We start from the raw sequence: 230,686 nt of genomic DNA on the forward strand, positions 1-230,686 counted from the left end.
TCTGGTTCAAATCTCAAAACGCCACAAAATCGATCAACAAAGACTACGACCTGCGAGTGATTGCAGCCATAGAAGGAGCTGCGTCCGAAGGATCGTCGAACATCACCCTCGCTGATATAGAGCAGGCACTGGACAATATCCTGGAGCGCCGACTGCACGAGATGCAGATAGTCCCAATGGCCAACAAATGGAACAATGGCACCATGATACTCAAGCCATCGGATAACAGCCTGCAACCAAAAGAAGTACCGATAGAAACGTTCTTTCACAAGATTGTAATGGTGCGCGACCGTCTAAGACTAATAGAACAAAAGATAAACTCACATAAAGGACTTACAGACGAAGACAAGATCGATCTGCAGCAATATATCACTGCTATATATGGTTCGCTGACGACATTTAACGTTTTATTCAGGGAAACACACCACCAATTCAAGGGAATGAGCGGTAAGGAATAATTTTCTGCACAGTTTTTGATTTCCAAAAACAAACAAGATATATGAAGTATACCGCCTTTTTATTGTTGGCTTTCTTTGCTACGTTTTCTGTCGACGCGCAGGAAAAAAAACCTGTAAAATACATACGGGTAATGGGACATTCGGAGCAGTATTATGAACCTACTTATGTTGATGTGCACATCTCACTCCAGGAAAAAGAAAAAGTAAATAACAGCAATTATGTAGCCGAGAAAGAGCGCGACTTGCTCAGCGTACTCAAAGAGTTTGGTATCGACCAGTCCAAACTGCGGGTCCAACAATTTAACACAGGCGAAGCTTACGCCGTGTTCGGATCAAAATACCAGGTCAATAAACAATACACCCTGCGCATAGAAGATCTAAAACGCTATGAAAGCATCATCATCCGCCTGGTAGAAAAAGACTTCAAAAACCTTTACGTAGGAGAATATGGGATTGCCGACAAAGCAAAGCGAATGGACGATTTGGTGGCAGAAGCGGTGAAGAATGGCGCCAGCAAAGCTAATATCATTGCTACTGCCGCTAACGTAAAAGGCTTTCATTTGCTATCGGTGGATGAAACACATCAGAATACCCCAATACCGAATGATCTTTTTATTATAGATGCCGTACAAACTAGAGCCAGCGGTGCGGCAAATGCCGTAAATATGCAGTTGGGAAAGATCTTCATGCAGAAAGACCTGACGATGGTATACGAGATTGAATAAAAAAAGAAGAACGGTGGCAGCATGTATCAGATGCTTTCGGCCACCGTTCTCTAAATATGTCTCGCAACTCTTAACCCAGCGATCGCAACCATTTGATCACTTCATCGCGGGTTTTACCCATTTTTTGTTGCAGGCGACCAATCATCTCATCGTCTTTACCTTCCTCATACTTCAAGTCATCATCTGTCAACCTCGAATTCGCCTGCTTTATTTTACCGCGCCATTCATTCCATTTACCTTTAAACTCAAGCCTGTCCATAGTTTTTAGCTTTTATTACATCTTATATAAAAAAGACCATGCCAGTTTGCAGCCGGCTATCTTTTAACTTTCGACTTTCCATCTTCAACTTTTATTTTTTGATTGCCTTGCTTGATCTTTAGTTCGTCTTCGTCCACTTTTACCTTCGCACTGTCTTTATTAGCTTCGCTCTCTTTTACTGCAGCCCTGGTATTGGCATCAGTGCCCACAACGGTCATGCTATCATCTTCCCACTTGATCTTGTCTTCGTCAAGTTGATAGTAACCTGTCTCGTTCAGGAAAATGGCGTTATTCACCACAGTACCGGTGCGGCCATAGAAGGTATCCATAGTATTCATGTTTACATAAAACTCTACAGGCTCTCCGCTTTTGGCATCCAGTGCGTACCCTGTTTCCTTGTCGGTGGATATATTTACGGGTTCACCAGTTTCAAGATTGGTAAAATCCGCGTCAACAGCGGTCTTTGACGTTGTACTTTCAGCCTCATTCTCTGACGCTACTTTATTACAGGCAGCACTACCTAAGCACAACGCAATCATCCCTAATACTAAACTCGCTTTCATAACTAATCCTTTTCCTCGCTACCCATGTGTAAAATATCAGACCATTGCACCCTACAAGCCAGTTTTTTAGACATTCTCCAAGATTATGGGGAACGAAGGGCCTCGGAACTGTTAGAGTGTTGTTAAATAGACGCACGGTCTACTTTTAACAGGACACAACTGGCATATTTGTTGCCCTGCATGAGTTAAGACTTCCAATTTAAAGATGAGAGCAAAGATCATATTACTGGCTTTAGCAGGCACCCTAGCATTTAGTTCGTGTGTAAAGAATGATTACTACCACCCGGAACCGACTCCCCCACCCGCGCCGGTCGGTTATCAAATGACCTTCAACGACGACTTTAATTACGATGCACACAACTGGTCGTTCAGCGACGCATCAAATAGTGCATTCGTAAACATTAGCGGCGGCGCATTGAATTATGAATATACCCCGGCCGAGGACGGTACAAATACAGTGGCTATCGTAACCGGCGCCAACGTAAGAAAGGATTTTCTCGTGCAGACACGACTGACATCTGACAATGCAATGGGCCTGGCCTTTGGCGTATCTAACGAAGACTACGGCTATTCTTTCTTCATCGACGACCAGGGGTACTTCGCTCTGTATAAAGAAGGCAATGCCAATACACCTGTAAAAACAATTCTCGACTGGCAATACAGTTCGGCGATACAGGCTGGCTGGAATGATATAGAACTGGAACAAGTAGGCAACTACTGGCAGGGATATGCTAACGGCACCAAGCTTTTCGAGGTTCCCGCGCAATACCTGGCAGGATCAAAGTTTGGGTATATCGTCCTTGCCAACACCGTGGGCAAGGCAGACTACCTGACCGTTCAATGGTAATTTAGAAGGCGCCGATCGGCGCCTTCTAAATCATATGCCATTCCATGAAAAATAGAAACTACTTCCTTCTCCGGGTGTCGACTCCACCCAAATACGCCCGCCCTGTTCTTCTACATTCATTTTAATGATGTTCAGACCTACACCTGTACTGCTATCACCATTCGTTTTATTGGCAGATGTTTGAAATAGTTTGAAGATCTTCTCCTGGTCCTCTTTAGGAATGCCGGGACCATTGTCTTTTACATAAAACTCATAGCAATCGGAATTCTCACGGCAGCCTATCTCGATCACGCCTTGTACTTTGTCATTGTACTTAATAGCATTGCTGATCAGGTTCTGAAACACTTGTTGCAGTTTTAGCCTGCGCGTACGCACCGTTGGCAATTTACCATTGATCGCGATCGAAACATTTGAGGGCGGGAAAAGTAGATGCGATATCTGGCGAACCATTTCATCTACATCGACACGCTCCACGGACTGCTGATCTATTGTTTGCTTTGAATGGGCAAGTATTGACGTTATCATCTCCGAAAGATGATTCGCAGCCGAAGATATAAGATCGACATACTCCTTAAGCTGCGGACTATCAGCTATCTGCTTTTCCTCATTCATTATCGACAGCATCCCAATGATCCCCGCCAGAGGCGACTTCAGATCATGCGCCACAACGTAAACAAACTGTTCCAGTTGCTTGTTGATCTTGGATACCTCTTGCAAAGCACCTTTCAACTCGCGTTGATAAAAATACAGACGCTCGAATACTTTCACTTTTGCGACAGCTACATTTATATCCAGAGGCTTTTGCAGATAGTCCACAGCCCCCTCGTCAAAACCTTTCATCACATACTGCTCTTCTTTGTTGATAGCGGTAACAAAAATGATGGAAATGTTTTTTGTTTTAGGATTGGACTTCAGCAATCGCGCAACCTCAAATCCGTCCATATCAGGCATTTGCACATCTAGCAATATCAACCCTATATCCTCATTTTTGAGCGCCAGTTTCAGCGCCTCATTACCTGAAGCAGCTTTGAGAAAAACACGTCCTGGTTCTTCCAGCATCTCTTCAAGAGCTATCAGATTTTCTTCCCTGTCGTCTACTAATAGAATTGTAAACTGTGGATCGTTGTGCATTAATTTACTTTTTGCGATTAGGCAATGAAGTGATAGTTGAAATATAGTTGACGATGTGTTCTGGTGATTGGCTTGATATCTCTTTGTTCCTGTCTAAAGCTGACTGGGGCATCAATTTATATTCGGCCGATGCAGGATCTTGTGCTATTCCTACGCCGCCTCTGCGCACGATCTTGTCTAATCCTGCAGCACCATCGGCATTTGCCCCGCTCAATAGTACCGCAACAGCCTTTTCCTTAAATATTGTAGCTACACATTCAAACGTTACATCTATCGACGGGCGGCTATAGTTAACTAACTCAGAGTAATCAAGACTGAAAGTTCTATCAGCCTCGATCTGCAAATGATAGTTCTGCGGTGCAAGGTAAACAACGCCTGGCTTTATTGGCTCCTTATCCTCCGGCTCACGTATCTGCAGATCAGTAGTTCCAGCCAGTATGCGTTCCATTTCGCTGCTCACATTTTTCAGGCGATGAATGACCAGGATGACAGAATAGTCAAACTTTGATGGCAATGCTTTAAGTATTGCCATCACAACCGGCAAACTTCCCGCAGATCCTCCTATGGCAACGACCTCGATCATTTGTTATTAGCGATTCCTTTTTTGCGTTTATATATTTTATTCTCTGAGCTTATTGTCTCAAACTTATCACGCAGATCTGTAAATAACAATGATTCTTTGGTACCAATGGCCAGATAGCCCAATGGAGAAAGGCTATCATAAAACAAATTTATTACCCGGTTCTGAAGCTCCTTATTGAAATAGATCAGGACATTTCGGCAACATATCAGTTGAAACTCGTTGAACACCTGGTCTGTCACCAGGTTGTGCTGTGAGAACAGGATGTTTTTCTTCAGCTCGTTTGAGATGATCGCATTCCCGTACTGCGCAGTGTAATAATCAGAAAACTCCGCCCGTCCACCCGAGCGTATATAATTATGGGTGTAATTTTTCATGTGCTGCAATGGCATTATTCCCTTCTTTGCCTTTTCAATATTCAAAGGGTTGATATCAGTTGCATAGATCTTTGCACGATCCAGCAAGCCCTCTTCTTTCAGCATTATGGCCATCGAATACACCTCTTCTCCTGTTGCGCATCCCGCATGCCATATCTTGATAATGGGATAGCTGGCCAATGTAGGGAATACTTTGGCTCGAAGCTCCGTATAAAACTCCGGGTCACGAAACATCTCGGTTACGTTTACCGTCATCACCTCCAGAAACCATTTGAAATACTCGGGGTCGTTCGCGAGCTTGAACTTTAACTCATAGGCGGTTTTTAAACTACTCATCTCCATACAGCGCATCACCCGCCTTTTGATAGACGCTTTGGAGTAGTCCCTGAAATCATACCCGTAAGTACGGTGTATGAGGTGGAGTATTTCATTCAGCTCCTCGTTCGAAAGATTTCTTTCTGGCATACTCTTAGGCCGACAGCCAAACGCGCATTAGTGAAAACAATTTGCTGCTATCTACCGGCTTGGTGATATAGTCGGACGCTCCGGCCTGTATCGATTTCTCCCTGTCCCCATGCATGGCTTTGGCCGTAAGTGCAATGATCGGCAATCCCTTAAAACGAACGTCGGAACGGATCAACCGGGTAGCCTCATAGCCGTCCATTTCTGGCATCATCACGTCCATCAACACGATATCAGTATCGGGGTGTTCGTTCAATTGCGAGATGGCGTCTTTGCCATTTTCAGCAGCCACTACCACCATTTCCTGTTCTTCAAGCAGTGTTGACAAGGCGAATACGTTCCTCATATCATCATCAGCCAGTAACACTTTTCTGCCCTTCAGGCTTTTTTCCATCATCCTATCGGGTCCCTTTGCCTGTGGCACCGTCTTATGCTCATCTACTGCATACAGGAAAAGTTCCAACTCGTCAAGCAACCTGTTTTTCGAACTATCAGAATTCTGTATAACAACGTCCGATATCTTTTTCAGCTGCAATTCATCGCTCGAACTTAATTCCTTGTCGATGTAAAGTATTACAGGAATATTCTTCGCTTTTGCCATAGTATGTAGACGCTTTGCCTCCGCAGTGCCATTGGCCAGGTCTTTACCTATATCTACAACCACGCAATCATATGAGGCCGTCTCAATTTGCTGAGCGGCATCTGGCTCAGAAAGAGCATACACAACATCTGCGTCGGGATAACGCTCCGACAATACGTTGCTGATGGTGTCATCTTTAATGTATTCTCCCGCTACGATCAGTATCTTCTTTACTTCCGCGGAAATATGCTTCGATATCGACAAAAATGCTTCTTCCAGCACATCCTTGTCTATTGGCTTTTTCAGGTAGGCAATTGCCGAATCTTTTAACCTATCAAGGTTATCCATAGCCGACATGACGTGCACAGGTATGCGTCGCAGCTTTTCGTCAGACTTAAATATCTTAAGTAGCGACCAGCCATCCAGCACCGGCAATTGCATGTCGAGTATTATTGCAGAAGGTTTGTACTTGTTGGCATAGTACAAGCCTTCGTCGCCTTTCAGCGCTACAATGGTTTTGAATTTCTTCTCCCGGGCAAAATCCTGCACCAGCTTTGCAAATTGCGGGTCGTCTTCTATAATGAGCATCACCTTATCCCCTTTGCCTATCTGCTCACGATCGTCCGCTACATCATGCTGAGTGATCACGTTATTCGTTAGCTCCTCTATAGGTACTTGCCTCTCTTCTGCTGCATGCAGGTCATCCGATGCTGGCGTAGTCTGCAGGTCGGTCTTTTCCAACGGCAGGTAGATATAAAAAGTGCTGCCCTTTCCTTCTTCGCTTACCACTTTCAGTTCACCTCCCAATCGTTTCACTAATTCTTTGCTGATGGAAAGACCAAGGCCAGTGCCACCATATTTACGGCTGGTAGAACCGTCTGCCTGTTGAAATGCCTCAAATATCAACTGCTGCTTGTCCGGAGAAATACCAATCCCGGTGTCAGCAACTGATATTTCCAACGCACGGTTCGAATTCAGTAATCGGTCAGAAACAAAATTACCCGCGCCGTTGACTACATTGAATGACAAAGTGACGGCTCCATCCTTTGGTGTAAACTTGAAAGCATTCGACAACAGGTTTTTGATCACCTGCTCGAGTCTCTGCTTATCTGTAACTATATGTTCAGGCGTACGCGAGCTCTTTTCAACAACGTAATTAATACCTTTTTGCTCGGCTAGTACGGTGAACGTTTGCCGTATATCTTCCATTATGCCTTTTACGTTCACGTCTTCAAAATGGAAATCGATCTTGCCGGCTTCTATCTTCGAAAGATCCAGTATATCGTTGATAAGATTTAGCAGGTCTGTACCGGATTTATGAATGATCCTGGAGTATTCTACCTGCTTATCTGTTAGATTAGCCGATTTATTTTCCGATAATAGTTTGGCAAGTATCAAAACACTATTCAAAGGTGTACGCAACTCGTGCGACATGTTTGCCAGGAATTCCGATTTATACTTACTCGTAATCTCCAGCTCACGCGCTTTATTCGCAAGCGCCCTGCGCGACACTTCCACCGCTTCATTTTTCTCTTCAAGTTCAGCATTTATTTGCCTCAGTTCTTCTTCCTGTACACGTAATTCTTCTTCCGATGCCTGTAGCACCTCGGCTTGCCTCGTTAATTCTTCATTCGTTTGTCTAAGTTCTTCCTGCTGATTTTGAAGATGCACTTTCTGTTCCTGCACCTGTGCCAGCAAGACCATTACCTTATCACGTGCATCTGCAGCATTGATAGCAATAGCTATGTTATCAGAAACACTATCCACAAGTTGTATTTGCGAAGGAGTGAAAGATTGAAAATTGGCAATCTCCAAAACACCTTTCAGCTCACTATTTGTAACCAGCGGCAAACAGAGTATTTCTCCGGGTTGCAAACCACCTGCTGCCGACTGCAACTTCCAATAGCTGCCAGGAACATTTTTCGTAATAAGCATTTCTCTAACAGTGGCAGCATGTCCTACCAATCCTTCCCCTATCTTATACCTGCGAAGCGCGTCTCCCGGAAGAGAAGCAGCAGCTCTCATCACCAATTCCTGTCGTTCGTCATCATAAACATACAATGCTGCAGCAGGCGCATCGATGTATCTGACTAATGCCTGCACCACATTCCGGGAAAGCGTCTCCATATCGCCAGCTCCCTGCAAGTTGTCATTAACCGCAGATACACCACTTAGCAACCAGTTCTTTTCATTTGCAGCCTCATTCAGTTGGTGTACTTCATGTAGATTCTCACGCACTTTTTCTTCTGCTCTCTGCCTGCTTCTGAACTCTTTGATGATGAAATAAATAAGCAACAAGATGATGATCTGCACCAGGATCGTCCCGATGATAGATATTGCACTCGCCCTGGCGAGAGCAGCTTTGTTTGATGCCTGCCGTTCATCGAGCAATTTTCTTTCTACGTCCAGCATGATACCAACAGCCGCTCGCACCTTGTCCATGTACTGTCGCTCCTCTTTGGTTATCCTAACGATATCCTCATGGGTGTAGTGGGAAACATCGGTAGGCAGGCCGTCCCAGAAGCGGATGATAGCATTAACCGATGTAATCACTTGTTCCGCATTCTTTGACTGTACAGGGTTGTCAGAAACTAGTAATCTTAGCTGCTCCATGGCCGGCAACAGCGCCTGGTGGTTCGCATAGTAAGCGTCAAGAAAAGAACGGTCACCTGTTGCGCGATAGCCCCGACGCCGCGTCTGCATTTCGGTCGCATTATTTTGTACTTCGTTGATCTTATTCATCACCCGGTAGGAATGCGCAACCCAATCACTTTCAACAGCCTGTTGGCGAAAAGTAAGGTAGTTGGCGACACCGATGAATATGGCTATAATGATGGCAAGTGAGAAACCCAGAAACAATTTTCTGTTGGCGGAAAGCTTCATAATAGAAAGATACAGGAATAAAATTAATATACCGTTGTCATAAAACAGGTGATGAACATCACCTTCACCTGTTTTACCGATTCCCCACAACATATTAATTTTGCCGTCAAATGCTTGAAATGAGTTTAAAGAACGTACTCTATGTGGGGTTGTTGGGGGTAGCAGCATTTGCTGCCGGGTGTAAAAAAGACAAAAACGATTCACCTTCAGACGAGGTGCTTATTGAAAGTGATGCCTCAGGACTGGGCAGTCGCGTCCATACATCTGAGGCAGGTGTGATCGTAATAGATGGCAGCGCCGGCGAGCAAAAAAAAACCACTGCTGACACTTCCAGCAATGAATACCCACTTGAACTCGTTGCATCGGTATCTGCTCCCATTAATGGAGGCGACACGCTTCGTGCTACGCACGTAGAGATTAATGGCAATTATGCCTATATTTCTTATAACACAGAAGGCGCTAAATACAAAGGCGCTATCGACGTTTTTAATATCAGTACTGCCAGCACACCTACATTGGTTTCCAGCGTAGTTTTTACAGGCATCGACATCAATGCGATAGCTTACCTGGATAACAAACTTTTCTTTGCAGGAGCTAAAGACCCGGGCTCTTCGAGCTACCCCGCAGTTGTGGGATACATTCAACTTCAAAACGGCACACCAACATCGACCGTGCAAACCGTACATTATACCGGATACGCCGGTACGGGCATCATTGCAGCTGACAACAAAATATATGCGACCACCGGTAACATTGGCGGCCTTTTTATCGTCGACCCTGCTAATTTACAGCAGACGAACGCTATCAACATTGGAGATGCAAGAAGCGTAGCGGCCAACAGTAGCGTGTATGCTGTACAAAGTGGAACCGGCGGCGTTAACATTTATAACAAGTCGAATAATGGTTACGTAAAAAATATCAGCCTGGGTAATGACGTTGCAGAGGCAAAACGCACTATGGATTTTAACGGCAACTATCTGCTGATCGCAAATGGACTGGGTGGCATTAAATACTACGATGTGAATTCGGGGGCAAAAGTTGGTGAGATCACGCTCCCTACCAGTCTGCCAAACGTTGTGAACAGTAATGACATAGTAACCAATGCCGTAACATTCAATAACAAGCTGATATTTGCAGCAAATGGCGCGGCTGGTACGTATGTGTGTATAGAAAATTCCAATGATCATTCACTCAACCTGGTCGGTTCTTTCGGTTTCGGAATCGGGAACTCTATCAATTACGTAAAAAGCAAAGACAACTACTTATTCGTTGCAGCAGGCCGAGGAGGCATGAAGATTATTAAGATCACCCCACCTTCAATTGCAGCAACGTGCATAGGACTGCCCGCTTACACCGGCAATACCAATATGACCATCAGCTCTAACCAGCAGCAGCAATATGGCGGCTCTATCTCGCTGAACTCACTGACCATAAGCAGTAATTCAAGCTTGTTTTATTGCGGCACTATGGCCATCGCCAATAATTCAGAAGTGAAAAGCAATAGCATGTTCCAGATGCAAGGTTCGCTTGCCTTTGGATCATCGGGTAAGACATTCACCGTAAAAAGCAATGCTACGCTGAAGATACAAGGCAACGTAACTATTTACGGAAACCTTGATCTGAACAGCAATTGCACACTCGAATTCGTCGGCACCAACAATACGATCACCGTCAACGGCAACGTAACAAAAGGATCGGGTGTAACGATAAAAGGAACGTATACTGATACTAACAATAAACTTTAAGAAAAGAACTACCCAACATTAAGCGAGGCCCGACGTTTGTCGGGCCTCGCTTTTTTATAAGCTTTTTTATAACTTTCACGTTACAATAACCTTTTATGAAAAAAGCTGCTGTCGTTTTCGCGGCATTTTTGTGTGCGGCACTGCACGCAAATGCTCAATATAACCTGACCTCTACCAACATTGTAGCCGAACAGGTGATGATGGGCAATTACAATCCGGCATCTTATGCCGCAAGTGTCGTTCTCAACGATCCGGATACGATCAGCAAAGGCATCCTGGCACAGGTATCGCCCGACTCCATGAAGTCTTATTTGATGGAGCTGCGAAAGTTTAAAAACCGCAACACGTCATCTGATACCGTTTCGTCAACCAAGGGCATCGGTGCAGCGCGCCGGTGGATATACAGTAAGTTCCAGCAGTTCAGCGCGCAGAGTGAAAACAGGTTGCTGCCGTCATACCTGCAATTCGACACCTTAGTCTGCACCCAGACCAGGCACCGAAATGTATTTGCTGTATTACCAGGTTCAGACCTCTCCGACAAATCGATCATCATTATAGAAGGCCACATGGATAGTCGTTGCAGCGATAATTGCGATACGGCCTGCCTTGCAGAGGGCATGGAAGATAATGGCAGCGGCACCGCCCTTGTGATGGAACTGGCACGTGTGATGAGTAAGTTCACCTACAAACACACGATCGTTTTTACAACCGTTACCGGCGAAGAACAAGGCCTGCTTGGCGCCCGTGCGTTCGCGAAATATGCACAACAGCAAGGCATAACGATCAAAGCTGTAATGAACAACGACGTTGTCGGCGGCATCATATGCGGACAAACGTCTTCTCCACCCAGCTGCCCGGGACTTAATGCAATTGACAGTACACAAGTACGCCTGTTTTCTTTCGGTGGGTTTAATTCACCACACAAGGGCCTTTCGAGGTTCATCAAACTGGAATACAAAGAAATGATTCGTCCACTGGCTATTGTTCCAATGACGATCAGCATAATGACAGATGAAGATCGTATAGGCCGCGGCGGCGATCATATTCCTTTCCGTCAACGTGGTTTCACGGCGATGAGATTTACCTCTGCCAACGAGCACGGCGATGCCAGCAATGGTCCAGGCTACACCGACCGTCAGCATACCTCTAGTGATATTCTGGGCGTAGATACAGATTTTGACACTGTCATAGATAGCTTCTTTGTTGACTTTAATTACCTGGCCCGGAATGCGGTCATCAATGGTAATGCTGCCGGCATGATCGCCATTGGCCCGAAGAGTCCGGACTTTAACGTCAGCAGCACGGGCCTCAATGATCTCACGTTGAACATCATTGATCCCGTACCATACAATCATTACCGCATCGGTCTGCGTACCGCAACCAACGATTGGGATTCGGTTTATACAGTGACCGGCGGCCTCACGCATACCCTTACTGTTGCGCCTGGCACCTACAGCATTAGCGTAATGTCGGTTGATGCCGACGGCATTGAGAGCCTGCCGTCACGAGAACTGACAGCTTCAACAACAGGTATCAACGATCCGCGCTCAGGCAAGCAAGGGATCGAGCTCTTGCAAAATGTTCCAAACCCTGCAGGCGACGAAGCGACAATGATATCCGTACTGGTTCATCAGCCCATCACTTATAAAGAAGCCCAGATCTCGATAACAGACATTACCGGTCGTGAAGTGTTCAGAAAAAGCATAGAACTAAAAACTGGCATGAACGAGCTGATGTACCAGCACGGTTATGGCATGAGTGGCATCTATACTTACTCGCTTTTAATTGATGGCAGGTCTATTCAGTCGAAAAAAATGATCTTCCGTTAATCGGGATTAGCCGGGGAAATTATAGCTCACCCCATTTGTGGTGATATATTCCTCTATGGTCATAACGATCAAATCGTTATCATCTTTAACATTGCGTAAAAACAGGAGTACGTCACATTCGGGGCCCTCATAAGCAACAAAGTCGGTTATCGGATCCGCCGTTGCTGTGTAGCCGGTTACAAACTCCTGTTTTTCAATACTATCGAAAGGTGCGATACAAATGCGCTCGATCTCGCATTTCACTGGTGGCTGACTCTTGATGACGAGTTCCGTACCTTCAAGGTCCTCAAAGTCTTCGCATATTTCCTGCGCCTGTTCGTATGTAAATGGGATGCTCATAGACCGTGCAAAGTTAACGGTTATGTTGGCGTAATTTTTATTGTATTGTATTATAAACGTACGTGTTATGGATCAGCAACCAGGAAAAATACCACAAAAACCGGAAGTACCCGATCCCAACAAGCCGGCTGTACCCGAAGTGCCTAACCCCAACGACCCGCCGATGCCTGAAGAACCGGGCCAACCTGGGCCTGAACCTGTCACTTATCCCCAGGGACCGGAACCGATGATGCCGCCAATGCCCGATCAGCCAGAGGTGCCCAACCTTTGATATAGGCAGAAAAGATTGTAACTTCAGTACAAATACAATGCATATGAAAAGTTCGCTGATCGTTGTTGTATTTGCCCTGAACGCCATTGTTGCATCTGCCCAGTCTCAGGGAGTCATCAACTATGCTTCCAATTGCCCCGACTTTGATTATTGCTACAACTGCGGAGACGATAAAGCAGTATTCCTCGGACGCTTAAAAAACTACTTTGAACAAGCTTTGAACATGCGCGACGTTGACCGCATCGAAGGAGTGGTGTTAGTAGAGATAGCTGTCGATTCAACAGGCAAGCCTTGCGCGCGAAAATTCATCAACCGTAGCAGCAATAGTGCTGGTGAGATCAAAACGCTAGGGCTGGATCATGCAATTGCTCAAATGCCCGTTTGGGAACCCGCAGCGATATCCGGCAAGCCGATAAACAGTCACGTGATCCTGGCGTTCTATTCACACATAACAGGTCATGGCATCTTCGATGTCAACTACCTGCGCAATGATGCCGACAAGCAGTGGCACGTCATCAACGGCAACCGCGAAAGTGTTATTACATATAACGAAGAAGACGCCGCCGCAAACTAGTTAGCAGAAAACATTTTAATAGTATAATCCAGCAGTTCTTCTCCACCGGGATCGCCATGACCGGGCACTACTACTTTCGTCCTGCTGCCAAATTCATTCTTTATTTTGGTTACCGTGTTTGACCACTCCTGCACGTTGGCATCATCAAGATTGCCTTTGCCGGCACCGGCTGCTTTGATCATGCAGCCTCCAAACAAAACTCCCTCATCTGGCAACCAGGTAACAATATTATCTGAGGTATGAGCCGGACCAAAATAGCGCGACTGCACGCGTCCGTTGCCTATCTTCATTTTCAGCTCATCGCCAAAACCGTTGAAAGGTACTGTGTACCCGTTCTTCTCAGCCAATGCGATGGTTCGCGTGTTTGCATACGATTTGATGCCGCGGTTATGAAACTCTTTAAGACCACCAAGGCAGTCGGCATGGAAATGCTCAACGATCACACCTTTTATCGTCACGCCAGGGTACGTAACAGCAAACCAGTCGAGCAATTTCTTGGAGAGCTTATCGTCATGCGGGGTGTCCATAAACACCGCCTCTTTGCCTACTATGTATATTAACCCGTTGCAAGGCACCTTGCCAAACGACTCTGTTTGCATATGCGATACATGCATCAATACATTAGGTGTAATGCCAACAACCTCCAGGTCTTTTGAAATAGGAATATTGGTCTGCGCAAATGCGCCGAAGCAAGTCAAAAACAGAACAAAGCTGAAAAGAACGTTCTTCATAGAATATTTATGTGTGTGATATAGATCGTTTAATTGAAGTTACAACAAACAAGAGCAAGACAACAGTACTGATACCGAAAGCTGCCCAAACCGGCCAACCCGGAAGCGAAGCAACATGAAGCTGCATTTCACGGAGCGCGTTATGAGCAATATACTGAATGCCCAATGCGACCAGCATTGCAAACATTAGTGCAGCCATCACGAGCGGAATGAATTTTTGTAGCAGGAAACTACTTAAGAATTCGGGGCTATAACCGATCTCCAGCAATAGCTTGATAGATGCTTGCGCTTTGGCGATCGTAAGCTCGATAAACAATACGAACACCATCGTTGCTATTCCCATCAGCAATACTGCCAGCAACCCGGTTGCACTAGCTACTACATCTACAATAGCCCTAAGCTTATTCCAACGCAGTTGTTCAGCATTGGTGGTGTAGTCATGATTCTTAAGATAACTTACGAAAAGCGGATCAGAAGGATCTTTCGCTTTGACAATTAGCCGCGACGGACCAATAGCAATACCCGGAGCATACTTCTCGTTGCCATATTTTAAAAAATCTTCGGGCACCAGCACCGAACTGATACGGTCTGAAAATCCAACCACCCTGGCATTCATTGTTTCACCTTGTATCGAATTACCGATCTTCAACTGGAATGAAATAGATTGTATCGACGACTCGGAAAGCTGCGGCAGCCCCTGGCTCAATGCAAAACCATAATTGTACAGATTCAGAAATTCTTTCGAAACAATGATCGGCACCTCTGTTTCGCCTTCCTGCCAATGCCAGTCTTTTGGCAGCTTATCCATGAAGCGCTCGGGCACGGCCTCCAAAAACATCTCCGTCGAAAATCCTACGGCAGCATTCATTACCGCATAAGCAGGAAACCGGTTCGACATCAACGCGCCTACTTCCTGCACCTGTGGAGCACTTTTAAAAGCTTCTATTTCAGCCGGAGTAAAAATTGTGGCATTGGGTTTTCCCATTGTCTCATTGGTCACACGTTTACCTACTGTCAGAAAAGTGCTGCCAAGGCTATCGTTATCGTGCTTGCCAGACAACAGTTCAGTAAAATTCCACCACACCATCACCGCTAGCAGTAGGAGAGTGGTACCAGCAACCAACGCGCCCAGCGATAACCATAACCGCGACCTGCCTTTATTGTGCCGCAGCAACTTATCCAATAACACGCTTCGCTGAGACATTACAGGAGTAATTTTTGCGTGTAAGAAAAATAGTCATTGTCTTCCAGATCGGCTAGTATCAGGCCTGCGTTATTTCTGCTTACTACTTCCTTGATAAGAGCAATCGCATTTTCGATATTCTGCCTGTCCAGGTGACTGAACGGCTCATCCATTAGTAACCATTTAAAGGGCTGCAGCAGTGCGCGAATGATCGCCACCCGTTGTTGTTCGCCGTACGAAAGTGTGCTGGCAACAGCATTCGCTTTGTCACCTATACCCAGGCGTACCATCCAATTCCTCACATCCAGTTGTTCCACTGTATTTGTAAGCACACGTTTTACCTCAAGGTTTTCCCATGCGGTCAGCTCCGGAAATAGTCGCATGTCCTGGAACACGATACCGAGGTTGTCCTTTCGGATGCCGGCCAACTGGTTGGGATCAAAGTTCTTCATACTCTTTCCTTCCCATTTGATAGTCCCGGTATAATCTCCCCGATTGCCGTAGAGAAAATGCATCAGGGTTGTCTTACCGGTTCCGGAAGGAGCCTGCACAAAAACATATTCGCCCGGTTTTATAAATACTTCTCTCCCCCATATGGCCGACGAGCGCCGCTGCACTTCTTCAGCTAACGGTGTGGGTATCAATTGCTCCAAATCCAGTTGCATGGCATACTATTGTTACAATTAGGTAAAAGTAGACATCATCTCCTAATTCGCCGTAGTTAATTACAGCAAAAAAGCTTAAATTTAAGTATGATAAAACGCCTCTTTGATATAGTATCGGCACAAGCCAAAGAGAACCCCAACGCGGTAATGCTGGCAGCCAAAGAGCAGGATATGTGGCGAACTTATAGCAGCGCGGATGTTTGGGAAACAGCCCGGAAACTGGCAGGCGGACTGGAATCATTAGGTATAGCCAACGCTGACCTGGACCCCGAAAAGCAGGAAAAGATCGCGATCATCTCTCCCAACCGCCCCGAGTGGATCATTACGGATGTTGCCGTTCAGCTGACGGGTGGCGTGCTCACCCCTGTATATCCGACCTTGGCGCCCAACGACCTTGCTTACATACTCAAAGAAGCTGAAATAAAAATACTTTTCTTATCGAATAAAGATATTTACGAGCGTTTTAAAGACGCACTTAGCCAGGTACCTACGCTCAAACACATCTTCACTTTCGACAAAGTGGATGGGCTCACCCATTGGCAGGAGCTGATAGCAAAAAACGTTCTGCCAGACGAGCGTGTGATCGAGCGTATCAAGCCCGAAACCTTAACTACCATAATCTATACTTCAGGCACCACAGGCAATCCCAAAGGCGTAATGCTCTCGCACAACAACATTGCCAGCAATGTTCGTGACTGCATGTGCGAATTCTGGTTTGCCAGCAAAGGAGAAAGAGCCCTCAGCTTTTTGCCGCTCAATCACATCTTCGAGAAGATGGTGACCTATGTATACCTGAACGCAGGCGTATCTGTCTATTACGCCGAAAGCATGGACACCATAGGTGAGAACCTGAAGGAGGTAAAACCGGTCGTATTCACTACGGTTCCCCGCCTGCTGGAAAAAGTATATGAAAAGATCTTTGGAAAGGGCCTGGAATTAACGGGCATCAAACGCAAGTTATTCTTCTGGGCTCTGGGCCTTGGTTTCAAATACGATAATATTAACCAGGGCTCGCTCTGGTACCGCATGCAGCTGTCATTAGCCAATAAACTGATCTTCAGTAAATGGCGTGAAGCGCTGGGCGGCAATGTGAGAGCCATTGTTACTGGTGCCGCTGCCTGCCAGGAACGGCTGATACGAATATTTAGCTCGGCAGGCATAACCATCATGGAAGGTTACGGCCTTACAGAAACGTCACCAGTGATCTCGGTAAACAAATATAAAAGCGAAGACCGCCGTATAGGTAGCATCGGCCCAGTGATACAAAATGTAGAAGTAAAACTGGGTGAGGACGGTGAGATCATGGTTCGCGGACAAAACATCATGATGGGCTACTATAAAAACCCATCGTTGACCGCTGAGGTTGTTGACAAAGATGGCTGGTTTAAAACGGGCGATATAGGCACCTGGGTAGAAGACCGCTTCCTCAAGATCACTGACCGCAAAAAAGAGATATTCAAAACAGCGGGTGGTAAATACGTAGCGCCACAGGTCATCGAGAACAAAATGAAAGAGAGCCTGTTCATCGAGCAAATGATCGTGATAGGTAGCGGGCGGAAATTTGTAAGCGCTCTAATTGTTCCTGCGCTTACTCATATCAGGAAACACCTGGAGGACAAAGGCATGAAGACTCCTGCTACAAACGATGAGCTTGTAAGATTACCAGAGGTTGTAGACCTTGTACAAAAGCAGGTAGATAAATACAATCCTTTGTTCGGACACGTAGAGCAGGTGAAAAAATTCGCCTTGCTGCCAAACGAATGGACCATCGACAGCGGCGAATTAACGCCTTCCATCAAGATCAAACGTAAGGTGATCGAACAGAAATACTCGGGCGAGATCGAGAAAATGTACAACTAAACGTTCGTCATCATCGCACCCAATACCGCAAACACGATACCGATACCGTATAACCCCAGCATAACAATGGTGATGATACCGAAAAACTTGAACACGTTTTTCAGGTAGCGGAGTGAATCATTGAACAGTGGCTGATTGTAAGTAGCCAGCGCCTGTTTACTCAGCACCGAAAACTTGTACAACGCCCAGGTAGGATAAAAATAAATGCCGGCTATCAACAGGTAGACGAACATCATACCGATACCCATGCCCGCGCTAAAGGTGTTATTCTGATCGAAAGCAGAAAGCACAAAACCACTTAACAAACCAAACACGGTAAGCAACCCAAGGAAAATAAAGCCAAGTATCGCCAGGAATTTACCCCAGCGTACGGTCTCCAGCATATGAGCCCGGGCCGTTTCGTCTATTCCAAGATTGAAAATATGCTCCTGTTTGTTACCGAATGATTCCATGCAGATAGATTATCCGATAAATATAGTCAAGAGTTTCCGAATATTAGTACGCCCTTGCGAACAGCACACGCTGCGTTGATGGCTTGCCGGTAAGGATACACTTACCTTCTTCCTGTTCGTTGTTCAGCGGTATACACCTGATCGTAGCCTTGGTCATTTCTTTGATCTTGTCCTCGGTTTCCGGTGTACCATCCCAGTGCGCAGAAATAAAACCGCCTTTCTCATCCAGCAGTTTTACAAACTCATCCCAGCTATTGGCTTTTGTAGTATGCTCGGTTCTATAATTGAGCGCACGCTGGTACATATTCGACTGGATGTCTTCCAGCAGTTTTGCAATATTGTCGGTTAGTCCGTCAAGCGACTGTGAAGACTTTTCTTTTGTATCGCGGCGGGCCACTTCTACCTGGTTGTTTTCCAGGTCGCGGGCACCAAGTGCTATACGCACGGGCACGCCACGCAGTTCGTATTCCGCAAACTTCCAGCCCGGACGGTTGGTATCGTCGTTGTCGAACTTCACGCGAATGCCCTTAGTCTGCAGTTCTTTGATCAACTGCGTTGCTTTCTCATCTATCTTTTGTCTTGCGCCCGCATCTTTGTTATAGATCGGCACGATAACCACTTGCAGCGGCGCCAGTTTCGGCGGCAATACTAATCCCTGGTCATCGCTATGTGCCATTACAAGTGCTCCTATCAGCCTGGTAGATACCCCCCAAGAGGTTGCCCAGACGTATTCCATCTTGTTCTCTTTGGTAGAGAACTGTACATCGAATGCTTTAGCAAAGTTCTGACCCAGGAAGTGTGAAGTACCTGCCTGCAGGGCTTTACCATCCTGCATCAGCGCTTCTATGCAATAAGTTTCCTCAGCACCGGCAAAACGTTCGTTGGCCGATTTAACACCACGGATCACAGGCAGCGCCATGTATTCTTCGGCAAACTCGGCATATACCTCAAGCATGCGCTCCGTTTCCTCGATAGCTTCTTGTTTGGTTGCGTGAGCGGTATGCCCTTCCTGCCACAGGAACTCAGCCGTACGCAGGAACAGTCGGGTACGCATCTCCCAGCGCACTACGTTAGCCCACTGATTCACCAGTATGGGGAGGTCGCGGTAAGATTGTACCCAGTTTTTATAAGTACTCCAGATAATGGTTTCTGAGGTCGGACGAACGATCAGTTCCTCTTCAAGCTTAGCCTCCGGGTCAACAATAACACCGCTACCGTTGGGGTCGTTCTTCAGGCGGTAGTGGGTTACTACAGCACATTCTTTGGCAAAACCTTCTACGTGGGCAGCCTCTTTACTCAGGAAGCTTTTGGGGATAAACAGCGGAAAATAAGCGTTTTGATGGCCTGTTTCCTTAAACCTGCGGTCCAGCTGGTCGCGCATGTTCTCCCACAGGGCAAACCCATAAGGTTTGATCACCATACATCCGCGTACTGCCGAGTAGTCGGCAAAGCCGCCTTTCAGGATGAGGTCATTGTACCATTGGGCGTAATCCTGTTCACGTGATGTTAAAACGTTGCTCATAAGAAGATTGGCATACTTTTCGAGGTTCTACCAAATTGGCAGAATGCCGCAAATGTAGTAATTTCACTAAGCAATTAAACGCAAAATCTATTCAAAAAATGAAACGCTTCCTCTTAACTGGTTTGTTGATTTTGGGGTTAGGGCAGATTGCGACCTACGCTCAGCAAAGAGGTACTTACACAGACGATATCTACTACAACAGCTCGGATGCAAAAAAAGAAGCTGAAGCCCGCAAGCGCAGAGCAGCGGAGGCAGCAGCAGCTCGTGAGGCAGCAAGGACTCAGGAAGAACAGGAAAGGGACAACACTTATTCAAGCTCAGGCGATGAAGCCCGAAACACTGGCGACAATGCAACTACTTACAGGCGTAGCTACGAAACAGACGCCGATGGCGATGGTTACATCGACGCCAATGACGACTACTACTACACTTCTCGTGTACGCAGGTTTAGCTACAATTCATGGGGTGGCTATTATAGCCCGTTCTATGACCCATTCTGGTATGGTCCGGGATATTACAGCCCAGGTTACTACGGTTCAGGTGTAACAGTGACTATTGGTTATGGTTGGGGACCAAGCTGGGGTTATGGCTACGGCTGTGGTCCTGCCTGGGGTTATCCTTACTATGGGTGGGGTTATCCTTATGGTTATGGCTACGGTTGGGGCTATCCCTACGGTGGTTATGGCTACGGCTACCCTTACTATGGTTACGGCTACGGAGCGGGATATAATCATGGATTTTACGATGGCTACCATTACGGCGGTGGATATGGCGGATACGGTGGCACTCGCCCTGTATACGGACCACGCAGTTCTGTAAGCAGCAACAGTTACGGCCCTCGTGCCGGCCGCGGAACATTGCCGGCTTCGGGCGGCCTTATCCGCCAGCAAAGAATGTCTGGCCCTGACGGCAGCGCTGTGATCTCTAACGATCCTTCAAATTCAGTAAGATCAACACGCGAACTTCCTTCGCGCGCTATACAGGAACCGAATGGCACTACTGTAGAGAGAAGCAGGCGTTTTGAACCATCTGAGCCAGCTGCACAGCAGCAAATGCAGGAACGCCGCATGCAGCGCAGCCGCATCTTTGGTGGTGGACAAAGCAACCAAATGGAAAACTCAAGGCGTTTTCAGCAGCGCGAACAACCTGCTTACGAACAACGTCAGCAGCGCTCATATGAAGCTCCGCGATATCAACAGTCAGCTCCATCAAGAATGCAATCTTCTCCAAGCATGGGTTCACCAAGGGGTGGCGGCTTCGGAGGCGGCGGTGGTAGTTTTGGTGGCGGTGGCGGCCGTCGTCGTTAAAAACAATACTTCATTTTCAATGCGCTATTTGTTAAAATAGCGCATTGTTTTTTAACAGCGGTATAGTTTTTGTTTTTCTGATATTTGTTAAATACGTTTAAACATTTTCCGCGTCCCATAGTCTAAACAGAAATGGCTTTTATGAACAACCGCCTTTTATCTTTCCTACTGGTATTATCAGGCGTTTCAGGTTTTTATACCGTATCGGCACAAGATGAGACCGACGCGCTGAGATACTCTTTTCTACAACCTATGGGTACTGCCCGCTCTATGGGCTTAGGTGGTGCAATGGGTTCTGTTGGTGGCGATTTCACGTCGCTCAGTATTAACCCCGCGGGTATCGGTGTGTATCGCAACTCAGAGTTTATGATAACGCCGTCGCTCAAGATCAACAATATCGATGGTCTGTACCAGGGGCAGACAATGAGCGAAAACAACACACGCTTTAACTTCAACAACATAGGTGCGGTATTCACCCGTACACCACGTGGGAAACGTTACGACTGCGCAAAATGGAGAGCAGTATCGTTCGGCATAGGCATGAACCGCCTGGCCGATTTCAACCGTAATGTTATCTATGGTGGTCGCAACACCCAGAGCTCGTTCAGTGAGATATTTGTGGCAGACGCGGCCAACTTCGATGTGATCAACAATACGCAAGACCTCCAGGACCTATCCACATTGTCTGGCATAGGCTGGCAATCTTTCCTGATGGATACTATTGGCGGCAAATTTTTCACGACAGTTCCTTTTACTACCGGCGTGCTCCAGCAACGCGCTCTTCGCGAGCGTGGTGGCGTTAACGAGATCGCCATCTCTTTCGGCGGCAATTACAAAGAGCAATTGATGCTTGGTGCAACACTGGGCCTGCCTGCAGTGAACTACAACCGCACCATGGTATTTGATGAGGTAGATGCAACCAACGACCCCAACAATAATTTCTCCAGCCTTTCATTTGCTGAAGACTTATCATCATCTGCTCTTGGTATCAACCTAAAACTTGGTTTCATTTATAAGCCATCAGATAAATTCAGAATAGGCGGCGCACTACACACGCCTACATACCTCGGATTCTCTGATGTGCAGAACAGGTCGATAGTAACGAATACAGAAGCCTTCGGCGGAAAGCAGACGCTTGCTGCTATCAATGATATTCCCGAACAAATATTTGACTATGGCCTTACTACTCCATGGAGGGGTATCGTGAGCGCTACAGGCTTCCTGGGTAAACACGGTTTCATCACTGCCGATTATGAGTATGTAGACTACGCTTCTGCACGCTACCATTTCGACGGTGCATTTGTTAATAGCGAATCATTCATCAACCAGTTGATCAGGCAGCGCTACAGGGGTGCCAGCAATTTCCGCATAGGTGCCGAAGGCCGTTTTGATCAACTAATGGTGCGTCTTGGATTTGGATACTATGGTAATCCTGAAAAAAATGGCGGCGATGACCGCATGAGCATTTCTGCAGGTGTTGGTTATAGGTTCGACAATTGGTTTGTTGATCTTGGTTTCATGAACACGCAATACCAGGAACACGAACTGCCTTACCAGGCAAAATATCCCGAGAATTATTATCCCGATCTTCCTTCGGGCATAATACCGATACCACAGGCTGCCATCAAAAACAGCCTGAATAATGTAGCCCTCACACTGGGCTGGAAATTCTAGGACATGACTTTGTAATTATATACTGCGGCTCCTGTACAGGAGCCGTTTTTATTTTGCATCACCTGTAACAGTGGCTTCTTCTTTGCCGGGAAGCTGGCCTTTGTCTTCTGCTTTATCCTGTTCAATAGCAGGTATCGCTTCGCGATAGATGAGCCCTGTTTTTGCCGCATGGTCTGCAGCTTCGGTGGTATTATCAACGATCACCATTTCCAGCTTTTGCTGCGATAATTCTTTGGAGATATCAAGAGCAATTTTCTCCCGTTCTGCAAGCTGCACGTCGCGTATGTAGATGGCTAGTATTCTTCCGGGAAATTGCAGCGCTACCTCCCGGTATATCTTCGGGTCTTCCTGTCCACTGTCACCCACCAGCACGAAATTCAGATCAGGATACGTGAGCAGGATCCTTTCTATCTCGCCAAACTTATGCCCCATATGCCCGCCGCCGCTTTTCAGTATCGAGTTATTGGCCATCCCGAAATCGCGTAGCAATAACGGTCCGGCTGGTATCTCGTTCAGGTCAAGAAAATCGCGCAGCAGGTCGTACATATTCCATGGACTGCTACTGACGTAGAAGAACGGATTATTACGCTTGCCATTCCTGCCCAGCTGCAGCGATTTATAAAACTCAGACACCCCCGCAAATGGCAACCTTGTCTTCGCATTGTTCAGAAACACGGTCCTCGCCATGGCCAGCATATCGGTTGCCGATGTGCGCACGATTGTATCGTCAATATCGCTGATGATACCATACTCTGCGTCCAGCGGCGGTATCATCACCTCTGCCTTTGCACTGAAGCCGGCAGTGTATGGTTTCGGGATATCGGTCAGGTGTAGGTCTACCCCATGCCAAAGATTCTCGCGTATCACCGGCTTTTCCGGAACCAGGTCGAAATGAAAATAGCCTTCGTTATCAGTTACCGCGTGCTGTTCTTCTTCGCCGAATACGGCTTTAATAGTTGCGCCGACTACTTCATCACTCTCAAAGCGTTTATACATGTTCAGCAGGTTGTTCAGGATGGTGTCCTTGTCCCCTGCCCCGGCAATCTTCTCATCTTCCAGCACCCTGCCCTTCAGGTACAGCCTGTTCAGTGTGCCATAGGTACGGTACGGCAGTATCTGGATCGGATCGACGTACCCCATCCGGAACTTCAGCCTATCGGCCAGGCGGTTGAAGTCAGATTCTATTTCCGTGACATATTTTCCAAACAGTTCTTTCCAATCCATGACAAATGATTCTAAACTGAAGGTAAAAACTCCGCGCCATTCGCCTCAAAGCCGCTAAAATGCTGACATTTTGACAAGTTAGAACCATTTGGAATGGCGCTTGTTATCTAACTTTGACAACCATAAATATAAAAAACATTAGACCATGCAGGAGAAAGGCACTATTTCCATCCATACCGAGAATATCTTCCCCATCATTAAGAAGTTTCTGTATTCTGATAACGAGATCTTCCTGCGAGAGCTTACATCGAATGCAGTAGATGCTACACAAAAGATCAAACGCCTGTCTTCGCTGGGCCAGTTCAATGGCGAACTCGGCGAATTGCGTGTTGAGGTGAGCTTCGATAAAGACGCTAAGACTATCACCATCTCCGACAACGGCCTGGGTATGACCGACGAGGAGATCAAGAAATACATCAACCAGATCGCCTTCTCTGGCGCTACCGAATTCATGGAGCGCTTTAAAGATGCAAAAGACGCTAACGAGATCATCGGTAAGTTCGGTCTCGGTTTCTACTCTGCCTTCATGGTAGCTGATAAAGTAGAGATCAACACGCTTTCTTACCAGGATGGCGCAGCACCTGCACGCTGGATATGCGACGGCAGCACCGAGTTTGAAATAACAGACGGCGACCGCACACAACGCGGTACCGATGTGATACTCTACATCAACAGCGACTCAGAAGAATTCCTCGATGAATTCAAGCTGCAGGGGATACTGGATAAATACTGCAAGTTCCTGCCAGTGCCTATCAAGTTTGGTATGCGTACCGACCGCGAACCAGATGGCGAGGACGAGACAGGCAAGATGAAGTATAAAGAGGTGGAGATCGATAACATCGTCAACACTACAAAACCTATCTGGACCAAAGCGCCTTCTGAACTCACAGACGAAGACTATCTCGATTTTTACGACGAGCTGTACCCAATGTCAGAACCACCGCTGTTCTGGATACACCTGAACGTTGATTATCCTTTCAACCTGACGGGTGTACTCTACTTCCCTAAAGTGAAGAACGAATTCGAACTGCAACGAAATAAGATCAAATTGTTCTCTCGCCAGGTATTCATTACCGACGAAGTAAAAGACATCGTTCCTGAATTCCTGATGCTGTTGCATGGTGTTATCGATTCTCCGGATATCCCGCTGAACGTATCGCGCAGCTTCCTGCAGGCCGATAGCAATGTGAAGAAGATCAATGCGCACATCACCAAGAAAGTAGCCGACAAGCTGAGCGAGCTATACAAGAAGGACCGCAAGGCTTACGAAGAGAAATGGAAAGACATTGGCTTGTTCGTGAAATACGGTATGCTGAGCGATGAGAAGTTTTACGACAAGGCGAAAGACTTCGCGCTGCTCACCAATACAGCCAACGAATACTTTACGCTGGAAGAATACAAGACAAAAGCCGAAGTGCTGCAAAAAGATAAAGACGGCACCACGGTGTACCTCTATAGCAACAACCCCGGCAAACAGGATGCCTTTATCCAGTCTGCAAGGAATAAAAGCTATGACGTGCTGCTGATGGATTCACCTATCGACAACCACTTCATCGGCCAGCTGGAACATAAACTGGAAAAGACGGCGCTGAAACGGGTAGATGCAGACGTTATCGACAAGCTGATAGACAAAGGTGACACCATTGCGCACGTACTGAGCGAAGACGAAAGCAGCAAAGTAAAAGCGGTGTTTGAGAAAGCCATCAACAAGCCTGCTATGAGCGTAGAAATAGAAAGCCAGAGCGCCGACGAACTGCCGGTAAGCATCACAATGAACGAGTTCATGCGCCGAATGAAAGATATGGCTGCCATGGGCGGCGGCGGACCGATGAATTTCTACGGCGCACTTCCTGACAACTACAAAGTAGCCATCAACGCCAACCACAAGCTGGTGACGCGCATACTGAAAGCAGAAACCGAAGAGAAGCAGACGCAACTAGCTAAACAAGCTTACGATCTTGCCTTGCTCTCACAAGGCATGCTCACCGGCAGCGACCTGACCGAGTTCCTGAAGCGTAGCGTGGATATGATAGAACAATAAGCGAACAATAATAAACAAGAAAGCCTCCCATTCGGGAGGCTTTTTCTATTAGTCGTGAATTAAGATTAGCTATTGTACAAACAGGTAAACATTTCCTGCAGCTTTCCTGTTTGTTTGCCTTTCACTTTGGGGCTTTTGAGCTCCTGTCCCGGCACATCTATCTTCAGATCTGTGATCGGCGATTTGGCCAGCTTCTGCAAAGTCTCTTTAGGCAAATCGAAGTTTAGATAATAAACCGAATAAACATAGACAGTTCCTGCGCCGCCACTGGCTGCCTGTGTAACAGGACTGCTTGTTTCGCTTGTCGGTATAGTCACAACTGAACCATCCTCTAGCTTAAGTAATAGCGGAGTGCCTTTTTCTATTTTCTGGTTAGCCTCACCGTTCATGGCTATTCCCCATTTCATAGAGGACTTGCCTTCACTCTGGCTCAGGTCCACACTCCATTTGAGCCCGCTGCCGCTCAATACCACGCGACCGGTTTTTTCAGTTTTGTTGGTAAATGCGTCTTTCTTTGATTTCATGCCGGGACAATCTTGCGCATAGGTGCTTATGCCCAACATCAATGAAACGCCAAATAAAAACAGGGATTTCTTCATATTTGATAGATTTGAGCAACAAAATAGATGAAAAACATTTCTTTTCATAACTGGTAGTGTCCTGTGTCAGGTGGAAACACCTGACAGCACTATTACAGAGTTTTAGTTAGGTACGTTTATTATAGCATCTAAGAAAGTATCCCTCACACCGAGAATGAAATCAGGACTATCAACGCTTACAACGTAATAATACGACGTCTCCTTACTGTTGGGGTTTGGCCATAGATAATTCTTACTATCGTTCAAATATTTCAACTCCTCTTCTTGTACTGTTCTAATCACTGTACCACCTTTACTTCTGTTATTAATATAATTGATAACTGAATCAACATTCCTTGCCGGAACTCCCATTTTAGTATAATAACTATTTCGGTCAATTGAATCAGCACCTAATGCGGGTTTAATAAACGCCACTTCTATTTCTGAGGCGTTCAAAACTCCGATTGGTTTTCTATCATCGCATTTCCTAAAACATGTAACGATCATGACAAGAGTTCCGCCAACTATTCCGATAAGCCCCTTGCCAAGCATTGATAGTTGAGATTGGTCGCCAAGATTATCCCAAAATGTTCTCTTCTCCATTAAAATATTTATTTCTTTCGTCGCCTGCGAGTCTCTTGCAAAGGACTCGCAGGCATCAAGGTGAAGGCGCCGAGTCCCTATTCAGAAGACTCGGCGAGAACTAAACTAAACTTTTACCACAACTGACCCTGCGAGAAAATCATGAATTGCCCTACGCTTATCATTCAGGAACATTGTGATAAGCTCTAAACACATCCAAATAAATGAAATCATGAATTCAGTCATCTCATACCCTTCAATCGATTGCTTGTTAAAGACAAAAACGAGAATGTACACAAACAAAGCTACTTCACTTACTATCCAAGGCAGTTCGCGATAAAATGCCCTCAAAAATCCAATAGTTGCATCTTCAGAGACGTCCAGAACCTTTATCCCCATTATCTTCTTTCCCAGTGTTTGACCATACTTTCCATGGCAGAAAATGAAGTAGGTCGCGACAACGGCAGTATAAATAATTGTTGAGAAGATAAACTGTGAAAAAATAGATTCAACCTCAATAAATGAATATGGAATAAACAAAACGCTGTCAATTATGCTTGCTCCTAACCGTCTCCAAAAAGTTCTATACTTGTTCATTTCCAAATTATGATAAGTGTTGTCAGGTGGTCCCACCTGACAACAAAGACTCGGCGAGTGCTACAAAAAAAGCATCTTAAACGTTTCAAGTTGTATTTCCGTAAATTCTATGGCATCGTTTGACTCCGGCTTCAAAAAACACCCCCATGTATTATTTACCAACGAAAAAGGGTGATCTGCAATCTCAATTTTCCAAATAGTTGTGCCGGGCCCCTCAAGTTTGTCAAAGACGTTTATTGAATACGTATCAGCCAGAATGTTGCATATCGTTGCCAAATCCGCCTCATTATTGAAATTGTCAAGATCATAAACTACGGCACCGTTTAAATCTCTTTGCTTAATCACCTTTTATCTATTAAAAGCTAACACCTATTTAGTACAACATTTCCACCTGACAACAAAAAAGTTATTTCTTCACCGGTATCCTGTTCACCACCTCCAGCAAATACTTCCAGAACTTCTGCACTGAGCTGATCTGGCAGCGTTCGTCTGGTGAGTGTGCGCCGTAGATATTCGGACCGAAAGAGATCATTTCCATTTCCGGATAGTTCCTGCCCAGTATACCGCATTCCAGTCCGGCGTGTACGGCGTTCACATGTGCCGGTTCGCCAAACATTTCTTTATAAGTATCGCTCATCAGCTTCACGATAGTAGCATTGGGGTTAGGCTGCCAGCCGGGGTAAGCGCCGCCGGTCGTTACATTGGCTTCCATCAATTCAAACGCGCTGGTGATGGCCATCCTCAGGTCGTCCTTCTCCGTTTCTACCGAGCTGCGGGTCAGGCACTGGATGCTGTAGCTGCCATCTTCCACCAACACACGCGCCAGGTTGTTAGAACTTTGCACCAGCCCCTGGATATCCGGGCTCATACGGTAGATACCATTAGGGCAAGCATAGATCACGCGCAGCAGTTTCTGCTGAAACTCTTTATCCATCACCTGCGTCGGCATCACCGTACCATTCAGGCTCAGCAGCAGGTTAGGGTCTGTTGTTTTAAACTCTTTACGCAGTATCTCGGCAAACTGCGCTACGGTCTCTTTTACCGCAGCCACATGTTTATCCTCAACTGCTATCGTCGCAAACGATTCGCGCGGTATCGCATTACGCAGGCTGCCGCCGTTGATATCTGTGATACGTATATCGTATTTGCCTGTCAGCTCCAGCAACACGCGGTTCATTAGCTTATTAGCATTACCGCGGCCCAAGTGTATATCACCGCCTGAGTGTCCGCCTGTCAATCCAGTTACCGAAAGTTCAAAAGCCTCTCCTACCGGAGCGTTTACTTGCTGGTAATTTCCAGTCGCCGTTGCATCGATACCACCCGCACAGCCTATCGTCAGCTCGGTATCTTCTTCCGTATCCAGGTTCAGCAGCATCTTGCCGGTCAGCAGGCCGCCTTTCAATTCCAGCGCGCCGGTCATACCCGTTTCTTCGTCAATGGTAAACAAGGCCTCCAGCGGCGGGTGCGCAATATCGGTTGACGACAACAGCGCCATGATAGCAGCTACACCGATACCGTTATCAGCACCCAGCGTTGTGCCTTTAGCTTTCACCCAGTCGCCATCCACATACATCTCAATACCTTGTGTATTGAAATCGAAAGTGGTGTCACTGTTCTTCTGGTGCACCATATCCAGGTGGCTTTGCAGCACAATGGTCTCGCGGTCTTCCATTCCTTTCGATGCAGGCTTGCGGATGATCACGTTCCCTGCTTCATCCACCTTGGTTTCCAGCCCCAGGACTTCACCAAATTTCTTTACAAAGTCAATCACACGTTCTTCCTTCTTCGAAGGACGCGGAACTGCGTTCAGGTCAGCAAAATGATTCCACAAAGCGGTGGGTGCCAGCTGGCGTATCTGTTCGTTCATGTATTTATTGTTTAAACCGTACGGTGCGGAAAATTACATATTTCCCGCAAAAGCTGAGCCGGCGGGAAATACATTTCTATTTAACTATAATTTATTGTATATTTGCAATAGCCCTGTTTACGTTGTTGACGTTTTTGCTACTCTAAAAAAAGTGCTAACAATGTTAACAAATGTAAACAACAGAAACCCTATGTCATCCCGAGCTATTGCAGCTGAATCGATGATTGCGCCCTCTTTGCGAGGGATCCCACACAGCGTGGGCTCCCTCGCTGCATCGCATCTCCCGGATCAGCACCAGTTACTCGGGATGACAGAAGTGTTTCGACACCGGATGTATTTTTTCAAACCCATCAAAAAGTACACAATTGTACACAACGACTCGAATCCCAATCAGTTATATCAGTTTAATCTGAGGTTCAGAAACCCCGACAACAACTGTTATCATTTCAAAAACGACATTCCATGAGAACGCCATTCGCAAACCACACTCCTTCAATAATTTACATGCTCAAACGTCGCGCGGCAACAAAAATCTTGTCTTTTTAAAAACTCCGAAAACGGCAACAAAAGTTATCAATTCCGCAGTCGGCCCAATCGATGAAAATTCAGTAGCATTCTGTAACAAATTCGTCCTCAACACCGGCAGTGGCACATTTTTCATGAATTTCCAATAACGCATTATGTAACAATTTAATCAGTCGCCCAGGTTAAACCGGGGTTCAGATATGAAAAAAACAGCACCTAAGAAAACAGCTAAGGCCAAGCCGGCCCCTGCTAAAAAAACGGCAAAGCCAGCAGCAAAAGCCCCGGCCAAAAAAGCCGTAGCAAAGGCCAAACCAGCGGCTAAAGCTAAGCCTGCAGCCAAAAAAGCGCCAAAAACTGCCGCAAAACCCGCAATCAAAAAGGCAGTAAAACCGGCTAAAAAAACACAGATCGTCACCAAAAAGGTGGCTGCGCCGGCTAAAAAAACGGCTGCCAAACCAGCAGCAAAAGCACCGGCCAAAGCCAAACAGGCCAAACCTGTGGTTGTGGAAAAACCGAAAAATTATGCACAACCCGCGGCCAAAGCCAAACCTTCTAAAAACAATTCGGCTAATTCTATTTCTTTGCAGAAAGGAAAGAAGAAAGACATGGCAGAATTAACTAATCAGTATACCGAAGACAGTATCCGGTCGCTCGACTGGCGCGAACACATCCGCCTGCGTCCCGGTATGTATATCGGTAAGCTGGGCGATGGCAGTAGTGTTGACGATGGTATCTATATCCTGCTGAAAGAGGTGGTAGACAACTGTATAGATGAATACACCATGGGCTTCGGCAAGCGTGTAGATCTGAAAGTGCAGGACGGAACTGTAAGCGTGCGTGACTACGGTCGTGGTATCCCCCTGGGTAAAGTGGTAGATGTTGTAAGTAAGATCAATACAGGTGCGAAGTACGATAGCAAAGCCTTCCAGAAATCGGTGGGCCTGAATGGTGTGGGTACCAAGGCGGTGAACGCCCTGAGTAGCTATTTCAAGGTATCGGCCTTCCGCGAAGGCAAAATGAAAACTGCCGAGTTTGAAAAAGGCGTACTGACAAACGAACATAAAGAAACAACCACCAGCGAAGCAAACGGCACAGCTGTATTTTTCACTCCGGATGATTCGGTATTCCGCAACTACCACTTCCTGAGCGAATACATTGAGAACCAGGTATGGAACTACTGCTACCTGAATGCGGGCCTGCTGATCAACTTCAATGGCAGGAACTATGTTTCAAAGAACGGTCTGCTTGACCTCTTGCAGCGCAAGACCAATCCCGAAACCATGCGCTACCCCATCATTCACCTGAAAGGTGAAGATGTGGAACTGGCCATTACACATACGGGTGATTACGGCGAGGACATCTACTCGTTCGTAAATGGTCAGCATACCACACAAGGTGGTACACACCAGGCTGCTTTCCGTGAGGCTTATGTAAAAGTGATCCGCGATTTCTTTAAGAAAGACTACGAAGCATCGGATGTACGCCAGAGCATTTGCGCGGCTATCGCCGTTCGAGTGCAGGAGCCAGTATTTGAATCGCAGACCAAGACCAAACTTGGTTCGCTGACCATGTCTGAAGGCGGCCAGTCTATGAAGTCATTCATGCTGGAATTCCTGTCTAAGGAGCTGGATAACTACCTGCATAAGAATCCGACCGTTGCCGATGCACTGAAGAAACGTATCGAACAAAGTGAGCGTGAACGCAAAGAACTGTCAGGCATCCGTAAGCTGGCCAACGAACGTGCGAAGAAAGCCAACCTTCATAATAAGAAACTGCGCGATTGCCGCATTCACCTGAACGACGATCCGCCAAGCAAAAACAAAGAAGAGTTTACAGCAAAACAACTGGAGAGCACCATCTTTATTACCGAGGGTGACTCGGCCAGCGGTTCAATTACCAAGAGCCGGCATGTGGAATCACAAGCGGTATTCAGCTTGCGTGGTAAGCCGCTTAACTGCTATGGCCTCACCAAGAAAGTAGTGTACGAGAATGAAGAGTTCAACCTGCTTCAACACGCGCTGAATATTGAAGAAGGTATGGAAGGCCTGCGCTATAACAATATCATTATAGCCACCGATGCCGACGTGGATGGTATGCACATCCGCCTGCTCATCATGACGTTCTTCCTCCAGTTCTTCCCAGACCTGGTACGTAACGGCCACGTGTTTGTACTCGACACACCACTGTTCCGTGTGCGTAACAAACAGAAGACCATTTACTGCTACAGCGACGAAGAGCGCAGGCGCGCCATTGCAGAACTGGGCAGCAAACCCGAGATCACACGATTCAAAGGTTTGGGTGAGATATCACCTGAAGAGTTTGCACAATTCATAGGTGAAGACATGCGCAAGGAACCCGTGCTGCTAAGCCACGATGCACAGATACAAAAACTGCTGGAATACTACATGGGCAAGAATACGCCGCAACGCCAGGTGTTCATTATCGACAACCTGCGTGTAGAGAAAGACCTTATAGAAGAAGTAGCAGCATCCTAAAATATCGAATGGCGCCCTTTGGGCGCCATTCTTATTATTAATCACTATAAAACTAAACAGCCTGAGAAGAAGGCACCGAATGTAAAGCAATGCGATTGCCTTCAGTATCCAGTATTACAGCCATGTAACCGTATTCAGGAGATATCTCCGTTTTATGAACCATGATCGAACCGCCTGCTGCTTCTACCTTATCCAGCACCAGCTGCACATCCGGGTTGGCATTCAGGTATATCAGTGGACCGTCGGTAGCTGACGGCGTATGAAAGCCCTCGCTATCGCAAAGAGCGCCGCCCACACCCATCGGGTCTTCTATCGGGAACATGCGCATCCTAAGATTGGGAAAGTCGGCCGATATCATCTTGATGCCGAAGATAGTTTCATAGAATTTCTGAGCGCGGTCAAGGTCAGTGGCCGGTATCTCAAACCAGCTTATGGCATTTTTGAATTGCATAGACATAATTGATAGCCCAAATATAGAAATTACAAGCTTGGACCATCGGCTAAACAATCTTAAAAATGGTGAAATATACCAGGCTACTTAGCTGCGTCCTGTGGTTTATGCTTCTGCTGCAACTCTATGGCGAGATACTTCGCGATCGACCGGGCCTGCGATTCATTATCCGCCTTAACGATGGCAAAACTGAGTTGCCCGTTACTATGCTCATAATAGGGTTCATTGCCAGAGATCTTTTCCCCGGTTTCACTACAGGAAACGATCCTGTTTTTCGCGTACACAATATGGTAAAATTTCATTGTATGGCCGTTTTATCGCCTCACACTAAAAAAATCGTGCACAGAATCGTTATATAATTTTTCACCAACTATTAATTATTGACCAGCTATGAAGAACAACGCTTATAAATATGTGCAGTAGCTGAACAGGATTCCACAATCTTCTTCCACACGTTATAAACACTGGGATTAAGCCTCTGCTTTATCAGGAAACCGAACATTAAATTTGCTGTATGATTTACCACATAGTAGTTGGAGACCTGGCAGCGGCTCCCTTGAATGAAGCTGTAATGTCAGAGCCTTCGCTGCAGGGCGAAGTGATCGTGATGAAGGATATTCTGCATGTTGGCCCTATCCAAAAAGCAGAGGGACAAAGCTTTAGCGAACTGCGTACCGAATTCTGGCAGCAAGTGATACCGCAAGACAAGGAGCTGAAAGTGGACGATATGGAGCGCCTGCTGGAGATCTCAAATGCCTTGTACAAAGACGAAACTGCACAGGCCTGGTTTTGGATGGCTCCAGCCCCTGCCGATGTGGTGGCTTATCATTGGATGCTCCCCTACCTGAGCAAGCACATGGGCAGGTTCTTCCTGTTGAACATAGCCAACCTTCCGTTCCTTAACGAAGCAGGCAAAGTATTCTATCCTAAGAGTATCAGCGAGATACTACCTAAAGAACTGGTTAAAGCTCGCAGGCTGGCCCGCCCTGTCACCCACGCCGAAGTAGAAGTAGACGGTGACGAATGGCGCAAACTGGTAGAGGAAAATGCAGGTATCCGTACGCACGGTGGTGGCAAAAAACTGGCATCCCAACCGGAGACACATTACGATAACCAGCTGATGAGCTTCTGCTCACACCAATTCCAGAAGGCCTCGCGCATTGTTACCCAGGCATTGAGCAAGTTTGGCCTGCCTACTGGCGATGTGCATCTTGGATGGCGTTTGCGCAAGATGGCTGAGGAAGGCAAACTGTTGCTGCAAGGCAATGTGATGAAGGAACTGAAGGACTTCGAGGTAAAACTGCCAGGTGGCGACGCCGGGCAGGCCCCGGTAGCCGAAGAGAATGCCGCCGTATCATGATGATCGAGCCAATTCCCCTTGTGGGAAGCGACGAGCGTGGCTATACGGCTGAATATTTACATGATCGGTCGGGACAGCAGCTCATTCTCTTCCGTAAAGCGGGTAGCGTCAGCGGAAGACATTATCATAAAGGCATTTCGGCAGCAAAATCGCCGGAAATACTGGTTTTGCTACAGGGTAAGCTGCGCCTTAACTGGAAAGCCGTAGGTGCTGCCGAGATGCAAACCACGGTGGTCGAGGGGCCGGCAAAACTGCAGGTGCCGCCCCTGGTCTGGCACGAACTCATAGCCGAGACAGACTGTGTGCTGCTCGAAATGAACTCCATAGCGGAGCATGCCGCCGATACCTTCGAACTACCTAAGTTTTAGGGCTAAACGCCTGATTTAGCTTAACTTTGCGGGCATTATGACATTTGAACTGCCCCTTACTGAAGCCAGGGTAAAACCCCGCCAGGTGATAGCATTGCACCTGATGGCCGGCCTGGTCATGGCGGGATGTGGGGCTATACTCTCCTTATTGCAGTCACCCATACACACGCTGACTATCGGCTTGCTTGTGGCCGGTGTGCTGTTATTAGGCACTGCCCTTCTCCGCAATAAGTGGATCAGGCAACCAAAAGTCAATCGCCTTTTCCGCATCGGGGAGTTGATGGTGTTGTTGTGCCTGGCGAGCTACCTGGCGATGAGCAAGTTCCCCATCCCTGCTGCCATGTGCGGAATATTGGGCGCAGCTATATTGTTCGCTATCTTTTGGGAACAGCAAGCGGACTCAGCTCTAACTATTCATGTTGACGAACAAGGAGTAAGGCTACCACTGACTTCGCGCAAGCGCAACCTGCGTTGGCCGGAGATCGAACAGGTACTATTGCGATTTGGCACCTTGACCATCAATTTAAAAGACAATAGAATGTTCCAATGGACTGTAGGTTCTATTGGCTTCGATAAAGACCGTTTTGAACAATTTTGTAGTACACAAATAGAAGCAGGCAAGTTGCAAAGAGACCCTCATGATTGGTAGTCTCGCTTCTGTTTAATTTGAATTTAGACATGTTATCAAGTTCACCATACCTGCTGTATGCAGACGGCCAGGGCAATACTTTTGAGGACACCTCCCTGTATGCAATAGGAAGAACAGGCTGGGATGCGGTTCCTGTACCTGAAGAAGATTGGATAGAGTTGCCCGATGGTGGTTCGCTGTACCAGCTACCTGATCGCAGGGGCATAGGCATCGATGTAAAGACAGGTGAAATGCGCCTTTGCGAAAAAGGATGGGCAGTAGCTGCATTTATCCCACCTGCGCACACCGGCCTTTACCTGGCCGCATTTGAAGCTATACCAGATGCTCAAACGCTTCCTTTGTTCTGCTACACCGCAGTAGGTTGGCACGACGGGAAATTCTATGTGCCTGCAGTACGCATCGAACGTGATATACGCCAGGAATGCAAAGGCTACGATGACAACAAGATAGAGCTTGGTGTAGAACACATGCTTGAAGCTTACCCGCACAACAGGCTGGTGCAACACCTCGCTAATAACTGTGCACTCACCTACCATTGCCCGGCAGCAAGAAACTATTTCATGGGCCGTTGGGAATGTCCAATACCTTCTTCGCCGGCATGTAACGCTAACTGTATCGGTTGCATATCTTTCCAACCGCAAGAAGAAACCATCACTTCATCTCAAGATCGCTTGACGTTCAAACCAACTGCTGCGGAGATAGTAGAATTCACGGTTCCACACCTTGAAACTGCTCCTTACCCCATCGTAAGTTTCGGCCAGGGTTGTGAAGGTGAGCCATTGCTGATGTGGGAAACAATAAAAGAGTCTATCATCGAGATACGCAAGCATACGAAGAAAGGCAGCATTAACATTAACACCAATGGTAGCAAACCAGCGGCAGTCGAGCAGCTAATGCAAGCCGGCCTTGACAGCATTCGTGTAAGTCTCAACTCGGTAAGGCCCGAGATCTACACCAAATACTACCTGCCTAACAACTATAAGTTTGAAGACATTGTTGAAAGCATCCGCATCGTTCGCAACCATGGTGGCTGGGCTTCTATCAATTATTTCACATTCCCCGGCATGACCGACAGTGTTGATGAATATGAAGCCATGCGTGAACTGATAAAGTATACAGACCTGAGCATGATACAGTGGCGCAACTTCAACATCGACCCTGATTGGTACCTAGGTAAACTCGGCGTTACAGACACGGGCGAATATATCGGTATCAAGCAAATGATGGAACTGCTGCACGAGGAGTTCCCGAATGTAAAATTTGGCTATTACAATCCGCCTATGGAGCGCATGCGCAATTTCGAAACAGATTTTGCACATTAACGTAATTCTAGCATTAGTTTAGGTATTTTAGATAATATGAACATAGCAGATCGTCATATAAACAACCGCGCAGCAGCATGGACTGTGGGCGTGCACGTGGTACTATTGCTGCTGTTCATTTTTGTCAGATATAGTTCCCCCGCAGCGCAGGAACCTTTGCAGGAACTTGGCATGGAAGTGAACCTGGGAACAGACGAAGATGGCAGTGGTGACGATCAGCCAATGAATACAGCAGACCCCGCTGCAACAAGTGTTGCAACTACCTACAAGGCTGCCTCTGCTCCTAAGCCAGCAGCAAAGGAAATATTGCGTACAGAAGATCGCACAGCTCCCTCGATCGCCCACACGCAAAAAGTAAAAGCAAGGGAAGTGGCAACACAACAGGCCACTTCAAGAAATACCGAACGGAGCACCCGTCAGAATAACGATAATAATACGAACCAACGTCCGCGGTACGTCTATAATGGCGGCAACGGAACGGGCGGCAACGCCGGTCCGGCCAATATCCCCGGTCGTGGCGAAGGCAATGGGAATGGCCCCGGCGATAAAGGTATACCTGGTGGAACACCGGGTGCCAGCAATTATACAGGCACTCCTGGCAGCGGCAATGGCATAAGTCATACGCTCAGCCGTCGCTCCATTATCGCATTTCCTCCACCTGAAGCTGAATTCAGGGAAGGTGGCAAGGTGGTCATCCGCATAACAGTCAATCAAAACGGGGTTATTACAAATAAACAGGTAGTGTCCGCCAGCAACGGCGAATTACGCGCTATTGCGCTGAGAAAGCTGGAAAAAGTAAAATTCAATAAAAGCGAAGAAGCGCCTGAAGAACAGTTTGGCAATATTACCTTTGTGTTCAAAACCCGTTCTTAATACCCGGTATGAACACACAAGCTGCTTACAACGACACGATCGATTACTTATACGAAAGGCTGCCGCAATTTTCGAAACAAGGCGCTGCAGCTATTAAGAAAGATCTGGTAAACATAACCAGTCTTTGTGAAGCACTGGGAGAACCATATAAAAAGTTCAAATCAGTTCACATTGCCGGTACCAATGGTAAAGGAAGCACCAGCCATATGCTGGCTGCTATACTCCAGCAGTCGGGTTATCGTGTCGGCTTGTACACTTCACCACACCTGATCGACTTCAGGGAGCGTATACGCATTGACGGTCAACAGGTGTCAAAGGATTGGGTGGTTGATTTCGTAGAAAAGAACAAGAAACTCATTGAACAGGTAGAGCCTTCATTTTTTGAAGTAACTGTTGCGATGGCTTTCCAGGCCTTTGCCGAAAATGAAGTTGATTTTGCAATAATCGAAACTGGCCTTGGCGGCCGACTGGATAGCACCAATATCATTGAGCCGATTTTGTCGATCATAACGAATATCAGCTATGATCACATGGATGTGCTCGGCAATACGCTGGAACAGATAGCTATAGAAAAAGCCGGCATCATAAAGGCGAAGGTGCCAGTTATTATCGGCCAACAACATTCGGAAACCGAACGCGTATTCTTTGAGCAGTCTATACACAAACAAAGCACATTGTATTACGCTGATGCACAGTGGGACCTCGTACGTGTAAAACAAGACCAGCAGTATCAGTATTTCAAAGCGATACACCGGGCCAAAATGGAGATGTTTGATCTGAAAACGGATCTGAAAGGCAATTACCAGGTACCTAACATCAAAACAGCACTTGCTGCGATTGACATTCTTAAAACCAACCACGGCCTTAATATATCGAAAGAGAACATAATCCTGGCACTTGGAAAAGTAAAAAGACTAACCGGGCTGAAAGGAAGATGGGATATAGTACAACAACAACCGCTCATCATAGCCGATGTCGCTCATAACCCAGCAGGATTGAAGGAAGTACTGGCTCAATGGGACAATGTCAAAGCTAAAGACAAACACATTGTTCTCGGGTTTGTAAAAGATAAGGACGTAAGTGCCGCACTTTCCCTTTTCCCAACTGACAACACTTATTATTTCTGCCAGGCACAAATTCCAAGGGCGCTAAATATGAATGAGCTAAAACAGTTAGCAAGCGAGAAAGGTCTTGAAGGAAAAGTATACCCTACAGTTGATGAAGCTGTAAAAGCGGCAAGGAACGCTGCAGGCAACACAGGTGCGGTGCTGATAACTGGTAGTTTCTTTATAGTTGGAGAAGGTCTTGAATATTTAAGCGTCAATAACGGCCTATTATTTCCCACGACCCTGGAATAGCACCATCATAGTATAGAGCATGATCTTTACATCGAGCGCGAGTGAACAGTTCTCTATATATAGCAGGTCATACTTCATACGTTCCAGCATTTCATCCACGTTTTCAGCGTAACCGTACTGCACCATACCCCACGAGGTTAAACCAGGCTTTACCTTGTGCAGATACCTATAGTGAGGATGCGTCTGGCTGATGATATCGATAAAGTGTTTGCGCTCCGGCCGTGGCCCTACCAGTGACATATCCCCCTTCAGTATATTCACGAATTGAGGTAATTCATCCAGCCTCCACTTGCGCATAAATCGGCCCCATGGCGTAATACGTGGATCTGTCTTGCTCGAAAGCGATGGACCATGACGCTCCGCATCAAGATACATCGACCGGAACTTATAGATATAGAATTCCTTTCCAAACAACCCCATCCTTTTCTGTTTATAAATAATGGGCCCATGTGAAGAGAGCGCCACTTTTATGGCGGCAAACAAGAACACCGGCGATAGTATGATCAATGCAAAAAGTGAGATCAGAATATCCAGTGTACGCTTTACTACGCGTTGCCAGTCTGGCATCAGGTCGGGATGAATATGGATCAATACAGCATCGTACACGTTGCTTGTTTTTACTGACCCTGAGATGATATCATACATATCAGGCAACACCTTGATCACAACTGGGCGATAGCTAAGGCGGGTCAAGATATTCTCAAGCAAATGGTGCTCGGACGAGTCCACTGCTACAACCACTTCTTCTATTTCGTGGCTATCAATAATATTTTCCAATTCTGAGAGATGACCCAACTGCGGCAAATGTTTGCTCATGCCGTTGGCCGCCTCAAGATTTGAATAGATAAATCCTTTGAAAATATTGCCGAGCACTTTGGGGCTTTCGCTTACCTGCTTGTAGATGTTCACTGCCTTCGCATTGCCACCAATGATAAGTGTATTAAATCCTACTTTGCCTCTAATGAGATTCTTCTTCACCTCTCTAAAAATAGCCAGGCGCAAAAACAGCGTAAAGCTTGTGTGGATCAAAAGGTATCGGCCTGTCATCCTAATGAAGTAGGAATAATCAGTGGCATCGTTTGCAAATACAAAAAGAGAAATGAAGATAGTGCCCAGGATACATGAGATCAACGTCCTATTAACCTCATTGAGCCTGGACTTACGGTAAAGATCGAAATAGGTACCAGACAGCAAGTATAGAAAAAGCCATCCGCCGGGCAATACTACCAGCCCAAAAACGTAATCTCTAAACCGAAGCATTTTTAATGCTTCTAAAAAACCTGTCTGTTCCAGCAACTGGTGACGATAGGTCCAGAATATCATCCACGCGGCAGCTGCTGCTACGTAATCCAGTAGCACTAATTGCCGAATCGCACGTTTTTTCAGAGGGGTAAAACGCATGACTTATTTTAGAATGATACAACTTTAATATTGTCAAGCAGCACATAGCCTTCGGACAAGCCGCTGTCTAATGTTGTTTTTATCATCAGCCTATACGAGCCTGTCTGGTATTTTGCCGTGAATGCCGATAGGTCGAAATATATCTTGTTCCAGCTATCCTTAGCTTTTACTCCACCAATGTACTCAAACACGATATTACCAGACTGTGTTGTTTGCAGCCCCACTACAAATGATGTTGTTCCCTGGTAGTTGAGTTCCAGGTAAGACTTACCCTGCGTGATGGTAAAAGGATCATTTGTAATGATCTCAGAAGACGGGTGTTTTGAATCGAGCTGGACGTAGCCAGAGCCGCCCCCCTCGAACACCCTTTCGTCTGTTACCCTGGTAATACTGGTATCTTCAGCTTTGTCGCTATTCACCTCCACGAACCTGTTACCTATGCCGAGCTCAAAATCTTCTTTCCATTGAAATTTTGCCGACTCCAGGTAGTTGATCTTTGGTGTAATTGAGATAGTTTTTCCCTGGGCTACGGCTATGGACGTATCATAAGTTGAAAAGAACGGATACTGTGTCTCGAAACTGAGACCATTTAATGCAACACCGGGAATAATATTCACATCTCCCGGGCCATCCATGACTATGGGGACCGTCGCCGGCAATCGGAATGTTCCAATTGCCTGGTTGTTAAAATACACCCAGGCACTGGTCACTTTTTGTGACCCACTTCCCTCTCTCGCATAATCTTTTGTTACAAAACTGAATGAGTCTATACGTACATATGTAGGTATACTTTCTGACGGATTAATGACATTACATCCCGATCCAGATATCAGCAACACCAAAAAAAATATCGTTAAGGCACTTCTCATTGACAATAATTGATACACTCTTTCGTTATAACGCAATTTCTGATTAAACATTGTGTAATTCCCTGTGCTGACTCATCTTTTTTAGGATCTGGTGAGCAACATCCATGGCCTGGAAGCCATCATAAACAGAAACCCTTACCGGGCGGCCAGTCAAAATGCTTTGAGCAAACTCTGAAAGTTCCATTCTGATGGCATTCGTATCTTCTACTTCAGGCATCTGGACGGATATCAATTTCTGTTCCCCATTACCCATTTGGATGGGTATATCAAGCATTCCTCTTTTTGCTGTGTCATCCGTCAAACGTACAACTTCGGTTTTCTTCTCGAGAAAGTCAACACCTATATACGCATCGCGCTGGAACAGGCGCATCTTGCGCATCTTCTTGAGAGAAATGCGGCTGGATGTAAGATTGGCAACGCATCCGTTATCAAACTCGATACGGGCATTCGCAATATCGGTTGTTTCACTGATCACGGCTACACCGCTTGCCGAAATGCGCCGTACAGGCGATTTGACCAAATGCATCACGATGTCAATATCGTGTATCATCAGATCGAGTATCACTGACACATCGGTACCACGTGGATTGAATTGAGCAAGGCGATGGGCCTCAATGAACATAGGCTGCAACGGTTGCTCACCCAACGCAAGGTATGCAGGGTTGTAACGCTCCACGTGACCCACCTGGCATTTTACATTGGCTTCCTTTACCAGTTGCACCAATTCAGCAGCTTCGTCAATGGAATGTGCCAGCGGTTTCTCTATAAAGAGATGCTTACACTTGGTAAGGCATTGCTTTGCGATCTCGTAATGCGTGGTCGTGGTGGAAACAATATCCAGCGCGTCGCAGGCATCGATCAATTGCTCAACACTGTCATAACGCTTAACGTCATATTGAGAAATGGCAGATTGTGCCTGTGAATCATCGGGATCGTAAAAACCAACAAAGATCGCGTCAGGAACCTGCAGCCACTGCTGAATATGTATCTTACCCAGGTGCCCGGCCCCAAATACTCCGACTTTAATTCTACTGTCCTGCAATGTTTATATTGGAATTTTCTCTATTTATAAGAAATGAACCGTTGCAAGATAACAAGAAATAGGCACTAAATAATACCCTCGTCCGCCATGCTTAAATAAGAGGTTCCTGCGACAATAAGATGATCGAGCAATTTAATGTCCATCCATTCCGCTGCTTCCTTCAATTTTTTGGTCAATTCTTTGTCGGCCAGGCTGGGTTGCTGGTTTCCCGAAGGGTGGTTGTGCGCAATGATCAATTTATTAGCATTGTACAAAAGCGCGTTTTTCAGGATCATTCTTATATCCGCAACCGTACCAGTCAAACCGCCACTGCTGATCATTTCGTGCCGCAATACCCGGCTCGACTGGTTCAGATACAGTACGCAGAACATTTCGTGGTTCAGGTCTCGCAGCAAGGGAATCACAATTTCAGCCGCATCTGCGCTTTGGGTGATAGTTGGCCGCTGCAGGCCTTCGGTTATTTGCCGGCGACGTCCTAACTCCAATGCTGCAGCAATTGTAATAGCCCTGGCCTCGCCAATACCTTTTGTCTTCTGCAGTTCGACAACACCAAGACGGCCGAGTTCGTGCAGATTGTTATGGGCGTGTCCTAACACTTCCCTGGCAAGGTCAAGTGCCGACTTTTCTTTTGTCCCGCTCGAGATCAAAATAGCCAGCAGTTCGGCGTCCGAGAGTGACACCGCACCTTTTTGCAACATCTTTTCGCGGGGTCTTTCGTCTTCCGCCCAATTTTTAATACTGTTGGACAAAACCATCTGGATAGGTATTATACAATAAATATATGTCGTATGCGTGTTACCATCAAATTTGTTGTCGACTGCTTTCTGCCGTCCATTGTCGTTCTTCGAGATTCAAGCCGGTAATAATATTGGGCGCGAATTTGTTACAGTTTGTTGTCGATTTGAAAGAACCATACTGCTCCTTTACTACAATTGAGAAAGCACTCCAAAGTCACAACAGACCTCACAAATTTCACATAACAAATATACAAATAAAATAACATTTCACCAAGTCAACTTTAAAAGACAGTCAGTAATAGTAGATACATTAATATTATACTTATCTTGGGCTACGACACTTAGAAAATTGATTATATAAGAAGTTACCCGTAATTTTATGAGGTAGTTAATTATTTAAAAGTCAATAGGATAAGGGCTGTGCACCGTTTAGGCGCAACGAGCGTATTCCGCCACCATTTGAAACATTTAGGCACTTGTACACTTGATGGATAAGTTATTATTAAAGCAGATCGACGAATTTTATTCAAACAGCAATATAGCTTCCGAAGTATCGCAGTTGCTTAGAGAGATCGGTGAATCGTATGACAGTGGCGGTACAAAACCTTCTACCAACAATGCCCCTATCCTTCAGCTGGCAACATTGCTAAAAGACGAAATTCTTAGGCGAAAGGCAGCCGAAGAAGAAAAAGACCGCCTGCAACAACACCTTCGGTCTTCACAACACATTACTCACATCGGCAGCTGGGAAGTTGACCTGGTAACAAACAAAGCCGACTGGACAAACGAATTTGCGGAGATATTAGAATACGAGCCAGGAGCTGTTGAACCGGGCTTCGAGGCTTTTTACGCACGTGTTGACGCATCGGAACGTGAGGCCATTGAGCGATCACTCGCACATACGATAAAAACCGGCTCCATCCACGCTATGGAGCACTCACTGATCCTACCCGAAGACAGGCAAAAGCCTGTATACTGTCGGGCTGAGGTAGTTTACGATCCGGCAACAGGCGTACCGTTGAAATTAGTCGGGACGCTGCAAGACATATCGGAAAGAAAAAAAGCACAGGCAAGGTTACAGAGAGCCCATGATGAACTAAAAACGCTGTTCAATAATACACAAGAAGTATTTTATTCCGTTGATATGCAGGAGTACAAACTTTTGCACATCTCTGCTAGCTGCAGAATTGTATATGGCTACTCGGAGCACGAATTTGCGCAAAATCCAAACCTTTGGCTTGAGGTAATTTTACCTGAAGATAAGACCAGGATATTCGCTAACAACGAAGCCATGTACTCTGGGCGCTTCTTCAGTCATGACTATCGTATTAGACACAAAGATGGTAGTATACGGTGGCTCGAGTCGAGGCTTAATCCTACTCTTAATGCAAAAGGAGAATTGATACGATTGGACGGCACAACGGCAGATATCACAAAGCGCAAAGAAGCTGAATTAGCGCTGAAAGATAGCGAGACAAAATTCAGGTACCTGATAGATAATTGCTCAGACGCTATTCTTATACGCAATGAGCATAAGGAGATCGTGTACTGCAGTGATTCTGTTTATGGTGTTATTGGGTATAATGCCGAAGAAGTCATCGGCAAACAGACACTTAATGACATTTACCCAGACGATCTGCAAATGGTGCTTAGCCATTGGGACAAAGTGTTGGAAAGTCCCGGTATTCCCATCACCATAACATACAGGCGCATACATAAAGACGGTCGCCTCATTTGGTGCGAAGGAACATCAACAAACATGCTTCATCAACCTGAGATCAGAGGTGTGGTGGTGAACTTCCGGGATATTACTGAAATGAAGGAAGCTGAACTTGCATTAATATCCAGCGAAAGCAAGTTCAGACACATGATAAGCTATGGCGCTGATACGATAATGATCATGGATAAAGACCACAAGGCGGTTTTTTTAAGTGATTCATTTGAAAAAACCACAGGCTTTACAGCGGCTGAAATACTCGGGAAAGCCACAGGCGATGCAATGCACCCTGACGACCGAGAACGCATGGCTGAGCATTGGAAAATACTGGAAAGCAATCCCGGGAAACCGCTCCAGGTCACTTACCGAAGACTGAAAAAAGACGGTAGTTATATTTGGTGTGAAGGTACCGGCATCAATTTGCTGCATACGCCCGAAGTATCTGGCTTTCTTCTCAACTTCAGAGATATTACCGAGCGTAAAAGGGCCGAAGCAGCACTGCAAAGCAGTGAGGATAAATTTCGTTCGCTTATTGAGCACAGCTCTGACGCGCTGATGATTCTTGACAAGGAAGGAAGAACTGTATATGCAAGCGACTCTGTATACAGGGTAATGGGATACGCGCCCAATGAGATAATTGGTGCAAAGGCGACAGATTTTGTCTACGATGCCGACAGGTATATCGTAGCAGCAGCCAACCGAAAAGTCTGGAGTAATCCGGGGCAACCCTCTACCATTGCATACCGACGTGTAAAAAAAGACGGCACTGTGATCTGGTGTGAAGGTACTGCGACCAACCTCTTGCACGAACCAGCAGTAGCTGGCGTTGTCGTCAACTTCCGTGACATAACCGACAGGAAAAATATTGAGATAGCATTACGAAACAGCGAATATAAATATCGCTCCCTTTTTGAAAATAGCGTTGATGCAGTTATCGTAATAGACGAAAGCTGGGATATCACTTACGCGAGTGAATCACTGAATAATATATTGGGATATAGCCCTGCCGAAGTTTCGGGAATAACGCCCGACAAATTTGTGCATCCCGAGGATCTGGCTGAAGTGCTTGCGCAAAGGAAGCTGGCGATGGTCAATCACAGCAAACAACTTTCGCTCACCGAACGGCCAGCGCACCGCAGGGTACGAAAAGACGGCACTGTTATATGGTGTGAAGGTACTATTACCAATCTACTGGCCGATCCTGCGGTAAGTGGTTTGGTGATCAACTTCAGAGATATAACGGATAGAAAAAACTCTGAGGATGCGTTAAAGCGCTCGAACGAGGAGCTACAGAAATCGAATGCAGAACTGGACAGGTTTGTATACAGCGTATCGCACGACCTGCGGGCACCACTCACGTCTATGCTTGGCCTTACATTCATCGCACAAAATGAGACTACAGACGCCAACATGCTCGACTACCTCGACATGCTGCAAAGTAGCATCGCCAAGCTTGATGGATTTATCCACGATATCCTTGACCATTCCCGCAACGCACGTCTTGAGGTTAAGCACGAACTAATAAACTTTAGCGAGTTGCTTGCAGATATTACTGCTAATCTCAGATTCATGAACCCAGATACTCCAGTAGCGATTCGTACCGTCATAGATGAAAACGAGGCGTACTACAGCGATAAAAGCAGGATGGGTATTATCTTAAATAACCTTGTGTCGAATGCGATCAGATATTACAATCCTGAAATGAAATGTCCTGAGGTCCAGATAGACATCAAAAACGAGAATGGCAAGATCCGGTTATCTGTGAGGGACAATGGCATAGGCATTGGTACAGACCAACAGGAAAAAGTGTTCGACATGTTCTACAGGGTATCCCACAAATCTACCGGATCGGGACTGGGCCTGTACATAGTAAAAGAAGCTGTCGATAAACTAGGCGGCGAAGTAGCGCTGGAATCTGAACTGGGCGTGGGCACACATTTTACTGTGTTGATACCCAATGTAAAATCGTCATAGCCAATTGCCGCAATAAGTAAAAAAATGAATTGACTTTATTAAAAACTCTTTATAAATTTATGCTGTACCGGCAGTAGAGAAACCGGTAAGCAAGGGATCTAAAAATCATTACACCATTTTACAAGTATTTTAAGAGAGAGTTTTATGCAGTTTCAAGTTGCCCACACAAAACCCATAAATGGAATGAGTGCCGGTAAGAGCAGCCTTTCCAAACGCATTAAATCGCTTTATGACGACATCGTCAACAACCTTTTCACACTACGCGAGGTAGAGGTGACGATGGTGGAAAAAGGCAGCCACATCATTTATACATACAAGAAGAACGCTGTACCGCGCAAAGCCTGATCAGATTTCCCTATCGGTACATAACCTAAGTTTGGACTACACCAATTAACTTCGTGCCTGCTAAAACTATGAGCATAGTGCATCGGAGCTTCACGTACCTGCCATATTCCGATACGGGGTATTTTTCACAGCTGGTTACCGATTATATTTCGGGCAGCGGGCATGCAACCTCATTTGTAAAATACTCCCCCGATGCAACGGGTTTACAGCAGGCTATAAACGATCGAGGAAAATATACAATCGACCGCATCGCGCTGGTGAATACCCTGGCGAAACAATATGAGACAATTGACACGCCTGAAGCAGTTCGGAAAAACATTGAGCTATTAAGGAATGAAACGACCTTCACGGTTTGTACAGCGCATCAACCCAATCTGCTTACCGGCTATCTCTATTTCATTTATAAGATAGTTCATGCGATCAGGCTTGCTGCAGAATTAAAAAAGCTCCATCCCCAAAACGATTTTGTCCCGGTATACTATATGGGTAGTGAAGACAATGACCTTGACGAATTGGGTGTCTTCAATTATCAAAACAAAAAATGGCGCTGGGATGCAGATGGCCAAACAGGTGCCGTGGGCAGGATGTCGACGTCTAGTCTGAAGCCTTTACTCAGCGACCTGTTTAAAGTAATGGGACCTCCGGGTCAGCATTTCGATGACCTGAAAGAACTTCTGACAAAGTCGTACTTAGAACATAAAACAATTGGCGATGCAACCAGGTTCCTGGTAAATGAACTTTTCGGACGTTATGGTTTGATAGTACTAGACCCCGACGACGTGGCCTTCAAAAAGCCAATAGTGGACATTGTGAAAGATGACCTGCAGTATCACAGCGCCTTTGCACTGGTAACAACGCAAGTAGAGAAACTGGAACAACACTACAGAGCGCAGGCTCACCCAAGACCTATCAACCTGTTTTATATGAAGGATAACATTCGTGAGCGTGTAGAAAAACAGGGCGATGAATGGGTAGTGATCAACAGCGACATTTCCTGGAATAAAGAGCAACTGCTGGAAGAAGTAGACCAACATCCAGAACGCTTTAGTCCAAATGTGATACTGCGCGGCTTGCTGCAGGAACGCATACTGCCGAATGTGGCCTTTATTGGTGGAGGTGCTGAAGTAGCATACTGGCTACAACTCAAATCGGTATTTGAACAGTACAATGTATTCTATCCGGTTATTCTGTTACGACAATCTGCGCAATGGATACACTCCAAGCAGGCTGAGCTGCGTGAAAAAGCTGGACTAACAGTGACTGATGTCTTTAAGGATGAAGCAAGGCTAGTGCGCGAATATTTGTTGCATCATGGCAATGATCAATGGCAGACAGGCGCCGAGATGAATGCAATCGACAGCATCATGACTCAACTAAAACAGAAGGCGATGTCGCTTGATGTAACATTGAGAAGTTCTACCGAAGCTGCATTAGCGAAGATCAAACACCAGATGGATGTACTTGAGAAAAAAATGCTGCGCGCCGAAAAAAGGAAGATGCATATAGAGCTTGCACGCATAACACGTCTAAAGGAAAGTTTGTTTCCTGGTAATAGCCTGCAGGAGCGAAAAGAAAATTTTACCGAGTATTTTTTACAATATGGGCATTCGTTTATTGATGTATTGTACGATGCTTTTCAACCACTTAGAAACGAATTTTTAATAGTAGAAGAAAAATAGTTCGCAACACTTTCAAAAGGCATAGTTTTTGCGACTTTTGTTCACAATCAAACACACGTTTATGATCAGCAAAAAGTTACGTTTAGCATTTATCGGATTATTGTTTCCCGCGTTCTCGTTCGCACAGGCTTTGAATGCAGTTACCGCTGCATCGCCAGTCGATATTGACCTGGGTGTAAAGCTTGGAGCTAACTTTTCAAAACTGCAAGGCAGCATATTTGATGATACATACCGTACCGGTTTTCTCGGTGGCGCTTTTGGTGGTGTAAAGTTTGGCAAGTATGGCGTTTCTGCTGAACTACTGTATAGCCGTACCCGTTTTACTTACAACCCATCTTCGTTGCCTTCATCGTTCTTCAAAAACGCCAGCGATACCGCTAAAGAGAACAGTTTTGCAGTTAGCAACCTCAGCATACCAATATTGTTCAACATTAAACTGGTAGGTCCGCTTTGGTTCCAGGTAGGTCCTCAATACACCAACCTTATAAGCATTGGCGACGAGAATGGTTTGCTGAAAGATGTTAATGATGTTTTCAAGAATGGTGACATTTCAGGTGTAGCCGGACTGCAGGCAAATATTTCAAAGATCAACATTGGCGCACGTTATATCATGGGCTTCTCAAACATGAACGGCTCTGGCGCTTCCGGAGTGACCGACAGCTGGAAAAACAGGACCATACAATTGCATGTTGGGTATGCATTCCTGTAACGAATGTTCTTTATTGACCCAGAATAAAAGAGAAAGCCTGCTAAGCAGGCTTTCTCTTTTTAAAGATTATTGACCGGGGTTTGTGCGACGCAACACCTATAAACAGTAATAGGTTGAATGCGAAAGCACCAACCTATCTATGACTGTGAAAATCAGTTTAACTAGCGAATAAAGGACGAAGCCTGCAATTTATTCGGGCAACCGTATTTTTTGCTTCCGCTACAAGAAGCTACAAACATTGCCATCACAACAACAGCCACTACAGGAACCAGACGACGAAAACGAGAAATTGCTTGCATAATTGGTACTTGACTTATGTAAATGTAAAAAAAGCTTGTGTTACTTTGTGCTAAGTTAATAAATTTTTGATGAAGAGGGTACATTTTATAGCGATCGGTGGTGCGGTGATGCACCAGCTGGCACTGGCGTTAAAAAGACAAGGAAATATCGTGACCGGCAGCGATGACGAGATCAACGACCCTGCCAAGAGTAACCTCGGGGCGGCAGGCTTGTTACCTGAAAAAGCAGGATGGTTTCCTGAGAAAATCACCAGCGAAATCGACGCAATAGTGCTGGGAATGCATGCCAAGGCCGACAATCCGGAGCTTTTGGCTGCACAATCGCTGAATGTACCAATATATTCTTTTCCTCAATACGTTTACGAAGTAAGCAAAAACAAGAAGCGCGTTGTTGTTGCAGGTAGTCATGGGAAGACCACCATTACCTCAATGATCATGCACATACTAAAGACTCAAAACATAGATTTTGACTACCTGGTGGGTGCCAAGGTCCAGGGATTTAACGAATCTGTAAGACTTAGCGATGCACCGATTATCATCCTGGAAGGGGATGAATACCCCGCCTCGGTAATAGAAAAAAGGCCGAAGATATTTTTTTACCATCCGCACATTTCAGTACTTAGCGGCATTGCCTGGGACCACATAAACGTGTTCCCTACCTACGACAACTATCGAAGCCAGTTTGAGCAATACCTGGTGGGCATAGATGCCAACAGCCCGGTTTTTTACAACAATAAAGACGAGGAAGTGCGCAATGTAATGGCAAGATCGGGTGGTCACCTGAATGGCATTCCCTACTCCATGCCCAAATATCATTACGAATTGGATCAAGCTGTGCTAGATACAGCCAAAGGCCCAGTGCCGGTATCTGTATTTGGTAGCCACAACCTGCTAAATATGCAGGCTGCCATTTCAGTTTGCATGGAACTTGGCATAAGTGAAGAGGATTGCTATAAAGCGATCGCTTCGTTCGCGGGTGCCGCGCGTCGCCTGGAGAAGATATTCGAAAACAAAGATGTTGTTGCATTTCGAGATTTCGCCCATGCACCGTCAAAACTAAAAGCTACTTTGGACGCCGTTCGCGAAGCATGGAAGGACCGAACCCTGATAGCCTGCTTTGAGCTTCACACCTACAGCAGCTTGAGCGAGCCTTTTCTGAGCCATTATACGCATAGCATGGACTCGGCCGACAAAGCCATGGTCTACTTCAGCCATCATGCGTTGTCGCTAAAAGGCTTGCCGGAACTGGATAAACAAACCGTACACAAATATTTTGGCCGTGAGGACCTGATCGTGGCGGACGAGAAGCAGGAATTGGAACAAACAGTGAAAGACCTGCTGAAAGATGCGAGGAAACCTATTTGTCTTTTACTAATGAGCTCGGGAACTTTCGACGGAATTGACTGGAATAGCGTAAGTTCGCAGTAAAATAGTGTGTGAATGGCCCAACTTTTACTCAAGCGCCCCATCATCTTTTTCGACCTTGAAACTACCGGAACTGATGCAGCCAAAGATCGCATCGTTGAATTGGCATTAGTAAAACTACTGACTGACGGTACCAGGGATAAGTATGTAAAACGGATCAATCCCGGCATGCCAATCCCGGCATCTTCTACGGCCATCCACGGAATATCTGATGAAGATGTAAAAGACTGCCCCCACTTCAAGCAAATAGCCAAAGACCTATTTGAATGGATGAAAGGTTGTGACCTTGGTGGCTACGCATCCAGTAAATTCGACATCCCCCTCCTGGCCGAAGAATTTTTGCGCGCCGGTGTAAACGTAGATTTTACCGACCGCCACATGATCGACGTGCAGCAGATATTCTTCAAGATGGAAAGCCGCACGCTTAGCGCAGCATACAACTTCTATTGCGATAAAACGCTGGAAAATGCGCACAGCGCCGAAGCTGACATCATGGCAACTATCGAGGTTCTGGAGGCCCAGCTTGATCGTTACAACGATCTTAGTCACGAAGTAAAGGCACTACACGAGTTCACAGGTGGCGAGCAATTCGTAGACTATGCACGTCGCATCGTAATGAAGGATGGCCATCCAGTTTTCAATTTTGGCAAGCACAAAGGCCGCAAAGTTGAGGATATCTTCACCGAAGAACCCCAATACTATGATTGGATGATGCAGGCTGACTTCGCCCTTCATACCAAACAAAAAATATCAGAAATTCTCAACCGTATGAAATTGCAGAAATCAGGGTTAAAGACAAACATTTAACGTTGCTTTTTGCATAATTCATTATTTTGGTGCTTTTTAATTTCGTGCCCTCTTGGACAAACTTGTAATCATACCCACCTACAACGAAAAGGAGAATATTAGTAAGATCATTCTGAAAGTATTGTCGCTGGCAGGCAATTACCATGTCCTGATAGTGGATGATGGGTCACCTGACGGCACGGCCGATATTGTAAAAGACCTGCAGAAAAAGCATCCGGAGCAAATACATTTATTGCAACGTAGCGGCAAGCTGGGTTTGGGCACCGCTTATATTACTGGCTTCAAATGGGCACTTTCAAAAGACTACCAGTATATTTTTGAGATGGATGCCGACTTTTCGCACAACCCCGACGATTTGCTGCGCCTGCACCAGGCTTGCGTTGCCGGAGCAGATGTTGCGATCGGTTCAAGGTATATACATGGTGGTAAAGTGGTAAACTGGCCATGGGATCGCATATTTATCTCAAAAGGTGGTGCTATGTACACCCGCCTTATCACATGGATGCCAGTATCTGATCCAACAGCGGGTTTTGTATGCTACAGGCGCGAAGTATTGCAAAGAATACCACTTGACAAGGTAGAGTTCATAGGCTATGCGTTCCAGATCGAAATGAAATACCGCGCCTGGAAACTTGGCTTCAAACTAAAAGAAGTCCCCATCACATTCATAGACCGCACAGAAGGCCAGTCTAAAATGACAAAAGGTATTGTGCAGGAAGCCATGTACGGCGTTTGGAAAATGCGCAAGTTCACAAATTAGCTGGTGGCCACGCTTGCTACCGCCATGCTGCAATAGGCTGGCTGTTTGACTTAAGCCATTGCGCGGTAAACGGCCCCTCTGAAAAAAGCAGATCAAGTATGCTCAGATTGGGATAGAAGCCATTCTTCTCTGAAAACATCTGGTAATATGCACTCTCGGGCAAAGCTTGTTTCTCTTTGCCGGGCTTGAAATTTTTCCGAAGGTCTATCGCATCTTTATACTCCCGAACATACTCGCTCGATACAGAACTTTCAACGACTATCGACAATTGAGCTTTAATCCAATCGATCGATGCCTGATTAAAGTCTATGAGCTTTTCAAAGGGTTGCTCGAACAACGTAAAAAGCGACGGCTCGTAGTGCTCAAAATAGGGTGCGCGTTTATATACCGACATCAGTGTACGCCAGTGTTGTACTTGCCAGCGATCTTTATTACAAATAAGCACATCTTTCATAGCCCGACGCTGCCCCCTACCCTCTGTCAATGGTACACTGAGCGTTATTAGTCCATTGGCGCCAGTTATATTATACTTATTGCGATAGCTCATTTTTTCAAAGTGCTCACCAATGTCGAAAAGAACCTGGGTAGCGTTTTGGATCGACGACCACCAATAAATGTTAGGAAAAGGTAAAACCGGGCTGACAATAACTGACATACAACGGCAAATAAAGCTAATTAAACTAATTTGCGGAAAATATCCTGAATGACACGCTGGCTGGGACTTTGTATTGCTTTGTTTCTATCTTTTTCTGCATCCGCGATCGAAGCTGTGGTTAATCACACCATTTTTTATGTGTATGAACCCGGCAAAAAGATGACCCCCTATTTAGAACTGTCTATACAAATCAATCCGGCTTCCGTTCATTTTATCCAAACCAAAGACAGTTTTTGGCAGTCGCGGATAAAAACCGAAGTAGTATTAAGCGGATCAGACGGAACTTCGAAAGTTGACAATTTTCTGTTACAAACCGTTCCGGATGATAATTTTGAAGCTGCCTCATCGAGAAGCATCATTGATGTGCGGCGCTACAAAATCCCGGCAGGAATGATTGTACTGGATGTGCACCTATCAGAACCAATAATTGCTGGTAACACATTTGCATTCACCGACAGTTTTTCTGTTGAAGCAGCTCCAGAAACACCATTCTATAGCGGCTTGCAACTTCTGGATACTGCCTACGCCAGTTCATCAGAATCTGCTTTTCAAAAAAACGGACGACAGCAAATACCCTTAAGCAGCAACTTTTTGAACGACGACAGACGCCTGCTTCATTTCTACACCGAGCTCTACCACACAAACAAGGCCACTGATAGCCTGCTGATTCAAAAGGCTTTCATATCCCGCCGTGCCGGTGATGCCCCCGTGTTAAAGCTGCAACACATCGACACGCTACATGCGTCGCCTGTGTTACCATTCATTGGGCAGTTTAATATTAGCTCGCTTCCTTCAGGCAATTATTATTTAAATACGGTACTGGAGAATAGCACAGGTCATGTATTAACATCGAGATCGCTGTTCTTTCAAAGAAGCAATAAGGCACCAGCTGTAGCTGCAGCCGATACCTTGCCTGATACCGGAATGCAGCGCGTCAATATTCTTGACTTAAGCACCACCTTCATTGGCAAATACAGTTTTGCCCAGGTAAAAGCTATATTGAAGATGATGCTGCCTATTGCATCTCCAACAGAAATCCGCACTATCAATAACTTTTTGAATAAGCCGGAGGACACTTACATGCGCTATTTTATCTATAACTTCTGGAAAGCGCGTAATGAAAAAGATCCGAAGAAACCGTGGGAAGAGTATACTAAATTAGTGAAGGAAGTAAACAAACTGTTTGGCTTCGGATCGCGCCCCGGATACGAAACAGATCGAGGTATCTTATACCTGAAATACGGAAGGCCCACTGAACGCGAAATTGTGGCCAATGAGAATGGTTCGTTACCCTACGAGATATGGCAATACAACTCGCTTGCAAGGCAAGGCAGCGGTGGCGTATTGCTGTTCTACAACCCGCAAAACATGATCAATGATTTCAGGCTGCTGCATTCTACTATTAACCAGGAAGGCAGCAACCCGGGGTGGCGCTCTCAGCTATACGAAAGAGGTAGCAACCCAAACGCCCGGGCAGAACTATATTTCAGAAACAGGTAACTTGCAGACTGATGGAGCTGCATTTTTATAAATACCAGGGTACAGGCAATGATTTCATCCTGCTAGACAACCGCGACAAACGGATTCACCTAACTACCCAACAGATCGCATTTTTATGCGACAGACGCTTTGGTATAGGCGCAGACGGGCTGATGTTGCTGGAACTTGCCGACGGCTATGATTTCAGAATGGTTTACTATAACTCCGATGGCAGTGAGAGTACAATGTGCGGCAACGGCGGCCGCTGCATCACTGCTTTCGCACGTAAGCTTGGTGTGATCGGCGACAAGGCAACCTTCATTGCTATTGATGGTCCACATGAAGCAAACTTTAGTACCGGCGACATAGTTAATCTGCAGATGCAGAATGTAACCGAGATAGAAGAATTTGCAGACCATAGCATACTGAATACCGGCTCGCCGCATTACGTACTCTGGACTGATGACGTAGCCAACGCTCCGGTATTTGAACAGGGAAGAAATATCCGTAACCAGTTTCCACCGAAAGGCATCAACGTCAACTTTGTTCAAAAGACTGAGGACGCACTGACGGTACGCACTTATGAACGAGGCGTGGAAGACGAAACCTACAGTTGTGGAACAGGAGTAACAGCTGCGGCAATAGCTGCCAGTGGTCATAAGACGGGAGACTTTCAAACTGCGATCAACACACCAGGCGGCAGTCTCAAGGTGTCTTTCACCAAAAGATCGGCTACTACAGCAGAAAACGTGGTGTTATCCGGGCCTGCAGCGTTTGTGTTTGAAGGGGGAATAGCAATCTAGCGGACGGCGGCATGCTACATAAAAAGAAAAATTATTTGACTAAAATTGAATAACGCTGCTGCTATATGGCATAGCAATTGCCCCGGTTGTCTTAAATTTACACTTATGAATATCAGGACTTTATTAGCATTGATCTTAGTTGTTGGCGCGTCTGCATGCTCAAGCCAAAAAGTTGTATCATCTACTACCGACCAGTCAGCTGTAGGCAGCAATACCCCGGCGGCTACTTCTACTCAAAGCGCGACGTCAACCAACGCTACCAGCACAACCCAGGAAGACAAAAGAATGCGTGAAGTAGACGCTGTGGCGATCCCTAATCCTTTACGCTCTAAGTAATTTACTACTTACCGGTAACGCTAACATAATTGTCGATGGGAAGACGCTTGGCAATTGATCTTGCGAGCGTCATCTCATCGGCATATTCTAATTCGCCGCCAAAGGCAATACCCCGTGCGATGGTTGTAATTTGCACAGGAGTTCCGGAAAGCTGTTTAGCTATATAGTAAACAGTTGTATCACCTTCTATGGTAGGACTGAGTGCCATAATTAATTCCTGCACATCATTTTCCCTGACCCGCAGTTGCAATGTTGCAATATTCAGCCGCTCCGGCCCAATGCCATCAAGCGGAGACAGTATGCCACCTAACAAGTGATAGGTTCCGTTATACTGCTGCGTACTTTCGATCGCTATTACATCGCGAATACTTTCTACCACACATATCTGTTTCTTATTTCTTGCCGGATTGGCGCAGATGTCGCACAGTTCTTTATCTGAAACATTATGGCAAGTCTTGCAAAAAACCACTTCGTGGCGCATACGTGAGATGGCACTTGTAAATGAATCGACGCTGTGCGTCTCAGACTTGAGTAATTGTAAAACCATACGCAAGGCAGTTTTTTTGCCTATGCCCGGCAACTTCGAAAATTCATTCACCGCCTCTTCGATCAACTTCGACGAAAATACCATTGTGTAAAAATACAAAAAAGATAGCCTGCACCATATATACAAATGAAAATGAGGCGGTTGTCCGCCTCATTTTCGTCAAATCCACGTTGAGAAATACTATTTAACACAGATCTTTTCAACCACAGTTTTTGTGTCAGTGGCAAGCCTTACAGAGTACATACCTGGGGTAATGTCGCCCATGTGAAGCGCTATGTTTTGAGTACCGCTAAGGTTTGTGCCAATATTTTTGCTGTAAACTACTTTACCTGTAACATCTACAACGGTAACAATCGCTTTGCTGGTGCGCACTCCAAAGTTGTACATGATATTGATATCACGCGAAGCCGAAGGATTTGGATAGACCAACAGACCATTACCGTCCAGATCAACCTCAATGTTATTAATGCCGCTCGCCCAGCCATCCACTATTACATTATTGCATATTGTATCGTTTGCACGATTAGCTTCAACGGCAGGATTAAGAGATCCGGCTGCTGATACTATCCAGATACTGTCGCACAAACTAACCTGAAGTGCATCTGAAACACCGTTAAAGGCATCGCCCGGTGCTATGGCCATTGGATAGCCCTGAAGTGTTATGATCCCGCTTTGCGCACCTCCTGCTACACCGCCAGGCAGATAAAAACCAGGACCTGCCCCTGTATGTAGTATGCCACCACCGATAAAAGACCTAAATTTAATAGTATCGCTTTGCATTACTGAATCTGCTGCATTTGCGGCATTGTTGATAAAAATGTAGCCGAAATTGATCTTGTACTGTTCGTCCCCGTCAAACAAGATATGCGTACCATTGGTAACCTCATTTGCCGCTGTAAACGTACCGGTTCCCAATTTGTAGAAATGCCTGATGCTCATGTCAACATTTCTTTGTGCAGAAACATTTAACGCTGCTGCAATAACGATCAACATTAAGTAAATACTCTTCATAGATTTAATTTTTAGAAGTTAATAAAAGAGTTTGAGCGATAAAATTAGAAGTAAAACCCCCTTAAACGAACAGATGTACCAACAAATGTCAATAGTATGACCAAGCACGGGAAACATCCCTTATAGTAGGATGTGTAATATTCTTGATTGCGTGTAGATTACGAAATTTACGTACTGAACAGCTTAACGAAAAAAATAAACGGCAGCTAAGGGCACAAAAAAACGGGTAGGAAGACCTACCCGTTTTCATTGCTTCAAGCAAAATATTAGTTGCTACGAACAAAGAATTTGTCAGTAACGATTTGGTCGTTTGTTTGCAAGCGCAGGAAGTACATACCTGGGTTCAGGTTATGCAGGTCCAGAGCGTGTTCTTGCATACCAGACAGGTTTTTGCCCAGATCTTTAGCATAAACAACTTTACCAGCTACGTCAACCACTTGTACAGATGCATCGGTGTTTGCGAATACATATTTAATGGTCATTTTACCGTTAGCAGGATTAGGGTACATCAGCAGACCATTGCCACCGATAACTTCGTTTACGTTAGCCAGCCAGTAAGTGATCTTAACGTTGTTACAAGTTTTGTTGTTAGTCAAAACTGGATCTACAGCGTTGTTAGGCGCAGGAAGACCTGATACGATGAATACGCTATCGCACCACTGTTGTGCAACGTTGTTTTGTGATGTAGTAATTGCAGATCCTGGATCCAGATCAACTGGGTTTGGATTCGGCACCATACCTACAGTATCGTGTTGTGTCATACCCATAGGGAAGCCATTTTGACCCCAAGAGATCTTGTAGGTAGTCCAGCCAGTACGCACTTTAACTGTATCAGATACAGCGATAGTATCGTTTGCAGTTGCACCGTGGTTGATGATGCTCCAAGACAGATACATCTTAGCTACGCCGTCGCCATCGATCAGCATTTCGTCGTTATCCGCGATAACGTGAACGGTAGTAGAAGTTTTACCCCAAGAGTGAACCAGGCTCAGGTTAGGCTGTTTTTGAGCAGACGCATTTGTCGCAACACCAGCAGCCAGCAACATTAATAAGTAAATACGCTTCATGTGTTATGTTTTTAAAGTAATGAAATAATTGTCGGGCTAAGATAACTAAGTTTTAATAAAAACAAAAAATCTCCGAAAAAAAGCAATAAAACATTGCTGAATTATGACGACAGGCGGTTATGGCTTTAACTTCGGGTTATTCAAATGCCTTTCGCTGTCCCTCGCACTTTTCTTTTCAAGATTTTTCTGCAACGCTTCGGTAAGATCTACCCCTGTTTGATTGGCCAGACAAAGTAATACCCAGAGTACATCTGCCATCTCGTCTGCCAGCAGTTTTTCCTTATCACTTTCCTTAAATGATTGCTCGCCGTACTGTCTGACCATCAGTCGTGCAAGTTCACCAGTCTCTTCCATCAAAATACCCAGGTTAGTAAGCTCGTTGAAGTATCTCACTCCCGTTGTTTTTATCCAGTCATCTACCTGCTGCTGGGCTTCTTTTATTGTTAATTCCATTGTAATTTTTATTGTGTTTATGAGTTGATTTTTAGCTACATCCCTTGTAAATCACGGGGTTTGCTAAGTTTTGACAAACAGCTTCTGTTAACAACAATCAAGCTGCATTTGTTTGTTTATTCAAAATAATAGAACTTACCTCATTAAAGCTAATACAGCTAAAAATAGTCAGTAACATCATGCAGTCATTCGGAACAGACATTGACGCCGCTAACGCGCTCAAAAATAAGTTTGCTGAGATAAAGAAAGCCATTGGACATGTAATTGTAGGGCAAGAAGATGTCGTAGACAAGTTGGTCATTTCAATACTTTGCAATGGCCATAGTTTGCTGGTTGGCGTACCCGGCCTGGCCAAAACACTTTTGGTAAAAACGGTGGCGGACGTATTGGACCTATCGTTCAAGCGCATACAATTCACTCCGGACCTTATGCCTAGTGACATTGTAGGCGCTGAAATACTAGACGAGGACAGGCATTTCCGGTTCATCAAAGGCCCTGTATTTGCCAACATCATCCTCGCAGATGAAATAAACCGGACTCCGCCTAAAACCCAGGCGGCCTTGCTTGAGGCCATGCAGGAACGCAATATAACAGCAGGTGGGACGCTGTATAAACTTCCTGCTCCTTTCTTTGTACTCGCAACACAAAACCCAATAGAACAGGAAGGTACTTACCCACTGCCGGAAGCACAACTAGACAGGTTCATGTTCCAGATATGGCTAGACTATCCCAGCTTTGCCGACGAAGTAAATATAGTACGTACTACAACCGGCGCTTCAAAAACAGAGCTGCCCAAAGTACTGGACGCGGAAGGCATCCTTTATTTCCAGGATCTGATAAGAAGAGTACCCGTTCCAGACAACGTGTTGGAATACGCGGTTGGCCTGGTGCATAAAACACGCCCCAATACCGATGCTGCCCCCGCCGTCGCCAAACAATATATTGCTTATGGCGCGGGACCAAGGGCATCGCAGTACCTGGTACTCGGCGCAAAATGCCATTCGCTATTGCAGGGAAAGTACTCACCAGACATTGAAGACGTTCAGGCCATGGCCATGTCGGTGCTGAGACACCGTGTTGTTCGTAACTATAAGGCCGAAGCTGAAGGCATCACGCAGGAATCACTGATCAAACAACTGTTATAATGGAGAATTTAAGTGCGAAAGCTTATTTCTTGAGGAATGAGTTTATCGACAAATTGAAGCAAATCGAACCTGCTACTAAACCGCTATGGGGAAAGATGAATCTCCATCAAATGATAGAGCATATGAGCTATTCTTTGAGGCAGGCCAATGGCAAAGACCAATATGATTGTGTAACACCGGAAGAGAACATACCGCGAATGCAGGCGTTTCTTATGAGCGAAAAGCCGTTTAAGGAGAACACTCCTAACCAGCTTTTGCCGGAGGATCCAGAGACTCCAAAACAAAAAGATATAGATGATGCCCTGGCGGAGTTAAAAACAGAGACCGAGGACTTTTTTAAGGTTTTTGAAAAAACACCAGACAGAGTGATCACCAACCCATTTTTTGGCGATCTCAATTACGAGATGTGGGTGCAGCTACTTCACAAACATGCCCGGCACCATTTAAAGCAATTTGGTGTTAACGAATAAAGCCACCTAACGGTGGCTTTATTATTTCTGTTACAGTCGTATTTCTTATTGATGATTGGCGCCTGTTACTTCAGTCACTTCTATCTGCGTATTGTAAGTGCGAACATTAGAGTCGATAACCGAAAATGAAGCTGACCCCGCGACTTTTTCGCCTTTGTCATAACCTGTTACGTCCATATAATAGTCGCCCCATTTTAAGCTGTCGAACTTAGCGGTCATTTTACCATCGACTGGTAATGCGATCGTGTCATCATATCCATTGAGGATCGGACCTTTAACTGCATCATATTTGATAAATATCCAAGCAGAGTCAATATCCTTACCATGGTGCTTTGGCGTCACTTCGAGCACTGCTTTGCCACCTTTTCCGCCTATAGGTCGTGGAGCTGGCTCAACAATTTCATTTTCGCGGGTGCAGCTACCCATCAATATTCCGGCTAGCAAAAGTCCGGCAGCAAATTTCATTGTTCGCATAATGGTTAAAGATAGAATATGTTTGGATTAAACAAAATAGTGAGATAGTCTTTTTTGGTTTACAATTAAATATAATAACTCATATAACCAGTTTGTTATAAACAAATGACAATGGAATTATTTCCGCTGCCACTGTAATAAATACATTTGCCAATATCTTAAGCTAATGCTGAAGTCATCTTTCGCAATATTATTTGTTTCGCTCATAGTCACAACTGGTTGCTGTAAGAAAAAACTCTATTGCAATCCTGATGGTCTCACGATCATTATCACCGGCTATCCTCGGCTGGATGTAAGAAATATCATTGTAAAAAAGTACGCGACAGGCAATCACAGAAAAGCATTGGATTCGACAACCTTCATTTATAGTGGTACCGAACCAATTGTACTTAACAAAAAAGACACCCTGGTTTTCAAAGACTATAGCACAACTTCAACAACCATCAGTGGAGTTTACCAGGGCAATGACTGGGACATATACCTCCCTGGTACACCCGGCCGTGAAAATTATCGCGTTACATCTATTGTAGATGCAGAGCACCGTTTTGAAATGATAAGGTGCAGCGATCACGATACAAAATGCCTCAATCCCATCGGCCATTTCGTTGTAAACGACAACTGGAAACAGGGCGACACTTTGTGGATCGAAAAAAAGAAATAGGCCCCATCTTCTTGTTAAGCGGTCGTTAACCGCATGCAAAACTGTAGTTAAGCAGCCTCTAATATTTTGATAGCGCCATGCCATGTGGCATTTTTGTGTCCTAGCTGTACTTGTGGGTATCGCTAACAACGTTGTGTTCTTTTTCATGCATATAGGAGGCTCCTTTGGCGGGGGGCCTTCTTCTTTTTAGAGCAATAAAAAAAGAGGTGATGATCACCTCTTTTTTATAACGCATCCGAAAATTAATTGTTGTTAATTAGCGGCGACGTGCAACGTTGTTTAAAGTGTTGAAATTCACCCTGCTTGCAGAGGTACCAACTTCACCTTCCTGCATTTTCTTGAATGTTTTCTTGTCTACATCCAGGTACAGAGTTTTCACAGGATAAGCTGAACCTTCTTGTGCTACAGGAATATCATCGATATTCTCTTCGCTCAGCAGTACCGTTTCTTCACCGTCTACGTCATCGCATTTGTTACACCATGAGCATTCTTCAGCTTTATGCCTAGCTACCAGGCGAACTTTCATTTTACCTTTACCTGAGAAGTCTTTAATGATGGTCTCACGCTCAACAACACTCACGCGTTCTGGGTTGTTGTAGTTAAATGAGTTACCACAAGCTGTCAAGAACATCAGGTCAGTACCGTTGTTTTTAGCATCAACTACCCATGTAGGAATGCTGGTTTGATTTGGCAGCATCAGGATGCTGTAGTGGTAATTGTTGTTACCATCGCCCATCATACCAATTGCACCATAAGGTACGCTTGATGCCTGCACGTCCTCGCGACCGAAATCCGGGTCACTTACACCGCTATATCCAATAGCTTGAAACAGCTCATTCAATTCACCACTATACATTGGGTTGCTACCCAGTGCTTTCAGCTGATCATAAACCTCACCGGCATCGCGCAAATGACGCAATGAAGGGAACTGTGGATCACGACCTAATACAGTTACTGTTTTAGGTGTTTTATCGGTAGGCACAACGAATATTTCATGTGAACTGTTCTGCGCAGTAGCCGTAAGGCTTGTAATTCCGATCGTTAAGATTAAAGCAAACTTTTTCATAATTCTTCGTTTTTAGCGTTATCACATACTTTCGCACATAGCTTAACAAAGCCATGCCAAGCCTTAAAACTATTGGCAGGCTGAAGGCTCAACGGCTAGCGTTTCCCAAAAATCGTAACCAATAGATTTTCAGTGTTTTTGTCATTCCGTGTCAAAGAAACACGGCACTCAAACAACCACAAGACGTATTTTCGCCAAATGCGGAGTTTTTGTATCGCGTTAACATATTTGCTTTTTGCAAGTGCAGATTGCGCTAAGGCACAAGTTTCTTTGGGGTTGGGTCCACAGTTTGATTTTCCCCTAATGTATAATGCGGCTGTAGGCAACTATAACCACTCTTTGGGTGCATTGGGCGCACGCCTCAACCTCAGGTATGTTCCACAAAACACAACATTTTACCCTTCGCTGACCGCCAATGCCACAGCTATACGCCTGCCCTTGGTGAAACTAAATGATGTGGTCGTAAACATGCGCTTTACACAAATAAACGCGACAATTGGCGTGAATAGCTACAAGCAACTTAATAATGCCCAGGTACATTATGGCATCGGGGTTGGTGTGAGCTACCTGAAAGGCAATGGTGTAGAGCTTACCGGAAAAACAGAGAACAGGGTGCCTGTTGCCCCGCCACCATATATTGACGCTTTAATGCCGGCTGTAACCCTTACGGCTGAGTATACATTCCCGATCTCAAAGGAAAAACCATTGTTTGCCGGCATAGGCGGCAACCTTCAATACATTCATTTCTTCGACAATGGACGAAAATACACCTCGACAATAGAAGACCCACAGCTGGGTTCCATACCTGTTCATGCCAACTTGCAGGGCGAAATGGTCAATCCGGGCATATACCTTCTTGTTTATTATTCTTTCAACAGCCGCGGTTATTAATATGTTCCCCCCTCAATATGACAAAAAAGGGTAATTTTTTTTTACTACCTTTAATTCATGGGATCCAGAAAAAATTCATTATCCAGTTACAATTTGCTTGATTCGTTTATCAGCTCAATTAATAGAATGGGCGAAAGCTCGTCCTGGATCTCTGCCATTCTTTTCGTTGCCGGTGGAATTCTTTCATTCTATGTTGGGTATTCTGATAACTACATGCCGAGCCTATTAGGAGGGCCTGTAGCCGTACTCATTGGCATAGTGATATTTTATAGGGCATTAAGCATGTCTCAAAAGGCGCGTAAAAAACGCAAGCAAAAACAAACACAAAAACGCTCTGTTTCCGTATCCGACTAATTTCCAGGCGGTTTAGAGTGACCTCTTCAGTTTTGTGCCAGCAATAAATTATGTTTGCACCTATGAAGAGTTTATTTTTCAAATGCTGCCTGCTGGCTGTATTTGCTCATATATTAGCTGCCTGCAGCGAAAAGAAAAGTGCAAACGGTACGGATCACGCAATTTTTCAGCAGCCGGGTCTTAAAGGAATTACACAACAGATCAAAAATGATCCCGAAAACGCTTCTCTGTATTTCGAGCGCGGCAGCATACTCGACAACATGCAGGAAGACACCCTCGCACTTGAGGATTATCAAAAAGCTATTTCACTAGACTCATCAAAGGCCGAATACTTTAGTGCAATTGGCGATATGCTGTTTGAGCACAAAGACATTAGCGGTTCACTGAAGTGGATAGAAAAGGCTTTGAAGATAGACCCAAAAGATCCCGCCTCGCACTTGAAAATGGCCAAGCTTTTCATCTATACAAAAGACTATAAGTCGGCCTTTAGCGAGATCAATACCGTACTCAAGCAGGATGTATACAACTCCGAGGGATACTTCCTGAAAGGAATGGCCTATAAAGACATGAAAGACACAGCCAATGCACGGTCAAGCTTTGAAACTGCTGTCCAGGTAGCGCCGGACTATAAAGATGCCATAGTCCAACTAGGCTTGCTATATAGCGCAAAAAAAGATTCGATAGCTCTCAGATATTTTGATAATGCATATAGGGTGGATACCACGGACCTCTTTCCAATCTATGCGCGCGGTGTTTTTTACCAAGACAGCAAGCAATATGAGAAGGCCAAAAACGAATACAAGAGAGTGATTTTCCGGGACAATCAATATGCAGACGCCTACTACAATATGGGTTATGTGCTTATGCAGCAAGATTCTGTAGATAAAGCATGGAGGCAATATGACCTGCTGACGAAAATAGACCCAACAGATCCTGAAGCTTATTACAACAGGGGTCTATGTTCTGAAATGATGGGTAAAAAGCAGGAAGCAATATCAGATTACAGGCAGGCGCTTACCTTTTATAAAGACTACCCGGAAGCCCAGGCCGGCCTGAAGAGATTGCAGGGTAATTGATAAAAACACTAACTTGAGTGTTTAACGATTTGTAGTTGCCCGGCAGACCTCTTTACATAGCGACCATTTTGACACTCATCAGCATTGTGCATCAAAACAATGCATGGGCACAGGTCAAACGAATAACAAAAGATAGCGTACTACAACCTGTTCCGCAAAATGCCAGTAAGGATTCCATCGTATACCTGGATCCCAAAACCGGTAAGCCCAAGATAATAGCCGGCAAACAACCCGAAAAAAACCCAGCTAAGCGAAAACCGGATACCATTATTTATATAGACAATGGTAAACCTCGCCAAGCACCGACCACCAGCTCAGCCAAACCAGGCAAGCCGGTCGATACAGTAATTGTCTTGAAAAAAGGCAGGCAAAAAACCATATTACAGGAAGTTTCTAAGAAAAGGGACTCTGTCAGGATACAGCGTGTACCTGAGTCGTGTAGTTGCATGACGTTTACCATCAAAGCGCCTGACACACTCCATATGGATGACTATGTGAACTACAGCTTTGTTTTAAAAAACAATTGCAAAGATCTGCTTTGGGTAAACTCAGCATCCTTCTCTTTTTTTGTCTTCAATCCCGATGGAACTCCGGTAAGAGTATTACGGAAACTCCAATTCGTGAAACAGTACCGTTACCCTGACTTTGTCCAGGTAAGTCCTGGTGAGGAATATACATTTGAGTTTGCTGATGACCCGTTCTTTCAATACGAGCTGCGACCGTACTGGAAATACAAATTCATGTTTGGCTATCTGAACAGCAGCCGTAAGTATAAAGGAGCGCCCAACAAAACCTATCTCTGCCGGGAATTTAAAGACAAGACAATAGCTATTGCCGACAAGGTAAGACCTCGCAAATAAAACAGGCGGCATATTTGTTTTACCTTTGAGCGCAACTAAAACGATCAAAATGCCGATAATAGCTCCATCAATCCTTTCTGCAGATTTCCTAAACCTTGGCAGAGATATAGAAATGGTCAATAAGAGTGAAGCAGACTGGTTTCACCTCGATGTGATGGACGGACGTTTTGTACCAAACATCAGCTATGGCATGTCGATCATTGCCCAAATGAAAAAACTGGCCACTAAGACCTTTGACGTTCACTTGATGATAGTCGAGCCAGAAAAATACTTTGAGGAATTTAAAAAAGCCGGTGCCGACATACTCACTATACATTACGAAGCATCTACACATTTGCACAGAAGCCTCCAGGCGATAAAATCGCTTGGCATGAAAGCCGGCGTTTCGCTTAATCCTCATACACCGGTACACCTTTTAGAAAATATCATTACAGACATCGACCTCGTGCTCATCATGAGTGTTAACCCCGGCTTCGGTGGTCAGAAATTCATTCCTCAATCGCTCGATAAGGTCCGTGCTCTAAGGCAGATGATCACAGCTGCCGGAGCAAATACGATCATAGAAATTGACGGTGGCGTTACGCTTGAAAATGCGCCTGAAATTGTTGCCGCAGGCACCGACGCCTTGGTAGCGGGAAACACTGTATTTACTGCTCCAGACCCGCTCGAGATGATAAAAAAACTGAAACGGGTGGGAAAATAAACGTAACTTATTCCCGTTTATTTTGAATATGCTTCGTCAGACCCTCGTATTCTTTTTGGTAGTTCTTTCATCTTTGGCAGCCAGTGCCCAAAACGGATACTTGGTAGGCACAGTTAAAGACGAAAAAGGACGGCCGATGGAAATAGTCACCATCGCCGTAAAAGGCTCCGCAATTGGCACTGTATCTAATGTACAGGGAGAATACTCCCTTAGCGTTCCTACCGTAAATATTACTGTGGTTTACTCGCTGGTGGGCTATAAAAAACAAGAAGAAACATTACAGCTGAAAGAGGGAGAAGTAAAAAGACTGGACATCGTCCTTAAAAAAGAAGCTACGACCCTTGAAGGGGTTACGGTCACTGACACAAAGGATCCTGGTGTTATCAAACTGGATGTTAAAAAAACCGCTCTGCTTCCCGGCGATCCGTTCAGCGGTATCGAATCGTTGATAAAAACTTTTGTTGGAACAAACAATGAGCTCACTTCGCAATACAATGTTCGCGGTGGCAACTACGACGAGAACCTTGTATATGTAAACGACTTTGAGATCTACCGTCCTTTCCTTACCCGCTCTGGCCAACAGGAGGGCATGAGTTTCATCAATGCAGACCTTGTATCTGGAGTAAATTTTTCCGTTGGCGGATTCCAGGCCAAATACGGCGACAAAATGTCGAGCGTATTGGACGTAGACTATAAACGACCAAAAAAATTTGGCGGACGCATCCTGGCCAGTATGTTAGGCGTTAGCGCCTCTTTGGAGGGAATATCAAAAAACGAAAAACTTACTTACCTCATTGGCGTTCGCCAGAAAAGCAATCAATACCTGCTAAAATCGCAACCCACGAAAGGTGTATACAATCCTTCATTTACAGACCTGCAGGCATTGATCAACTACAAATTCAGCCCCAAATGGGAGTCTGAGATACTAGCCAACTATGCGCGAAATAGGTTCCAGTTTTTTCCTGAAGAAGCGACTAGCAGTTTTGGCCTTATCAACCGGGCACTCCAGTTGCGTGTGATCTATGAAGGAGGCGAAATAGACCAATTCGATTCTCGTTTTGGTGGATGGTCTACCACATACCATGCGTCAGAAAAACTCAAATTGAAGTTACTGGCATCCGGCTTTCAGACAAACGAGCGGGAGACTTATGATATTTTTGGCGAATACCTGCTTGGCGAATTAGAAACAGACCTGGGCAAAGAAGATTTTGGCCAGGTAAAGTATGCAATAGGCACAGGTGTGATCCATACCTATGCCCGCAACTACCTAAAAGTAAATGTCGGTAACCTTGCCCACCGTGGCAGTTATGCCGGCAACCTTCACTTTGTTCAATGGGGCCTGGACGCGAACATCACTGACATTACCGACAAGCTCCATGAATGGGAGCGCCGCGATTCGGCGCGTTTCACACAGCCGTACATGGAAGATAAGCTGGAGCTGACACGTGTGTACAATTCTGCGTCCACATTCAACTATATGCGTTACGCGGGATTTATTCAGGATAATTTCCGTTTTAATGACTCGCTTGGACTAACGGTTTCCCTGGGCGTGCGCTTCAACTACAGCACACTGAACAACGAGTTTTTGATAAGCCCGAGAGCGCAGGTATCTTATAAACCGAAATGGGAAAAAGACATAATCTTTAAACTAGCCGGAGGTTTATATCAGCAGCCACCATTCTATCGCGAAATGCGCGACCTGGATGGCAACGTCAACAAAAATCTTAAAGCCCAGAAGTCATTCCACACAGTATTGGGCACGGAATACAATTTCAAAACAGCCAACAGGCCATTTAAATTCACCACTGAGATTTATTACAAAGGCCTGTGGGATATTGTACCCTACGAATACGACAACGTTCGCATCCGCTATTTCGGACAGAACAATGCAGTGGGATATGCTTACGGCGGCGAGTTGAGGCTATATGGCGATATTGTGAAGGATGCCACATCATGGGTTAGCGTGGGAGTATTGAAAACAGCAGAGGACGTAACCAATGACTATATCGTTAAAACAACGACTACAGAAAGCGAACCACCAGCACCATCGATCACAACAATTGACACGATCAAACCTGGATATATCCCCCGCCCTACCGATCAGCGATTTATGGTCGGAATGTATTTTGAAGACTATTTCCCTAAATGGAAGAACTATAAAATGCACTTGAACCTTATGTATGCCACAGGCTTGCCATTTGGCCCTCCCGATAAGGCAAGATATGGCGATACATTACGGTTGCCGGATTACAAGCGTGTAGACATCGGATTTTCGGCCCTCCTGCTAAATGGCGCTAAACATCCCAATAAAAAGGCTTTAAGATCGTTCGAAAACATCTGGTTAAGTGCGGAAGTTTTCAACCTATTGGGTATTCAGAACACATTATCGTATTCCTGGATACAGGATATGACAACCAATCAAACATACGCAGTACCTAACAGGCTTACTTCACGTTTAATAAACGTGAAGCTGGTCGTCGATTTCTAAGAATGTCTTTCCCGACTTTCCAAAAAATACCGTGAAAACACGGTATTCGCCTTTTTGTATTCACCCTAGCTTTGCTTTTGTAAAACGCAATTTCAGAGGTTTTATAAACCCAAACACCTCATAAACCACACACCAACTAGTAAAGTTTTGACTTTATCTCCCTTAAAGAAAAGGGGCTGCTTATTCAAGCAGCCCCTAAATTTTGTTACCTGTACTTATTACTTGTGCGTTACAACAAGCTTGTTGCTTTGAATGGTCTTATTATCGCCCTGTATCAATACCATGTACTGGCCTGCTGCCAGGTGGCTTGTTTCAATCACATAGCTCGTTTTCGCACCGTCCATTTGTAATGCACTTACTTGTTTACCCAACAGGTCATACACAGCAATTGTACCCTTCGTTGCTTCGGTCAGGCTGATAGTCACATTTTCATCTGCCGGATTAGGATAGATGCTCGCTTTCAGCTGTGCTACATCAGCTACTGATGTAGGAACGCCATCATAAATGAAGAAATCATCTATAGCAGCTTCAACTACACTTGGAGAAGCTGTAGGATCATTGGCCACAAATCGCATTTGAATGGTGCGTTGACCAGGGAAGAACTGGTCGACAGCAAATACTCGCCTGCGCCAGCTATGGTCTGCTTGCAAAGTCCTTTCAACCTGTTGCGAATTACCACCAGGATAACTAATATAAGTCAGCCACTCATCATTCCTGCGGTTTGACTCCTGGCCGCTATACCTGTCGTTTGAGAACCAACGATAGTATTCGATAATAGGATTAACGAATGTAGTAAGATCGAAAACAGGAGTATATACTGTTGTTCGGCCTCCATCAACATCATTCGATGTAATGTTGGAAGTAGAGCCATTGCCCGTAACCAGGCATTTACCACTTCCGGTAGTGTGATCCTTATCAGTTTGTGTGATGAAAGAACCAAATGCGCCGTTGCTAGGGCTGGAAAAAGTACCCACTGGTTTTGCGTGTACCCATTTACCTGTGGCGGTCGCATTATCTCCGGGAACATCTCCTATCTGCCAGTCATCCATGGTTTCATCTTCAAAGGTGATCTGTATGCGGTTAGAAACGCCAACGGCAAACTGGTAAGGAATATTAGAATTATTAGATGGAGGAAGAGGACTAAAGCCCGTTGGGTAATTTACGGTAGACGCTGTAAGCGCATCGGAAATGCTGAAATAGTAGTCTACCAATGCACCTTGTGGTTGGCCTGGTATCTGGGCTGTAAAACTAAATCCTCCATTATTGGTCATCACTACTGAATCCCATGTACCAACCGCACGATTGCGGAAATAAAGTTTGAGCGCGGTGAAGAAATCGCTGTTAGTAATGGTCAACGACGCATTAACTGTAATAGGCGTATTCTGCGGTTGGTGTGCCAGCTCCTGGTGATTCAATTGAGCATCGGCATACAGGTAAATACCGTGTTTTGCAAAAGCGCTAACTATCTCCTGCAAATGTGGTGTACCGTTGCTCAATGTCGCATCATTGTCATCGCTCAAGATCGCAGATATTAATATCTTATGGTAGATGGCACCTTCCATACCGGTGGGGCCATCAGCTACATCATGGAAAGCTTCGGTAAATATCTCAGTCATGGTTTCGTAGCTACCTGTGTTTCGAGCCACATCCCACCATGCGCCTGCAATGATCTCACCATCGGCATGTACTTCACCCACTATATTCGTCGGATACACTTTAGGATTTACATCATAGCGACGAATGAAGCTAGCGGATGAGCCCATTGCACCTCGGCCAAGTATTGAGTCCTTTGCGATCGTCATTGCCCAAACATCAGCATAGCCTTCATTCAAGGCGCCGTTGCGCATTGAGTTAGCACCATTATCAGCATAGAAGGTGCGGTTGATACCGTGTCCGTACTCGTGATAAACGATGTCCCCGATCTCCGCGAAAGATGGACAGCCGCCCAAGCCAGGTGCATAGAAATTTATGCTGTTACCACTGTAAAACGCATTGCATGATCCACTTGTTAGTTCTGTGTTTGTGGTGAGAGATACATCCATTCCGGTAAAACCAGGCAAAAGAGCTTTTGCATTTTCATGTGCCCTATTCGTATGATAATACGCGCTCACTGCGCGTCCGTTCACCCCAGTATCAGGAAGGGCAAAAACATTACCGGTACCGGTAATGTTTTGTGAAAATGACGGTGTGGATAACCCTTGCGGTACAACTGTTGACCAAAGGCCTTTTAGTTTGACTGTTGCGCTAACTGAGTTGGCCGGGTTACTTACATAACCGGTATCATTGGCATTTACAGTTGTGGTTCCCAATACCACTTCAATATTACCAATAGGCTCAAGAGTAGCAGGAGATACGTAAGTGGCTTTGTAAACCGTGCCTTTTACCTGGACATCTGAAATTGTCTTTACCTCGTTTGTGCGATAAAGTAGTTCACCTGTAATCGCATCGATAAAGCCATTTAGCTCAACCGGTTTGCCCTCCCCTTCAATACCTTTCGCTGTAAATTCCCAGGCGGGTTGTAATGTGTATCCATTTTGTGCTGGAACGGGGAACCATATCCAGTCGTTTGCCACAACTACAGACGAAAGGCTTACCCCTGCAACATCTTCCAATATATTAGATGACGCCGAAACATCATCTTTGGACAATACAGGGCTTGTACTCTTTATTGTCTTACCGAAAGAAGTATTGTTTACACGCACCAATCTCTCATCTTTTGTAAAGCGGAAGCTCAGCTTGGTAAACATTACTTTGTGTCCATTTATTACTTGCTCATAATCGACATAGTGAGCCTTGGGAGCTGCCGCATTACGTACAAGATTCCACTCAGTGTTCGCAACGCCAAGTTGTTTTAGCAGTTTGCTCATCACTGTCTGTGATTTCTCCAGCGGAGATTGTCCGCTTATTACCATTGCATCGCCATAGATATCTGAAAATCCACCGGTGATTTTATCAGTAGTCAGTTTCCACCCTGGAAAATTCTGCCGCACCTGTTCACGGGTAGCCGCATGTGATTCCCTATTTAAAATGCCAACTTGCTCATGACCGGCGAAAACCGATTTCTGATAAGAAGGACCGTGCTCCTGGTGCTGCGCAATAGCAGGAGCAAATGCGGCGGCCAAGCCAACCGTAATTAAAAGTTTCTTCATTTTTTGGGTAACAAAAATTGTGAGTGCCTCGAAAATAGCCATTTGTACAGACATTAAAAAATCGTTAACTCTTGTATCTACAGAAAAGAACATTTGCATGACAAACCGGGAAACAATGACTTTGAACATTGCATACTTTCAATGCAAATGCAAGTATTTATTGTATGCACTAGGCAATTTCAGATTAGTCTAGAAAAAATTTAAAAAAAGATTTTGCAGTGAAAAGTATCTGCGTATCTTTGCGCTCCATTCCGGTAAGGAATACGGTTGATTCCGTAGCTCAGTTGGTAGAGCAATACACTTTTAATGTATGGGTCTTGGGTTCGAGTCCCAACGGGATCACAGAAAAGGGTTACTGAAAAGTAACCCTTTTTCATTTTACAGGATCTCGAAAAAACTCAACAAACTACAAATAAAAAAAGCGCCCGACAGTGGAGGCGCTTTCTAGTATTTGTGAATATTATTATTCCTTCACCACAAAACGGAGATTGTCAGTGCGCCCATCGATGGTAACGCGCAGCATGTATATGCCTGCGGCGTTGTGGCCACCCAGATCCACATCTATCTCCAGCTTCCCGCCTTTTAGCTCAGTAGCATTATTAAATACCACCTGGCCTACAGCATTCAGCACTTCAACAGAAGCACTGATGTTAGCAGCAGCCTTCGTCGCGCCTATTACTGTAAACCTTCCTTCATTCGGGTTAGGGAACAGGATCAGCTCATCGAAAGAAGAAGTAACAGTGTTGATACCGGTTACTTTAGCTACTTCCAAAGTATTACTGAGCAGGAACTCAGGATTAGCGCACTCGATATTTGAGTGTACAAACACGTTTATCTTATCAGCAGGGCTAAGACCGATACCTTTGTAGACGGGACCAGTAGCGCCCGGCACGTCGTGGCCGTTCTTTCGCCACTGAAAGGTTGGATTAATGCCGCCATTGGTCAGTGTGGCCATGAAATTGATACCACCTGCATCAGGCACGGCTGCAATAGAAAGCGTTGGTACCGGCGAGGGAGTGACCTCAACACTTATCGGCGGACTCATTACAGGAAAGACACACACCATGCTGCTGGTGAGCTTGCAGGTTATCACATTCCCGTCTACCAGGGCGTTGTTACTGTATACTGCCTGTGCAGCACCCGGTATTGGTGATCCGTTCACGTACCATTGGTAGGCAGGATTGACACCACTATTGGTATGGTAGGTATAGAACGTAAACGGTGTTTTCTCACAACCAACCGAGTCCGGTGACACAGCTAGGTTGACACTGGCTGTGCCTATGGCATTCATCGTCATAGTCAACGTGTTGCTGGTTGCCGGCTTTGGTGTCGAACAAGGTATAGATGTAGTTACTACACAGCTGACAGTGTTGCCAGTAGTAAGCGCTGCATCTACATAGGTAGGACTATTTGTGCCCACATTGCTGCCATTTAATTTCCACTGGTAGGTTGGATTAGAACCCACATTTGTAGCAACGGCAGTAAAAGTCACCGGCAGTCCTATACAGCTTACAGTATTGCCAGGAGTAGAGGTAATGGTAACAGCTGCTGCAACATTGGGCCATATGGTCATATTTACCGGTGCGCTGTTCACGATCGTAGGTGAAGCACAAGCTGCAGTGCTTATCATTTCGCAGCTGATCACGTCGCCGGTTGCCAAAGTAGTGCCCGGCGCATAGCTGCTGCCGGTACCTACTACTAAGCCGTTCTTTTTCCATTGGTAAGCGGGAGTGCCAGCATTGGTAACAGTTGGTGTAAATGTAATTGAAGCACCAGAGCATGCATCACCGCCTGGCGCCTGCGTCGATGTAATAGAAACAGTTGGCGTCACTAATGCGGTGATCGTTTTGCTCAGTGTTCCTGTAGCTGTTGCGGTAGTAATACACTGAGTAATGCTGCTGGTCATTGTAACGCTGACAGTGTGCAAGCCCGCGCTCAGAGTGCCGTTGTCGGTATAGCTTGGAAAGTTGGTGCCTACAGGAGATCCATCTATTTTCCATTGGTAGGTTGGAGTGTTCCCAGCATTTTGAGGGTTGGCCACGAATGTCAACACGCCGCCAATACACGCTATAGGCGAAGGCACTGTTGATATAGAAACAGAAGGGGTCACGGTGGTGGTCACATTCATGCTGATGGCATTACTTGTTGCCGGTTTGGGTATCGCGCAGGTAGCACTGATCATTTCACAGGTTATCAGGTCGCCCTGCGCCAGTGTCGTACCAGCATTATAGGTCGCGCTATTGGAACCTACATTCGAACCGTTTTTCTTCCACTGATAAGTTGGTGTAGTACCGCCGCCTGTCGGCGTAGCCGTAAAGGTTACACTGGTACCCGAGCAAATGTTATTGCCCGGATTAGCCACAATGCTTACCGAAGCTGGGACATTAGCATTTACTATTATGGTTGAATTAGCACTAGCGGTAGTAGGCCAAACGCAGCCATTAATGTTTGGTGTCATTACCACGCTCACTACGTCACCATTGTTCAGGCTGCTGTTGCCCCAGTTGCTGGTAGTGGCTACAACGTTGCCGTTTAACTTCCATTGATAGCTGGGGGTCAGTCCTCCATTGATTGGGGTGACGTTGAAAAGCACTGCTGTACCTGGGCAGATAGCGGTGTTAGGTGTTTGGATTATCGACACCGCAGGCACCAGTGCTGATTTGTACGTTATGGTATCTGGACTTGAAGTGGCCGTTGGCGATGAAGGACAAGTTACATTTGGAGTCATCACCACATCTATTATATCACCGGCAGCAGGTACCAGGCTATATGCTGCACCTGTTGAAACGTTTACCGCATTCTTTCTCCACTGATAGGTTGGCGAAGCGCCACCGCCAGTTGGAGTGGCGGTAAAGGTTACACTGGTGCCCGGACAGATATTGTTGCCCGGATTAGCCACAGTGCTTACCGATGCAGGAGTGTTGGCGTTTACTATAACGCTATTTGTTGCAGAATCCTTACACCCCTTGTCACTGGTGCCAATTAGCTTGACATTATAAGCACCAGCTGCAGTATAATTACGGATACCATTAACAGTTGTACCCGATGTTCCATCACCATAGCTCCATGCATAAGTCATACTACCTGCCGCAATAGTAGAATTATTGCTAAACGAAAAGCTGTTGCCATTTAAACATTGTGTAGCGCTTGAACTAATAGAATATCCAACTGTTGGTAGCGGAGCAGGTGAAACAGTAAAGGGGATAGTTTCCGTGATGTCCATTGGAAGTCCGCAGTTGTTCAATAAGGTATTCCCGTCACTGCCATTTTTAACATGTAATGTATAATTACCCGCTGCGATGTTTGTCGGAAGCGTTAGCTGTAGCGCCGAGGTGAAAGTACTAGGACCACAACCAATGCCTGCCGCTGCAGGAATAGCTATGTTGCCCGGCATCAGATAAAAATCACTACCGTTAGTAGCAATCGAGCCGCAGTCAACAGACGCGTCAAGTTTTACAAACAGATTTTTGTTACAGGTATTTACAGCAACAGAATCAAGTTCTGGAGCAATATTTACCGGTACGCTAGTACCACCAGTAAATGCAAGCGTATAGCCGCTCTGGTTGGATGATGTATAGTGACTGATACATACTGCGATCTTCATACCTGCAGTAACATTTATCAACGCGTTTGTATTGCTGCCGTTAGCACCCTGGCTGGATGATGTACCCGAAGGGACGCATCCTGTAACACCTGTATAACCACTATAATTACAACTTACTACCGGAGCGCCGGTAAAAACACTTGAAGGAGATAACCCTGTAATATTGTAAACAACAAAGTCATAATCATCATTCAGATTATTGGGAGTTAGCGTAAATCCGAGGGTACCATTGGCTGAAATCTTGAATGTGTACCAGAAAGGATTCAATGCACCGGCGGCAAGACAGCTGCCCGGAAGTGCTCCCCCATTATATGGGGGCACGGCTCCTATACTCAGCGATGAGTTACAAACACCCATTGCAGTTGTTGGAACCTGGCCGTTAATTTGAGAATAGGAATTTGCAACACCAGAACAGATCATTGCGATCATAAGAAAGGCTGCAACCGAAACCCGTTTAATCAATTGGATCGTTCTCTCTCGTAAAAATTGTGAGGTTAAGTACTTCATTGTTTATTAGTAAAAAATAGAGATCAAAAAAAGGCACCATGCTTTATCACCTCAAGATCACAAATATAATAGTTTAGCAAAATTTACTACCACCCACTACTCCTTAATAAACTTCGCTGTTGCGATCTTCGTTCCTTCCCTCACACAACTCACCGAATAGAATCCTTGCGCAAAGGAGCTGACATCTATTTGCACCTTACCATTACCAGCTGGCAAAACCTTCAACAGTTTACCTGCCATATCGAACACGGCAATTTCGGTGATATCGGTGGTTACAACATCGAACTCAACAGTTATCGTCTCGCTGGCGGGGTTAGGATACATTTTTAGTTCAGACACCTTAACCACTGTCGAACCAATTGTCGTCGGTGCGTTATAGTAAGACTTCTGCAAACAGCCGTCCTTTGTTGTGATCACCCAATAGTAATTTTTATTGAGATCAGGGTTAACATTTAGGTAGTCCTGGTTGGTCTCATTGGCAACAATTGATGAGTCTAGCGTAATCTTATCGTCATAACCCCAACGATAACTATCCATATCATGCTGCAGGCACACAAAACGACCATTATGATAAATGATCTCTGGCTGCTGCGCCACTTGTGTTCCAACTTCCACAGTGTAGGTTGCGCTTGAATCACAGCCCGTACCTATTATCATAGTTGTCAAAACAACATGGCTTGTACCAGGATACGGAAAACTTATCAACGCCTGCTGTTTTGTTGAACTCTGAGCCCAAACCTCGGCGTTTGTCGCAGTCCAGTTATACGTAGCCCCCTGCGGTGCTGCGCTGGCAGCACCAAAGTTCTGAAACATTGTTTTTGAGCAAAGAACATCCGGCGATTTAATTGTAATAACAGGAATATGCGGTCTTGGATTCACTGTTAGCGTAACGTTCTCATTGTTTGTACATCCATTTGCCGCTAAAACATAAGCATATGTGACTGTTAGCGCCGAAGAAGTGACATTAGTCAGAATCTCATTAATTCCGCCGGTGCCATTGCCTGTTACAGGTGTAATTCCGGCCACACTAGCTCTGCTCCACATGTAAGCAGTACCCGACGTAAGGCTGATCGGAGTATATACGAACGGATTATCACCACATATTACATGATTCAATTGACTGGTCAACTTGGGAGTTGGGTTAACTGTTACTGTGACGTTCTGCGTATTGGTGCAACTGTTTGCTGTAAGCACAAACAGGTAAGTTACTACGATTGGGTTAGGAGTCGTGTTCACAAGCTGCTCAGATATACTGCCAAAACCTGAGGATGCAGCATTGCTTATTCCCGGAACTGCCGCCCTGCTCCATCCAAAACTCGTTCCCGGAGTAGCGCTGCCAGGCGCATAATTGAACTGAGTGTTGTTACAAATAGCTGGAGGAGTTTGAGTACTTGCTAGTACAGGTATTGGGTTAACAGTAATTATAAATGTACTAGCCGTACCGATGCATCCGTTAGCAGACGGACCAACAGTAACAACTGCCACCTGTGGTACTGCGCCAGAATTAATGCTGGTAAACGACGGAATATTACCTGTACCGCTAGCTGCAAGACCAATTGAGGTATTACTGTTCGTCCAATTGAACGTCGAGCCGCTAACGGGGCCAGTAAAGCTTATAGCGGTTGTATTGCTACCTCCGCACAAGGTCTGGTTCGTTACTGCAGCCATCGCAGGCGTTGGATTTACGGTTATCGTAAATAATCCGGTGGTTCCTATACATCCATTAGCAGATGGTGTTACTGTCACTGTAGCAGTGGTAGGTGCATTAGAAGCATTAGCTGCTACAAACGATGAAATATCCCCAACTCCACTTGATGCAAGGCCAATGGAAGATGCATTGTTTGTCCAGCTGTAGCTTGTGCCGGCTACGGAGCTATTAAAGCTCACTGTTGCAGTTGATGCACCATTACACAGCGTTTGATTTGAAACAGTGTTTACCGTCGGTGTAGGATTTACGGTTATTGTAAACGTCCTGATCACGCCAACACATGCATTAGCTGTTGGGGTAACTGTTATCGTAGCAGTCACCGGTGCGTTCGAATTATTGATTGCGTTGAACGGAGCGATATTCCCATTACCACTCGCAGGAAGCCCTATCAATGTTGAATTGTTTGTCCAGTTGAACGTGCTACCACTTACGGAACCGCCGAAATTGACTGCAGTAGTAGAGGCTCCGTTACACACTGTTTGATTTGACACCGCATTTGCGGTTGGCGTTGGATTAACAGTTATTGTAACCACCTTAGGTGTACCAGCACAACCATTTGCAATTGGTGTCACCGTGATGGTAGCTACAACAGGCGCCGTACCTGTATTAGTCGCAGTAAACGATGCGATATTACCTGTTCCGCTCGCCGCAAGGCCAATTGATGTCAGCGAGTTTGTCCAATTATAACTAGTACCGCTTACAGGCGATCCGCTGAAGTTTATCGTAGTTGTCGATGCTCCGTTGCATACGGTCTGATTTGAAACAGTATTCACCGATGGAGTCGGATTCGCTGTTATCGTAAACGTACTTGCTGTGCCCGTACACGTATTGGCGGAAGGTGTTACGGTTATCGTTGCTGTAACTGGTGCACTTGTTGCATTTACGGCATTAAACGATGCAATGTTGCCAGTGCCGTTTGCGCTGAGACCGATGGATGTTGTGCTATTTGTCCAACTGAATGTCGTACCATTTACTGCTCCGCTAAAATTAACCGCAGTTGTGGGCGCCCCATTACAAACAGCTTGATTGGCAACGACATTTACTGTCGGTGCCGGATTTACTGTTATGGCAAAGCTTGTAGACGTGCCTGTACAACCGGCCCTCACAGGAGTCACGGTGATTGTTGCTGTAACTGGCGATGTACCGCTGTTGGCTGCCGTAAAAGATGAAATATCGCCACTGCCATTGGCGGCAAGGCCAATTGATGCCTGGTTATTTGTCCAGTTGAATGTCGTACCACTTACTACTCCACCAAACGCGACCGTTGTTGTCGAACTGCCGTTACACACCGTTTGATTTGACACAGTACTTACTGTTGGAATTGGATTTACTGTAATCGTAAGGTTCCTAGGTACACCTGCACAACCACTCTTCACTGGTATTACTATGATAGTTGCTACTACAGGGGCTGTACCTGCGTTTGCTGCTGTAAATGACGCAATATCACCGCTACCATTTGCAGTGAGACCGATCGAAGTCTGGTCATTGGTCCAATTAAAAGTAGTGCTGCCCAATGCTCCACTGAATGCTACAGCCGCAGTAGGCGATCCATTGCATACTGACTGGTTTGATACCGTGTTTACCGTCGGAGTTGGGTTAACTGTTACTGTAAAAGTTCCAGGGGTGCCGGTGCATCCTGCTCTTACCGGAGTGACAATGATGGTTGCGGTAACAGGCACTGTACCACTATTAGTCGTTGTAAACGACAAAATGTCACCGCTACCACTAGCTGCAAGACCAATCGAAGTCGTGGTATTTGTCCAGTTGAACGTGGTGCCGCTGACTGCACCACCAAACGCTACCGCTGTTGTAGACGCAGCATTACATACGGTCTGGTTAGATATTGTATTTACGGTTGGAGTGGGATTAACTGTAATTGTAAAGCTGCCGGGCGTACCGGTACAACCGCTTTTCATGGGTGTAACTGTAATAGTAGCAACAACAGGCACAGTGCCACTGTTTGTAGCTGTGAACGATGCGATATCACCAGTACCGCTTGCCACAAGGCCGACGGAGGTTTGATCATTCGTCCAGTTAAAGGTGGTACTGCTTACCGCACCACTAAATGTTACGATTGCTGTTGGAGCACTATTGCACACTGCCTGGTTCGATATAGGATTCACAGTGGCTGTGGGATTCACGGTTATCGTAAAGCTTTTAGCAGTACCAGTACATCCGGCTTTTACCGGCGTTACCGTTATCGTGGCTATAACGGGTGTCGTTCCACTATTGGTTGCGGTAAACGATGTGATATCGCCACTTCCGCTTGCGACAAGGCCAATGGACGGCGTATTATTAGTCCAGTTAAATGTTGTGCCACTTAGGGCACCGCCAAACGCCACAGCCGTCGTGGACGCACCATTACATACTGTCTGATTTGAAACTGTATTAACGGTTGCAGTAGGATCAACCGTAATGGTAAAGCTGCCCGACGTACCTGTGCAGCCGCTTTTCACAGGGGTAACCGTAATAGTTGCAACAACGGGTGTAGTGCTGCTATTGGTAGCTGTAAACGACGCAATATCTCCAACACCGCTCGCTACAAGACCTATAGAGGTTTGATTGTTTGTCCAATTGAAGGTGGTGTTACTTACGCCTCCGCTCAATGCCATAGCAGTTGTTGAAGATCCATTACATACGACTTGGTTCGATACCGTATTTACTGTTGGGCTAGGGTTAACTGTGATCGTGACGCTTATGGGCGTACCTGTACAACCGGCTCTTACAGGAGTCACTGTTATTGTTGCTACTACGGGCGTTGTCCCGGTGTTAGTAGCAGTGAACGATGAGATATCACCACTGCCGCTGGCTGCAAGACCTATTGTTGAATTATCGTTTGCCCAGTTAAATATAGTACCACTAACCGCGCCGCCAAACGACACAGCTGTCGTGGAGGCGTTGTTACATACCGTTTGGTTTGACACTGCGTTTACCGTAGGTGTTGGGTTGACGGTGATCGTGAAGTTGCCAGCAGTACCTGTGCATCCGCTTTTTACCGGCGTGACTGTAATAGTTGCAACAACAGGCGCTGTACCGCTATTGGCAGCTGTGAACGACGCAATATCACCTATGCCACTTGCGGCCAGACCAACCGAGGTCTGATTATTTGTCCAATTAAAGGTTGTACTACTTAGAGCACCGCTGAATGCCACAGCAGTTGTAGAAGCACCGTTACATAATGCCTGGTTGGAAACAGCATTAACCGTAGGTGATGGATCTACTGTTATAGTAAAGTTGGTAGCGGTGCCAGTACAACCTGCGCGAACCGGAGTGACAGTTATTGTGGCAGAGAGTGCCGTAGTTCCGCTATTAGTCGCAGTAAATGAAGTGATGTCACCGCTGCCGCTTGCAGCAAGTCCGATAGAGGTGTTATTATTTACCCAATTGAACGTCGTGCCGCTTACAGCACCGCTAAAGGATATTGCTGTCGTAGTGGTATTATTACACACGGTTTGATTAGAGATGGTGTTAACCGTTGGAGTCGGATTAACAGTGATCGCAAAGTTCTTAGGCGTACCCGAGCACCCACTCTTGACAGGCGTAACTACAATAGTTGACACGACAGGAGCGGTACCTATATTGATAGCTGTAAACGATGCAATGTCGCCTGTACCGCTGCCGGCAAGGCCTATCGAGGCTTGATCATTTGTCCAGTTGAACGTTGTGCTATTTAATGCACCGGCAAACGTAACTGGAGCTGTCGGTGCATTGGTACATAGTGATTGATTGGATACAGTATTTACGGTTGGAGCAGGGTTTACAGTGATAGTAAAGCTTGTCGTAGTTCCGGCACAACCAGACTTAACAGGTGTAACCACAATTGTTCCTGTCATAGCGGATGTTCCGCCGTTGGTCGTTGTAAATGAGGCAATATCCCCATTGCCATTTGCGGCCAGGCCAATCGCAGTATTATCATTTGTCCAGTTGAATGTAGTACTACTCAATGCACCAGAAAGTGCTATAGCCGTTGTAGACAAACCAGCACAAACCGTTTGGTTAGTAACTATATTGACTGTCGGAAGCTGATTGACAGTAATACTTATTGTCGTACTGGCAGTTGTGATGCCATCAGACACCTGTATTGTAAAAGCATCAGGTCCAAAATAACCAACGGTTGGTGTATAAGTCAATCCCGTTGGTGTAACAGTGCCGCCTGTAGATGTGGTAGAAAACGATGCCGCCACTGTACCGTGCGAAGCTGCAGAAGTCACGCTCCACGTAAGCGTTTGCCCATTATTAACATCACTGACTGCTAGCAAGCTGTTGATTGAAGTAGCCGCAGCATTCTGACAAACACTAAGCGTTTGTGGCGAACCACCAGTGAAAGTAGGAGTTGCGTTGGTGAGTGTAACTGTAAATGGCGTAAGTGCGCCTTGGCAGGAACCGCTAATTACACGAATATTACCGTTATAAGTGGCTAATGCCGCCGATCCCGGTACTGTCAGTGAAATTGGCGAGGATGGTAATGCAGTAGAGCCTACATTTACAAAGCCTGCACCTAAAGCCGTAGCATCATATGTAATAGTGTACGTCGTTGGCGAACCTGTGGTAGCTGTATACGGTAAGCTGGCCGTTGTAGTACCGCCCGAAACACTTGGGTTCGTTCCTAAGGTTATAGTTGGCAGCGGATTGACAGCGATGTTTACACTTCCGCTCATGTTTATTGAACAGTTAGTCGTAGCATTAGTGGCCACAACAGTGTAGTTGCCCGCCGTCGTTTTCGCACCAAAATTGATACCCAAACCAGTAGAGCCCGCTACCGGGGAACCGCTATTCACGCCACCCACTTGCAATTGATAGTTGACCCCCATTGTTGAATTGGAAAGCCCAACGGCTACACCCGACCCACCTGCACAGTAACTTCCGCCTCCGATCACAGTAAAAAGAGACGGAGCTGAATTGGCGGTAACATTTATAGTAGTAGTATTGGTAGCAATGCCGTCAGATATTTGTATGGTAAACGCATCGGGTCCATTATAACCATTGGTTGGTGTATAGGTCAACCCCGTTGGCGTTAAATTACCGCTGTTAGATGTGATAGAATAATTAAAACCACCCAATGTACCATGCGTAGGGGCGGAGGAAATAGTCCACGTCAGCGTTTGCCCCGAGTTGCCATCATTCACCTGGAGTAAACTATTGATGGAAGTTGCAGCGTCATTCTGACAAACAGTAAGCGATTGCGGAGAGCCGCCCGTGAATGTAGGCGCCAGGTTGGAATTACAACCGAATGTACACGAAATCGGCAAGGTAAAAGTTGCTGCATCATTAACATTCCAGTTGGACACGTTGAAAATGGCAGCCCTTAGGTTGGCTGGCGAATTCATCGTCACCAAACAATTGTAGATAGCGTTATCGACTTCGGGAATAATCTCAACTGAGGTAGAAGCACTCAGTGCCGCCGGCAACGTAGACTGGCCTGACGTAAATGTGCACTGAGCTAGAGTAGCGTCCCAGGCTCCATTCATGCTTATACCTGTAATAAAGGTAGGCGAACTCATAGACCCCTGGAAGGCAAATATCTGGTCGCCACCTATTGCCAAGCTCATATAATCCGTCGCCACGTTGAAGGTAGCTTGTAGCCCTGTCACCGTTCCTGTGCTTGCCGAAAGGCTGTTTCGGCATTGCACCCTAACCTGCGTCCCGCATGTGAGCGCTGATGTTGCCGTCCACGTTATGGCACCGTCTGAATAGGAACCAAAACTTCCGGCCCCACATGGGGCGGGATTGGCCGATTGGAACCCCGTAAAGCCAGCACCTGAACACCATCCAAAATCCGTAAAGTTGATGGTAGTACCCGCGGTTATGTCTTTAAGCAGGATGAACGAAAAATCGTCGTTCGTCGGATCGTCGGAGTTATATCCTACGATGGCAACATCACCCGCAGTGAGGGTTGTTTGCGCCCTGGCGCTAAGGGCAAAACAAAAAATAGCGCATAAACTGAGAAAGTAGCGCATTGCTTTCATAGACCTGGTTTTAAGTTTATCCAACATGGTTAAGTGATTTCATTGTTTCTCAAATCAAGTGAAAAGACGTCCCTGGCCGCACTCCAAAATTCGCAAGAGCGAACCCGGGCATAAAGCCTTCTTCCGTATATATTACATCCACCCGTATTTCCGTTCTTCCTGCACAAGCAATGCGCAAACCATTTTGCTCATCGATGGCCAGTATAGTACCGGGTGTAATTTCATTTTCCAATTTCAGATGACCGGGAGTTACATAGGTCAATCCCAACATCCAACCATTCAGCAATGCAGCTGCTCCTTTGTTCCACGGATTACATGCATTCACTAAGCGGTGAATTGCATAGGCGTCCATCGCACTCCACTTGATTTGAAGATCCGCGGGACTTGGTCGCTTATACCAGTTTGTACCAGTCACATCCTGTTTTTGTTCAGCAATATTGCCCGCTGAGAGCGCTTGCAACACTTTATCTGTTAGCTCCATTCCGTTAAACCCAAGCTGAGAACAAAGCATTCCAAAAGTGACACCTGTATGAATCGGAATTGTACTTCTGAACAGAATTGGCCCTTCATCAATCTCAGCCGTCATTCGGTGAACCGAAACACCGGCCTCCTTAGCACCATCCTTCACCATCCAGAAAAGTGGATTGGGGCCGCGGTAAGCAGGAAGCGGTGCGTAGTGAAAGTTGATAAATCCCTGCTTGGGTACATTCAGAACATTGGCAGGTATCTTCCATGGAAAGGTCTTGACAAGCACCGCATCAGCAGCGGCGGTAGACACCCATTCTTTCAGGTCGTCGGTAAACGTAGTCTTGCTGAATTGACGAAAGGAGACATTGTAATTAGCACATAGCATCCTTACAATCGTATGCACTTCGCTCTCCCTCTCCGCCATGCCAATACCAGCTACTATGCCTGATTGTAGCAGTCGGTTTGTGGCGGGTAGCGCCATGCGGTCGTTGCATAGGATCAAGAGTTTCATATCAGGTACACAGGTAATGATTAAACCATCCCGAAGTAACACCTGTTGGCTGATCGTTCATCATCCTCAGGTGCTCAGCGGCATCTATTTCCAACTTGTCCAGTATCGAAATATTAACACCTTCTCCCGGTGTTCGGCTCATCTCGGCATAATACAGCGGGGCAAAGGCGAAGTGTGTATCAGGGTGTATGGTCACTTTCCCTCTCGGGCTTTCATATGACCACCCAGCAAGCAATTCTTTCAGAGGAGCATTTGAGTGTTGCGTTTGTTGTAACAAATGAGCTGCAACGATCCCTGCCTCCCAACCAAGCAAATGAAATATATTCGCCTTTTTGCCTTTTCGTTCTAAAATCTCGTTTGTGAAAATAATATTATCTGGATTATCCAGCATAGATAACCACGGTGTATATGCGTAAAATCTTCCCGCCGGTAATGCGTAAGACGATGCAATCTGTTCTTCGAACATGAATGACGAGCAATGGAAATCTAATTGTTGCAGTGCATCATTTTGTCCATGTAATGCTTTGACAAACAGTGACGATAGATAAGTACTGAAGCATGCAGCAACGCTGCTGTCAGTATTAGTGTTCACCACTTCTAAGAATGGAGCAATGGTAAATTGCGATTCTTTGTAGTGAGCTACATAATTACCTACAATAGCACCTCCGGCATCCTGCACACCTCGATGATACGCCCAGGGACCACGATAGCCTCCGTCATAAAATGACGTGGCCATGATCACCTTGTTGCTATTTTCTCCGGCTTTTTTACCAGAGAAATAGGAAGCATGAAGCCCTTGCAAGGAAATGTGTATTGCGTTGACACCTGGACCTTCAGAAGGAAAATTCATTCCGGCATCCAATACTATCAATTTCTTGCCAGCAGCATCAAGTAGCGGATGCAACAAAGCAGCGTTTACTGGTGAAAGATAACCTACAATAATATCGGCCTCATCCTGCAACAATAATTTTTCGGCTTTGGCATATACTTCCTTTTTGTCCTCACCAAAACCAATGTTCTCTGGCACAAAACGCACATCACTTATTCCCTCGCAATTCAACTTTATGCGAAGACCATCCAGCAGATCAAAACCCATCGTCGGGTAATCAGTTGATCTGGATAGTAAAACTCCAATTGTCATGAACTTTTATCGTTTATTCCTATAATCCTGTAAAAGGACGGAGATATACTCCGTCCTTTTTACTATTCTAAGTTTCAGGTCAATTCAACTTAATTAATTCCGTGCGGGGAATACTCCGCGCATGCAAATGATATAATTCATTGCCATATACGGCTGTTCGATGCTGAATGGTTGGTTACCACCCATGGGACTCATTTGCAACTGTGCAGGACATGTACCCATATTAACGGTAGCTGCACCGGCATATCCCGTACTTGATGCATAAGCCGCCCCAGAAGGCGATGCTACATTACCACTATCATCCAGGCAGTATGGTGCTGCAACTACCGACACCGGGTGCACGTGGGCCGGCATTTGAGTTACGTTTAGACTAACGGTCGGTGTACCTCCTACCTGGCCAAGATCATACATAGATAATCCTGGGCCTGCGCCCGCACCTATCACGCTACGTCCTTTCAGATCAGGCAATCCAAATGTTGTTGTTCCGTTTCCGCCGTATACAGTTCCTAATATTGAAAACAGGGCCGTATTTGAGGCGATAGCTATGATTTGCCCCTGGCAAAACGCCCAGTTCTGGGGCTCAAAATTGCCGGCAAACATTGTTGTATATCCAATTACTCCTTCCATAGGAATGTTGTTTAAACTTGATAGAAAAATTAGTTTCTGCTTGGAAAAATCCCCTCTACTGCGATTACATAATTCATAGCCAGGTATGGAGAATGCATCTCAATAGGCTGGCTTCCTCCCGCTACCGGTGTAGCTGCCGAAGATGTGTACGAATTCATTGACCCATCAAAACCGGCGCTATAGTGATTAGCAACTGATGCAGGGTAAGCATTCGTAGGATCATCCGTAGTTCCGTCGGCTGTGGACACCGGCTGATTGGCAGTTACGCTAATAATTGGGTGATTATGCGTCGGTAAATTTGTACTTAACAGAGTAACAGCTTCTGTGCCTCCGATTTGTCCAATGTAATACGGCGACAGTCCTGTACCTTGCCCTTGGTGAATAGCACATCGGCCACGAAAATCAGGGAGATTAAAGGTCGTTTGACCATCACCGCCATAGGTAGTTCCTATTAGTGAGAATAAAGCAGTGTATTCCGATATCGGCATTGCCTGCCCCTGGCAAAGCATCCAGTTAACCGGTGCAAAATTTCCGGCAAATATAGTGACCGTACCGAGATATGGTTCAACAAACATTATGTATGATTTAATGGTTAAGAGTTAGTTTCTTGAAGGGTATATTCCGTACATGCAGATTATATAGTTTACAACGAGGTAGGGCGCCATTATTTGAAAAGGCATTCCCGAACCCGTGGTTCCTATGTTGGTGCTTACAAGATTAGGCGCCTTCATGAAAGCCGATGCTGTAGGAGTTGTACTATAAGCATTTGCAAGCGTGCCAGGAACAGCGTCAGCCGGCGACTCGTCGCCACCAGAAGTATTGTTTCCCCTTGGCGTAAGGGTAACGTTACCATCATGCGTGTGCGCTGGCATGTTGCTGATCGTTAATATGGCGGTTTCTGTACCTCCGATCTGACCAAGTGTGTAGTTCGGCAAACCCTGTCCTTGCCCGGTACCGATTGCCGTACGGCTTTGCAAATTTGGCAGCGCAAAAGTGTTTACACCGTTGCCGCCGTACGTTGTGCCAATCAACGAAAATAAAGCCTGGTTTTGAGCGATAGATAGAAGCTGGCCATTACAATAGGCCCAGTTCTTAGGTGCGAAGTCAGGAGCCCAGGTCGTGACTACCGCGAGTGTTCCTTCCATAAGGTGTTAGTTTAAAGTGTGTTTTTAAATTGGTGATCAATAAATGTATTAACAACGCAGCTACGCGTTTGTCAAGTAATTTTTAAGGAATAGTAGCTAATGGGAATTGTAGCACGTGTCGTGCTGGAGATGCATCTGCGCAGCTGAGATTGCCACAACAACAAGGAATAGGCGAAACAATATGAATTTGACTTCATAGTTTTCAATGTTTAGGTATAAAGGCAAAAAAAAGAAATCAAGCACCTGCCTTCAAAAAAATCTCTAACAAGTCTTATTACAGGTGGTTAAAACTAGTGTTATTTTCTAATACCAACAATTAAAAGCAATTAAACACAAGCTGTTATACAACAGTCGTAGCAGATGCAAACAACTCAGACAGCCATTCATTTATCTTGCAATCAACAACAAGGTGTACTCTATCTGTTGTACCTCTGTTACTTACACTATGAGGAAGGTTAAAATTTAAATACCAACATTCACCTTCTCTCATTGTTACTAATTCCTTATTCAAGTAAAATTCCAGTGCTGGATTTGTCATCACTGGGATATGCAACCGTACTTCTCCGTCCTCAAAAGCCAGGTCATAATCTCTATGCTCTTTGATACTTGATCCGGCCTTCAGCCTTAAAAGCCGCACGTCGATCTTTTCGCACTCCAGCGATGACACCGCGTTATGAATATAGGAACACCGCAACAGGTGGGCCGTATCCTGGTAGATGCCTTTGCCAGTCGGGTCTGGAAATATTCGTTTAGGATCTCCATCGACGGAGCGCAAGGGTATTGCACTCCAGTCGCCACTGTAATAAGGCGTATTAAAATGCGGTATCCAATCTTCCTCGGGGAATGATAACACCTCGGCGTGTAAGCGCGTAGCATCGAACCGCAATGGTAATAGAACTTTGTCGATCATGGTTTAGTTTAGTTGATTGGATTTAAAATTAATCGGCCCACATCCGTAGCAAATTGCTGTGGGTCTGTTGTAGCAAATGCGCTTCAACAGATTGCAAATCGACCGCACGAAGCGAGTCTATAACCTGCTGTATATCGAATAACATTTTGCGCGACTCTGCATCTTTCACCATGCTCTGCATCCAGCTTACTGCAACACGTCTTTCGCCTTTTATAACCGGACGAACCCTATGCAACTGCGTGCAAGGATAACAAATGGCATCACCAGCGGCAAACTTATAGAGCAATGTACCTGACGAAGATTGCAACTCCAGTTCGCCACCTTCGTACTTATCCGGATCATTTAGAAACACTGTGATGGCAATATCCGTACGCATCATGTTGCCCATTAGCGGACTGTCGACATGCCAGCCATATTCCATACCATCGGTATACTTGCTAATAAGGAAAGGATAAACGTGTTTGGGAAAAATAGCATCGCGAAGCAGCATACTGTTATTCAGCCCATCCAGTATTACTTGTTGCAGCATGCCATACTGAGGTGCGTTCATATCTACCTGTAAATTATTCTTAACATCTCGTGCAGCAGCCGTGGCTGTTTCGCGGCCATCCGCATACCTTGCGGTCTCAAGCAAATTATGGACAACAGTAAGCTGCTGGCTGTTCAGCAGTTCTTTTACGTGGAGATAGATGGCGTGGTTATTCATTTGATCTTGTGTGATTGTTCATTTATTCCCTAATCCACTTGATCATGTGAGGATAGGGCTTCATATTATTTGCATGTGCATTATTCTCATCATAGCAAAGCCCGATCCATTGAAGTGTTGGCAGTGCAATGTATCGGCCATTTGTGTATTGCTCAATGTACCAGTCAGATGCTCCTTTATATCCGTTGGGGTGAAACACAACCTGTGGGGATAATCCGAGGTGAGTCAAAGCGGCATAACTCCAGGCTATCGCCATCATTTCTTCTCCACCCGCCTGGCTTCGTTCTTTATCTTCTCCAACATTTCCTCCAGCTATTTTCCTTTCTTCTGCAGGCATTACAGCCAGGTGTCCGGCCTCATGCAATAAGTCTCCCGGATAAAGCAGTTTTGCTTCATCAACAACGAGCTTTCCGTTCTTAATAAGAATACCGGGCAGGAATGTTATTTCATGGATAGCAGTGCATTCCACTTCGATGCCAATAGAGCGGATAAACGTGATCATTTTTTGGGTGAGCATACCAATCAAGCAGATACGAGATAGCAATATTACAAAAAGCCAATACTATTTATTGAGTGTATTTGTTATGAAACAATAAAATCACGCAAACCAAAAGCGCCCCGAAGACCGAGGCTCTTTTAAGACAAATTGATTATCAATTAGTTCATTTCACTTCCGCATAATCTGTACTTACTATGCTAAAAATACCATAACCATTTTTTACGTTGCTATATACATTAGTGGGCTCTGCAAACGGGTTACCCATATTTTCAGAAGCAAACCGATAAGACTTTTGATAACGAAAATACGCTTCGGGCACATGTTGAAGCTCGATGCCAGCATAAAACAAAGTCCCATTGACATCCTCTACAGGTTGCAAAACATTACTTGGAACAAATATTCGCAGCTCTTTTGCAGTACCATTAAAAAGTGCATCTCTGAAAAATATCCCATCGGAAGAAAGACAGGTGTTCTGATCAATGCTCTCATTATAGATACTTTCAACGCTGGGATCATTTGTATTGACGCAGGTTGAATATATATTACCATGCATGAATGAATCTTCTACCACAGGAACAATGAGACTTAGCACATAAAAATCGCCCGCGTCCATCGGATCGTCAAAACTGATTCGTACCTCGTCTTGTTGCACGCCGTCAATATCGACACGCGCGTTGGGAATTCGCTGGACTGATTTTATTTTTACTGCAGACGGCACTTCTGACTCAGCTTCCACAGCATTAAATCCCGGGGCGGAAACTTTGATCGTGTATTTTTTACCGGCCTCCGCAATGTTGCCAGAAGTGTATACGCCGTTTACGTTATCGTAGTGCATTGAACCTAACGCTTTGTCGCCTTCGTACAACACAACTGTTGCATTGGGAACGCTCAGGTCAAGACTAGGCTTATAGTTCAAAATTGCAACACTCTTACCCACCTGCAACCTGAATGTATCATCAACCAATGTGCTACTGCTAATGACTAACGATGACTGATGTTGTGGAATATCAACCTTTACTTCCTTAGTACACGATGCAGCAAATGCAAGCGCTATTACCGGAATCACTATTTTATATAAATTCATATTGCCGCTTTTTTAGAATTTGAATTGATAGCTGATTGAAGGGATTATCGGAAAGAGACTGATCTGCTTGAATGTTGTTTTACCATTGTTTGTCTCACTGTAGACATAGAAAGGATTCATCCTGTTGTAAATATTATAAGCACTAATGATCCATGCGCGTTCCCAGCCCTTTCGTTGCTTCCAAAATTTGACGCTTACATCACCGCGATGATATGCCGGCATCCTGTAGCCATTTCGACTGCCGTATATAGCCACTTCCTGTCCATCCTGGCCCTGATACATACCCAAAGGCATTGTAATAGCATTACCGGTACCATAGATCCATTCTGCACTTAGCTCAATACTATTTGACAGTTTGTATATACCCGCAACCTTCACATCGTGCCGCCTGTCATAGCGATACGGAAACTCTTCGCCATTATTCAGGTTATCAAACTGCCTTGTGGTCCACGACAGTGTGTAACCTAACATACCGGTAAACTTTCCTTTCTTTTTCTGCAAAAACAGTTCACCGCCGTAGCTTTTTCCTTTGCCGATTTCAACTTTATCCTCCCAACTTGTGCTGCTATTAAAGAAACTGGCACCTTCTTTATACTCCAACACGTTCTCCATCGTTTTATAGTATCCTTCCACGCTTATTTCTATGCCGGTGTTGTGTGTATAAGCTGCGCCTATCGCCGCTTGATGTGATTTTTGAGCAGGCACTCTGTCTGTAACAGGCACCCACAGGTCGGTAGGTAAGCCAATCGACGAGTTAGTGAGCAGGTGAATAAACTGATTCATTTGCACATATGAGGCCTTTAGGCTTATCTCGTCAGACAATAGATAACGCAGCCCTGCACGCGGCTGTATAGCCTGGTAGAGCTGATCCCTAACCGTAAAACCTGTCCAGTGTACACCAAGGTTTGCTTTTAGCTTTGAACTGATCCGAATATCGTCCTCAATATAGCCATCGATCTCACCAGCATTGATGTCTTTCACGCCAAACGTTGTATCGAGATCCTGCACGCTAGATTTCAGCTTGATCTGTTGCGCACCTGGCTTGTAGGTATGTGCTATGTAGCCCACACCAGCTTTGATAAAATGGTTAGGACCCGGAAGAAAATCAAAATCATACTTTACGGCCTTATCGTTAATGCCAGAAGTGTATTTTAACAGGTAGTCCTCATTTACGTTGGTAAACGTGCTCTTGTTCTGTGCGCTGATCAAAAATTGATATTGGCTGTAGTAAGTAGTTAAGTTACCAAACAGTTTTGGCGAGAATTCGTGATTCCAGCGGCCTACTGCTGTGATATTACCCCAACGCAATCCCGTATTAAAACTGGAAGCTCCCCATGTACCGTTATCTTCGGTCTGACGTGCATAAAACTTGTCATTCCCAAAATAACCGCTGATATAGATGTGATCTTTTTCGGTGATCTTAAAATTTGCTTTACCATTCAGATCGTAGAAATAATACCCGCTCTTCAAATTGCCGCGCATGAGGGGCTGTGCTAACACATCGATATAGGTACGACGTCCAGAGACCATAAAGGACGACTTACCTTTCTGTATAGGGCCCTCGAGCATAAGCCTAGATGCTATAAGGCCAATCCCTCCTTCACCATGCAATTTGTTCTTGTCACCTTCTTTCATGTTAATATCAATGACAGAAGATAGCCTGCCACCATAACGAGCAGGAAAGCCTCCTTTGATCACTTCAACACTACGTATTGCATCCGCATTGAACACACTAAAGAACCCAAACAAGTGGCTCGCATTGTACACAGGCACTCCGTCAAGTAAGATCAGGTTTTGATCGGGTCCTCCTCCACGTACGTAGAGACCAGACGTACCTTCATTGCCACCCTGCACACCTGGCAGCAATTGTATTGCTTTAAGTATGTCCACTTCTCCCATGAAAGCGGGGAGTGATTTGATCGTTTCGATCGGAAGGTCGATTGCCGACATCTGCGTACGGGTTTGGATCGCGTCCTTTTGCGCTGTCACCACGACTTCCTTCAAATCTTTCGCCTGATCCAGTTCAATATTTAATGTGACATTCTTTTCGCCGGTAATGGTTTGGGTAAAAGGAGCAAAACCAATGTATGTAGCTCTCAGTTCTGTATTAGCGCCGGCAGGTATGGTAAGCGAGTAAAATCCATAGGTATTGGTTGTCGTACCAATATTCCTGTCGGGTATAAATACCGTAGCTCCCAGCAGACGCTCACCACTCTTTTTTTCGGAAACATAACCGCTAATGGTGATGGACTGGGCCCATATGCTTCCCGAGCAGAGCAATAATACCAGGGAAAGGATCGCCTTCATATTCTTCATACAAACCTGATGTTTTTAGTAAAACGATGAAAGTTGTTAAACCCCTATGTTGTTGTGAAAGTTTTTTAAAACTCCCATTTGTCGAGGACAAATACGAATTGTTGCTTATAGACACCCCCAATCACACCCATTCCATTTTGTACCGGGCTTTTTAGATTGGCCGGAGTACCAGACGTGAAATATTCGGAATTCGGATTGTACAGCTCGTAGGCTTGCAAATAGTCAAAATAGTCCTTCGATACAGACTTCACTTGTAATAAAACCCGCCCCTTATCTGTCTCGCTTGTAAAATAATTCTGGCCAATGCTGAGGTACACCCGCGTGGTGTAGTCAGATCCGGAGAATTTGTAGTCAGTCAACAGTATCCGCCGGAAGGCATTAAAAGAACTATTGCTCTTTAAGTTTTCTGTATTAACGTCTGCAGTATGCAGATTCTGCCTTATGTAGGTGTTACTAAAGCTGGTATCAAATTGCGTCTGCAAGTTAGCGCCAGCCAATTTAAGACTGTCGTACTGTGTCTTATGATCTGCTATAGCCACCCACTGGTTGTCAAACCAAAAGTGGCCTGTAATAGTCATAGGTTGTTTCACTGCCTCAATAACATAGAAATGTGCACCTGCCTTATCCTCTATCACCACGTCTATGGCCAGAGCCGTGTCGCTTGCATATACAGCATTCGTGGAGGATGCAACAAATGCAGTAAATGCATCCGGAATCGTGACATCCGTGGTAGCAACTCCGCGATCAGGATGTGTTGCAGAAATATGGTAAACACTGCCCGGCTTTACTATAGCACCGGACGAAAACGGAATTGTATGGAGATACTTCGTCAATGAATCTTCCAAACCACTTAGGGTTATGTTCATTCCTGAGTTGTCTGCCATGTCAATTGAAAGCCCTTGTAGTACTTCAAACTTCATACTTGATCCCGAAGACACCGGCACACTTTGTCCAGCGCGAAAATAAACAGACTCATTTGCTACCAGTTCACCGAGCAGCGCAATTTTCCGGCCACGCTCAACATCGGGTAGATCAAGTTTCTTATTGCACGAAACGCATGCAATAAGCACAACACAAACGATATGTGATAATCTCATCCTCAAAACCTCAACTTGTAATTGACATATGGTACAAATTGCAAAAAGCTTATCCCTGTCAACTGGAATTCATTAGTACTAGCCACACTTGTCAACTCTACATACATCACATTCTGCCGTCCATATAGATTGTAGACGCCAAACGACCAGGTCCGTTCCATATAGCGGCGTTTTTGTTTTCTAAAATTAAACCCTACATCCAATCTGTGTATAGGTGGGAGCCTATAGTCGTTCACCGACGAAAAATTATAAGTATAACCACCATTTGATCCTTGTTGAACGTTTACACCCAAATTGTTTTCAAGGTCCGGACTGATCTGATCTGGCAGTGTAATTGCCTCACCGCTCATATACATCCAGTTAGCGGTGGCTGAAAAGCGCTTGTTTGGCTCATAAGTCAGCAATGCTTTGATATTATGCCGGCGATCGTAACGATAAGGAAATGATTGCCCATTGTTCAGCGAAGCAAATTTGCGCCAGGCCCATGACCAGGTATAAGCCCCATCGAAATGGAATGGTCCAACACTCTGCTTAACGGAAAACTCAGCGCCATAACTCCACCCTTTACCTTGTACAACCTGATCTTCCCAACCTATATTACTAGCGAACGGATCTTTACCAGCATCGAAAGTTGTAGTGTTTAAGATATCCTTATAATACACCTCAACGTTATACTCAAATTTCCATGGGAAATTTGCTGTATAGCCTAGCGTACCTAGCAACGCTTCCTCAGGCGCAATACGACTGGTACTAGGCAGGTAAAAGCCGACCGGTATACCAAAATTATTGTTATTGATATAATGCAGGTATTGGGCCATCTGCGTGAACGATCCATAGATGGTGTGATTCGATGCAAGCTTATATGCAGTATACATACGCGGCTGTAAAGCGGAATAATTGTAGTCTGCATTGAACCAGGTAGCCCAGTGAAGACCCGGGCGTAGTATCCAGCGACTTCCAACTTTGATCTCATCCTCTGCAAAAAGCGTCACTTCATTTGACTGAAAGCGATTAATGTTCAGGTTGAAATCCATGGTGGTGAATTGCTGTTCTGAAACAACAGAAATGGGATTAAAATCTGAATACGTATAGTTTACGCCGGCCTCAACATGATGCTTTAGATTGGGATAGTAGTGCAACTGTACCTTTCCCGAGTAATCGTTTATTGAAGAACGCCCCGTATTGAACGACACTTTACCTGTATCTCCAAAACTACTGAACTGTCCTTCTCGTAGCTGAAAATTGAACTTGCTATAAGTGAGGATCGTATTAACAAACAGTTTGGGATCAATAATGCTTGTCCATTTGGCAGAACCGATGAGATTGCCCCATCGCATGTCAAATTCATCGAGGGTAGCTTTGGTTGAAACGCGATCTCGTCCTGTGTAAATACTTAAGTACAAACGGTTATTCTTATTGACGATATAATTCGCCTTCCCGTTGATATCATAAAAATTGAAACCCAGATCATCTGTAAAGGGACGCCACAATGCATCTATCCACGTCCGGCGAGCCGACAGCATGACCGAAGCCCTGTCTTTTATGATCGGCCCTTCCAGACTTAAGCTGCTTTTCACAAGGCCCATATTAAACTGGCCGCCAATACGCTCCATGTCGCCATCTTTCGTATTCACATCGATAACTGATGCAAGGCGACCGCCAAAACGCGCAGGAAATGCGTCCTTGTAAAAGTCAACCGATTTGATGGCATCCAGGTTGAATACAGAAGTCAGTCCTAAAATATGATCTGCATAATAAACAGGCACACCATCAAGCAAATACAAGTTTTGCCCCGGATCACCACCACGCACAAGGATATTGGTCATCCCATCTGTGCTAGCCTGCACACCAGCTGTATTTTGTATCGTGCGAAGTATATCATTTTCTCCCAGCAAAGCAGGAGATCCCTCGATGTCATTTAGTTGAAAATGGGTCCGATCGTGCGACTCTTTGCCTTTTTGTGTTACTTTAATTTCAGCTAACTTATTGTCAGAGGTAAGAAAAAAGTCTTTTCGGGTGTCGCGCTTTAGCGAAACCAATAAAGTGTCGGGACGAAAACCCAGGTAATTGCAAACGATCTTGTGATCGCCCTCTGGCAATGCCATGCTATAAAATCCGTAGTTGTTGGTAACTGTGCCCGCTTGCAGGCCAGCAACATAAACTGTAGCACCGATCAAAGCCTCTTTGCTATTTTCTTCTTTTATGTAGCCATTGATAACAAAGGCCTCCGATCGAAGGTATTTTTTTCGGGAATCGCGCGAGACGATCAATATTTTATCTTCCCTTTCGATCACGGATACCTTTTGATCGACAAGTATTGAATTTAGCACCTCCCCCACAGTTCGCTCATTGCCGCGCAAACGAACAAGCGTGGTTAGGCTTACTGACGAAGTGCTATACGAAATGGGAACTGGTACCTTATCATGGATATCGGCGAGATAAGCTTCAATGGTTCCTTCTGAAAATGTCGGAACGTACGCTACCTCTAACAACCGACCATTCTGCGCAGTTGCCTGAAATGCTGCCACAATAAGGCATAAAACAAATACATAGCGCAGTTTCTTTCTCATGCTTATTTGGCGCTTACCCGGTAGCTATCACCACTCTTAGACCATTGACATTGTGAGACAAGACAAAGATCGGTGAGCATTGCCTCAAGGTTCTGATCTTTAAAGCTGATGTCTATCAACTGCTTCTTTTGTTCCTCGGTCATATTTTGATCAAGTGCAATCACGGTGTCTTTTACCTGGTTGAGCTCTTCAATTATCTCCACCAACGACGTTTTAGAATAATTTAAGGCGCCGGCTTGCCAATAAAGCACATTATCTATCCTGGCAGTTTGCTCAACCAGGCGCCCATCTTTCAACAATCCTTTCTCGCCGGGCGTTAAAATCACGGAGGCTGCTGTCTTGTTATCCGACATCTGCACCCTACCAGTTTTTACTACCACAGTAGCCTGCGCCTCGCTGCACTTCACATCAAAAGAAGTTCCTAACACCTGAACTTTAGCCGATTGGGCATCAATAATAAACGGCTTTTGCTCGTTACGGGTGACTTCGAAAAACGCTTCTCCTTTAAGGGCAACCAGACGTTCGCTTCCCGAGAAAGACTTTGGATAGCTCAATGTGCTGCCTTTACGAAGCATAACGTGCGAATTGTCCGGAAGTTCCACGTCCATATTACTTTCTACCGCCGCGATCGTTACCACTCTTGCGCCCTGGTACCTGCCAATTACAAAAAACCCGATTAGCAATGCCGCTGCTGCTGCCAAACTATAACGCACCCATGGCAGAGATATTACGTTAGGCTTCTTTGTTTTATCCAACTGAAGCTTGCCTGAAACGCGCAGCCAGGCGGCATCGGTATTAAACTTTGGACCAGATGGTATACTATCAGACTGATTCCAGATAGCCTTTAAGTTTTCGTATTCAGCCAGGTTTTGCGGATTAGCGGAAAGCCATTCGTTAAGCTGCTGAAGTTCTGCTTCAGTTGCCTCGCCATTTACATCCTTGGCTATATTAATATATACTTGCTCGTCCATTGTTATCACCTTTAAAAACGCAAAAAAATTTTATTACCCCTATTTCAGCCACAAATCTCCAAGAAGAAAGAACAATCCCACCAGCGTCACTGCCTGACTAACCACAAAGTCCCGCAAAACTCTTATGGCCTTGCCCATTTGATTCTCTATTGTTTTCACCGACAAATCCAATGCTTTAGCCGCCTCTTTATAACTCATACCCTGCATCTTTACCAACAGAAAAACCTCTTTGCATTTGGGCGGCAGCTGATCCAAAGCCTCAGCTATTCGGCGTTCATTTTCAGCCTCGTGCTCCTGGTGCTGGCGAACGGTAAGAAACGGTTCAGGCTCTGGTTCAGGTGTATTGTCTGTTGATGCCGTGCGTTGATTCTTTTGTTTTCGAATAACTGTGATACAATTATTTCGCACGGCTGTAATCAAATAAAACTTGACATCCGGACTGCTGATCAGCTCCTTTTTTTGTTCCCATATCTTGATGAAGGTTTCTTGGACTACGTCTTCAGACATGTGCTCGTCCTGCAAATAGGTGTATGCATAACGACATAATCGCTCATATTCACGGGCAAACAGGTCCTTAAAAACTGAATCCAATCCATGCTGGGGCGGCATAACGGCGTTTTTACAAAAATAATTAATATATGAAGCTCTCGCTACTTCATGACCTTTCATCTACATATTATAAAACGTAAAAAGCGGGATTTACCCCCACTTATTGTCGCACAGGCACAGGAATTATCCAAAATCGGAGATCCGGGGCAGTATAATTAAGCATCATAACTTGCCCGTCCTGTACCGGTACAATATCCTTAGCAGCTCGGGCGGCAGCAAAATCACGAACATCCTGCTCAGTGCTACTTAATATCTCGATATCGGTATCCTCTGCCGATTTATCAGTTTTCCTGGCCCTGGTATTGCCACCTTCCTGGCGGTCAAAGTCTAGTGTTGTAATATTTCCTTGTGGGGCTGTTCCTATAGAATCAAGGGTCGCAAAATATCCGGTTGCTTTGCCTTTTTTATTATCAAGATAGGCGATCACTGTTTTGTCGCCAGTGGGCACTACAGCGCGATAGCCAAAAAACCGCTTTGAATCCAGCCATTGGGCTAGCTCTGTAGCGTTTTTGTTGCTTACAGCCCCCTTTACCATTAAACTACGTACTGGTTTTGATATTTGAGAAACTCTATCAGGCTGACCATCTTTATTTATATGCACCAGAATGAAATCCTGCACTGAAAAGGTTGCAGTGGCAGCTTCAACACCCGCCGTTTTTGTATACAACTCGCCTAACAAAGTAAACCCTTCGTCTTTTGCGTCAGGAATAACGTTTTGAATTTGCACCCCGGCTTTGCCAGATTCAAGATCACTAATGATGCTGTTTTTCACTTGCGTCTTAATAAGACTCCATGGTATAAACTGCAATTTTTCAGGTCTTCCTGTCGGATCTAGTTTTGCAAAGAACAATCCGGCAGATTTGCCTGGCGATGGCTCTCTTTGAAAAATCCCTGCTGTAGCGATAAAGCCATTTTTCACATCAATAAAAGCCGGGATAGCTATGTTTTCAGCCTCTCTTATCTCTGTTGAAAAAAAATCGTCGCCGCCCATGCCGTTTAATACCCGCACTGAATAATCCTCCCTCACGCCTGCATCATCTTTCTGCAAAAGAAATATGCGGTCCATCTCAGTTTTGAGGTCCAGGACCTCAAAACCCGGCCTTCCATCAAGTGTCTTTTGCCAACGTGAGGTAAGTTCAGCATCCATTCCCTCCATTTCAAATGCGGCTTTACCATCCCGATTGGTGCGAATGATAACGTAGTCGTTAGGGCTAATTGGATAAATGGTTGAATATCTGGCAGCAGATAGAGCGGAGGCTTTAATATCCGCCTCGTCTTTTCTCTTAAAAACGTTCCCCCCTTCATCCAAAACCAGCATCGTGCGCGTTTTATTGCCGACATTCACTAGCTGTACAATATAAAATTGACCGGTAAAAGCAGAGGCCGCTAATTGGGTACCTTTGGAAACAGGTACGTTAATCTCTCGACGGGGCTGCATCCCTCTGTCAAATATTCGCACAGCAACATTTGCGCTATCCTGCGAATTGGCGTCCATATACGCTACATAATACAGTTCACCATTATTAACAGAGCGCACTCCGGAAAAACTTTCCGGACTTACCCCTGTAATAGATACTTCTTGTGCATTTGTCTTACAAACTAAAATCTGTGTAGCCCAAAAAGCTACGAATAATAAACGCTTCATACCAACCATGAGTTTAAACAAAAATATATTTTACTATGCATTTTTTACTGTTACTGTTTTGGCTTGTGCTTCAATCAGCCTCCCTATGGGAAATGTGTGTTCTGCTAGATCAAAACTTACAAGAAGTCGTTGAACTTCCGGCAAATACGTATCGTCAACAGCTATTAGTAACCCTCCGTTGGTCTGGGGATCTGGCAACAGACTAAATGCCTGCATTACATCTACCCCGCCCTCAAAAGCTGTATTGGAACTATAGTTATTCCAGTTTCTGTAGGTTGCATCGGGAACAATGCGGTCCTTCAGGTAGTCAATAGCGCCCGGGAGAGTTTTTAACCGATCATAATATATTTCGGCCGATAAACCACTGCCTTGTGCCACTTCCATGCAATGGCCAAGTAGCCCAAAACCAGTCACATCCGTCATTGCATGCACTCCTTTTACTTTTCCAAGCGCTTCGCCCACAGTGTTCAATTTCTCCATGGTTTCGATCATCCCACCTAAATGATCATCAGTGAGAACACCCCGTTTTTGGGCGGTAGATAAAATGCCTGAACCCAATGGTTTTGTAAGCAATAGCCAATCGCCAGCTTTTGCAGTGTTGTTCTTTTTCAAATCTCCTATATCAATTAAACCATTTACTGCCAATCCGAAAAAGGGCTCTGTAGCGTCAATGCTATGTCCTCCAGCTACGGTAATTCCGGCCTCACGACACTTAACTCTTGCCCCCTCAAGCACCCTGGCTGCATACTCATTTCCAATTTTATCCACCGGCCAACCGAGAATAGCAATCGCTAATATCGGTTTCCCTCCCATAGCGTATACGTCACTAATTGCGTTGGCCGCTGCAATCTTGCCGAAACTGAAAGCATCATCAACGATCGGCATAAAGAAATCAGTGGTAGATATGAGCGCCTTACCGTCTCCCAGGTCATAAACCGCTGCGTCATCTCGAGTATCATTTCCCACAAGCAGCCTGCTGTCTGGCGGTGTCTGATTTTTACCCAGTAGTTGCTCTAATACCGCTGGAGCTATTTTGCAACCACAACCGGCTCCACGCGAGAACTCAGTTAGCTTTATTTTGTCTTCCATTTTATTAAATCTTCGCGAGCAGTTTTTGTAGATTAATTGTAGAATCAACTGAAGCAGATTCCACAATTTTTAGCCGGCCATCAAAATTATCTCTTGCTGCTTGCGCCTTTTTATAATACTTGTCGTAATAGCTCAGCAAAATATTAAACGCAGCCTCTATGTTATTTTCCAAAAGATGGTTTATCGCCAATTTGGTATCCAACCCACCGAGGCGCTTTTGAATGCGCATGATAGCCGTCACCAATTTCTCTTTAGGCAACGAACCATACTCCTTCACAAGGTATTGCAAACGGTGTTCAAAGGGAATCTCCAGGAAATACAATGGCGATCCTCTCATTCCTTTCCAAAAATTACCAGGAATATTTACAAGTCCAATTCGCTGACTTTCATCCTCTATCCAAATAGGTTTCTCCGTTGCCTGGCTATTTCGCATCGCGGCGTCCAACCGCATTGCCAGGATGTTCTCAAACATCTCCTGCGATGGTTGCCTGACGCCTTCCAGGTCGCCGAAAGCCGACCCTTTGTGCTTAGCAATATCTTCCAGGTCAACTACAACCTCTCCGTAAGAAGCAAGCGCGCCCAGCAGCTCCGTTTTTCCAGAACCGGTGAAGCCACCTATTACCCTAAGTGGGTAACTATTATCCATTTTTTTTAATGCCCACTGACGAAATGCTTTGTATCCGCCTGCCAAGGTATAAACCTTGAATCCATACAGGTCGAGCAACCATGCGACGCCAGCACTTCGCATCCCCCCACGCCAACAATGTACCAAAACTCTATTTGTATTGAATTGACCGCAAATCGCCTCAGCTTCCTCAACCATCATTCGCATTTTTGGGCCAAAGAAATCAAGACCAGCTTTTATTGCGTTTTGGCGGCTTTGTTGCTTGTACAATGTGCCAACTATTTTACGCTCTCCATCCGAAAATAATGGCAGATTGAATGCAGATGGAAAGGATGCATGGCAAAATTCTGATGGGCTTCGCACATCGAACACCGGCAACTCCAGCGATAAGCTCAAAAACTCATCTATCTCAATCCTGCTAACGCCCATTTTTCCATGATTTTATTCGGTCCAATTTAATAAACAGTATTCTATTTCAAGCAATTAGAGTAACAAACGCAAAACACTAAAATAAAGACACTGTGAAAAAAAATCGTCATGGTCGTACATAATTCTATTGTTTGCATTCACTAGCGTTTCTTTAATAGCCGCTTACGTCAATAAGCCCATCGAGGCATTATTTTTTGGTTTTTTATAACACGGCGCCAAAACGTAAATCATCATTAAAACTCAATTACTATGTCAGAAAACATTCAAGACCAAAGCAACCGTGAAAACGACAAAAGGAGCACGGGTAGGACGTCGAACCGTGGTTTCGCATCAATGGATCCTAAGCAACAGCGTGAAATTGCCAGCAAAGGCGGACAAGCAGCTCACGCCCTTGGAGTAGCCCATGAATGGACATCGGAAGAAGCACGCGCAGCAGGCCGAAAAGGCGGACAAGCTTCACGTGGCGGTGGCCGAAATCGCAACCGGGACAACAACATCCCAACCAATCCCGACAGCAATGTTTAACTGCTGACTGAGATAAAAGAAAAGGCTGTGTAACACAGCCTTTTCTTTTATCGAACAAATATCAATGACCAATACCCCGGCGAATAGTCATCCGGCTCCAATATTAGCTGATGCATCTGCCCCTTATAACTGATCTCAGTTCCAACAGTACTTACTGCGGATATTTGCGCAGGTTCAACTGTTGCATTGAAAAGGTAGTTATAAATTTTGGAGATGACCGTCACATCGCCGGTTATTTTCTGAAAATTCACCAATGGCTTTCCCTGTGAGTCTTCACTATCGCCGCCATCAGTTGTAAACTTATATTCGATCTTCAAGGTCTCATTTTCATCAGTTTTGTATACCTGCACAATAGTTTTCGGCCGCGACCTATCAGTGAATGCCTGCGTATAACCCGCAGCTACTTTGGAAATTTCATCGTTGAACTTATTCGCGACAGACAGAGTTGTATCCAATGCCAATATCTTAGGACTAAGGACCGGCTCCTCATCCTCATCTGTTTGCGAAAAAGCACAGATGCTGTTTATCATGAGCAAGAACAGCAAGATCAGTCTCATTACATGACGCATTTATACTAAAATAGCTCGAAATCGCTACAAATCAAAATATTGACCTACGCCCTGAAATGATAAAGCCGGACTATACCCGGCTTTTATAAAAAAACATGTGAGATCAATGTTGAACAACAATAGACCGGGCAACGTTAGTGTTACTTCCGACAACACGCAAAAAGTATGTTCCTGTAGATAAGCTTGCTACAGGAATTGCAATCCTCAGGTCTGTCGCTGAATGATGACTTGCACTATATAAAGTTGAACCTTTCATATCATAGAGGCTAACTAAAATATCCTCTGAAGAATTAAGAGTAAGGTTAACATTAACTACGTAAGTTGCCGGCACCGGGTAAATATTGAGCTCGTTAACACTGACAACCTGTTTCACATCCGCGGGAAAGAAATTTTCATAATATAAGCGATACTGTTGGTCGCTGTTGGTATAGATCCAGGAGCTGCCATTCCATGTGCTGGTTGTGATCAGCTCGGGGAGGTTTTGAATATTATAGTTCCAAATTTCTCTGCTGGCATCAACATAAACGCCCAAAGAATTATCCCATTTTTTTAGCAAATCTGTCGCCATGTTGTGGTTACCGTCGTATGAATACTCATGCTTCGCGATGTTGACCCAACTTACACCGTTCCATTCCTGTTCTATTTTGTAGATCAGATCGTTGTCATTGTTATATCCGTACTGCCAGTTTTTCTTGTTTAGCCATGAGCTCTGTTGATTGCTCCATTCATAAAGAAAATGCTTAGTGACACTTTTGCCTGAATATTCATACGTGTGTTTTTCATTTTTTTGCCAGATACCATTACCACTGCTTTGCGAATCTATCGTCTCTACTAGTCTTGCACTGGCATCGTAAACAAACGCAGCTTTATAAAACTGCGATTCCATTGATGTAACATTTGGTAAGTAACTAATCGTGGACGTAACGTCATTAGTCCACATATTAGCATAATTCAGCTGGAAAGTTGACTGCTTCATCGTCCCATCTCCATTATACTCGTACCCATATCGCGCCGAATCTCTAAACTCTGCCTTTGTGGCGTTCCATTGTTGATAAGTTAAAAACTGAACCTTATCCTTTTCATTTGGATAATAGTCTTGCATACGCCTCAGTTGATTTATGAAACCTGCTGTCGTGGGGTCAAATTTGTAATAGATACTTTCGGAATAAAACAACGTTTCGTCGTTGTCTATATTATCATTTGCAAGAATGCCTCCGCGGTCATCTGTATAACGGTAGTAATAAGAATCCACCGGCACAAAAGATCCGGCTGAAAATTTCGTGTGCGTCCTTCCGATAAGCCGCAGGCTTACTTTCGACGGCGTTGAACCACCGCCACCACCGGTTGCAGTATTCACCACCTGGTTGCCAAAATGAGGAAATTTGCCGTTTACTACAGGTCCTGCAGTTACAATTGGCTGAAACTCGCCCTTCGCAGAAGCACTTGTCGATATTGCAAATAGCGCAATAAAAAGGTAAACGTTTTTCATAAGTAAGGTATTAAACTTCAAAAAACAATTTCTCATTTAAAAGGATAACATAAATCTAACATGTTTCTCCTAATTCACCTCATTGTCTGTTTGTATATGACGAAACTATGACGCTGCCATTACATTCCAATGTCATTTCATGACAATTGCCCTATAATTCATTAACCTACAGTTGCAATTTCTTTTATCGCTTACGCCAACGTCGTCCTTCAGTAAATTAATGAATTTTCGGGAGCAATGCGTTTTTATAACCCAAAAAGCCCCGCATTTGCGGGGCTCAACTCATTATTCACACGACGCAGTTACGACTGCAGTTTCCTGCAAATGTTGCTTACTATCGCTGGGCCTTCGTACACAAACCCTGTATATACTTGCACCAATGATGCACCTGCCTTTAGTTTTTCAGCTGCGTCTTCTGCAGTAAATATGCCGCCCACTGCTATTATAGGTATTTTACCATTGCCCTTTTCATGCAGATACCGTATTACCTCTGTAGCTCTTTTTGTCACTGGTTTGCCGCTTAGACCGCCAGCACCAATGCTTTCTACCTCTGCATGCGGCGTTTGAAGATTCGAGCGATCGATGGTTGTATTAGTTGCCACCAAGCCCTGAATACCGGTTTCAGCAACTATAGCAACAATATCATCCAGTTGTTCGTTCGTCAGATCCGGAGCTATCTTTAGCAACAGTGGCTTCGGATTGCCCAACGACTTATTGAGATCCATCAGCTGCCGGAGTATGTTCATCAACGGCTCCTTGTCTTGTAGGGCACGTAAGCCAGGTGTGTTCGGGCTGCTAACGTTTACCACGAAGTAGTCTACCACTTCGTAAAGATCCTTAAAGCAGGCTATGTAGTCATCAATGGCGTTCTCGTTAGGAGTATCCTTGTTCTTGCCAATATTTCCGCCTATAATGATCTTTTCCTTTCGATTCTTCAACCTTAGGGCTGCAGCTTTGGAGCCTTCATTATTAAAGCCCATCCTGTTGATCAGAGCGCTGTCTGCCGGCAGGCGGAAAAGCCTGGGCTGCGGATTACCCGGCTGCGGACGCGGGGTCACGGTTCCTATTTCCACGAAACCAAAACCCAGGCAAGCCAACGCATCCGAATACTTTGCATCCTTATCAAAACCCGCTGCCAGACCTACGGGGTTAGGAAAAGTCAGCCCCCACAACTTACGTTCAAGCGATGGGTGCTTGACGGTATACATCCCTCTTAGCATCTGCCTGCCTCCGGGGATAGAATATGCTTTGTTCAAGCCGTTCATCACCATATGGTGAACCCGTTCAGGGTCAATGCTGAAAAGTACTTTGCGGATAATCGAATACATGGACCGCAAAGATAACGACACCGCTTTTATCTTTTTTTAACAAAACCGAATATCCGCCCAATTAGCTTTACGCTTATCTTTAGCAAAGATTATGCGCCCATATATTTCCCTGATAGGCAGCTTGTTACTCTGGCTGATGCACTCGTTTGCATACGGTCAGGCAATACAGGGACAGATCGTGGACGCCGGCGACAACAAACCACTGGACGATGTTGCCATCCTGAACCTGCACACCAATGCAGGTGTAGCCAGCGACGACCAGGGGAAATTTACACTGGCCGCTACCAGGGGCCATCTTATCGAATTCCGAAAGACCGGTTATAAGATCATCCGCATCCGCCTGCCACAGGGTACACTTCCCGCTTTCTTTAAGGTAGTGATGGAAAAGGCCTCTATACAGCTGGCAGCTGTTGAAATAGCAGGCGTAGCCCGCGACTACAAGAGCGACAGCATCCGCTACTACCAGCTCTATAAAGAAGCCCTCGAGTTTCCGGAGCTGACGGGGATGCAGGCCATCAGCCATCCATTCAGCGCGCTGAGCAAGAAGAACCAGCAAATATGGGCTTTCCAGAAGCACTATGCCTGGTACCAGCAGCAGAAGTACATAGACTTTACCTTCAACGAAAAGCTTGTAACCAATATCACGGGTATGCGTGGAGACAGCGTCCAGGCTTATCTCCAGCTGTTCCGACCTACGTATGAGCAGTTAAGGAGTATGAATGAATACGCCTACTATACCTTCATCAAACGTACGGTGGCTGCCTACCGCGAGCGCGGGCCGAGGGCCAGGCTGGGCATACCAAGGGGTACCCGATAAAAGAATTGAAACTGAAATAAGGCCGCTCCCAGAGCGGCCTTATCATTGAATTGCGGTTTGCGACTACGTCGTTTGCAGCTCTTCCTGGCCTTGCTTCTCCCCTTTGCTACTATCAAAGATGGAGTACTGTTTCATCATTACGTCATAAAATTCTTCTGCCGAATAATTCGTCCTGAACTGGTTGGATACACCATAAACGTGTCCTGCCACATTGAAGTAGGCTATCGCCTTCTCCGGATTCTGGATCACATGCCTGTCTTTGTCTACTACATACCCTTCTAAGATCATGTTGATACCATCCAGTTCAAACTTCCACGTCCCGTCTTTCTGCTGCACTTTGTCGAACCTATACATCACATTTCTATTTATTCACCTACTGTAAAACAAAAACCGCGCTAAAACCTCTACAGGTGCGGCTTTCACATATATTTTACTACACCGTGACTGGCGCTGCAAAACAACGACATGCCTACATCTCATTACAAATCAATGCGTTGCAGAGCTTACTACGGTTTAGTCTGTTAAAACAACAGCTAAATTTTAACACTTGAGCCTCCTTACAACCGTTTATGGCAGAGCTTAAGGACTTAACATATTGTGGAATGGTGTACTCATTAACTGTTGACGTATTGCCACCACAAGCCCAACAGCCCGTGTTAAAGCCCGGCAGGTTTGTTACAAACCCGGCATTTTGTTACTCGCTTAAACCCACGCCAGTATTAACATTGGAGGCGAATCTGTTAGCTTTTTTCACACGAATTGACAGTTTTTTCGCCTGACCCTTTGTTGTCGGAAACCTATGGATGAGCTGCGACATAATTCCCGCAAACCCGCCACCAGCACAATCTCCAGCTTCAATTTGTTACAGTTTGTGGTCGTTTTTGAACGACTACAGTGCAAATCCGATTTACCCCCTATCCCCCTAAAGGGGGAACGTATAATAACATATTCCCCCTTTAGGGGGATAGGGGGTTTCCGTGGGCATACGGGTTCTTCACACCTCACCTCTTTCATAATCAATTCATTAACTCCACCTACGCGATTTTATTCACAACAAATATACAAATTTTTACGCATTTTTACAATCACTATTTTATCTGTAGATTGGCTACCAGTGCGTTATAGCGGCTGTAATGCTTGTGTAAAACTTGTGCGCTTTTAACAGTTCTGAATTGCCCGGTTAGTTAACTTTGGATTCATAAACGGCCATGTTTAATGCAACAATTAACCCTTGGCGGGTGGACCCGCGCTAGTGCAGATCGGTTTTGGGGCGAGTTAGCGCAAACCGACCATGTGTTACAGGTATACACTTCAGACGAAGTGTTGCTCGACGCCCTGACGGGCTTTGTAGGGACAGGTATCAACAGCGGCGACTGCGTGGTGATCATTGCCACGGCCCAGCACCTCAACGGGCTCGACGCGCGCCTCCGGGACCTCGGCATACACCCCTCTTCTCTTATAAGCGACGACCGCTACATACCCCTGGTGGCCGATATTATGCTCGACAGGATAATGGTAGACGGCATGCCCGATCCCCTGCGCCTGCGCGCACTTATCGACAGCCTGCTGTACAGGGCCCGCCTGCGCGGCCGTAAGGTGCGGTTCTTTGGCGAAATGGCACCGCTGCTTTGGGAGGAAGGTAAAACGGAAGCGGCAGCCCGTCTCGAAGAGCTGGCCACCGCCATCAGCACTGCCGAACAGTTCAGCGTGTTTTGCGCCTACCCCGAAAGCGCCCTTGCGCCCAACAAAGCCACCTCCATACGCCAGCTATGCAGCTGCCATAGCAAAGTGATAGGTGGCAGCGAGTTACAGATGCAGCGCGTGCACTACCGCATCAGCTCCTGACCAGCTGTTAACAATAGGGCATGAATTTTTAGCCTTGTCTTACAAAATTGATTGTTATGGCTAGAAATGAACATAGCGGCAAGCGAAACTGGGCAAGCGATCGCGCCCGCGTTGCCGGCGGACAGGAACATGAGGTGAGGTATCTTGCAGAAACACTCCACTGCAGCGAAGACCAGGTGCGCGAAGCCATTGCAGCCGTAGGCAACAGCCGCGTTAAAATACAGGACTATATCAAACGCCACAGCCGGCGCTAGAATTTTGTAACTTTATACGGTTGGGGGGCACTGTCCCCCGACCCTGCGAAAAGAGCAGCAGCAATGTTGCTCTTTTTGATTTTAGCACTAGTCCCCCTCCTCTCCTTGAGGAGGGGCGGAGGGGTGGTTGTTCATCAAGGCTGTCATTCCGACGCCAGGAGGAATCTGCCTGGACTCAGCGGTGCCGCCCAATAGAAATCCTTACAGTCCCCCTCCTTTTCTAAGGAGGGGCGGAGGGGTGGTTGCTGAGTAGCGCCATGCCGACTAGTTTTTGCAGCCAGCTGACACTTTACTATCAAGCCCCCGTTGCGTCGCACTCTTGTACGTCTCCAAGTCTATTCATCAAACCTCAATGTCACACCCACCAAACGTCATTGCGAGGAGCTCCCATGACCTTGAACAATGGACCGCAGGTGCAGCGACGAAGCAATCTAGTCCAAACGTGAGCTCACGCTATGTTGAGTTGTCGTAGAATATAATTTGATCTATGGATTTCTATGCCCTACGCGTGGCTAGATTGCTTCGGACGTATTTGCATTCGCAAATACTCTCTCGCAATGACGGAAATGGGGGTGATAAGACAAAAAAACCACTGCAGTGATCCAGCTCAAAACCTTTTGAGTTCTAGTGGGCCGCAGTGGCATCGCAGGTGTACCGAATAGGCCTTTCTAGGGCGCTCCGGGCTTTACGATAGGTAAATATACAGATGGACTGCCTATATCGTTGTTGGTGAAGAACACCAACAACGGCGGAAAGTTAAAAGCCACCGCATTGGTCCCGGCTCGAACTTATAGGGTTCTTTCGGGCTTTACGGTGGCATCGCAGGTGTACCGGATCAACCTTTCAAGGGTCCTCCGGGCTTTACGACAGGTAAATATACAGACGGATTACCTATATCGTTGTTGGTGAAGAACACCAACAACGGCGAAAATCATTGCTGCCTATGTCGAAGAAAACGCAGGCCCTCGCCACCGGGTACAGCCCAGCGCAGCATCCTGCGAATAACGAAGCCCGCGTTACCGGCTAATCAATCCGGCACAGAATCTCCGTCGATGTAAAATTAAGGAACTGGTAATCTATGTTTCTTACATTTGTATTCGCGGGGTTAATAGCCCGGCGAGCCAGGGGGAGCGCTACAGCTCCCCTGTTTCATTCTTCCCCACGCTGTTTGGTGAGAAAGGTATCCATCATATCGTACTCTTCAGCATTCTTGACCAGCATGCCCCACTCATGCTCATCAAGCGCAGGCGCAACAACAGTAAATTCATCCACTAACGTCCACGAGGCTGGAAGTATCTTGTTCAGCACCTCGTTAGTTACCAACAGCGGCCGCAGAGGGTCTCTATGCAGCATGATATAATCATACTTGTCCACGAGGCAGTCGATTCCGGGAACTATTAGTTTTACAATAGATGGCTTGCCATCATTCCCTACCTCCATAATATTCCCATAACCAAAATCGGGCAATCCCCATTGAGCTTTCAGGATCATGTCAAATATTGCATCGCGCAGATCCAGTCCCTCATGTTGTTCCATCATTTGTTTCACACGCTTGCCGAAGTACACTTTCCTGACCGGGCCATAGATGACTATATCTTCCGACTTAATGAGTACCGTTTTTATCAGTTCACAGTCACGCTGTTCTAGATTATCTATCGTCTGCCGGTCGAACAACGGAAGACCAACAGCATCACCTTCCTCATTCAGCAGCACGCCACCAGTCATTTCAAGTATTCGCTGCGCAATGGAGTTTGTGAGCGTGTAATCAAAACCGTTTGAAAGAATGGTGTTGCGAATCTCGATACGGTTGGCTTCAATGGTAATGTCCATTCCCCGTGTCGACTTGCCCGGCGCCCAGTAATAGCAAGTATCAGCTCCGCGAAATTCAAATGCTACCGCTATGTCGGCGGCAATTTTGCTATTCAGTTCTTCAACATTCAGCGGCCTGATAGGGATAACATAGTGTAGTAAGCTCATAAGTTATTTTGGTTGACGTTGGTGGGTGGCGAGAAGGCTACGGATCATGTGGTTGTCTTTTTCTTTTTAGTTTTCTTTTCCTCTGTAAACAACCCCGCAGTGTATTTATCATACAGCTCAAACAGGTATTCAATGCGTTTAGTTTCGTTAGGGAAGGGTTGGGAACGATAGCAGAGGTCAACTGCTTTGTCGAGGGCCTGGTGGGCTTTGACCAGTGCAGGCGGCATGGTGTTGGGATCGTACAGGTCTGCAAGACTGGCGTTTGGAAATTGCGCTCTTGCGTCGAGCACTTCCTGCGCTGCTTTTTCTACAGCTTCTTTTTGTTTCTCGCTTGGATTTTCAGGCCAAGGAAAGTTGTTGTAGACGATATTATTTGAATATCGAAAACGGCTTTCTAGCCGTCCACACACATACTTAACCCAAGCCATATGCATTACGGAAGTCAAAACTCCAAATGAAAACAGAGAAGCGTTGGGGACAGTTCGTGCCAGATCACTCGCTATTACGTCTTTTGACAAAAAGCCAATCGGAATGTATTTTCGATTTTCAGAGGAAACGCCAGGAATCAGTAAATAATTCGTTTCAGGCTGTCGAATTTCACCAAAAAGAAATGGAAAGTCCGCCAGTTTCCTCGTTGCTGCTCGAGTGCTCTTTAATCTATAATCTTTGACCATTGAAATTCTCTTCAAAGTCGCATTAGATTTCTTCAACTCACTTGGGAGAACATCTTTAAGCCAAAGACACCACCGTTGCACGTTATTGATAAACTCGTGAGAACCTAAAAAGGGGCGAATAAAAGCTTTTGATGCAGGGTCATTCTTTTCCATTTCCACCCTTTCTTCTTCAGAGAGTATGAGATGCCCACCATCATTTGCCATACTTCCATAATTGATAGATGGAACATTGCAAATTGGTTGCTTGCGAGAAATTACAATCAAGTCCTTCCCTTCAACCAAATATGGATTTATATTTTTGGCCGGTATAGCATTGGGTTCTGACGCAGGGTCTTCATAAGTAAAAATAAATTTGTTCGCACGTTCCTTGAGCGCGAAGCCAACTATCACAACATGCACACCAGCATTTCCTCGAGCCTCGTTTGACCATTTAAAAGTCTGGTGAGCAAATTGAATTTTTACATGCTGCTGACTAAAGAGCTCTCCCCAGAGTATTCCTACCTGCTCGCCCTGTGCAACTGAATTTGTCGAAACAAATGCAGTAGAGCAGTCAGAGTTTATGTTAGCCATATATTTGGCTGCGAGCAAATACCATGCTGCAACATAATCTAACACACCAGCATTTTTTACACCGGAAAAAATCAACTCCATGTCGTCTTTTTGAACGGCGTTTTGCAAATGTTTCCCAACAAACGGCGGATTACCCAAAATATAATTGTAGTAAACACCTTCCTCTTTTATCAGGCTTTGCCAATCTATACGCAAAGCATTTCCATGTGCAATGGTCGCGCTCTTGCGCAGCGGAAGTCGTACAAAGTATTCACCAAAGGCCTCGCTCACTTTGATGTTCATCTGGTGGTCTATCAGCCACATGGCCACTTGCGCTATCTGCGCAGGGAACTCTTCGTATTCGATGCCGTAGAACTGATCGACATTGACATTAATATAAGCATCAATGTTCGTAGCCATCTGGTTTTTGAACTTAGCTTTTATCACCTCTATTTCCAGCAGGCGCAGCTCACGATAAGCGATGATCAGAAAGTTGCCACAACCGCAGGCCGGATCGAGAAAACGCAGTGTAGACAGCTTGGTGTGAAAAGCATCGAGCTGGCGGGCATTCGTTTTTACTTTGTTGAACTCTTCGTACAATTCATCGAGAAACAGTGGCTTTATCAGCTTTAGGATATTCTTCTCGCTGGTATAGTGAGCACCAAGGTTTCGGCGTGCCTTTTCGTCCATCACACTTTGAAACAGCGAACCGAATATGGCAGGGCTGATGGAGCTCCAGTCGAGCGCGCAGCAGTCGAGCAGTATCTTGCGCATCTTGCTATCAAATGCAGCCATGCGCAGTTGCTCTTCAAACAACTTACCGTTCACATACGGAAACGCAGCCAGCGATTCATCCAGATTCTTCAGCCTGTTTTCCTGTGGTGTGTTTAGCACCTCGAAGAGCTGAGCTATCCACTGTGCGAGGTCGCTGCCGTCTTCGGCAGTACGGCTATCGAGCAACTCGTAAAAAACACCCTTCTCAAAAATATTAGTGTCGTCGGCAAAAAGGCAAAACAGCAGGCGTACCAGGTACAGCTCCAGCTGGTGGCCGCTGTAGCCTATTTCTTTCAGGGCATCGTGCAGCTTACCCATTTGCTCGGCAGCCTTTATGTTGATAGGCGCCTGGTCTTTGAAGATGTGCCGCTTGTAACCTGAAAGGAAATCGAACAGGTCGAGGTTATCTACCAGCTTATCGAGCGTAAATGATTTGTCGGTGCCTTCGTCGAGATCGTAAATGCGAAAGTTGTAAAAATCGCAGACGATAATGTAGCGCGGCAGCTCATGGTCTTTAAGGCCTGGGAAGTAGTCTTTGGCTTGCGTGAAAGCCCGCTCCAGGTCCTTACCACGGCTTTTGTGCTCTATAAGTAGCGTGCCCTTCCACAGCAGGTCAATAAAGCCTTTGCCCCTGCCCTCGCGTGCTACTGCTTCTTCAAATGTGGCAATACGTCGACGTGAGATGCCGAATATCTGGAAGAACTGATCCCAAAACGATTTCGCTTCTGCATCTTCATTGGTTTCATCTTTCCATTCGTTGATGAAGTTGAATGCACGGGTCCTTATTTCGTTGAGGCTTAAAGGCATAGTTCTGGGGTAAGACAACGAAAATAGAAAATTTAGAGGGTATGTAAAAGCCCCACCATACGTCGTCGAACAGAAGCAAATCTCGCGTCACACCCACCAAACGTCATTGCGAGGAGCTGCTATGAGCTTAAACAATGAAACACTGACGTAGCGACGAAGCAATCTAGTCCAAACGCGAGCTTGCTACTATGAGTGGGTCATTGAATATGCATTCATCTATCGAATGTCGATGCCCAACGCGTGGCTAGATTGCTTCGTACATATTTGCGTTCGCAAATATTCCCTCGCAATGACGTTTGGTATGGGTGACGGGGAAGAGTAGACATCCAGGCGTACAAGAGTGCCGACCTTAATTGATTATTCTTTTATTGGAAGGTCTACGCAACGGGTGCTTAATAGTAAGATGGAGCTAAGTGCATAACCTCGACAACCACCCTCTATTGAGCAACCACCCCTCCGCCCCTCCTCGAAAAGAGGAGGGGGACTAAGGCGTGCAAAACTTCGTCAATGCAGCGCTATTGTGCTTTTACATCCCCCGCTTGCGCACAAGGCTGCGCGCGGCCCCCTTTGTAAGGGGGCAAATGGGAACCATAAAAAAAAGCGGTGAGTGACCACCGCTTTCTTAGTTTATGTTTTGTGTTGTTTTATGAGTTGTCACCGAAGCGAGTCTCGGAGCCTACCGTGCCTGTTACAGGCGGTATGCCTTCGTTCGGTGTCATGTCCTCAAACGGGCGTTTGCCTATCAGGCGTTCCAGGTCGTCTTTGAAGAGCACTTCTTTTTTCAGCAGTTCCTCTGCCAGCGCATGCAGGTGGTGCTTGTGCTCGCTCAGCAGCTTCTTGGTGCGCTCGTACTGGCCCAGTATCAGGGCGCGTACTTCTTCGTCTATTATCTTGGCTGTTTCCTCGCTGTAAGGCTTTGTAGTAGCATACTCCTGCTGTCCGTCGTAGTAAGAGATGTTACCTACCTTATCGTTCATACCATAGATGCTGATCATGCTGTAGGCCATCTTGGTGATACGCTCCAGGTCGTTTTGCGCACCTGTAGATATCTGTCCGAAAATGATGTCTTCTGCAGCACGGCCACCAAACAGGGCCACCATCTGGTCGTTCATCTGCTCGGTAGTGTACAGGTACTGCTCTTTTGGCAGGTATTGTGCATAACCCAGCGCAGCTACACCACGCGGAACGATAGACACCTTCACCAGCGGGTGTGCGTGCTCGAGGAACCAGCCGCACACTGCGTGGCCAGCCTCGTGGAAGGCGATCACCTTCTTCTCTTCAGGAGAGATGATCTTGTTCTTCTTCTCCAGACCACCGATCACGCGATCGATAGCATCGTTGAAGTCCTGCATATCCACCTCTGTTTTACCCTGGCGTGCAGCTATCAGCGCAGCCTCGTTACAGATGTTGGCGATATCGGCACCGGCAAAACCAGGTGTCTGGGTAGCCAGCTTATTGATGTCGAGGTTCTTTGATTTTTTGATCGGCTTCAGGTGCACTTCAAATATCTTCTCACGGCCTTTTACATCCGGAATGTCGATAGATATCTGGCGATCGAAACGGCCGGGACGCAGCAGGGCTGTATCCAGTACATCGGGCCTGTTGGTAGCCGCCAGTACAATGATACCAGTATCGCCGCTGAAACCATCCATCTCTACCAGCAGTTGGTTGAGGGTGTTCTCACGCTCGTCGTTGCTCATCACAACGTTCTTACCACGTGCACGGCCTATGGCGTCTATCTCATCGATAAACACGATACAAGGTGCTTTCTCGCGCGCTTGTTTGAACAGGTCGCGTACACGGCTGGCACCCACACCCACGAAGAGTTCTACGAAATCGGAACCCGACATAGAGAAGAAAGGCACCTGGGCCTCGCCCGCTACTGCTTTTGCCAGCAGAGTTTTACCGGTACCCGGAGGGCCAACCAGCAGGGCACCCTTGGGTATCTTACCACCCAGCGAGGTGTATTTTTTAGGATTCTTCAGGAAGTCTACGATCTCCATTACCTCCACTTTCGCTTCGTCCAGACCGGCTACGTCGTTGAAGGTGATGTTAACGCGTGTACCTTTTTCAAACAGTTGCGCTTTAGACTTACCGATGTTGAAGATACCACCAGCGCCACCTGCACCACCAGCGCCGCCACCCATCTTACGCATGATCAGGAACCACATGGCCACGATCAGGATAGCAGGAAGCAGGAATGAGTTCAGGATGTCGTTGAGCAGGCTGCCGCGTGGTTCGTATATCACACGTACACGCTGTCCTTCCGGTACATTCACTTGCGCATCGCGCAGGTTGTTCTCAAAAGTTTCTACAGAACCAATGCGGAACTTGATAGCAGGATCAGCCGCTGTGCTGCGCGTAAACGGGCTACGTGAGCCGGGTTGCTGCGGTTGCGCCGATGCTTTGGTGTATACTTCTACTTCGCTGTTGTTCACTACCACCAGCTTTTCAACCGTGCCTTTATCCAGGTAGCTGGTCTTAAAGTCCTGGAAGCTTATTTCCTGCGTGTTGCTGCCCAGGCTGCCGCTAAAAAACTGCAGGCCAATAAGCAGCAGGAATATGATACCGTAGATCCAGTATATATTGAATTTGGGACCTTTTCGCGGGCCCCTTTCGCCTCCCGGTACGGGACGTTGTTTTTTATCTTCCATTGTGCTGAAATCGATGAATCTATATAACCGAAAATTTAATCGTTGTGCTCCATACGTTCTGAGTCCATCCAAAGGCTCTCCAGATCGTAAAATTTACGTTGTTCGTGTTGAAAAACATGTACCACCACGTTCACATAATCTATCAGCGTCCAATGGTCGCCATTCTCCACGTGAAAAGGTCTTTCGTCGCATTCTTTCTTCACGGTCTCTTCTATGAAATCGGCTATTGCCTTGATCTGGATGTGAGACTTCGCTTCGCACAAAATGAAAAAATCCGCTACCGCCTCGTCAATCTTTCTAAGATCGAGCGACACTATTTCTTCTCCTTTTTTCTCCTTTATTGCTTTGAGGATCGTTTTAAAAAGTTTGCTGTTACGCGTCAGGCGGGATGCAGGTTTTTTTCTTCCCTGTAATGCAGTTATTATTTTATCCAAATGCTATATCTCTATTTTTGTGGGTGAATTCTTATTCTAACATACAAAATTAATCAATCTTTGCCAGTTAATTTACAGGCCATTCTGGATGCCCCGATAATTCAACTTGATACTATTGACAGCACCAATAACTATGCCATGCGGCTGGTAGATGCCGATACGGCACAAGAGGGTCTGACAATAGTAGCCGCTTCGCAAACGCAGGGTAAGGGCCAAAGAGGCCATACCTGGGCGGACAACCCCGGAGAAAGCCTGCTGATGAGCCTTATTATCCGCCCGCAGCACAGTTTGGAACGGCAATTCATGTTCAGTGCTACGGTGGCGGTAGCAATTGCAAATGTTTTGCAAAAACTGGACGAAAGGTGCGACGTGCAGATCAAGTGGCCTAATGACATCATTATCAATGACAAAAAGGCAGGGGGCATTCTTATCGAAAATATAATACGCGGCAGCAGCTGGACCTATGCCGTGGTAGGCCTGGGGCTGAATGTAAACCAGCCGCTACTACCGGCAGAGCTACCCTATGCCACGTCGTTGCACCAGGCAACCGGTCGGAGGTTTGATATGGATGAGCTATTGAGTCAGCTTCGCCAGGAAATAATAACGCTTACAGCTCACCCGCAGGCAGATGAAGATATCCTTGCGCAGTACAATGATTCATTATTCCGAAAGGGCAGCTTTCAAGCCTTTGGCAAAGATGGAGACAGGTGGAAGGCTGAAATCCTATCCGTTACTCCAGACGGAAAGCTACAAGTCCGGTTGGAAGATGGCACCGGCATCGGCTATGTCCACGGGAGTGTTGAATGGATCTGGGGATAGCAGTTACAGCACAGCCCAGTTTATTAGCAGCTGCATGCCGTCCGGCGTTCCAATAGATTCAGGGTGGAACTGGATACCGGTGCATTGATGACGTTCATGTACAAACGCCATGATCGTTCCATCATCAGTTTGCGCAATTGACTGCAATCCCGTTTCATCTAACTCTTCAATAGCTAACGAGTGGTAACGCATAACCGTGAATGGAGAGGACACTCCTTGAAACAGCGGGTGTCCATTGTGAGTTACCTCGCTAGTTTTGCCATGCATTGGATGTTTGGCATGGACTAGTTTTGCACCGAAGAACATACCCAGGGCCTGGTGACCAAGGCATACCCCAAGTATTGGGATCTTGTCGTGAAAGTGGGCAATCGCATCCATGCAAATGCCAGCCTCTATAGGCGTTTCAGGGCCGGGAGAGATGATAAGACGTGAAGGATTCAGATCAATAAGCTGCTGCAGCGATAATTCGTCATTCCGATATACTACACACTCATTACCTGTCTGCAGCAGGTAGTGATGCAGTATATAGGTAAACGAATCATAGTTATCGAGCAGTATCCACATGCGCGGGTTTGTTGACTCCGGAAAAGTATTGCTGCAGATCGGCGAACAGGCTTTTGACCATTGGCCACACCGACCCTATTTTGTCAAATGTCCATGGCGCAATTGGTGCAGTGTATGAATAGGTTTTGCTATCGGCGATGGTTTCCGGAGAGATCAGGCTCATCTGTGCTGCAAGCCAAAGTAAGGCACTCCAGATGACAGCAGCCATCAAAGCATATAAAACTCCTCCTATTCCACTGTTCACCCAACCCAGCATCATAGCTCTCGCTGAAGTTTCGAGAGCTTTGGCAACCAATCGTACTCCAAACAGAATACCGACAAACAATACCACAAAACTGACGATCTGGGCCCAGCCTGAAGTGACAATATGTTTGGCTGCCAGCCATGCGGCAAATTCATGCGAGAGTTTGAGCGAACAGATAATGCCAAGGACTATGGCCAATAGAGAAAAAGCGGCTACAATGATTCCTTTCATGTAGCCGCGTATAAAGAAGATAACTACCAGCGTAATGCCAATAATGTCGATAACCATTATCCGCCCGCTAGTAACTGTTTAACGTTCTCAGAGATCGCTTTGCCGTCAGCTTTGCCGGCCAGCTTTTTAGAAGCAACCCCCATTACTTTGCCCATATCGGCAGGCGAGCTTGCACCTACTTCAGTAATAATGGCTTTCAGTTCAGCTTGCAGCTCTTCCTGCGACATTTGTTTGGGCAGGAATTTTTCGATGATGGCCAGTTCTTCGCGCTCTTTCACTGCGAGATCTTCACGGTTTTGCTGGGTGAAGATATCGAGCGAATCACGACGTTGCTTAGCCATTTTCTGCAGCATTTTTGTTTCGTCCGCTTCGGTAAGCGTATCGCTTGCACCGGCCGATGTTTTTTCGATCAGGATCGCAGATTTGATAGCGCGAAGGGTACGCAATGCAGCTTCGTCTTTAGCTTTCATCGCGTCCTTCATTTGCTCCATTACTTTTTGTTCGAGTGACATATAGTAAATGTAAAAGGTAAAATGAATTCCCGATAAGTATCGGGAGCAAAAAAAATGAAATAACCTAATTATTGCTGTTCTCTTTTTCGAGTGCGTCTGATGCTTTTTTCAGGAACGACTTCGCAAATTCTTTCAGCTCGTTCGACAGTTCTGCGTTCTTAGTTGCGCGCAGGTAAGTATCAGCCATACCGAAGAAAGTCTGGTAAAAGAAATCATTCATTTCGTCCACCATCATCTTCTTTGTCCACAGGTCGATGCGGAGAGCTGATTTCTGATCGCCGTCCCAAAGACCCAGTAATATAGCTTTCGCCTTCTGCAAGTCGTCTACGCCACCATCAGGAGCGTTCCACTCAATGGTTTCCGGCATTTTTTCCTCGTCGAGCTCTACGTTTATGTTTATCGTTGATTTCATATGGCTACCCCAAGGGGTGTTATTTGTTACTAATTCTATGAGGGCGCAATTTACCTAAAAAATCGTTCGGGGGTTAAAACGACAATGGCCACCTCGTCTGAAGTGGCCATCATCTATGAGAATTTCATATTTTATAACAATAGCGCGGAAAGCACATAGTCGGCCAGCAATATCAGGATACAACTAACAACCACGGAGGTGGTTGACGCACGGCCAATCTCGAGCGCCCCACCCTGCACATAGTAGCCATAATAAGCCGGGATGATCGAGATAATGAGCGAGAACACGAGCGCCTTAACGATTGCGAAAAACAAGTTGTATGGCAGAAAACCCTGGGTCAGGCCCTGATGAAATTGTTCCTGCGTCAGCACCTGTGAGAACATACCCGCTATATAACCGCCCCAGATAGTAACTGCGATCGACAATACGATCAGCAAAGGCACCATGATAGCCGCGGCAATAATTTTAGGCAACACCAGGTAAGATTTGGTATTAATACCCATTATCTCCAGCGCGTCAATCTGTTCGCTCACGCGCATATTACCAAGCTCAGAGGCGATCTTAGACCCAACCACGCCCGCCAACACGATACAAATTACCGTCGGTGATAACTCAAGTATAGCAGAGTCGCGTATGATCTGTGCCACCACCGGTTTAGGAACCAACGGGCTCACCAGCTGGTAGGCTGTCTGTATTGTCAGTACGGCACCCAGGAAGAAAGAGATCACTAAAACGATAGGCAGCGAACGAATTCCGATATCGTTGCATTGCTCCATGAACTCCTTCCAGTACACCTTGGTGTTCTCGGGTCTATTGATAGTGCCCGCCAGCATAATACTTATCCTGCCTAGGTGCTCAAAAAAATTGGTCAGCATATTGCCACAAATGTAAGTATTAGAACAACAAAAATCCCGCCACGGTTCAGCTCCGGCACTCCTGAATCTCAAACAGGTGTACTAAAAATAAAGAGGCCCGTACAAGTACGGACCTCTTCTATGCAATTAGACTTTAATAGTATTAAGCCATTTTCTTCAGCTCTTCGACGCGTGCTTCACGGTCTACTTCTTGTTTCAATCCACCGCTCTTGTCCATATCTACCAGGATAGGAGCAGCTACGAAGATAGAAGAGTAAGTACCGGTAACCACACCGATCAACATTGCAAAGGCGAAACCACGTGTTACTTCACCACCGAACACAAACAGGATCAGGATGGTCAGGAACACTGTCAGCGACGTCATGATCGTACGGCTCAGTGTATCATTGATAGCGCGGTTGATAACGCTCTTCTTATCCTCATTTGGCGACTTGCGGAAGTATTCACGTACGCGGTCGAATACGATAACGGTATCGTTCATCGAGAAACCGATAACGGTCAGTACCGCAGCGATAAAGTGCTGGTCGATCTCAAGGGCGAACGGCACTATACCTTTAAAGAACGAGAATACAGCCAGGGTAACGCAAACGTCGTGCAACAAGGCCACGATAGTACCAACTGAGTACTGCCATTTGCGGAAACGCAACAGGATGTAGATGAAGATAGCCAGCAGCGAGAATACGGTAGCTTTTACGGCACCTGCTTTCAGATCATCCGATATAGTAGGCAGTACTGTTTGAGAGCTCTGCAGGTATTTGCTCTGGAACACATCCATGCTAGTACCGGCAGGAATAATACCTGAGCTGGTAAGACCTTCGTGCAGCTTTGCCAATACCTGGGCTTCAACTTCCTGGCCAGGCTGGGTGATCATATAGCTGGTAGTGATGTTCACCTGGTTGTCAGTACCAATCGTTTTCACCACAGGATATTCTCCAAACGAAGGTTTCAGTTTTTCACGAACCTCTTCCACTTTATGCTCCTGGTCGAATTTAACTGTATAGCTACGGCCACCAGAGAATTCAACGCCATAATGGAAACCATTAAAGAACGAAGCGATACCCAACAGCAATACAACTACAGACAAGCCATAAGCGATCTTACGGAACTCAATAAACTTGAAGTGCGCTTTGCGGAAGATAGCATTTGAAAGACCAGTGAAATATTTGAAGTGACGACCGCGCCTCATATAGATATCTGTAACAAGACGAGATACCAGGATACCTGTGAACAGTGACAGCAGGATACCGATGATCTGCGTGGTAGCGAAGCCCAGTACAGGACCCAGGCCAAACACGAACAGGATGACCGCAGTGATCAGGATAGTGATGTGACCATCAAGTACTGGCGCGTATGAACGCTTATAACCATCGGCTACCGCTTGTTCATAGCTCTTGCCCGAAGCAAGCTCTTCTTTAATACGCTCAAAAATGATAACGTTTGTATCGACCGCCATACCAATGGTCAGTACCAGACCGGCGATACCAGGCATTGTCAGTGTAGCGTGCAGTGCAGAAAGGATACCTATCGTAAACAGCAGGTTGAGGATCAGGGCAATGTTAGCCACGATACCACCAGTGTTATAGTAAACCAGCATCAGCACGAAGATCACTACGAAAGAGATCAGCAGTGAGTTCATACCAGCTGCAATAGATTCAGCACCCAGGGTAGGACCAACCACTTGTTCTTGCACGATACGTGCAGGTGCAGGCAGTTTACCAGATTTCAGGATGTTTGCCAGGTCGGTTGCATCTTCAACAGTAAAGTTACCGCTGATAGACGTGTTACCGTTAGGGATCTCGCCGTTTACGAGCGGAGCTGAGTAAACTTTATCATCAAGCACAACAGCCACAAAACGGCCGGTATTCTCGCCAGTCATTTTCTTCCAGCTGCGTGCACCGGCAACGTCCATGCTCATAGACACTTCTGGCTTTCCGGTCAGCGGGTTGTAATCCATACGTGCGTCTGTAACGCGGTCACCTTCAAGTTTAGCGCCACCGCCCGGTGCAGTACGCAGAGCGTATAACAGGAGCGGAGCGTTGGGGTTGCGAACATCAGCTTTTTCTTCAGCACCGTAAACAAATTTTACGTTGTTCGGAAACTTGTTCTTTACTACATCCAGGCTCAGATACTCGTTCAGTTTTGCAGTATCTTGTTTACGTACCAGGCCCACAACCGGACCTTGGTTTACCTGGTTTTGATCGGTTACGTTAGGACGCCAAACAAAAAACAGTGGATTTTTCTTTTGCACCTCAGCGTTAGCTTTAGAAGCAGAGTCAGTACCACCGGCAGCAGTTGTGGCCGTCGCTGACTTATCGCCACCCATCAATGAGGTTAGGCTGGCTGTATCGCTACCGGCTTTTGCAGTTGCAGAATCAGTAGTTGTTTGAGCAACAGTAGTTCCTGTTTTCGCAGCAGTGTCTTCTATTTTAACGCCTGACAGGTAAGCAGCCAGGGCGTCGTTGGCAGGTTGCAGGGAGTTTATCAGTTCCTGGTTGCTGTAAGTTTCGTAGAATTCAAGCTTAGCTGTTGACTGAAGGTAAGTACGCACACGCTCAGGGTTACGGACACCAGCCAGCTCTACAGTGATAATACCTTTATTCTCATCGAGATTGATGTTTGGAGAAGCCACACCGAATTTATCGATACGGGTCAACAGTACGTTGTACGTACGTTTGATCGCATCGCGCCCTTCAGTATTGATCTTAGCCAGTACCTGCTCGTTGGTAGAATTCAAGGTAATGTCTTTCTCTGAAGGTTTAGTGAACAGGTAAGCCAGCTTAGCATTAGGGTTAGCCTTGGTGAAAGCTTCGCCGAAGAGCGTAACGAAGTTGGCCTGGCTATTTGCTTTTGCCTTGTCAGCATCAGCGATTGCCTTGTTCAAAACCGGATCGTTCGGATTGTTTGACATAGAACGTACCAGTTCGTCGAGGCTAACCTCGAGCGTTACGTTCATACCACCTTGCAGATCAAGGCCCAGGTTCAGCTCCTGCTCTTTAGCTTGTTGAAAAGTGTACTCTTTCAGCAGAGGCACTTTCATTACCTTTTCTCCCTGCATGCTGTCTGTCAGCCTGTCGTAGCGGGCATCAACCAGCTTTTCCAGCTCACGGCCAGTCGCGCCGGGCTGCTCAGCCTTTACTAATCGTTCTGCCTTAGCACGTGTTTTCTTCTCTACATTACGAACAATGAACGTAAATGAGAGCTGGTACAGCGAGATAAGGATAAGCGCAACGGTAAAAAATTTTACCAACCCTTTCAATTGCATAGGTGTCGTGGATTATATCTATTGAAAACTATTGAATACTCTGATAATCAGAAGTTGGCAAAAATAGGATTAAATACGAAATGACCAAGCTTCGGGCGAAGTTTACAGGATTTTTACGGTAAAAGGTTCTTTCTCAAAATCTTTTAGCATTTTTTTAATGAATGTCTTATTTTTACGAGATAACTATTCAAGATTTAATAAATCTGTAAAAGCATGATACGAAAATTTACGCTATTATTCCTGGCGTGTGTAGCATCCGTGTCACTATCCAAAGCTCAGCCGGTGTGCGGCTTTGATAAAGTGCATAAGGAGAGGATGCAAACCAACCCTGAATATGCAGCTGCTGTAAACCAGTTCAATGTCAGTGCTGCAGCCTGGTTAGCGCAGCAACAGGCCAATCCACAAGCCCTGGTTACGACTTTTGGCGGAAACAAGGCCTGGGAAATACCGGTTGTAGTACACGTTGTGCATACCGGGCAGGCTATAGGCACTCAAAAAAACCCTTCTATTGCAACCATACAAAATTTCGTCAACTATCTTTCCCAGGCTTTTACGGCCTCTTATTCAGGTCACTTACTTGAAACGAACGGTGGAACGCGCATTCCCATAGTATTTAAGCTGGCAGCACGTACCCCTAACTGTGGGCCCACCAACGGTATTGAACGTATAGACTTAAGCAGCAACAGTGCCTACAATGCTGACGGTGTTGGCTCACCTGGCCTGTCTGACGCAGCAATGAAAGCAACCGTACCCGGCTGGCCTTCAACAGAATATTATAATATCTGGATAGTAACTGAGATCGATGGCAAGGATGGCTCCAGCGGTGTATTTACCGCGGGTTATGCTTACTTTCCCCAAACTACTGCATTTGCTGTAGATGGTACAGTTGTACTCGCAGCTTCGGTTAATGTAGGCAATTCGGTGATCACTCACGAATTAGGCCATGCGTTCAACCTTTACCACGTATTTGAAGGTGGAACTACAACTACCTGCCCTCCTGCACCTGATGATTTCGTGGCCGACACCGAGCCTCAAAGGCAATCGAATTTTGACTGCCCGTCATTGCAAGTACCGGTACCAATAAACCCGTGCACTGGTGTACAGTACGGTAACGGCCCAAGAAACTTCATGGATTACTCAAACTGTAAAGATCGTTTTACACCTGGTCAACGCGTGCGCGTATGGGATGCCTTACAGAATCTAACTGCAATTGCGGGACAGCCCACAACCAGGTCATCTTTGATTTCTTCACTTGGCGCTACCCCACTAGGTGCTACCGTGGCTGCAGCATTCTGTAACCCAACTGGTAACGGTACCAACTCTAGCCAAGGCTTGCGTGCGGTAACGATCGTTAAACAAACCACTTCACAACCTGACACGCTTCTGATGAATGCCATATCGGGCAGTGTAACCGAAGATGGCAATCTCAACTATTTTGATCGTACTTGCCAGCATCGTGTTGAACTCATTGGTGGTACCACTTACCAATTCAGAGCACGTGTTGGTTTCACCAACGAAAACGTGCGCGCATGGATCGATTATAATAACAACGGCTCATTTACCGACCCCGGAGAACTTATTTATGCGCCTCCTGCCGGTAACGGCCAACGTCCTTTTGGCGTGGGTGGATTCACTGTGCCAACGACAGCTGTAAGCTGTATACCGCTGAGAATGCGTGTAGCAACAATGGCATCGCCTGCTACCCCTACAGCTTGCATTAACCTGGGCAACGGACAAGCTGAAGACTATGAAGTGATCATCCGTGGCGCTGGCGGTGGCGGCGGTATCGTTCCAGGTCTGGTAGATGTTACCCTGGCTCCTGGCATCGGTAACCCATCGTGCGATAGTACTTATATGAAGCTTATTGCAAAACCAGTTGGCTCAACACTGCCTTTGTGGTACCAATGGTTCAAGAAAACTCCGGGTGCACCTCCTACAGTTACTGCAGGACCATCAGTTGCGCCTGTTAACGATACATCTTCATGGACGTCAACTGGTGCGGGTGGTCTGTATCCTGACTGGACCTTCCGTGATAAAGACACTATCTGGGTTCGCATGGCCTTCCCTGGCAACTGCGGTGTAGACACTACCACTGACTCGTTCGTGATCTACCGTCCTGACTTTGTAGCTCCTTCAGTAGGTATTGGTATCGTAGGTGGTGTTAACCCAACCTGCGTTGATGAGGTCGTAACACTCGGCATTACCAGCCAATCAAATACAGGCGGCGCCAGCTTCCAGTGGTTCAGGAATGGTAACCCAATACCCGGTGCCAACAGTGCTACTTACAATGTGCTGAACCAAGGCAACGGAGATTCTTACTACCTGCAAGTAACATTGACACCTGTCAACTGTAATAATTTCACCACTACACTTAGCACTACTCCGATAACCATAAACCATACGACCAAAACGCCAACTGCAAGCATTGCGTTGACTGTTGGTACTAACCCGGGCTGTGCCGGCCAGGTGCTGACATATACCGCAGGCGGTACTGTACTTGGTACGAGTCCGTCTTACCAATGGCGTGTAAACAGCATTAATGTTCCAGGCGCAAACGCATCAACATTCAGCTCAACATTTAATAACGGCGATGTTGTATCGGTTGTTATTACTTCAAGCTCACTTTGCGCTGCGATACCAACGGCTACAGCAACTGCACCGGCTATCCAGCAACAGCTGAAAACTGCTGATATCACTATTACCCAGGTATCTGGCGGTAACCCAGCCTGCTCTGGTCACCCTGTAGTGTTCAGCGCTACGCCTGTTAATTCGGGTCCACCGGCACCACAGTTCCAATGGCTGATCAACAACAGCCCTGTGATCGGCGCTAACAGCCCTGTATTTAATACTACCAGCCTGCTGAATGGCGACGTGGTGAAATGCGTTTTGATCTCTACAGATCCTTGCGTTGTAAACACACTGGATACTTCTGCTCCAATTCAAATGAATGTAACGCCAAGCAAGGTTCCGAAGATCACCTTCACGATCACTAAGGGTAACAACCCAGGATGCCTGGATTCACTGGTTGAATTCACAGCAACTGTTACCGACGCTGGTACCAATCCACAGATCGAATGGCTGGTGAATGGTTTCCCGCTGAACCTGAACAATCCGGTATACAGCACTACCAACCTGCTGAACAATGACGTGGTAATTGCCCGCATCGTTCCAACAGATGGAGATTGCTACCTGCCAGACACCGGATATTCTGCACCTCTTACAATGGTACGCTCTATAACACCAAATCCACCAATCATCTCGCTACTGCACAACATGCTGGTAACTAACATCAACGGCTCGTTCGTGTGGTTTGGTCCTGGTGGACAGCTGACTGGTGGCGAAGACGGCAAATACCACCCGGGAGAACTTGGCCAGTACTATGCAGTAACCAACAACAACGGCTGCTGGTCTAAACCATCTAACATACTGACCATAACACTGATGGACATCAACGACGTGAACATGCAGGCTGCCAACATCTACCCCAACCCAACCACGGGTAAACTGACAGTTGACTGGGGTCGCCATGTGAATATGACCGTAGGCATCTACAGCACAGTAGGTCAGAAGTTGATGGAAGAAAAAGCCTCAAATGTTTCCAGCAAAGTGATCGACCTGGCTTCACTTGCCAGCGGCATGTACTTTGTAGTGGTAACTGATGAGAATGGAAGGTCTTCGACAACGAGGATCACTTTACAGAGGTAGTAGTTGATATAACAGATAACAAAAGAGAAAGGCCGCTTTTTAGCGGCCTTTTCATTTTATGCTTATAATATCAGTTACAAACTATATCTCATTTTCATACACACGCTTCACGCGCTGAGATACACCTGTCATCAATTCGTATGGGATGGTGCCAGCCCACTCCGCCAGCTGAGTGATAGGCAGTTCCGGACTGAAAACGATCACTTCATCGCCTTCGCGTGCTTCGGGAATGTGGGTAATATCCACCATGCACATATCCATACACACTACCCCAATAACTTTAGCGGGCTTACCATGTATCAGTACATGCGCTTTGCTATTGCCCAGCGAACGAGGATAGCCATCCGCATAGCCAATACTGATCGTTGCCGTACGCATTTCACTCGTTGCTACAGCTTTTCGTCCGTAGCCTACAGTATCTCCTACTGGAATATCCTTTATTTGCGCAATGATGGTTTTTAAGGTGCTTACCTGCCGCAATTGCTTCTGCATCGTTTTGCTGCTTTCGACGCCATACAAACCCAACCCTAATCTAACCATATCGTAATGCAATGCCGGGTGACGAACAATGCCTGATGAGTTGCACAAATGCAGCATTGGCTTATAAGGTAAATGATCCGTTATCTGTTTTGACATCTGATCGAAAGCTGCTGCCTGCCCTGCAGTGAATGCATCTTCAGCCGGGTCTTCGCTGGCTGCCAGGTGACTGAATATACTGGCTACTTTTACATAAGGATTCAGCTCCAGTTCTTTCACCAGCGGCTCTATGTCGTGCGCCATAAAACCAAGGCGGTGCATCCCTGTGTCCAACTTAATATGCACAGGATAACCCTGCACCTGCAGCGTTTGCGCCATAGCGGTAAAAGCCCTGAGAGATTGCGTGCTGAATATCTCTGGCTCCAGCTTCCAGGCTATCATTCGGTCGAATGAAGTTGCATCGGGACTCATGACCATGATGGGCATGGTAATACCAGCTTTACGCAAGCTGACGCCTTCATCGGTATAGGCAACCGACAAATAGTCGACACCGGAATATTGCAACAGGTTAGCTATCTCATAGCTACCGCTACCATACGAAAAGGCTTTCACCATAGCCATTGTCTTCACACCCGGTTTCAGTTTTGAGCGAAAAACGTTGAGATTATGGGTAAGCGATGAAAGGTTGATCGATAACACCGTCTGATGCACTTTCTGCTCGAGCAGCGTTGCTATTTTTTCGAAAGTAAATACCCGTGCTCCTTTCAGCAATATCGCTTCGCTGTCGAAAGTTATCAGGTGAAATTTCTTCAGAAAGTCATCTGTAGACTTAAAGAATACACTGCGTAGTTTTTTGTTCTTTTTGAACGACAACCGGTTCTTATAAAGCGAAGGACCAATGCCTATAAAGCGCTGGATATTTCGTCTGCTGATGTGTTCTGCCACCTCTTCGTACAGGTCTGCATCGGCTCGGGCAATTTGCAGCATGTCCGAAAGAATGACAGTATGCTGCCTGTGCTGCTTCTGTTGCTCCAGGTAATCAAGCGCTATCAATAACGAGGTAAGGTCTGAATTGTAAGAGTCGTTGATGATGGTGCTATCGTTAATACCCTGTCGCAACTCGAGGCGCATAGACACGGGGTGCAACGCCATCATACGCGTAGAGATAACGTCGTGCGGTATGCCCATGAGCAGCATCACACACCAGCAATGTATGGCGTTTTCTATTGAAGCCGGGTCTGTAAACGGGATGGTGATCGTAAGCTGCTCATCTTTCCATAAGGCTTCTATGTTTGCCTTGTTACCATCTTTAACGATATGCTTTATTTGCAGGTCTGCCTCCACTTTTTGCGACCATGTGAACAACGAGAGATGGTTTCCTCCCGCCCCTTTTAACTGGTGCATGAATTGCACTACGCATTCATTTAGCTCGGGGTAATCTTTACAATATACCAGCTGGCTCGCATAGCGAAACAGCATCAGCTTTTCATTGATCTTTTGCCTGGTGTTGAGAAAACCTTCGCTATGCGCTTCGCCAATATTGGTGAACACACCGATATCTGGCCGGATAATGCCACCAAGGTGTTCCATTTCACCGGGCTGAGAAATACCTGCCTCAAATATTGCCAGCTTATGCTGCGGTTTCATCAGCCACACGGAGAGCGGCACCCCTATCTGTGAATTATAGCTTTTAGGGCTGCGTACAGTATTATAGCTTTCGTTGAGCAGCTGGTAGAGCCACTCCTTTACGATCGTTTTTCCGTTGCTACCTGTAATACCAATAACCGGTATCTTGAACTGCTTGCGGCGCGCACCTACCAACTGTTGTAGCGCGACAAGCGTATCTTTTACAAGGATAAAATTAGCATCCGGGAATGGTGCTGTATCCAGCTCCACACTCACCAGGAAGTTCCTGACACCTTTCTCGTATGCGTCTTTGATGAAGCTGTGCCCATCACGGCGTGAGCTTTTTAAAGCAATAAAGAGTGCTTGTGAGGGTTGAGCAATCTTCCTGGTATCTATAACTAATTCTTCAATGGCCTTATCAGCGTTGTGCTGTAGCCATGTACCATTACTCCACTTCAAGATCTGTCCTGTATCCGTTCTTTGTTCTACTGTAACCATTACTGTAATAAAAGTTGAAATTAGCGCACAACCGGCATCGTATGTTTACCGGCCGTAAAAAATTGAGCCGCAGGTCAGCAAAGAGTTTCTATATCGAAAAAATAAATATCTTTTTTTCTTAATCGCTGTCTTTGCGTTTTAAAATTAATCTCTAATTTCGCATCTCTCTCTAACAGAGGGAGAAACGTTGAAAGGTGTGGATCTGATCTGCCGATTTCAATAGAAGTTCTGCAACATAAGCGGCATTTAGTTGCCAAAATATATTTAGCGTTTCGCTATTATCCTGATCTCAAACAACGGCCTAAAAAAATCATCAGAAGGATAAGGATGTTTCGCTTGCGATAAAGCGCAGGTGTAGTGTCTGATGAAGGGTGCATGGCCGTACCTTGAGATCTATGCTATTACCTGCGCCCCTTTTTTTCCTCGCATTGTATTTTACCCGCATATTGTGTCCCGTTGCTACTTTCATGGAAGATATTGGCATTTATTTCATTATAAATAATTGGCAATAAAATAGGCCCGACAGCTCAACTATTTTATCCACACCAACTCAGCTGTTTTTATTATTTCTTAGATTGCATGTGTTGATACCTCCTGCCTTGGAGGCGAAATTTTACCGGATATGAGAGAACAATCGCTAACCTATGCGGAAGCAAAAGCCCTTTGCGCCAACTACCAACACCTGGTAGGCCATGCCCTCACCACTGAGCCTACTGATTTCAGCATTATTGAGTGTGTAACCATTGCGCCATGCGATGACGTAAACAAATGGATAGTCGCACATCACTTTATGGAAAGCGGATACCCGAATGCGAATTCGGATGTAAACCATCACCCATTTTACGATGTGATCCTGCTGGCACGCTATAGGTCAGACAATAGTATCCTATACATTGACCTGGACAGTTACCTGCAGCAGAAATCCAACCTGGACATGACGATCGAAGCCTAGCGAAAACTAGTGTACTGGAATTTTCACAGAGCCACCGGGTAGTGTATCTGCAGCTGTAGCGGGTTGCTGATCGGCCATGTAAAATTCAAACGACCTTCTGAACATCTTATCGAAGGTGGCACGCTGGATAATGGCAGTGTCTTTCTGATTGTTGAAAACAGCATAGAACCTGTCTGCATCAAAGCCCTCAGGGATATCCGGATCCTGCACATCCAGGTTCTTGCTTCGTTTGCCAAGTGGTTTCCAGTAAATATCTACCAGCTGTTTTTTACCATCTTTTGTAACCAGTTCCACCGTGCACCTTTTTTTCGCCGCTGCGATCATAGTATCAAGCCCGGGAAGACCATTCAGATATCCTTCGAGATTGATGTTCTGGAAATAACCTGCATACACTGTTGCCCTACGCTCATTAAATGTTCCTGTTTGAGCCAGCGCCGGGTCGATCTTCACCTCAAATTTTTCCTTACCAACACTATTCAGTACGAAGCTATTCAATGGCTCAGAAGGATAGGTGACTGAGACAGATTGGATATTTTCAGGCGCGGCGTTAAATACTGTACGATCTCTCCAGTCGGCTACTTTCGTGCTATAGCGTGGACTCAAGTATCCTTCAAAGCCGGGTATCTGTACCACGTAAGGTTTCGAAGCGCCTTCCATCAGCATATAGCTACCTGCATTCTCTCCTACCTGGCCACCTACGTAAAACACCTGCATAGGATCTCCCTTTTTGTTGTACAACTCAACTTTGATCGCTTTAGCTGCCATGTTTTTGATCACCGAGTTGTGCATATTCTCAGGCACAGGGTACATTGCTTCCTGGGTAGCCATTGTTTTCATCAACACACCAAGAGATGAGGGTAACACAGGATACTTATTGTCCAGCATCCATCCCTGTTCCTTCCGCTCCAATGTTACCGCGTTGCCCATTTTATCGGCCAGGTAAATGCGATAGACAGCATTTGTGTCCTTAACAGTAAAATCTGCTTCGTTGACACCGAACACATTTTTATCGCTAAAAAGGAAATACCAAACACCCGCACCAAGTACAGCCAACAGCACTATATAGACAATGTTTTTTTTCATTCTCCCTGTTTATTTCTTAAGCTTTCTTTTCATAACGACGCTTCCTGAAGAACAGGTAGGCCGACGCAAATATCAATACAAGTGCAATAGGCAATCCAATGTTAAGGGCCTGCCACGTATTCTTTTCATCCCGTACACGACCACCATCCAACAGACGCAGACGTGTGTCTTTCGAACGTGCCTCCAGCAGACCAGCATTGTCGGTGAGGTATTCGAGACAGTTCAGTATAAATGCCTTGTTTGAGTAAAGACTCTTAGTGAATCTCCAGTATCCCATTTCCATAGGGCCCATCGATTCTGTAAAATCATTCAGCAACATATCACCATCAGCGATCACGATCATCTTGCTTGCGCTGTCTGCTTCCGGTTTGAACGGACGCTTGATCGAATCACGAAGTATCTGCAGGAATTGGGGTGTAAGCTGGTTTTGGAAAACAGATTTGAATTTACCCTCCAGCAACACAGCTACCGGCTGAGATGGCTGTTTGAACATTTCGGGACGTGGGGCGAATTGCACCATGGCAAGACTCACGCGTGCCGGAGCCTGCGATACCCTGCTATATTTTGACGATGTCAACAGTATAGTCTTTTTGATCTCCGGGTTAGCGATAGTATCTATTGTGCTAACAAAGCGGCCAAATACTTCGCCCATGTTGTTGACGATAGGATGCCTTGACTCGGGGGTAAATAATGGGAAATATATCCACGGGCGTAACTCGATCTGCGGATTGTTATTTACGACACCAACGGTAACTGGTATCTCCAGGCATTGCATGTCTTCAACCAGGGTTGGATTTACGCGCACACCGTATTTAAACAGCTGATCGTCCAGGTTCAGGCCATAGTCCATAGCCAGGAACTCAGGAGATTTCACATCACCTCCTTTATGGAACTGCATGCTGTCCATTGTAGCATTGAGCGACTCAACAGCCCACAGCACACGCCCCCCATTCATTACATACTGGTCGATCTTAAACTTATCCCTGTCGTCGATACGCTGTGTGGGTTTGTTGATGATAACGGCTTTATAAACAGGTGAGATGTACAAGCTGTTGACGAGGTCAATAGTATCTACTGTATAAATACCGGCAAGTGTTGTCAGCAGATCGTAAGTGTGAGCACCCAGCGCTTCGCCATGCCCCATGATATATGCGATCTCAGGTTTGGCAGGCGATGATAATTTATTAATGGCACCGGCAAACTTGTACTCAAGCATAGACTCTGAATAGTTCAGTATCTCGAGCGGAGTGAGGCCGATCTTATTATCGAGCAAACGCACCGCCATTTCGCGGTTGTTGTATTGTACCAGCGCATACGGGAAGATCACTTTTTGCGAACTGCCGTCTTCAGCGTCTTTCACGTTCAGCTCTACAGGCATTATCCCTTTAGTCACAAGCTGCTGGTATATCGCTTTCTTTTCCATTTCAGACTTACCTTCAAAAGGATCGATAAAACGGAAGACGATCTTAGAGCCAGCATATTCTCGGAAGGATTGCAGGCGCTCGCGTGTTGCTTCGCTCAGGCGCTGAAAGCCTGCGGGGAAATTACCCTTCAGGTAAACGTTCACCACTGCTACATCGTCCATATTGCGCAGCAGGTTTTTGGTAGCAGTCGAAAGCGTAAAGCGTTTCTCACGCGTCAGGTCGAGCCCATAGTGAAACCTTGCCGCCAGCATGTTGATGCAAACTAGTATAGCTACCAGTATCAGCAGGCGGAAAGCAGCCTGCCTTTGCTGACTTTTTCTTTTAGGTTGTGTGTTAGTTGCCATGAATAACTATCAATCTTGCGTTGCCGTATCCCATGTACGGCGGTTCAGTGACAGGCGGGTAAGTGAAACAAACAATACGATAACCGACAAAAAGTAAATGACATCCCTGCTGTCGATCAAACCGCGGCTGATAGAGCCATAATGGAATGACATACCGATCATGCTCAGGTAATAGTCGATGCCTTCAGCAAACGAGGGTATTTTACTCAGCGACTCAAAACCGTTGTATAACAGGTAGCAGGCAAAAAGACCGATAAGGAAACCTACGATCTGGTTGTTGGTGATCGATGAGCAAAAAACGCCGATCGCGGTAAACCCACCAGCAAGGAACAGGAGACCTATGTAAGAGCCTATGATGCTACCAGTGTCGAGGTTGTTCTCGATCAGCGACAGGTTATCTACTGTGTACACGTAAACCAGTGTAGGAATTAATGCGAATACCACCAGTGCCAGCGATGCAAAGTACTTGCCCAGGATGATGTCCATATCGCTCAGCGGTTTGGTTGACAGCCACTCGATAGTACCGCTGCGAAACTCATCTGCGAACGAGCGCATCGTAACGGCCGGGATGAGCAGCATCAGGAACCATGGCGCCAGTTCAAAAAAACGGTCGAGGTTGGCATACCCATAATCCAATATGCTTGAATCGGGTATCACCCATAGAAATAAGCCGCAGGCTACCAGGAAAACCAGTACCGCCACATAGCCAACTATTGAACTGAAAAAAGAATTGATCTCTTTGATGAAAACACTGCGCATTATTTGCCGTTTCCTGTTTTAAGGTGGGCAAATATAGCAAAATGACAGCGGTTTACCTGTCATGATAATGTGTTAAACCTTTGAGGATAAGAAGTTGCCTAATGCTCTTCTTTATTGATCTTGAGGAGAACTGCGGCGCCACATGTCAGGGCGCAAAGCATAGGCGCTATTTCCACCCCTCTTATCCAGCGTATTACCAGGCCTACCGCGGCGCCAATAGCCATGTTTACCAGCAGGCGGCGGATATGATTGATATTTCGTTTCTGTGATATGCTTCGCAACATAAGGATATAGCTGAGCAGTCAAACAATGGGATACTTGAAAAAAGTACCTATCTAAGATAACAATATTCGGAAATAAAATCAATTCAGCTTTTTCAGTTTCCGGAATTTCACAGAAAAATATTTTGGTTTAAATTATAAACTAGTTTACATTTACATTTATAAACATTTAAATCTATGGATAACAAACAGCAATTAGCCCTGATATCTGAAATGATATCGACTGCCCGCAAAGAGTTTAACCATAACGGCAATATATACCTGCTGTGGGGGTGGCTGGTCTGTGTAGCGGCCATTGGCCAGTATATATTGCTCAGGATGAATAGTGAATACAATGCACTGCCCTGGAGCTTAATGTTCTTTGGCGCAGTTGGCCAAATGATACTGATGTACCGCGACAGGAACCGCCAGAGCACAAAAACGCATGTTGGCAGGGTGATCGGGAACGCATGGGCTGCTTTTGGCATCTCGCTGGGACTAACGCTATTTATGCAGGGTAAACTGCAGCTGAATACTTTTCCTATCGTGATGATGCTGTATGCTATTCCTCTTTTCATTTCCGGTGCTGCGCTCGAGGCAAATGCGCTTAAATATGGAGCGATAGCTTGCTGGTGCTGTGCACTGGTTGCCTTTTTTGTGGGCTTTGAGGAGCAGTTATTACTTTTGGCCGCCGCTGTTATTATGGGCTATATCATACCGGGATATATTTTGAACGCACGTTATAAGACAGAACACCTGGCAGGAAATAATGTTTAAGGAACTAGACCCCATACTACACTCGCAGCTCAGGCTGGCAGTCGTTTCATTGCTCGTATCGCTTGAAGAAGCTGAATTCAAGTTTCTGAAAGATAAAACAGGAGCAACGGCCGGTAATCTGAGCGCCCAATTGGAAAAACTGAAGCAGGCCGGGTATGTGGAAATAAACAAGTCGTTTCGCAACAACTACCCCCTCACCACCTGCAAGATCAGTAAAAAAGGCATCCAGGCATTTGAGGCTTATGTCAACGCACTGAAAGGGTATATAGAGCCGGAAGAAAAGAGCCAACAATAAGTTTTCAATATCCCAATAAGAAGAAAGGCACAGGATGATCCTGTGCCTTTCTTCTTATTTTTTACCCTAATGGGATATTAACCAACCATATCTTTCTTTTTCTCTGCAGCAAAGGTCTCTGCATCGCGCTCCAGCCTGTTCACGCCCATAATGGCATCGGGCAAAGCCTTGTTCAGCCTGATGATGTGCAGCTTATCGAACAGCAGGATGAACGGATAAACCGGATCGATCTCATGCCAGCGCGAGCCGAAGTTAGCGCGAGAAGCATGTTTGTGGTGGTTGTTATGGTAACCTTCACCCAGCATGATCAGGTCAATAGGGAACAGGTTTTCCGAAGTATTCTTCATTTCGTAGTTCTCGTAACCATATTTATGCGCATACCAGTTAATGACAGCACCGTGTACAGGGCTCATGAATACGTGGATGGGGATCAGCAGATACATCCATGGCGAGGTAGCGAAAGTGACATAGAACCAAATGTAAACGCCCATCCAGAAAATGCGTGACGCCCATGAGTGGCCTACCCTATCCATGAATTTCCAATCCGGAACATTCTTCTTATAGTTCTCCTCTATCGGCATTGATCCATCGTAAACCGCGGCATAATAACGCCAGGTTTTCAGCATCATGTCCATAAGGTTTTTTGAGAACTGGGGAGAATGCGGATCTTTATCGGTGTCAGCATATGCATGGTGCAGGCGGTGCATCAACGCATAAGCACGGGGGCTCAGGTAAGAGCTACCCTGCATGATCCATGTAATGACATAGAAGAAACGCTCCCATCCCTTGCTCATACGGAAAGCCGCATGCGCCGCATAGCGGTGCTGGAAAAAAGTCTGGAAAAACAGGGAGAAATAATGATGCCCCAGGAAAAATAAAAGAACCGCCATTCAGATAATTTAAATCAATAATATCGTCCAATCGGCACCCTGCCTCCCGGAGCGGGGGCAAAGATACAGAAACCCAGCCTCAAAAAGCCAGCGGCGGAGGGATGATATTGGTCAACAGCCGTTAATAATATCGAAAATCCGGGGCAACGCTGGTTGCCAACACATTAAAAGAAATAGTCTCACAATACCCGAGCTCTCTTTTGCAGCCAGCGGACGTCTTTCTATTAAACTCCGTTGCGTCGCACTCTTCAGCGCCAGGAAACAATCCGCCCCACCCACCAAAACGTCATTGCGAGAGAGTATCTGCGAAGGCAGATACGCCCGAAGCAATCTCGCCACGCGTTAAGCATCGGCATTCGTAGTTGAACTGCACCTGGGGTCGAGCAATGAGGCAAAGCTCATGTTATCGCGAGATTGCTTCGTTCCTCGCAATGACGCGAGTATATGTATAGTGCGTTATTCCTTCTCCACCTTCACCACACTCCTGCTACCATCTGCACCCAAAAGCTGCAGCACGTAATGTCCCGGAGCCAGCTGCGAGATATTGATCACGTCTTTAACAGTAGTCATAACACCGCTGTACACTTCCTGCCCCAGCACATTCAGTATCGATACCTGCATGCCTGCTGCACCTTCTATTGTCAGTTCATTGGCAGCAGGGTTAGGATATACCCGATAGAATGAGTTACCAGCTATGTCATTGACACCCGTCTTTATATGGACAGCAATCTTATTGCTTTCGTCATTGGCGGGATTAGCACACCACGCACTGCTGATAATAGCGCAACTGATCTCGTCATTATCTGCAAGGTTGTTGGCGCTCCAAGTGTTGCTAGTGGCACCAATGATATCGCTACCATTGCGCTTCCACTGATATTTTGGATCGCTGCCTGTGTTGCCGCCCGGCGTAGCGGTGAACGTCACCGTCTGCCAGGGACTTAACAGGTTGCCGGGATTTGCAGCGATGCTGATACCAGGCGCCGCCGCCGGTGGCAACACCGTCAGGCCTATCTTTGGGCTGTACAGCACCAACGGGTCTGTACAAACGCCGAGGGCTGTCATGCGGCAATAGAACGTATCGCCCTGTGCAACGCCACTGGCCGCGTAGCTCGGAGATGTTGCGCCGCTTATCGGGTTGCCGTTTTTGAACCATTGCAGTTGAGGGCTGCCGCCACCGTTGAAGGGAACAGCAACAAGCGTAGCAAATGGGTTCATCTGGCAGATTGTATCGTTGGGACTGGGATATGCGCCTATGCTCGATACATTATTTACAGCTACCGTAGCGCTGCCTGATGCGGAGGTGCAGCCGTTTAAGCTAGCAGTTACAGTATATGTGCCAGCTGCATTCAGGCCGGCAGGACTGACGCTAGGGTTTTGTGTGGTTGAAGAAAAACCATTTGGCCCGTTCCAATTATAACTAACACCACCTGTTGCGCTGTTGGCGCTGAGGTTAAGCGCACCACCCGCACAAACGGGACTGTTGCTGCCTGCTGTTGGCGTGGCAGGGGTTGGTTTTATGGTTACACTGGTTGTGCCCGCAGTCGAAGTACACCCATTGAGCGTAGCAGTTACACTGTATATGCCACCATGGCCGGAGTTTACACCCAACACGAAAGGATTTTGAAGACTGCTGGTGAATGATGCCGGTCCGGACCAGCTATAGCCAACACCACCAGTTGCACTGTTGCCGGTCAGCCCCAGGCTATCGCCCGGACATAGCGGCCCATTGTTAGCGGTGGTCGGTGTGGCAGGCATAGGCTTCACAGTTGCCGTTACCGTGTCTTTCCTGCTGCAGCTGCCTATGCTGGCCGTTACTATATAGTCGCCACTGTGGCTGGTTTGTGCGTTAATAATGCCGGGAGTTTGTCCTGTGGCAGTGTAACTGTTAGGGCCAATCCAATTGTAGCTCACGCCCGTCCCGGCATTAGTACTACCTAGATTAAGCGTACTGCCTGCACACGGAGTGTTGGCTGTAGCAACGGGTATTGCCGAAGGGCTAGCTAATATGTGTATGGCCGTATCGTTAGGATCAGATATACGCACAGGATTGCTGCCCATTATACGAACGCGGTAGCCGCTACCAGGCGGCAAATTTTGCGGCAGTTTGCAGCCGATAGTGCCCGGCACGCCTGATGTCAGCATGCCTATACTCGTAGGACTTGTGAAGCTGCCTGAAGCGTCAGACAACTGAACAGTAAATACATTGCCGGTATTAAAAGGGGCGTAGACCCGGTAAGGTAGGTATAAGCTGTCCCCTGGGCATTTTAGAGTATCCAGCAAGGGCTGGTAAAAAAACGTGCCTGTATCAGCAAAATACATATTGTATTGAAATCCATTACCATTAATAGGTACATGCGCAACTTCTAACGAGTTGATAGGAGAAGAGGAGCTGATGTCTATCTGAATTGTAGTACTGCCAATGGATGGCTGGATAGCCTGAAGTTTTCCATTTACAACTACCGGAGTATAGTTTAACTGAACCCCGCATGAATTGGGAACAGTTGTAACTTCTTGAGATGAAAGTGGGTAGAAGATATTATTCAGATAAAATGAAGCCACGTCCACAGTATTAGCAGAATCGTCCATTCCTGTCACATGAAACCGTGTGTAATAAACAGGCGTAGAAAAACTATAGTTAAAACTGGAGCCGCCATGAAGCCTGTATTTGACACCAAGACATGCCGCTGGAAACCCAGGTAACCCTCCGTTGGGAGTTATTGTCACCGTTTTTCCGCCAATCGTTTGACTGCCTGAAGTAGCTGTCAGCTGATACAGTATCAACTGTGCATCGCAAGCGACGCTCCAGAATAGAATGCTGATAAGGGCGGTGATGTGTTTCATCGTTTAAGGTGGTTTTAATAAAAATAATAAGTTCATCTTAAAAACAAAAAACATATTAAACGAACTCAAACTACTTTTAACCATTCATAAAACAAATAAATTATTGTATATTTGTAGTAGTAAAAAACATAAACCCAATGCCTGTCATCACGAGCAGCAGCCGCTCAACAGAAGTCATTGCTCATCGCGAGGGAACCCACTTAGCGTGGGATCCCTCGCGGCATCTTTATCGCAGGAATTAACTGTGGTAACTCGGGATGACAGGAAAGGAAAAACATCAAAAAACGACATACAAAAGCTAACAAATTAGAAGTAGAACTCAGTACCAGCGCAGCTTTCCGGGAGTAACAATCCGAAACCTTTGTAACAAAATGAAAAAACACCCAAAACGCCATGAAAAAACTAACAGATTCGCCCCCAAACCTGCACACAGACTATCACAAGGAGCGTAACATTATTGCAAACCCAGTGTGGTAAAATGTTACGGGTATCAGCTTCGCCTTTTTACAGACCAGCAGCAAATTGTTCCCTGCTGTTTGTTTCCCGGCACTCAATCCTGCAACAAACGCAACAAAAAACAACAGACATGAACCCAGCCCTCAATTACAAACCCTTGCTACTCAATCAATGGGAACCTAACCATCACGACCGTGAGAACAAAAGACCAAATTCATGACAAAAACGGCAACAAAAGCCATCAACGAATATGCAAAATTACAATAACACCGATAGCAAGCGTTTCCGCTTACCTTTGCGCCACAATCGGTTACCACACATGCGTATTAATGTACTTCTGTTCAGCCTTTTAGTCATTTTTGCTTCTTCCTGCCGCGAATCGCGCATACACGAGCAAGACGACTGGGGCAAACATTTTGAAAAATATGGTATCAAGAATGGCTGCTTCATATTGCGCGACAATAACCACGAGGCAGTTTATTTCTATAATAAAGACCGTTGCCTGCAGCGCTTCTGCCCGGCTTCAACTTTCAAAATATTCAACTCACTGGTAGCGCTGGAAACAGCAACCGCGCCAGACGAGCAAATGATCATAAAATGGGACAGCGTAGTGCGCCCCGTGGCCGAATGGAACCACGACATGAACATGAGGGAAGCGTTCAAAGTGAGCAACGTAGGCTATTTCCAGGAGATCGCCCGCCGCATTGGACCAAACTTCATGCAGCACTACCTGGATTCTACCAACTATGGCAATAAACGCATGGGCGGTGCCATAGACCAGTTCTGGCTGAACGATACGTTGCAAATATCTGCCGACGAGCAGGTAGGTTTCGTAAAAAGACTTTATTTCAACGAACTGCCTTTCTCGGAAAGGACACAGCGCATTGTACGCAGCATGATGCTGCAGGAGGAAACACCCAACTACAAACTATACTACAAAACAGGCTGGGCCAAGCTGCCGAACAAACAGGTTCTTTGGGTTGTAGGTTATATCGAGAAGCTGGAAAGAATGAAGGAGCACGAAAAATCGATGAACAAAAGCGACCAGCGCCTGTATCCTTACTTCTTCGCACAGAATTTTGAACTGGCCCCTAACGATACTACCAAGGACTGGTACAATGTCCGGATAAACCTACTCAAGGATGTACTCACGGACTTCGGAGCGATAAAGAAATAAAAAAAGGCTGCTTAGAACAGCCTTTTTAGTACGTTATATACTACCTGGGGTTTGCCCAAAGTATAGAAGTGTAACACAGGTGCGTTATTCTTCAGCAGGTCGCGGCACTGCTCCAACAGCCAATCCTCACCTACACGGTCGCAATCTTCCGGCGTCTTGGCTTTCATCATTTCATTATAGAGTTCCACGGGCACCTCTACATTGAAAATGCTAGGTATCATGTTCAACTGGCGCTTGTTGGTCAGCGGCTTCAGCCCCGGCAGCACAGGCACTTCCAGGCCGTGCTCTTTACAGCGGCTCACGAAATTGTAATAGTGCTGGTTATTGAAGAACATCTGCGTTGTGATGTAATCTGCGCCCAGGTCTACTTTGCGCTTCAGGTACATAATATCCGTATCCAGATTGGGCGCCTCAAAATGCTTTTCGGGATAGCCGGCAACGCCGATACAGAAATCAGTCTTTACGCCGTCCATAATGTCTTCTTCAAGATAATGGCCATTGTTCAGCCCAATGATCTGTTTTACCAGGTCATCGGCATAACGGTGGCCACTCGGGTGCGGGGTAAAGAATTTTTCATTGGCCGCAGCATCTCCGCGCAGGGCCAGTACATTCTTAACACCTAAAAAGTGAAGGTCGATAAGCGCATTCTCAGTTTCTTCTTTGCTAAAGCCGCCGCAGATAAGGTGTGGGATAGCCTCTACCTTATACTTATTCATGATGGCAGCGCAGATACCTACTGTGCCCGGACGCTTCCTTATCTCTACTCTTTCAAAACTGCCATCGTTGCGTTTTTTGTAAACCTGCTCAGCACGGTGGTAGGTTACATTAACAAACGCGGGCTTAAACTCCATCAGCGGATCAAGATGATTGTATATCGAGTCGATGCTCTTCCCTTTGGTAGGAGGAAGAATTTCCAACGATACTATAGGTCCTTTTGCTTCAGCTAAATATTGGGTGACTTTCATAAGAATGTGCAAAAATATATATTCTGCATATAGTTTACAGGGAATTTAAGCCTGCATGATAACTAGTTAGGAAAGCAGGGGAATTGACTATTTTTGCCCAAAACCGGCAGCTTGAACCTCAGGATACACACCAAAGGCCTTTTTAAACGATACAGGAACCGAACTGTTGTCAACAACGTTTCTTTCGAAGTAAACCAGGGAGAGATCGTTGGTTTGCTGGGACCTAACGGCGCAGGAAAGACCACGTCATTCTATATGGTGGTAGGCCTGGTGAAGCCCGATGAAGGCGAAGTATTCCTGAACGACGAGAATATCACCAAACTCCCTATGTACAAACGCGCGCAGATGGGTATCGGCTACCTGCCGCAGGAAGCTTCGGTTTTCCGCAAACTATCGGTGGAGGACAATATTGCAGCCGTGCTAGAGATGACGAAGTTGACTAAGGCCGAGCAGAAGGAAAAGCTGGAGTCATTATTGGAAGAATTCCGTCTGACACACGTACGCAAAAGCCCCGGTGATGTATTGAGTGGTGGTGAACGCCGGCGTACCGAGATAGCCCGCGCGTTGGCGGTAGACCCAAAATTCATCCTATTAGATGAGCCCTTTGCTGGGATTGACCCCATTGCTGTAGAAGATATCCAGGCGATCGTATCGCGATTGAAATATAAAAATATCGGCATCCTCATTACCGATCACAACGTACAGGAAACCCTGTCAATAACCGACCGCGCCTACCTGCTATTTGAAGGCAAGATCCTTAAAGCTGGTGTAGCTGAAGAACTGGCGGCCGATGAACAGGTAAGAAAAGTGTATCTTGGCCAGCATTTTGAGCTGAAAAGGAAGGATTATACACCCGGCAGATAAAACATAGCAAGACAGGAACAGATTTTATATATTTAACGTAGGAGCAGACTTTAAGAGATGAGTATTATTAGCCCGGCACTGAAAGGATTTATGAAATTGCGTCACAGCGCGATCGACAACTTCATGCTTAATCCCGTGGACACCCAGCTGCAGGTTTTTAACGACCTGGTAGGTTCCGCGCAGTTCACCGAGTATGGCAAACAGTACGGATTTGAAAAGATCAATACTGTTGCCGACTTCAGAAAACATGTACCGATAAATGATTATGACACGCTCAAGCCATATATCGAACGTATATTAGAAGGCGAACAGAAGATCTTATGGCCTTCTCCTATCAGCTGGTTTGCCAAATCGAGCGGCACTACAAGCGACAAGAGTAAATTCATCCCGGTAAGTAAAGAGTCGCTGGATGACAACCATTACAAAGCCGGAAAAGATGTACTTGCATTGTACCTGCGCCAGTTCCCAGATTCAAAAGTGCTGTCGGGTAAATGCCTCGTAATTGGTGGCAGCCACCAGATCAACCAGCTTAATGCAGATTCATTTTTTGGCGATCTGTCGGCCGTAATGCTGCAAAACATGCCGTACTACAGCCACGTAATGCGTACACCCGACCTTTCTATTGCCCTTATGGACGAATGGGAGCAGAAGATCGAAATGATGGCGCATACCACGATCCATGAGAACGTAACTTACATAGCAGGCGTACCTACATGGACCATCGTACTCTTTAAAAGAATACTCGAAATATCTGGAGCCAAGAACATTCACGAAGTTTGGCCCAACCTGGAACTGTATATACACGGCGGTGTCAGCTTCACGCCATATCGTGAGCAATTCAGGCAGTTCGTTCCTACTGGCAACATGCACTACCTCGAAACCTACAACGCATCTGAAGGTTTCTTTGCGGCACAGGATGAGCTGGACAGCCAGGACGGTATGTTATTGTTCCTGAACCACGGCATATTCTATGAGTTTATGCCGATAGAAGAATATGGTAAAGAGCAGCCACAAACACTCGGCCTTGCCGAAGTAGAACTCAATAAAAACTACGCCCTGATCATAAGCACTAACGGCGGCCTGTGGAGATATCTTGTAGGCGATACTATACAATTCACATCGCTTAATCCATTCCGGATCAGAGTTTCGGGGAGGCTGAAACACTTCATCAATGCATTTGGCGAAGAGGTAATAGTAGACAATTCTGATCACGCAATAGCGGAAGCCTGTAAAATAACCGGCGCTGTCGTAAACGATTATTCTGCTGCACCGGTATATATGACCGGCGAAAGCAATGGTGCACACGAATGGATCATAGAATTTGAAAGCCTGCCCTGCCCACTTGAGCAGTTTACCGAAGCGATGGACAAAGCGCTTCAAAAAGTCAACTCAGACTACGAAGCTAAAAGGCATAAGAATATTGCATTGAGAATGCCCATCGTTCACGTAATGCCTAAAAACGGCTTTAATCACTGGCTGAAAGACAAAGGCAAGCTAGGTGGACAGCATAAGGTACCACGTCTCTCGAATGAGCGCAAGTACCTGGAAGAAATGATGCCTTATACAAAGCAATAATTCCTAGCGTTTCCTTTTCTTCTGACTAACTGGCTGTTGTCTTACAACAGGCGCGACTTTTGCGGTACGTATGGGGAACTCAAACGCCCTTATTGCCGCCGATAGACGAGCTAGCACTGCGCTGTTGCGAAGATATAAGACGAATAGTGGGAACAGTTTGAACATGCCCCTCTTTGTCGTATTACCCAAGTCTACCCATGGCACTAGCGCTCCAAGCAGCGGCATTCCAAAATAGATGACGATCATACCATATATTGCAATCCTGGCTTCGGTATTGAACGATCTGATAAAAATGAGGTCAGATATTAATACAAGCAGAAACATGTAGATGAAGTATCCGTACAAACCGATATGCTGCCCACCAAAAAGTATGGTGTTGTTTATGCCTTTGATACGCTCGAAGAAAACAGGAATACGGTCGGCTGAAATGGCCATTTGCTGTTGAGCGTCGAAGGCTACCGGCATATAGTGTTTAATGAACACCCCCATCCATATATAATAGAACGCAAATGGGATAATCATGAACATGCCGATCATACCCAATTGCTTGCCGTAGCTCACACTATTTTTCCTAAACAGGTAAACCAACAGCGGGCAAACCATTCCAACGAAGAGAATCGTTTCGCTGCGTATGAATGTTGCAAAGCCAAACATCAACACGGCAAAGAAGAAGTGCCCCATCCGACCCGACTCTGTATATTGAGCCAAATAATAATAACCTGCAAAAAGCATTATAGCATTGCTATAATCATACAGGATCACATAAGTATATCCATATGGATCAGGCAAGGCTATAAAAAACAATAGCACCAGACCCGCAATGACTGGATGCAGTTTGTTGCGCAGAAGAAGATATAACCAAGTCAAGAAATTGAGGATAACGATACTCAACCATACCTGTCCAAACGGGTAGACTAACAGCTTGTAAATTATCTGAAGATTCAAGACATAGGGAGGCTTCAGGTGATTATTCGTGCTTTCCAGGTTTACAGAAAAGATCGAGTTGATCATCGTATGCTCGCGCACAGTATATTCTGCCATAGCCTCTGCACCAGAAAGGATATCACGGGCATTGGGAGGGTAATAAAAACAACGCCATAGACTAGGTATCATTAGCCCGATAAAAAGAATAATGAAAAACAACTCGTATATGGGCGGCCACTTAAATTTCATGGCACGCAAAGCCGAAAAATCATACCTCCTCCATGGAGGGAAAAAGAACAATACCGTCGTGATACCGAGCGCCAGGGCAACAGATGCAGCAGTAATCGGAATAAACATCATTTGCAATAACAACGGGACTACAGAAAACACCATTACGCCGCAGATATTGGAAACCAGGAATAGTTCCAGGGGCCGATGTTTAATATTGAACATGCTAACCAACCCGCGGCCAGTCAAAAATTGAGCAACAATCAAAAAGGTCAATCCAAAAATGTTCATGAGATACTTATTGGGCTGAATTAGTTTTATACAATTGCAATATTTCCTTTATCCCTTCCTGGTTCTTTACTCTGGCAATGTTCAGCGTCCCCCTGCTGTCAAAAACCAACGCCAGGTTTGCCTTGAGTACATCTGTGCTGATAGGCTGTACAGATTTAAGGCCAGTATAATAATAAAAAACGATCGGCTCCGGGAACGTCACATCGATCCCAAAACGTTTCACATAATCCTTTGGCGGAAGAAGAACGATAGGCTCTTCTTTCATATTCCACGATTTGATCATTTTTTGAACTGCCAGTGAGGCATTGTATGGCGCCCCAAGCCTATATACCCGACGCTCTTCCAGCGACATCATATCCATTTCATCGTGGATCTTGTCTGTAAAGTTGAGTACGCGATCGTTTAACCAGGTCTTATTACCCGGCATATTGAAAAAGATCAATACGGAGAAAAGGCTTAGCAGCAGCAAGAGCAGTTGTCTAGGATTCACGTTACGCTTTGAAAAATAAAAATAGTAAAAAACGCGCTTTAATCAATGCCAGCGCGGTTATTGGCCCGCCGATTCCTCTTTAAATTGTTCATTCAACTCTTCGATGAATGAAAGCATTTCTTTGCGTCCATGAAACTTTTCAGCGCTGGTAACAAAGGTTCGCGGAATGAACTCCCATTCTTTCTTCATTTCCGTGACAAAGGTGCGTACATTTTTAGCCACTTCGCGCTGGGTGCTTTTATCAGCCTTTGTAAATGCCAGATTGAAAGGCACCCCCCATTCGCCCAATTTGCGTAAGAATTCAAGGTCTATCTGTTGCGGATCGTGGCGGCTGTCCAGCAGCACAAATACGGTCATCAGGTTTTCCCGTTGTTTCAGATAGTTCTCGATCATTTTGCTCCAGCTGGCACGTTGAGTCTGCGACACCTTTGCATAACCATACCCCGGAAGATCCACCAGGTACCAGTCGTCGTTGATGATAAAATGGTTGATCAATTGGGTTTTCCCCGGGCTGCCGGAGGTTTTGGCCAGTTTTGAGTGGTTGGTGAGCATATTGATAAGTGAGGATTTTCCCACATTTGATCTGCCGATAAATGCGTATTCAGGTTTATCGGGCTTAGGACAACCTTCCACTTTAGGACTACTTATCAAATATTTAGCCGAACGTATTTCCATTAATTAGCTTGGTGTACTTTTGCAGCAATGCAGTTAGACGATCAATCAAATCCGGCAGCAAAGATACTTCCGGATGCCCAGTCAAATTTAAGTAAGAAAGAACAAGTTGCTGAAATGTTCAACAACATTGCCAGCAAATACGATTTTCTGAATCATTTTCTTTCGATGGGTATTGATCGCGGCTGGCGGAAAAAGGCCATTGCAGAGATAGCTCAGATACGCCCCAAACACATATTAGATGTTGCTACAGGTACAGGAGACCTTGCCATAGCTGCATCTAAGATCGGCCCGCAAAAAATAACAGGTATCGATATTGCGGAACAGATGCTCGAGGTCGGCCGGAAGAAGATCGCAGAAAAGAACCTGGATAAGATCATCCAACTGCAAAAAGGCGATAGCGAGGCGTTGCCTTTCAGCACCGACGGTTTTGACGCCGTCATTTGCGCCTACGGCGTGCGTAATTTCGAGCATCTGGAAGTCGGACTAGCTGAAATGAGCCGCGTAATGCGCCCGGGTGGCAAACTGGCGATACTTGAATTCTCCAAGCCCAAGACCTTCCCGGTAAAACAATTATTCAGCTTTTATTTCAAATACATACTGCCAGCTCTGGGCAAAATGGTATCCAAACATAGCCGGGCGTACACTTACCTCAATGAATCAGCCATGGCATTCCCGGAAGGCAAAGTGTTTTGCCAGACGCTGGAACGATGTGGGTTTAAAAACGCAAAAGCGCGGCCACTCACTTTAGGAATAACCACGCTATATACCGCTACTAAATAGCTTTTATTATTTCATTACCAACTGCACCGTGTGCCTCGTTTTCTGCTCCAGCAGAATATAGCGGCTCTTTGTCAGATCAAATATGATCTCAGGAGTATGATGTCGGATGGTCAGCAGCTCAACATTCTCATTGCTCAGTACATCATAGTGCTCGCTTAGCGCCTCTATTAGCTTACGTGCATTGTCTTCTTTATTATCGATACAAGCTACAAAGCTGATAGCAGCATTCTGAATAAGATTGACCTTAACTTTCAAACCGTGGATGATGCGATATAGTTCGCTCAGGTTATCTTCTGTGATGAACGAGAAGTCCTTAGTAGTAACCTGCAGTAGTATCTGGTTTTTCTTCAGTACGATCAGCGGCGGATAGAAAATGCTGTTCACTTCATTTTTTATCACCGTGCCTTTCAGATTCTTATCGAGGAAGCATTTTACATACAACGGAATACCGTTGTTCTGCAAAGGCTTGATGGTTTTCGGGTGTATCACCTGTGCGCCGTAGAATGCCATCTCGATCACTTCGTGATAAGTGATGGCTTCTATCTTCACGGTATTGGGGAACAGTTTAGGATCGGCATTTTGTAAGCCTTCTACGTCTTTCCATATAGTAACACCTTCACCTTTCAGCATCGCAGCCAACATTGCAGCCGTATAGTCAGAACCTTCACGACCAAGCGTTACCGATGCGTTATCAGCAGTAGACCCGATAAAACCTTGGGTGATCACATTCTTGCCTGCCTTCAGAAGCTCCCCAATCACTTGCTCGGCCTGTTTTTGCGAATAGCCCCAGTCAACCCTTGCATCGCGGTAGGTATCATCTGTGCGGATTACGTCGCGAACATCAACCCACTCAAAATTTTGTCCTTGTTGTTGCAGATAGAAAGCAAATATGCGGGTGGATAAAAGCTCACCAATACCCACTATCTGGTCGTAGCTGTAATCATATTTATCAGCGGTAGCCTCGTCAATTGCCCATTGCAACTCTGTAAAGAAAACATTTAGTGCCTTTGCTGCATCTGCATACACCTGATCGTTCAATAACGCCTTAGCATAATCCAGGTGATCAAGCTCCAGTACATGGGCCAATTCATGAGCTTGCTGTTTTCGGTCGCCACAAGCTGCAGCTACAATAGCTTCCAGCGCATTCGTCGTTTTACCCAGCGCTGATACTACCATGATCAGCGATTCTTTATTACCCTCAATGATGGGCATCAAAGCTTGTAGGCGGTCGGGCGTTGCGATAGACGCACCACCAAATTTGTAAACCTGCATTTTTCTGCTTGTGTGTTTATTACTGATTTGAATATTGAAGTTGAAGTTGCGACAGAGCTTTGTCGAGCTTGCCGATAACGACGTCGATATCTTCTTTGCGGCATGTGCCTACGCTCAGCCTGTACCATGGCGACTGCCTGTTGGCACCGAATGCATAGAAAGGCACTACTGCAAACCCAGCTTCGCTCAACAAATATTGAGTCACCTGCGCCTGGTCTTCAAGCACTTTGCCATTAAAACTGCTACCAGTCAAATCGATTTTGATGGTCAGGTAGAGACCAGCTTGTGGTGTCACAGCATCTACAGGATAACCTTTTTCTTTCAGCTTCACGAAGCCATCGTATATCCTGTTGAGGCGTTCGCTCAACTCGGCGCCGAGGTTTGACAAGTATTTGTTCACTGCTTCGGTTTGCACGAGATAGTGTGCGGTAGCCAGTTGCTCAGCCATAGGAGCCCAGGCACCTATATGGCTCAGCAAGGCTTTGATCTTGGCGATCACTTTAGCGGGACCAAGGGACCAACCTACACGGACACCTGTTGCAGCAAAAGCCTTAGAGATACCATCTACAAAAATCGTATACTCTTTCATTGCCGGCCTGAGCGATACAGGATTGTAATGCACAGTTTCGCCGTAGGTAAGCGTAAAGTACATCTGGTCGAACATTACGTACAGCTTCTTCTCATTGTCGCCACGCGATGCATTTTCTGCAATCACCATATCGCACATCTGTTCCAGCTCTTCCTTGTTCATTGTAGTTCCGGTAGGATTCTGCGGTGTGCACAAACACAATAGCGTGGCACCTTTGATATGCGGCTTGATATCCGAAGCCAGCGGCATAAAGTTGTTTTGAGGTAGTGCTTCTATTACGCAATGCTCGCCACCATTCATGTGTACATAATGGTTGTTGTTCCATGACGGCACGGCATAGATCACTTTATCTCCTTTATCGACGAGCGTTTTGAATATCGAATAGATAAGAGGACGACCACCGCTGGCGATCTGTATCTCATCGATACCGTATTCGATTCCCTCATGCTCCCTGATGAAAGCGCTAACAGCGTTCCTGAGCTCCAGCAAACCATCGCCGGGAGGATAGTTGGTATGCTTGTCGCGATAAGCCTTAACGATCTCTTCTTCCAGCTCGGCAGGTATCGGGAATATCTGCGGATCGAAATCACCAATGGTGTAGTTATAGATCTGCTCACCACTACGTATGCGGGCGCTGATCTCGTTACCAAGCTTTACAATTTCAGATCCTATCAGGCTCTCGGCCAGTTCGCTTAATCGGCTCATGCTGTTGTTTAAGTTTCCTGAATCAAAAAAAGCTTACCATTCCATGGTAAGCTTTTGAGTATTTGCATATCTACATAACAATCAATGCCTACCTGTTGGGTAAGTGTTTCTTAGACTTATGTAGCTTTCGTGTCATTTTGTGGCGCAAAAGTAGGAAAGTTTCCTTTATGACCAAAAAAACTATTCAAACAGCTCTGCCAACGATCGCGGGCGCCTGTTGACATGCCACTGGTAGCGGCTCAGCTTCATATTGGGCAGATCGGCCTGGTTGAGAGGGGTCATTTTCTGTTTTACGTCCTGCTCAAAAATTATCTTATATATCCCCTGGTCACGGAACAGAATACGCATACGCTCACTGGAAGCCTCATTTACACCAATATAAGCACCATTATCATCTTTTGCATAATAAATGGCCTGCGCGTCAGGGCGCACTAACATATCAGTAATGGTATTATTCTTCAGGTTACCTGTAAGCGTTTTTCCCTGCACCTGGTCCCAAAGCTCGGCCCGTGGCGGACCTGACTGCGAGATCATGAATGCGTTATTGGGCACATATATCTTTCGCAGTTCGCTGCTATCCATGTACAGCAAAATGGTATCACCTGTTATCTGGCTATTACGCGACCACGCAATAGGATCTATCATCATGCGGACGATAGAGTCTACTGTCGAATAGCTGATGCTATCACAAACTCCCTGGAGTGAATCTGAGAATATCTTGACGTGGTGGTAACCAATGAAATATCGTGGATCAGACGAGTCTGCATCTGTGGTGTCTGCAATATATTCGACCACCTTTTTAGCGTTCTTGCCCTTTCCTACTATGCGCGTGACGGGGATACTGTCGCGCTGTTTATTCACTGCCGCTGAGAATAATGTGTCGGCTCTAATAAATATGCTATCCTTTCCATTGATCTGCTTAAGCACAGGCTTGATAGTGGCAAGTACTGTCTTTTTTTTCTCGTTGTAATCCGACCGTCCGCTGTATAGCGTCGTTTTCTTGATAGTATCCAACGAGATCACATTTCCAATAGCTACGCCGATACCTGTCGTCCGGTCGTAGTCGAGTATATCGGATTCGATATACTGTTCTTTATTCCATACAGAAGACCGGCTGATAAAATGCGCGATCTTATTCTTGCTATCATAAGTACCATCACTAGTCTGTAATATCGAACTATCGCTGGTCACTACAGATGGTGAATAAAAGGTCACCAGTTTTGTTTCAGTGTTATACCCTAGGTCCTCAGACACAACATGATACTCCGGATCAGTGACAATAACCTCACCAGTAAAGCGTGCGTTCTTCGAGCGCATGTCGTAAACACCGGCATTGCTGGACAGAGTGGTTGTTTCGTTTTGAACTGTACCGCCCTGGTTATACACCCCAATTTTAGTACCTGTATTATATTCCACTTCTTCCGACCACAGGTTGCTTTGCCCGTCAGTAAGCATTACGTTGCCTTTCATATAGGCCAACTTAGTATTGCCCAGGTAGCGCATATAATCACTCGTAGCCTCAGAACCGGGCTGCACAACGCGCACGTTCCCAAAAGCCTCCACAGTATTACGATCAAGAAAGAAATAGGCGCTATCGCAATACATCATGTTCTCTCCCTGCTTCAGTATTACATTGCCTATCAGCTTATTGACAGCGCCGGAGTCGGTTTGCACATACTGTAGCCTCCCGGTGCCGGGCATTACTTCAATAGGCACTTTACCCGCAGTATCGGTACGGTTTTGCGCAAAAGACCATTGTGACAGGAGAATTCCTGCAAGTGAGAGACAGAAAATAAATAAACGGCTAAGGTGCAAAGCAAGACGACTGTTTAGTGAGTGTCTTTATATTTCTTGCCAAAGATAGTTACGTTTATGTAACGCGATGGATGCGCGTTAATATCTGCCATGAGGAAATTCAGGGTTTTTATCGCCTCGGTCAGGTTGTTATAGAGCTGTTTGTCGTTAACCAACATACCGAGCGAACCCTGGTTCTCGTTCACCTTATTTACCACTCCCTGCAGTTGGGCAATGGTATGGTTCAGATCCTTGATGGTTTGATTGATCGGTGCTTTGGAGAACTGATCCATCGTGGTATTGGCATTGCGGATCATCTGGTTGATCTGTTCATTGTTGCTAGCAAGGTTACCCGTAAAGCTGTTGGTATTGCGGATAATTGATGCCAGATGAGCGCTTTCCCGGTTTAGCTTGTCAGACAATTGCGAAAAATTTCTCATTGTTACATCCAGCGATGCCACGCTATTGGTCAGGCGTTGGCGGGTAACCGGGTTCAACATATCGTTAAAACCTATTACAACGGTATCAAGTACTGCTACCACATGACGAACGTCCTTGATAAGCGGGGCTATCTCGACCGAGATATTATCTAGCATTCCACCTTCAACCGAGCCTGGTATCGTTGCCTCGTCCTCCAATTCTGTTGTACTGGCCCCCATGTTCAAACGTATTACCTTGGTGCCAAGAAGGTCGGCTGTAGTTAACGTGGCCGAAGATCCCTGTACTACCTTGATCTTTTTACTAACGGCTAGCATCACCTTTACTTTACCACCACCATTCAGCTCGATCTTTGAAACGCGCCCCACGCTCAGGCCTTTTACCTGCACGCTTGCGGAGGGCTGTAATCCCTGGACATCATCGTAGTACACGTAATATTCATTCTCACCGGAAAACAGGTTGGCGCCTTTCAGGAAGTAAAACCCAGCAAAAAATATCAGTAGGGATACAGCGACCAGCAATCCAATCCTGGCTTCTTTAGAAAATTTCATACAACTGAAATGGTATCGTTAATTAGCAAAAGTAATAAAAACAGGCTCAATGGATATTTTATTACGATTCGTCAAATTAAAGCCTTTAAACAACCATGCCCAAAAACAAAAAATCCGCCGTAACCAGCGGATTTTTTGTTGAGTATTTTCAGATTAGAAATCAGTACCAAACGATACATAGACGATCGGCTTCGGATTTCCTTCAATGTTCCAGGCAAAGTCAGTCCTGACGAAATAGCCAAATAGCGTCGTCCGTAACCCTAAACCATAACCTACCCCAAGCCCACCCGTCTGATCTTCAATACTAAGTGCTACGTTGGCATTGGTTAAGAAGATATTATTGTGCAATGCGTCCGCATTAGGAAATAATCCACTCCACGCCGAACCTGCATCCATGAATGCAATAGCCTGCATGTTGCGCAGTACAGTGGACTGAACCGGACGTTTCAGGAAAGTCGTCAAAACCGGTAGCCTGAACTCACTGTTCAGCACTGCGTAAGTATTACCGTTGCGCGCGTTCTGCAGGTATCCGCGGAGGCTTGTTGCAAGTGCCTGGAAAGCATAGTTCTCAGTTGGCCGTACTGGCACGTAACCGCTGTATTGGGGCATCAGCCAGTTATCAACCCCACCAAGAAAGTAGAGGATTTTCTGGTTACCGCCAGAGTGCGCTCCAGCTAGCCTATTGGCCCAAATGAAGTTTTTGAACAACTTCTGGTAATGACGGAAGTCGATACCAAGGTTGTAAAAGCCGCCATTACCATCATTCAGTTTATACAAGTATTCTGCAAAGAACTTATAGCGGAATCCGTTGTAAATATTAATCAAAGGCCTTGATGCGTTGTCAAATACGTATTCCACTTTACCCATGGTCCAGTACAATCGTGGTGTAACCGGATCTACAAACAAGCCCACGTCGTCCTGGGCTTTCACCGTGAGTTGGTCTTGTCTCAATCCCAGGTGGAATTTTACACTACGCACCCTATCGAGCGGATAGCTTACTGAACCCTGTAATAGATTAGTAGCGCGCTTCAGTAAGACCGGTACCATCATCGGAGGCGACAAACTGTCGATCTGTATTGCTACTTCTTCGTTTGCCACATTGGTAGATCTCAAAAACAAAATGCTTTTATCCAACCGGTTCTTAAAATTCTCATACTGGAAAAACCAGGTCATTCCCGAGAAATTGATAGGCAGTCGGATACCACCTGTGAATTTGTGATCCTCCATCAGGTCGTCGAGGCTAACCGTGAGCATACCTCCCAGTGGTGGATTCATATAACGTCCACTGGACTGCGCGACTGACTGGTATCTTGTGAACAACACACTATTATCGAGTCGCACTGAAAAGAAGTCTGGTTTGAAGCTCAACCTATAAGGCTGAGGCTTCATTTTAATATACGTACTATCAACGCGAACAAGGATGCTGTCATTTACCCCGGCCGTATCCGGAACATCGAGATCCATTTGCGGCACCGGAGTTGTATCTATAGCCGCAATCGGATCCATCACTACCTTGACCTCGGTTGCAGTATCGGTTTTCGTTTCTGCAGGTGTTTCCGGAAACTCTGACTGAAATACATTGCCGCTCTTTAGTATAGGTTCAGCTGGCGCAGGTGGTATATAGACGTTTCCATCTGACGTGCGGTACGAAGGCTTCCTGCCACCCTTCGTAAGCTCAGTAGTGCCGAGGATGGTTGGTTGCAGGTTTTTGGGTTCGATATTAACACCGGGTATTTGTAGTTCGCGGAAATATACCTTGTATTTATCACCCACCTGCAGCACATCAGCCACCTGATTGCTGGCCGGATTGTATTGATGGCTTATAACGTTTTGTGTATAGTTGGTAACGGGTACCGAGTAAAAAGAGTCCTGGTTCTTTCTATTACGACCCAGCAACACCACAAACTTGTTTTGTATCCCGTTGGCATCGTACAGGTAAGCATAATTATCGCTACCGTATTGGATTGGTTGTGTGATTTCACCATGCGTCACGTCAGACATCTGAAACAGCTCGCGGCGCTGTGTCTTAGTGTTGTAAAAGAACACGTTCATCGGCCCAACCGGAAGCTCATTCACCCCTAGAGGAACAACCAGGTTAGGCTCTGGCCTGTTGGAAAGGAACAAGATACCTTTTCTTGAACCACCACTTACAAACCAGGGCTGTACATCATCCCAGGCATCATTAGTGATATTCTTCATTTTAGACCCTCTTATCGTAAACTCGTACAGATCGGTCTGGCTCTTTTTCATAGCAGAGAATACCAGCTTTGTATCATCTTCCATGAAGGTCATACCTAACACGCGGTCGAAACGATTGGCAGGGATCACATAGGTTTCGATCTTTGCTTTCAGAGAGTTATATATCCTCAACCGCGTTTGCCTCCCCTTCCTGTACAATATTGCCAGCTTTAAGCCATTGTTCGACCATGTCATTAAAGGATAATCCGGATCAGGAACTTCATTGTAGTCAGTTCGACCACCGGTAAGTAATACAGAACGTTCCTGCTGATCTTTTGTCTTTTGCTGGTATATAGTGTACTCGCCGTTCTTCCAGGCAATATACGCAACATCATTACCGCGGGGAGAGACCTTTATGTTCCTGATAACTGTGCTGTTCGTTGGCACATCTATCTCAATAAGCGCAAGTGAACTGTCAGGCGCTTCCTTATTAGTTGCTTCCAGCGCATATATATTGTGATAAAAGGCCATTACTGAATCGTAGGCAACCTTTACCTTTTGTCCCAGGCTCATTTTGATACCCATACCCAGGCTACTTTTCAGCTGCATGTTGTACAGGAGATTTTTCATATCGCTATCGCCATACCTGTCCGATACGTATTTCCAGAAAGCCTTTCCCGCTAATTCAGGGTTGATCTCAGACAACTCATGAAATCCTTTGTTAGGATGGGCATCCATAAGGTTCTTCCAGTCAGAATTGGTTTCTGTATCCCACCCATCTACTAAATATCCCAGGAAACCGTTGATGGTCCAGTTAGGCAAATTGGTTAGTACGGCATTTTTCACCATCTCACGGAAGCTATCACCAAACAACATACGCTCCATAACCACACGTGACATGCCTGCGCGTGTTTGCCTGCGCAGATCAAGGTGTTCGCCTGTGAAGTAAACAATCAACTTATCGCCCACCAGGTTTACAGTACCACCTGGTACATTCAATATTTGTGATTCGTTTTTGCGGCCGATATTGGTCTGGCGATAGTCGTCGTACGAATTATAAACTATGATCTTGAATTTGCGCGGGAATTGGCCCCCTATCTTTTCTTCCACGACCTTGATATCATTCTCTACCTGTTCTGACACGTAACGCGCCAGTTGCCGACCGGCATTGTCGTAGTGGTATATGCGGAAATGCTCTGTTTCAAAAAACTTCCAGTCGAATTTGCGGTATTGTACCCTGTTCTGTCCAAAGGTTTCAAGATTGGCCTGCGCATGCACCCTGATGCTCGAAATCGTGATCAGAAAAACCATTACCCACATTGCAGAAGCAACGACTGGTCTAGGGCTGTTATTCATAATATTCATGCTATTAAATCGACCTTCGTCATAAGTAACTTCAAACCTGCTTAAGTAGTAAGTTTGCATACCTAAATTACTGAAAAAATTACTTACCGAAATGTTATATATCGAGAGCTTTACCTTTAACGCCTTCCAGGAGAATACTTACCTGATATACAACGACAAGAAAGAATGCTGGATTGTAGACCCGGGCATGTATGACAATAATGAGACAAAACATCTTGTTGAGTTTATTGACCAAAAGCAATTACAACCCAAAGCTATCATCAACACGCACACACACCTCGACCATATATTTGGCGTAGATGCTTTGAAAACGCGCTACAGCATCCCATTCCTGGTACATGAAAAAGATCTGCCTGTACTAAACGGCGCTGCGGGTTCAGCTATGTTATTTGGTTTCGATTTTAAGAATATACCGCAACCAGATGACTTCCTATCTGAAACACAACCATTGCAGCTTGGCACCGATGAAGTAACCATACTCTTCACTCCAGGCCATTCACCAGGCAGTGTAAGTTTTTATTACGGACCCGGCAATTGGGTTATAGGAGGAGATGTGTTGTTCTCCGGCAGCATCGGTCGTACAGACCTACCCGGCGGCAATTTTGATACGCTCATTTACAGCATTCGTACGCAGCTATTTTCGCTTCCCGATGAAACCGTTGTGCATTCGGGTCATGGCCCTGCCACAACGATTGCGCACGAGAAAAAGTACAACCCGTTCTTACAGTAGTCTGCGTACGCAAAACGTTCGTCGCCGATTTGACACAAAAGAGAACGGCCACCTTTGAAGTGGCCGTTCTCTTTTTATACATGCACCAGAAGTTCTTTATCTCGTAATATAGGCACAACGGGATGCAGATCCGGCGTAGCACAGTATTCCATATCTGCCTGAAGGCCATAAGCCGATAAACGCCTGTAGTGCGAACTATCTTTCAGAAAGTCTATGAGTGGTTGATCACCAACAGACTCATACAAACTCTTTGCAGCGCGAACGCTATCACAATTCGTGTCAAAATGTTCTCTCACTTTGCTTGCCACCGCACCTGCGAATAAAGTGTCTTCCAGGTTAAAACGATCCTTCCAGGCTGCACAGCCAAGTATAACGCTCTTGTTCTGACTCACCAGGAATTCGCAAACAGCAGTAAGATTCAGGAATGCTCCTGTTATAATAACAGCAGCATCCTGCACCATATGCAACAACCTGGTTCCATTGGTCGTTGTAAGCACTAATGTCCTATTTTCAATAAAGCTACGCGGATATTCCGATGGAGAGTTTCCGTATTCAAGACCAACAGCGATCTTACCATCACGTTCTCCAGCGGTCACGCTATTGGCAGTGGATTTTCCAATTTCTATACATTCCGCAACTGAGGCAACAGGAATAACGCTCTTTGCGCCGTTGTGCAAGGCCGCAGCTATGGTTGAAGTAGCTCTGAATACATCTATTATTACAACAACCTTATCCTTCGTATCGTACAAATGCAGCAACGCTGGGGATAAACACACTTCTAATACCGGCCTGTTCATTAGGGACATTTAAAATCCCTGCAAGATACTGGCTAATGTCGACATGCTAAAGTCCTTGACAAAAACAAGATCGCCGCGACAAGCGCGGCGATCAAATTTATTTTCAATGTGGCTGGACTAGTACACCCACATATCGTGTTCTTTGTTGAACAACATTTCAGCAGCCTTCTGAGACTCGTACAGGGCTTCCATGTTAGACATACCCCTTTCCCTGTAAGACAGATCGAAAGGATTGCTTGTCTTGATAACCTTGCTAGAGAAGAAACGACCTTCGAAATAGTCATCCCATGTCATACGGGCAACATCGTTATCCGGGTTGAACACCTCATACTGTGCCAGCATTTCGCGCATTTCAGGATAGTATAACCAGAACACAGCTTGTGATGCACGGAAAGAACCGTCTTCGTTGTAGATATCCAGAATCGGAGCTACACCGATGATCCTCGCTTGCATGCGGCCGATATTCCTGTCAAATATCCAGTCTTCCTTGATCCTGTATTTAGTTACAACATCAGGGTTGAATTCGCGCCTTGAGATCTTCATAACTTCTTCACCAGATATAGGATCGATAACCATTGTGGTATCGGGTTTACCGATCAGCAGTTCTTCGATCTGTGCCAGCGTAAGTGCGTTAGTAAAGCGATCATCCATATTAGAATACGCTTTGATCTTGCCTTTCTTTACAGCATCCAGAATGATCTCAATAAAGAAACCACCACCGGTATAATCGTCACCAGGGTAACGGAAGGCCTGGTTCTGCCTTTCACGCGTATCTATCTCGCGCCAAACCCTCTTCTTCCACATGATGTCCGCTTCGCGAACATTCTGCCATTGAAGCGGCTTAGCAACGTGCGGAACACGATCGTATGCTCCGTCAGTTACCAGTGAAGGCTGCCACGTTTCATTAACAGCGCTATTTGCCTGGAATTGAGTCTGAGTTTGGTCCATAATGGTAGTGTTTTGCGCAAAGGCTACACTTCCCATTGCTACAAGAGCGGCTGAAGCTACGATTCTGTATGATTTGAGGATACCCATAATCCTATAACGATTTGCTTAATTTTTAAAAATATGAAAAACTATTGAAGAGTCAAAGAGATCGGGTTAAGCGGGCGGGTACGTCCGTCTGGGCCCTTAGCTCTGATTTCTTCCAAAAAGATCTTGTCGCCTGGTTTACACCTGTTGATAGCATCCTGTACTTGCTTGTTCGTTTCAAACAACGGTCCGCGTACGGTGAAAGGTCCGATCAGCTCACCACGTTTAGGCAGCATGCTATACTGGAACTCTGTCACCTGAAAGCGTGCGTCAAAATCAAAGGCTTTCAGCGCTGCTACTATACCTCTTTGAACTTTAAACTGGTTTGACGGCATTGAACCACCGATTTTGCCACCAACTTCAGCTACTGGATCCGGGATATATTTCACACGAACTTCCATCGCACCTACTTGCTTTGTGCCTGTAGCTTCTTTTGCGTTGATAGCCGCAGTTACTTTACCTGGTTTGTCAGCAGTTACAATGAACTGGCCTTTTGCAGCACCCGCTGCAACAGTAGCACCAGGGATAGAAACTGATACATCTTCAAGCGAATAACCAGCTGCTGTTACAGTTATCGGGTTAGGTACACCGATATAGAACACGTTCATTTTATCAAGCTGGATAGAAGCACCTGTAGAACCTACCATGTACTGGAACTCGTACGGACGTGTTTCGGTACGGTTACCCATGTTCAACGATACTTGTCCACGAACTGTTTGCAGACCTACACCGCCAGCTGTCACTTCCCACGACGCAACACCGTTCTCTACTTTCGTAACACGGCCGCTGCTAGAAGATACAGTTGGGTTGATCGCTTTGTTATAAGCAGCCAGCATGATAGAAGCTTCTACCTTCTGACCAGCCAACGCATAGCTTGTTTTAGGCACGGCTATCGCTTGAATTTCATCAAACTTAACCTGGATATCACCAGCCTCTTTAGCCAGCTGGTTAACTATGATCGCCTCACTGTTCCTAACGTCGTTCTGAAATTTAGACAGCAGTGTGATTACAGCCATAGTCGGCATGTTATAGAAATAACCTGTGCTCCAGTCACCCTGAGGATTGTTATCAGTTTTCTGTGGCTCGATCACCTTAATGGGAAGCTCGTTAGACAGTTGTTTCTGGACGTTGTTATCAACAACACTGATCATCATTGTCCTCAGCTCTTCCAGCTTTTTCTTCAGTGTATTACCTTCTTTTTTCTCTACGAGAAGTAAGGTACTGGCATCGATATTATCTTCCCTTTTGATATCACCATTAGCTTCGCGACCGCCCGATTCAGTGATCACCCTTTCCTTCAGGTCATTCAGATATTTGATCATATCAGCAGCGGCATTCTTCACCTGCTTCGCCTTATCATTGAAAGGCTTCACACGAGCTTCCTGACCAGCTTGTTTCTGCTGTTCTTCCAGAGCTGCGTACAGCTTGGTGTTCTTATCTTCGATAGAAGCATTCGATGCGCTAATTGATTGGTTGATCGTTTTAAACGCGTGCAGGATCTCCGATGATACGTTCAGGGCAAGCATTGCGGTCAGTACGAGATACATCAAGTTGATCATCAACTGCCGCGGCTCTTTGGGCATCGACATTTCTAAAACAAATTTATCAGGTTACAATATAATATATAATCTATTCTAATTCCCAGCTATTAACGGCCCTGCATTGCTGACAGCATGTTGCCATATATCTGATTCAGAACGGTCAGGTTCTTAGACAACAGAGCGATTTGCTCCTTAGCTGCTACTGCATCTGTAGCGCTTGATGCCATTGCATCAGAAGCGTTCACCAGGTTGCTGTAGAATTTGTTCATTGCCTTCAGGTGGTTGTTTGCATCCTGCAGTTCTACTTCGTAGATCTGGTTCAGAGAACCCAGGTTCCTTGACAGTACCTGAACTTGTTCGTGGAAGCGGGCAGTTTCATCAGCAGCGCTGTTGAATGATGCCATTGTGTTGCTTGCACCTACAAAAGTGTTTTTCATTTCGCTCAAAGCAGTTGCTGCTTCACGAGCGCTGCTTGAGTATTGGTTAGTAGCAGCAGTTACGTCAGAGATATCTTTGATCTGCTCAACTACCAGGCCGAAACGTTCGAAGTTATCTCCCAGTTTACGGATGTTAGCCGGAGTGATCTTAGCATCTTCCATCATTTTGTCCAGAGACGCACTTGGAGATGATTTACCTGCAGAAGAATCAAACTTTACGCCTTTGCGATAAGCTTCAACGTGCGGGTTTTCATCGATACCAGGATAGAAACGCTCCCAGTAGTAATCTTTATGTGGCGGGAGAAGACCAAGCATCGCAAAGATGAACGCCTCGGTCATCATACCTGCTGTAAGCATTATACCTGCACCAGGCCAGTGTTGAATTTTAAATAAGGCACCCATAAGTACTACGGCAGCACCCATACCGATGATCAGGTTTTTAAAATACTTGCCCTGTTTGGTCTCAAAAAACAGCTGTATGGAATTCATTCTTGATTAAATTTTCTACGGGTTGAATAATATTAATGTTTTCTGTTTTCTTTTTTTCTTAGCGCCTGTTGCTCAGTGCAGGTGCGATTTGCTGATAAACGTTACGGAAACCGATATAAGCTTTTGCTGTATCAGCATATTCATAATCGCGGCTGCCGGTTTGCAGGTAGAATGCTACGTCCCTCCAGCTACCACCACGGATAACCTTACGACGCATCCATTGAGGATCGTTTTCACGTACCTGGTACTGGATAGAAGGGTTAACGTCAGCAATAGTTTGATAAGCGTTGTTGAAGTATGAGGTCAGTGTCCACTCCGCTACGTTACCTGCCATGTTATACAGACCGTAGTCGTTTGGCCAGTAGCGATCAACAGGTACAGTGTACAGACCACCATCTGCAGCATAGTTACCGCGCTGAGGCTTGAAGTTAGCCAGGTAACAACCTTTCTTGTTTACAAGGTACGGACCGCCCCATGGATAAGGAGATTCGGTACGACCACCACGGGCTGCATATTCCCACTGTGCTTCTGTAGGCAGCGTGAACTCGCCTTCAAAATACATCCTGTTCCTTTCGCGTTCGCCCCTCCACAGGTTAGTACGCCAGTTACTGAAGGCATTAGCCTGGTACCAGTTAACACCCACCACCGGATAGTTATTGAAGGCGGAGAACCAGTTATACTGTTGAGCGATCGGCTCATTATAAGAATAAGTAAGCTGACGTACCCATACAGTAGTATCAGGATATACCGCGATATCGTTCTTCTGTACAAAGTTGGTACGAGGCTGCGTAGGATTTTTGGCAGCTTCCTGGTAGTTAAACACTTCATAGTGATAAACCAGCTTGCCGTTATCCATCTCCATTCTACCCCAACCTGATTGCTCAGCCGGAATAAACATGTTAGACAGCTGATCCTGAAGATCAGCATCGCGCCAGTTGATACGCCTTCTGAAGTCTACACGCTGTGTACCATCGGGATTATCGATAAAGTCGCCCAATTGGGTATGAGCGATAGAGTCGCGCACCCAGTTAGTGAACTGACGATATTCGGCGTTCGAGATTTCAGTCGCGTCCATATAGAAACCCGTCATCTGAACGGTACGGATCATCGCGTCATTTTTCCCGCGAACATCTTCGTCGCTTGCTCCCATTTTTAAAACACCAGAAGGAACATACACCATGCCTAACGGTACAGGCGCCTTGTAATTCATCATCGTATTATCACCTACGAGTTGACCACCAGGCCCCGGTGTACCGCAGCTAGTAGCCAATGCGAGTAATGCCACAGCCGAGATCTTCAGGGAAACTTGTTTCATACTACTGTTGTTATTGTTGTTTTTGCGATTAGGCAAATAAAGTAATTTTTTGGTTTTGAAGTAGGTTATACAACTCAACCGATGCACAATATTTAAAGTTTTTTCCAAAAATGCAAGCCTCGAAAAAAAAATTGTTAAGATTTTCAAACCCCAATTGTTTGAAAATTTCAACTGGCAGAAGTCTATGCATTAAATCGAGTAGAAGTCTTTACTATAAGCCGAGTAGATCTAAAGTACGCGCCACGTCTGCAACCGGGGGTAAACACTCATAGTGCGTACAAACAAATATACGACTTTGACCTGAAAAAAACTTGAGCTTTACAAGCGGCACGTCAGATATTTCTTTTTTTGAAGCGACAAAACTTGCGTGTGGCAGAAAATGCTCGTTGAGCAGTTCCAAAGACTTATCTGCGTCCACACCGGTACAAATAACAGTTTTCAACCCTTGACTGTATCGCTGCAAAAGCTGCGCCCAGTAAGCGAACGAATATGCATATCTACTAGCCGTGGAAGACATTTGTCGCAGCATATGATGCGCCTGCTCCAGCCATTCGCTTCGCTCCATGTAAACGCCCAGCCAAAGCATGTTATGCGCCATTACAGAATTAGCCGAGGGCGTAGCCCCATCATACAGATCCACCTTGCGTACAGGTATGTCTGTTTGGGCAGCCGAAGAATAGTAAAAAAAGCTACCTGTTTCATGGGCAAAATCACGAATTACAACTTCCATCAGCCCGTTAGCCCTTACAATCCACTGCTCGTCGCCGGTTGCGCTAGTTAGCTGTAATAGCGCCTGGATCAAGTATGCGTAGTCATCAAGTTTGGCCGGGATACGCGCTACGTCTTGCTTCCAGGTATGTAATAGCACCCCGTCCTTCAGAAAAACATCCAACATCCACCGCATATGCTCCTCCGCACGTTGGATATATTGGCTATTCCCCAATGCCGCACCTGCTTTAGACAAGGCCGTATTGATAAGTGCATTCCATGAGAGCAGGCACTTATCGTCAGTAAGCGGCCTGATCTTCTTTTCACGAGCAACAAACAGTTTTTGCCTGGCTTCGGCAATACGTGTCTCCAGTTCATCCCTGAAATAATTAGTCTCTTTTGCCAGCGTTTGAATATCCATTGCAACATGCAGGATATTGGTATGCTCCCAATTACCTTCCTCTACTACACCAAAGTGCTTTTGCAGTAATTCATCATCGCCAATCACTTCTTTCCACTCGTCCCAGGTCCATGTATAGAATTTTCCTTCTTCACCCTCACTATCTGCATCCAGGGCGCTGTAATACCCACCCGAAGGATCTTTCAGCTCTCTCTCAACAAACGCGATCGTCTCTTCTATCACTTCCTTGTAACGCTTGCGCTTTGTAACGTAGTAGGCATCGCAAAGCGTACTAACAAGCAGTGCGTTATCGTACAGCATCTTTTCAAAGTGCGGGGCAAGCCATTTTTCGTCAGTTGAATAGCGGGCAAACCCACCACCTAACTGATCGTAGATGCCTCCTTCTATCATACGATCGAGGCTGAGCATGGCCTGCGAAAGAGCAGGCTCGTATTTGGTGTAGTGGTAGTGTTCCAGTAGGTAGCTGATCGCCATCGTACCCGGGAATTTGGGCGCTCGTCCAAAGCCGCCCCATTCAGTGTCGGCCTGCTGTAATAACGCGTCAGCTATCGTTCGGCAGGTATCCATATCCCAATCCTGCCCCCTTGCCGCAAAACCCACGCTGGAAGCCTGTTTCAGGTATTGTATCATTTGCTGACCCTGCGCTGTTACCTCCTCTGGCTTATCGGTCCATACCTCCAGCATGCGCTGCAATAGTTGCCGCCACGAGGGGCGACTATATGCAGGGCGAGGTGGGAAATAAGTCCCACCATAAAATGGCACCCTATCCGGCGTTACAAAGACATTCAATGGCCATCCCCCACTACCACTGATTGCCTGCACTGCATCCATATACAGGTGGTCAACATCGGGGTGCTCTTCCCTGTCAACTTTGATGTTGATGAAATGCTCGTTCATGTACGCTGCCACTTCTTCGCTCTCAAAGCTTTCGCGCTCCATAACATGGCACCAGTGACAAGCGGCATAGCCAATGCTCACCAATACCGGTTTATTTTCGTTTTTAGCGCGTACAAACGCCTCGTCGCCCCATGGATACCAGTCTACAGGATTATGGGCGTGTTGCAGTAAATAAGGACTTTGTTCATTGATCAGCCTGTTTGCCATGGTGCTAAGTTAACCAGCAATGAAACAAACCGCATATCCGGCCAGCCAATAGGGCTATCAAAACAAAATAGCTCAACTGTATAAACAACTGAGCTATTGAACTAAATATCGACGGGGACCTTCTATTTCTTTGCAACTGCAAGGTACTGCTCCAGTGCTGCCACCATTGAAGGAGCATTGGGAGCCGGTGCTTTAACATCCAGCCTGAAACCTGCATCTTCAATAGCTTTTGAGGTTGTTGGGCCAAATGCGCCTATAAGCGTACCGTTCTGCTTGAACTTGGGATCGTGATCGACCAGCGTTTGCACGCTGAACGGGCTGAAGAACAGGATCATATCGTAACCAGAAACCATTATGGGCGCTATGTCGTTGGCTACAGTACGGTAGAGCGTAGCTTCTACGTAAGCTGATTTATTAGTGGCCAGGAAGTTCGCTATGTCATTCTTACCGTTATCGGCGGTAGGCACGATGAATTTCTCGTTGTTCTTGTGCTTATTGATCACTTCCAGCAGACCGTCTGTAGAACCATCGGCCGAGAAGAATACCTTACGCTTGCGGTAAAGGATGAACTTCTGCAGGTAAAGCGCTACCGCTTCCGTGATACAGAAGTACTTCATTTCCTGCGATATTTTCACTTTCAGCTCCTCACAAATGCGGAAGAAGTGATCTATCGCGTTGCGGCTATTGAATACGATGGCAGTGTACTCACCTATGTCGATGCGCTGCTTACGAAACTCTTTGCCACTCAGGCCTTCAACACGTATAAATGGGTGAAACTCAAGATCGAGATTGAACTTTTTCGCAAGCTCAAAATAGGGCGATTTTTCACTATCAGGACGAGGTTGGGTAATCAAAATCTTATTAACCTTATGTCCATCTTTCCCGGCGCCTTTGTTTATCGGACGTTCAGCTTTAGCCATATTTTGGGTCGTAAACGGGGTTATACTTTTTAAAATTTATAATCGCAGGTAATCCACACTCACATCAGTTCACTAATCCACGTACCAGCAATTTCGTCAACACTGCTAATGGTAATAATTCCGAGGCGCAAAGGTACATAAAAAAATGGAATCTACTGTACTGGAAGAAGGACCCAAACACCTGCCACGACCTTGTATATCTGTTAATTAACAACAGTCCAACAAGTATAAGCGACAGTATGACGGCGGGCCCACTTAAGGCCGGTTCAGCAAATGCCAGCAAAATGGTAAAAGGCAGCAATAATATCCCGATCAGCTTATTGATAAGAAATACATTAAAAACATAATGTTGGGTGATACCCTCTACTTTGAATGCCCAGCCGCTAAAGCGCATAACAGCATATTTCACCAGATAGATCACCATCATGCCCGCTATTAGCATGACTATCAATAAAGACGGGGGAATATCACCGGTGCGTTGGGGGATAAATAGCTTGATCAAATAATATATATAAGCCCCGGCCGTCATGGCAAAGAACAGGTTGGCAAGTACGGCAGAGAATGAGGCATTTTCCAGCTGGTCTTTCACATGGCGGCTGCTACCGGCAGGATTCCGGAAGGATTTCCAGAGCTGGCCGAAGTACTTGGGATCTATAACCCTGATGATACCCAGGAACATGCACAAAGTAAGCAGCAGGTAAAAGTCGGGGGTCTTGTCTTTGAACTCTTTTTCCCGCTGTATGCCAGACACTATCCTCGTATTGGCCAGGGTGCGGTGCGTGCGCAGCAGGCTGTCCATGCTGGCTGCCAGCATTTGCTTTTCCTGCTGGGCGGTTATTGGTGCCAACCCGTATTGCTGGGGCTGCACCTTAGCCAGCGCCGGTTGAACCAGCGAACAACTGAGCAACAAAATCAGCAGGATAACTTGGCGGAAAGCTTGCATAATCGATACTTACAAAGTTAAAGCACAGCGTAATATTAAAGGCTGATGGCCAGGATTTTTTTGAAACAACCTAGCTTTGCACCCCAGATGGCCGGTATCTACATCCATATTCCTTTTTGCAGGAGGGCCTGCACCTACTGCAATTTCCATTTTTCCACCTCGCTGAAGCTGAAGGATGAGGTAGTGACCGCCATGCTCAGAGAGATCGAACTACAGCAGCCCTACCTGGCTGGCCAGCCCATTGAGACCATCTACTTTGGCGGGGGCACCCCTTCTTTGCTGGACATAGATGACATCAAGCGCATTATCGACAAGATCAGCTCCCAATGGCCAACTGAACAGCTACAGGAATGCACGCTGGAAGCCAATCCCGACGACCTGACCCTACCCTATCTAAAAGAACTCAAAACCACACCGATCAACCGCTTCAGTATCGGGGTACAGTCGTTCAAAGAAGCCGACCTGAAGTATATGAACAGGGCACACACAGCCCAGCAGGCCGATTATGCCATCAAAGCCTCTCAAGACCTTGGCTTTGAGAACCTGAGCATTGATCTGATATACGGCACCCCAGGCCTGACCGATGCCGACTGGAAGTACAACCTAAACCAGGTGAAGACCCTCGGCATTCCCCACTTTTCATCTTACGCCCTGACTGTGGAAGAAGGCACCGCCCTGTACCACTCCATAAAGAAGAAAGCCGCAACGCCGGTAGACCCAGACCAGGCTGCGGGCCAATTCGAGATACTGATGGAAGCCGCTGAAGCCATGGGCTACGAGCACTACGAGATCTCGAACCTCGCCCTGCCCCACAAATACGCCATACACAACACCAACTACTGGCGGGGCAAGCCTTATCTCGGCATTGGACCCTCTGCTCACTCCTTCGATGGCAGGAACCGCAGGTGGAATATTGCCAATAACGCCCTGTACGCCAAATCAATACTAGCCGATAGCAAGCTGACCTACGAGGAGGAAACCCTAACTCCAGAACAGCAGCTGAACGAATACATTATGACCTCATTACGCACCCAGTGGGGCTGCAGCCTGCCTAAGGTGCGACACACCTGGAGTGCGGAAGAAGCCAATAAGCTCCTGGAGCGGGCCCAGCCGTACATTGACAAAGGCCTTTTGACCAGGCAGGGCGACAATCTCGTCCTTACCAGCCGCGGCAAGCTATTTGCTGACAATATCGCAGGCAACCTTTTCGCCTGATATTTCCCCGTCATTAAATCGCCGTTAAACATTTGCGGTCATTAACAAAAATGGGTGTTAACCACTTGTTAATTAAAAATAACATCTATACTTTCGAACCTTCATACATCGATGCGGTTCAAAGGATACATATCAACCATTTGCCTGTTTGCGCTGAACAGCCTGCTGCCTGCGGCTTTCGCTCAAGCGGTGGTTAATCCTTTGCCCGGCGCTGACGTAGTTTGCCAGCCTGCCCAGCAGTCCAACACAGTGAATTGTGACATGGTTGAGCTTACGAACTCTGAAAAACTGTTCGCTATCACCTGGGACGATAATAACCAGTCTTTCATTAAGGTGTTTCTGCGAGGCGAGGTATCGCAAACCCAGCTTATCACGTTGCCAGCAGGAGCTAACGCAGCTGATATCGCTATCGCTAATGACCTCAATAACACCGGAGATCTCAAACTGGCTGTTACTTACCAGGCTGGTTCTGACGTTTACCTCAGCCTTTACAATATATCTGGCACCAGCACCGTACTAAGCACCAGCTTGTCGGGCACTTACAAGCTCAATACAGAGTCTGCACGAAATGCCCATATCGATATGCTGGCCGATAATACTGCCAAGATCAACAGCAAACCATCGCTGCATAAGTTTGGCGTGAGCTGGGAAGAATTTGACCCTACTACCAACGCTATGTCTGTACAGGCGCGCGCGGCAGACGTTGCCTCTCCTACTGCTTACAGCTGGACCGTTTACGTACCACAGGCCGAAAAGTCGGACATAGCCACCTATGTAAACGCCGCCACCAACAAAGAATACCTCTGTGTGCTCTATGTAAAACCCAACTCGGTTACCAACACGGGCAGCGACCTGCGCATGCTGGAAACTGAACTAGACGGCAGCCTGAACCAATACCACTTCCTCGAGAAAGGCAAAGACTTTTCTTCAGCAAGGATAGAATGCCAGGCATTGTACAATGGCGTAGGCTCTAAATGGGCTGCAGTTGCCGCAGTAGGCACTATTACACCGGGCATGTACGCTGCTACTATCTACAACGATTCTAAAACAGGAGCAGATATTTCTACCCCACTGGGCAACTACAACAATGATAAACCTGCTATAGCTGCAGGATCGGGCAAGACCTCCGACCAATACGCTGCGGTATTCTTCCCTATGTACCAGGGCTCGCTATACATGACCTCAGCAGGACAGTGGAACAACAGCTGGAACGCCAACTACTACAAAGTGAACCAAAGCACTATGGACATCACTTCCGGAGCGCCTGCTGTAGCTGTAAGCTCTTGCAGCAATGACGGCAACGGACAGCTCATAGCCTGGTTCAATGGCAGCGATATAGTATATAAGATCATTAACGACGCAATACAGTCGGCGGATCCTACCGTGATCAAAACCACTGCTGTTATCAATGGCCTGACTGTTTATCCTAACCCGGCTACCGATGTGCTACAAATAGCAGGCAGCAAGGCAGCCGCTTATACAGTTGCTGATATCACCGGACGCAGCGTGCTTGTTGGTAGTTTTGATGGCAGCGCAATGACAGTTGACATCCACTCTCTGACCGCAGGATCTTACATACTTCACTTACAGGATAAGCAGGCTGTACGCTTTGTAAAGCAATAGTCTTCGTTCTAATCCCGTTTCTACTTGTTATGTTTTGTTGTGTTTCGCTTGCTACACCCTTATTGTCTGTAGCCAGGGTCGATTGCCACGCTTTAACTCTTCCATACCTGGCACGACCGGCAAGAGCGGTTTATCTAAGCCGTGGTTCAGTAGAGGATTTCGGGAGCCGATGACCGGGACAATAAAAGGCATCCTCTTTTGCCCGGGGATAGGTTCGTCCACTTCCTTATCATAAAACTGTTCTGCGAGCGGGGCTTCTTGTCTAGGCTGCTCGGATTGTTGTGTTTTGTTGTCTTTCCCTTCGTTTTCGACCTCAACATTTTCTTTTCGAGAATAGGTGCCTGTCATGCGATTATCCATGTCGATTGCCCTAAGGCGCTCTTTGAGGGTGGGAATAAGCACAGCTGTTGGCTTGCCCTCAATATTATCGGGTGGTGGCTGCATGATCCATTGTCCTTCGGCTATCTGCGCCAGTATCTCGCGCTTGCGCTGGGTGGTGAGTGTTTCATGCAGCACACGCGCTTTTAGCTCTTCCTGCACCTCGGCATAAATACGATCCTGCACAGTTTGAACAGCCTCTGCTATTTCGGGATTTTTCATCAGCCTGTTGGCAGCAGATTCGACAGAACGGGGATTGTCACTTTGCGGTTTATAGGCTGCCCTGTAGGCTTCTGCTCTGTTGCCGTGACGCAGCATTTCGCAGACAAAGGCCTGTTGTTTTCTGTTCATGATGATCGGGTGTCTTCAACGAAGACTTTAATTAAAGCAAAAATACAAAATAATTATCAAAAATGTCATTATAAAAGACTAAAATGTTGTCGTGCATCAGTCCTTTATACCCGCTCTTCCTGGCCTAAGCTTTAACTCACAGTTAAATAGCTGAAACTCAGATAAGTAATGGTGACACACATCACCTTTTTTTAAAAAATGATCATGCAATTTTAACAAAATGGTAACCCAACCCGATACAAGGCGGTTTATCCTTATATTTTACTTATTGATGTGAATATTTTCCTGATTGGTAAACAAACCACTTTACATAAACCAAAAAACACATTGAACAGTATGATTATTAATAATAAATTATTATTTTAACAATCCTGAAGAAAGAATTCCCAGTACAAAACTTTTCTTATGAGACAAAACAAACTACTCTTTACCCTCGTCTTGCTGTTGTGGTCAGGTTTGACAACCAAAGCCCAGACATATTACATCAACGAGAATTTCAGCACAGCCACTGGCGCCACGCCACCTACCGGATGGACGCAAAATGTTATTACCGGTAGTACCAGCACAGATACCTGGCGTTTCAACAACCCCGGTAGCAGATCTACCACATCAAATGCAAACATTGTATCTCCGTTTGCCGTTTTTGATGCCGACAACTATTCCGGCCCATCTACCGGCCCGGACGAAAACACAGCACTGGAATCGCCTGCGGTTAGCACGCTGGGCGCCAGCTATGTAAAATTGAAATGGGACCAGGTGTTCCGGGGCATTAACCAATCCTGGGGAGGGGTATATGTTGAAGTCCACAATGGTACCACTTGGAACCAGGTTTACTTCAATAACGCCACTTCACTGTTTGGCAGCACTGAGGACATTGATGTTTCAGCATTTGCAGCAAACAAGGCTGCCGTTAAGGTACGATTTCGCTACAACGACAATTGGGGATGGTATTGGGTCGTAGATAATGTTCAGCTTTATTCAGTACCCCCACCAGCGCCAACTTACAACTTCATCAAAGAACCATTTACCACTGCAAGCGGAACAACACCGCCGGCAGGATGGAGCAACAGCATTATTTCGGGACTTGCCAGCGAGGTCTGGAGATTTGACAATCCAGGATTACGCTCTGTGTCATCTCCTTTTGCAGGCAATTTTGCGATCTTCGATAGTGACTGGTTGGGCAACAATAGCTCAGCAGAAAACGTAGCCCTGGTATCTCCGGTGATCAATACAACAGGTTTTTCATCGAACATCAAACTGAAGTGGAACCAGAACTTTAACGCTAGTTTTGGAGGTACAGCACGAGCTGAAGTATTTGATGGTTCTGCGTGGGTAGCCGTTTATACAAGCTCCACTTCGTCTACGGCGACGCAGGACATTGATATCACGAGCCTTGTAGCCAATAAGACAACCTGCAGGGTACGTTTCAGGTGGACCGGCGACTGGTCTATGTTCTGGGCAATAGATAATGTGGAAGTATATGCACCAGCTCCAACACCAGTGCCTAATTTTACGATCAACAGCACGCCACAGTGTCTCAACGCCAACAGCTTCACTTACACGAATGCGTCAACAATTCCTGGCACTGCCAGCACGATGACCTACAGCTGGAACTTTGGCGATGCTACGAACTCAACGGCTACCAGCCCGACCAAATCTTACTCGTCAGCTAATACATATACTGTTACACTGACCGCGACAAGTGACCTTGGCGTTGCAGCGAGCACGTCAAAAACTGTAACAGTTAATGCCAACACCAATACATCTGTAAGCATCGCGGTAAGCCCAAGCAATAGCTTCTGCCCAGGCACGAATGCAACGTTTACTGCTACTCCAACCGGCGGCGGAGCTTCTCCTGCTTATCAATGGAAGAAGAACGGCTCGAATGTAGGCACCAACAGTGCAACATATGCTGACAATACCCTCACAACAGGCGATGTGATCACCTGCGTGATGTCTTCTAACGCTACCTGTCCGCTGCCAGCAGCCGCAACGAGCAATGGCATAACCATCAATACAAGTTTCCCTGCCTCTGTAAGTATTGGCGCAAGCACCACTACTTCTATTTGTGCAGGTACATCAGTAAACTTTACTGCGGTACCTACCAATGGAGGTACTACGGCTTACCAATGGAAACTGAATGGCGGGAACGTAGGTACTAACAGCAATACTTATACCGTTGCTCCCGGCAATGGTGATGTGATCACCTGCCAGATGACCAGCAGCATTGCCTGCGCGTCGCCTAAGCCTGCAACGTCTAATGCGTTAACGTTTACACACGTAACGCCAGCTGTACCTAGCGTTACTATTACCAAAAATCCAAGCACGGCAATATGCCCGGGAACAGCGGTTTCGTTCACAGTCACTCCAACTAATGGAGGACCAGTGCCTACTTACCAATGGAAGTTGAACGGCGTCAACGTGGCCACAACTAACAACTGGGGCAGCAGCAGCCTGAACAACGGAGACGTTGTAAGCGTGGTGATGACACCTAACATGTGTACGTCTCCGAGCACGGCAACTGCCAGCACTACTATGTCGGTTAACCCAATAATTCCAGCATCAGTTACGATCGCGGCTAACCCGGGTACTACCATCTGTTCGGGTACCAGCGTAACATTTACGGCTACGCCAACAGGTGGTGGCACACCTACTTACCAGTGGAAGAAAAACGGTGTGGTTGTAGGCACCAACAGCGCTACCTACGCTGCCGGCACCACACTAACCAATGGCAACACCATAGAATGCGTGATGACCAGCTCTGCAACCTGCGCAGTGCCTAAAATATCGAACAGCAACCTGATCACCATGAATGTGAACAGCACTGTAACACCTTCAGTAACTATATCAACAGTTCCTGCAGCTACAGCCTGCGTAGGCGGCGTACTGCAATTTGTTGCTAACCCGCTGAACGGCGGCAACACACCAAGCTATCAATGGAAGATAGATGGTAACAACGTTGGTACCAACTTCCCAAGCTATACCGACAATGGCACCCTGACCACAGGCGCCCACACTGTCAGCGTTACAATGACCAGCAGCATCACCCAGTGTATTACCGGTACAACAGCTACGGGCACACTGAATAAAACCATCAGTCCACTGGTAACACCTACTGTATCTATCGCGTCAACACAAGCGCCGGGGGGTGATGCCTGCGTGGGTTCGTCGGTAACATTTACACCAACCGTTACCAATGCCGGTACACCAACTTACCAATGGAAAAAGAATGGTTCAGTAGTAGCAACAGGCAGCAGCTATGCTCCGGGCGCTACACTGGTAACCGGTGATATTATCAGCTGCGAAATGACCAGCACCGCAGCCTGTGCTTCACCAGTTGTTGTAAACAGTGCACCAGTGAACATCACGGTATGGCCAAACGTTACTGCAGCAGTAACCATCACCTCTAACCCAGGTAGCAGCGTAAGCTGCACAGGCCTGCCGGTAACATTTACCGCTGCCACCACAAACGTGGGTTCTAACCCAACATACCAGTGGAAATTAAACGGCAACAACGTGGGCACAAATAGTGCAACCTATGTAAATGCGGCACTGGCTACCGGAAATACCGTAAGCTGCGTAGTAACTACCTCTATACCTTGCTCAACGCCTAAACCGGCTACCAGCAACACGCTGACCATGACGATGAATCCTAACCTTACAGCCAGCATCAATGTGACTGCCACGCCTGACTCTGTAGGCTGCGAGAAGACACCATTTACCTTCAATACATTCCATACAGGTGGCGGCACCAACCCAGCTTTCAAATGGTACAAAAATGGTTCTCCTATCCCTGGTGCTGCGCAAGCAGTGTACAGCAGCAACAGCCTGGCTGATGGCGATACCATCACCTGCGAACTGATCAGCAATGCCGTATGTACTGTTCCTGTAATGAGCGCACCAATGAGCATCGAGATCATCCCGTCGCCAGTACCAACGCTCTCTATATATGGTATACCTGACGACCAGGGTATCAACTTCGTGGCTACACTTACCAACGGTGGACAGGAACCAACCTTCCAGTGGAGGAAGAACGGTCATGATATCCAGGGAGCATCAGGAGCTACTTACAAAGGAATAGGCCTGAATGCAGGTGACCAGATCAACGTATTCGTTCATGCAGACGCTGAATGTGCCAACCCAGAGTTCCTGCTGAGCAATACGCTGGATGTTGGTAAAGTAACTGCGATCAACACAGTAACTTCTTCGTTCAACGAGCTGACCCTGTTCCCTAACCCGAACAACGGTACCTTCACCGTAAAAGGCACAGCCAAAACTAACGCTAGCACTAAAGCTTCAGTGGAAGTGCTGAATGCCGTAGGCCAGGTGGTATATAAAAATGCAACTGAGCTTAGGGGCAATGAACTGGAAGTGAATGTGAACCTGGGTGGCCACAACGCCGCCGGCATGTACATGCTGCGCGTTACAGTTGACGGACATACCGATAACCTCCGGTTTGTCGTGAAGGACTAAGAATAAATAAGAAATCTTAACAACAGAAAAGGCACCCTATCAAGGGTGCCTTTTCTGTTTCATCGAAGCAAAACAGATCGAACATAACATTATCTGGCGCAATGAGCTATATTGTATAGATTTTTTTACACTGAAATATGAGGATCATTCTACTGATTTTTTTGCTGCTACTTCATTCATTGGGTGTTTATGCCCAGGTTACTCCCGGGGAAAATGATACAGTTAATTATAAGCTTGTTGGTTTTTCAGTGCCGGCAGACACCAAAGCCGACCGTTATCTATTTGAATTTGCAAAAGGTTCTTTTACAGAAGAACGTGCCTTTGCGAAAAACATTGCTATTAAGAAAAACAGCAGTGCTAATAAGACAATACAACTATTGCCTGCTTTCGGAGAAACTTATACCTGGAGAGTAAGTTATTTCAAAAAAGGTCTTCTTCTGAAGCATACTGAGCTTTATCATTTTCGCACGGGTTATATCCCATTCATCGATACAACAAAATGCCGGGTCTCCGTTATCAAAAACACGATGCCTGATAAGCACCTGCTAATTTTCTATGACAATACCCGCACCCTGCGCGATATGAAGGGAGACCCCGTCTGGTACATTCCAAATATTCCAGGCATCACAGACAGTTCAACAACTGTGCGGGACCTAAAATTGACACCGCAGGGCACAATTACCTTTCTCACAGCCTCCAATGGCTACGAAATAAACTATAACGGAAAAATTTTATGGTCTTGTCCAAACGATGGCCAGGTAAGCCGGGACACATCTGAGTTTTATCACCATGAGTTTACGAGGTTAGCTAACGGTCATTATATGATCGCAGGCAATGAATATGTTGAGCGTGAAATACCGAACCTAACAGATACCGCCCGATATAAGATTAGCCCCCAGATAACACAAAAAGACGGGAAATATTTTCAAAGAGCAGAATTCGGTACGCTCATTGAGTACGACGCTGCAAAACATGCTGTATGGAGCTGGCGCTCCTCCGAACATTTATCAGAAAATGATTTTTCCCGGAAAAATCCAGCCAGGAGGACCAACTACAGCAGTCACATGAATAGTTTTTATTTTGACACTAACCGCGACTTTATCTATGTCAGTTTCAGGAATATCAACAGCATATTAAAGATCTCCTATCCGCAGGGAGATGTAATTGCAAATTATGGTTCATCGTCTGCGGCCGGGGAGAAAAAACAGGGTAATGGATTTTTCTATGGCCAACATAATGTGACTAAAGACAGTGACGGAAATCTCCTGTTGTATAACAACAACATTGCACCTAACATGCGAGGCTATTCCAATTCATCTATTGAATTACTTAAGGAACCTGCAGACCTTGACAATGCCGATACGTTGAAGAAAATATGGGAATTTTCCTGCCAGATTGATACGCTTGCACTTCCCTATAGTACTTCTGGTGGCAGTGTTAATGAACTGGCAGACGGGCATTTTTTGACCAGTATGGGAAGTGTCAACCGGGTGTTTATTGTAAATAAGAGAAAAGAAATTATCTGGGATGCCCTTTGCCAGTTTAGGGATCTAACAACCGAAAAACGTGAATGGAATCCTCAACCTGGCTACCGGGTAAGTGCAATTGACTCTGACGAGAAACTTACCAACCTGATATTTAAATAAAGTAACTATTAAAATATTTAACATTTTTTTATCCTCCGATAAAATTTACATATATTGGTAATCCTGATAAGGATTTAACCATTACATATGAATCGGAAACCCATACTTTATTGTTTGCTTATCCTGTTATCATGCTTTATGCTAAAAACGCATACAAGTTATGGTCAGTGTACCACCTCAACCGTGCCCTACATGTATGATGGCTGCGTGTTTGGTGACGCAATTGATGCCTTTACGTTAAACAGCGTTAGCACCTCCAGCAACTATGGCTGTCAGAATTTAAGTACATCTTATAATTTGTATACCACGCCGGTTCGAACGCTAACAATAGGATCCTCATATTCTTTTTCCGCAACTGTTGGAACAAGCGGAAGTATCCCCTATACAGAATATTTCGGGATCTGGATAGACTACGATAACAATAGCCTATACAATACCACCGACCTGGCATTTGCAAGCAACGGCAAGGGCAATACGCATACCGGCACAATCACAATTCCCAATAACGCAACACCCGGTACTGTAAGAATGAGAACGAGGTGTAAGTACGACGGTCCCGCGTTTGGGGCAAGCAATGCCTGCACCGATGATGATTATGGTGAAACCGAAGATTACAACGTTACTCTTGTTTGCCCGGCCAGCAGTGTATCGATAGCAACAGCCTCTACCAATGTTTGCCCAGGCACTTCTGTGACTTTTACGGCTACTCCAACCAACGGAGGTACAACACCTGCATACCAATGGAAGAAGAATAGCATTAGCGTAGGTACTAATAGTGCAACATATGCAGATGCAAGTCTTGCAAATGGTGATGTGATCACTTGCGAAATGACCCCGGTATATACATGTGCAGGAACAAAAACCAGCAATAGCATTACGATGGTTGTTGCAACTGCAACTGCGTCAGTATCGATTGCCGCCAGCCCTTCCAATACAGTGTGTGGTAATCAATCTGTAACCTTTACCGCTACACCCACAAATGGCGGAACAGCGCCAACTTTTCAATGGAAGAAGAATGGCAACAACATCGCCACTGGCGCTACCTGGAATGCAGGAACCTCGCTGACTACCGGCGATGCGATCACTTGCGAAATGACCAGCAACCACCCCTGCCCTACAGGCGGCATATCTGTAGTCACCAGCAATACGGTTAATATGACCATTAACCCGGTTCTTACGCCTTCTGTAAGTATAGCGGTGAGCCCCGGCAATAGTTTTTGCCCCGGCACCAATGCAACGTTTACTGCCACACCAACCAACGGTGGCACAACCCCTGCTTACCAATGGAAGAAGAACAGCTTTAATGTAGGAACTAACAGTGCGACCTATGCTGACAATACACTAACTACCGGCGATGTGATCACTTGCGTGATGACAAGCAATACCCCCTGTCCAACAGGCGGTGTGGCTACAACTACCAGCAATGGCATCACCATCAATACATCCTTCCCGGCCTCGGTAAGCATCGTGGCCAGTCCGTCAACCAACATTTGCCCTGGCTCATCTGTTACTTTTACCGCTACAGCAACCAACGGCGGCACACCTGCTTACCAATGGAAAAAGAATGGCGGCAACGTGGGCACTAACAGCAGCACTTATACTGATGCACCGGGCAATGGCGACGTGTACAGCGTACAGATGACCAGCAATATTGTATGCGCATCGCCCAAACCGGCTACATCAAACACGATCACCATCACCTATACTACACCGATTGTGCCTGGTGTTACCATCACAAAAACACCAAGCACGGCTATATGCCCGGGAACAGCAGTAAGCTTTACTGTTACTCCAACCAATGGAGGTCCCGTACCTACATATCAATGGAAGTTGAACGGCGTCAACGTAGCTACAACCAACAACTGGGGCAGCAGCAGCCTGAACAACGGCGACGTGGTGAGTGTAGTGATGACATCAAACTACAATGGATGCGTAGTGCCCACAACAGCTACCGCCAGTACAACTATGTCTGTTAATACTATAACACCAGCATCAGTTACAATAGCGGCTAACCCCGGTAATACTATCTGTTCGGGCACCAGCGTAACCTTTACGGCCACACCAACAGGTGGCGGTACTCCTACCTACCAATGGAAAAGGAATGGCGCTAACGTTGGCACCAACAGTGCAACTTACAATGCCGGTACTACACTAACCAATGGCAACACCATAGAATGTGTGATGACCAGCTCTGCAACCTGCGCTGTTCCTAAAATTTCAAATAGCAACCTGATCACCATGAATGTGAACAGCACGGTAACGCCGTCTGTAACTATATCAACAGTTCCTTCAGGAACCGCCTGCGTAGGCGGCGTGTTGCAATTCGTTGCCAACCCGCTGAACGGTGGTAATACACCAAGCTACCAGTGGAAGATAGATGGTAACAACGTTGGTACTAACTTCCCGAGCTATACTGATAACGGTACGCTGACCGCAACTGCACATACTATCAGCGTTACGATGATCAGTAGCATTACACAATGTATTACTACTACAACGGCTACGGGAACACTGAACAAAACGATCAGCCCACTCGTGACACCGACCATTTCTATTGCATCGACACAAGCGCCGGGCGGCGATGCCTGTGTAGGTTCGTCGGTAACATTTACACCTACTACTACCAACGCCGGCAGCACGCCAACTTACCAATGGAAAAAGAATGGCTCAGTAGTAGCAACAGGCAGCAGCTATGCTCCAGGCGCTACACTGGTAACCGGTGATATTATCAGCTGCGAAATGACCAGCTCTGCAGCTTGTGCTTCGCCTGTTATCGTAAACAGCGCACCGGTGAACATGACCATATGGCCAAATGTTACCGCAGCAGTAACCATTACTTCTAACCCGGGTAATGCAGTAAGCTGTACAGGCCTGCCGGTAACATTTACTGCCGCAGCCACAAATGTGGGTTCTAACCCAACCTACCAGTGGAAATTAAATGGCAACAACGTGGGTACGAATAGTCCAACTTATGTGGATGCTGCACTTGCTACGGGTAACACCGTAAGCTGCGTAGTAACTACATCTATACCTTGCTCAACGCCTAAACCGGCTACCAGCAACACGCTGACCATGACGATGAATCCGAACCTTACAGCCAGTATCAACCTGACTGCGACGCCTGACACTGTGGGCTGCGAAAAGACACCATTTACTTTCAATACATTCCATACAGGTGGTGGCACAAACCCAGCTTTCAAATGGTACAAAAATGGCTCTGCTATCCCTGGTGCTGCGCAAGCAGTGTACAGCAGCAACAGCCTGGCTGATGGCGATATGATCGCGTGCGAGCTGATCAGCAATGCTGTATGTACTGTTCCTGTATTGAGCGCGCCAATAAGCGTAGAGATCATACCATCGCCTATACCAACACTCTCGATAGTCGGTGTACCTGATAATGTGGGTATTAACTTCGTGGCAACTCTCACTAATGGTGGACAGCAACCAACCTTCCAATGGAGGAAGAACGGTCATGATATTCAGGGAGCATCAGGAGCTACTTACAAAGGAATAGGCCTGAATGCAGGTGACCAGATCAACGTGTTTGTTCACGCCGACGCTGAATGTGCTAACCCAGAGTTCCTGCTGAGCAATACGCTGGATGTTGGCAAGGTAACTGCGATCAACACAGTCACCTCTTCTTTCAACGAGCTGACACTGTCCCCTAACCCGAACAACGGCACCTTCACTGTAAAAGGCACTGCTAAAGTAAACACCGGTAAAGCTTCAGTAGAAGTGCTGAATGCCGTAGGCCAGGTAGTATATAAAAATGCAACTGAGCTTAGGGGCAGCGAACTGGAAGTGAATGTGAACCTGGGTGGCCACAACGCCGCAGGCATGTACATGCTACGCGTCACGGTTGACGGACACACTGATAACCTCAGGTTTGTCGTGAAAGACTAGGAATAATCAAAAAAATCTTAACAATTGCAAAGGCACCCTATCAAAAGGGTGCCTTTTTTCATCTGTCTACCAATGCATTATGAAATATGTTAAAATCCACTGCTTTCAGGGGATTTTAATTATTTTAACAAATCTAAAGATGGACCAAGTAATGAAAAAGAACAAACTACTTCTATTCACCACGTGTTTGGTGTTATGGTCAGTGTTTGCCGCCAGGGCACAGACCTATTATATTAACGAGAACTTCAACAGCCTCTCGGCTGGAAGTACAACCCCTAGCGGATGGAGTAACAACCTCATTTCCGGCAGCTCAAGTTTTGACTTCTTCCGGTTTGGACAGTCTGGCGTATTCGACGCTGTCGGCAATCCCGGCACAAGAACCTCCAACAATAGTTCTGTAACAGGAATATGCGCCATATTTGATTCCGACAATACATCATCGGGGGGCGGGCTCGAAAACGTAGCGCTGGAATCGCCATCGTTCAATACCACAGGCGCAGTTAATGTGCATGTGCGGTGGGATCAGGATTATCACGGCGGTTATCAATCCGGCGATAGCATTAACGTAGAAGTGTTTGACGGTACCTCATGGATCAAAGTGTATGAATATGGTGCTTTTTCTACCACTGGTGCTGCTGCCATACAGAACTCTCCTGATATAGATGTTACTTCTGTACTTGCCAACAAAACCGGCTGCAAAGTCCGTTTCAGGTGGCGTGGCAACTGGAGCTGGTGGTGGATGTTTGATAATGTTCAAGTTTACTCCATACCGCCTACATATTATTTTATCAAGGAACCTTTCACTACAGCAAGTGGATCTACACCTCCTGCAGGCTGGTCAAATAACCTCATATCAGGCAGCCCAAGTTTCGACTTCTGGAGATTCGGGCAATCGGGTGTGTTCAACTCAGTTGGCAACCCCGGCACCAGGACAACCGGCAACTCAAACATGGCAGGCACTTTCGCCATATTTGACTCTGACAACACATCGTCAGGCGGTGGCCTGGAAAATGTTGCGCTTGAATCGCCTGTGGCAAACACTTCAGGATTTTCTTCTAACATCCATTTAAAATGGGACCAGGATTATCATGGCGGATACCAGTCGGGCGATAGTATCAACGTAGAAGTCTTTGACGGTACCAGCTGGATCCAGGTTTACGAATACCATGCATTTGCTACTAACGGCAGCGCCCAGATCCAAAACTCGCCAGATATAGATGTTACGTCCCTGGTTGCCAATAAGACAAATGTCAAGGTACGTTTCCGCTTCAGGTCTAATTGGAGCTGGTGGTGGATAATAGACAACGTTGAATTGTATGCTCCGGCTCCAACGCCCGTACCCGACTTTACCATCAACAATGCATCACAGTGCCTGCCTGGCAATAGCTTCAATTTCACCAATACATCTACTATCGCAGGTGCAAGCAGCACGATGACCTATAGCTGGAACTTTGGCGATCTAACCAATTCAACAGCTACAAGTCCATCGGGTAAAACCTACGCAAGCGCCAACACTTATACCGTAACCTTAACTGCAACAAGTGACCTCGGCGTATCTGCCAGCACATCAAAAACGGTTACCGTAAATGCTGTAGTTACTCCTTCTGTTTCTATTTCAGCCAGTCCATCCAATACCGTTTGCGCCAACCAAAGCGTAACCTTCACTGCTACCCCGACCAATGGCGGAACTGCTCCAACATACCAATGGAAGAAAAATGGTAGCAACATTGCTACAGGCGTAACATGGAATGCAGGTACTTCACTGGCGACCGGCGATGCAATCACCTGTGTGATGACCAGCAACTATCCCTGCCCTACAGGAGGCATTTCTATTGTTACCAGCAATACTGTTAACATGACAGTTAATCCTGTCCTTACACCATCAGTAAGTATAGGCGTAAGCCCCGGCAACAGTTTCTGCCCCGGCACTAATGCAATTTTTACAGCTACACCAACCAACGGAGGAACAACGCCAGCTTACCAATGGAAGAAGAACAGCTTTAATGTAGGCACTAACAGTGCAACTTATGCTGACAATACACTTACTACCGGCGATGTGATCACTTGCGTGATGACAAGTAATACCCCCTGCCCTACAGGCGGTGTAGCAACGGCTACCAGCAACGGTATTACTATCAATACATCTTTCCCTGCTTCTGTAAGTATCGTGGCAAGCACGTCGGCTCCGGTGTGCCCGGGAACTTCAATTACGTTTACCGCCACACCAACTAACGGTGGTACACCTGCATACCAGTGGAAAAAGAATGGAGGCAACGTAGGTACGGGGCTGAGCACCTTTACTGACGCCGTTGCTGCCGGCGATGTATACAGCGTGCAGATGACCAGCAGCATAGTTTGCGCATCACCCAAACCAGCAACCTCAAACACGATCGCCCCGCCAACTATTACACCACTTGTACCGAGTGTAGTTATCAACAAAACGCCGAGTACAGCCATATGCCCGGGAACAGCGGTTAGCTTTACAGTTACTCCAACCAACGGTGGTTTCGTTCCTACTTACCAATGGAAGCTGAATGGCACCAACGTGGCTACAACCAACAACTGGGGTAGCAGCAGCCTGAACAATGGTGACGTGGTGAGTGTGGTCATGACCCCAGGCAACAATGTGTGCGTAGCTCCTGCAACAGCAACAGGCACTACTACTATAACGGTTAACCCGGTAACTCCAGCATCGGTTACTATCTCGGCCAACCCAGGCAATACTATCTGCTCGGGTACCAGCGTGACCTTTACTGCTACACCAACAGGCGGAGGCACACCAACGTACCAATGGAAGAGGAATGGCGCTAACGTAGGCACTAACAGTGCAACTTACAATGCCGGCACTACACTCACCAATGGCAACACCATAGAATGTGTAATGACCAGCTCTGCCACATGCGCGATACCGCAAATTTCAAATAGCAACCTGATCACTATGAATGTGAACAGTACGGTAACACCGTCTGTAACTATATCAACAGTTCCTTCAGGAACCGCCTGCGTAGGCGGCGTGTTGCAATTCGTTGCCAACCCGCTGAACGGTGGTAACACACCAAGCTACCAATGGAAGATAGATGGTAACAACGTTGGTACTAACTTCCCGAGCTATACTGACAACGGTACGCTGACCGCAACTGCACATACTATTAGCGTTACGATGATCAGTAGCATTACACAATGTATCACTACTACAACGGCTACGGGCACGCTGAACAAAACCATCAGCCCACTCGTGACACCAACTATCTCAATTGCATCGACACAGGCGCCAGGCGGTGATGCTTGCGTAGGTTCGTCGGTAACATTTACGCCCACTACCACCAATGCAGGCAGTACGCCAGCGTACCAATGGAAAAAGAATGGCTCACTAGTAGCAACTGGTAGCAGCTATGCTCCGGGCGCCACACTGGTAACCGGTGATATTATCAGCTGCGAAATGACCAGCTCTGCAGCTTGTGCTTCGCCTGTTATCGTAAACAGCGCACCGGTGAATATGACTATATGGCCAAATGTTACCGCAGCAGTAACCATCACTTCTAACCCGGGTAATGCAGTAAGCTGCACAGGCCTGCCGGTAACCTTTACTGCCGCAGCTACAAATGTGGGTTCTAACCCAACCTACCAGTGGAAATTAAATGGCAACAACGTGGGTACGAATAGTCCAACTTATGTGGATGCTGCACTTGCAACAGGTAACACCGTAAGCTGCGTAGTAACTACATCTATACCTTGCTCAACACCTAAACCGGCTACCAGCAATACACTGACCATGACGATGAATCCGAACCTTACTGCCAGCATCAACGTGACTGCGACTCCGGATTCAGTTGGATGTGAAAAGACTCCCTTCACATTTAATAGCTTCTATACTTTGGGCGGCACCAACCCCGCATTCAAATGGTATAAGAATGGTACGCCGATACCGGGTGCCTCACAAGCAGTGTACAGCAGCAACAGCCTGGTTGATGGTGATATGATCGCTTGCGAGCTGATCAGCAATGGCGTTTGTACCGCACCTGTGATGAGCAAGCCGATAAGCATTGAGATCGTACCGTCGCCAGTGCCGACCCTGACAATAGTAGGCATCCCTGACAACCTGGGTATCAACTTTGTAGCAACGCTTACTGAAGGCGGCCAGAACCCAACCTTCCAGTGGAGGAAAAATGGACACGATATACAAGGAGCAACGGGACCTACCTATAAAGGTATTGGACTGGCTCCGGCAGACCAGATCAATGTGTTCGTGCACTCCGACGCCGAATGCGCGAACCCTGCCTTCCTGCTGAGCAATACGCTGGATGTTGGTAAGGTGACTGCGATCAACACAGTAACTTCTTCGTTCAACGAGCTGGCTCTGTTCCCTAACCCGAATAGCGGCAACTTCACCGTAAAAGGCACAGCTAAAACAACCGCAAACAGTCAAGCTTCAGTAGAAGTTCTGAACGCCGTAGGCCAGGTGGTATATAAAAACACGACTGTGCTTAGAGGCAGCGAACTGGAAGTAGACGTGAACCTGGGTGGCCACAACGCCGCAGGCATGTACATGCTACGCGTCACGGTTGACGGACACACTGATAACCTCAGGTTTATCGTGAAAGATTAAAAAACCTAATAAATTGGAAAGCGCCTCCCAGTGAGGCGCTTTTTTTTGCCTACTATTAAAGTTATATGCCGATTGCCTAATTTAGCAGCCCAAATCCACTTAAATGAAATTGCTCGAGAATAAAGTTGCCCTGATCACCGGCGCGAGCCGCGGTATCGGAGAAGCTATCGCATTGAAGTTCGCCCAGCAAGGTGCTAACGTGGCGTTCACTTATCTTTCTTCAGAGGAACGTGCGAAAGCGCAGGAAGAAAAACTGTCTGCTTTGGGCGTGAAAGCCAAAGCTTACAAATCGGACGCTGGCGACTACGCCGCAGCTGAGCAACTGGCTGCAGACGTAATGAAAGAATTTGGCACTATTGATATATGCGTAAATAATGCAGGTATATCGCGCGACAACCTGTTGCTGCGCATGACCCCGGAACAATGGGACGAAGTGATGCAGGCCAACCTGAAATCTGTTTACAACCTGACCAAGCAAGTGATCAAACCGATGATGAAAGCCCGTTCAGGCAGCATCATCAACCTGAGCTCTGTAGTAGGGGTAAAAGGTAACGCAGGCCAGGGCAGCTACGCAGCTTCTAAAGCAGGTATCATTGGTTTCACCAAATCGATAGCTGCAGAGCTTGGTAGCCGCAACATCCGTTGCAACGCCATTGCTCCGGGTTTTATTGAAACAGACATGACCCATTACCTGAAAGATGGCGGTGCCGAAAAATGGTTTTCGGGCATCCCCCTGGCACGCTTCGGCAAACCAGAAGAAATCGCAGACGTAGCACTGTTTCTTGCATGTGATATGAGCAGCTATGTGACCGGCCAGGTGATCAGCGCCTGCGGTGGCATGAGTATGTAGTAATCACTGCTTTAACTTAACCATTTAACAGGCAGAAAGCGGCTAAAGCACATTTACCGTAATTTGCCCCTTTAAAAGAAAATAGATGCAGAAAATTCGTGCTGCGATCACCGCAGTAGGCGCATATGTTCCAGACTTCGTAATGACGAACGCAGAGCTGGAAAAAATAGTAGATACTAATGACGAATGGATAACCAGCCGTACAGGTATCAAAGAACGCAGGATATTGAAGGGCGAAGGCAAAGGCACTTCTGACCTTGCAGTTGGAGCTATCAAGCAGATATTCGAAAAGCGCGGTATCGGGCCTGAAGAAATTGACCTCGTGATCTGCGCTACTACTACTCCCGATTTTCAATTCCCTGCTACGGCCAACGTAGTTTCTGATAAGCTGGGCATGATCAATGCCTTTGGATACGATGTAAATGCAGCCTGCAGTGGCTTTCTTTTTGCGCTGACCACCGGCTCACAATTCATAGAAACCGGCCGCTATAAAAAAGTAATCGTGATAGGCGCAGATAAAATGAGTTCCATCATAGATTACGAAGATCGTGCTACCTGCATCATCTTTGGCGATGGTGGTGGTGCGGTATTGCTGGAACCTAGCACAGACGGCACCGGCATCATGGACTCTGTATTGCGTAGCGATGGCAGCGGTCGCGCTCACCTGCACCAGAAAGCAGGCGGCTCTGTAAAACCTGCTACAGTTGAAACGGTAATGAACAAAGAACACTTCGTATACCAGGAAGGTCAGACCGTATTCAAATTCGCCGTGAAGAACATGGCTGATGTATCTGCCGAGATCATGGAGCGCAACAACCTGAAGTCGGACGACGTAGCATGGCTGGTGCCTCACCAGGCCAACAAACGCATCATTGATGCAACTGCTAACCGCATGGGCCTGCCTGAAGAAAAAGTAATGCTGAACATCCAGCGTTATGGCAATACGACTAACGGAACGATACCTATATGTCTATCGGAGTGGGAAAGCAAGCTGCACAAAGGCGACAACATCGTACTGGCAGCTTTCGGTGGTGGTTTTACATGGGGCGCTACTTATATCAAGTGGGCTTACGACACTAAATAATCCTGAAATTTCTCAAATAGAAAAAGCGCCGGTAACAACCGGCGCTTTTGTTTTTTTAACCATTCGCTTTATCTACGTTGGCCAGCTGGCCACACGCGGCGTCTATATCTTTACCACGGCTGCGTCGCAGGCGGGCATTTACCTTCTTAGTTTCGAGGTAGTGCATGAACTGATCCGTCACATCTTCTTCAGGCTTAATAAAGTCAGCCTTTTCGATCGGGTTGTACTCGATTATGTTGACCAGGTCAACTGGCACCTGCCTGTATAGTTTCACCAGTTCATCGGCATCCTTCTGGCTATCATTAAAGTCGCGAAAAAGGATGTATTCGAAGGTTATCTCGTTCTTCGTCTTCTTGTAGAAATAATTCAGCGCGTCAACGAGGTCTTCCAAATTGCTGGTCTCGTTGATCGGCATGATCTCATCGCGTTTCCTATCGTTGGCAGCGTGCAGCGACAGTGCAAGTTTAAAGCGCACCTCATCGTCGCCCAGTTGGCGGATCATTTTCGAAATACCCGCTGTAGAAACTGTAATACGGCGCGGGCTCATACCCAGGCTATCCGGAGACGAGATCATATCGATCGCCTTCAACACGTTCTTATAGTTCAGCAGCGGCTCGCCCATACCCATGAAGACGATATTGGTGAGGCCTTTGCCGTAATGCTCCAGCGCCTGCTGGTTGGCAAGTACTACTTCATCCACGATCTCATCAAATTCGACGTTCCGTTTACGCGGTAGAAAACCAGTAGCACAGAACTTACAAGCCAGGGAGCAACCTACCTGCGAGGATACGCAGACTGTCATACGCTTTTCAGTAGGTATCAGCACGCTCTCAATAAAATGACCATCGTGCAGCTGCAGGCGGTTTTTGATAGTGCCATCGCTGCTGAACTGGCTATGATGCACTTTTACCTTGGGTATATAATATCCTTCAGCCAGCTTCTCACGAAGGGGCTTCGACAGATTAGTCATATCACTAATATCGCCCGCAAATTTCTTCCACATCCATTCGTACACCTGTTTGGCCCTGAACTTAGGTTCACCCCATTCTTTGAATAATTTTTCCAGGTCTTCCAGGCTTAGATGCCTCAAATTCTTCATGTTGCAAAGGTACGAGCTCAAAATTTCATTAAATCATAAACTAAGGTGCGGATATCATAAAAAATTCTTTATATTTTAGAGCAAAATCACACATATGAAAAAAGTTCTCCGTTTCGTGGGCATTTTAATCCTGATCATCGTTGCCGCGGTGGTAATTCTTGGGCTCATAGCACCAAAAGAGATAACAGTAGAGCGCTCTATAGCGATCAACGGTTCGAAGGACATAGTGTCCGAACAAATGATGAAATATAACAATTATCAATATTGGAATCCCTGGGCTGATATGGATTCTAACATGAAATGGGATGTGACCGGTGAAGACGGAGCGCCCGGCGCCAGGTACCACTGGACAGGTCCCGAAGTAGGCGAAGGTGAAATGGTGACCAAAGAGGCACGACCTGATGGAATGAGCTACTCACTGCACTTTGTAGAGCCTTTTGAAAGCGATGCTGAAGGTACCTACCGGGTAGAGGATATGGGTAACGGCCAAACCAAAGCTATCCAGACATTTACTCAAAAAGAAAACTTCCCTATGAATGGCCTTATGATGGCTATGAACATGAGGGGCATGCTGGAGCAAAGCTTTGACAAAGGCCTGGCCAAGCTGAAAAAACATGTGGAGAGCGGCGCTGCGGGTGCTTTTGCTATTAAAGAAGTGCAGTTCCCTGCCAATACTTATGCTACTATTCGCAAAGACATTGGCTGGGATGAGATGAACAAATTCTTTGGCGAGAGCTGGGGTGTATTGGGCAAAGAAGCAGGTCAGAGGATCACTGGTGCTCCCGCAGGTATATTCTATACCTGGAATGAGCAAAACCATAGGACCGATGCCGCTGCGGCCTTTCCAATATCTGGCAGTGAACCAGTGAACAGCGCTATATTGACAACAGTACCTGACTCAAGGGCGTACATGGTGGAATATAAAGGCGGTCAAACCGGTATGATACGCGCGCACGAAGCTATCGGCAAGCGTATGGCAGCCAATGGCAAGAAGCAGAGCTACGTGATCGAAGAATACATCGTTGGCCCTGAGCAGGAAGCAGACTCAAACAAATGGCGTACGAATATCTATTACATACTCCAGTAACAGAAAATTGTCATATAAAAGCTGCGCTTACAATGTGAGCGCAGCTTTTTCGTTATTAAGCCAGTAGCTTGCTATATTCGCAACGCAAGTGCCAGACCGCCAATGAAGCTTTCGGTAATTATCGTTAACTACAATGTAAAATACTTCCTTGAAGTATGCCTTCACTCTGTACAAAGAGCGATACAAGGCATGCCTTCGGAGATCATTGTAGTAGATAATAACTCGAAAGACGGCAGTGTGGAAATGGTAAGAGACAAGTTTCCGGCGATCATCCTGATAGCAAATAATGAGAATACCGGCTTTTCAAAAGCCAACAACCAGGGTGTGACCATAGCCAAAGGAGAATATGTACTGTTCCTGAACCCTGACACGGTGATGCCTGAAGATTTCGCCAACAAAATGGTGGCGTACATGGACGCGCATCCTGAGGCCGGTTCTATAGGTCCTCGGCTAATAGATGGAAAAGGGCAGTTTGCGCCGGATGGCAAGAAATCTTTTCCATCACTCTCGGTGGCTATTTTCAAAACACTTGGCATTAATAAACTCTTCCCGAAATCGCCTTATTTCAACAAGTATTATGCAGTACACATAGGTGAACGCGAAACTGCTGAAGTAGACGTGCTTTCGGGCTGCTGTATGATGGTACGGAACAGCGCGATGCAAAAGGCAGGAGGAGCTTTTGACGAAGACTATTTCATGTACTGCGAGGACGTAGACCTGTCGTACCGAATAAAAAAGGCAGGTTACAAGAATATATACTACCCTGAAGTTGACCTGATACACTACAAAGGCGAAAGTACACGCAAGGCTACCCTATCTTATGTAAGGATATTTAACGAAGCGCTGTCAACCTTCGTGAAGAAGCACTACAGCAAGCAAAACGCTGCGTTGTTCATTTTGCTGATCAATATCGGCATTGTACTTAGGGCCATACTTGGTGGGGTGAGACAAGTATTGAAAGTGCTCCGCATGCCGCTGTTTGACGCCCTCATATTACTGGGCACTCTCTGGGTGATAGAAGACTTCTGGGTAGAGCAGGTAAAGGAGATCCGGCCCATTCCACTGGGGTCGATACTGGCAACCTTTCCAGCTTATATTTTGATCTGGGTACTCAGCCTATATATCAACGGCGCATACGATCAGCCATACAAGGCACTGCGCGTGATAAGAGGTATGGTCACCGGCACAGTAGTGATCCTGGCCTTCTTTGGCTTGCTGCCCGCCGAACTCAGATATTCGCGCGCTATCATCATCTTTACGGCTTTCAGCGGAACGGTGATGATGTTGGCCCTGCATGAACTGTTATACCGCCTGGGCATCTTTAAGTTCATACCCTACGACAAGCTACCACGTAAGGCTATCATCGTCGCCTCGCCGGAGCCGTATCGTGAAACAGCCGCCATCCTGCAGCGAGTGCACTATGCCCCCGACCTGGCCGGACGTATCAGCACACACGAATACCATGAAGGTGCGCTAACAAGCCTGAACGAAATGAAGCAACTGATGTATACAGCCAGCATCAACGAAGTGATATTTTGTGTGAACGGGCTGACCTATACTGAGATCTTCACGCAAATGGAGCAGTGCGGACCCGATTATGACTACAAGATACACCTGCCGGGCAGCCAGAGCTTTGTAGGCAGCAACTCAAGCCATACAGCCGGCGACCTGTATACCATAGACAAGCGTTATCATTTGTCGGCTTTCTCGCACCAGCGCAACAAGCGGATGGTGGACATCTTCGCTTCTGCAGGCTTTTTACTGCTGTTTGTTTTCATAGGCTGGTTTGTTAAAAAGCCGGGAGCTTTCTTCGGCAATATCTTCACGGTATTGACAGGCAGGAAGACCTGGGTAGGCTATGCAGCCGGAGTAAGCACAAAAGGACTGCCACAAATAAAAGACGGGATCATTCCACCATACAACATTTTACCAGCTTTTGAGCCGCCGTACGAGGTTAAACAACAGCTAAATACAGTGTATGCACAGAAGTATACGCCTACTGCAGACATCAACCTAATGCTTAAGAATTATAAATATCTGGGAAGTTTTTAAAAAAAGATTTTGCAAAACTAAGAAGTTGATTATTTTTGCAATCCCAATTCGCACTCCTCCTTAGCTCAGTTGGTTAGAGCACATGACTGTTAATCATGGGGTCTCTGGTTCAAGTCCAGAAGGGGGAGCAAGATCAAAAAGGTCGGAATTTTTTCCGGCCTTTTTATTTTTCTGACCTCCCAAACCCTTGCCAGTATTGGAAAAGAGACTGAATAATCCATTAACACGACTGGTTCGATAACTTTTACCGTCAAAAATCACTTTTTCGGGAAATATCGAACCAACAATCTCCCGCTTTGCAGTGAGATCAGCTTGTGTATAGTATTTCGATATGTCTGGCAGGATCATCAATCCGTAAGTGAGATACCTGTCAAAAGATGATTTTATGCCATTTAGCTCCTGGTATTCAATATCCATTTTATTAAGTTCTTCTTTATAGCGTAGCTTGGCTTCATTGAAGTCTTCATAGCTAATCTTGTCATCAGCTAGTTTGTCCGCAAGCGAAGCTAAACGCCCATTTACTAAACGCATTTGTTTATCTATATCCGCGAGCTTCTTTTTCCTTTCACTATCGTCTTGCTGAAACATGTCCTTTAAAACCTCTTTGTATAATTGCACTACATCGGTTGGAACCTCAAAGGTTTTGAGGTATTCAGCAAAACATACATTGGCATTATCAGCCCTAAAGCGCTCTTTGCAACCATTTTGGCAATGATAATAGTGGTGAATTGACTTATTTCTGCTCACCGAGCCGCTTCCAGTTAAACTCTTACCACAATCTTGGCAAATGAGATGCCCCCTCAGTGGCAGTTGCTCATTTAGCGCCTGAGTTTTCGGCCAGTTTCTTTTCCGTCTTTTCAACACAAGCTGAACTTTGCTAAAAACGGTTTCAGAAATTATAGGCTCATGTATACCTTTTACCAATTCTTCAGGCTCATTTTGCCACTCCTTAACAAGAATATAGCCATAATAGAATGGATTTCTAAGCATGTTCATGAACGCTTGCTTTGTTCGCTTAAAACCCTCGTTATTCAGCATTCTCCTGACCTCTTCACAGCTATAAAGCCCGGATGCAACTAGATCAAAAGCCTTTTTGACATAAGGCGCATTTGCGCTGTCTATTACTACCAATTTTGTATTGGTATCATTATCATAACCAACCGGGGCAGGCCAGACCCAACGGCCTTGCCTTAGCGCTTCACGCATGCCCCTTTTAGTATTATCGGCCTTTAGAATATTCTCATGCTGAGCAGCTCCAAACTGCAGAAGGTTTTGAAAAAACTTGTTCGGATTGGTGAAGTCATACGAACCGTCACTAAGTGACTCAACCTCGATATTATTTTTCCGAAGGTTTGTAATTTGAGTATACCCCTCAAATGCATCTCTCGTGAATCTATCAGCTTTAGTAACCAAAAGTAAATCCGGACGAACTCTTTTCAGACGGACATCCTCTAAGAAACGCTGATATTCTGGCCGTTTGAAGTTTTTCGCAGAATGGTCATCTTGATAGTGACCGACAATTTGATAACCCTTCCTTGTGCAATAATCTTTTAAGCGGTTATATTGTTCCTGCAAACTAAAACCTGTTCGTTTCTGCTCATCGGTTGATACCCTTGTGTATAATACTGCTTTCTTCATCACGATTTCTTTGATAATTTTGATATTCGATAGTTGCGAGTTGATAAAGTAATTCTCTGATCGTAACTATCTCCTCTGTAGAATATTTTGCTCCTTGGTTATTCAATATTTCACGGCATTGCTCAACACTTAGCATTGTTTCAAATCATCCATACTCCTAGGTAGCAGAAAGAGTAATCTTACTATTAATAAATAGTCATTGAAGGGAAACTAAGCTAATTGAAGTTACCTTAAAGCACTATAAAAGCAATGAAAGCATTCAGTTTTACAGTTCGGAAAATGCTGCTACCTATATGTCCATGACCATAGACATATGCACTTCTCCATTTGGAGTATAGCTTGTAGTAACTTTTGTTAGCTTGTAGGAGCTTTTGTTAGCTTACGAATAATCTTGATGTAACTTATAACAGTATTATGCTTGCTAATAGTGCTGTAAATTTTGCACGAGTGCTTGCGTTAGATTGAGTAGACGTGAAGTAGCTTTTGTTAGCTTGTGGATATGACTGTAGCTTGCGAGTAATTTCTGTCTGTTCTTTTCTCAAAAAAAGAAAAACGACAACAAAGATAGCAAAATGAAAAGTAACTAATTAAAGTCACTTTAAACCATCACACCAATTGATCAACGGGTTCTTCTTAACGCATGTTCATGAGTGCATAGCTGCCATCCCGAACTCAGATTATCTAAAATTGGTAGACACATGAAAACCTTAGAATGGGAGCTATAGACTATCTACAGCATTTTGAAAAAGATAGGCAAGTAAAAAGCGCAAGCAAAAAAGGCGAATTCTTAAAGTGTTTTTATCCAACTTGGCTAACTGAGACGGACGAGACAAAGGATAATCTGTCCAAAGACTTCAACAAGCGCGAAATCGAGCCAACGTGTGAAATAAACGCAGTATTCACATCCTCGGAAACGAATGATTTGTGCAATAACAGATTGACACACCCGAAACCGAGGTAAGCTAAAAAACGCACATCAACCTAAGTAATCCAATGTTGTCTAAATTAGGAAGTGATAAGCCTTAAATTTATTACCTTAGTCTTACATATATAAAAATGAGATTTTGTTGCCTGCTTGAAAATCAATGTTACTACACTATATCTCTGAGAAATGAGCCAACGAATAATTGAAGTAATTAAGCGCATTGACCTCCCAACTTTACACTCATTAGTTGGCCCAGTAATATTAAAGGCCATAAAATCAATTCATCAGGAAGGTAACGAAACGACAATTGCCGAGATACTCTCATTAAAGTACGGGTATCTTATTTTGAACTACCCTGACACGCGCAAAGCATTGATTAACTCTTTGTCTCCGAGTGATGCTCTTTCTTTGTCCAAAGCGTGTTCTTTGGACAGCACTTCGTCGAGAGAGGCTTACAACAAGCTCATTGCCTTTTTTGAAAAAGCTTACAATACTGATAAAAGTCGCCTACTTGTTAACTTTCTTGGACTTGACGATCAATTTATCCTTAAGCACACTACCGATAGCCGCACAGCAGTTGAAGAAATTAGTGTACGATACGGCGAATCTATGAAGATTGTTCCGTACTTACACCCGTACCAGAAAAAGGTAAAGGACGAAGCTATGACCCGCCTGATTCAGCGTACAGAGAAATCTTTCTTCATACAAATGCCAACTGGTTCGGGAAAGACATTTATGGCACTAGAGTGCTTTGTTGATTTACTGAGAAGGCCTCAGCTATACGACGGAAAGAATATAACTAACAATAAATTTCTTGTGTGGCTCGTGGATAGAAATGAACTCGCTGAGCAAGCCTTCCAATCCTTTGTAAAACTTTGGAAGCTGCGCGGCGATAGAACGGTTAAGGCATACCGGTTATTTAAAGACTTTGAGCCAGATTTCTCATCAACGGAAGGCGGTGTGGTTTTTGCTGGATTTGACAAGCTTTATGCTATTTTAAAAAACCAAAAACACGCAGCTTACAAATCAGTCCTCAATTTAATTGCAAATACAGAATTGCTGACAATTGACGAGGCCCATCACTCTCTTGCCGAGACATACTATCAGTGTATTAGCAAGTTTCGGGAGACCCCGTTGATCAAATTGCTTGGTTTGTCCGCTACTCCTGGCACGAATGATTACGAAACGACGAAGAAAATAGTTGAGTTATATTCAAGCGACAAAATTTCAATAAGAGATCCCGACTGGAAGGAAGTACCAAGTGCAATAAAATACCTCCAAGACTTAGGCTATTTGGCAAAACTCGATACAAAGCTTTTGGAAACAGGAATAAACTCTAAAGATGATGATACTGAACGAGTATTAGACGATTTAGCATCGAACAGCGATCGAAACGAAAAAGTCATGGAGCAAATACAAATTGCCCACGACAATGAAGAATCAACAATTGTTTTTGCTTGCACTATCGATCACGTTTATGCTCTTTTGATTCTCTGCAGGTCACGCAATATCAATGCAAAATTTATTATTGGTGAGGTCGACCAAGCTGACCGCGTCGATATTTTACGGGAGTTTCGTGAGGGAAAATTCAGAATACTAATAAACCTAGACATTCTTTCAACGGGAATTGATCTACCAAATGTCAATAAAGTGATCATTGCGAAGCCAATTAGTTCACCAAATCTTATCAGTCAAATATTGGGCCGCGCATTACGTGGGCCTCGAAATGGCGGAAATGAAACTAACACAATAATTAATATTAAAGATAATCTTGTCAATTTCCCAGGAGCGTCGTTCCTGTATCATTACTATGAGGGTGACTGGCAAAAAATATAATTTTTATGGCAACTAATATTATTACTCCCAAGTTCTTGGAAAAGATGCGTTCTTCGGATTATCAAAGTACGAGTTACGCGTTCGCAGAGATAATTGACAACTCTTTTGACGCAGATGCTAAGAGTGTGAAGATAATTTGCATTGAGAAACGTGATCGACACAATAAGCGTTATATCGATGAAATAATATTTTCAGATGACGGAACGGGGATGACAGACCACGTGCTGAATAACTGTTTAACATTCGCCTATGGCACAAATGAAGATTTGACCGAAGTAGTAAGAAAGAAGAAGATCGGAAAGTTTGGGATGGGGTTGCCTAACTCTTCGATTAGTCAATGTAAAACAGTTAGTGTTTATTCCAAAATTGAGGGCGGCGAATGGCGAAGTAAACATCTTAATATTAAAGAGTTAGTTACTAACGATTCTACGGAATTGCCTGACATGGCCGTAACGACTCTTCCAGATTATTACAATAATATAGAAGTTGTCATCAATCCATCACACGGAACTATTGTTAGCTGGCGCGATTGCGATAGGCTTGACCGCCAGTTTGCAGATACTCTCTATAAAAGATCGGAAAGTATCTTAGGCCGCCTCTTTCGACACCATCTCGCAGCTGGTTGTACTGTCAATTTGATCGTTTATCTACATAATGCAGAAGAAAATAGCTTCATAAAAAATATCGACAAGCGAGTACTCTTGTTCGACCCGATGTTTCTCACTCCAAATGGATATATGACCAAGCCGTTGCGTGAAGCGTCCGTACGTGACGAGTCCATTGAGGAAAGATTTGACCCTGCCATGTACTATCGAAAGTTCATTGCTGGTTTACCCGAGAATGAAAGCTTACCGACAAGTGAAAGGCTTGAGGATCATTCCTATGTTCACAAATTTGAATGGGACGGCAATGAATATCATATCAGGATAAAGACATCTTTTGCAAAGCTCGACATTCAGAAACCTGGTATTCGAGAAGGTGGAAAGACCAAAATTGGAACTATCTATGGTGAAAAAATGAAGAATGGCAACATTTATTTCACTAGACATCAACGTGAGATTTCTTGTGGCCACTATGGATTTTATAATTTATCAGCAGAAAACAATCGATGGTGGACAATAGAGTTGGACTTTGACGCCACTGCTGATGATTTGCTAGGCGTATCAAACACCAAGCAGGGCATTAAGTTCACAAAAACTATTGACGACGAGTCTTCTCTTGGATTTGACAAGCATACGGCGTCACTTCAACAAGCTCGAGAAAAGCTATGGTTTGAACTTTCAACAAAGATTACTAAGGCTATACAGGCTGTGTCAAAAATTCTTGGAGAGCAAGCAAAACAATTTGAACACTTGCTTAATCAGGACGAAGATGATGACGACACTTCAGTACCTACCGGCACCAATCAAACAACACAAGCTATAAAGAACACTGACAAACAACGAAAGGGGCGATTTGATGACGAACAAAAACGTGATCTTATAGATACTTTGAAAGACAAGTTCAAAACGCTGACTGAAGAAGAAGTTATCTATGCAGTTGATAAGTTCGATAAATCCCTTGTTCGTGGGTGCGTCATCTATTGTCCGATTGACGGGAGTGACCAGTTATGGTCATATAGTGAAGTTCGAGGGTTCCTGGTTATCTTTATTAATACCCACCACGACTTTTACAACAACATAATTGCCCACTTCCGAACAATGAAGTTTGAGTCTGCTCTCACAGCTATCGAGCTATTTATAAGCAGCCTTGCGTGGGAACAAAATGAACATTTCGATACCGATGCCGACAAGAAAAGGTATCTCGACAACTTTAGAACTTATGTTGGTATTCACCTAAAGAACTACCTCCAGGAAAACGATATAAAGATCGCAATCAAAGAGCTTGAAAACTACATGAGCGATGAAGTTGCTTAAAAATGGAATAAACCTCTTTGATGAAATCGAAGCATTTGTCAATGCCTCGCAAAATCTATTCATTTATGTACCTTATATCAAATTACCTGCACTAAAATTGTTGCTAAACAAGGCAATCCATTGCCAGGCAATTGTAGTCCGGTGGGACGTATCAGACTTCATCTTTAACTCGTCTGATGTTGAAGTCTATGACTATTGTAAGAGCAAAGGAATAAAGCTATTTAGAAATCCTCGTTTACATCTGAAAGCATTTGTGGACGACTATAAGCGGTGCCTTTTCGGAAGCGCAAATATCTCCAGAAGAGCGCTTAATAGCCCTCCTATTGGCAACTACAATTATGAGATATGTGGGATATGTGAAAGCTTGGGCTTTGAGGATCGATTGTATTTTAAAACTATACTCAACGAATCAACCTTGATAACAGATGATATTTACAGTCAAATTAAAAATCAGATTTCTCAGCGGATAGAACCAATCGAGGAAATAGAAGATTTTAAGATTGAGCATGTTGCCGATGAAAAGAATTTCCTTATTTCCTCGTTACCGATGAGCAACACCGTAAAGACACTTTGGCGCGTCTATTCTGAAAAAGAGGGCATTAATGATGAGGAAATCAATTGTGCATTGCATGATGTCGCACTCTATAAGATGCCATTAGGCTTGAGTGAAGGTGAATTCATTACGCGATTACAAGCAGCATTCTTTTCACATCCATTTATTAATGCATTCGTGCAATACGTTCAGCTTAAAGGCGGCGAGATATATTTCGGCGAAGCAAAAAAGTGGATTCATGACAATTGTGCTGATGTGCCAACTCCAAGAAAATGGGAATTAACAGAAAACATCCAGATACTATATAAGTGGCTTGTCGAATTGGCTAATGATACTTTTGCAATTGACCGCCCAAGCCATTCGGAACGGCTGTATTTCAAAACTTAGTATTCAAGCTCCCACACTCTACTAAGCTTATTAATGCGTTCATTAATCATGGGAATTTTCTCTCTGGATTCAGATTCTAAGAATGTGCTTAAGAGGCGGGATAATTTAATATTATCTTTCAAATAAGCCTTTAACTCTTGGCTGCTAGCTAGGTCTTGTATTCGTTGTCTTGTATGTTCATCTATATCGCTAATAAGCTCGACAATTTTGGTCAATTGTGATTCTAGCTTTTTTGAATTTAATTGGCCACTATCTTTAATTGCCTTAACTTCTTGTAGCACCTTCGAACCTACGTTTGAGTATAATAATTTTAAAGTCGTACAAAAGCTATGCAGCTCGCCTTTTCCAATATACCCTTTCAAACAAAACATTGTCAGTAGGTCAATTGAATCGATAATAGAACCAATCAGGTTGCGAGCGTAGAAATCCCCAAACTCTGCTTTTACTGGAGCGTCGTCTGTCGTAAAATGTACCTTCAAAAGATTCTCACGTAAAACCTCATGACCTAATCTACTATAAAATAGAGCTAAAGAAATCGAGAAAAACTCGCCATTCTTTTTTTGATAAGCTAGCTCCTTCTCAACAAAGTCACATTCTTTATCAAACGAGGAATGTTCAATATAGGACCTAAGTCGGCCATTTATAATTGATAAAAACGTTTCTTCCAGTTGCTCGTGATAAGTATTTTTTCTCCAGTTTGCTCCTACCTCTTCGAACACTTTTGGGCATATCTTTACTTCAGAGAAGCACTGTTCTGCATATCGAAGATAGCGGTCATCGCCATTCGACATTACAAGATTTATTATAGTACATGCATCTAAAATTCCAATCATGACACCTGCTCCCAGCTAACTATTTCCGATTTGATCGAGTTAACAAAATCCTCTGTTATCAACTCTGCATCGTTAGCCATTGCTAACTCGAGAATGAGTGAAAGCACTTCATTGATTTTTCGAATTGACAAGCGTCCAATATTCTTCAAGACAAATGTCAAAGCACCATCGTCGAATGGGAAATAGGGGTTATCTGCTTTGGGTTCAGCACGGTACTGCGTCGCATTTAAAAGTTCAGCGATGTACGTTTTTGCCTGTGCAATGGATGGCTCTTCAAATACGATCTGCAATTTGGCCCTTGTAGCAAGCGCTTCCCCTAAAGTTATAGAGAGATCCTCTACATTGAAAAAAGTCTTTGGCGTAAAATTCAAGAATAACGTCAGATTGTTGGGTGTTTTGTCGAAAAGCTGACGAAGAAAGGTTGTAAATCGATCTTGGCTAACTTTGGAAAGGGTATCTATGTCCTCAAACTCATCAATCCAGAGGTTTATAGAAGAATATAATACCTTTTCATGGGTAATGCAGTTGAAATATGTGCTGAGCAAATTCACGATTTGCTCGTCATCTTTTAATCCGGCCGGTAAGCCAAGATTTGTTAGGGTTCCTTTTGTAGAATCGCCAAAGAGATAGGCCTCAATTTTAGAATACTTATCACCGTCTTCATCGTTGATGATGATCTTAAATAGTTCCATGATGACGCTATCCGAACTTACTCCTGCTAATAAATCTGACACCACTGGTCCCGTTAGGCGTTGAGTCAATGCGTCAAAGTCCTTTTTTATCTCAAGTAAGCTTACTTGACCAAGAAATGACCTCAAGAACGCTTGAACTGGGTCTTTGGAAGTCCTCGGCAAATTAACTTTTATCGACTTAACTGGACTAGCATTTGCTTCGTTTGCTAATTGCAATACAGCATCGGTCCTAGTGAAAAAGTTGGCAGCGTGGGTCTTTCCACTACCATATCGACCCCAATTTAATACAATCCGAGACGGACTTGTTTTGATTCCAAAGACAATCCGCTGCTCAATCTTTGACTTTAATTCTGGGAATCCCGCCCAAAGGATTTGCTTTGCGTTTAATGGGGGACCTATTCGAAACGGGTTCTCCTTTAACTCGTAATTGGCAAGCGTCATCTGACTTTTTTTGACAAAGAACCGTCATTTTCGGAACTAAACCAATCCAACGCATACTTATTTATTACATTTTTTGCTATTTTATCTTTAATTGAAATCTGTTCGACTATAAGATTGTCGTTTAGAAGCAAACTAAATGACGCATACTCAAACGCTTGAGAAGCCGTAACTCTATTGGGCGCTTCTGTTTTAAAAAGTACGAAGGCCTTGTCAATATAGCTCTCTAATAAATCGTCGACATCCTCTTTTACCGTAGCCGAAACACTATAAATGTAGCAAAACATAGATATGTATTGATGTTCGAACGTATAATCCACATTTATCAAATTAGCTCCAGTAATTTCGTAAATACCCTGACTAACTTCCAGCAGCTTTTTTCCAGAATCCGTTAGACTGTAGTCGTTATATCTACCTCTTGTGTTAGTGGAAACAAGCCCCAAATCCAGCAGCCAATTCAAACGGGGTTCTATAATGTGGCCCAAATACACCTCAGGCTTTTCCCAGGAGTCGATGCGTTTTCGAAGCTCCAGTACTTTTCTTTTAATTGTGTTGTTCGCCAAGTGACCACCTAATAACCGTTGGAGTTCTTGCAAGAGGTATTCCTTGAAATGCTGTTTTATCGTTTGTACTGTTACTCCCTGACCGCAAATCGCAACAACTGATAACAACGCATTGATGTACATCGAATCAGAGCTATAGAGAAATTTAAAAAGACAGAGCTTGTCGACAAGCTCTAGCTTGAATTGGTTAGTAAAGTCGTCAGTTCGCGCTTTCAGAAGAGTACTATAAACTTTTGATTGCTTCGTTAATACATAGGATCTATTTAATACAGTAACAATATTCAAGTGTTGGAGAAGTTCCAAATATGGTTTTGCTGAAGTCCCTCTAGAGGTATTCTTGATTATACCTTTGTCGTCCCCGCCTAATGCCTTGTAACTGACTAAATCGGCGTTTGTCTTTTCAATATCCTTTTCTATCCTTTTTGCAAAATAGTCGGTTGGGAAATAGTTCGATATCTCAAACTCCTTAACGAGTAATCTTAGATACCCAAGCCTCCTTGTTTTTGCGTTTGTTTGCAGTATTGGAACATCATTAAATCTCGCGAAATACCTATCATAGAAATATTTATCCTGAGTCAATGGTAAATAGGCTCCGCGCAAAATACTTGTTGGCGTGTTCGTTGCAACTTTATTATAAAATTGAGATGCGTGCTCAAGTTGGCTCGGATCGAAATGAACTTCATATAACTTTATATGGGCTGTTGGACAAAACCCAGAATCGACAGGATCAGTAAGAATAAAGTATGGGACTTTCCGATTTTCTTGAAAATAATCGCGAAGCAGCGCATACAATTTACCTGCTGCACAGGTTTCTGTTATAGTAAAGCTTGTTGCTGTGACAAATATCTCCTGAATAAAGGCTAAATCTTCCGACCCAAACGAGGTCGCTGAGTCAGTAATAAGAATTTCCTTTATTGTTGCCGCCTTGATTTGATCGCTTTGTACCAAATCTTGTATTTCGTCCAATTCTATTTCCTCAAGATCGGCTTCGTTTGGAATATTTAACCTTATAACTAAATTGATACCCCAATGATCTCTGCTTATGGACAAGGTCTGTTCAAACGAATCCCAGTATAGGTCGTCATTTTCAAGTGCGCGTAAATAGTCTATTTGTTCAGACGTCATCTTTCTAAATAAAGCAAGCAGCGCAACCTACACCTTCTTGTTCATCTAAAATATCTAATAGATACGAACTTTGTTGGTTTTGGTTTTTTGATGCCCTCTTAATAAAATCTTCTTTAATTTTTGCCATTCTCTCAGGCACTAGCAGTTCTTCCAACTTTTCATCTTGCATCCAAGTATAACCATCACCTTCATACTCCATTGCTTTTTTAAACAACTCCGGATGTTGTTCATATAACCATATCCATTCAATTTTCTGTTGGAAGAAACAGAAAAAGCAACCCGAGCGACTACGTGAATACGCTCCTGTTTTCCCATTTATCTCGAAAGAAACTTTTTTATAATACTCTGGTACGCCTACACCGCTTTCTTCGAGTATCTTAAAAATGTCGTCTCTTACTAGAATATCTTCATTGTCTATTAGCGGGAAATGCGGTTCCGTCGCCAACGGATAGGAAGTCTTTTTTAAAAACTCATGCACTACAGCGTTAAGCTGCTTCGTGTCGAGGTCTAGTAACAAATTAAGTTTTCGTTCCAGTATAAAGCTTGGAGTTAAGGTAGTCCTTAGAATTTCGGCAAATCGTTCCGACTTTGCATTCTGTTCAAGGCCAGCATGGAATTGGAGAATTTGTGTGATATTCTCATTTGCTAAGGCGCTACGAACAACATCCTCGCTCCAGATATTTTTTCTAAATGGAAAAATTGATTGGATGTTAGTCTTCGTTGAAATGTACCCCTCTCTTTCTTCATCTCCACGAATGCCTACGTATGAAATCACAAGATCATTTCCAACGTACCGTTCAAAGGGTTCAAGTTTCAGCTTTTTCGTACACCAACGAGAATTGGACGAAGGAAGGAAACCCCCATACATTTTTAAAAAATGGTCAAATGGAAGTTCCGGACTATCTCCAGTGGCTTTCAATTTGATTATTTTCTTGCCCAAGTAAACCTCCAGATTCTCAATAAGTTTATAGGTTTCATCGAGCTCTTTACCTGTATCACATGTATAATATTCAATGTCCAAGTGGGGGTAATTATTCTTCATATAGATAGCTAATGCAGCGCTATCCTTGCCACCAGAAATCCCTAAAACGTGTCTAACCTTTCTCATGTCCTCAATAAATCTTTTAAGACGTTCGCTAATGCTGCAATATTGGTTGTTTTGTCCTTGGTTAGTCTCTTCTTTATTTCTGTTTCTACACTAGTAATTTGTTCCTTTTTGTTTTTCGGCAGACGGATCATCTTCTTATTTACACCATCAACAAACGACGTGATTTCCAGCCCAAATACCTCTTCTTTGCTTTCATCTACATCTGTTTTAGAAATGTTAGTTAGTGAGTCCAGCTCGATAATCAGTGATTTAAACTTATCATATAAAATAACCTCGTCTTCGTCCTTTAAATTATCAAGCGACTTTCCTATGACCGCCTGAGTAATTGAGTTGAGCCATGCCTTTTTATCGTCCAAAGATGAGTTAAGTCTTTGTATGAATGTCTTCTGATATGGCAGCAAAAGGTGTGTTCGCAGCTTTTGAAACCTCGCCTGGAGTTTTGCTTTGTATTTTTCAAACTCTATTTTCTCTCCAATAAACTCTGATTGAATATAATCTTCGAACCTATTCACTAATGCGTCATAACAGGTTCTTAGTTCCCTGATTGATTCCTGCAGCTTGTTAACATACGATTGAAGCTCAGTTTTGGAACTCTGTAGTTTAGGCACTGAAAAACCGAGTGCAGCAGGAAATTCTTCGAAGAAAGACTGTTCTGGATCCTTTGAGGTCGAAATAGCATCACGCAGTGATAAAGTCTCTTTTTTTAATCTCCTTGTTGCTTTTGAATATTCAGGCAGCCCTTTAAAAAACGTCAAAAATGGCTTAATCGTTTCGATGAAGGTTAAATTGTTTATCTCCTGCTTTACGTCTTGGCTTAGGAATAATCTGTAGCTGTTAAAAATATCCAGTTTCACCCCCTCAATATCGAACGCTTTAATCTCATACTCTTCAGGGTATTTGATAACTAGTTCGAGAACCTCATCTGTCAGATTTGGTATATACCCATATTCACCAAATAAAGCAAAATCATTTCGTTTAACAAACAAAAAGGTAGGAAGCCAAAAGTCAATGAACCCTTGTTTTAGTTTAAAGGGACGTCTGTTCAAAATATCAGACAAATCAGATACACGACGCCTACCTGCCTTTGCGCTGTTCAGAAATTTTTCTGAAACTTTCCATAGCTTTTTGAACGATGATCTGCTTGAAACGGTAGTCGTGAAGTTAATTTCATCAGAATAAAGTTCAATTCCATTTTCTTTAATCAAAGAAAGATAGATCATCTTTTCGGGCGGGAACTTTGACCTGTCGAATCCTAAATCTGGTTGGTTCCAATTATTGACAAGCGCCCTCAAATAGTTCTTCTTCGCTGTGTGAATTGAATTTGAAATCTTATGCTTGTTTACAAGCTCATTGTTGAATTTTGGTGCGTCGGTATAGACGAGTTCACAGATTTGCGACAGCTGCTTGTTAAAGTCGGTCTTCGTCGGTATATCCCTTAATTCACCATTATAAACCCACGCAATTTCTTTCGAATTAGAATAGAAGCTGTTTAATATTTTATGGTTTAGTAGGTTTTGTTGATGCTGGAGAATATTGTTTAGTTCTCGCACGGCTATTTTGTCATTAGCCCTTTCCTGGTCGTCAATTACTTGTTTTGTCTTTTCAATTTCAAAGAGTAGATCGCGGATAGTTTTTGAGTCCTTATAGTATCCGTATAAAATTGCCTCCTTTTGTTCAGAGGAATGTCGTTTTACCTCACTCAACGAAAGCTTTTCATTGAATATGAGATTAATAAAACCATCAATTTCCCCCTCTGGGATGATCGAAATAGGGAAATCAGAAATCTTATATTCAAAAAATCTCGGCGTGCCGCTTGTGTAGGAATATTGTTTAGCGAAAACCAGCGGCAATTGATAGTGTTTATTTAACAATGTTGGCACATCGCTAATTTCGCTAACGCGATTTGCAGCTTCGATTAGCGCCGACTGTATATCAAGGTCGGTCCCTTCAAAGAGAACGTATCGCTTGTTATAATTGCGATATAAAATGATCTTTCGTTTCTCAAGTTCAGCGATCAGCTCCTCGGCCTCCGCGATTCCCAGGCAAACTTTGGAGTAGTTTACCAGAAATGCTTTGTCTAAGACCGCACCGTTTGCGGACAAAATATTAAGTAGCCCTATTGACTTAATAATTTTGAGATAATCAAGTATGTTTCCGTCAAAGGAGCGTTCTATTTCTTCAATAGCGTTTTTGATAGCAGACCATGCTGCATAATCCGGATTATAACGCGAGTTTACAAATGAGTAAAAATTAAAGACGAGATAATCGTAAACACAAGAAATATTGTAGAAAGGATTGTTCTTTCTCCAATCACCGTTATTTATTCCTGTGTAATCCGTCGCTTCTAAAAAGGAAAATAGAGACCTTTCGTTTTGCCCGTATTTTTGAAGTGAAAGTGTAATTGCACTAGCTGCCAAAATATCTAATGGAAATAGCTTTGCAGCAATCTCAGAAAGATATTCGGAGTTAGTCGTAAACGCTTTTGATCTTAACGCGATGTCCAGTGCCTTTCTAGCAAGCTTGTCGTTCTTAAAAACATCAGCATTTTGACTGATATGCTCTCCCGCGAGATAAAGGAGTTGTTCTACTGGTTCGTTGAAAGTAACTTCTTTGAATCGACCTTTTACTTTTGTCCATTCTTGCTTTTGGGATGACGATAGCCCCATAGCATATGCATCGAAATTTTGATGCACTGTAGTTAAGAGTAAGATATTGTGTTTAGGGTTGTTAGCAAATTCAGACAACTGTTGAATAAAGTACAATTCTTTCTCCGGAGAATTCTGCGCCGCATATTCCAAAAACTTTCCAAACTCGTCAATCGTTATTATTAGCAATGGGTTTGATGTCCCAAGATCATGATATCGGTTATAGATTTCAGAGAGAACATTTGCTGTTTCAGTTTTCTTGGCTTTAACATCGAAGTAGTCAGCAAATGTTGACGTAATTGACTTATACTCACCAACAAAATTTACTATCTCATAATTTGGATTGGAAACGAGGTTTACATTGAAGTAACGCTTTTTCCTTGTAATGCTCTGTTGGTATGCCCACAAAAAGGACGACTTACCTGTACCGTATGAACCAATTATATTGAACGACCGGATTCCTTTTTTAAAGTCGTTTGAGATTTGATTAACTACTCTTGTTGCATTTGGTGTAGGGATGTAGTTGATCTCTCGGTCGGAATCCCTAATTATATTTATGGATGTTGTGAACTTAGTTTGCATAGTATTTATCTAATACTGTTAACGGTGATAGTTTCTTTTTAAATTGAAGCTCCTTGATGCCAGCATGGTCATTGAACGTAATACCGTTTGCTGGTTTTGACGCCAAGCTCTCTATTTTATTGAGCAAACCGCCTTTGCTCAAAGAATAAACTATTCCAATGCTATTAGGTTCTTGTTCGAGTGTTATGAGATTGACAGATTGGTCAAAGTTGCCAGCTTCCAGGATAGAATATAGAATAACCTCATCTGGTATTTCTGTTCTATCAGTATTTTCAATTACGAAGTAGTCATCTTTCCCTCTACTAAAAGCCTTTATGAGGTCTAACTCGGATAGAATACCTGAAAACGAATCCTCTTTATCTTTCAGATGGTGCGAAGTCCGTAAGTATAACTTCACAAAAACATTGAAGTCGTCATGAATCGTTTTTTCATTCGCCTGAAACTGTCCGGTGCTTTCGGCTTTTCTTTTTACAAAGGAGATATAGTTTTCGCGGGTAAATTCAATCTTCTCCCTTCGAAATTCATTGAAAACGAGAGAGTATGTCGAAGCAATCCCACTTTTCACCAAATGGTAGTGCAAAAGCCAAAGGCTTGCCTCATCTTCTAGGTAAGGATCCCAACCATCATTAGCTAAAAGCTTATCGGCAAACGGTGTTATTTTATCATCGAGCGAAAGAAGACCAAAAGATTTCATCCAAAAGCGAATGGATGCAACCATATTTTTACCTACACCAAGCATTATCGCCGCATCATCATCATTAAACGACTTACCCGAACTTATAAAGTCATATCCTTTTTTGGGCCATAATTGCCGACATTGGAATGACTCGTGACCACTAAAAGTGTACTTTTTCTCCATATTTAAATATAATGTAAAGTTACCTCGTTTACAGTGCCTTTGATTGGGCATTTTCAAAATGTGGATAAAATGAGGACAACCCGATGACTATTGAAAACACTCCCTTTGCTTTAATAAATTTTATCAATAACTACTCCTTGAAAACAAATTACCGCGTATAGATTTAGCCCACCCTTCCCCACTTATTATCAGCTGCAAATGGGTTACCTCGATCACCGGCACGCGACAACATCTGCATTTGCTCTGCAAACAGGATAAAGTTCTCCTTTGATAAAGGTGATTGGTATTATCACCATCCGCGCCGTACGCTTCTCGCCATTTGCTAATTCTGTTTAGAATCTTGACCAAACGATAAGTTTGATCGTGGATCAAACTTATCAGAAAACATATCAAAGTAACCCGTAAAGGATGTTGATCCAGACGCTGTATTATGATATTAGCTCAAACCACATTGTCAGATTTTCTGAAAGGGATGTAATGTCTAGATTTTTCTACTCGCAATTTCGACTGAATAGTCTCTGAGTTTGGGTTTGAGTAAATTCTTTTCCTCTCCTAGTTCTGAAACCAGCTTGATTAAGTTCCTTTGTGATCTGATAAAATGACTTTCCCTGCGACCGTAAGGAGACTATCAGTGCCGTCGATTTTTTATTACTATCGTCTTCAATTGCATTTGCTCGCCTAATTTCCATTCCTTTTCTTATGGCATCAATGCTTAAATTGGTTGGACTGCCTAATTGTTTGCCCTGCTTCTTTAGTTCTGACAATGCAGCCTTAGTTCTATGGCTAATTCGTTCCCTTTCGTCCTGAGCCAAGACTGCCATTATGCCTATTGTAACTGCATTTGCATTAGGCATATCTGCGCAAACAAAATCTATTTTACTATCCCGAAGAGTAAATATAAAAGCGGCGTTTCTACTCAACCTATCTAGCTTAGCAATAAGTAATGTAGCCTTAGTTTCTTTGGCTTTCTTGATAGCCTTTATCAACTCTGGCCTTTGATTGTTCTTCCCGCTTTCTATATCTGTAAATTCATCAGTAACTAAACAATTACCATCTTTTAAAAATTGTGCAACCGCCGTTTTTTGGGCTTCAAGTCCTAAGCCTGAGATTCCTTGTTTTTTCGTGCTAACTCTATAGTAGGCTATATACTTCATAGTAACATTATTTAAAGGAGTGTTTGTAAAATGTAATTACAATTTAGATTGAGGGATTATGTCGCCTCGCTCGTCAATATGGATAACGTCAGTGCCCAATTGCAGCAATGTTCGTCCAACCATACTCGCCCGGTGGCATTCCCTGGGCTTCAGTTCGCAACACATAATACAAGTGTTTACATCCTCACTGAGTTGAATTAGCTTTTGAATGCCAGTTTTGTAATCAGGGCTTTTATCAACCAAATCATAGCTGAGCTTCCCGTTGAGATACAATGATTGATCTTTAGGCTTACCGCCCAATTCTGCACCCATGAAGACGTATTTGACGCCGTTTTGGCTTAAATAGTCTTCCAATCTCTTTTTTGAATAATTAGGTTGAAAACGAGAAACCGGATTGGTTCTGATGTCTATAAGTATTTGAATATTAAATTGTTCTAGTAGCGACAGAAAATGAGCGTTGTTTCTATTGCCATAACCTATTGAGTATATCATAGCTTCTATTTCAATTAAAGCTACTTTAATACTACAGTTACAATATCTTATCCGGCTATATATAGTATAATCAGCAACAATAACCGTGTATTGACGACAAAATGTGCTGTTGTAGCATCTTGCGCCCGTTGGCCTATTCTTTTAAGACCTGTATCAGCCCTACATATTATCCCGTTTATACTCACTATGCACGTTAGCATAATAATAGTACTACAGTTTTCTACATCTGTAGTACTTAAGCCATTTATACTATAGGGTTCAAGGCTATACTGGGAAGTAAACTATAGCCTCAAGTGATTTTATGGATATTATTTTTGATGCTTCCAGGCGCATCCATTAGAGGCACAAATGCCCGTAGATCGTAGATTCTGCGTAAATCCTCATATAATTGGTTCGAGAATAGTCCAGAAGGGGGAGCAAAAGCCGCAGAACATTCTGCGGCTTTTTTGTTTCATTAAATATCTTACCCCTCGCCTAGCGCTGCCTTCAATTTTATCAGCGTTTCTAAATGCGAGCGAAGGACAGGGAGCGTGTCAGCAACAAGATTTTTCAAGTCGTTATCAGTCACAAATCCCTGTGCGTCTTCAAAACGCTTTATTTCTTTGCGATGCTTGCTGATCATCTCAGTAGTCCACTCCTTGTCCCAGGAAGGACCTTTTTTTCGCTTTACGTTCAGGAAGTTCACATTCCCAGTGCCATCAATATCGGTAAGCAATATCCCTTTCTTCGATGCATAATTTCGCAAGTCGCTGTCCATCTTCTTATGGTCGTCGAGCATTTGCGCAGCCTGTGTTTTCAACTCGCTGCTCGTGCCCTTTTCCATACCTGCGTTCAACCAGGACATTTCCTTAAGATTATCCTCCAGCGCATCTTTTACAAATTCTGTCTCTGTTTCAGAGGATGGTGCCTCAAAGTCAGGACCTCCGCTTGCAGCTGGTAAGACGATCTTATCCTGGCCGGCGCACGGAATCGCCAAAATAGCAATGGCAAAAGTCGATAATAAATTGAGTTTCAGTTTCATGGTCTAAATATTGAAGTGAGTAATTGATTGATTATTGCGGATAGTGGTTGTTCGTTAAAGAAAACTTAAAAACAGTGCCAGCGCATGGCGTTTACACTCACTCAAATCAACTAGCTCAGCTGTTTGGTATCTTTGCGTGTGGCTGGACTTTTTGATGCTGTAGAGCTGTTTGATGAGGGTAAAAAACGATTTATAGACTTTAGCCTTCCAGATACTGAACTTAAACTATGGGAGCAGTTCTTTCCTCGCTCTGAATCTGATAGCTATTATCAGAAATTTATTACTGAGACTCCGTGGGCACAATACAGGCGTAAGATGTATGATAAGATCGTACCCGATCCACGATTGACCGCATGGTATGGCAAAGATGGAACTAATGAGTGGACACCTGAGCTACTCGCCATAAAAGCAAAAGTTGAAGCAGCGGTTGGGATACAATTTAATGGCGTACTGCTCAATTATTATCGAGATGGAAATGATTCAGTATCGTGGCACAGCGATACGCTACCAGCAAGTGGAAAGGCCACACCGATCGCGTCGGTAACATTTGGAGAGACCCGGATCTTTAAAGTGCGACATAAAACAAGAAAGGATATTCAGCAGCTCGACATACCGCTTACACATGGCAGCCTATTACTGATGGGCGAAACGATGCAGCTACATTACGAGCATCACATCCCGAAGACCTCAAAACGAATTGGCCCGCGTATCAATCTTACATTCAGGATAACAGAACAGTTTCAGTAAAAAAAAGACAAAAAAAAGAGGTAGACCCAACTTGCTAGAACGTATCCCAGAAGCCAGTGTGCTACCCCGTTTTTTTTAGCTAATGCTAAAGTTTGCTCTCTTGCGAGAAAAGAGTCATACTCCAACTATACCTCGAACTTAATGCCGCAGTATCTAGCTTTACCCCCATTCGATAGCCTGCTTATTCCACCATACCTAAACCAATACCCTAAAGCCTTTCGGCCCTCGGAAAAACTACAACAGAAAAACAACTACCAATAAAAGTGTCTTTATAATATCGTAAATGAAGAACTTCTTTTTCTACTAATAAAGTTACGAAGCTGTACAAAAAACAGCAAGTTATTTTTCGTTAACGAAATAAGGCAAGGAACAATCTCCAACTACTTTCGCGCCATCGTGCAACAATATGAATGTCCCGCCTTTATACACACCGCCAAGGTACTCGAGACCAAAGAAATCAGCGATTGTAACCACATCAGATGGAGGAGTTGTTTTGATCGCAACTTCAAGATCCTGACGTGCTTTTAGCAGGTCTGCAATTGCAATTGAATTTCCTATAGTTGTTTGTTGATCCTTCGCCAATTTTGAGAATACCCAATTCGTGGCAATTTTATCTTTTTCCTGCTGTGTGCCAGCTTTTTTATAGCTCTCTACCGGCTTCATTACAGCAGATACATCATTCAACACCTTTTGAATTGAGGCAGTATCGCGATAGGACCATTGGTTAAAATCCTGCCACAGGTAATTGACAACGGGCACATGGGTTTTGTAGTTGATCTTCGCCGTCAAAAGATCATCAGTGAATTTTTTGTACTTGTCCCGGAAATTATCCCATAGTCCCTTTATCGGTGGACTGGTTGGCTTCTTGAGATTGACAGCTATGACCTTAACGGGGAGATCATGCGTGGATATCAACGATGAAACTTTGCTTAGTGCATCGCTGAAGCCAAGGCCGAGGTGCCCTTCTATCCGGAAGAAGTTCTTATCGTTTATGTTCTGTGTGGCAAATGGAACCTGCGGTGCAAGAAAGTAGTTATTGATGTGATCAATTTGACTCTCCGGCGCATGTGCACGCCAGTATTTCAACAGGTCATTTACCCCATCTACATTGTAATAGTATGGTATAGCCTTGTCTCCCAAAGGCATCGAAAATTCTGCCGAAGGAATGATCTTCACAGCGGCTGATGTTGCGCCGATCTTAGTTACTAATGCAGAGGCTACATTGAAGAACTGGTTGATGAGTGCCATAATGCGTCGATAAAGGCGCTGCAGTTTTTCGAACTGATACTTGTACGCATCCGCTTGTGCGACCGACCTATAGTAATACCTGTACGGATCTGTGCCGGCCCCTGAAACGCCGAGACCGCCGAGAATAATAAGTCTGTCGATCCTGTCGCCGTTTATGATGGGATACTTAGTTGCGAAATCATTATAAACAGCCAGGTATTCATTGATGGCTTGCTGCATATCGTATATGAATCCAAGGTAGTACGACACAAAATTTGTCTGTGATGCCGGATTGAACGTATTGAGCTTCGCAATTGCGAGATCCATCCCCAGTCGCGGTATCAAACTATTTGCATTTGTAGCGATAACACCGAGTTTAGCGACAATGGCACTCTTATTGGTGTTGAATGTGTTCGTCACATTAGTCAGATACTCTCCGGGATTGGTCACGGCAGATATCTTCGGCAGGCGGGACATCAGCAGATAATTGATGGTAAGAAGGCTTGCGTTGTTTGTTGTTATCTGCAATGAACTGACAGGAATAATGACATAACGTCCCTTGATGATGCGGTCAGTACCCTTGTCGTTACAGTCGCCCTGCGAGCAGTTGTCGTACTGCACATCGTCGATATCCGCAACAAAAGCAAGAACACAGTTATTTAGGTTAAAGCCAGCGATCTTAGCCGCGGCGGTTTGAATATTTGGGGATATCGTACGTTTATCCACCTGCGGATCGGGAGCAGCTGTAAATATCTCCACGCATTTTACTTCTGTTACGGTCACGCCTGGTTTGGGCACGGCACCGTTCATAAATTCTGAAAGATTCTCGTCGTTGTTGACAAATATCTTGCGCGAAGCACTTTTGATAAACTTGTAGCTACCCTCATCAGTTGCAAAACCCAGAACCAAAGCGGCAGGGTTAGCTGCCAGCGCATTGGCAGTCTCCAGCAAGTATCCATCTGGAGTAACACCATAACCGGGCATTACCTCATAACTCAGAACATTGGTACCACTAAGGTTTGTTTTGGTGATATTCAGTCCTTTCATAACCCCGTTGCCTAAGAGATAAGACCGGGTCGCCCGCTCTTCTATCTCGACATATCCGGTAGTTTCGTTCAGGTTCTCATTGGTCAGAAACTGATCTGGAACGTATACGGGGTACTGTGTATTCCTGGATTCCATATGATAAGTTTTACAACGCTTTCAAAAATTTTTATCAGCTTTTTACAAAAACATAGTTGTCATTATTCACACCTGGTAGCGCACTATGATTCAAGATCACCGGCCTGTCTATCATTTCACCTGAGGCGATCTCATCGCCTTTGTCGCACGACATAAGCACAGAAGGCGGATAAGTATTCTTCAGCTCAGACATCACCTCGCCCAGTTTGTCGAGCGCTATAATGTATAATTTCCTCTTATCGGGATTGGGATCGAGACCGTTGGGTTGGTTGCACTTCCTGAAATCACGTAGCGCGTTCATAAATGCTACGTACGCTTTCTCCAATTCGTACATCTGTGCCGGATTAAGCCAGCATATCTTGATGCCGATATGAGCGGACGCTTCCATGCGGATGCATTGCTCTATAAACTGCCTGAAATACATGTCTTCCGATATCTTCAGCCAGCCAGGTAATACGACCGATATTTTCATCGAATAAGTATCCTTGATCTCACAGTCCGCTCCATGCTTGCCCCCGCGACATAAATTCAACGGCTGAAACGGAGGATCGCCGGCAAGTGGTGTATGCAAAGGGCGCAACAGTATATGTTCGATCACATGCAATCCAAACACTGATTCGAATGAACCAGCACGGTTGTCAATTATGCGGTATTTACCATCATTCCAGATCTCTGCATTCGTACCGCTCTCAAGTTTTATGTTTACCAGTTTTTTGAATGAACTGCCCGTAACCCCAAGCATACGGGATACCCTATACTCCAGACCGCTAATATTACCAGAAGCTTTTACATCCTTCGAATAGTTTAGTGCGTGGGAACGTCCAGCGCTTATCTTGGGATACTGAGTGAGGAAACCGATCTTCTTATCTATCAACTCCGCACCTGAATAGTTCTGGTAAAAATCGTCGCCTTTCTGTTCGAAGCGGAACAGGCTGTAGTCAATGAATTTTTCGTTGAATCGAGCAAGCAGATGATCAAGGAACTTATTCCGCCTTGCCTGGGTACTCTTGTTATCCTCCAGCAGTTCAGAATAATCTTTCCCTTCCGGCTCGTAATTCTCAATAAGCTTTTGAATGTCGTTTATCTCGTCAGAACCGTCGGCCGTCTGGATTGTTCTCAGGTCCTGGTAGTAGTAGGTCTGTTTATTCGCAGCCTCATTCCACGACAAATTGGTTTTGAAGTTGGATAGCTGTGCAAGATAGTCAGCCAGCAGTTGCTCAAAAAACACCAGGTATGCTTTTAGCTGCATCCGCTGCGCCTGGCGCAAGGTAGAGGCACTATCGGGCACGCCTTCCTGACCAAGCATATAGTTCTTCGGAAATTCGTTCTGTATCGAATAGAACCTTGCGGTATCGCGGTGTGTACCTGTCGGCCACGGAAGATCGCTTTGAAAATCTCCTGGAAAATGCCGGTGCTTGATCACATCCTTTATCTTCAGGTTAGCATCATATGGCGGGTCAAAATAGATCAGTCCTTTGTTGAAGTTGAACCTGTTGAAACGCTTCTTCGGGTCTACCTCATTAAAGTCAAGCGCGAGCCTGAAGGTATGCTCCAATGGATCGGAAAGATGAAGGCAATGCTTTTTAGCATTCTCAATGTTGACAAAACTTCCACCTACCTTTTTGTAGCTACTTAGATGAATATCCTTTACCGACTGCACGCCCTCGATATCCATAATGATATTCACGAGGTCAGAAGTATAAATAACATCACGGTGGTTAAACTTCGCAAGCTCGTCATAATCTATAAAACCACGCTTTGCTATTGAGCCAAGAAATATTTCATCAATGCGCTTGCCTTTATTCAGCAGATCTTCAAAAGTATAAAGGTTGATACCGGGGCTTATATAGTTGTACAGATCATTATATACCTGGAACCACACTTTCTTTGCATCGGCATCAGGTTTCAGCTCGATATCGGCACATATACCGACCCGCTCCTCCTTTATCGCAGAAATCCGATCCACGTCTTCGCACAGGTTTCGCCAATCGCGCAACAGCGCGCATACGTAGTTTATACAACATTCCTCAAACTCCTCCTTCTTTATATTACCTGTGTTGGCATTGCCTGCTGACCGGTATTTCTCAAGCGTTTCCAGAAAATTTCTGTGGTACGACCATACAATCTCGTATTCCTCCATTTCCAACTTCACAGTGTACAGCCCTTTGAGTTTTAGCTTCTCAAATGCATTAAGCGGTTGAGTGGCGCTGAGCTCTGCTTTCTTCAGATCATAATATATGGGTGGACGGGCCTCTTCATTATCATTGGTGAGTATCCATACATTTCGAAGCCCGGGCACCTGGTCTATCAGCATCTTTCTGTAATCTGCAATACACACAGGATGAGATGTCAATATCTTTTTTGCACTGAAAAAGGAACGCGTCTTTGCTGGTGCCGTTTTGCCTGCATCTGTAAGTAGGTCATTTATATCGAACGATGTTCGGTAACCAAGGTCAGTCAGCGCATAACACAAAAGCTCCAGAATCGTTACACCGGGGTCGTGAACGTTGTAGTCGGTCCATATCTTACCCGACAATTTTTGCAAATATTCAATACCCGTCTTACGCAACAGATCATAATCTTCAGCAGGAAGACGTGTAGGTACCGCAGGTATTTTAGGGGTTTCAGTTGCTAACATGCTGCGTTTGTATTCACTATATGGTTCTCAAATGCCACGGATGTGATGACGTTACTCTCCTTATCCGCTACTATAAGTTCTTCACATTTCGTATTGCTATTCGTTCTGATCACTTCAAAATTGGTAACATAGTCTATGTATGGTCTTTCTTCAATAAAGTTGATCAGCTGCGACTGATAGATCTTTCCTTCAAACGATACCTGCTGCTTACTGTCCACGCTCCAGGGTGCTATGAACGCCGCCAGCTCTTTCTTTAACTGGTTGCTGTAAAATGCTTCGTCGCCATACTCAGGTCTTATCTTCACGTCACAGACCACTTTCAATGGTTCATACTGGGGATTGACAACATCTAGATGCGCAAATGCAGATGTGAGACCGGCAATATATTCTTTCACCGATTCTATAACCGACTTACTGACGCGTGGTTGCAGCGCGTCCTGGAAGTTGACATTGGCTGGATTTGGCAGCAATACAATTGTTACATTGCCTGTCACATACTCCGATTGCAGGTTGCTATGTGAAATGCACTTCACTTTGAAAATAGACGGGAAGCGCTCCAACACCAACCGTTCATAATCCCAGATGCTCCATGCGCGTCCTTTATGCCTCAACCTTTCGCTTACGCGCGTGTAATAGCTTTCATCCTGCTCTTCCGGCCTGCCACCATACGATGCATATGGCTGAGTAACTTTTTTGACACCAGGGATCCGATTCTCGAGTTTGGTTATTGAACTTGCTGGTAGCGCCTTGTTTAATCTTCCTAGATCGTTTATCCGTTTATCGTATACAGCTTCTATGGCCTGCGTTTCGATACCTATGACAAAAGGATATGCGGAGCTATCCTGTGGAACAGAGCCTTTGATCCATACCAGGCCGTCGGTCAAAATACTATGCGTAGACACGGCAGCAGCAGGAATATTGAATTTGATAAAACCCGTGTCGGAAAAATTGAGTGTGGTATTCTTTATAATTTGCTCTGTACCAAAAGACTCCCAGTTATTACCCGAAAGGTAGCTCCAGCTTATCCTGTTATCCTCATTTATCTCTTTGTCCAGGTCGCCGGTATCATCATGCAGCTGAAAGAAAATACTCACAACCTGGGATGAGTCCACACCGCTCAGTCCTACTAGCAAGTTCCCTTCGTCATTATATTCGGGGATAAGCGAATTACCAGTTCCCTCTAACTGCTCGACACCAAAAGGATGAAGATGATACATTGAATGCTCATCCAGGTCGATCGTTGCCTGGGCGACGTAGTCGAGATGCAACGAATTGAACTCGGGCGTATACGGTGTATTGGGGAGTGGTGTTGCCGCATCTGTTGCTTTTGCTATGGCTGCATTGGTCAAAATCTTCGGATAGTATACATGTCCGAAATCATAACCTAATTCTATCTTAATAAAACCCCAGCGACTATTTACCGCATAGTTTTTCGGCTGGCCGTATTCGTAGCCGCTTTTTAATGTGTTGTTCTTTGGCTTGAATGTATTTGTGGTTGAATTTTTAGAACTGTCAAGGTATTGTGCTCCATCATTCACTTCCAGATATTTCCAACCACCGTCATCCAATATCGATAGCTTGCCGGGAGGATGTCCCTGCTGAAACACCTTCATTTTGTGTGTCGGTGTACGCCACTGATCCAGAAATTCAGTTCCCGCGTCAGTATACTCGGCATAGTGTTTCTTCATATTACCGGGTATGCCCTTCCAGTTCATCGACAGGTGGAACGACTTCAAGTATTTATTGAACGCCTCATAAGCACCAACATACAAAGTTGACTTGTATTTCACTGGTTGTGCTCCGAAAGGGAAAAATGGCTTTGCGGGATCAAGTACACCTCCATCATTCTGAATGATCAGACTTCTTAAACCAGTTACATTCACTGTGAGCTTTATCGACGAGACTGGTACATTCTTCAATATGGAATAAGCATCGCCAAACGCAGTTTGGTCACTATTATCCAGACTGATCCTGATAACAGGATGATTGGTACTGAAGCCGGCCTTGTGGACCGCTTCATTGTAAGGGATAACCGCCGGATCGCCCGGATCTATCTTTACCAACAAATACGGAAGGCTATCGCCGCTCACGTTGTCCAAACCAGGCATGGTATCAACCTCCGCTCTTTGCCATCCTTTTGTTGAGGAATACTCTGCGATCAACGCACTTCTGTCGAGATTATTGATGCCTTGCAACTGAAGTGTCACACGCCTCTTGCCTTCAGGAAGATTTAGCATCGGCGATGAAAAGGCAAAACCCAGTTGCGCCTCAATATTATCTTCAGAACCAAAGGCACGCCAGCTTTTGATCGTGCCAGCAGGATCAACGATATTTTCAGTCAGCGCATTATCTGCTTTAAACAGGCCAAGTACTTTACCGCTATCTTTCTTCGCAAAAACGGTCTTTACTTCTGCAACCTTAGCCTTATTGACGATCAAGTCATCATTCGTTTTAAAATAAACAGGCTTACCTGTATCGTCTTTGCCGGCAAGTAGCACAGTTCCACTCGGCACTAACGCCTGTGTTGTATTTTTCTCCGGCTCGAAAAGCACAGCCACTTTATCAGGTTCTTCAGCTAGTGGTTTCAAACGCAAAACATCCTTATAATAAAAATCCAGCTGTTTCTTAGTAAGGCTATTCAAATGCTCCTGCGAATACCCATACAACTTCAGGAAGGTGAGGAACAAGGCGATATGCGGACTAGTAGACGCTTTATCCTCCAGATCTTCGAGCGAACTGAATTTCAGTTGCTTCGATTGATAGTCATAAACTTCTTCAAAAAAAGCGGTCCAGTCGCCATCCTGGTGGTTCTGATCATTATAATAAACCACGGATTCAGCAAACCGTGCCGCTTGTTTCAACAGGTCCTCTATTGAACGTTCATCCAACTTTACATAGTCGGGACGCAACGCCTGGGGATACCGTTCAAACTGGTAAGTGCCTTCACGCTGAAGAGGGTGCGGTATGTTACACGATTCACTCATTTTTTGATATTCGTGCCTTCATTTAGGTAAAAAGGATACACCAGGTTGTGGCGCGTGTTTGTGGCTCGTATTAAATATTCAACAGACACAATGACCAATCCCTCCTCTGCAGAAGGAATCAGTGTTACATTCTCAGGCTTTATTCGTGGCTCGAAATAATAGATAGAAGTAAATACAAGGTCTTTGATATACGTCTGTAGCGAAACCGTCAGCGGTTCAAATAATATCTCATCAAGGTTACAGCCATATTTGGGCTGAAGTATACGCTCTCCTACCCGTGTAGATAGCAATATCTCCATGCTGTTTTTTATATCTGTCTCGTCGCTTATCATCAAAGCACTGCGGGTAGGCTTCGAGAACTGCGGCGGAAAACTCCAGCCACTGCCCAAAAATGATCTAGTCTCTTCCATTGTATCCTCTTATAGTTGCTGCCTGCTCCTCTCTGCAAAACAGCAGTGTGTGTGATTAATTAATATTTACCATTGAGCCTTTTATCTCTGTTATTGCGCTCGATTTGAAAGCCGCACCTGCAGAACCCTCACCTTTCAGGTTAGCACTGGCCTTTATTTCTACATTCACTCCTTCTATCTTGATATCAGCCGTTGCTTTTATCTGCACATCTTTCGCACTTTCCATTATTATTCCATCGGTATTCATCTGCATCTTATTTCCATTCTCATCTTCCAGCTTTATGCCTTTTTCATCGTCGCTGATGATTATTTTATTGCCCGCGGGTGTTTCTATTGTAATACTCTTCTTTTCATCGTCGAAGAGCAGCTTCATCTTCTCCCTGGTCACAAACCCCTTCTGGTGGTTATCATCGCTACCCGGAAGCGGTGCAGGCAGCTTGCTGCTGTTCAACATTCCAAGCACTATAGCATTACGCGGATCGTCATTTAAAAAGCCAACTACCACCTCATCACCTATCTCGGGACGAAAGAAACTGCCGCGTTCCTTTCCAGCGTCAAGAGAGGCTACACGAGCCCAAACCGCTTCGTCAGTTTCAGACACCCCGGGAATCTTAAGCAATATGCGGTCCTCGCCTTTAGGATCATCCTTCAGTTGCGCAACGATGCCTATTTGCAATCCGTTCACTGCAGGTAGCAATCCGCCTGCTGGTCTATCGGCAACGTCATTGAATCGTTCGGCGTGGGTAGTGAAACTCATTCCAAACTGTATGTCTGTCTCCCACTTGCCATGTGTGATAAAATGCCGCACGCCAGAAACAAATGCCTTGCCATTAAAACGCTCACCTATCCCATTCAATCCAATAATATCACCGGGTTGTATGGCGGCAAACCCAATACACCGCGCACGACCTTTTATCTTTGAAAGCTTCGTCCTTGCAGCTTTGGCATCGGCTATGGCTTTCGCCTCAGCACTTTCCAACTGATTCGGAATATTTATTTTTAGTTCGGGATCCCCGATAGCACCACTTACATCTGACACGGAAAGATTTCCATCTTCAGCCAGCGAACTAGTCCCTTCTTCCTCCGCCAACTCCTGGTCTGCAGGATTCCACGTTTTCACCTTCCATTCTTTAAAGCTTGTTCGTGCATCCAGTTCCGCCTCCACTTCGAGTATTGAGCTTCCATAATGCAACTCGAGCGTTGCATCACCGCTTAGATCGGGTTTCTTTACAGTTAGCTTTTCATTTTCATTAATGACCACCAGCCCATTCATTTCTGCACGCATAACGGCAAAATCCCAGTCGGTCGAATTGTATTGCACGAGGTGTTCATGCGTCACTGTCGTATCTTCAACTTCCTTCTTTTGACTGTACTCGTCGAGAATAGTAGAAATGGCATCGCTATCTGTACTATCCGGGAACAACCTGCTATTCCTGGTCAACGCCATTTTAAAGCAATCATGTTTCAGCGTAATGATCAAGACCGGTGTATCGTTTTCAATCACTTTAATTGCATGCTTAACAATAGTGCCTTTAAAGATCGTTTCTTCCTGCTGGTGATAACCAGCATGGATCTCTAAAACCGCGCCCGGAATAAAATCAGGTTTGTCGCTTAGAGGAAATGTCTCAGCCGATACGTCCCCATCAAGGAAAATGATCTCCGCCTCGCTAATACGATTCACGCCCTTAGAAACCGTTACAGCCATGACCTGGTAAGTAGACGGAATAGCTTCGCCATTCAGCAATATGGTAGCTGTTGGCAGATCGCTATTGGCAGGTGTTGGCACTAATCGGTTGTTATCCTCAGGCATTCTTGGTTGTTTTTTCTAAAGGCGGAAAGTATACGTCCGTTCCGGTAGTTACGCGCCGGAAACTATTGAGCCCGTTTACTTTTGCCACATCTATATAGTATAGGTTAGTATTGTAAATAGAGTACGACATACCAATCAGTCTCTCAGTCTGCTTCACCGTTCTTTTATGTGTAAGATCAGGAGAACTCTTGCTATTGATCATTTCGCTCAGCTCCTGGTCAACGCAGCTGGTCAATGCTATTGTCACTTTAGCACGCAGTGGCGTTCCGTCAGCTTTGAACAGTGTGTAGTTCACGTCCACCGTCTTCATCACCGTTTTCAGCAATACAGCCCCATAGCGCACCATGATATAATTGGGAGCATGGGTACTTCCGTTGTAGGTGTATACCACTTTCAAAAACTTCTCAACTTCCTCTGGAACATTCTTTTTGTCTGCACTGACCGCACCGGTGCCATCAATGATAAACTCAAACTGAAAGTCCTGCGGCTTTATCTTCTTGAACCGCATTTCGCTGGTGGTCGAACCATTCCCTTGCGATTCTTCCCTATCTACCTGCAGCTTAACGGAAATAGCGGCCGGATTGAACATGACCTCGTATTCACCGGCCTCGGTGTTCTTTTCCGAAAAGTCTATTGCCTTGTAAGCAGTAAACTTCAGTTTTGTCAGTTGTCCGTTTTCTAATGAATCAGCCATTCGGATTAACGTTCGTTGATATTCCTGATCTTAGTCAGTACCTGGTCTATGATCTTTTGAACGGCGGTATCGTCAACCTTTGTTGTGCCACCGCCGGAAGAAGATGAAGATTGCTGTGGTGCGGTTTCATCTATCGTAGCTTTTATTACGAGTTCTCTTATTTCTATCGGCATAGTTGGATCAGGTTAAAGAAGCCATTCGCTCCGAGCGTTGATAGGCCAACTCCAAAACTTCGATCACAAATGAGTTATCTGTTGCCTTCAGGTCCGACACATTCCACTTTACAGGGTACACCCCATTGAATTTCCAGGCTGCCGCTGGTTCATGCTTCTCGTTCAGCAACGTCACCTGCACATCGCAAAGCTTGAAGTCGAAATTGTACATAGCATTCCGCACCCAGTCGTTCAATGGTGACGATTGCGTTGTCGGCATCCCGCGCTTCAACACCAGGTTTGGAAACTTTGCACGTACAGGCAGTTTATACACAAACCTGTTCTCCCCACCTTCAACCAATTCTTCAGCAGTTAGTTCGGCATTCAGTCCAGCCACCTCCTGGAATCGCGTATCGATCTCTGCTTCACCGTCCAACCCTTCAAATACAACTTTGAAGTGAAAGCCCGGCGAGGGGTATATTGCTTCCGCAGCCATCAGTTACTATGGTTTAGAAACGGTGATACCTTCGTGTGCTACTTCAAGCGTCTCGATCGACACCTCGTTACCTGTGGCTTTCAACGCACCACCATCAACTTTTACAGGGAAGGCGTTACGCACTTTCCATACTACAACAGGTTCGTGCTTTTCGTTCAGGAGTGATATGGTAATATCTCTGCGCTCGATCTTGTTCATCTGCACTGTGTTCCACCATTGGAACATCTCGTTGTCGCCGGCAATTACCCCACGTTTCATGGTGATGTTACCGTATTTCTGCATGCCCGGCATTTTGATAGTAGAATAGTCGGGACTGAGGCCATCTCGGTATTCGATCACCTGGGTTTCTACGTTCAGACCCGAAACTTCCGTGAAGCCCAGATTAGTACCGCCCCATTCAACGCGGAAGTGAAAAGCGGGTAGTGGATATTGTGTTGCCATTATGATCTGGTTATTTCGTTGAAAAATGCTGTTTTAAGAAGATTATGATTGCTGCAGTTTGTGAGAGAACTTAAGCACAACAAATTCAGCAGGTCTTACTGCTGCCATAGCTATCTCTACGTTCAGATACCCGTTAAGAATGTCCTGGGCTGTCATGGTAATGCCCAAGCCGCAATTCACGACGTACGCGTGTTCTGGTTTTGCGCCAGCTAAGGCCCCGCGACGCCAAAGATTGTTTAAGAAATTTTCGATCTGTGCTTTGATACGCAGCCATGTATTAGCGTCATTTGGTTCAAACACTGCCCACGATGTAGATTTCTTACAACTTTCTTCCACAAAATTGAAAAGACGCCTTACAGGCACATAACGCCATTCGTTGTCGTTGCCGGCAAGTGTCCTCGACCCCCATACCAACACACCTTTGCCATAGAATGGGCGAACGGCATTGATCGACTTACCCGCATTAGCATCTATGTTCATGCCCTCTTGTGTCTTATCGTCTATAAATGTGTCAACACCGGATACTGACGACAGGCTGACATTTGCAGGCGCTTTCCATACACCCCTATCGCGATCCACCATGGCGATAACGCCTAATACGGCACCACTTGGTGGCATGGTGGTCACTTTAGAGTTCAGCACCTTCAGTATGCTCTTGTAGCCCGGCACAAGGTTGATCATTGTTTTTTCCAGACTGGTCTCATACCCTTCGCCAAGCGACAGGATAGTTGCCACCGCAGCCTTGAGCTCATTGTGAATGGAATTCAAAACAAACACTGCAGCATCCCTGCGTGTGGCCTCTGTGCCACCTGCCGGAATTGGCTCTATACCCGGAGATACCGCCATACCTTTTAGAATATTTCCACCGTTAACAGATTTAAATTTCGCACTAACTCCTGCAAAGGTCAAACTGCCGGGTGCAGGATCGTCTATTTTGGTAGTCGAAAAAGCGTCACTATCCAGGTTAATAAGGTCTTGTAATATTGGCTTTACATTGATCTTCACAAAGTTCATTGTACTTGTCAGAAAATCAGGATGTTTAATAACGTCGGTTTTAACAATGGCGTCACTATTGTCAATTATCATTCCATCAACCTGCAGCGCATAATGAAACAGATAATTAAAAACAGCCTTCAATTTGGTCATATTATCTCTGTCTGCAGCATACGCAGCAGCGAGCGAATTGTATGCGGTAGTTGAATTGGTTGCGCCGCCAACAGTCTGGTAAAATGCCTCCAGGCCGGTTCCCAGGTTCTGGTTATCACCCGGTGTGCCGGTAATACCTACCAACGATTCATAATTGGCTATTTTGTCTTTAATTTTCACGCCGTCGGTATCGAGATCGGTGTCTTTAAAGAAATCTTTAAACTTCTTTGGACTACCAGACTGTTCGATGTTGTTATTAATATCCTTAAAGCGGAAGGTTTTATCAAATGTAGTTTTGATATACGGATGGTAAGCTGCACCATACTTAATGTAGTTCATACCCACATTGGTACGGAACGAGTCAATCGAACTGCTCAAATTCTCAGTTCCGATACCATTCTCCATTCTTTTCAGATCAAATACGCAAAAACGATCACCCAGCTCTCCGCATTGCTTCAGTGCTTTTTGCTGCAGTGAGCCAAGCTTGTCTGCATCTAACGTCACAGCATCGGGAAATGCAATAAGGGTTGGCTCATCAAATTTGCTGAGTGCATCTATTCCATCGCCTATTTCGGTATCCTCTATATTGCCACCATAATCTCCCACAGACACAATGTAACAAGGTCCGCCACCGTTATCATAAAATGCACGCACGGCGTCGTACAGGTAGAATTTGCTATCCCCTACCGTGGTGTCTTTTTCAATGGGGGCAAAGTTGTCGTCAACAGCAAGAGTAAACGAGGTGTACTCCGGTCCTTCACCAAAATATTGTTCATATTCCAGCAAGCTTGTAATGCGATAAGGCAGAAGCAACAGGTCATCTGCTACATCTCTTTTAGCGAAACGTGTATAACCGATTAAAGCAGGGATTGCAGTCTCCACTTCTGCGACAGAAGGTGGAAATTTCACGATTTCCTCAACGTAAACTCCCGGAGTCTTGTAAGAAGTAGCCATGTTTAGAATTTTTTATGGTGTTTTTATAAAGGTGTAAGTGAAAACATTATAGTCGGGCATGTCAGGCACTGGTTGCAGTTCGTCGGGCAACACCCATGTATTGCCTTTTACCAATCGCAGGATGCCATAGTGGCCGTTGGTTTCGGCTAAGGTGTCTACATAATATGCTCGTGTAAGGCTGTCGTCCCCCTCCAGACCGAAGAAATAGATCCCTGGTCCTCTTGTTCTCAGGTCAGCCGTGCAGTTGTAGACGCCATCGTCATCAATGGGCACGGTACTATTTAGTATCAGTTGGTCGTTACTATTAAAAACATTGAATGTTTCGATTGGACTGGTATCAGCCGTTCCATCAAACTTCAGCGCCGGAATGGAATTGACAATAAACTTTTGCGGTATCGCTATTTCCGTATCAGTAACAGCTATATCAAATTCGTCAGGTATTACAGTCTTATTGATGATATCCCTCTCCAGCAAGGTAACTATGAAAACAAACTCAGTATCGTCAGGTAATTCAACATTGGGAACTAGTTTAGTTTCCAGCGGATCTTCGTTCTCTATCACTATATCACCGGAGTAATAGACGGTTAGTTTACCGGGCTCGCTCCGGTATTCCATACGATGATTACGCAGCACCTTTCTGCACATATAGGTTGGCTCCAGGCCAAACGAAGTGCAGGGCGTGCCGGGTGCAGACTCATGCTGCAACTCCACAGTGAATAATATTTTATAGAACACAGCTGCCATGCGCTGATCCTTGTTAACTGGTGAAAAAATCCCTTATTTAAAACTCTATATTGCTACCTGTCCGATAACGTTAAATCTATTCCTTGAACTATATGCGTATTTCTTATGATCGGTGCCTCCTTATCCAGGATAACAACCAATCGCATTTTATATAGAACGAATGGCACCATCTTGCTACCCATCGTTTGCCATATCTGGTTGCTTTGATCAAAATTGGGCGAGTTCAACTCCAGTATGATCTTCTCCAACCCCGCGTTGCGTTCGGAAACTGTGAAGTCCATATCCTCATACACATTCTTTCCCTGGAAGATCGTAATGAGTAGCGAAATGAACTTGAGCGCACTCTCATAGCGTGCCTTTGCAAATTGCGCAGTAAACAGCACCCATAAATTGAGAGTGACCACGGGATTCTTCAGATTTAACTTTGTTGCATCGCCCGAATCAACTGAATAAACAGGAAGATTTCGAAAGGTTTTGTCTTCTTCTACGTTGAAAAGAGTGACAAGTATTTTGTCTTTGTCGTTAGCATCCGGATCCTTTGGAAGGCTTGCTACTTCAACATCCGGACCAGCGGTCGTTCGCGCTTCGATCTGGGCAGTTAGGATGCGTTTAATGAAATTCAATGATACATCTATCATCGCTCTCTCTGTTTTCAGTGTGGTGATTCGATGAGAAAATTAGGATAACAATTTTATTATTTCAAACTTTGATTAAGAAATTCTTAAACACCAAAACCACAATCATCATCTAAAACATTGAAAATAAATGAGGTCCGCAAAAAATATCATCGATAAAATTTTTTTGGACTTTACTTTCAAAGTGAATGGCAAAGGCAGCCGTAAAGCCACAGAAGAAACCAGAGAAATTTTCTACAACAATTTGTTGCCAAAAATAGATTCATTGCTATCTAAACATAGCAACAATTCTATCATTCGGATAGATTCGCTCACAATAGACCTGGACAAAACCACGCTGACTGACATTCCAGACAAATTGCTATCAGAACTGGAATCAGAGCTCGCAAAACACCTCCCAAACCCACTGTGGACAAAGCAAACAAAGGAAAACAAGGCAAACAGCGAAGAAGAAGACCTCGATACTTTGCTCTACTTTTTGCAGACCGGTACGTTGCCATGGCATCACGACAAGAATACCTCGCCCGGTAAACTGCTTATTAATATTCTAAAAAAGAACAAAATACAGACGCAGCACAGACTCAAGCAGGCTTTTGAAAAAAATGAAATAACACTGCGGCGATTCATTCTTCAATTTTCAGAGGAGCAGGTTTACGAGATATTCGCATCATTCATCGCAGAAAACTCATTCAAGCTTGCACTAACTGCCTGGTACCAATTTGTTGGCGCAAAGCAACCGGGCCAGATTCAAAGAACATTTCTTTTTGCTATAAAACATGAGATAATTAAGAACGAGATCGAATTCCTAACGGATTTTTCGGAAGTCTTGATATTACCGCACTTAAAAATTGACAGATCTGTACTACCAGAAATAGTCTCCGAATTAAAGACGATACCTAAAAAACACATACTCACTGAAAAAATCGTTACGATATTCAGAGAGATGGAAAAAAAATATAGCCACGCAAATACCAGAAATGACTCAATCCAGACTCAACGACAAATGGCCAATGGAACACCCACAGAAGAAAAAGCAGTAGTAAAAGAGCAAAAGAAGAACAACGATCCAGGCATAACATCCTTCACAGTAGACAATGCAGGCCTCGTCATCCTGTTTCCATACATTCAAATGTTCTTTAGCGAGATTGGCTTGATGAAGGATGAAGAGTTTAGTAGCCCTGCAGCCCAACTAAAAGCAGTGCAAATGTTGCAATACCTGGCGACGGGATCGGCTAAAACACCAGAACACTTACTGGCCCTGAATAAAGCACTCTGCGGAATAGATATGGCGATGCCCTGCCCTGGTACATTGAGGTTGACCAAGGCTCAGAAACAAATGTGCGAGACCTTACTAAACGCGGTCATTAATAACTGGCCACCTTTGAGAGGCACAAGTATCACCGGTTTTCGGCAATCCTTTCTTCAAAGAAACGGTACGCTGAAAAAGGAGGACGACAACTGGACACTCCACGTAGAGCGAAAAGCATTTGATATATTACTTGAACAATTGCCATGGGGATTCAGCGTAGTGAAATTTCCATGGACCGAACAATTTATACATGTACTATGGTAACAGCAATGAAAATACCCCAGACTGTAAATAGCGAGTTGAGCTGGCTCTCAAAAATAGTGGAAACCCGGCTGAGACTGTATTTCGCGCAAGAAACACAGTACAATTCTATTGAGTCTATTCCACCACCGGCGATCCGCAAACCTATCGACAACTACAGCAAGTTCGTTGTCGACCATAACCTGGGATTTGCAGATCGTATACTGCTGGCAGCATCGTTAGTTCCACTATTGCAACCTCAGTTGTTCGACATGCTGATGATACGCAATAGCAATACCGACAAGCGCTTCGTCGAATTTGGCGGTGTAACGGGAACAAATTTCAGTGGACTGCTACCAACACTGGATACAATCTTATTCATACTAGCCGGGAGCGACTTACAGCTTCGCCTGAATTACCTGGCGCAGCTAAACAACAATCATCTCTTGTTCCTGCACAATTTTCTGTCGTTGGAAAATGGCCCGGCACACGAGCCGTTGACAAGTGCTATTGTTCACCCCACTTCGGAGTTGTTGGAAATACTGCTGCCGGGACAAAGCAATAGCTCACGCTTTGCGCTCGGGCTTCCGGCAAAAAAGATCACTACGCAGCAAACGTGGAGTGACCTCGTGCTGGAAGACAATGTGATGAACCAGATAGAGGAGATCAGTTCCTGGGTAAAGCACGGGCACCTGCTGCATACAGAACTCGGCCTAAACTCAAAACTAACTCCCGGTCATCGTTGTTTGTTTTATGGCCCACCCGGCACAGGTAAAACGCTTACAGCAACACTGATCGGCAAACTGACCAATCTTGAAGTGTTTAGAGTTGACTTGTCGATGATCGTATCGAAATATATAGGCGAAACAGAAAAAAACCTTTCGAAAATATTTGAAAAAGCTGAGCACAAAGGCTGGATACTATTCTTTGATGAAGCAGATTCACTATTCGGAAAGCGAACAAACGTGAAGGACGCGCATGATCGTTATGCCAACCAGGAGGTTTCCTATTTATTGCAACGTGTAGAGGAATACAATGGCCTTGTAATTTTAGCAACTAACTTCAAATCAAATATTGATGATGCCTTTGCCCGTCGCTTCCAGACGGTCATACACTTCCCCATGCCAAAAGCGTTGCAACGCAAAAAACTCTGGCTCAATATGTTGCCACAGAAATTGAAATTGGATGCTGACATTAATATAGATGCACTGGCCGAGCAGTACGAACTAAGTGGTGGTTCGATCATCAACATTGTCAGGTTTTGTTCGCTCATGGCACTATCACGCAACGCAGAAAAAATTGTTTTGCCAGATCTCATGGAAGGTATTAAACGTGAATTCGTTAAAGAAGGCAAGGCAATGTAATATGACAAAAAGCTTGCCATTCTGATAATAGATTTCGTAATTTCAAAATTGAAAACGCACCATCACCTTGCTAACAGCCGCGGCTAAAATATC

180 protein-coding genes and 2 tRNA genes (2 of these 182 running past the window's edge) are annotated in these 230,686 nt (G+C 45.4%); 69 read left to right on the forward strand and 113 right to left on the reverse strand.

The window, feature by feature from the left end; all coding sequences use genetic code 11:
- Positions 1 to 458, forward strand: the 3' portion of a protein-coding gene (locus tag P2W83_RS02760) for a hypothetical protein (RefSeq protein ID WP_276132160.1). 94 nt of this gene lie to the left of the window's left edge; only the last 458 of its 552 coding nucleotides appear in the window; the start codon falls outside the window, past its left edge; the stop codon is at positions 456 to 458.
- A 41-nt stretch (positions 459 to 499) separates the two neighbouring features.
- Positions 500 to 1,183, forward strand: coding sequence for an SIMPL domain-containing protein (locus P2W83_RS02765; RefSeq protein ID WP_276132161.1), 684 nt, complete (start codon positions 500 to 502; stop codon positions 1,181 to 1,183).
- Between the two features lie 70 nt (positions 1,184 to 1,253).
- Here the strand turns inward: P2W83_RS02765 and P2W83_RS02770 are convergent, their stop codons facing one another.
- Positions 1,254 to 1,442, reverse strand: a complete 189-nt coding sequence (locus P2W83_RS02770; RefSeq protein WP_276132162.1) for a CsbD family protein — start codon at positions 1,440 to 1,442, stop codon at positions 1,254 to 1,256.
- 56 nt (positions 1,443 to 1,498) lie between these two features.
- Positions 1,499 to 2,005 carry a hypothetical protein gene (locus tag P2W83_RS02775; RefSeq protein ID WP_276132163.1) on the reverse strand — a complete coding sequence of 169 codons (507 nt, stop codon included), beginning with the start codon at positions 2,003 to 2,005 and terminating at the stop codon, positions 1,499 to 1,501.
- Positions 2,006 to 2,210: 205 nt separating this feature from the next.
- On the opposite strand from P2W83_RS02775, the gene P2W83_RS02780 reads away from it, so the two are divergent.
- Complete coding sequence (locus P2W83_RS02780; protein ID WP_276132164.1) at positions 2,211 to 2,852, forward strand: hypothetical protein; 642 nt, start codon at positions 2,211 to 2,213, stop codon at positions 2,850 to 2,852.
- A 30-nt stretch (positions 2,853 to 2,882) separates the two neighbouring features.
- Here the strand turns inward: P2W83_RS02780 and P2W83_RS02785 are convergent, their stop codons facing one another.
- Genes P2W83_RS02785 through P2W83_RS02800 form a run of 4 tightly spaced genes read right to left on the reverse strand, consistent with a single transcriptional unit; the run spans position 2,883 to position 8,958 of the window.
- Positions 2,883 to 3,983: a sensor histidine kinase gene (locus P2W83_RS02785; protein WP_276132165.1), complete on the reverse strand. Its 1,101-nt coding sequence runs from the start codon at positions 3,981 to 3,983 to the stop codon at positions 2,883 to 2,885.
- Between the two features lie 4 nt (positions 3,984 to 3,987).
- The gene (locus P2W83_RS02790) at positions 3,988 to 4,566 is read right to left on the reverse strand and encodes a chemotaxis protein CheB (RefSeq protein WP_276132166.1); all 579 of its coding nucleotides are present in this window, start codon (positions 4,564 to 4,566) and stop codon (positions 3,988 to 3,990) included.
- Positions 4,563 to 5,405, reverse strand: a complete 843-nt coding sequence (locus P2W83_RS02795; protein WP_276132167.1) for a CheR family methyltransferase — start codon at positions 5,403 to 5,405, stop codon at positions 4,563 to 4,565. Before P2W83_RS02795 ends, P2W83_RS02790 begins: the two co-directional genes overlap by 4 nt.
- A 4-nt stretch (positions 5,406 to 5,409) precedes the next feature.
- Positions 5,410 to 8,958: a response regulator gene (locus P2W83_RS02800; protein ID WP_276132168.1), complete on the reverse strand. Its 3,549-nt coding sequence runs from the start codon at positions 8,956 to 8,958 to the stop codon at positions 5,410 to 5,412.
- Positions 8,959 to 8,984: 26 nt separating this feature from the next.
- Here P2W83_RS02800 and P2W83_RS02805 point away from each other — a divergent pair, with 26 nt between their 5' ends.
- Positions 8,985 to 10,610, forward strand: coding sequence for an LVIVD repeat-containing protein (locus P2W83_RS02805; protein ID WP_276132169.1), 1,626 nt, complete (start codon positions 8,985 to 8,987; stop codon positions 10,608 to 10,610).
- Between the two features lie 95 nt (positions 10,611 to 10,705).
- Positions 10,706 to 12,439, forward strand: a complete 1,734-nt coding sequence (locus P2W83_RS02810) for a M28 family peptidase (protein ID WP_276132170.1) — start codon at positions 10,706 to 10,708, stop codon at positions 12,437 to 12,439.
- Between the two features lie 6 nt (positions 12,440 to 12,445).
- Here P2W83_RS02810 and P2W83_RS02815 read toward each other — a convergent pair whose 3' ends face one another.
- Complete coding sequence (locus tag P2W83_RS02815) at positions 12,446 to 12,778, reverse strand: hypothetical protein (protein WP_276132171.1); 333 nt, start codon at positions 12,776 to 12,778, stop codon at positions 12,446 to 12,448.
- 67 nt (positions 12,779 to 12,845) lie between these two features.
- Here P2W83_RS02815 and P2W83_RS02820 point away from each other — a divergent pair, with 67 nt between their 5' ends.
- Both P2W83_RS02820 and P2W83_RS02825 read left to right on the forward strand, forming a co-directional pair.
- Entirely contained in the window at positions 12,846 to 13,049 is a 204-nt protein-coding gene (locus P2W83_RS02820) for a hypothetical protein (protein ID WP_276132172.1), read from the forward strand.
- Positions 13,050 to 13,092: 43 nt separating this feature from the next.
- Positions 13,093 to 13,623, forward strand: a complete 531-nt coding sequence (locus P2W83_RS02825) for an energy transducer TonB (RefSeq protein ID WP_276132173.1) — start codon at positions 13,093 to 13,095, stop codon at positions 13,621 to 13,623.
- Here P2W83_RS02825 and bla read toward each other — a convergent pair.
- The 3 genes from bla to P2W83_RS02840 are packed head-to-tail and all read right to left on the reverse strand — an operon-like array spanning position 13,620 to position 16,202.
- On the reverse strand, positions 13,620 to 14,354 hold the full coding sequence (gene bla / locus P2W83_RS02830; protein WP_276132174.1) for a subclass B1 metallo-beta-lactamase: 735 nt from the start codon (positions 14,352 to 14,354) through the stop codon (positions 13,620 to 13,622). The two genes, P2W83_RS02825 and bla, sit on opposite strands and share 4 nt — an antisense overlap.
- A 7-nt stretch (positions 14,355 to 14,361) precedes the next feature.
- Positions 14,362 to 15,558, reverse strand: a complete 1,197-nt coding sequence (locus tag P2W83_RS02835) for a hypothetical protein (RefSeq protein ID WP_276132175.1) — start codon at positions 15,556 to 15,558, stop codon at positions 14,362 to 14,364.
- Positions 15,558 to 16,202 (reverse strand): ATP-binding cassette domain-containing protein, encoded by a 645-nt coding sequence (locus P2W83_RS02840; RefSeq protein WP_276132176.1) that lies wholly within the window; start codon positions 16,200 to 16,202, stop codon positions 15,558 to 15,560. Before P2W83_RS02840 ends, P2W83_RS02835 begins: the two co-directional genes overlap by 1 nt.
- Positions 16,203 to 16,289: 87 nt before the next feature.
- On the opposite strand from P2W83_RS02840, the gene P2W83_RS02845 reads away from it, so the two are divergent.
- Positions 16,290 to 18,062 (forward strand): AMP-dependent synthetase/ligase, encoded by a 1,773-nt coding sequence (locus P2W83_RS02845; RefSeq protein ID WP_276132177.1) that lies wholly within the window; start codon positions 16,290 to 16,292, stop codon positions 18,060 to 18,062.
- Here P2W83_RS02845 and P2W83_RS02850 read toward each other — a convergent pair.
- Together P2W83_RS02850 and proS are read right to left on the reverse strand one after the other, a co-directional pair.
- A complete protein-coding gene (locus tag P2W83_RS02850; RefSeq protein ID WP_276132178.1) occupies positions 18,059 to 18,514 on the reverse strand; it encodes a hypothetical protein in 456 nt (151 codons plus the stop codon). The two genes, P2W83_RS02845 and P2W83_RS02850, sit on opposite strands and share 4 nt — an antisense overlap.
- A 43-nt stretch (positions 18,515 to 18,557) precedes the next feature.
- A complete protein-coding gene (gene proS / locus P2W83_RS02855) occupies positions 18,558 to 20,036 on the reverse strand; it encodes a proline--tRNA ligase (RefSeq protein WP_276132179.1) in 1,479 nt (492 codons plus the stop codon).
- Between the two features lie 98 nt (positions 20,037 to 20,134).
- Between proS and P2W83_RS02860 the strand changes: the two genes are divergently transcribed.
- Entirely contained in the window at positions 20,135 to 21,343 is a 1,209-nt protein-coding gene (locus P2W83_RS02860; protein WP_276132180.1) for a hypothetical protein, read from the forward strand.
- Between the two features lie 141 nt (positions 21,344 to 21,484).
- Complete coding sequence (locus tag P2W83_RS02865) at positions 21,485 to 23,017, forward strand: OmpP1/FadL family transporter (protein WP_276132181.1); 1,533 nt, start codon at positions 21,485 to 21,487, stop codon at positions 23,015 to 23,017.
- 48 nt (positions 23,018 to 23,065) lie between these two features.
- Here P2W83_RS02865 and P2W83_RS02870 read toward each other — a convergent pair whose 3' ends face one another.
- On the reverse strand, positions 23,066 to 24,241 hold the full coding sequence (locus P2W83_RS02870; protein WP_276132182.1) for an App1 family protein: 1,176 nt from the start codon (positions 24,239 to 24,241) through the stop codon (positions 23,066 to 23,068).
- A gap of 145 nt (positions 24,242 to 24,386) precedes the next feature.
- On the opposite strand from P2W83_RS02870, the gene htpG reads away from it, so the two are divergent.
- Positions 24,387 to 26,282 carry a molecular chaperone HtpG gene (htpG, locus tag P2W83_RS02875; RefSeq protein WP_276132183.1) on the forward strand — a complete coding sequence of 632 codons (1,896 nt, stop codon included), beginning with the start codon at positions 24,387 to 24,389 and terminating at the stop codon, positions 26,280 to 26,282.
- Between the two features lie 65 nt (positions 26,283 to 26,347).
- Here the strand turns inward: htpG and P2W83_RS02880 are convergent, their stop codons facing one another.
- From P2W83_RS02880 to P2W83_RS02900, 5 genes are all read right to left on the reverse strand, one after another.
- On the reverse strand, positions 26,348 to 26,881 hold the full coding sequence (locus P2W83_RS02880; RefSeq protein WP_276132184.1) for a hypothetical protein: 534 nt from the start codon (positions 26,879 to 26,881) through the stop codon (positions 26,348 to 26,350).
- A gap of 102 nt (positions 26,882 to 26,983) precedes the next feature.
- On the reverse strand, positions 26,984 to 27,463 hold the full coding sequence (locus P2W83_RS02885) for a hypothetical protein (RefSeq protein ID WP_276132185.1): 480 nt from the start codon (positions 27,461 to 27,463) through the stop codon (positions 26,984 to 26,986).
- A 105-nt stretch (positions 27,464 to 27,568) separates the two neighbouring features.
- Positions 27,569 to 28,039 (reverse strand): RDD family protein, encoded by a 471-nt coding sequence (locus tag P2W83_RS02890; protein ID WP_276132186.1) that lies wholly within the window; start codon positions 28,037 to 28,039, stop codon positions 27,569 to 27,571.
- A gap of 406 nt (positions 28,040 to 28,445) precedes the next feature.
- Positions 28,446 to 29,906, reverse strand: a complete 1,461-nt coding sequence (locus tag P2W83_RS02895; protein WP_276132187.1) for an aminoacyl-histidine dipeptidase — start codon at positions 29,904 to 29,906, stop codon at positions 28,446 to 28,448.
- Between the two features lie 694 nt (positions 29,907 to 30,600).
- Positions 30,601 to 30,924 carry a hypothetical protein gene (locus P2W83_RS02900; RefSeq protein ID WP_276132188.1) on the reverse strand — a complete coding sequence of 108 codons (324 nt, stop codon included), beginning with the start codon at positions 30,922 to 30,924 and terminating at the stop codon, positions 30,601 to 30,603.
- A 10-nt stretch (positions 30,925 to 30,934) separates the two neighbouring features.
- Between P2W83_RS02900 and P2W83_RS02905 the strand changes: the two genes are divergently transcribed.
- Positions 30,935 to 32,926, forward strand: coding sequence for a DNA topoisomerase IV subunit B (locus tag P2W83_RS02905; protein WP_420831754.1), 1,992 nt, complete (start codon positions 30,935 to 30,937; stop codon positions 32,924 to 32,926).
- Between the two features lie 52 nt (positions 32,927 to 32,978).
- Here P2W83_RS02905 and P2W83_RS02910 read toward each other — a convergent pair whose 3' ends face one another.
- Positions 32,979 to 33,377, reverse strand: a complete 399-nt coding sequence (locus P2W83_RS02910; RefSeq protein WP_276132189.1) for a VOC family protein — start codon at positions 33,375 to 33,377, stop codon at positions 32,979 to 32,981.
- A gap of 83 nt (positions 33,378 to 33,460) precedes the next feature.
- Positions 33,461 to 33,679: a hypothetical protein gene (locus tag P2W83_RS02915; protein ID WP_276132190.1), complete on the reverse strand. Its 219-nt coding sequence runs from the start codon at positions 33,677 to 33,679 to the stop codon at positions 33,461 to 33,463.
- Between the two features lie 212 nt (positions 33,680 to 33,891).
- Between P2W83_RS02915 and P2W83_RS02920 the strand changes: the two genes are divergently transcribed.
- The 6 genes from P2W83_RS02920 to P2W83_RS02945 are packed head-to-tail and all read left to right on the forward strand — an operon-like array spanning position 33,892 to position 39,307.
- Complete coding sequence (locus P2W83_RS02920) at positions 33,892 to 34,737, forward strand: DUF3658 domain-containing protein (RefSeq protein WP_276132191.1); 846 nt, start codon at positions 33,892 to 33,894, stop codon at positions 34,735 to 34,737.
- 20 nt (positions 34,738 to 34,757) lie between these two features.
- A complete protein-coding gene (locus P2W83_RS02925) occupies positions 34,758 to 35,105 on the forward strand; it encodes a cupin domain-containing protein (RefSeq protein ID WP_276132192.1) in 348 nt (115 codons plus the stop codon).
- Between the two features lie 37 nt (positions 35,106 to 35,142).
- Positions 35,143 to 35,754 carry a hypothetical protein gene (locus tag P2W83_RS02930; RefSeq protein ID WP_276132193.1) on the forward strand — a complete coding sequence of 204 codons (612 nt, stop codon included), beginning with the start codon at positions 35,143 to 35,145 and terminating at the stop codon, positions 35,752 to 35,754.
- 29 nt (positions 35,755 to 35,783) lie between these two features.
- Positions 35,784 to 37,076, forward strand: a complete 1,293-nt coding sequence (locus P2W83_RS02935) for a radical SAM family protein (protein WP_276132194.1) — start codon at positions 35,784 to 35,786, stop codon at positions 37,074 to 37,076.
- A 36-nt stretch (positions 37,077 to 37,112) separates the two neighbouring features.
- Entirely contained in the window at positions 37,113 to 37,949 is an 837-nt protein-coding gene (locus tag P2W83_RS02940) for an energy transducer TonB family protein (RefSeq protein WP_276132195.1), read from the forward strand.
- A gap of 8 nt (positions 37,950 to 37,957) precedes the next feature.
- Positions 37,958 to 39,307, forward strand: coding sequence for a bifunctional folylpolyglutamate synthase/dihydrofolate synthase (locus P2W83_RS02945; RefSeq protein ID WP_276132196.1), 1,350 nt, complete (start codon positions 37,958 to 37,960; stop codon positions 39,305 to 39,307).
- Here P2W83_RS02945 and P2W83_RS02950 read toward each other — a convergent pair.
- The 4 genes from P2W83_RS02950 to radC form a co-directional block, all read right to left on the reverse strand.
- Positions 39,284 to 40,708, reverse strand: coding sequence for a sugar transferase (locus tag P2W83_RS02950; RefSeq protein WP_276132197.1), 1,425 nt, complete (start codon positions 40,706 to 40,708; stop codon positions 39,284 to 39,286). The two genes, P2W83_RS02945 and P2W83_RS02950, sit on opposite strands and share 24 nt — an antisense overlap.
- A gap of 8 nt (positions 40,709 to 40,716) precedes the next feature.
- Complete coding sequence (locus tag P2W83_RS02955) at positions 40,717 to 41,577, reverse strand: hypothetical protein (RefSeq protein WP_276132198.1); 861 nt, start codon at positions 41,575 to 41,577, stop codon at positions 40,717 to 40,719.
- 43 nt (positions 41,578 to 41,620) lie between these two features.
- Positions 41,621 to 42,619, reverse strand: coding sequence for a Gfo/Idh/MocA family protein (locus P2W83_RS02960; RefSeq protein ID WP_276132199.1), 999 nt, complete (start codon positions 42,617 to 42,619; stop codon positions 41,621 to 41,623).
- Between the two features lie 65 nt (positions 42,620 to 42,684).
- Complete coding sequence (gene radC, locus P2W83_RS02965) at positions 42,685 to 43,374, reverse strand: RadC family protein (protein WP_276132200.1); 690 nt, start codon at positions 43,372 to 43,374, stop codon at positions 42,685 to 42,687.
- Between the two features lie 469 nt (positions 43,375 to 43,843).
- Here radC and P2W83_RS02970 point away from each other — a divergent pair, with 469 nt between their 5' ends.
- The 7 genes from P2W83_RS02970 to P2W83_RS03000 all read left to right on the forward strand — a co-directional run bounded on the left by P2W83_RS02970 (position 43,844) and on the right by P2W83_RS03000 (position 53,071).
- Positions 43,844 to 47,047 carry a PAS domain-containing protein gene (locus tag P2W83_RS02970; protein ID WP_276132201.1) on the forward strand — a complete coding sequence of 1,068 codons (3,204 nt, stop codon included), beginning with the start codon at positions 43,844 to 43,846 and terminating at the stop codon, positions 47,045 to 47,047.
- 183 nt (positions 47,048 to 47,230) lie between these two features.
- Positions 47,231 to 47,392, forward strand: coding sequence for a hypothetical protein (locus P2W83_RS02975; protein WP_276132202.1), 162 nt, complete (start codon positions 47,231 to 47,233; stop codon positions 47,390 to 47,392).
- A 68-nt stretch (positions 47,393 to 47,460) separates the two neighbouring features.
- Positions 47,461 to 49,071, forward strand: a complete 1,611-nt coding sequence (gene bshC, locus P2W83_RS02980; RefSeq protein WP_276132203.1) for a bacillithiol biosynthesis cysteine-adding enzyme BshC — start codon at positions 47,461 to 47,463, stop codon at positions 49,069 to 49,071.
- 61 nt (positions 49,072 to 49,132) lie between these two features.
- Complete coding sequence (locus P2W83_RS02985; protein WP_276132204.1) at positions 49,133 to 49,780, forward strand: outer membrane beta-barrel protein; 648 nt, start codon at positions 49,133 to 49,135, stop codon at positions 49,778 to 49,780.
- A 368-nt stretch (positions 49,781 to 50,148) separates the two neighbouring features.
- Entirely contained in the window at positions 50,149 to 51,507 is a 1,359-nt protein-coding gene (locus P2W83_RS02990; RefSeq protein ID WP_276132205.1) for a UDP-N-acetylmuramate--L-alanine ligase, read from the forward strand.
- Between the two features lie 12 nt (positions 51,508 to 51,519).
- Positions 51,520 to 52,311 (forward strand): 3'-5' exonuclease, encoded by a 792-nt coding sequence (locus P2W83_RS02995; protein WP_276132206.1) that lies wholly within the window; start codon positions 51,520 to 51,522, stop codon positions 52,309 to 52,311.
- 52 nt (positions 52,312 to 52,363) lie between these two features.
- The gene (locus P2W83_RS03000) at positions 52,364 to 53,071 is read left to right on the forward strand and encodes a polyprenol monophosphomannose synthase (protein WP_276132207.1); all 708 of its coding nucleotides are present in this window, start codon (positions 52,364 to 52,366) and stop codon (positions 53,069 to 53,071) included.
- Between the two features lie 16 nt (positions 53,072 to 53,087).
- Here P2W83_RS03000 and P2W83_RS03005 read toward each other — a convergent pair whose 3' ends face one another.
- Entirely contained in the window at positions 53,088 to 53,726 is a 639-nt protein-coding gene (locus tag P2W83_RS03005; RefSeq protein WP_276132208.1) for a WbqC family protein, read from the reverse strand.
- Between the two features lie 48 nt (positions 53,727 to 53,774).
- Here P2W83_RS03005 and P2W83_RS03010 point away from each other — a divergent pair, with 48 nt between their 5' ends.
- The 3 genes from P2W83_RS03010 (at position 53,775) to P2W83_RS03020 (ending at position 56,344) form a co-directional block, all read left to right on the forward strand.
- Positions 53,775 to 55,226 carry a GWxTD domain-containing protein gene (locus P2W83_RS03010; protein WP_276132209.1) on the forward strand — a complete coding sequence of 484 codons (1,452 nt, stop codon included), beginning with the start codon at positions 53,775 to 53,777 and terminating at the stop codon, positions 55,224 to 55,226.
- 11 nt (positions 55,227 to 55,237) lie between these two features.
- Positions 55,238 to 56,008 carry a diaminopimelate epimerase gene (gene dapF, locus P2W83_RS03015; protein WP_276132210.1) on the forward strand — a complete coding sequence of 257 codons (771 nt, stop codon included), beginning with the start codon at positions 55,238 to 55,240 and terminating at the stop codon, positions 56,006 to 56,008.
- A gap of 105 nt (positions 56,009 to 56,113) precedes the next feature.
- Entirely contained in the window at positions 56,114 to 56,344 is a 231-nt protein-coding gene (locus P2W83_RS03020; protein ID WP_276132211.1) for a hypothetical protein, read from the forward strand.
- 4 nt (positions 56,345 to 56,348) lie between these two features.
- Here P2W83_RS03020 and recR read toward each other — a convergent pair whose 3' ends face one another.
- The 4 genes from recR to P2W83_RS03040 all read right to left on the reverse strand — a co-directional run bounded on the left by recR (position 56,349) and on the right by P2W83_RS03040 (position 59,422).
- Positions 56,349 to 56,975 carry a recombination mediator RecR gene (gene recR / locus P2W83_RS03025; RefSeq protein ID WP_276132212.1) on the reverse strand — a complete coding sequence of 209 codons (627 nt, stop codon included), beginning with the start codon at positions 56,973 to 56,975 and terminating at the stop codon, positions 56,349 to 56,351.
- 96 nt (positions 56,976 to 57,071) lie between these two features.
- The gene (locus P2W83_RS03030; protein ID WP_276132213.1) at positions 57,072 to 57,902 is read right to left on the reverse strand and encodes a T9SS type A sorting domain-containing protein; all 831 of its coding nucleotides are present in this window, start codon (positions 57,900 to 57,902) and stop codon (positions 57,072 to 57,074) included.
- Between the two features lie 266 nt (positions 57,903 to 58,168).
- A complete protein-coding gene (locus tag P2W83_RS03035; RefSeq protein ID WP_276132214.1) occupies positions 58,169 to 58,969 on the reverse strand; it encodes a T9SS type A sorting domain-containing protein in 801 nt (266 codons plus the stop codon).
- 117 nt (positions 58,970 to 59,086) lie between these two features.
- A complete protein-coding gene (locus P2W83_RS03040) occupies positions 59,087 to 59,422 on the reverse strand; it encodes a nucleotide pyrophosphohydrolase (RefSeq protein WP_276132215.1) in 336 nt (111 codons plus the stop codon).
- A gap of 179 nt (positions 59,423 to 59,601) precedes the next feature.
- Here P2W83_RS03040 and P2W83_RS03045 point away from each other — a divergent pair, with 179 nt between their 5' ends.
- Positions 59,602 to 60,567, forward strand: a complete 966-nt coding sequence (locus tag P2W83_RS03045) for an AAA family ATPase (protein ID WP_276132216.1) — start codon at positions 59,602 to 59,604, stop codon at positions 60,565 to 60,567.
- Positions 60,567 to 61,037, forward strand: a complete 471-nt coding sequence (locus P2W83_RS03050) for a DinB family protein (protein ID WP_276132217.1) — start codon at positions 60,567 to 60,569, stop codon at positions 61,035 to 61,037. The genes P2W83_RS03045 and P2W83_RS03050 overlap by 1 nt, the downstream gene beginning before the upstream one ends.
- Positions 61,038 to 61,082: 45 nt before the next feature.
- Here P2W83_RS03050 and P2W83_RS03055 read toward each other — a convergent pair whose 3' ends face one another.
- The gene (locus tag P2W83_RS03055) at positions 61,083 to 61,511 is read right to left on the reverse strand and encodes a hypothetical protein (RefSeq protein WP_276132218.1); all 429 of its coding nucleotides are present in this window, start codon (positions 61,509 to 61,511) and stop codon (positions 61,083 to 61,085) included.
- A 166-nt stretch (positions 61,512 to 61,677) separates the two neighbouring features.
- Between P2W83_RS03055 and P2W83_RS03060 the strand changes: the two genes are divergently transcribed.
- Positions 61,678 to 62,172, forward strand: coding sequence for a hypothetical protein (locus P2W83_RS03060; RefSeq protein ID WP_276132219.1), 495 nt, complete (start codon positions 61,678 to 61,680; stop codon positions 62,170 to 62,172).
- 256 nt (positions 62,173 to 62,428) lie between these two features.
- On the opposite strand, the gene P2W83_RS03065 is transcribed toward P2W83_RS03060, so the two are convergent.
- Positions 62,429 to 63,238, reverse strand: a complete 810-nt coding sequence (locus P2W83_RS03065; RefSeq protein WP_276132220.1) for a hypothetical protein — start codon at positions 63,236 to 63,238, stop codon at positions 62,429 to 62,431.
- Between the two features lie 303 nt (positions 63,239 to 63,541).
- Between P2W83_RS03065 and P2W83_RS03070 the strand changes: the two genes are divergently transcribed.
- From P2W83_RS03070 to P2W83_RS03090, 5 genes are all read left to right on the forward strand, one after another.
- Positions 63,542 to 64,129 (forward strand): hypothetical protein, encoded by a 588-nt coding sequence (locus P2W83_RS03070; protein ID WP_276132221.1) that lies wholly within the window; start codon positions 63,542 to 63,544, stop codon positions 64,127 to 64,129.
- A gap of 416 nt (positions 64,130 to 64,545) precedes the next feature.
- The gene (locus P2W83_RS03075) at positions 64,546 to 65,559 is read left to right on the forward strand and encodes a tetratricopeptide repeat protein (RefSeq protein WP_276132222.1); all 1,014 of its coding nucleotides are present in this window, start codon (positions 64,546 to 64,548) and stop codon (positions 65,557 to 65,559) included.
- A 35-nt stretch (positions 65,560 to 65,594) separates the two neighbouring features.
- Positions 65,595 to 66,419 carry a hypothetical protein gene (locus tag P2W83_RS03080; protein ID WP_276132223.1) on the forward strand — a complete coding sequence of 275 codons (825 nt, stop codon included), beginning with the start codon at positions 65,595 to 65,597 and terminating at the stop codon, positions 66,417 to 66,419.
- A gap of 25 nt (positions 66,420 to 66,444) precedes the next feature.
- Complete coding sequence (gene rpe / locus P2W83_RS03085) at positions 66,445 to 67,122, forward strand: ribulose-phosphate 3-epimerase (protein ID WP_276132224.1); 678 nt, start codon at positions 66,445 to 66,447, stop codon at positions 67,120 to 67,122.
- Between the two features lie 28 nt (positions 67,123 to 67,150).
- A complete protein-coding gene (locus P2W83_RS03090) occupies positions 67,151 to 69,610 on the forward strand; it encodes a TonB-dependent receptor (protein WP_276132225.1) in 2,460 nt (819 codons plus the stop codon).
- 218 nt (positions 69,611 to 69,828) lie between these two features.
- Here the strand turns inward: P2W83_RS03090 and P2W83_RS03095 are convergent, their stop codons facing one another.
- Positions 69,829 to 72,759: a T9SS type A sorting domain-containing protein gene (locus P2W83_RS03095; RefSeq protein WP_276132226.1), complete on the reverse strand. Its 2,931-nt coding sequence runs from the start codon at positions 72,757 to 72,759 to the stop codon at positions 69,829 to 69,831.
- Between the two features lie 269 nt (positions 72,760 to 73,028).
- Between P2W83_RS03095 and P2W83_RS03100 the strand changes: the two genes are divergently transcribed.
- Positions 73,029 to 73,101 (forward strand) — tRNA-Lys (locus P2W83_RS03100).
- 121 nt (positions 73,102 to 73,222) lie between these two features.
- Here P2W83_RS03100 and P2W83_RS03105 read toward each other — a convergent pair.
- The 19 genes from P2W83_RS03105 to mnmH all read right to left on the reverse strand — a co-directional run bounded on the left by P2W83_RS03105 (position 73,223) and on the right by mnmH (position 102,986).
- A complete protein-coding gene (locus tag P2W83_RS03105) occupies positions 73,223 to 76,792 on the reverse strand; it encodes a PKD domain-containing protein (protein ID WP_276132227.1) in 3,570 nt (1,189 codons plus the stop codon).
- 174 nt (positions 76,793 to 76,966) lie between these two features.
- Complete coding sequence (locus P2W83_RS03110) at positions 76,967 to 84,544, reverse strand: PKD-like domain-containing protein (RefSeq protein WP_276132228.1); 7,578 nt, start codon at positions 84,542 to 84,544, stop codon at positions 76,967 to 76,969.
- A gap of 49 nt (positions 84,545 to 84,593) precedes the next feature.
- Complete coding sequence (locus P2W83_RS03115) at positions 84,594 to 85,523, reverse strand: methionyl-tRNA formyltransferase (protein ID WP_276132229.1); 930 nt, start codon at positions 85,521 to 85,523, stop codon at positions 84,594 to 84,596.
- A 1-nt stretch (position 85,524) separates the two neighbouring features.
- A complete protein-coding gene (locus tag P2W83_RS03120) occupies positions 85,525 to 86,664 on the reverse strand; it encodes an ABC transporter substrate-binding protein (protein ID WP_276132230.1) in 1,140 nt (379 codons plus the stop codon).
- 93 nt (positions 86,665 to 86,757) lie between these two features.
- Complete coding sequence (locus tag P2W83_RS03125; RefSeq protein ID WP_276132231.1) at positions 86,758 to 87,291, reverse strand: phage tail protein; 534 nt, start codon at positions 87,289 to 87,291, stop codon at positions 86,758 to 86,760.
- A gap of 29 nt (positions 87,292 to 87,320) precedes the next feature.
- Positions 87,321 to 87,866, reverse strand: coding sequence for a phage tail protein (locus P2W83_RS03130; RefSeq protein WP_276132232.1), 546 nt, complete (start codon positions 87,864 to 87,866; stop codon positions 87,321 to 87,323).
- Positions 87,867 to 87,890: 24 nt separating this feature from the next.
- A complete protein-coding gene (locus P2W83_RS03135) occupies positions 87,891 to 88,436 on the reverse strand; it encodes a phage tail protein (RefSeq protein WP_276132233.1) in 546 nt (181 codons plus the stop codon).
- A gap of 340 nt (positions 88,437 to 88,776) precedes the next feature.
- Positions 88,777 to 89,346, reverse strand: a complete 570-nt coding sequence (locus tag P2W83_RS03140; RefSeq protein WP_276132234.1) for an aspartyl/asparaginyl beta-hydroxylase domain-containing protein — start codon at positions 89,344 to 89,346, stop codon at positions 88,777 to 88,779.
- A gap of 28 nt (positions 89,347 to 89,374) precedes the next feature.
- Complete coding sequence (locus P2W83_RS03145; protein WP_276132235.1) at positions 89,375 to 90,052, reverse strand: Fe2+-dependent dioxygenase; 678 nt, start codon at positions 90,050 to 90,052, stop codon at positions 89,375 to 89,377.
- A gap of 22 nt (positions 90,053 to 90,074) precedes the next feature.
- Entirely contained in the window at positions 90,075 to 90,569 is a 495-nt protein-coding gene (locus P2W83_RS03150; RefSeq protein WP_276132236.1) for a hypothetical protein, read from the reverse strand.
- Positions 90,570 to 90,714: 145 nt separating this feature from the next.
- Positions 90,715 to 91,635: a DUF4249 domain-containing protein gene (locus P2W83_RS03155; RefSeq protein WP_276132237.1), complete on the reverse strand. Its 921-nt coding sequence runs from the start codon at positions 91,633 to 91,635 to the stop codon at positions 90,715 to 90,717.
- Between the two features lie 12 nt (positions 91,636 to 91,647).
- A complete protein-coding gene (locus P2W83_RS03160; protein WP_276132238.1) occupies positions 91,648 to 93,951 on the reverse strand; it encodes a TonB-dependent receptor in 2,304 nt (767 codons plus the stop codon).
- Positions 93,952 to 94,016: 65 nt separating this feature from the next.
- Positions 94,017 to 95,048: a DUF4249 domain-containing protein gene (locus P2W83_RS03165; RefSeq protein WP_276132239.1), complete on the reverse strand. Its 1,032-nt coding sequence runs from the start codon at positions 95,046 to 95,048 to the stop codon at positions 94,017 to 94,019.
- A gap of 2 nt (positions 95,049 to 95,050) precedes the next feature.
- Positions 95,051 to 97,618, reverse strand: a complete 2,568-nt coding sequence (locus P2W83_RS03170; protein ID WP_276132240.1) for a TonB-dependent receptor — start codon at positions 97,616 to 97,618, stop codon at positions 95,051 to 95,053.
- 2 nt (positions 97,619 to 97,620) lie between these two features.
- On the reverse strand, positions 97,621 to 98,589 hold the full coding sequence (locus tag P2W83_RS03175) for a FecR family protein (protein WP_276132241.1): 969 nt from the start codon (positions 98,587 to 98,589) through the stop codon (positions 97,621 to 97,623).
- Between the two features lie 39 nt (positions 98,590 to 98,628).
- Positions 98,629 to 99,258, reverse strand: coding sequence for an RNA polymerase sigma-70 factor (locus tag P2W83_RS03180; RefSeq protein WP_276132242.1), 630 nt, complete (start codon positions 99,256 to 99,258; stop codon positions 98,629 to 98,631).
- Between the two features lie 40 nt (positions 99,259 to 99,298).
- Entirely contained in the window at positions 99,299 to 100,843 is a 1,545-nt protein-coding gene (locus tag P2W83_RS03185) for a hypothetical protein (RefSeq protein ID WP_276132243.1), read from the reverse strand.
- A gap of 33 nt (positions 100,844 to 100,876) precedes the next feature.
- On the reverse strand, positions 100,877 to 101,932 hold the full coding sequence (selD, locus tag P2W83_RS03190; protein WP_276132244.1) for a selenide, water dikinase SelD: 1,056 nt from the start codon (positions 101,930 to 101,932) through the stop codon (positions 100,877 to 100,879).
- Positions 101,933 to 101,936: 4 nt separating this feature from the next.
- Positions 101,937 to 102,986: a tRNA 2-selenouridine(34) synthase MnmH gene (gene mnmH / locus P2W83_RS03195; RefSeq protein ID WP_276132245.1), complete on the reverse strand. Its 1,050-nt coding sequence runs from the start codon at positions 102,984 to 102,986 to the stop codon at positions 101,937 to 101,939.
- A 249-nt stretch (positions 102,987 to 103,235) separates the two neighbouring features.
- On the opposite strand from mnmH, the gene P2W83_RS03200 reads away from it, so the two are divergent.
- Entirely contained in the window at positions 103,236 to 103,511 is a 276-nt protein-coding gene (locus P2W83_RS03200) for a con-10 family general stress protein (RefSeq protein ID WP_276132246.1), read from the forward strand.
- A 47-nt stretch (positions 103,512 to 103,558) separates the two neighbouring features.
- Here the strand turns inward: P2W83_RS03200 and P2W83_RS03205 are convergent, their stop codons facing one another.
- From P2W83_RS03205 to P2W83_RS03215, 3 genes are all read right to left on the reverse strand, one after another.
- The gene (locus tag P2W83_RS03205; RefSeq protein ID WP_276132247.1) at positions 103,559 to 104,068 is read right to left on the reverse strand and encodes a hypothetical protein; all 510 of its coding nucleotides are present in this window, start codon (positions 104,066 to 104,068) and stop codon (positions 103,559 to 103,561) included.
- Positions 104,069 to 104,183: 115 nt separating this feature from the next.
- Complete coding sequence (locus P2W83_RS03210; protein ID WP_276132248.1) at positions 104,184 to 105,569, reverse strand: T9SS type A sorting domain-containing protein; 1,386 nt, start codon at positions 105,567 to 105,569, stop codon at positions 104,184 to 104,186.
- Positions 105,570 to 105,871: 302 nt separating this feature from the next.
- A complete protein-coding gene (locus P2W83_RS03215) occupies positions 105,872 to 106,897 on the reverse strand; it encodes a quinone-dependent dihydroorotate dehydrogenase (protein ID WP_276132249.1) in 1,026 nt (341 codons plus the stop codon).
- 91 nt (positions 106,898 to 106,988) lie between these two features.
- Here P2W83_RS03215 and P2W83_RS03220 point away from each other — a divergent pair, with 91 nt between their 5' ends.
- Positions 106,989 to 107,714 carry a carboxypeptidase-like regulatory domain-containing protein gene (locus tag P2W83_RS03220; protein WP_276132250.1) on the forward strand — a complete coding sequence of 242 codons (726 nt, stop codon included), beginning with the start codon at positions 106,989 to 106,991 and terminating at the stop codon, positions 107,712 to 107,714.
- A gap of 63 nt (positions 107,715 to 107,777) precedes the next feature.
- Here the strand turns inward: P2W83_RS03220 and P2W83_RS03225 are convergent, their stop codons facing one another.
- Entirely contained in the window at positions 107,778 to 108,068 is a 291-nt protein-coding gene (locus tag P2W83_RS03225; RefSeq protein ID WP_276132251.1) for a hypothetical protein, read from the reverse strand.
- An 861-nt stretch (positions 108,069 to 108,929) separates the two neighbouring features.
- On the opposite strand from P2W83_RS03225, the gene P2W83_RS03230 reads away from it, so the two are divergent.
- Together P2W83_RS03230 and P2W83_RS03235 are read left to right on the forward strand one after the other, a co-directional pair.
- Positions 108,930 to 109,559, forward strand: a complete 630-nt coding sequence (locus P2W83_RS03230; protein WP_276132252.1) for an MEDS domain-containing protein — start codon at positions 108,930 to 108,932, stop codon at positions 109,557 to 109,559.
- A 56-nt stretch (positions 109,560 to 109,615) separates the two neighbouring features.
- On the forward strand, positions 109,616 to 109,813 hold the full coding sequence (locus P2W83_RS03235) for a DUF3606 domain-containing protein (RefSeq protein WP_276132253.1): 198 nt from the start codon (positions 109,616 to 109,618) through the stop codon (positions 109,811 to 109,813).
- Between the two features lie 1,149 nt (positions 109,814 to 110,962).
- On the opposite strand, the gene P2W83_RS03240 is transcribed toward P2W83_RS03235, so the two are convergent.
- The 4 genes from P2W83_RS03240 to rsfS all read right to left on the reverse strand — a co-directional run bounded on the left by P2W83_RS03240 (position 110,963) and on the right by rsfS (position 117,682).
- Entirely contained in the window at positions 110,963 to 111,790 is an 828-nt protein-coding gene (locus tag P2W83_RS03240) for a hypothetical protein (protein WP_276132254.1), read from the reverse strand.
- A 44-nt stretch (positions 111,791 to 111,834) separates the two neighbouring features.
- Positions 111,835 to 114,594, reverse strand: a complete 2,760-nt coding sequence (locus P2W83_RS03245) for a class I SAM-dependent DNA methyltransferase (RefSeq protein WP_276132255.1) — start codon at positions 114,592 to 114,594, stop codon at positions 111,835 to 111,837.
- A 644-nt stretch (positions 114,595 to 115,238) separates the two neighbouring features.
- Positions 115,239 to 117,248, reverse strand: a complete 2,010-nt coding sequence (ftsH, locus tag P2W83_RS03250) for an ATP-dependent zinc metalloprotease FtsH (protein ID WP_276132256.1) — start codon at positions 117,246 to 117,248, stop codon at positions 115,239 to 115,241.
- Between the two features lie 35 nt (positions 117,249 to 117,283).
- Positions 117,284 to 117,682 carry a ribosome silencing factor gene (rsfS, locus tag P2W83_RS03255; RefSeq protein WP_276132257.1) on the reverse strand — a complete coding sequence of 133 codons (399 nt, stop codon included), beginning with the start codon at positions 117,680 to 117,682 and terminating at the stop codon, positions 117,284 to 117,286.
- Between the two features lie 60 nt (positions 117,683 to 117,742).
- Here rsfS and P2W83_RS03260 point away from each other — a divergent pair, with 60 nt between their 5' ends.
- Positions 117,743 to 118,501: a biotin--[acetyl-CoA-carboxylase] ligase gene (locus tag P2W83_RS03260; RefSeq protein ID WP_276132258.1), complete on the forward strand. Its 759-nt coding sequence runs from the start codon at positions 117,743 to 117,745 to the stop codon at positions 118,499 to 118,501.
- A 3-nt stretch (positions 118,502 to 118,504) separates the two neighbouring features.
- Here P2W83_RS03260 and P2W83_RS03265 read toward each other — a convergent pair whose 3' ends face one another.
- The 6 genes from P2W83_RS03265 to secDF all read right to left on the reverse strand — a co-directional run bounded on the left by P2W83_RS03265 (position 118,505) and on the right by secDF (position 124,601).
- Entirely contained in the window at positions 118,505 to 119,065 is a 561-nt protein-coding gene (locus tag P2W83_RS03265) for an anthranilate synthase component II (RefSeq protein WP_276132259.1), read from the reverse strand.
- Positions 119,046 to 119,597 (reverse strand): CvpA family protein, encoded by a 552-nt coding sequence (locus P2W83_RS03270; protein WP_276132260.1) that lies wholly within the window; start codon positions 119,595 to 119,597, stop codon positions 119,046 to 119,048. Before P2W83_RS03270 ends, P2W83_RS03265 begins: the two co-directional genes overlap by 20 nt.
- Positions 119,597 to 120,052 (reverse strand): GatB/YqeY domain-containing protein, encoded by a 456-nt coding sequence (locus P2W83_RS03275; protein ID WP_276132261.1) that lies wholly within the window; start codon positions 120,050 to 120,052, stop codon positions 119,597 to 119,599. Before P2W83_RS03275 ends, P2W83_RS03270 begins: the two co-directional genes overlap by 1 nt.
- Positions 120,053 to 120,116: 64 nt before the next feature.
- Positions 120,117 to 120,464, reverse strand: a complete 348-nt coding sequence (gene gldC, locus P2W83_RS03280; protein WP_276132262.1) for a gliding motility protein GldC — start codon at positions 120,462 to 120,464, stop codon at positions 120,117 to 120,119.
- A gap of 131 nt (positions 120,465 to 120,595) precedes the next feature.
- Positions 120,596 to 121,339 (reverse strand): MlaE family ABC transporter permease, encoded by a 744-nt coding sequence (locus P2W83_RS03285; RefSeq protein WP_276132263.1) that lies wholly within the window; start codon positions 121,337 to 121,339, stop codon positions 120,596 to 120,598.
- A gap of 142 nt (positions 121,340 to 121,481) precedes the next feature.
- Positions 121,482 to 124,601, reverse strand: coding sequence for a protein translocase subunit SecDF (secDF, locus tag P2W83_RS03290; RefSeq protein WP_276132264.1), 3,120 nt, complete (start codon positions 124,599 to 124,601; stop codon positions 121,482 to 121,484).
- A gap of 213 nt (positions 124,602 to 124,814) precedes the next feature.
- On the opposite strand from secDF, the gene P2W83_RS03295 reads away from it, so the two are divergent.
- The gene (locus tag P2W83_RS03295) at positions 124,815 to 128,306 is read left to right on the forward strand and encodes a zinc-dependent metalloprotease (RefSeq protein WP_276132265.1); all 3,492 of its coding nucleotides are present in this window, start codon (positions 124,815 to 124,817) and stop codon (positions 128,304 to 128,306) included.
- Positions 128,307 to 128,387: 81 nt separating this feature from the next.
- Here P2W83_RS03295 and P2W83_RS03300 read toward each other — a convergent pair whose 3' ends face one another.
- Positions 128,388 to 130,907 (reverse strand): bifunctional UDP-N-acetylmuramoyl-tripeptide:D-alanyl-D-alanine ligase/alanine racemase, encoded by a 2,520-nt coding sequence (locus P2W83_RS03300; protein WP_276132266.1) that lies wholly within the window; start codon positions 130,905 to 130,907, stop codon positions 128,388 to 128,390.
- A gap of 622 nt (positions 130,908 to 131,529) precedes the next feature.
- Between P2W83_RS03300 and P2W83_RS03305 the strand changes: the two genes are divergently transcribed.
- On the forward strand, positions 131,530 to 131,859 hold the full coding sequence (locus tag P2W83_RS03305) for a hypothetical protein (RefSeq protein ID WP_276132267.1): 330 nt from the start codon (positions 131,530 to 131,532) through the stop codon (positions 131,857 to 131,859).
- 6 nt (positions 131,860 to 131,865) lie between these two features.
- On the opposite strand, the gene P2W83_RS03310 is transcribed toward P2W83_RS03305, so the two are convergent.
- From P2W83_RS03310 to P2W83_RS03325, 4 genes are all read right to left on the reverse strand, one after another.
- Positions 131,866 to 132,942, reverse strand: a complete 1,077-nt coding sequence (locus tag P2W83_RS03310; protein WP_276132268.1) for a DUF4340 domain-containing protein — start codon at positions 132,940 to 132,942, stop codon at positions 131,866 to 131,868.
- A gap of 16 nt (positions 132,943 to 132,958) precedes the next feature.
- Complete coding sequence (gene gldG / locus P2W83_RS03315; protein ID WP_276132269.1) at positions 132,959 to 134,710, reverse strand: gliding motility-associated ABC transporter substrate-binding protein GldG; 1,752 nt, start codon at positions 134,708 to 134,710, stop codon at positions 132,959 to 132,961.
- Between the two features lie 9 nt (positions 134,711 to 134,719).
- Positions 134,720 to 135,469, reverse strand: coding sequence for a gliding motility-associated ABC transporter permease subunit GldF (gene gldF / locus P2W83_RS03320; RefSeq protein WP_276132270.1), 750 nt, complete (start codon positions 135,467 to 135,469; stop codon positions 134,720 to 134,722).
- A gap of 98 nt (positions 135,470 to 135,567) precedes the next feature.
- Positions 135,568 to 135,753 carry a hypothetical protein gene (locus tag P2W83_RS03325; protein ID WP_276132271.1) on the reverse strand — a complete coding sequence of 62 codons (186 nt, stop codon included), beginning with the start codon at positions 135,751 to 135,753 and terminating at the stop codon, positions 135,568 to 135,570.
- Between the two features lie 174 nt (positions 135,754 to 135,927).
- Between P2W83_RS03325 and P2W83_RS03330 the strand changes: the two genes are divergently transcribed.
- Positions 135,928 to 136,506: a hypothetical protein gene (locus P2W83_RS03330; RefSeq protein ID WP_276132272.1), complete on the forward strand. Its 579-nt coding sequence runs from the start codon at positions 135,928 to 135,930 to the stop codon at positions 136,504 to 136,506.
- On the forward strand, positions 136,499 to 136,801 hold the full coding sequence (locus P2W83_RS03335; protein WP_276132273.1) for a winged helix-turn-helix domain-containing protein: 303 nt from the start codon (positions 136,499 to 136,501) through the stop codon (positions 136,799 to 136,801). Before P2W83_RS03330 ends, P2W83_RS03335 begins: the two co-directional genes overlap by 8 nt.
- 77 nt (positions 136,802 to 136,878) lie before the next feature.
- Here the strand turns inward: P2W83_RS03335 and P2W83_RS03340 are convergent, their stop codons facing one another.
- Both P2W83_RS03340 and P2W83_RS03345 read right to left on the reverse strand, forming a co-directional pair.
- Complete coding sequence (locus tag P2W83_RS03340) at positions 136,879 to 137,691, reverse strand: acyl-CoA desaturase (RefSeq protein ID WP_276132274.1); 813 nt, start codon at positions 137,689 to 137,691, stop codon at positions 136,879 to 136,881.
- 456 nt (positions 137,692 to 138,147) lie between these two features.
- Positions 138,148 to 140,532: an Ig-like domain-containing protein gene (locus tag P2W83_RS03345; RefSeq protein ID WP_276132275.1), complete on the reverse strand. Its 2,385-nt coding sequence runs from the start codon at positions 140,530 to 140,532 to the stop codon at positions 138,148 to 138,150.
- Positions 140,533 to 141,307: 775 nt separating this feature from the next.
- Here P2W83_RS03345 and P2W83_RS03350 point away from each other — a divergent pair.
- A complete protein-coding gene (locus P2W83_RS03350; protein WP_276132276.1) occupies positions 141,308 to 142,165 on the forward strand; it encodes a penicillin-binding transpeptidase domain-containing protein in 858 nt (285 codons plus the stop codon).
- Positions 142,166 to 142,176: 11 nt separating this feature from the next.
- Here P2W83_RS03350 and P2W83_RS03355 read toward each other — a convergent pair whose 3' ends face one another.
- Positions 142,177 to 143,130 (reverse strand): methylenetetrahydrofolate reductase, encoded by a 954-nt coding sequence (locus P2W83_RS03355; RefSeq protein ID WP_276132277.1) that lies wholly within the window; start codon positions 143,128 to 143,130, stop codon positions 142,177 to 142,179.
- 111 nt (positions 143,131 to 143,241) lie between these two features.
- Between P2W83_RS03355 and lptB the strand changes: the two genes are divergently transcribed.
- Entirely contained in the window at positions 143,242 to 143,994 is a 753-nt protein-coding gene (gene lptB, locus P2W83_RS03360) for an LPS export ABC transporter ATP-binding protein (protein WP_276132278.1), read from the forward strand.
- A 57-nt stretch (positions 143,995 to 144,051) separates the two neighbouring features.
- The gene (locus P2W83_RS03365; protein WP_276132279.1) at positions 144,052 to 145,569 is read left to right on the forward strand and encodes a GH3 auxin-responsive promoter family protein; all 1,518 of its coding nucleotides are present in this window, start codon (positions 144,052 to 144,054) and stop codon (positions 145,567 to 145,569) included.
- A 3-nt stretch (positions 145,570 to 145,572) separates the two neighbouring features.
- On the opposite strand, the gene P2W83_RS03370 is transcribed toward P2W83_RS03365, so the two are convergent.
- The 3 genes from P2W83_RS03370 to yihA are packed head-to-tail and all read right to left on the reverse strand — an operon-like array spanning position 145,573 to position 148,177.
- Positions 145,573 to 147,012, reverse strand: a complete 1,440-nt coding sequence (locus P2W83_RS03370; protein WP_276132280.1) for a hypothetical protein — start codon at positions 147,010 to 147,012, stop codon at positions 145,573 to 145,575.
- Positions 147,013 to 147,019: 7 nt separating this feature from the next.
- Entirely contained in the window at positions 147,020 to 147,502 is a 483-nt protein-coding gene (locus P2W83_RS03375; protein WP_276132281.1) for a hypothetical protein, read from the reverse strand.
- A gap of 57 nt (positions 147,503 to 147,559) precedes the next feature.
- Complete coding sequence (gene yihA, locus P2W83_RS03380) at positions 147,560 to 148,177, reverse strand: ribosome biogenesis GTP-binding protein YihA/YsxC (protein ID WP_276132282.1); 618 nt, start codon at positions 148,175 to 148,177, stop codon at positions 147,560 to 147,562.
- 27 nt (positions 148,178 to 148,204) lie between these two features.
- Between yihA and ubiE the strand changes: the two genes are divergently transcribed.
- Positions 148,205 to 148,957 (forward strand): bifunctional demethylmenaquinone methyltransferase/2-methoxy-6-polyprenyl-1,4-benzoquinol methylase UbiE, encoded by a 753-nt coding sequence (ubiE, locus tag P2W83_RS03385; protein WP_276132283.1) that lies wholly within the window; start codon positions 148,205 to 148,207, stop codon positions 148,955 to 148,957.
- Between the two features lie 6 nt (positions 148,958 to 148,963).
- On the opposite strand, the gene P2W83_RS03390 is transcribed toward ubiE, so the two are convergent.
- The 5 genes from P2W83_RS03390 to P2W83_RS03410 form a co-directional block, all read right to left on the reverse strand.
- A complete protein-coding gene (locus tag P2W83_RS03390) occupies positions 148,964 to 150,229 on the reverse strand; it encodes an aspartate kinase (RefSeq protein ID WP_276132284.1) in 1,266 nt (421 codons plus the stop codon).
- Between the two features lie 19 nt (positions 150,230 to 150,248).
- Positions 150,249 to 151,523, reverse strand: a complete 1,275-nt coding sequence (locus tag P2W83_RS03395; RefSeq protein ID WP_276132285.1) for a pyridoxal phosphate-dependent aminotransferase — start codon at positions 151,521 to 151,523, stop codon at positions 150,249 to 150,251.
- A 180-nt stretch (positions 151,524 to 151,703) separates the two neighbouring features.
- Entirely contained in the window at positions 151,704 to 153,338 is a 1,635-nt protein-coding gene (locus P2W83_RS03400; protein WP_276132286.1) for an OstA-like protein, read from the reverse strand.
- A gap of 14 nt (positions 153,339 to 153,352) precedes the next feature.
- Complete coding sequence (locus tag P2W83_RS03405) at positions 153,353 to 154,306, reverse strand: MlaD family protein (RefSeq protein WP_276132287.1); 954 nt, start codon at positions 154,304 to 154,306, stop codon at positions 153,353 to 153,355.
- Between the two features lie 153 nt (positions 154,307 to 154,459).
- Positions 154,460 to 157,909, reverse strand: a complete 3,450-nt coding sequence (locus P2W83_RS03410; RefSeq protein WP_276132288.1) for a BamA/TamA family outer membrane protein — start codon at positions 157,907 to 157,909, stop codon at positions 154,460 to 154,462.
- Between the two features lie 31 nt (positions 157,910 to 157,940).
- Here P2W83_RS03410 and P2W83_RS03415 point away from each other — a divergent pair, with 31 nt between their 5' ends.
- Entirely contained in the window at positions 157,941 to 158,579 is a 639-nt protein-coding gene (locus P2W83_RS03415; protein ID WP_276132289.1) for an MBL fold metallo-hydrolase, read from the forward strand.
- A 74-nt stretch (positions 158,580 to 158,653) separates the two neighbouring features.
- On the opposite strand, the gene P2W83_RS03420 is transcribed toward P2W83_RS03415, so the two are convergent.
- The 8 genes from P2W83_RS03420 to P2W83_RS03455 all read right to left on the reverse strand — a co-directional run bounded on the left by P2W83_RS03420 (position 158,654) and on the right by P2W83_RS03455 (position 168,286).
- Positions 158,654 to 159,376, reverse strand: a complete 723-nt coding sequence (locus P2W83_RS03420) for a 2-phosphosulfolactate phosphatase (RefSeq protein ID WP_276132290.1) — start codon at positions 159,374 to 159,376, stop codon at positions 158,654 to 158,656.
- A gap of 117 nt (positions 159,377 to 159,493) precedes the next feature.
- Positions 159,494 to 160,411: a type IX secretion system ring subunit PorN/GldN gene (gene porN / locus P2W83_RS03425; protein WP_276132291.1), complete on the reverse strand. Its 918-nt coding sequence runs from the start codon at positions 160,409 to 160,411 to the stop codon at positions 159,494 to 159,496.
- 41 nt (positions 160,412 to 160,452) lie between these two features.
- Positions 160,453 to 161,997, reverse strand: a complete 1,545-nt coding sequence (porM, locus tag P2W83_RS03430; protein WP_276132292.1) for a type IX secretion system motor protein PorM/GldM — start codon at positions 161,995 to 161,997, stop codon at positions 160,453 to 160,455.
- A gap of 59 nt (positions 161,998 to 162,056) precedes the next feature.
- On the reverse strand, positions 162,057 to 162,875 hold the full coding sequence (porL, locus tag P2W83_RS03435) for a type IX secretion system motor protein PorL/GldL (protein WP_276132293.1): 819 nt from the start codon (positions 162,873 to 162,875) through the stop codon (positions 162,057 to 162,059).
- A gap of 58 nt (positions 162,876 to 162,933) precedes the next feature.
- Positions 162,934 to 164,190, reverse strand: a complete 1,257-nt coding sequence (gene porK, locus P2W83_RS03440) for a T9SS ring complex lipoprotein PorK/GldK (protein WP_276132294.1) — start codon at positions 164,188 to 164,190, stop codon at positions 162,934 to 162,936.
- Between the two features lie 211 nt (positions 164,191 to 164,401).
- The gene (locus tag P2W83_RS03445; protein ID WP_276132295.1) at positions 164,402 to 166,423 is read right to left on the reverse strand and encodes a thioredoxin domain-containing protein; all 2,022 of its coding nucleotides are present in this window, start codon (positions 166,421 to 166,423) and stop codon (positions 164,402 to 164,404) included.
- Between the two features lie 122 nt (positions 166,424 to 166,545).
- A complete protein-coding gene (locus tag P2W83_RS03450) occupies positions 166,546 to 167,343 on the reverse strand; it encodes a uroporphyrinogen-III synthase (protein WP_276132296.1) in 798 nt (265 codons plus the stop codon).
- Positions 167,344 to 167,407: 64 nt separating this feature from the next.
- Positions 167,408 to 168,286, reverse strand: coding sequence for a DUF4271 domain-containing protein (locus tag P2W83_RS03455; protein WP_276132297.1), 879 nt, complete (start codon positions 168,284 to 168,286; stop codon positions 167,408 to 167,410).
- Between the two features lie 45 nt (positions 168,287 to 168,331).
- Here P2W83_RS03455 and hemW point away from each other — a divergent pair, with 45 nt between their 5' ends.
- On the forward strand, positions 168,332 to 169,501 hold the full coding sequence (gene hemW / locus P2W83_RS03460) for a radical SAM family heme chaperone HemW (RefSeq protein ID WP_276132298.1): 1,170 nt from the start codon (positions 168,332 to 168,334) through the stop codon (positions 169,499 to 169,501).
- A 111-nt stretch (positions 169,502 to 169,612) separates the two neighbouring features.
- Entirely contained in the window at positions 169,613 to 171,124 is a 1,512-nt protein-coding gene (locus tag P2W83_RS03465; RefSeq protein ID WP_276132299.1) for a T9SS type A sorting domain-containing protein, read from the forward strand.
- A 51-nt stretch (positions 171,125 to 171,175) separates the two neighbouring features.
- Here P2W83_RS03465 and P2W83_RS03470 read toward each other — a convergent pair whose 3' ends face one another.
- A complete protein-coding gene (locus tag P2W83_RS03470; protein ID WP_276132300.1) occupies positions 171,176 to 171,853 on the reverse strand; it encodes a terminase small subunit in 678 nt (225 codons plus the stop codon).
- A gap of 405 nt (positions 171,854 to 172,258) precedes the next feature.
- On the opposite strand from P2W83_RS03470, the gene P2W83_RS03475 reads away from it, so the two are divergent.
- The 6 genes from P2W83_RS03475 to P2W83_RS03500 all read left to right on the forward strand — a co-directional run bounded on the left by P2W83_RS03475 (position 172,259) and on the right by P2W83_RS03500 (position 188,415).
- On the forward strand, positions 172,259 to 176,326 hold the full coding sequence (locus P2W83_RS03475) for a PKD domain-containing protein (protein WP_276132301.1): 4,068 nt from the start codon (positions 172,259 to 172,261) through the stop codon (positions 176,324 to 176,326).
- Positions 176,327 to 176,463: 137 nt separating this feature from the next.
- Positions 176,464 to 177,972: an aryl-sulfate sulfotransferase gene (locus P2W83_RS03480; protein ID WP_276132302.1), complete on the forward strand. Its 1,509-nt coding sequence runs from the start codon at positions 176,464 to 176,466 to the stop codon at positions 177,970 to 177,972.
- A gap of 138 nt (positions 177,973 to 178,110) precedes the next feature.
- Positions 178,111 to 181,875: a beta strand repeat-containing protein gene (locus P2W83_RS03485; protein WP_276132303.1), complete on the forward strand. Its 3,765-nt coding sequence runs from the start codon at positions 178,111 to 178,113 to the stop codon at positions 181,873 to 181,875.
- 151 nt (positions 181,876 to 182,026) lie between these two features.
- Positions 182,027 to 186,481 carry a PKD domain-containing protein gene (locus P2W83_RS03490; protein ID WP_276132304.1) on the forward strand — a complete coding sequence of 1,485 codons (4,455 nt, stop codon included), beginning with the start codon at positions 182,027 to 182,029 and terminating at the stop codon, positions 186,479 to 186,481.
- Between the two features lie 103 nt (positions 186,482 to 186,584).
- Complete coding sequence (gene fabG, locus P2W83_RS03495) at positions 186,585 to 187,331, forward strand: 3-oxoacyl-[acyl-carrier-protein] reductase (RefSeq protein WP_276132305.1); 747 nt, start codon at positions 186,585 to 186,587, stop codon at positions 187,329 to 187,331.
- An 85-nt stretch (positions 187,332 to 187,416) separates the two neighbouring features.
- On the forward strand, positions 187,417 to 188,415 hold the full coding sequence (locus P2W83_RS03500; protein ID WP_276132306.1) for a beta-ketoacyl-ACP synthase III: 999 nt from the start codon (positions 187,417 to 187,419) through the stop codon (positions 188,413 to 188,415).
- 55 nt (positions 188,416 to 188,470) lie between these two features.
- Here the strand turns inward: P2W83_RS03500 and rlmN are convergent, their stop codons facing one another.
- Positions 188,471 to 189,514, reverse strand: coding sequence for a dual-specificity RNA methyltransferase RlmN (gene rlmN, locus P2W83_RS03505; protein ID WP_276132307.1), 1,044 nt, complete (start codon positions 189,512 to 189,514; stop codon positions 188,471 to 188,473).
- 94 nt (positions 189,515 to 189,608) lie between these two features.
- Here rlmN and P2W83_RS03510 point away from each other — a divergent pair, with 94 nt between their 5' ends.
- The 3 genes from P2W83_RS03510 to P2W83_RS03520 all read left to right on the forward strand — a co-directional run bounded on the left by P2W83_RS03510 (position 189,609) and on the right by P2W83_RS03520 (position 192,781).
- Entirely contained in the window at positions 189,609 to 190,601 is a 993-nt protein-coding gene (locus P2W83_RS03510) for an SRPBCC family protein (RefSeq protein ID WP_276132308.1), read from the forward strand.
- Between the two features lie 102 nt (positions 190,602 to 190,703).
- A complete protein-coding gene (locus P2W83_RS03515; protein ID WP_276132309.1) occupies positions 190,704 to 192,653 on the forward strand; it encodes a glycosyltransferase family 2 protein in 1,950 nt (649 codons plus the stop codon).
- Positions 192,654 to 192,707: 54 nt separating this feature from the next.
- Positions 192,708 to 192,781 (forward strand) — tRNA-Asn (locus P2W83_RS03520).
- On the opposite strand, the gene P2W83_RS03525 is transcribed toward P2W83_RS03520, so the two are convergent.
- Positions 192,747 to 194,291: a recombinase family protein gene (locus P2W83_RS03525; RefSeq protein ID WP_276132310.1), complete on the reverse strand. Its 1,545-nt coding sequence runs from the start codon at positions 194,289 to 194,291 to the stop codon at positions 192,747 to 192,749. The two genes, P2W83_RS03520 and P2W83_RS03525, sit on opposite strands and share 35 nt — an antisense overlap.
- A gap of 1,111 nt (positions 194,292 to 195,402) precedes the next feature.
- Here P2W83_RS03525 and P2W83_RS03530 point away from each other — a divergent pair.
- From P2W83_RS03530 to P2W83_RS03540, 3 genes are read left to right on the forward strand one after another with little or no spacing between them, the layout of a single operon-like run.
- Positions 195,403 to 197,052: a DEAD/DEAH box helicase gene (locus P2W83_RS03530; RefSeq protein ID WP_276132311.1), complete on the forward strand. Its 1,650-nt coding sequence runs from the start codon at positions 195,403 to 195,405 to the stop codon at positions 197,050 to 197,052.
- A gap of 5 nt (positions 197,053 to 197,057) precedes the next feature.
- Positions 197,058 to 198,968: an ATP-binding protein gene (locus tag P2W83_RS03535; RefSeq protein ID WP_276132312.1), complete on the forward strand. Its 1,911-nt coding sequence runs from the start codon at positions 197,058 to 197,060 to the stop codon at positions 198,966 to 198,968.
- A complete protein-coding gene (locus tag P2W83_RS03540; RefSeq protein WP_276132313.1) occupies positions 198,955 to 199,908 on the forward strand; it encodes a phospholipase D-like domain-containing protein in 954 nt (317 codons plus the stop codon). The genes P2W83_RS03535 and P2W83_RS03540 overlap by 14 nt, the downstream gene beginning before the upstream one ends.
- Here P2W83_RS03540 and P2W83_RS03545 read toward each other — a convergent pair.
- The 9 genes from P2W83_RS03545 to P2W83_RS03585 form a co-directional block, all read right to left on the reverse strand.
- Complete coding sequence (locus P2W83_RS03545) at positions 199,905 to 200,699, reverse strand: hypothetical protein (protein ID WP_276132314.1); 795 nt, start codon at positions 200,697 to 200,699, stop codon at positions 199,905 to 199,907. The two genes, P2W83_RS03540 and P2W83_RS03545, sit on opposite strands and share 4 nt — an antisense overlap.
- Positions 200,700 to 200,737: 38 nt before the next feature.
- Positions 200,738 to 201,874: a hypothetical protein gene (locus P2W83_RS03550; protein WP_276132315.1), complete on the reverse strand. Its 1,137-nt coding sequence runs from the start codon at positions 201,872 to 201,874 to the stop codon at positions 200,738 to 200,740.
- Entirely contained in the window at positions 201,871 to 203,559 is a 1,689-nt protein-coding gene (locus P2W83_RS03555) for a hypothetical protein (RefSeq protein ID WP_276132316.1), read from the reverse strand. The genes P2W83_RS03550 and P2W83_RS03555 overlap by 4 nt, the downstream gene beginning before the upstream one ends.
- Positions 203,560 to 203,563: 4 nt before the next feature.
- A complete protein-coding gene (locus P2W83_RS03560; protein ID WP_276132317.1) occupies positions 203,564 to 204,667 on the reverse strand; it encodes a phosphoadenosine phosphosulfate reductase family protein in 1,104 nt (367 codons plus the stop codon).
- Positions 204,664 to 207,894, reverse strand: coding sequence for a hypothetical protein (locus P2W83_RS03565; RefSeq protein ID WP_276132318.1), 3,231 nt, complete (start codon positions 207,892 to 207,894; stop codon positions 204,664 to 204,666). The genes P2W83_RS03560 and P2W83_RS03565 overlap by 4 nt, the downstream gene beginning before the upstream one ends.
- A complete protein-coding gene (locus P2W83_RS03570; protein WP_276132319.1) occupies positions 207,884 to 208,753 on the reverse strand; it encodes a DUF4007 family protein in 870 nt (289 codons plus the stop codon). The genes P2W83_RS03565 and P2W83_RS03570 overlap by 11 nt, the downstream gene beginning before the upstream one ends.
- Before the next feature lie 491 nt (positions 208,754 to 209,244).
- Positions 209,245 to 209,907, reverse strand: coding sequence for a recombinase family protein (locus P2W83_RS03575; RefSeq protein ID WP_276132320.1), 663 nt, complete (start codon positions 209,905 to 209,907; stop codon positions 209,245 to 209,247).
- A 36-nt stretch (positions 209,908 to 209,943) separates the two neighbouring features.
- Positions 209,944 to 210,399, reverse strand: coding sequence for a DUF488 domain-containing protein (locus P2W83_RS03580; protein ID WP_276132321.1), 456 nt, complete (start codon positions 210,397 to 210,399; stop codon positions 209,944 to 209,946).
- A 463-nt stretch (positions 210,400 to 210,862) separates the two neighbouring features.
- Complete coding sequence (locus tag P2W83_RS03585; protein ID WP_276132322.1) at positions 210,863 to 211,420, reverse strand: DUF4142 domain-containing protein; 558 nt, start codon at positions 211,418 to 211,420, stop codon at positions 210,863 to 210,865.
- Positions 211,421 to 211,558: 138 nt separating this feature from the next.
- On the opposite strand from P2W83_RS03585, the gene P2W83_RS03590 reads away from it, so the two are divergent.
- Positions 211,559 to 212,167 (forward strand): alpha-ketoglutarate-dependent dioxygenase AlkB family protein, encoded by a 609-nt coding sequence (locus tag P2W83_RS03590; RefSeq protein ID WP_276132323.1) that lies wholly within the window; start codon positions 211,559 to 211,561, stop codon positions 212,165 to 212,167.
- Positions 212,168 to 212,506: 339 nt separating this feature from the next.
- On the opposite strand, the gene P2W83_RS03595 is transcribed toward P2W83_RS03590, so the two are convergent.
- Genes P2W83_RS03595 through P2W83_RS03650 form a run of 12 tightly spaced genes read right to left on the reverse strand, consistent with a single transcriptional unit; the run spans position 212,507 to position 227,683 of the window.
- Complete coding sequence (locus P2W83_RS03595; RefSeq protein ID WP_276132324.1) at positions 212,507 to 214,576, reverse strand: hypothetical protein; 2,070 nt, start codon at positions 214,574 to 214,576, stop codon at positions 212,507 to 212,509.
- 34 nt (positions 214,577 to 214,610) lie between these two features.
- Positions 214,611 to 217,214 (reverse strand): hypothetical protein, encoded by a 2,604-nt coding sequence (locus P2W83_RS03600; RefSeq protein ID WP_276132325.1) that lies wholly within the window; start codon positions 217,212 to 217,214, stop codon positions 214,611 to 214,613.
- Positions 217,208 to 220,198, reverse strand: a complete 2,991-nt coding sequence (locus P2W83_RS03605; RefSeq protein ID WP_276132326.1) for a baseplate J/gp47 family protein — start codon at positions 220,196 to 220,198, stop codon at positions 217,208 to 217,210. Before P2W83_RS03605 ends, P2W83_RS03600 begins: the two co-directional genes overlap by 7 nt.
- Positions 220,195 to 220,608 carry a GPW/gp25 family protein gene (locus P2W83_RS03610; protein WP_276132327.1) on the reverse strand — a complete coding sequence of 138 codons (414 nt, stop codon included), beginning with the start codon at positions 220,606 to 220,608 and terminating at the stop codon, positions 220,195 to 220,197. The genes P2W83_RS03605 and P2W83_RS03610 overlap by 4 nt, the downstream gene beginning before the upstream one ends.
- 55 nt (positions 220,609 to 220,663) lie before the next feature.
- Positions 220,664 to 222,418 (reverse strand): type VI secretion system tip protein VgrG, encoded by a 1,755-nt coding sequence (gene vgrG, locus P2W83_RS03615; RefSeq protein ID WP_276132328.1) that lies wholly within the window; start codon positions 222,416 to 222,418, stop codon positions 220,664 to 220,666.
- Positions 222,411 to 223,112, reverse strand: a complete 702-nt coding sequence (locus P2W83_RS03620; protein WP_276132329.1) for a CIS tube protein — start codon at positions 223,110 to 223,112, stop codon at positions 222,411 to 222,413. The genes vgrG and P2W83_RS03620 overlap by 8 nt, the downstream gene beginning before the upstream one ends.
- 5 nt (positions 223,113 to 223,117) lie before the next feature.
- The gene (locus tag P2W83_RS03625; protein ID WP_276132330.1) at positions 223,118 to 223,285 is read right to left on the reverse strand and encodes a DUF5908 family protein; all 168 of its coding nucleotides are present in this window, start codon (positions 223,283 to 223,285) and stop codon (positions 223,118 to 223,120) included.
- A 7-nt stretch (positions 223,286 to 223,292) separates the two neighbouring features.
- Positions 223,293 to 223,760, reverse strand: a complete 468-nt coding sequence (locus tag P2W83_RS03630; protein ID WP_276132331.1) for a phage tail protein — start codon at positions 223,758 to 223,760, stop codon at positions 223,293 to 223,295.
- A gap of 6 nt (positions 223,761 to 223,766) precedes the next feature.
- Positions 223,767 to 224,201 carry a phage tail protein gene (locus P2W83_RS03635; RefSeq protein WP_276132332.1) on the reverse strand — a complete coding sequence of 145 codons (435 nt, stop codon included), beginning with the start codon at positions 224,199 to 224,201 and terminating at the stop codon, positions 223,767 to 223,769.
- A 42-nt stretch (positions 224,202 to 224,243) separates the two neighbouring features.
- Positions 224,244 to 226,301: a phage tail sheath family protein gene (locus P2W83_RS03640; RefSeq protein ID WP_276132333.1), complete on the reverse strand. Its 2,058-nt coding sequence runs from the start codon at positions 226,299 to 226,301 to the stop codon at positions 224,244 to 224,246.
- Positions 226,302 to 226,313: 12 nt separating this feature from the next.
- Complete coding sequence (locus P2W83_RS03645) at positions 226,314 to 227,045, reverse strand: hypothetical protein (RefSeq protein ID WP_276132334.1); 732 nt, start codon at positions 227,043 to 227,045, stop codon at positions 226,314 to 226,316.
- Between the two features lie 53 nt (positions 227,046 to 227,098).
- A complete protein-coding gene (locus P2W83_RS03650; protein WP_276132335.1) occupies positions 227,099 to 227,683 on the reverse strand; it encodes a Pvc16 family protein in 585 nt (194 codons plus the stop codon).
- A 127-nt stretch (positions 227,684 to 227,810) separates the two neighbouring features.
- Here P2W83_RS03650 and P2W83_RS03655 point away from each other — a divergent pair, with 127 nt between their 5' ends.
- From P2W83_RS03655 to P2W83_RS03665, 3 genes are all read left to right on the forward strand, one after another.
- Positions 227,811 to 229,253, forward strand: a complete 1,443-nt coding sequence (locus P2W83_RS03655; RefSeq protein WP_276132336.1) for a contractile injection system tape measure protein — start codon at positions 227,811 to 227,813, stop codon at positions 229,251 to 229,253.
- Entirely contained in the window at positions 229,247 to 230,593 is a 1,347-nt protein-coding gene (locus P2W83_RS03660; RefSeq protein ID WP_276132337.1) for an ATP-binding protein, read from the forward strand. The genes P2W83_RS03655 and P2W83_RS03660 overlap by 7 nt, the downstream gene beginning before the upstream one ends.
- Positions 230,594 to 230,660: 67 nt before the next feature.
- Positions 230,661 to 230,686: the beginning of an eCIS core domain-containing protein gene (locus P2W83_RS03665; protein WP_276132338.1), read on the forward strand. It continues 3,736 nt past the right edge of the window; only the first 26 of its 3,762 coding nucleotides appear in the window; its start codon is at positions 230,661 to 230,663; its stop codon lies off the right edge, out of view.

The organism is Polluticoccus soli (assembly GCF_029269745.1).
GTDB lineage: Bacteria > Bacteroidota > Bacteroidia > Chitinophagales > Chitinophagaceae > Polluticoccus > Polluticoccus soli.

Excerpts from the sequence above, each read along its gene's own strand:
- P2W83_RS02775 (WP_276132163.1), bottom strand. The coding sequence starts at position 2,005 with ATGAAAGCGAGTTTAGTATTAGGGATGATTGCGTTGTGCTTAGGTAGT.
- P2W83_RS03485 (WP_276132303.1), top strand. The coding sequence starts at position 178,111 with ATGCTAAAAACGCATACAAGTTATGGTCAGTGTACCACCTCAACCGTG.
- P2W83_RS03625 (WP_276132330.1), bottom strand. The coding sequence starts at position 223,285 with ATGCCGATAGAAATAAGAGAACTCGTAATAAAAGCTACGATAGATGAA.
- P2W83_RS03205 (WP_276132247.1), bottom strand. The coding sequence starts at position 104,068 with ATGAGACTGATCTTGCTGTTCTTGCTCATGATAAACAGCATCTGTGCT.
- P2W83_RS02930 (WP_276132193.1), top strand. The coding sequence starts at position 35,143 with ATGACATTTGAACTGCCCCTTACTGAAGCCAGGGTAAAACCCCGCCAG.
- P2W83_RS03120 (WP_276132230.1), bottom strand. The coding sequence starts at position 86,664 with ATGACAATTGGAGTTTTACTATCCAGATCAACTGATTACCCGACGATG.
- P2W83_RS03005 (WP_276132208.1), bottom strand. The coding sequence starts at position 53,726 with ATGTCAGTTATTGTCAGCCCGGTTTTACCTTTTCCTAACATTTATTGG.
- P2W83_RS02895 (WP_276132187.1), bottom strand. The coding sequence starts at position 29,906 with ATGAACGAACAGATACGCCAGCTGGCACCCACCGCTTTGTGGAATCAT.
- gldC (WP_276132262.1), bottom strand. The coding sequence starts at position 120,464 with ATGAAATCAACGATAAACATAAACGTAGAGCTCGACGAGGAAAAAATG.
- P2W83_RS02815 (WP_276132171.1), bottom strand. The coding sequence starts at position 12,778 with ATGAGCATCCCATTTACATACGAACAGGCGCAGGAAATATGCGAAGAC.
- P2W83_RS03070 (WP_276132221.1), top strand. The coding sequence starts at position 63,542 with ATGTATAATGCGGCTGTAGGCAACTATAACCACTCTTTGGGTGCATTG.
- vgrG (WP_276132328.1), bottom strand. The coding sequence starts at position 222,418 with ATGCCTGAGGATAACAACCGATTAGTGCCAACACCTGCCAATAGCGAT.
- P2W83_RS03330 (WP_276132272.1), top strand. The coding sequence starts at position 135,928 with ATGGATAACAAACAGCAATTAGCCCTGATATCTGAAATGATATCGACT.
- P2W83_RS02795 (WP_276132167.1), bottom strand. The coding sequence starts at position 5,405 with ATGCCAGAAAGAAATCTTTCGAACGAGGAGCTGAATGAAATACTCCAC.
- P2W83_RS02810 (WP_276132170.1), top strand. The coding sequence starts at position 10,706 with ATGAAAAAAGCTGCTGTCGTTTTCGCGGCATTTTTGTGTGCGGCACTG.
- P2W83_RS03040 (WP_276132215.1), bottom strand. The coding sequence starts at position 59,422 with ATGGAATTAACAATAAAAGAAGCCCAGCAGCAGGTAGATGACTGGATA.
- P2W83_RS03515 (WP_276132309.1), top strand. The coding sequence starts at position 190,704 with ATGAAGCTTTCGGTAATTATCGTTAACTACAATGTAAAATACTTCCTT.
- P2W83_RS03165 (WP_276132239.1), bottom strand. The coding sequence starts at position 95,048 with ATGAGATTATCACATATCGTTTGTGTTGTGCTTATTGCATGCGTTTCG.
- P2W83_RS03415 (WP_276132289.1), top strand. The coding sequence starts at position 157,941 with ATGTTATATATCGAGAGCTTTACCTTTAACGCCTTCCAGGAGAATACT.
- P2W83_RS03335 (WP_276132273.1), top strand. The coding sequence starts at position 136,499 with ATGTTTAAGGAACTAGACCCCATACTACACTCGCAGCTCAGGCTGGCA.
- proS (WP_276132179.1), bottom strand. The coding sequence starts at position 20,036 with ATGAGCAACGTTTTAACATCACGTGAACAGGATTACGCCCAATGGTAC.
- P2W83_RS03655 (WP_276132336.1), top strand. The coding sequence starts at position 227,811 with ATGAGGTCCGCAAAAAATATCATCGATAAAATTTTTTTGGACTTTACT.
- P2W83_RS02790 (WP_276132166.1), bottom strand. The coding sequence starts at position 4,566 with ATGATCGAGGTCGTTGCCATAGGAGGATCTGCGGGAAGTTTGCCGGTT.
- selD (WP_276132244.1), bottom strand. The coding sequence starts at position 101,932 with ATGGAAGACAAAATAAAGCTAACTGAGTTCTCGCGTGGAGCCGGTTGT.
- fabG (WP_276132305.1), top strand. The coding sequence starts at position 186,585 with ATGAAATTGCTCGAGAATAAAGTTGCCCTGATCACCGGCGCGAGCCGC.
- P2W83_RS02995 (WP_276132206.1), top strand. The coding sequence starts at position 51,520 with ATGGCCCAACTTTTACTCAAGCGCCCCATCATCTTTTTCGACCTTGAA.
- P2W83_RS02780 (WP_276132164.1), top strand. The coding sequence starts at position 2,211 with ATGAGAGCAAAGATCATATTACTGGCTTTAGCAGGCACCCTAGCATTT.
- P2W83_RS03540 (WP_276132313.1), top strand. The coding sequence starts at position 198,955 with ATGAAGTTGCTTAAAAATGGAATAAACCTCTTTGATGAAATCGAAGCA.
- P2W83_RS03365 (WP_276132279.1), top strand. The coding sequence starts at position 144,052 with ATGAGTATTATTAGCCCGGCACTGAAAGGATTTATGAAATTGCGTCAC.
- P2W83_RS02935 (WP_276132194.1), top strand. The coding sequence starts at position 35,784 with ATGTTATCAAGTTCACCATACCTGCTGTATGCAGACGGCCAGGGCAAT.
- rlmN (WP_276132307.1), bottom strand. The coding sequence starts at position 189,514 with ATGAAGAATTTGAGGCATCTAAGCCTGGAAGACCTGGAAAAATTATTC.
- P2W83_RS03595 (WP_276132324.1), bottom strand. The coding sequence starts at position 214,576 with ATGGAATCCAGGAATACACAGTACCCCGTATACGTTCCAGATCAGTTT.
- P2W83_RS02880 (WP_276132184.1), bottom strand. The coding sequence starts at position 26,881 with ATGAAGAAATCCCTGTTTTTATTTGGCGTTTCATTGATGTTGGGCATA.
- P2W83_RS03305 (WP_276132267.1), top strand. The coding sequence starts at position 131,530 with ATGAGAGAACAATCGCTAACCTATGCGGAAGCAAAAGCCCTTTGCGCC.
- P2W83_RS03395 (WP_276132285.1), bottom strand. The coding sequence starts at position 151,523 with ATGAGCCGATTAAGCGAACTGGCCGAGAGCCTGATAGGATCTGAAATT.
- P2W83_RS03135 (WP_276132233.1), bottom strand. The coding sequence starts at position 88,436 with ATGGAAGGAACACTCGCGGTAGTCACGACCTGGGCTCCTGACTTCGCA.
- P2W83_RS03310 (WP_276132268.1), bottom strand. The coding sequence starts at position 132,942 with ATGAAAAAAAACATTGTCTATATAGTGCTGTTGGCTGTACTTGGTGCG.
- P2W83_RS03620 (WP_276132329.1), bottom strand. The coding sequence starts at position 223,112 with ATGGCTGATTCATTAGAAAACGGACAACTGACAAAACTGAAGTTTACT.
- P2W83_RS03345 (WP_276132275.1), bottom strand. The coding sequence starts at position 140,532 with ATGAAACACATCACCGCCCTTATCAGCATTCTATTCTGGAGCGTCGCT.
- gldG (WP_276132269.1), bottom strand. The coding sequence starts at position 134,710 with ATGGCAACTAACACACAACCTAAAAGAAAAAGTCAGCAAAGGCAGGCT.
- P2W83_RS02890 (WP_276132186.1), bottom strand. The coding sequence starts at position 28,039 with ATGAACAAGTATAGAACTTTTTGGAGACGGTTAGGAGCAAGCATAATT.
- P2W83_RS03350 (WP_276132276.1), top strand. The coding sequence starts at position 141,308 with ATGCGTATTAATGTACTTCTGTTCAGCCTTTTAGTCATTTTTGCTTCT.
- dapF (WP_276132210.1), top strand. The coding sequence starts at position 55,238 with ATGGAGCTGCATTTTTATAAATACCAGGGTACAGGCAATGATTTCATC.
- P2W83_RS02945 (WP_276132196.1), top strand. The coding sequence starts at position 37,958 with ATGAACACACAAGCTGCTTACAACGACACGATCGATTACTTATACGAA.
- mnmH (WP_276132245.1), bottom strand. The coding sequence starts at position 102,986 with ATGGGCGTTAGCAGGATTGAGATAGATGAGTTTTTGAGCTTATCGCTG.
- P2W83_RS03445 (WP_276132295.1), bottom strand. The coding sequence starts at position 166,423 with ATGGCAAACAGGCTGATCAATGAACAAAGTCCTTATTTACTGCAACAC.
- P2W83_RS02850 (WP_276132178.1), bottom strand. The coding sequence starts at position 18,514 with ATGGAATCATTCGGTAACAAACAGGAGCATATTTTCAATCTTGGAATA.
- ubiE (WP_276132283.1), top strand. The coding sequence starts at position 148,205 with ATGCAGTTAGACGATCAATCAAATCCGGCAGCAAAGATACTTCCGGAT.
- P2W83_RS03370 (WP_276132280.1), bottom strand. The coding sequence starts at position 147,012 with ATGAACATTTTTGGATTGACCTTTTTGATTGTTGCTCAATTTTTGACT.
- P2W83_RS03130 (WP_276132232.1), bottom strand. The coding sequence starts at position 87,866 with ATGTTTGTTGAACCATATCTCGGTACGGTCACTATATTTGCCGGAAAT.
- P2W83_RS03045 (WP_276132216.1), top strand. The coding sequence starts at position 59,602 with ATGCAGTCATTCGGAACAGACATTGACGCCGCTAACGCGCTCAAAAAT.
- P2W83_RS03325 (WP_276132271.1), bottom strand. The coding sequence starts at position 135,753 with ATGTTGCGAAGCATATCACAGAAACGAAATATCAATCATATCCGCCGC.
- P2W83_RS02765 (WP_276132161.1), top strand. The coding sequence starts at position 500 with ATGAAGTATACCGCCTTTTTATTGTTGGCTTTCTTTGCTACGTTTTCT.
- secDF (WP_276132264.1), bottom strand. The coding sequence starts at position 124,601 with ATGCAATTGAAAGGGTTGGTAAAATTTTTTACCGTTGCGCTTATCCTT.
- P2W83_RS02975 (WP_276132202.1), top strand. The coding sequence starts at position 47,231 with ATGAGTGCCGGTAAGAGCAGCCTTTCCAAACGCATTAAATCGCTTTAT.
- P2W83_RS03170 (WP_276132240.1), bottom strand. The coding sequence starts at position 97,618 with ATGAGAAAGAAACTGCGCTATGTATTTGTTTTATGCCTTATTGTGGCA.
- P2W83_RS02920 (WP_276132191.1), top strand. The coding sequence starts at position 33,892 with ATGATTTACCACATAGTAGTTGGAGACCTGGCAGCGGCTCCCTTGAAT.
- P2W83_RS03180 (WP_276132242.1), bottom strand. The coding sequence starts at position 99,258 with ATGAAAGGTCATGAAGTAGCGAGAGCTTCATATATTAATTATTTTTGT.
- P2W83_RS03300 (WP_276132266.1), bottom strand. The coding sequence starts at position 130,907 with ATGGTTACAGTAGAACAAAGAACGGATACAGGACAGATCTTGAAGTGG.
- P2W83_RS03530 (WP_276132311.1), top strand. The coding sequence starts at position 195,403 with ATGAGCCAACGAATAATTGAAGTAATTAAGCGCATTGACCTCCCAACT.
- P2W83_RS03020 (WP_276132211.1), top strand. The coding sequence starts at position 56,114 with ATGAATATCAGGACTTTATTAGCATTGATCTTAGTTGTTGGCGCGTCT.
- hemW (WP_276132298.1), top strand. The coding sequence starts at position 168,332 with ATGGCCAGGATTTTTTTGAAACAACCTAGCTTTGCACCCCAGATGGCC.
- P2W83_RS03155 (WP_276132237.1), bottom strand. The coding sequence starts at position 91,635 with ATGAATTTATATAAAATAGTGATTCCGGTAATAGCGCTTGCATTTGCT.
- P2W83_RS02910 (WP_276132189.1), bottom strand. The coding sequence starts at position 33,377 with ATGCAATTCAAAAATGCCATAAGCTGGTTTGAGATACCGGCCACTGAC.
- P2W83_RS03480 (WP_276132302.1), top strand. The coding sequence starts at position 176,464 with ATGAGGATCATTCTACTGATTTTTTTGCTGCTACTTCATTCATTGGGT.
- P2W83_RS03450 (WP_276132296.1), bottom strand. The coding sequence starts at position 167,343 with ATGGCTAAAGCTGAACGTCCGATAAACAAAGGCGCCGGGAAAGATGGA.
- porN (WP_276132291.1), bottom strand. The coding sequence starts at position 160,411 with ATGGGTATCCTCAAATCATACAGAATCGTAGCTTCAGCCGCTCTTGTA.
- P2W83_RS03175 (WP_276132241.1), bottom strand. The coding sequence starts at position 98,589 with ATGGACGAGCAAGTATATATTAATATAGCCAAGGATGTAAATGGCGAG.
- P2W83_RS02820 (WP_276132172.1), top strand. The coding sequence starts at position 12,846 with ATGGATCAGCAACCAGGAAAAATACCACAAAAACCGGAAGTACCCGAT.
- P2W83_RS03545 (WP_276132314.1), bottom strand. The coding sequence starts at position 200,699 with ATGTCGAATGGCGATGACCGCTATCTTCGATATGCAGAACAGTGCTTC.
- P2W83_RS03270 (WP_276132260.1), bottom strand. The coding sequence starts at position 119,597 with ATGGTTATCGACATTATTGGCATTACGCTGGTAGTTATCTTCTTTATA.
- P2W83_RS02800 (WP_276132168.1), bottom strand. The coding sequence starts at position 8,958 with ATGTTGTGGGGAATCGGTAAAACAGGTGAAGGTGATGTTCATCACCTG.
- P2W83_RS03610 (WP_276132327.1), bottom strand. The coding sequence starts at position 220,608 with ATGGAAGAGACTAGATCATTTTTGGGCAGTGGCTGGAGTTTTCCGCCG.
- P2W83_RS03645 (WP_276132334.1), bottom strand. The coding sequence starts at position 227,045 with ATGGCAGCTGTGTTCTATAAAATATTATTCACTGTGGAGTTGCAGCAT.
- P2W83_RS03570 (WP_276132319.1), bottom strand. The coding sequence starts at position 208,753 with ATGGAGAAAAAGTACACTTTTAGTGGTCACGAGTCATTCCAATGTCGG.
- P2W83_RS02825 (WP_276132173.1), top strand. The coding sequence starts at position 13,093 with ATGAAAAGTTCGCTGATCGTTGTTGTATTTGCCCTGAACGCCATTGTT.
- P2W83_RS03575 (WP_276132320.1), bottom strand. The coding sequence starts at position 209,907 with ATGAAGTATATAGCCTACTATAGAGTTAGCACGAAAAAACAAGGAATC.
- P2W83_RS03630 (WP_276132331.1), bottom strand. The coding sequence starts at position 223,760 with ATGGCTGCGGAAGCAATATACCCCTCGCCGGGCTTTCACTTCAAAGTT.
- P2W83_RS03390 (WP_276132284.1), bottom strand. The coding sequence starts at position 150,229 with ATGCAGGTTTACAAATTTGGTGGTGCGTCTATCGCAACGCCCGACCGC.
- htpG (WP_276132183.1), top strand. The coding sequence starts at position 24,387 with ATGCAGGAGAAAGGCACTATTTCCATCCATACCGAGAATATCTTCCCC.
- P2W83_RS03140 (WP_276132234.1), bottom strand. The coding sequence starts at position 89,346 with ATGATCGACAAAGTTCTATTACCATTGCGGTTCGATGCTACGCGCTTA.
- P2W83_RS03585 (WP_276132322.1), bottom strand. The coding sequence starts at position 211,420 with ATGAAACTGAAACTCAATTTATTATCGACTTTTGCCATTGCTATTTTG.
- P2W83_RS02840 (WP_276132176.1), bottom strand. The coding sequence starts at position 16,202 with ATGCAACTGGATTTGGAGCAATTGATACCCACACCGTTAGCTGAAGAA.
- porL (WP_276132293.1), bottom strand. The coding sequence starts at position 162,875 with ATGAATTCCATACAGCTGTTTTTTGAGACCAAACAGGGCAAGTATTTT.
- P2W83_RS02770 (WP_276132162.1), bottom strand. The coding sequence starts at position 1,442 with ATGGACAGGCTTGAGTTTAAAGGTAAATGGAATGAATGGCGCGGTAAA.
- P2W83_RS03635 (WP_276132332.1), bottom strand. The coding sequence starts at position 224,201 with ATGGCAACACAATATCCACTACCCGCTTTTCACTTCCGCGTTGAATGG.
- P2W83_RS02990 (WP_276132205.1), top strand. The coding sequence starts at position 50,149 with ATGAAGAGGGTACATTTTATAGCGATCGGTGGTGCGGTGATGCACCAG.
- P2W83_RS03185 (WP_276132243.1), bottom strand. The coding sequence starts at position 100,843 with ATGAAGCGTTTATTATTCGTAGCTTTTTGGGCTACACAGATTTTAGTT.
- P2W83_RS03420 (WP_276132290.1), bottom strand. The coding sequence starts at position 159,376 with ATGAACAGGCCGGTATTAGAAGTGTGTTTATCCCCAGCGTTGCTGCAT.
- P2W83_RS03525 (WP_276132310.1), bottom strand. The coding sequence starts at position 194,291 with ATGAAGAAAGCAGTATTATACACAAGGGTATCAACCGATGAGCAGAAA.
- P2W83_RS02845 (WP_276132177.1), top strand. The coding sequence starts at position 16,290 with ATGATAAAACGCCTCTTTGATATAGTATCGGCACAAGCCAAAGAGAAC.
- porM (WP_276132292.1), bottom strand. The coding sequence starts at position 161,997 with ATGTCGATGCCCAAAGAGCCGCGGCAGTTGATGATCAACTTGATGTAT.
- P2W83_RS03555 (WP_276132316.1), bottom strand. The coding sequence starts at position 203,559 with ATGACGTCTGAACAAATAGACTATTTACGCGCACTTGAAAATGACGAC.
- P2W83_RS03230 (WP_276132252.1), top strand. The coding sequence starts at position 108,930 with ATGCAACAATTAACCCTTGGCGGGTGGACCCGCGCTAGTGCAGATCGG.
- P2W83_RS03110 (WP_276132228.1), bottom strand. The coding sequence starts at position 84,544 with ATGAAAGCAATGCGCTACTTTCTCAGTTTATGCGCTATTTTTTGTTTT.
- P2W83_RS03660 (WP_276132337.1), top strand. The coding sequence starts at position 229,247 with ATGGTAACAGCAATGAAAATACCCCAGACTGTAAATAGCGAGTTGAGC.
- P2W83_RS03500 (WP_276132306.1), top strand. The coding sequence starts at position 187,417 with ATGCAGAAAATTCGTGCTGCGATCACCGCAGTAGGCGCATATGTTCCA.
- P2W83_RS03150 (WP_276132236.1), bottom strand. The coding sequence starts at position 90,569 with ATGCTCACCCAAAAAATGATCACGTTTATCCGCTCTATTGGCATCGAA.
- P2W83_RS02950 (WP_276132197.1), bottom strand. The coding sequence starts at position 40,708 with ATGCGTTTTACCCCTCTGAAAAAACGTGCGATTCGGCAATTAGTGCTA.
- P2W83_RS03465 (WP_276132299.1), top strand. The coding sequence starts at position 169,613 with ATGCGGTTCAAAGGATACATATCAACCATTTGCCTGTTTGCGCTGAAC.
- P2W83_RS03055 (WP_276132218.1), bottom strand. The coding sequence starts at position 61,511 with ATGCGAACAATGAAATTTGCTGCCGGACTTTTGCTAGCCGGAATATTG.
- P2W83_RS02860 (WP_276132180.1), top strand. The coding sequence starts at position 20,135 with ATGAAACGCTTCCTCTTAACTGGTTTGTTGATTTTGGGGTTAGGGCAG.
- P2W83_RS03600 (WP_276132325.1), bottom strand. The coding sequence starts at position 217,214 with ATGTTAGCAACTGAAACCCCTAAAATACCTGCGGTACCTACACGTCTT.
- bla (WP_276132174.1), bottom strand. The coding sequence starts at position 14,354 with ATGAAGAACGTTCTTTTCAGCTTTGTTCTGTTTTTGACTTGCTTCGGC.
- P2W83_RS03060 (WP_276132219.1), top strand. The coding sequence starts at position 61,678 with ATGCTGAAGTCATCTTTCGCAATATTATTTGTTTCGCTCATAGTCACA.
- P2W83_RS03240 (WP_276132254.1), bottom strand. The coding sequence starts at position 111,790 with ATGAGCTTACTACACTATGTTATCCCTATCAGGCCGCTGAATGTTGAA.
- P2W83_RS03355 (WP_276132277.1), bottom strand. The coding sequence starts at position 143,130 with ATGAAAGTCACCCAATATTTAGCTGAAGCAAAAGGACCTATAGTATCG.
- P2W83_RS03215 (WP_276132249.1), bottom strand. The coding sequence starts at position 106,897 with ATGTATTCGATTATCCGCAAAGTACTTTTCAGCATTGACCCTGAACGG.
- P2W83_RS03490 (WP_276132304.1), top strand. The coding sequence starts at position 182,027 with ATGAAAAAGAACAAACTACTTCTATTCACCACGTGTTTGGTGTTATGG.
- P2W83_RS02805 (WP_276132169.1), top strand. The coding sequence starts at position 8,985 with ATGAGTTTAAAGAACGTACTCTATGTGGGGTTGTTGGGGGTAGCAGCA.
- P2W83_RS02835 (WP_276132175.1), bottom strand. The coding sequence starts at position 15,558 with ATGTCTCAGCGAAGCGTGTTATTGGATAAGTTGCTGCGGCACAATAAA.
- yihA (WP_276132282.1), bottom strand. The coding sequence starts at position 148,177 with ATGGAAATACGTTCGGCTAAATATTTGATAAGTAGTCCTAAAGTGGAA.
- P2W83_RS03410 (WP_276132288.1), bottom strand. The coding sequence starts at position 157,909 with ATGCAAACTTACTACTTAAGCAGGTTTGAAGTTACTTATGACGAAGGT.
- P2W83_RS03640 (WP_276132333.1), bottom strand. The coding sequence starts at position 226,301 with ATGGCTACTTCTTACAAGACTCCGGGAGTTTACGTTGAGGAAATCGTG.
- P2W83_RS03160 (WP_276132238.1), bottom strand. The coding sequence starts at position 93,951 with ATGAAGAATATGAAGGCGATCCTTTCCCTGGTATTATTGCTCTGCTCG.
- P2W83_RS02985 (WP_276132204.1), top strand. The coding sequence starts at position 49,133 with ATGATCAGCAAAAAGTTACGTTTAGCATTTATCGGATTATTGTTTCCC.
- P2W83_RS03050 (WP_276132217.1), top strand. The coding sequence starts at position 60,567 with ATGGAGAATTTAAGTGCGAAAGCTTATTTCTTGAGGAATGAGTTTATC.
- P2W83_RS03535 (WP_276132312.1), top strand. The coding sequence starts at position 197,058 with ATGGCAACTAATATTATTACTCCCAAGTTCTTGGAAAAGATGCGTTCT.
- P2W83_RS03145 (WP_276132235.1), bottom strand. The coding sequence starts at position 90,052 with ATGAATAACCACGCCATCTATCTCCACGTAAAAGAACTGCTGAACAGC.
- P2W83_RS03605 (WP_276132326.1), bottom strand. The coding sequence starts at position 220,198 with ATGAGTGAATCGTGTAACATACCGCACCCTCTTCAGCGTGAAGGCACT.
- porK (WP_276132294.1), bottom strand. The coding sequence starts at position 164,190 with ATGAAACAAGTTTCCCTGAAGATCTCGGCTGTGGCATTACTCGCATTG.
- P2W83_RS03510 (WP_276132308.1), top strand. The coding sequence starts at position 189,609 with ATGAAAAAAGTTCTCCGTTTCGTGGGCATTTTAATCCTGATCATCGTT.
- P2W83_RS03470 (WP_276132300.1), bottom strand. The coding sequence starts at position 171,853 with ATGAACAGAAAACAACAGGCCTTTGTCTGCGAAATGCTGCGTCACGGC.
- P2W83_RS03405 (WP_276132287.1), bottom strand. The coding sequence starts at position 154,306 with ATGAAATTTTCTAAAGAAGCCAGGATTGGATTGCTGGTCGCTGTATCC.
- ftsH (WP_276132256.1), bottom strand. The coding sequence starts at position 117,248 with ATGGAAGATAAAAAACAACGTCCCGTACCGGGAGGCGAAAGGGGCCCG.
- P2W83_RS03095 (WP_276132226.1), bottom strand. The coding sequence starts at position 72,759 with ATGAAGAAACTTTTAATTACGGTTGGCTTGGCCGCCGCATTTGCTCCT.
- P2W83_RS03285 (WP_276132263.1), bottom strand. The coding sequence starts at position 121,339 with ATGCTGACCAATTTTTTTGAGCACCTAGGCAGGATAAGTATTATGCTG.
- P2W83_RS03340 (WP_276132274.1), bottom strand. The coding sequence starts at position 137,691 with ATGGCGGTTCTTTTATTTTTCCTGGGGCATCATTATTTCTCCCTGTTT.
- P2W83_RS03065 (WP_276132220.1), bottom strand. The coding sequence starts at position 63,238 with ATGAAAAAGTTTGCTTTAATCTTAACGATCGGAATTACAAGCCTTACG.
- P2W83_RS03075 (WP_276132222.1), top strand. The coding sequence starts at position 64,546 with ATGAAGAGTTTATTTTTCAAATGCTGCCTGCTGGCTGTATTTGCTCAT.
- P2W83_RS02970 (WP_276132201.1), top strand. The coding sequence starts at position 43,844 with ATGGATAAGTTATTATTAAAGCAGATCGACGAATTTTATTCAAACAGC.
- P2W83_RS03200 (WP_276132246.1), top strand. The coding sequence starts at position 103,236 with ATGTCAGAAAACATTCAAGACCAAAGCAACCGTGAAAACGACAAAAGG.
- P2W83_RS02940 (WP_276132195.1), top strand. The coding sequence starts at position 37,113 with ATGAACATAGCAGATCGTCATATAAACAACCGCGCAGCAGCATGGACT.
- P2W83_RS03550 (WP_276132315.1), bottom strand. The coding sequence starts at position 201,874 with ATGACGCTTGCCAATTACGAGTTAAAGGAGAACCCGTTTCGAATAGGT.
- P2W83_RS03210 (WP_276132248.1), bottom strand. The coding sequence starts at position 105,569 with ATGAAAAACGTTTACCTTTTTATTGCGCTATTTGCAATATCGACAAGT.
- P2W83_RS02955 (WP_276132198.1), bottom strand. The coding sequence starts at position 41,577 with ATGAGAAGTGCCTTAACGATATTTTTTTTGGTGTTGCTGATATCTGGA.
- P2W83_RS03090 (WP_276132225.1), top strand. The coding sequence starts at position 67,151 with ATGCTTCGTCAGACCCTCGTATTCTTTTTGGTAGTTCTTTCATCTTTG.
- P2W83_RS03115 (WP_276132229.1), bottom strand. The coding sequence starts at position 85,523 with ATGAAACTCTTGATCCTATGCAACGACCGCATGGCGCTACCCGCCACA.
- P2W83_RS03035 (WP_276132214.1), bottom strand. The coding sequence starts at position 58,969 with ATGAAGCGTATTTACTTATTAATGTTGCTGGCTGCTGGTGTTGCGACA.
- P2W83_RS03235 (WP_276132253.1), top strand. The coding sequence starts at position 109,616 with ATGGCTAGAAATGAACATAGCGGCAAGCGAAACTGGGCAAGCGATCGC.
- P2W83_RS03560 (WP_276132317.1), bottom strand. The coding sequence starts at position 204,667 with ATGAGAAAGGTTAGACACGTTTTAGGGATTTCTGGTGGCAAGGATAGC.
- gldF (WP_276132270.1), bottom strand. The coding sequence starts at position 135,469 with ATGCGCAGTGTTTTCATCAAAGAGATCAATTCTTTTTTCAGTTCAATA.
- P2W83_RS03455 (WP_276132297.1), bottom strand. The coding sequence starts at position 168,286 with ATGCAAGCTTTCCGCCAAGTTATCCTGCTGATTTTGTTGCTCAGTTGT.
- P2W83_RS03245 (WP_276132255.1), bottom strand. The coding sequence starts at position 114,594 with ATGCCTTTAAGCCTCAACGAAATAAGGACCCGTGCATTCAACTTCATC.
- P2W83_RS03220 (WP_276132250.1), top strand. The coding sequence starts at position 106,989 with ATGCGCCCATATATTTCCCTGATAGGCAGCTTGTTACTCTGGCTGATG.
- recR (WP_276132212.1), bottom strand. The coding sequence starts at position 56,975 with ATGGTATTTTCGTCGAAGTTGATCGAAGAGGCGGTGAATGAATTTTCG.
- P2W83_RS02785 (WP_276132165.1), bottom strand. The coding sequence starts at position 3,983 with ATGCACAACGATCCACAGTTTACAATTCTATTAGTAGACGACAGGGAA.
- P2W83_RS03010 (WP_276132209.1), top strand. The coding sequence starts at position 53,775 with ATGACACGCTGGCTGGGACTTTGTATTGCTTTGTTTCTATCTTTTTCT.
- P2W83_RS03565 (WP_276132318.1), bottom strand. The coding sequence starts at position 207,894 with ATGCAAACTAAGTTCACAACATCCATAAATATAATTAGGGATTCCGAC.
- P2W83_RS03275 (WP_276132261.1), bottom strand. The coding sequence starts at position 120,052 with ATGTCACTCGAACAAAAAGTAATGGAGCAAATGAAGGACGCGATGAAA.
- P2W83_RS02865 (WP_276132181.1), top strand. The coding sequence starts at position 21,485 with ATGAACAACCGCCTTTTATCTTTCCTACTGGTATTATCAGGCGTTTCA.
- P2W83_RS03265 (WP_276132259.1), bottom strand. The coding sequence starts at position 119,065 with ATGTGGATACTGCTCGATAACTATGATTCGTTTACCTATATACTGCAT.
- P2W83_RS02870 (WP_276132182.1), bottom strand. The coding sequence starts at position 24,241 with ATGGATTGGAAAGAACTGTTTGGAAAATATGTCACGGAAATAGAATCT.
- P2W83_RS03225 (WP_276132251.1), bottom strand. The coding sequence starts at position 108,068 with ATGTATAGGTTCGACAAAGTGCAGCAGAAAGACGGGACGTGGAAGTTT.
- P2W83_RS03030 (WP_276132213.1), bottom strand. The coding sequence starts at position 57,902 with ATGAAGAGTATTTACTTAATGTTGATCGTTATTGCAGCAGCGTTAAAT.
- radC (WP_276132200.1), bottom strand. The coding sequence starts at position 43,374 with ATGGTTTTGTCCAACAGTATTAAAAATTGGGCGGAAGACGAAAGACCC.
- P2W83_RS03105 (WP_276132227.1), bottom strand. The coding sequence starts at position 76,792 with ATGATCGCAATGATCTGTTCTGGTGTTGCAAATTCCTATTCTCAAATT.
- bshC (WP_276132203.1), top strand. The coding sequence starts at position 47,461 with ATGAGCATAGTGCATCGGAGCTTCACGTACCTGCCATATTCCGATACG.
- P2W83_RS03125 (WP_276132231.1), bottom strand. The coding sequence starts at position 87,291 with ATGGAAGGAGTAATTGGATATACAACAATGTTTGCCGGCAATTTTGAG.
- P2W83_RS02885 (WP_276132185.1), bottom strand. The coding sequence starts at position 27,463 with ATGGAGAAGAGAACATTTTGGGATAATCTTGGCGACCAATCTCAACTA.
- P2W83_RS02915 (WP_276132190.1), bottom strand. The coding sequence starts at position 33,679 with ATGAAATTTTACCATATTGTGTACGCGAAAAACAGGATCGTTTCCTGT.
- P2W83_RS03650 (WP_276132335.1), bottom strand. The coding sequence starts at position 227,683 with ATGATAGATGTATCATTGAATTTCATTAAACGCATCCTAACTGCCCAG.
- P2W83_RS03475 (WP_276132301.1), top strand. The coding sequence starts at position 172,259 with ATGAGACAAAACAAACTACTCTTTACCCTCGTCTTGCTGTTGTGGTCA.
- P2W83_RS03580 (WP_276132321.1), bottom strand. The coding sequence starts at position 210,399 with ATGATATACTCAATAGGTTATGGCAATAGAAACAACGCTCATTTTCTG.
- P2W83_RS03295 (WP_276132265.1), top strand. The coding sequence starts at position 124,815 with ATGATACGAAAATTTACGCTATTATTCCTGGCGTGTGTAGCATCCGTG.